198 protein-coding genes, 3 tRNA genes, 1 pseudogene and 1 other annotated feature (2 of these 203 only partly in view) are annotated in these 225,373 nt (G+C 70.4%); of the genes and pseudogenes, 104 read left to right on the forward strand and 98 right to left on the reverse strand.

Annotated elements, in window-relative coordinates; genetic code table 11:
• The 3 genes in view from IAI59_RS15380 to IAI59_RS15390 are tightly spaced (each overlapping or abutting the next) and all read right to left on the reverse strand, a layout consistent with a single transcriptional unit that may run on beyond the window.
• Positions 1–553 carry the 5' portion of a 50S ribosomal protein L11 methyltransferase gene (locus tag IAI59_RS15380; protein WP_207418970.1) on the reverse strand. Its footprint begins 335 nt before the window's first position, so the window shows 553 of its 888 coding nt (coding positions 1–553); it begins with the start codon at positions 551–553; its stop codon lies off the left edge, out of view.
• Positions 553–2,757 (reverse strand): ATP-dependent helicase, encoded by a 2,205-nt coding sequence (locus IAI59_RS15385; RefSeq protein ID WP_207418969.1) that lies wholly within the window; start codon positions 2,755–2,757, stop codon positions 553–555. The genes IAI59_RS15380 and IAI59_RS15385 overlap by 1 nt, the downstream gene beginning before the upstream one ends.
• A complete protein-coding gene (locus tag IAI59_RS15390; protein WP_237181141.1) occupies positions 2,757–3,263 on the reverse strand; it encodes a pentapeptide repeat-containing protein in 507 nt (168 codons plus the stop codon). Before IAI59_RS15390 ends, IAI59_RS15385 begins: the two co-directional genes overlap by 1 nt.
• 163 nt (positions 3,264–3,426) lie before the next feature.
• Between IAI59_RS15390 and IAI59_RS15395 the strand changes: the two genes are divergently transcribed.
• Positions 3,427–3,726 carry a hypothetical protein gene (locus IAI59_RS15395; RefSeq protein ID WP_207418968.1) on the forward strand — a complete coding sequence of 100 codons (300 nt, stop codon included), beginning with the start codon at positions 3,427–3,429 and terminating at the stop codon, positions 3,724–3,726.
• Positions 3,727–3,756: 30 nt separating this feature from the next.
• Here the strand turns inward: IAI59_RS15395 and metF are convergent, their stop codons facing one another.
• A complete protein-coding gene (metF, locus tag IAI59_RS15400; RefSeq protein ID WP_419556474.1) occupies positions 3,757–4,755 on the reverse strand; it encodes a methylenetetrahydrofolate reductase in 999 nt (332 codons plus the stop codon).
• A 205-nt stretch (positions 4,756–4,960) separates the two neighbouring features.
• On the opposite strand from metF, the gene IAI59_RS15405 reads away from it, so the two are divergent.
• Together IAI59_RS15405 and IAI59_RS15410 are read left to right on the forward strand one after the other, a co-directional pair.
• Positions 4,961–5,791, forward strand: coding sequence for an MlaA family lipoprotein (locus tag IAI59_RS15405; protein WP_207418967.1), 831 nt, complete (start codon positions 4,961–4,963; stop codon positions 5,789–5,791).
• A gap of 43 nt (positions 5,792–5,834) precedes the next feature.
• On the forward strand, positions 5,835–6,461 hold the full coding sequence (locus IAI59_RS15410) for an MlaC/ttg2D family ABC transporter substrate-binding protein (protein WP_207418966.1): 627 nt from the start codon (positions 5,835–5,837) through the stop codon (positions 6,459–6,461).
• A gap of 24 nt (positions 6,462–6,485) precedes the next feature.
• On the opposite strand, the gene IAI59_RS15415 is transcribed toward IAI59_RS15410, so the two are convergent.
• A complete protein-coding gene (locus IAI59_RS15415) occupies positions 6,486–7,436 on the reverse strand; it encodes a class I SAM-dependent methyltransferase (RefSeq protein ID WP_207418965.1) in 951 nt (316 codons plus the stop codon).
• Positions 7,437–7,729: 293 nt separating this feature from the next.
• Here IAI59_RS15415 and IAI59_RS15420 point away from each other — a divergent pair, with 293 nt between their 5' ends.
• Positions 7,730–9,418 (forward strand): putative bifunctional diguanylate cyclase/phosphodiesterase, encoded by a 1,689-nt coding sequence (locus tag IAI59_RS15420; RefSeq protein WP_207418964.1) that lies wholly within the window; start codon positions 7,730–7,732, stop codon positions 9,416–9,418.
• 18 nt (positions 9,419–9,436) lie between these two features.
• On the opposite strand, the gene IAI59_RS15425 is transcribed toward IAI59_RS15420, so the two are convergent.
• The 5 genes from IAI59_RS15425 to IAI59_RS15445 all read right to left on the reverse strand — a co-directional run bounded on the left by IAI59_RS15425 (position 9,437) and on the right by IAI59_RS15445 (position 14,793).
• On the reverse strand, positions 9,437–9,961 hold the full coding sequence (locus IAI59_RS15425) for a GNAT family N-acetyltransferase (protein ID WP_237181142.1): 525 nt from the start codon (positions 9,959–9,961) through the stop codon (positions 9,437–9,439).
• Between the two features lie 4 nt (positions 9,962–9,965).
• The gene (ettA, locus tag IAI59_RS15430) at positions 9,966–11,642 is read right to left on the reverse strand and encodes an energy-dependent translational throttle protein EttA (protein WP_207418962.1); all 1,677 of its coding nucleotides are present in this window, start codon (positions 11,640–11,642) and stop codon (positions 9,966–9,968) included.
• Positions 11,643–11,717: 75 nt separating this feature from the next.
• Positions 11,718–13,331: a GGDEF domain-containing protein gene (locus IAI59_RS15435; protein ID WP_207418961.1), complete on the reverse strand. Its 1,614-nt coding sequence runs from the start codon at positions 13,329–13,331 to the stop codon at positions 11,718–11,720.
• Between the two features lie 123 nt (positions 13,332–13,454).
• Positions 13,455–13,528: transfer RNA gene (locus tag IAI59_RS15440), tRNA-Ile, on the reverse strand.
• A 65-nt stretch (positions 13,529–13,593) separates the two neighbouring features.
• Positions 13,594–14,793: an E22 family MetX-like putative esterase gene (locus IAI59_RS15445; RefSeq protein ID WP_207418960.1), complete on the reverse strand. Its 1,200-nt coding sequence runs from the start codon at positions 14,791–14,793 to the stop codon at positions 13,594–13,596.
• Between the two features lie 196 nt (positions 14,794–14,989).
• Here IAI59_RS15445 and ppa point away from each other — a divergent pair, with 196 nt between their 5' ends.
• The 4 genes from ppa (at position 14,990) to IAI59_RS15465 (ending at position 19,070) form a co-directional block, all read left to right on the forward strand.
• On the forward strand, positions 14,990–15,511 hold the full coding sequence (gene ppa / locus IAI59_RS15450; RefSeq protein WP_207418959.1) for an inorganic diphosphatase: 522 nt from the start codon (positions 14,990–14,992) through the stop codon (positions 15,509–15,511).
• Positions 15,512–15,666: 155 nt separating this feature from the next.
• A complete protein-coding gene (locus tag IAI59_RS15455; RefSeq protein WP_207418958.1) occupies positions 15,667–16,998 on the forward strand; it encodes a glycosyltransferase family 4 protein in 1,332 nt (443 codons plus the stop codon).
• Positions 16,991–18,157, forward strand: coding sequence for an acyltransferase family protein (locus tag IAI59_RS15460; protein ID WP_207418957.1), 1,167 nt, complete (start codon positions 16,991–16,993; stop codon positions 18,155–18,157). Before IAI59_RS15455 ends, IAI59_RS15460 begins: the two co-directional genes overlap by 8 nt.
• Before the next feature lie 28 nt (positions 18,158–18,185).
• Entirely contained in the window at positions 18,186–19,070 is an 885-nt protein-coding gene (locus IAI59_RS15465; protein ID WP_207418956.1) for a hypothetical protein, read from the forward strand.
• Here the strand turns inward: IAI59_RS15465 and IAI59_RS15470 are convergent.
• The 4 genes from IAI59_RS15470 to IAI59_RS15485 all read right to left on the reverse strand — a co-directional run bounded on the left by IAI59_RS15470 (position 19,039) and on the right by IAI59_RS15485 (position 24,229).
• On the reverse strand, positions 19,039–19,554 hold the full coding sequence (locus IAI59_RS15470; RefSeq protein ID WP_207419053.1) for a GNAT family N-acetyltransferase: 516 nt from the start codon (positions 19,552–19,554) through the stop codon (positions 19,039–19,041). The two genes, IAI59_RS15465 and IAI59_RS15470, sit on opposite strands and share 32 nt — an antisense overlap.
• Positions 19,555–19,615: 61 nt before the next feature.
• Positions 19,616–21,544 (reverse strand): RNA polymerase sigma factor RpoD, encoded by a 1,929-nt coding sequence (rpoD, locus tag IAI59_RS15475; RefSeq protein ID WP_207418955.1) that lies wholly within the window; start codon positions 21,542–21,544, stop codon positions 19,616–19,618.
• 200 nt (positions 21,545–21,744) lie between these two features.
• The gene (gene dnaG / locus IAI59_RS15480; protein ID WP_207418954.1) at positions 21,745–23,604 is read right to left on the reverse strand and encodes a DNA primase; all 1,860 of its coding nucleotides are present in this window, start codon (positions 23,602–23,604) and stop codon (positions 21,745–21,747) included.
• A 166-nt stretch (positions 23,605–23,770) separates the two neighbouring features.
• Positions 23,771–24,229 (reverse strand): GatB/YqeY domain-containing protein, encoded by a 459-nt coding sequence (locus IAI59_RS15485; RefSeq protein WP_207418953.1) that lies wholly within the window; start codon positions 24,227–24,229, stop codon positions 23,771–23,773.
• A 119-nt stretch (positions 24,230–24,348) separates the two neighbouring features.
• Here IAI59_RS15485 and carA point away from each other — a divergent pair, with 119 nt between their 5' ends.
• From carA to IAI59_RS15510, 5 genes are all read left to right on the forward strand, one after another.
• Positions 24,349–25,731 (forward strand): glutamine-hydrolyzing carbamoyl-phosphate synthase small subunit, encoded by a 1,383-nt coding sequence (gene carA / locus IAI59_RS15490; protein ID WP_207418952.1) that lies wholly within the window; start codon positions 24,349–24,351, stop codon positions 25,729–25,731.
• A complete protein-coding gene (locus tag IAI59_RS15495) occupies positions 25,728–26,501 on the forward strand; it encodes an SDR family NAD(P)-dependent oxidoreductase (RefSeq protein ID WP_237180901.1) in 774 nt (257 codons plus the stop codon). Before carA ends, IAI59_RS15495 begins: the two co-directional genes overlap by 4 nt.
• Before the next feature lie 31 nt (positions 26,502–26,532).
• A complete protein-coding gene (carB, locus tag IAI59_RS15500) occupies positions 26,533–29,778 on the forward strand; it encodes a carbamoyl-phosphate synthase large subunit (protein ID WP_207418951.1) in 3,246 nt (1,081 codons plus the stop codon).
• Positions 29,779–29,909: 131 nt separating this feature from the next.
• Complete coding sequence (greA, locus tag IAI59_RS15505) at positions 29,910–30,383, forward strand: transcription elongation factor GreA (RefSeq protein WP_207418950.1); 474 nt, start codon at positions 29,910–29,912, stop codon at positions 30,381–30,383.
• Positions 30,383–31,612, forward strand: a complete 1,230-nt coding sequence (locus IAI59_RS15510; RefSeq protein ID WP_237180899.1) for a threonine ammonia-lyase — start codon at positions 30,383–30,385, stop codon at positions 31,610–31,612. Before greA ends, IAI59_RS15510 begins: the two co-directional genes overlap by 1 nt.
• A gap of 19 nt (positions 31,613–31,631) precedes the next feature.
• Here the strand turns inward: IAI59_RS15510 and IAI59_RS15515 are convergent, their stop codons facing one another.
• The gene (locus IAI59_RS15515) at positions 31,632–32,102 is read right to left on the reverse strand and encodes an Lrp/AsnC family transcriptional regulator (RefSeq protein WP_207418949.1); all 471 of its coding nucleotides are present in this window, start codon (positions 32,100–32,102) and stop codon (positions 31,632–31,634) included.
• A 140-nt stretch (positions 32,103–32,242) separates the two neighbouring features.
• Here IAI59_RS15515 and trxB point away from each other — a divergent pair, with 140 nt between their 5' ends.
• The 3 genes from trxB (at position 32,243) to IAI59_RS15530 (ending at position 34,431) form a co-directional block, all read left to right on the forward strand.
• Positions 32,243–33,232 carry a thioredoxin-disulfide reductase gene (gene trxB / locus IAI59_RS15520; RefSeq protein ID WP_207418948.1) on the forward strand — a complete coding sequence of 330 codons (990 nt, stop codon included), beginning with the start codon at positions 32,243–32,245 and terminating at the stop codon, positions 33,230–33,232.
• A gap of 6 nt (positions 33,233–33,238) precedes the next feature.
• The gene (locus tag IAI59_RS15525; protein WP_207418947.1) at positions 33,239–34,135 is read left to right on the forward strand and encodes a LysR family transcriptional regulator; all 897 of its coding nucleotides are present in this window, start codon (positions 33,239–33,241) and stop codon (positions 34,133–34,135) included.
• 146 nt (positions 34,136–34,281) lie between these two features.
• A complete protein-coding gene (locus tag IAI59_RS15530) occupies positions 34,282–34,431 on the forward strand; it encodes a NepR family anti-sigma factor (RefSeq protein ID WP_207418946.1) in 150 nt (49 codons plus the stop codon).
• 107 nt (positions 34,432–34,538) lie between these two features.
• Here IAI59_RS15530 and IAI59_RS15535 read toward each other — a convergent pair whose 3' ends face one another.
• On the reverse strand, positions 34,539–34,778 hold the full coding sequence (locus IAI59_RS15535; RefSeq protein ID WP_207418945.1) for a DUF2188 domain-containing protein: 240 nt from the start codon (positions 34,776–34,778) through the stop codon (positions 34,539–34,541).
• A gap of 100 nt (positions 34,779–34,878) precedes the next feature.
• On the opposite strand from IAI59_RS15535, the gene IAI59_RS15540 reads away from it, so the two are divergent.
• Both IAI59_RS15540 and IAI59_RS15545 read left to right on the forward strand, forming a co-directional pair.
• Positions 34,879–35,205 (forward strand): multidrug DMT transporter permease, encoded by a 327-nt coding sequence (locus tag IAI59_RS15540; RefSeq protein WP_207418944.1) that lies wholly within the window; start codon positions 34,879–34,881, stop codon positions 35,203–35,205.
• Positions 35,206–35,214: 9 nt separating this feature from the next.
• Positions 35,215–36,099, forward strand: coding sequence for an alpha/beta fold hydrolase (locus IAI59_RS15545; protein WP_207418943.1), 885 nt, complete (start codon positions 35,215–35,217; stop codon positions 36,097–36,099).
• A 5-nt stretch (positions 36,100–36,104) separates the two neighbouring features.
• Here the strand turns inward: IAI59_RS15545 and IAI59_RS15550 are convergent, their stop codons facing one another.
• From IAI59_RS15550 to IAI59_RS15570, 6 genes and pseudogenes are all read right to left on the reverse strand, one after another.
• Positions 36,105–36,692 carry a type 1 glutamine amidotransferase domain-containing protein gene (locus IAI59_RS15550; protein ID WP_207418942.1) on the reverse strand — a complete coding sequence of 196 codons (588 nt, stop codon included), beginning with the start codon at positions 36,690–36,692 and terminating at the stop codon, positions 36,105–36,107.
• Positions 36,693–36,787: 95 nt separating this feature from the next.
• Complete coding sequence (locus IAI59_RS15555; RefSeq protein ID WP_207418941.1) at positions 36,788–37,783, reverse strand: GNAT family N-acetyltransferase; 996 nt, start codon at positions 37,781–37,783, stop codon at positions 36,788–36,790.
• Positions 37,780–38,982: a pyridoxal phosphate-dependent aminotransferase gene (locus tag IAI59_RS15560; protein ID WP_237180912.1), complete on the reverse strand. Its 1,203-nt coding sequence runs from the start codon at positions 38,980–38,982 to the stop codon at positions 37,780–37,782. Before IAI59_RS15560 ends, IAI59_RS15555 begins: the two co-directional genes overlap by 4 nt.
• A 66-nt stretch (positions 38,983–39,048) precedes the next feature.
• Positions 39,049–39,435, reverse strand: a pseudogene (locus IAI59_RS23070) (GNAT family N-acetyltransferase); the annotation flags it as partial.
• Position 39,436: 1 nt separating this feature from the next.
• On the reverse strand, positions 39,437–40,639 hold the full coding sequence (locus IAI59_RS15565) for a pyridoxal phosphate-dependent aminotransferase (protein WP_207418939.1): 1,203 nt from the start codon (positions 40,637–40,639) through the stop codon (positions 39,437–39,439).
• 87 nt (positions 40,640–40,726) lie between these two features.
• Positions 40,727–41,536 (reverse strand): DUF2189 domain-containing protein, encoded by an 810-nt coding sequence (locus tag IAI59_RS15570; protein WP_207418938.1) that lies wholly within the window; start codon positions 41,534–41,536, stop codon positions 40,727–40,729.
• Between the two features lie 306 nt (positions 41,537–41,842).
• Between IAI59_RS15570 and IAI59_RS15575 the strand changes: the two genes are divergently transcribed.
• Genes IAI59_RS15575 through IAI59_RS15600 form a run of 6 tightly spaced genes read left to right on the forward strand, consistent with a single transcriptional unit; the run spans position 41,843 to position 51,688 of the window.
• Positions 41,843–42,610 (forward strand): IclR family transcriptional regulator, encoded by a 768-nt coding sequence (locus IAI59_RS15575; protein ID WP_207418937.1) that lies wholly within the window; start codon positions 41,843–41,845, stop codon positions 42,608–42,610.
• Positions 42,611–42,624: 14 nt separating this feature from the next.
• Positions 42,625–46,446, forward strand: coding sequence for a hydantoinase B/oxoprolinase family protein (locus tag IAI59_RS15580; protein ID WP_207418936.1), 3,822 nt, complete (start codon positions 42,625–42,627; stop codon positions 46,444–46,446).
• Between the two features lie 27 nt (positions 46,447–46,473).
• Positions 46,474–48,033 (forward strand): ABC transporter substrate-binding protein, encoded by a 1,560-nt coding sequence (locus IAI59_RS15585; protein ID WP_207418935.1) that lies wholly within the window; start codon positions 46,474–46,476, stop codon positions 48,031–48,033.
• Between the two features lie 18 nt (positions 48,034–48,051).
• Entirely contained in the window at positions 48,052–49,059 is a 1,008-nt protein-coding gene (locus IAI59_RS15590) for an ABC transporter permease (protein ID WP_207418934.1), read from the forward strand.
• Entirely contained in the window at positions 49,056–49,928 is an 873-nt protein-coding gene (locus IAI59_RS15595) for an ABC transporter permease (RefSeq protein ID WP_207418933.1), read from the forward strand. The genes IAI59_RS15590 and IAI59_RS15595 overlap by 4 nt, the downstream gene beginning before the upstream one ends.
• Positions 49,928–51,688 (forward strand): ABC transporter ATP-binding protein, encoded by a 1,761-nt coding sequence (locus IAI59_RS15600; RefSeq protein WP_207418932.1) that lies wholly within the window; start codon positions 49,928–49,930, stop codon positions 51,686–51,688. Before IAI59_RS15595 ends, IAI59_RS15600 begins: the two co-directional genes overlap by 1 nt.
• Here IAI59_RS15600 and IAI59_RS15605 read toward each other — a convergent pair.
• The 6 genes from IAI59_RS15605 to IAI59_RS15630 are packed head-to-tail and all read right to left on the reverse strand — an operon-like array spanning position 51,677 to position 56,500.
• Positions 51,677–52,165 carry a hypothetical protein gene (locus tag IAI59_RS15605; protein WP_207418931.1) on the reverse strand — a complete coding sequence of 163 codons (489 nt, stop codon included), beginning with the start codon at positions 52,163–52,165 and terminating at the stop codon, positions 51,677–51,679. The genes IAI59_RS15600 and IAI59_RS15605 overlap by 12 nt on opposite strands.
• Entirely contained in the window at positions 52,162–52,668 is a 507-nt protein-coding gene (locus IAI59_RS15610) for a hypothetical protein (RefSeq protein ID WP_207418930.1), read from the reverse strand. The genes IAI59_RS15605 and IAI59_RS15610 overlap by 4 nt, the downstream gene beginning before the upstream one ends.
• 48 nt (positions 52,669–52,716) lie before the next feature.
• On the reverse strand, positions 52,717–53,511 hold the full coding sequence (locus IAI59_RS15615; protein ID WP_207418929.1) for an ABC transporter permease: 795 nt from the start codon (positions 53,509–53,511) through the stop codon (positions 52,717–52,719).
• On the reverse strand, positions 53,508–54,362 hold the full coding sequence (locus IAI59_RS15620) for an ABC transporter permease (RefSeq protein WP_237180898.1): 855 nt from the start codon (positions 54,360–54,362) through the stop codon (positions 53,508–53,510). The genes IAI59_RS15615 and IAI59_RS15620 overlap by 4 nt, the downstream gene beginning before the upstream one ends.
• The gene (locus IAI59_RS15625) at positions 54,359–55,396 is read right to left on the reverse strand and encodes an ABC transporter ATP-binding protein (protein WP_207418928.1); all 1,038 of its coding nucleotides are present in this window, start codon (positions 55,394–55,396) and stop codon (positions 54,359–54,361) included. Before IAI59_RS15625 ends, IAI59_RS15620 begins: the two co-directional genes overlap by 4 nt.
• 3 nt (positions 55,397–55,399) lie before the next feature.
• A complete protein-coding gene (locus IAI59_RS15630; protein WP_207418927.1) occupies positions 55,400–56,500 on the reverse strand; it encodes a polyamine ABC transporter substrate-binding protein in 1,101 nt (366 codons plus the stop codon).
• A 250-nt stretch (positions 56,501–56,750) separates the two neighbouring features.
• Between IAI59_RS15630 and IAI59_RS15635 the strand changes: the two genes are divergently transcribed.
• The 6 genes from IAI59_RS15635 (at position 56,751) to IAI59_RS15660 (ending at position 62,041) form a co-directional block, all read left to right on the forward strand.
• Positions 56,751–57,404, forward strand: a complete 654-nt coding sequence (locus IAI59_RS15635; RefSeq protein WP_207418926.1) for a hypothetical protein — start codon at positions 56,751–56,753, stop codon at positions 57,402–57,404.
• A gap of 63 nt (positions 57,405–57,467) precedes the next feature.
• Positions 57,468–59,711: a glycosyl hydrolase family 28-related protein gene (locus IAI59_RS15640; RefSeq protein ID WP_207418925.1), complete on the forward strand. Its 2,244-nt coding sequence runs from the start codon at positions 57,468–57,470 to the stop codon at positions 59,709–59,711.
• A gap of 1 nt (position 59,712) precedes the next feature.
• Positions 59,713–60,963 carry a phage head spike fiber domain-containing protein gene (locus tag IAI59_RS15645; RefSeq protein ID WP_207418924.1) on the forward strand — a complete coding sequence of 417 codons (1,251 nt, stop codon included), beginning with the start codon at positions 59,713–59,715 and terminating at the stop codon, positions 60,961–60,963.
• Between the two features lie 24 nt (positions 60,964–60,987).
• A complete protein-coding gene (locus tag IAI59_RS15650) occupies positions 60,988–61,362 on the forward strand; it encodes a phage tail fiber protein (RefSeq protein ID WP_207418923.1) in 375 nt (124 codons plus the stop codon).
• Between the two features lie 65 nt (positions 61,363–61,427).
• A complete protein-coding gene (locus tag IAI59_RS15655) occupies positions 61,428–61,607 on the forward strand; it encodes a hypothetical protein (protein ID WP_207418922.1) in 180 nt (59 codons plus the stop codon).
• On the forward strand, positions 61,604–62,041 hold the full coding sequence (locus tag IAI59_RS15660) for a glycoside hydrolase family protein (protein ID WP_207418921.1): 438 nt from the start codon (positions 61,604–61,606) through the stop codon (positions 62,039–62,041). Before IAI59_RS15655 ends, IAI59_RS15660 begins: the two co-directional genes overlap by 4 nt.
• A gap of 4 nt (positions 62,042–62,045) precedes the next feature.
• On the opposite strand, the gene IAI59_RS15665 is transcribed toward IAI59_RS15660, so the two are convergent.
• Positions 62,046–62,240, reverse strand: a complete 195-nt coding sequence (locus tag IAI59_RS15665; RefSeq protein ID WP_207418920.1) for a hypothetical protein — start codon at positions 62,238–62,240, stop codon at positions 62,046–62,048.
• A 118-nt stretch (positions 62,241–62,358) separates the two neighbouring features.
• Between IAI59_RS15665 and IAI59_RS15670 the strand changes: the two genes are divergently transcribed.
• Positions 62,359–62,430 (forward strand) — tRNA-Thr (locus IAI59_RS15670).
• Positions 62,431–62,953: 523 nt separating this feature from the next.
• Here IAI59_RS15670 and IAI59_RS15675 read toward each other — a convergent pair.
• Positions 62,954–63,490, reverse strand: coding sequence for a TetR/AcrR family transcriptional regulator (locus tag IAI59_RS15675; protein WP_207418919.1), 537 nt, complete (start codon positions 63,488–63,490; stop codon positions 62,954–62,956).
• Positions 63,491–63,630: 140 nt separating this feature from the next.
• On the opposite strand from IAI59_RS15675, the gene IAI59_RS15680 reads away from it, so the two are divergent.
• Positions 63,631–64,542, forward strand: coding sequence for an SDR family oxidoreductase (locus tag IAI59_RS15680; RefSeq protein WP_207418918.1), 912 nt, complete (start codon positions 63,631–63,633; stop codon positions 64,540–64,542).
• A gap of 72 nt (positions 64,543–64,614) precedes the next feature.
• On the opposite strand, the gene IAI59_RS15685 is transcribed toward IAI59_RS15680, so the two are convergent.
• On the reverse strand, positions 64,615–65,103 hold the full coding sequence (locus tag IAI59_RS15685) for a MarR family winged helix-turn-helix transcriptional regulator (RefSeq protein WP_237180896.1): 489 nt from the start codon (positions 65,101–65,103) through the stop codon (positions 64,615–64,617).
• A gap of 85 nt (positions 65,104–65,188) precedes the next feature.
• Between IAI59_RS15685 and hmgA the strand changes: the two genes are divergently transcribed.
• The 5 genes from hmgA to IAI59_RS15710 all read left to right on the forward strand — a co-directional run bounded on the left by hmgA (position 65,189) and on the right by IAI59_RS15710 (position 70,899).
• Positions 65,189–66,544 (forward strand): homogentisate 1,2-dioxygenase, encoded by a 1,356-nt coding sequence (hmgA, locus tag IAI59_RS15690; protein WP_207418916.1) that lies wholly within the window; start codon positions 65,189–65,191, stop codon positions 66,542–66,544.
• Positions 66,545–66,558: 14 nt separating this feature from the next.
• Positions 66,559–67,887, forward strand: coding sequence for a fumarylacetoacetase (gene fahA / locus IAI59_RS15695; RefSeq protein ID WP_237180895.1), 1,329 nt, complete (start codon positions 66,559–66,561; stop codon positions 67,885–67,887).
• A gap of 36 nt (positions 67,888–67,923) precedes the next feature.
• Positions 67,924–68,910, forward strand: a complete 987-nt coding sequence (locus IAI59_RS15700) for a Bug family tripartite tricarboxylate transporter substrate binding protein (RefSeq protein ID WP_207418914.1) — start codon at positions 67,924–67,926, stop codon at positions 68,908–68,910.
• Positions 68,911–68,916: 6 nt separating this feature from the next.
• Positions 68,917–69,549: a maleylacetoacetate isomerase gene (gene maiA, locus IAI59_RS15705; protein WP_207418913.1), complete on the forward strand. Its 633-nt coding sequence runs from the start codon at positions 68,917–68,919 to the stop codon at positions 69,547–69,549.
• A 204-nt stretch (positions 69,550–69,753) separates the two neighbouring features.
• On the forward strand, positions 69,754–70,899 hold the full coding sequence (locus IAI59_RS15710) for an FAD-binding domain-containing protein (RefSeq protein ID WP_207418912.1): 1,146 nt from the start codon (positions 69,754–69,756) through the stop codon (positions 70,897–70,899).
• A gap of 657 nt (positions 70,900–71,556) precedes the next feature.
• Here the strand turns inward: IAI59_RS15710 and IAI59_RS15715 are convergent.
• From IAI59_RS15715 to IAI59_RS15745, 7 genes are all read right to left on the reverse strand, one after another.
• Positions 71,557–72,465 carry a DUF6282 family protein gene (locus IAI59_RS15715; RefSeq protein WP_207418911.1) on the reverse strand — a complete coding sequence of 303 codons (909 nt, stop codon included), beginning with the start codon at positions 72,463–72,465 and terminating at the stop codon, positions 71,557–71,559.
• A 13-nt stretch (positions 72,466–72,478) separates the two neighbouring features.
• On the reverse strand, positions 72,479–73,264 hold the full coding sequence (locus IAI59_RS15720) for an HpcH/HpaI aldolase family protein (RefSeq protein WP_207418910.1): 786 nt from the start codon (positions 73,262–73,264) through the stop codon (positions 72,479–72,481).
• Between the two features lie 41 nt (positions 73,265–73,305).
• Positions 73,306–74,256 (reverse strand): tripartite tricarboxylate transporter substrate binding protein, encoded by a 951-nt coding sequence (locus IAI59_RS15725; RefSeq protein WP_207418909.1) that lies wholly within the window; start codon positions 74,254–74,256, stop codon positions 73,306–73,308.
• A gap of 8 nt (positions 74,257–74,264) precedes the next feature.
• Positions 74,265–75,086 (reverse strand): amidohydrolase family protein, encoded by an 822-nt coding sequence (locus tag IAI59_RS15730; protein ID WP_207418908.1) that lies wholly within the window; start codon positions 75,084–75,086, stop codon positions 74,265–74,267.
• A 5-nt stretch (positions 75,087–75,091) separates the two neighbouring features.
• Positions 75,092–75,949, reverse strand: a complete 858-nt coding sequence (locus tag IAI59_RS15735) for an amidohydrolase family protein (RefSeq protein WP_237180894.1) — start codon at positions 75,947–75,949, stop codon at positions 75,092–75,094.
• A 96-nt stretch (positions 75,950–76,045) separates the two neighbouring features.
• Positions 76,046–76,810 carry a helix-turn-helix domain-containing protein gene (locus IAI59_RS15740; protein WP_207418907.1) on the reverse strand — a complete coding sequence of 255 codons (765 nt, stop codon included), beginning with the start codon at positions 76,808–76,810 and terminating at the stop codon, positions 76,046–76,048.
• A gap of 20 nt (positions 76,811–76,830) precedes the next feature.
• The gene (locus IAI59_RS15745) at positions 76,831–77,853 is read right to left on the reverse strand and encodes an NAD(P)H-quinone oxidoreductase (RefSeq protein ID WP_207418906.1); all 1,023 of its coding nucleotides are present in this window, start codon (positions 77,851–77,853) and stop codon (positions 76,831–76,833) included.
• Between the two features lie 194 nt (positions 77,854–78,047).
• Here IAI59_RS15745 and IAI59_RS15750 point away from each other — a divergent pair, with 194 nt between their 5' ends.
• The 6 genes from IAI59_RS15750 to IAI59_RS15775 all read left to right on the forward strand — a co-directional run bounded on the left by IAI59_RS15750 (position 78,048) and on the right by IAI59_RS15775 (position 83,339).
• The gene (locus tag IAI59_RS15750; protein ID WP_207418905.1) at positions 78,048–78,959 is read left to right on the forward strand and encodes a cupin domain-containing protein; all 912 of its coding nucleotides are present in this window, start codon (positions 78,048–78,050) and stop codon (positions 78,957–78,959) included.
• A 114-nt stretch (positions 78,960–79,073) separates the two neighbouring features.
• On the forward strand, positions 79,074–80,078 hold the full coding sequence (locus tag IAI59_RS15755) for a Bug family tripartite tricarboxylate transporter substrate binding protein (RefSeq protein WP_207418904.1): 1,005 nt from the start codon (positions 79,074–79,076) through the stop codon (positions 80,076–80,078).
• Positions 80,075–80,896 carry an amidohydrolase family protein gene (locus IAI59_RS15760; protein ID WP_207418903.1) on the forward strand — a complete coding sequence of 274 codons (822 nt, stop codon included), beginning with the start codon at positions 80,075–80,077 and terminating at the stop codon, positions 80,894–80,896. The genes IAI59_RS15755 and IAI59_RS15760 overlap by 4 nt, the downstream gene beginning before the upstream one ends.
• Positions 80,897–80,922: 26 nt before the next feature.
• Positions 80,923–81,906, forward strand: coding sequence for a Bug family tripartite tricarboxylate transporter substrate binding protein (locus IAI59_RS15765; RefSeq protein WP_207418902.1), 984 nt, complete (start codon positions 80,923–80,925; stop codon positions 81,904–81,906).
• Positions 81,907–81,910: 4 nt separating this feature from the next.
• Complete coding sequence (locus tag IAI59_RS15770) at positions 81,911–82,888, forward strand: NAD(P)-dependent oxidoreductase (RefSeq protein ID WP_207418901.1); 978 nt, start codon at positions 81,911–81,913, stop codon at positions 82,886–82,888.
• Between the two features lie 13 nt (positions 82,889–82,901).
• The gene (locus IAI59_RS15775) at positions 82,902–83,339 is read left to right on the forward strand and encodes a nuclear transport factor 2 family protein (protein WP_207418900.1); all 438 of its coding nucleotides are present in this window, start codon (positions 82,902–82,904) and stop codon (positions 83,337–83,339) included.
• A gap of 26 nt (positions 83,340–83,365) precedes the next feature.
• Here IAI59_RS15775 and IAI59_RS15780 read toward each other — a convergent pair whose 3' ends face one another.
• Positions 83,366–84,139 carry an SDR family NAD(P)-dependent oxidoreductase gene (locus IAI59_RS15780; RefSeq protein ID WP_207418899.1) on the reverse strand — a complete coding sequence of 258 codons (774 nt, stop codon included), beginning with the start codon at positions 84,137–84,139 and terminating at the stop codon, positions 83,366–83,368.
• 86 nt (positions 84,140–84,225) lie between these two features.
• Between IAI59_RS15780 and IAI59_RS15785 the strand changes: the two genes are divergently transcribed.
• Positions 84,226–85,095 (forward strand): beta-keto acid cleavage family enzyme, encoded by an 870-nt coding sequence (locus tag IAI59_RS15785; protein WP_207418898.1) that lies wholly within the window; start codon positions 84,226–84,228, stop codon positions 85,093–85,095.
• 759 nt (positions 85,096–85,854) lie between these two features.
• Here the strand turns inward: IAI59_RS15785 and IAI59_RS15790 are convergent.
• The 3 genes from IAI59_RS15790 to IAI59_RS15800 form a co-directional block, all read right to left on the reverse strand.
• Entirely contained in the window at positions 85,855–87,135 is a 1,281-nt protein-coding gene (locus IAI59_RS15790) for a GGDEF domain-containing protein (RefSeq protein ID WP_207418897.1), read from the reverse strand.
• Positions 87,128–90,007 (reverse strand): bifunctional diguanylate cyclase/phosphodiesterase, encoded by a 2,880-nt coding sequence (locus IAI59_RS15795; protein WP_207418896.1) that lies wholly within the window; start codon positions 90,005–90,007, stop codon positions 87,128–87,130. The genes IAI59_RS15790 and IAI59_RS15795 overlap by 8 nt, the downstream gene beginning before the upstream one ends.
• 334 nt (positions 90,008–90,341) lie before the next feature.
• Positions 90,342–91,454, reverse strand: a complete 1,113-nt coding sequence (locus tag IAI59_RS15800; RefSeq protein ID WP_207418895.1) for an aldo/keto reductase — start codon at positions 91,452–91,454, stop codon at positions 90,342–90,344.
• Between the two features lie 78 nt (positions 91,455–91,532).
• On the opposite strand from IAI59_RS15800, the gene IAI59_RS15805 reads away from it, so the two are divergent.
• Positions 91,533–92,165, forward strand: coding sequence for a TetR/AcrR family transcriptional regulator (locus tag IAI59_RS15805; protein ID WP_207418894.1), 633 nt, complete (start codon positions 91,533–91,535; stop codon positions 92,163–92,165).
• 511 nt (positions 92,166–92,676) lie between these two features.
• Here IAI59_RS15805 and IAI59_RS15810 read toward each other — a convergent pair.
• Positions 92,677–93,867, reverse strand: a complete 1,191-nt coding sequence (locus IAI59_RS15810; protein ID WP_207418893.1) for an FAD-dependent monooxygenase — start codon at positions 93,865–93,867, stop codon at positions 92,677–92,679.
• A gap of 167 nt (positions 93,868–94,034) precedes the next feature.
• Between IAI59_RS15810 and IAI59_RS15815 the strand changes: the two genes are divergently transcribed.
• Genes IAI59_RS15815 through IAI59_RS15825 form a run of 3 tightly spaced genes read left to right on the forward strand, consistent with a single transcriptional unit; the run spans position 94,035 to position 97,453 of the window.
• Positions 94,035–94,838 (forward strand): alpha/beta fold hydrolase, encoded by an 804-nt coding sequence (locus IAI59_RS15815; RefSeq protein ID WP_207418892.1) that lies wholly within the window; start codon positions 94,035–94,037, stop codon positions 94,836–94,838.
• Positions 94,822–96,507 carry an alpha/beta fold hydrolase gene (locus IAI59_RS15820; protein WP_207418891.1) on the forward strand — a complete coding sequence of 562 codons (1,686 nt, stop codon included), beginning with the start codon at positions 94,822–94,824 and terminating at the stop codon, positions 96,505–96,507. Before IAI59_RS15815 ends, IAI59_RS15820 begins: the two co-directional genes overlap by 17 nt.
• A 58-nt stretch (positions 96,508–96,565) precedes the next feature.
• Entirely contained in the window at positions 96,566–97,453 is an 888-nt protein-coding gene (locus tag IAI59_RS15825) for an IclR family transcriptional regulator (protein WP_207418890.1), read from the forward strand.
• A gap of 103 nt (positions 97,454–97,556) precedes the next feature.
• Here the strand turns inward: IAI59_RS15825 and IAI59_RS15830 are convergent, their stop codons facing one another.
• The 6 genes from IAI59_RS15830 to IAI59_RS15855 form a co-directional block, all read right to left on the reverse strand.
• Entirely contained in the window at positions 97,557–99,107 is a 1,551-nt protein-coding gene (locus IAI59_RS15830) for a class I adenylate-forming enzyme family protein (RefSeq protein WP_207418889.1), read from the reverse strand.
• A gap of 32 nt (positions 99,108–99,139) precedes the next feature.
• Positions 99,140–99,931, reverse strand: coding sequence for an alpha/beta fold hydrolase (locus tag IAI59_RS15835; protein ID WP_207418888.1), 792 nt, complete (start codon positions 99,929–99,931; stop codon positions 99,140–99,142).
• Between the two features lie 198 nt (positions 99,932–100,129).
• Positions 100,130–102,172 carry a dipeptide ABC transporter ATP-binding protein gene (locus tag IAI59_RS15840; protein WP_207418887.1) on the reverse strand — a complete coding sequence of 681 codons (2,043 nt, stop codon included), beginning with the start codon at positions 102,170–102,172 and terminating at the stop codon, positions 100,130–100,132.
• Positions 102,169–103,017: an ABC transporter permease gene (locus IAI59_RS15845; protein ID WP_207418886.1), complete on the reverse strand. Its 849-nt coding sequence runs from the start codon at positions 103,015–103,017 to the stop codon at positions 102,169–102,171. The genes IAI59_RS15840 and IAI59_RS15845 overlap by 4 nt, the downstream gene beginning before the upstream one ends.
• The gene (locus IAI59_RS15850) at positions 103,014–103,931 is read right to left on the reverse strand and encodes an ABC transporter permease (RefSeq protein WP_207418885.1); all 918 of its coding nucleotides are present in this window, start codon (positions 103,929–103,931) and stop codon (positions 103,014–103,016) included. Before IAI59_RS15850 ends, IAI59_RS15845 begins: the two co-directional genes overlap by 4 nt.
• 26 nt (positions 103,932–103,957) lie before the next feature.
• Positions 103,958–105,460, reverse strand: a complete 1,503-nt coding sequence (locus IAI59_RS15855) for an ABC transporter substrate-binding protein (protein ID WP_207418884.1) — start codon at positions 105,458–105,460, stop codon at positions 103,958–103,960.
• A gap of 480 nt (positions 105,461–105,940) precedes the next feature.
• Here IAI59_RS15855 and IAI59_RS15860 point away from each other — a divergent pair, with 480 nt between their 5' ends.
• Positions 105,941–106,831 carry an amidohydrolase family protein gene (locus IAI59_RS15860; RefSeq protein WP_207418883.1) on the forward strand — a complete coding sequence of 297 codons (891 nt, stop codon included), beginning with the start codon at positions 105,941–105,943 and terminating at the stop codon, positions 106,829–106,831.
• Positions 106,832–106,840: 9 nt separating this feature from the next.
• A complete protein-coding gene (locus IAI59_RS15865; protein ID WP_207418882.1) occupies positions 106,841–108,379 on the forward strand; it encodes an FAD-binding oxidoreductase in 1,539 nt (512 codons plus the stop codon).
• Positions 108,380–108,386: 7 nt separating this feature from the next.
• On the opposite strand, the gene rutA is transcribed toward IAI59_RS15865, so the two are convergent.
• The 4 genes from rutA to IAI59_RS15885 are packed head-to-tail and all read right to left on the reverse strand — an operon-like array spanning position 108,387 to position 112,094.
• Complete coding sequence (rutA, locus tag IAI59_RS15870) at positions 108,387–109,463, reverse strand: pyrimidine utilization protein A (RefSeq protein WP_207443811.1); 1,077 nt, start codon at positions 109,461–109,463, stop codon at positions 108,387–108,389.
• Between the two features lie 30 nt (positions 109,464–109,493).
• Positions 109,494–109,820 carry a Zn-ribbon domain-containing OB-fold protein gene (locus IAI59_RS15875; protein WP_207415119.1) on the reverse strand — a complete coding sequence of 109 codons (327 nt, stop codon included), beginning with the start codon at positions 109,818–109,820 and terminating at the stop codon, positions 109,494–109,496.
• Positions 109,813–110,976, reverse strand: a complete 1,164-nt coding sequence (locus tag IAI59_RS15880) for a thiolase family protein (protein WP_207415118.1) — start codon at positions 110,974–110,976, stop codon at positions 109,813–109,815. The genes IAI59_RS15875 and IAI59_RS15880 overlap by 8 nt, the downstream gene beginning before the upstream one ends.
• Positions 110,973–112,094 carry a CaiB/BaiF CoA transferase family protein gene (locus tag IAI59_RS15885; RefSeq protein WP_207415117.1) on the reverse strand — a complete coding sequence of 374 codons (1,122 nt, stop codon included), beginning with the start codon at positions 112,092–112,094 and terminating at the stop codon, positions 110,973–110,975. The genes IAI59_RS15880 and IAI59_RS15885 overlap by 4 nt, the downstream gene beginning before the upstream one ends.
• 686 nt (positions 112,095–112,780) lie before the next feature.
• Between IAI59_RS15885 and IAI59_RS15890 the strand changes: the two genes are divergently transcribed.
• The 4 genes from IAI59_RS15890 to IAI59_RS15905 all read left to right on the forward strand — a co-directional run bounded on the left by IAI59_RS15890 (position 112,781) and on the right by IAI59_RS15905 (position 117,624).
• A complete protein-coding gene (locus IAI59_RS15890) occupies positions 112,781–113,506 on the forward strand; it encodes a TetR/AcrR family transcriptional regulator (protein WP_207415116.1) in 726 nt (241 codons plus the stop codon).
• 54 nt (positions 113,507–113,560) lie between these two features.
• Entirely contained in the window at positions 113,561–114,868 is a 1,308-nt protein-coding gene (locus IAI59_RS15895; protein WP_207415115.1) for an aspartate aminotransferase family protein, read from the forward strand.
• A gap of 4 nt (positions 114,869–114,872) precedes the next feature.
• Positions 114,873–115,928 (forward strand): phosphotriesterase family protein, encoded by a 1,056-nt coding sequence (locus IAI59_RS15900; protein WP_207415114.1) that lies wholly within the window; start codon positions 114,873–114,875, stop codon positions 115,926–115,928.
• A 115-nt stretch (positions 115,929–116,043) separates the two neighbouring features.
• Positions 116,044–117,624 (forward strand): ABC transporter substrate-binding protein, encoded by a 1,581-nt coding sequence (locus IAI59_RS15905; RefSeq protein ID WP_207415113.1) that lies wholly within the window; start codon positions 116,044–116,046, stop codon positions 117,622–117,624.
• A gap of 138 nt (positions 117,625–117,762) precedes the next feature.
• Here the strand turns inward: IAI59_RS15905 and IAI59_RS15910 are convergent, their stop codons facing one another.
• Positions 117,763–118,710, reverse strand: coding sequence for a LysR family transcriptional regulator (locus tag IAI59_RS15910; RefSeq protein WP_207415112.1), 948 nt, complete (start codon positions 118,708–118,710; stop codon positions 117,763–117,765).
• 141 nt (positions 118,711–118,851) lie between these two features.
• Here IAI59_RS15910 and IAI59_RS15915 point away from each other — a divergent pair, with 141 nt between their 5' ends.
• The 18 genes from IAI59_RS15915 to lhpI all read left to right on the forward strand — a co-directional run bounded on the left by IAI59_RS15915 (position 118,852) and on the right by lhpI (position 135,324).
• Positions 118,852–120,189: an NtaA/DmoA family FMN-dependent monooxygenase gene (locus IAI59_RS15915; protein WP_207415111.1), complete on the forward strand. Its 1,338-nt coding sequence runs from the start codon at positions 118,852–118,854 to the stop codon at positions 120,187–120,189.
• A gap of 40 nt (positions 120,190–120,229) precedes the next feature.
• On the forward strand, positions 120,230–121,750 hold the full coding sequence (locus tag IAI59_RS15920; protein ID WP_207415110.1) for an ABC transporter substrate-binding protein: 1,521 nt from the start codon (positions 120,230–120,232) through the stop codon (positions 121,748–121,750).
• Positions 121,751–122,743, forward strand: coding sequence for an ABC transporter permease (locus tag IAI59_RS15925; protein ID WP_207415109.1), 993 nt, complete (start codon positions 121,751–121,753; stop codon positions 122,741–122,743).
• The gene (locus IAI59_RS15930; protein ID WP_207415108.1) at positions 122,740–123,600 is read left to right on the forward strand and encodes an ABC transporter permease; all 861 of its coding nucleotides are present in this window, start codon (positions 122,740–122,742) and stop codon (positions 123,598–123,600) included. Before IAI59_RS15925 ends, IAI59_RS15930 begins: the two co-directional genes overlap by 4 nt.
• The gene (locus IAI59_RS15935; protein ID WP_207415107.1) at positions 123,600–125,249 is read left to right on the forward strand and encodes a dipeptide ABC transporter ATP-binding protein; all 1,650 of its coding nucleotides are present in this window, start codon (positions 123,600–123,602) and stop codon (positions 125,247–125,249) included. The genes IAI59_RS15930 and IAI59_RS15935 overlap by 1 nt, the downstream gene beginning before the upstream one ends.
• A 953-nt stretch (positions 125,250–126,202) precedes the next feature.
• Positions 126,203–126,349: a hypothetical protein gene (locus IAI59_RS15940; RefSeq protein ID WP_207415106.1), complete on the forward strand. Its 147-nt coding sequence runs from the start codon at positions 126,203–126,205 to the stop codon at positions 126,347–126,349.
• Positions 126,350–126,421: 72 nt separating this feature from the next.
• Positions 126,422–126,976: a dCTP deaminase gene (dcd, locus tag IAI59_RS15945; protein WP_207415105.1), complete on the forward strand. Its 555-nt coding sequence runs from the start codon at positions 126,422–126,424 to the stop codon at positions 126,974–126,976.
• A 20-nt stretch (positions 126,977–126,996) separates the two neighbouring features.
• Entirely contained in the window at positions 126,997–128,256 is a 1,260-nt protein-coding gene (murA, locus tag IAI59_RS15950) for a UDP-N-acetylglucosamine 1-carboxyvinyltransferase (RefSeq protein ID WP_207415104.1), read from the forward strand.
• A 36-nt stretch (positions 128,257–128,292) separates the two neighbouring features.
• The gene (gene hisG, locus IAI59_RS15955) at positions 128,293–128,988 is read left to right on the forward strand and encodes an ATP phosphoribosyltransferase (RefSeq protein ID WP_207415103.1); all 696 of its coding nucleotides are present in this window, start codon (positions 128,293–128,295) and stop codon (positions 128,986–128,988) included.
• Complete coding sequence (gene hisD / locus IAI59_RS15960; protein ID WP_207415102.1) at positions 128,985–130,277, forward strand: histidinol dehydrogenase; 1,293 nt, start codon at positions 128,985–128,987, stop codon at positions 130,275–130,277. The genes hisG and hisD overlap by 4 nt, the downstream gene beginning before the upstream one ends.
• Positions 130,274–130,438 (forward strand): hypothetical protein, encoded by a 165-nt coding sequence (locus IAI59_RS15965; RefSeq protein WP_207415101.1) that lies wholly within the window; start codon positions 130,274–130,276, stop codon positions 130,436–130,438. Before hisD ends, IAI59_RS15965 begins: the two co-directional genes overlap by 4 nt.
• A gap of 168 nt (positions 130,439–130,606) precedes the next feature.
• On the forward strand, positions 130,607–130,825 hold the full coding sequence (infA, locus tag IAI59_RS15970; RefSeq protein WP_007003972.1) for a translation initiation factor IF-1: 219 nt from the start codon (positions 130,607–130,609) through the stop codon (positions 130,823–130,825).
• A complete protein-coding gene (locus IAI59_RS15975; protein WP_207415100.1) occupies positions 130,822–131,415 on the forward strand; it encodes a Maf family nucleotide pyrophosphatase in 594 nt (197 codons plus the stop codon). Before infA ends, IAI59_RS15975 begins: the two co-directional genes overlap by 4 nt.
• Before the next feature lie 5 nt (positions 131,416–131,420).
• Complete coding sequence (locus tag IAI59_RS15980; RefSeq protein WP_237181144.1) at positions 131,421–132,503, forward strand: ribonuclease E/G; 1,083 nt, start codon at positions 131,421–131,423, stop codon at positions 132,501–132,503.
• Positions 132,493–132,663, forward strand: coding sequence for a DNA gyrase inhibitor YacG (gene yacG / locus IAI59_RS15985; protein WP_207415099.1), 171 nt, complete (start codon positions 132,493–132,495; stop codon positions 132,661–132,663). The genes IAI59_RS15980 and yacG overlap by 11 nt, the downstream gene beginning before the upstream one ends.
• 112 nt (positions 132,664–132,775) lie before the next feature.
• A tRNA-Phe gene (locus IAI59_RS15990) sits at positions 132,776–132,851 on the forward strand.
• Between the two features lie 93 nt (positions 132,852–132,944).
• Positions 132,945–134,288, forward strand: a complete 1,344-nt coding sequence (locus IAI59_RS15995; protein WP_207415098.1) for a carbohydrate porin — start codon at positions 132,945–132,947, stop codon at positions 134,286–134,288.
• A gap of 82 nt (positions 134,289–134,370) precedes the next feature.
• A complete protein-coding gene (gene lhpI / locus IAI59_RS16000) occupies positions 134,371–135,324 on the forward strand; it encodes a bifunctional Delta(1)-pyrroline-2-carboxylate/Delta(1)-piperideine-2-carboxylate reductase (RefSeq protein ID WP_207415097.1) in 954 nt (317 codons plus the stop codon).
• Positions 135,325–135,363: 39 nt separating this feature from the next.
• Here the strand turns inward: lhpI and IAI59_RS23360 are convergent, their stop codons facing one another.
• A complete protein-coding gene (locus tag IAI59_RS23360; protein ID WP_207415096.1) occupies positions 135,364–137,520 on the reverse strand; it encodes a DUF4214 domain-containing protein in 2,157 nt (718 codons plus the stop codon).
• A 209-nt stretch (positions 137,521–137,729) separates the two neighbouring features.
• On the opposite strand from IAI59_RS23360, the gene IAI59_RS23365 reads away from it, so the two are divergent.
• From IAI59_RS23365 to IAI59_RS16020, 3 genes are all read left to right on the forward strand, one after another.
• Positions 137,730–139,583, forward strand: a complete 1,854-nt coding sequence (locus IAI59_RS23365; protein ID WP_207415095.1) for a tetratricopeptide repeat protein — start codon at positions 137,730–137,732, stop codon at positions 139,581–139,583.
• A 207-nt stretch (positions 139,584–139,790) separates the two neighbouring features.
• Complete coding sequence (locus IAI59_RS16015; RefSeq protein ID WP_207415094.1) at positions 139,791–141,146, forward strand: SEL1-like repeat protein; 1,356 nt, start codon at positions 139,791–139,793, stop codon at positions 141,144–141,146.
• Positions 141,143–142,123 carry a TAXI family TRAP transporter solute-binding subunit gene (locus IAI59_RS16020; RefSeq protein WP_237181145.1) on the forward strand — a complete coding sequence of 327 codons (981 nt, stop codon included), beginning with the start codon at positions 141,143–141,145 and terminating at the stop codon, positions 142,121–142,123. The genes IAI59_RS16015 and IAI59_RS16020 overlap by 4 nt, the downstream gene beginning before the upstream one ends.
• Positions 142,124–142,294: 171 nt before the next feature.
• On the opposite strand, the gene IAI59_RS16025 is transcribed toward IAI59_RS16020, so the two are convergent.
• Genes IAI59_RS16025 through IAI59_RS16050 form a run of 6 tightly spaced genes read right to left on the reverse strand, consistent with a single transcriptional unit; the run spans position 142,295 to position 149,294 of the window.
• On the reverse strand, positions 142,295–144,076 hold the full coding sequence (locus IAI59_RS16025) for a S9 family peptidase (protein ID WP_207415093.1): 1,782 nt from the start codon (positions 144,074–144,076) through the stop codon (positions 142,295–142,297).
• A gap of 31 nt (positions 144,077–144,107) precedes the next feature.
• On the reverse strand, positions 144,108–144,866 hold the full coding sequence (locus tag IAI59_RS16030; protein ID WP_207415092.1) for an ABC transporter ATP-binding protein: 759 nt from the start codon (positions 144,864–144,866) through the stop codon (positions 144,108–144,110).
• Positions 144,863–145,729: an ABC transporter ATP-binding protein gene (locus tag IAI59_RS16035; protein WP_207415091.1), complete on the reverse strand. Its 867-nt coding sequence runs from the start codon at positions 145,727–145,729 to the stop codon at positions 144,863–144,865. Before IAI59_RS16035 ends, IAI59_RS16030 begins: the two co-directional genes overlap by 4 nt.
• Positions 145,722–146,621 (reverse strand): nickel transporter permease, encoded by a 900-nt coding sequence (gene nikC, locus IAI59_RS16040; RefSeq protein WP_207415090.1) that lies wholly within the window; start codon positions 146,619–146,621, stop codon positions 145,722–145,724. Before nikC ends, IAI59_RS16035 begins: the two co-directional genes overlap by 8 nt.
• A gap of 2 nt (positions 146,622–146,623) precedes the next feature.
• The gene (locus IAI59_RS16045) at positions 146,624–147,676 is read right to left on the reverse strand and encodes an ABC transporter permease (protein WP_207415089.1); all 1,053 of its coding nucleotides are present in this window, start codon (positions 147,674–147,676) and stop codon (positions 146,624–146,626) included.
• 7 nt (positions 147,677–147,683) lie between these two features.
• A complete protein-coding gene (locus IAI59_RS16050; RefSeq protein ID WP_207415088.1) occupies positions 147,684–149,294 on the reverse strand; it encodes an ABC transporter substrate-binding protein in 1,611 nt (536 codons plus the stop codon).
• A 104-nt stretch (positions 149,295–149,398) separates the two neighbouring features.
• Between IAI59_RS16050 and IAI59_RS16055 the strand changes: the two genes are divergently transcribed.
• The 4 genes from IAI59_RS16055 (at position 149,399) to IAI59_RS16070 (ending at position 154,919) form a co-directional block, all read left to right on the forward strand.
• Complete coding sequence (locus tag IAI59_RS16055) at positions 149,399–150,394, forward strand: serine hydrolase domain-containing protein (protein WP_237180363.1); 996 nt, start codon at positions 149,399–149,401, stop codon at positions 150,392–150,394.
• 19 nt (positions 150,395–150,413) lie between these two features.
• Positions 150,414–151,910: a M81 family metallopeptidase gene (locus IAI59_RS16060; RefSeq protein ID WP_237180362.1), complete on the forward strand. Its 1,497-nt coding sequence runs from the start codon at positions 150,414–150,416 to the stop codon at positions 151,908–151,910.
• A 142-nt stretch (positions 151,911–152,052) separates the two neighbouring features.
• Positions 152,053–153,408: an alpha/beta hydrolase gene (locus IAI59_RS16065; protein ID WP_207415086.1), complete on the forward strand. Its 1,356-nt coding sequence runs from the start codon at positions 152,053–152,055 to the stop codon at positions 153,406–153,408.
• Positions 153,405–154,919, forward strand: coding sequence for a GMC family oxidoreductase (locus tag IAI59_RS16070; protein ID WP_237181146.1), 1,515 nt, complete (start codon positions 153,405–153,407; stop codon positions 154,917–154,919). Before IAI59_RS16065 ends, IAI59_RS16070 begins: the two co-directional genes overlap by 4 nt.
• Positions 154,920–155,066: 147 nt before the next feature.
• Here the strand turns inward: IAI59_RS16070 and IAI59_RS16075 are convergent, their stop codons facing one another.
• The 13 genes from IAI59_RS16075 to IAI59_RS16135 form a co-directional block, all read right to left on the reverse strand.
• The gene (locus tag IAI59_RS16075; RefSeq protein WP_237181147.1) at positions 155,067–155,612 is read right to left on the reverse strand and encodes a DNA-3-methyladenine glycosylase I; all 546 of its coding nucleotides are present in this window, start codon (positions 155,610–155,612) and stop codon (positions 155,067–155,069) included.
• Entirely contained in the window at positions 155,609–156,547 is a 939-nt protein-coding gene (locus IAI59_RS16080; protein WP_207415085.1) for a nucleoside hydrolase, read from the reverse strand. The genes IAI59_RS16075 and IAI59_RS16080 overlap by 4 nt, the downstream gene beginning before the upstream one ends.
• Positions 156,547–157,098 (reverse strand): nucleoside 2-deoxyribosyltransferase, encoded by a 552-nt coding sequence (locus IAI59_RS16085; protein WP_207415084.1) that lies wholly within the window; start codon positions 157,096–157,098, stop codon positions 156,547–156,549. The genes IAI59_RS16080 and IAI59_RS16085 overlap by 1 nt, the downstream gene beginning before the upstream one ends.
• Positions 157,095–157,499: a cytidine deaminase gene (locus IAI59_RS16090; RefSeq protein WP_207415083.1), complete on the reverse strand. Its 405-nt coding sequence runs from the start codon at positions 157,497–157,499 to the stop codon at positions 157,095–157,097. The genes IAI59_RS16085 and IAI59_RS16090 overlap by 4 nt, the downstream gene beginning before the upstream one ends.
• A complete protein-coding gene (locus IAI59_RS16095) occupies positions 157,499–158,449 on the reverse strand; it encodes an ABC transporter permease (RefSeq protein WP_207415082.1) in 951 nt (316 codons plus the stop codon). The genes IAI59_RS16090 and IAI59_RS16095 overlap by 1 nt, the downstream gene beginning before the upstream one ends.
• Complete coding sequence (locus tag IAI59_RS16100; protein ID WP_207415081.1) at positions 158,449–159,522, reverse strand: ABC transporter permease; 1,074 nt, start codon at positions 159,520–159,522, stop codon at positions 158,449–158,451. Before IAI59_RS16100 ends, IAI59_RS16095 begins: the two co-directional genes overlap by 1 nt.
• Positions 159,519–161,051, reverse strand: a complete 1,533-nt coding sequence (locus IAI59_RS16105; RefSeq protein ID WP_207415080.1) for an ABC transporter ATP-binding protein — start codon at positions 161,049–161,051, stop codon at positions 159,519–159,521. The genes IAI59_RS16100 and IAI59_RS16105 overlap by 4 nt, the downstream gene beginning before the upstream one ends.
• Complete coding sequence (locus IAI59_RS16110) at positions 161,051–162,049, reverse strand: BMP family lipoprotein (RefSeq protein ID WP_207415079.1); 999 nt, start codon at positions 162,047–162,049, stop codon at positions 161,051–161,053. Before IAI59_RS16110 ends, IAI59_RS16105 begins: the two co-directional genes overlap by 1 nt.
• Before the next feature lie 19 nt (positions 162,050–162,068).
• Complete coding sequence (locus tag IAI59_RS16115) at positions 162,069–164,015, reverse strand: bifunctional 2',3'-cyclic-nucleotide 2'-phosphodiesterase/3'-nucleotidase (RefSeq protein ID WP_237180361.1); 1,947 nt, start codon at positions 164,013–164,015, stop codon at positions 162,069–162,071.
• A gap of 68 nt (positions 164,016–164,083) precedes the next feature.
• On the reverse strand, positions 164,084–165,388 hold the full coding sequence (locus IAI59_RS16120) for an MFS transporter (protein ID WP_207415078.1): 1,305 nt from the start codon (positions 165,386–165,388) through the stop codon (positions 164,084–164,086).
• 91 nt (positions 165,389–165,479) lie between these two features.
• Positions 165,480–167,855 (reverse strand): bifunctional diguanylate cyclase/phosphodiesterase, encoded by a 2,376-nt coding sequence (locus IAI59_RS16125; RefSeq protein ID WP_207415077.1) that lies wholly within the window; start codon positions 167,853–167,855, stop codon positions 165,480–165,482.
• Positions 167,856–168,006: 151 nt separating this feature from the next.
• Positions 168,007–169,119 (reverse strand): ribonucleotide-diphosphate reductase subunit beta, encoded by a 1,113-nt coding sequence (locus IAI59_RS16130; protein WP_207415076.1) that lies wholly within the window; start codon positions 169,117–169,119, stop codon positions 168,007–168,009.
• 12 nt (positions 169,120–169,131) lie between these two features.
• Complete coding sequence (locus IAI59_RS16135; RefSeq protein ID WP_207415075.1) at positions 169,132–171,969, reverse strand: ribonucleoside-diphosphate reductase subunit alpha; 2,838 nt, start codon at positions 171,967–171,969, stop codon at positions 169,132–169,134.
• A gap of 351 nt (positions 171,970–172,320) precedes the next feature.
• Between IAI59_RS16135 and IAI59_RS16140 the strand changes: the two genes are divergently transcribed.
• A complete protein-coding gene (locus IAI59_RS16140) occupies positions 172,321–173,511 on the forward strand; it encodes a BaiN/RdsA family NAD(P)/FAD-dependent oxidoreductase (RefSeq protein ID WP_207415074.1) in 1,191 nt (396 codons plus the stop codon).
• A 194-nt stretch (positions 173,512–173,705) separates the two neighbouring features.
• Positions 173,706–174,992, forward strand: coding sequence for a polyhydroxyalkanoate depolymerase (locus IAI59_RS16145; RefSeq protein WP_207415073.1), 1,287 nt, complete (start codon positions 173,706–173,708; stop codon positions 174,990–174,992).
• 9 nt (positions 174,993–175,001) lie between these two features.
• Here IAI59_RS16145 and IAI59_RS16150 read toward each other — a convergent pair whose 3' ends face one another.
• Entirely contained in the window at positions 175,002–175,499 is a 498-nt protein-coding gene (locus tag IAI59_RS16150) for a flavin reductase (protein WP_207415072.1), read from the reverse strand.
• A gap of 113 nt (positions 175,500–175,612) precedes the next feature.
• Between IAI59_RS16150 and IAI59_RS16155 the strand changes: the two genes are divergently transcribed.
• Positions 175,613–176,311, forward strand: a complete 699-nt coding sequence (locus IAI59_RS16155) for a dienelactone hydrolase family protein (protein WP_207415071.1) — start codon at positions 175,613–175,615, stop codon at positions 176,309–176,311.
• Between the two features lie 27 nt (positions 176,312–176,338).
• Here IAI59_RS16155 and IAI59_RS16160 read toward each other — a convergent pair whose 3' ends face one another.
• Positions 176,339–176,941: a GNAT family N-acetyltransferase gene (locus tag IAI59_RS16160; protein ID WP_237181148.1), complete on the reverse strand. Its 603-nt coding sequence runs from the start codon at positions 176,939–176,941 to the stop codon at positions 176,339–176,341.
• A 96-nt stretch (positions 176,942–177,037) separates the two neighbouring features.
• On the opposite strand from IAI59_RS16160, the gene IAI59_RS16165 reads away from it, so the two are divergent.
• The gene (locus IAI59_RS16165; RefSeq protein WP_207415503.1) at positions 177,038–178,183 is read left to right on the forward strand and encodes an alkene reductase; all 1,146 of its coding nucleotides are present in this window, start codon (positions 177,038–177,040) and stop codon (positions 178,181–178,183) included.
• Positions 178,184–178,244: 61 nt separating this feature from the next.
• On the forward strand, positions 178,245–179,519 hold the full coding sequence (locus IAI59_RS16170; protein WP_207415070.1) for a CaiB/BaiF CoA transferase family protein: 1,275 nt from the start codon (positions 178,245–178,247) through the stop codon (positions 179,517–179,519).
• Here IAI59_RS16170 and IAI59_RS16175 read toward each other — a convergent pair.
• The 4 genes from IAI59_RS16175 to IAI59_RS16190 form a co-directional block, all read right to left on the reverse strand.
• Positions 179,516–181,042, reverse strand: coding sequence for a methyl-accepting chemotaxis protein (locus tag IAI59_RS16175; protein WP_207415069.1), 1,527 nt, complete (start codon positions 181,040–181,042; stop codon positions 179,516–179,518). The genes IAI59_RS16170 and IAI59_RS16175 overlap by 4 nt on opposite strands.
• A gap of 106 nt (positions 181,043–181,148) precedes the next feature.
• Positions 181,149–181,394 (reverse strand): hypothetical protein, encoded by a 246-nt coding sequence (locus IAI59_RS16180; RefSeq protein ID WP_207415068.1) that lies wholly within the window; start codon positions 181,392–181,394, stop codon positions 181,149–181,151.
• A gap of 246 nt (positions 181,395–181,640) precedes the next feature.
• Positions 181,641–181,799 carry a hypothetical protein gene (locus tag IAI59_RS16185; protein ID WP_207415067.1) on the reverse strand — a complete coding sequence of 53 codons (159 nt, stop codon included), beginning with the start codon at positions 181,797–181,799 and terminating at the stop codon, positions 181,641–181,643.
• A gap of 8 nt (positions 181,800–181,807) precedes the next feature.
• Positions 181,808–182,695: a hypothetical protein gene (locus tag IAI59_RS16190; protein WP_207443813.1), complete on the reverse strand. Its 888-nt coding sequence runs from the start codon at positions 182,693–182,695 to the stop codon at positions 181,808–181,810.
• 8 nt (positions 182,696–182,703) lie between these two features.
• Here IAI59_RS16190 and IAI59_RS16195 point away from each other — a divergent pair, with 8 nt between their 5' ends.
• Together IAI59_RS16195 and IAI59_RS16200 are read left to right on the forward strand one after the other, a co-directional pair.
• Entirely contained in the window at positions 182,704–183,639 is a 936-nt protein-coding gene (locus IAI59_RS16195; protein ID WP_207415065.1) for a DUF4214 domain-containing protein, read from the forward strand.
• Positions 183,640–183,719: 80 nt separating this feature from the next.
• Positions 183,720–184,163: a hypothetical protein gene (locus IAI59_RS16200; protein WP_207415064.1), complete on the forward strand. Its 444-nt coding sequence runs from the start codon at positions 183,720–183,722 to the stop codon at positions 184,161–184,163.
• Positions 184,164–184,216: 53 nt separating this feature from the next.
• Here the strand turns inward: IAI59_RS16200 and IAI59_RS16205 are convergent, their stop codons facing one another.
• The 4 genes from IAI59_RS16205 to hemC are packed head-to-tail and all read right to left on the reverse strand — an operon-like array spanning position 184,217 to position 188,719.
• Positions 184,217–185,488, reverse strand: a complete 1,272-nt coding sequence (locus IAI59_RS16205; RefSeq protein ID WP_207415063.1) for a heme biosynthesis HemY N-terminal domain-containing protein — start codon at positions 185,486–185,488, stop codon at positions 184,217–184,219.
• A complete protein-coding gene (locus IAI59_RS16210; protein ID WP_207415062.1) occupies positions 185,488–186,882 on the reverse strand; it encodes a hypothetical protein in 1,395 nt (464 codons plus the stop codon). Before IAI59_RS16210 ends, IAI59_RS16205 begins: the two co-directional genes overlap by 1 nt.
• Before the next feature lie 2 nt (positions 186,883–186,884).
• Positions 186,885–187,637 carry a uroporphyrinogen-III synthase gene (locus IAI59_RS16215; protein WP_207415061.1) on the reverse strand — a complete coding sequence of 251 codons (753 nt, stop codon included), beginning with the start codon at positions 187,635–187,637 and terminating at the stop codon, positions 186,885–186,887.
• 5 nt (positions 187,638–187,642) lie between these two features.
• Complete coding sequence (gene hemC, locus IAI59_RS16220; RefSeq protein ID WP_207415060.1) at positions 187,643–188,719, reverse strand: hydroxymethylbilane synthase; 1,077 nt, start codon at positions 188,717–188,719, stop codon at positions 187,643–187,645.
• Between the two features lie 57 nt (positions 188,720–188,776).
• Between hemC and tsaD the strand changes: the two genes are divergently transcribed.
• The 4 genes from tsaD to IAI59_RS16240 all read left to right on the forward strand — a co-directional run bounded on the left by tsaD (position 188,777) and on the right by IAI59_RS16240 (position 192,927).
• Positions 188,777–189,841: a tRNA (adenosine(37)-N6)-threonylcarbamoyltransferase complex transferase subunit TsaD gene (gene tsaD, locus IAI59_RS16225; RefSeq protein WP_237181149.1), complete on the forward strand. Its 1,065-nt coding sequence runs from the start codon at positions 188,777–188,779 to the stop codon at positions 189,839–189,841.
• Positions 189,838–190,665, forward strand: coding sequence for a 23S rRNA (adenine(2030)-N(6))-methyltransferase RlmJ (locus IAI59_RS16230; protein ID WP_207415058.1), 828 nt, complete (start codon positions 189,838–189,840; stop codon positions 190,663–190,665). Before tsaD ends, IAI59_RS16230 begins: the two co-directional genes overlap by 4 nt.
• Positions 190,662–191,645 carry an NAD(P)H-dependent glycerol-3-phosphate dehydrogenase gene (locus IAI59_RS16235; protein ID WP_207415057.1) on the forward strand — a complete coding sequence of 328 codons (984 nt, stop codon included), beginning with the start codon at positions 190,662–190,664 and terminating at the stop codon, positions 191,643–191,645. The genes IAI59_RS16230 and IAI59_RS16235 overlap by 4 nt, the downstream gene beginning before the upstream one ends.
• 172 nt (positions 191,646–191,817) lie before the next feature.
• The gene (locus IAI59_RS16240) at positions 191,818–192,927 is read left to right on the forward strand and encodes a THUMP domain-containing class I SAM-dependent RNA methyltransferase (protein ID WP_207415056.1); all 1,110 of its coding nucleotides are present in this window, start codon (positions 191,818–191,820) and stop codon (positions 192,925–192,927) included.
• A gap of 376 nt (positions 192,928–193,303) precedes the next feature.
• Here the strand turns inward: IAI59_RS16240 and ccmB are convergent, their stop codons facing one another.
• Together ccmB and ccmA are read right to left on the reverse strand one after the other, a co-directional pair.
• Positions 193,304–193,954: a heme exporter protein CcmB gene (ccmB, locus tag IAI59_RS16245; RefSeq protein ID WP_207415055.1), complete on the reverse strand. Its 651-nt coding sequence runs from the start codon at positions 193,952–193,954 to the stop codon at positions 193,304–193,306.
• Complete coding sequence (ccmA, locus tag IAI59_RS16250; RefSeq protein WP_207415054.1) at positions 193,951–194,568, reverse strand: heme ABC exporter ATP-binding protein CcmA; 618 nt, start codon at positions 194,566–194,568, stop codon at positions 193,951–193,953. Before ccmA ends, ccmB begins: the two co-directional genes overlap by 4 nt.
• Before the next feature lie 92 nt (positions 194,569–194,660).
• On the opposite strand from ccmA, the gene acnA reads away from it, so the two are divergent.
• From acnA to IAI59_RS16270, 4 genes are all read left to right on the forward strand, one after another.
• The gene (gene acnA / locus IAI59_RS16255; protein WP_207415053.1) at positions 194,661–197,366 is read left to right on the forward strand and encodes an aconitate hydratase AcnA; all 2,706 of its coding nucleotides are present in this window, start codon (positions 194,661–194,663) and stop codon (positions 197,364–197,366) included.
• A 348-nt stretch (positions 197,367–197,714) separates the two neighbouring features.
• Complete coding sequence (locus tag IAI59_RS16260; protein WP_207415052.1) at positions 197,715–198,656, forward strand: diacylglycerol/lipid kinase family protein; 942 nt, start codon at positions 197,715–197,717, stop codon at positions 198,654–198,656.
• Positions 198,653–199,504: a metallophosphoesterase family protein gene (locus IAI59_RS16265; RefSeq protein ID WP_207415051.1), complete on the forward strand. Its 852-nt coding sequence runs from the start codon at positions 198,653–198,655 to the stop codon at positions 199,502–199,504. Before IAI59_RS16260 ends, IAI59_RS16265 begins: the two co-directional genes overlap by 4 nt.
• Positions 199,505–199,564: 60 nt before the next feature.
• Positions 199,565–201,679 carry a hybrid sensor histidine kinase/response regulator gene (locus IAI59_RS16270; RefSeq protein ID WP_237180360.1) on the forward strand — a complete coding sequence of 705 codons (2,115 nt, stop codon included), beginning with the start codon at positions 199,565–199,567 and terminating at the stop codon, positions 201,677–201,679.
• Here the strand turns inward: IAI59_RS16270 and IAI59_RS16275 are convergent.
• Complete coding sequence (locus IAI59_RS16275) at positions 201,676–203,301, reverse strand: Na+/H+ antiporter (RefSeq protein WP_207415050.1); 1,626 nt, start codon at positions 203,299–203,301, stop codon at positions 201,676–201,678. The two genes, IAI59_RS16270 and IAI59_RS16275, sit on opposite strands and share 4 nt — an antisense overlap.
• A 143-nt stretch (positions 203,302–203,444) precedes the next feature.
• Here IAI59_RS16275 and IAI59_RS16280 point away from each other — a divergent pair, with 143 nt between their 5' ends.
• Entirely contained in the window at positions 203,445–204,344 is a 900-nt protein-coding gene (locus tag IAI59_RS16280) for a DMT family transporter (protein ID WP_237180359.1), read from the forward strand.
• Positions 204,345–204,388: 44 nt separating this feature from the next.
• Positions 204,389–204,444: a sequence feature (sul1 is cis-regulatory element that is thought to sense ions involved in sulfur or methionine metabolism; They are found in Alphaproteobacteria), on the forward strand.
• A 68-nt stretch (positions 204,445–204,512) separates the two neighbouring features.
• Positions 204,513–205,985, forward strand: coding sequence for a SulP family inorganic anion transporter (locus IAI59_RS16285; protein ID WP_207415049.1), 1,473 nt, complete (start codon positions 204,513–204,515; stop codon positions 205,983–205,985).
• Positions 205,986–206,134: 149 nt separating this feature from the next.
• On the opposite strand, the gene IAI59_RS16290 is transcribed toward IAI59_RS16285, so the two are convergent.
• Together IAI59_RS16290 and IAI59_RS16295 are read right to left on the reverse strand one after the other, a co-directional pair.
• Positions 206,135–207,769, reverse strand: coding sequence for a peptide chain release factor 3 (locus tag IAI59_RS16290; RefSeq protein ID WP_419556600.1), 1,635 nt, complete (start codon positions 207,767–207,769; stop codon positions 206,135–206,137).
• A gap of 89 nt (positions 207,770–207,858) precedes the next feature.
• Positions 207,859–208,434, reverse strand: coding sequence for a deoxycytidylate deaminase (locus tag IAI59_RS16295; RefSeq protein ID WP_207415047.1), 576 nt, complete (start codon positions 208,432–208,434; stop codon positions 207,859–207,861).
• Positions 208,435–208,603: 169 nt separating this feature from the next.
• Between IAI59_RS16295 and IAI59_RS16300 the strand changes: the two genes are divergently transcribed.
• Positions 208,604–210,202 carry an ABC transporter substrate-binding protein gene (locus IAI59_RS16300; protein WP_237180358.1) on the forward strand — a complete coding sequence of 533 codons (1,599 nt, stop codon included), beginning with the start codon at positions 208,604–208,606 and terminating at the stop codon, positions 210,200–210,202.
• A gap of 34 nt (positions 210,203–210,236) precedes the next feature.
• Here the strand turns inward: IAI59_RS16300 and IAI59_RS16305 are convergent, their stop codons facing one another.
• The 6 genes from IAI59_RS16305 to IAI59_RS16330 form a co-directional block, all read right to left on the reverse strand.
• Positions 210,237–211,136 carry an MBL fold metallo-hydrolase gene (locus IAI59_RS16305; RefSeq protein ID WP_207415045.1) on the reverse strand — a complete coding sequence of 300 codons (900 nt, stop codon included), beginning with the start codon at positions 211,134–211,136 and terminating at the stop codon, positions 210,237–210,239.
• 69 nt (positions 211,137–211,205) lie between these two features.
• A complete protein-coding gene (locus IAI59_RS16310; RefSeq protein ID WP_207415044.1) occupies positions 211,206–211,997 on the reverse strand; it encodes an amino acid ABC transporter ATP-binding protein in 792 nt (263 codons plus the stop codon).
• An 11-nt stretch (positions 211,998–212,008) separates the two neighbouring features.
• Entirely contained in the window at positions 212,009–212,683 is a 675-nt protein-coding gene (locus IAI59_RS16315; protein ID WP_207415043.1) for an amino acid ABC transporter permease, read from the reverse strand.
• Positions 212,684–212,695: 12 nt separating this feature from the next.
• A complete protein-coding gene (locus tag IAI59_RS16320; RefSeq protein ID WP_237180357.1) occupies positions 212,696–213,364 on the reverse strand; it encodes an amino acid ABC transporter permease in 669 nt (222 codons plus the stop codon).
• Between the two features lie 52 nt (positions 213,365–213,416).
• Positions 213,417–214,304, reverse strand: a complete 888-nt coding sequence (locus IAI59_RS16325; RefSeq protein ID WP_207415042.1) for a transporter substrate-binding domain-containing protein — start codon at positions 214,302–214,304, stop codon at positions 213,417–213,419.
• Positions 214,305–214,380: 76 nt separating this feature from the next.
• On the reverse strand, positions 214,381–215,613 hold the full coding sequence (locus IAI59_RS16330) for a D-amino acid dehydrogenase (protein ID WP_207415041.1): 1,233 nt from the start codon (positions 215,611–215,613) through the stop codon (positions 214,381–214,383).
• Between the two features lie 95 nt (positions 215,614–215,708).
• On the opposite strand from IAI59_RS16330, the gene IAI59_RS16335 reads away from it, so the two are divergent.
• From IAI59_RS16335 to IAI59_RS16355, 5 genes are all read left to right on the forward strand, one after another.
• The gene (locus IAI59_RS16335) at positions 215,709–216,851 is read left to right on the forward strand and encodes an NAD(P)/FAD-dependent oxidoreductase (protein WP_237180356.1); all 1,143 of its coding nucleotides are present in this window, start codon (positions 215,709–215,711) and stop codon (positions 216,849–216,851) included.
• A complete protein-coding gene (locus IAI59_RS16340; RefSeq protein WP_207415040.1) occupies positions 216,832–217,125 on the forward strand; it encodes a 2Fe-2S iron-sulfur cluster-binding protein in 294 nt (97 codons plus the stop codon). Before IAI59_RS16335 ends, IAI59_RS16340 begins: the two co-directional genes overlap by 20 nt.
• Before the next feature lie 184 nt (positions 217,126–217,309).
• Positions 217,310–218,662: an FAD/NAD(P)-dependent oxidoreductase gene (locus tag IAI59_RS23370; protein WP_207415039.1), complete on the forward strand. Its 1,353-nt coding sequence runs from the start codon at positions 217,310–217,312 to the stop codon at positions 218,660–218,662.
• A 60-nt stretch (positions 218,663–218,722) separates the two neighbouring features.
• A complete protein-coding gene (gene fdxA / locus IAI59_RS16350; protein WP_207415038.1) occupies positions 218,723–219,055 on the forward strand; it encodes a ferredoxin FdxA in 333 nt (110 codons plus the stop codon).
• Positions 219,056–219,217: 162 nt separating this feature from the next.
• Positions 219,218–219,898: a CarD family transcriptional regulator gene (locus IAI59_RS16355; protein ID WP_237180355.1), complete on the forward strand. Its 681-nt coding sequence runs from the start codon at positions 219,218–219,220 to the stop codon at positions 219,896–219,898.
• A gap of 118 nt (positions 219,899–220,016) precedes the next feature.
• Here IAI59_RS16355 and IAI59_RS16360 read toward each other — a convergent pair whose 3' ends face one another.
• The 3 genes from IAI59_RS16360 to IAI59_RS16370 all read right to left on the reverse strand — a co-directional run bounded on the left by IAI59_RS16360 (position 220,017) and on the right by IAI59_RS16370 (position 224,197).
• On the reverse strand, positions 220,017–220,799 hold the full coding sequence (locus IAI59_RS16360; protein WP_207415037.1) for a Bax inhibitor-1/YccA family protein: 783 nt from the start codon (positions 220,797–220,799) through the stop codon (positions 220,017–220,019).
• 135 nt (positions 220,800–220,934) lie between these two features.
• Complete coding sequence (locus tag IAI59_RS16365) at positions 220,935–223,454, reverse strand: ABC transporter permease (protein WP_207415036.1); 2,520 nt, start codon at positions 223,452–223,454, stop codon at positions 220,935–220,937.
• Positions 223,451–224,197 carry an ABC transporter ATP-binding protein gene (locus IAI59_RS16370; protein WP_207415035.1) on the reverse strand — a complete coding sequence of 249 codons (747 nt, stop codon included), beginning with the start codon at positions 224,195–224,197 and terminating at the stop codon, positions 223,451–223,453. Before IAI59_RS16370 ends, IAI59_RS16365 begins: the two co-directional genes overlap by 4 nt.
• 112 nt (positions 224,198–224,309) lie before the next feature.
• Between IAI59_RS16370 and IAI59_RS16375 the strand changes: the two genes are divergently transcribed.
• Together IAI59_RS16375 and thpR are read left to right on the forward strand one after the other, a co-directional pair.
• Entirely contained in the window at positions 224,310–224,867 is a 558-nt protein-coding gene (locus tag IAI59_RS16375; protein ID WP_237180354.1) for an arylesterase, read from the forward strand.
• A 4-nt stretch (positions 224,868–224,871) separates the two neighbouring features.
• A protein-coding gene (thpR, locus tag IAI59_RS16380) for an RNA 2',3'-cyclic phosphodiesterase (RefSeq protein ID WP_207415033.1) crosses the window boundary here: on the forward strand, positions 224,872–225,373 show its 5' portion. It continues 65 nt past the right edge of the window; the window shows 502 of its 567 coding nt (coding positions 1–502); the start codon lies at positions 224,872–224,874; its stop codon lies beyond the right edge, outside the window.

The following is a 225,373-nucleotide window of genomic DNA, read 5'->3' on the forward strand; positions in this document are numbered from 1 at the left end:
CGGTCGCCAGCACCCGGCGCTTCAACTGCTTGGCCGCCGCCATGGCCAGAATGCCGGAGCCGGTGCCGATATCCAGGATGCGACGCGGCCGGCGATGCGCCATGCCCTCGAAGCCGATCAGGCACCCGCGCGTCGAGCCGTGCTCGCCGGAGCCGAAGGCAAGGCCGGCATCCAACTTCAGCACGATCTTGCCGCGCGTCACCGGGTTCTCGACATGGGTGGGGCGGATCACGAAGCGGCCGCCGATCTCCTGCTCGGGGAAGGCCTCCACCGTGCGGGCCAGCCAGCCATCGGCCTCGACGGGCGCGCGCAGTAGCTCCGGCTGCTCGATGCCGGACATGGCGCCGGCCAGGAACAGCGCGGGCAGCAGTTCCTCGTCGCCCACCCCCGTTTCGCGCACCGCTTCCAGCCGCCAGGTGTCGGTGGGGTCGTCCTTGAAGTAGGCGACGGTGAGGCAGACGGTCTGCAACGCCTGCTCGAAGGCCGGCACCGCGTGCTCGGGCAGGCCATCGAGGGTGAGCGTCTCAAGGATATGCGGGTGGCGACGGTTCATCAGGCCTTTTCCACGAAGGTATCGATCACGCGCTTGCGCCCGGCATGCTCGAACTCAACGTCCAGCCTGTTGTCATCCGCGGCGATGACGGTGCCATAGCCGAATTTCTGGTGGAACACCCGCTGCCCCACGGGAATGCCGGCGCTGCGCGCCGGGCGCTCCGCCACCTCCCAGGCGCCCGCCTCGATCACGCGCGGCTTGCGGGCCACCAGGGGGAACTGCCCGGCAAAGGCGGACGGCGCCGCCGCCATCTTGTTGCGGTGGTTGCCGGCGCCGCCATCGCGGGTGACATGCGCTTCCGGCAGCTCGTCCAGAAAGCGGCTGGGCACCTGGCTGGTCCAGTTGGCGTAGATGCGGCGGTTGGCGGCGTTGCTGATGATGCAGTGCTTGCGGGCGCGGGTGATGCCCACGTAGGCGAGCCGCCGCTCCTCCTCCAGCCCCTTGTCGCCACTCTCGTCCAGCGCGCGCTGGTGCGGGAACAGCCCCTCCTCCCAGCCCGGCAGGAAGACGGTGTCGAATTCCAGGCCCTTGGCGGCGTGCAGCGTCATCAGGCTGACGCGGTCGGCATCCGCCTTCTCGTCCGTTTCCATCACCAGGGCGACGTGTTCCAGGAAGCCAGCCAGCGTTTCGAACTCGCCCAACGCACGCAGCAGTTCCTTGAGGTTGTCCAGCCGCCCGGCGGCCTCGGGCGACTTGTCCTGCTTCCACATCTCCGTGTAGCCGGATTCATCCAGCAGCGTGGCGGCCACCACCACGTGGCCCTCATGCGGCAGGGCGGCGCGCCACCTCGCGAAACCTTCCAGCAGCTCGTGCAGCGCCTGCTTGGGCTTGGCGCGTACGGCACCGGTCTCGATCATCCGCCAGGCGGCCACCACCAGCGGCTTGTTCTCGGCGCGGGCGAGCGCATGCATGGAGCGGATCGAGGTATCGCCCAGCCCGCGCTTGGGGGTGTTGACGATGCGCTCGAAGGCCAGGTCGTCGGCGGGCTGGTTCAGCACGCGCAGATAGGCCATGGCGTCGCGGATCTCGGCGCGCTCGTAGAACTTCTGGCCACCGACCACGCGGTAGGGCACGCCCAGCGTGATCAGCCGCTCCTCGAAGGCACGGGTCTGGAAGCCGGCGCGCACCAAGATGGCCATCTCGGACAGGCGGTGGCCCTTACGCTGCCCCTGCTCGATGCGATCGCCCACCATCCGCGCCTCCTCCTCGGAGTCCCAAAGGGAGACGACCTGCACCTGCTCGCCATCGGCGTCGTTGCGCCCGGCGCGCAGCGTCTTGCCCATGCGCCCGGCGTTGTTGGCGATCAGGTGGGAGGCGGCGCCGAGGATGGGGCGGGTGGAGCGGTAGTTGGATTCCAGGCGCACGATGGTGGCGCCGGGGAAATCCTTCTCGAAGCGCAGGATGTTCTCGATCTCGGCGCCGCGCCAGGAATAGATCGACTGGTCGTCGTCGCCGACGCAGCAGATGTTCTGGTCCTGCCCCTGCGGCCGCTGCGCCAGCAGCCGCAGCCAGAGATACTGGACGGTGTTGGTGTCCTGATACTCGTCCACCAGAATGTAGCGGAAGCGGCGGTGGTAGTCGGCCAGCACGTCGGCGTGGTGCTGCAGGATCTGCGTGACGTGCAGCAGGAGGTCGCCGAAGTCGACCGCGTTCACCTGCCGCAGCCGCTCCTGGTACTCGGCATACAGCTCGCGCGCGCGGCCATTGGCAAAGTCCACGTCCTCGGCGGCGGTGATGCCGGAGGGCACCAGGCCACGGTCCTTCCAACGCTGGATGGTGGCCATCAGCACCTGCGGCGTCCAGCGCTTGGCATCGATATTGGCGGCCGACATGATCTGCTTGAGCAGCCGCATCTGGTCATCGGTGTCGAGGATGGTGAAGTTGCTTTGCAACCCCACCAGCTCGGCATGCCGGCGCAGCATGCGGGCGCAGAGCGCGTGGAAGGTGCCGAGCCACAGCCCCTCGGCCGGCTCGCCCAGGATGGCGGCGACGCGCTCGCGCATCTCCTTGGCCGCCTTGTTGGTGAAGGTGACGGCCAGCACCTGGCTGGGGAAGGCCCGCCGCGTCATCAGGATATGCGCGAAGCGGGTGGTCAGCACCCGGGTCTTGCCGGTGCCGGCGCCGGCCAGCACCAGCAGCGGACCGTCGACGGTCTCGACCGCCGCGCGCTGCTCGGGGTTCAGGCGCGAAAGATATTCGCTCATTACTGGCAGGTTCCTACGGATTCGGCGGCGCAGCGCTTCTGGCCGTCCACCCACAGCGCGCCCCCCAGCAACGCGCCGGACAGGTCCGTGCCGGACAGCTCGGCGCCCGTCAGCGTGGCGCCGCGCAGATCGGCCCGGAAAAAGCGGGCCTGCCGCAGGTCGGCGCGCAGGAAGTTGGCGTCGCCCAGCATGGCCCGGGTGAAGTCGGCGCCGCGCAGCACGGCGCCCGACAGATCGGCGCCAGTCAGGTCGGCGGAGGTGAAACGCGCGTCCGGCCCCTCGACACCCGCCAGCTTGGCACCGGCCAGCTTGGCACGGCTGAAGGAGGCATCGCGCAGCACGGCGCCGGTCAGGTCGGCGTTAGGGAAATCGCGCCCGTCCAGCAGGCAGCGGCGCCAGTCGACGCCCGGCGCCGACACGTCGGAGCAGCCGGCCGTGGCCGGCACGGCAGCCGCCATCAGCAGAAAGGACAGGGCCAGCGCGCCGGGAGCCAGAATACGAGACACCGCCAGGATATAGAACGGGAAGCGAACGCGGCCAACCGGCGCGCGCCGCGACCTTGCCGAAAGTTCAGGCAGCGATCACGCAGCCAACGGCACAGCTTCCGCATTATTGCGAAGGCGGACGCAATCGACACCGCTGATGCTTCGCATGCAGGAGGATATTCCGATGGGTTTTCGTGCTGCCACCACCTTCGCCCTGCTGGGCGCCCTGGCCGTCGCCGGCGCCAGCAACGCCGCGCTGGCCGCGAATGGCCCCCGCACCACGCATCACCGCGCCCCCATGGCGCAGTCCTCGGACAACAGCGTGACCGAGCAGCTAAACGCCCAGAGCCTGGCGCGCGCGCAGGGCGGCGAGAACTCGCCCGCCCCGGGCCCCGATACCACCTCCAACCTCAACCGCATGAGCGACCATCGTGCCATGGAAGGCCGCAACACCGGCTCGCGGCCGATGATGCCGTTCCGCTGACACGCCTGGCCGGGCGGGCTGGTGGCCCGCTCAGGCCTTTTTCGGCCGCGCCCCCAGGATATGCGCGATGGCGTAGCTGAGGTCGGCGCGGTTCAGCGTGTAGAAGTGGAACTCGTCCACGCCGTTGGCCTGCAGCAGGCGCACCTGCTCGGCCGCCATGGCGGCGGCGACCATGTGGCGGGTGTCCGGGTCGTCGTCCAGCCCCTCGAACAGCTTGCCCATCCAGTCCGGCACGGCGGTGCCGCACATGGCCGAGAACTTGGCCACCTGCTTGAAGTTGGACACCGGCAGGATGCCGGGGACGATCGGCACCGTGATGCCGGCGGCCAGCGCCGCGTCCAGAAAGCGCAGGTAGGTGTCGGTGTCGAAGAAGTACTGGGTGATGGCCCGCGTGGCGCCGGCGTCGATCTTGCGCTTCAGGTTTTCCAGGTCGTGCTGGGCGTTGAACGCGGTGGGATGGGTTTCCGGATAGGCCGCCACCGAGATCTCGAAGTCGCCCACCCGCTTCAGCCCGGCCACCAGGTCGGCGGCATAGGCGTAGCCCTCGGGGTGCGGGGTGTAGCCGGCCTCGCCGGCCGGGGCGTCGCCGCGCAGGGCGACGATGTGGCGCACGCCGGCATCCCAGTAGCGGCGCGCGACGTCATCCACCTCGCCCCGGCTGGCGCCGACGCAGGTCAGGTGGGCGGCCGGGGTCAGCGAGGTTTCGCGCACCAGGCGGGCCACGGTGGTGTGGGTGCGCTCCTGCGTGGAGCCACCGGCGCCGTAGGTGACAGACACGAAGCGCGGGGCCAGCGGCTCCAGCCGCCGGATGCAGTTCCATAGCTGCTGCTCCAGCGCCTCGGTCTTGGGCGGAAAGAATTCGAACGACAGCGCCGGCACGGCGGCCACCGCGCTTTGCGGCAGGCTGGCCACGCGGGGGCCGGTCAGCCAGCGTTGCAGGGTGCCGCCGGCCGAGTGGCCGTGCCCCTCATCGGGGCCGGGCATGGAGCGGGGGTCCGGCACAGCGGCCGCGTCGGCGAAATGGTTCATCTTGGGAACACTCTAGACCAGGGAGCGGCGGAGTTGAACTGCCGTTGCCGATGCCGCATTGATGACAAGCGGCAACTAGGCCTTGCATCGATTGCCGCTTATACATACGTCCGCGTCCGTATATAAATGCGGCGTCGCGACAACTTTGCCGTGCCGGCCTTGTTATGCACCCGCCACCGTTGCCCCCGCAGGACCACCGCCCCCCATGTCCACGTTCCGCCGTTCGTCCCTAATGCTTCTCGGCCTGCTCGCCGTTTCGGCCTGTGCCACCCGGCCGCCGGCCAGCGAGCCTGAGGCGCTGTCGGAGTACCAGGCGAACAACGACCCGATCGAGCCGTTCAACCGCGCCATGTATGCGGTCAACGACGGGCTGGACACGGTGCTGCTGCGCCCGGCCGCCAAGGCCTACCAGTTCGTGGTGCCGCAGCCGGTCCGCACCGGCGTGCGCAACGTGCTCGCCAACCTGCGCACCCCGGTGATCGCCGCCAACGACATCCTGCAGGGCGAGCCCGACCGCCTGCTGGTCACCGTGGGCCGCTTCATGATCAACACCACCTTCGGCCTGGGCGGCATCTTCGACGTCGCCGGCGCCGCCGGCATGCCCGGCCACACGGAGGATTTCGGCCAGACCTTCGCCCGCTGGGGCGTGGGCGAAGGCCCCTACCTGTTCGTGCCGCTGATCGGCCCGAGCAACCCGCGCGACCTGGTGGGCTACGGTGCCGGCGTCGCCGCCGACCCGCTGACCTGGATCCTGGCCGACAGCGGCAACACCGCCGAGAACATCGGCTGGGCCCGGCTGGGCCTGACCGTGCTGGACACCCGCGAAGGGCTGCTGGACACGCTGGACAGCGTCAAGGCCACCAGCCTCGACCCCTATGCCACCCTGCGCAGCGCCTACCGGCAAAGCCGCAACCAGCAGATCCGCAATTCGGGCGAGCTGCCGTCGCGCGCCGGTCCGCTGCGGGGCACCGGCGAAGGCGGCTCGGCCCCCGTGGTCGATGTCGGCACCGGTGCCAGCACCCTGCAACCGCGTTGATTCGCCGGCCCCACCGGCTGCCACAGAACGAGACATTCGCACGATGAACCGCCGCACCCTGCTGGCCACGACTTTGGCCGCCCCCTTCGCCCTGAGCGTCGCTCGTCCCGCCTTTGCCGAGATGGACATCAACCGCGCCGTTCAGTTCATCCAGGCCGCCGGCCAGGAGCTGGTAGCCGCGATCGACAGCCCCCAGCCCGCGGCGGCCCGCCGCCAGCAGGTGGCCAACATCCTGCGCCGTGCGGTGGACGTGCCGGGCGTTGGCCGCTTTATCCTGGGCCGCTGGTGGCGCGTGGCCACGCCGGCCGAGCAGCAGCAATACATGTCGCTGTTCGAGGAAACGCTGATCCGCAACCTGTCGGCCCGTTTCGGTGAATACCAGGGCGTGCGCTTCAACCTCGGCCGCAGCCAGCAGCGCACCGAGGACGACGCCCTGGTGAACACCATCATCGAGCGCCCCAACTCCCCCGCCTTCTCGCTGGACTGGCGCGTGGGCGAGGTGAACGGGCAGCCGCGCGTGGTGGACGTGATCGCCGAGGGCACCTCGCTGCGCCTGACTCAGCGCAGTGAATATTCTGCGGTGATCAGCCGCAATGGCGGTCAGGTGTCCTCGCTGCTGGCCGCGATGCGCCAACAGATCGCCGCCTTGGCGGCGCGCGAAGGCCGCTGACCAACCGGCCTGCGGCGCCGGGGCTCAGCCCCGGCGCCGCAGGATGGCGTGCAGCTGGTGGCCATCCAGGCTGGGAAACACGCTGCGGCTGGCGCAATCCGCCGCCGGGATGACCGACAGCAGCGCTTCCAGCTCGCGTCGGCCCATCCAGCGGATGCGCGCATCCAGAAACGTCTCGATCCAGGCATCTTCCGGCACCGGCCGGCCGGACGTGCAGATCAGCAGCCGTCCGCCGGGCTTCAACACGCTGAACGCCGCGTCCAGCAATTCCTGTTGCTCGGCCAGCGGGCAATCCGGCATGCGCGGCAGGCACACCAGGTCGAAGCAGCCGCGGCGGAACGGCCGGCGGCCGAAGCCGCGCAGCGAGCCGCGCATGGTTTGCACCGAAAGCCCGGCAGGCAGCCCCCGGTACAGAACCGCCCGCGTGGCGTTGTCCGGCTCCAGCACCATCCAGCGCCCGACATGCCGCAGCTTGGTGACGCCGGCGGCTTCCCGCAGGTGGCCGGCACGCAGCGTCAGCACCTCCGCGCCCGGCTGCATCTCCGCCAGCGCGTCCACCATGCTGGCCAGATAGGCGGTGCGGTTGCGCAGCGTGTTGAACAGTGGCAGCGCCCGGTTGATGCCGGACAGCTCCCGCCCCGCGCGGGACGCGCCCTGGCTCAGCGACGCGGCATCCGGATGGCCAAGCACGAGGTCGAGGTAGCGGGGGCGCGACACGCCGGGCGCGGTGGCATGGAGGACCAGCGGGTCCTCGCACATCAGCCGGTGGATCGGGTGCGCCCGCATCAGGGCACGGGCCACGGGCCACAATTCCGTCTGCTGGCGCAGGATGGCGCACAGCGCGATCAGCTGGCGCATCGCCTGCGGGGCCCAGCCGGGCTCCCAGGCCAGCTGGACCAGTCGGTCCAGCTCGGCGTTGACCAGCGCCGGCTCGGCGGCGGTCAGGCCGGAAACCGGCGTCGTGACGTCATGCATGGCGCGGCTCCCTGACTGATTAAAAACTGAATAACGCGGAAACACCGCGCGGCATCCTCAAATTTGATGGATGTCTCACCAAAAGGTCATGTGTGTCCTGGCGGCCACCGCCCCGGCGCGGCGGCGGGCGGCCCGGGCGTGCCGGCCGTCTCGCGACACGCAAACGCGTTGCCGGCACTGCAACTCTGCGCTGTCACAACTCCCGGGATAGGATATCATGCCGTCCTCTTGCCCCAGGCGATGGGACGAGACGTCGAACCGGAGGCAACCCGCATGCCAGGCCAAGGCCAGCAATGATCCGTGCCCGGCCCCCGGCAGAAACCGCGCCCCTGTTCCAACTGCTGGCCGAGAATGCCACGGACATGCTGGTGCGCCTCGACCTGGACGGCACGCGCACCTACGTGTCCCCCGCCTGCCGGGCCATCTTCGGCTATGAGCCGGAGCAACTGACCGGCCGCTCCACCTTCGCCTTCGTGCATCCCGACGATGTCGAGATGGTGCGCGACCGCATGCGCGCCGTGATCGCCGGCGAGGGCGACCGCCGTGGCCTCAACCGGGTGCTGCGCGCCGATGGCCGGGTCGCCTGGGTGGAAGCCAGCCTCCGCCTGGTTCGCGACCCGCAGACCGGCGCCGCGCGCGAGCTGGTGTCCGTGGTGCGCGACGTCACGGACCAGAAGCTGAACGAGGCGCGGATCGAGCAGCTGGCGGCCACCGACTACCTGACCGGCCTGCCCAACCGCCGCGCCTTTCTGGCAGGGGTCGAGACGCTGCTGTCGCGCAGCGGGCGCTGTGCGCTGCTGTTCATCGACCTGGACCACTTCAAGCCGGTCAACGACCTGCATGGTCATGGCGTGGGCGATGCCGTGCTGATCGAGGTCGCGCTCCGGCTGCAGCAGGAGGTGCCGGGCGGCGCCATGGTGTCGCGCCTGGGGGGCGACGAGTTCGCCGTGCTGCTGCCGGACGGGCTGGCGGCCGAGGCGGTGGCGCAGCAGATCCTGGACGCCCTGGCCGCGCCGGTGATGGCCGGGGACGTGGTGGCGGAGATCGGCGCCAGCATCGGCATTTCCCGCAGCCCCGACCAGGGGCGCGACGTCGGCAGCCTGCTGCGCACCGCCGACATCGCCATGTACCACGCCAAGCGCGCCGGTGCCGGGCGCTTCCTGTTCTTCGCCGAGGAGATGGAAGACGAGCTGCGCGAGAAGGCCGTCTTCAAGGTGCGGCTGCGCAGCGCGATCGAGAGCGGCGAGATCGTGCCCTTCTACCAGCCGCTGGTGGACCTGCGGTCCCGCCGCCTAGTGGGGATGGAGGTACTGGCGCGCTGGCGGCACCCGGAGCGTGGCATCCTGCCGCCATCGGACTTCATCGCCCATGCCGAGCATGGCGGGCTGATCGGGCCGCTGTTCCAGGGCCTGTTGCGGCAGGCCTGCCGCGATGCCATGCGCTGGCCGGACGGGCTGAAGATCGCGGTCAACCTGGCGCCGCGCCAGCTTCAGGACGCGTCCATCGCCGGCTGCGTGCTGGACGTGCTGTCGGAAACCGGCTTCAGCCCGCTGCGGCTGGAGCTGGAGGTGACGGAAACGGGCATCGTGCGCGACCTCGGCACCGCCAAGAAGGTGCTGGCGATGCTGCGCGCCGCCGGCATCCGCATCGCGCTGGACGACTTCGGCACCGGCTACGCCAGCCTGCGCATGGTCAAGGAACTGGCGGTGGACCGGCTGAAGATCGACCGCAGCTTCGTGGTCGCCCTCGCCTCCGCGCCGGAAAGCGGGCGCTACGTGTCGGCCATCATCGGGCTGGCCCGCGCCCTCGGCCTCGCCACCACGGCTGAGGGGATCGAGGACACGGCATCGGCCAAGCGCATCGGCGCCATGGGCTGCGACCTGGGCCAGGGCTACTACTTCGGCCGCCCCAGCCCCGCCGCGGCGCTAACCGAGTGGATGGAACAGGCCGAGCGCGGCGAGCCGATGCTGCCGGAAGGCTGAGCGCGGGGGGGGCGCCCCCTACCCCCTCAGGCTTTCGAACATCAGCATGGCGTGGCCCTGGTGGTCGTAACGCTCGGCCAGCGTCATCCCCAGGTCGCCCAGCACGCCGCGCGACGCGACGTTGGTTTCCCGCGCGATGGCGACGATGCGGGGCAGCCCGGCGGCGTGGCCGAACTCCAGCGCCGCCCGCGCCGCTTCCCGCGCGTAGCCGCGGCCACGCACCTGCGGCCACAGCGCGAAGCGCAGGGCGATGCCGCGCCCGTCCGGGCGTTCCATCAGCCCGACAATGCCGATAAAGGCGTCCTCCACGCCCTCATGCACCGCCCAGGTGCCGAAGCCGCGCGCCTGCCAGAAGGCGATGTCCGCGCGCAGCTCCGCATCGGTCTGCTCCGGCGTGCGAATGCCGCCCAGCATCAGCCCGAAGGCGGCCTCGTCGGCCTTCAGGGCGACGAGGTCGTCCAGGTGCTCGGGCCCCACGGGGCGCAGCAGCAGGCGCTGCGTGCGCACCGTGTGCGGGGATTCCACCCGCGCCGGGAAGTCCACCGGGTTACCGGGTGAGAGGGCGGTATTTGATCCGGTGCGGCTGGTCGGCCGCAGCGCCAAGACGACGACGTCGGTCCGCCTCATACGCCTGGTAGTTGCCCTCGAACCACTCCACGTGGCTGTCGCCCTCGAAGGACATGATGTGCGTGGCCAGCCGGTCCAGGAACCAGCGGTCGTGGCTGATGATCACGGCGCAGCCGGCGAAGTCCTCCAGCGCTTCTTCCAGGGCGCGCAGGGTGTCCACGTCCAGGTCGTTGGTCGGCTCGTCGAGCAGGATGACGTTGTGCGGGTTGCGCAGCATCTTGGCCAGGTGCAGCCGGTTGCGCTCACCGCCCGACAGCACGCCCACCGGCTTCTGCTGGTCGCCGCCCTTGAAGTTGAAGGCGGCGGCATAGGCACGGCTCGGCACCGCGCGCTTGCCCATCATGATCATGTCCTGGCCGTCGGAAATCTCCTGCCAGACAGTACGCTTGTCATCCAGCGTGTCGCGCGACTGGTCCACGTAGCCGAGGCTGACGGTCTCGCCGATCTTCAGCTTGCCGCCATCCGGCGTTTCCTTGCCGGTGATCATCTTGAACAGCGTGGACTTGCCGGCGCCGTTGGGTCCGATGATGCCGACGATGCCGCCGGGCGGCAGCTTGAAGGACAGGCCGTCGATCAAGAGGTTGTTGCCGAAGCCCTTGCGCAGATCCTCGGCCTCGATGACCGTGTTGCCCAGGCGCGGCGCGGGCGGGATCTGGATCTCGGTGGGGTCCGGCGCGCGGTCCTGCGACTTGGCCAGCAACTCCTCATAGGCCTGGATGCGGGCCTTGCTCTTGCTCTGGCGGGCGGCGGGGGAACGGCCGATCCATTCCTGCTCCTCGGCCAGCTGCCGCTGGCGGGAGCTTTCCTCCTTCTCCTCCTGCTGCAGGCGCTTGCGCTTCTTGTCCAGGTAGGCGGAGTAGTTGCCCTCGTAGGGGATGCCCCGGCCGCGGTCGACTTCCAGGATCCAGTTGGTGACGTTGTCCAGGAAGTAGCGGTCGTGGGTCACGACCAGCACGGCGCCCTCGTATTCGCGCAGGGTCTTTTCCAGCCAGGACACGCTTTCGGCGTCCAGGTGGTTGGTCGGCTCGTCCAGCAGCAGCAGGTCGGGCTTTTCCAGCAAGAGCTTGACCAGCGCCACGCGGCGCCGCTCGCCGCCCGACAGCGTGGTCACGGGGCTGTCGGCCAGCGGCGCGCGCAGCGCGTCCAGCGCGATGTCGATGGTGCGGTCGAGGTCCCAGCCGTCGGCGGCGTCGATGCGCTCCTGCAGCTCGGCCTGCTCGGCCAGCAGGGTGTTCATCTCGTCCTCGGACATCTCCTCGGCGAACTTCATGGAGATCTCGTTGAAGCGGTCGAGATCGGCCTTCAGCGTGCCGAAGGCCTCCATGACGTTCTCGCCCACCGTCTTGTCGGGGTCGAGATGCGGCTCCTGGCTCAGGTAGCCGACGCGCACGCCCTCGGCGGCCCAGGCCTCGCCGCCGAACTCCTTGTCCTGCCCCGCCATGATGCGCATCAGCGTCGACTTGCCGGCGCCGTTGGGACCGAGCACGCCGATCTTGGCGGTGTTGAGGAAGGACAGGGTGATTCCCTTGAAGACCTCGCGCCCGCCCGGATAGGACTTGGTGAGGTCTTTCATCACATAGACGTACTGAGGGGCCATGGCGCGACAATTCCGGCGGGATGTTCGGCCCCGGTTCTAGCCACCAGGGCGCCCCGCGCCAAGGCGCAAGCGGCGTCAGCCCGCCGCGGCGCGGCCCGGCAGGGGCGACAGGGCGGCCAGCCGCACCTGGTCGCGCCCCTGATGCTTGGCCTCGTACAGCGCGCCGTCGGCGCGCAACAGCAGCTGGCTCAACCCCTCGCCCGGCTGGCGGACCGCGATGCCGAAGGAGGCGGCGAGGTGGCCGCCCGGCAGCGCGAAGCCGGGGCGCACCTCGCGCAGCGCGTGGCGCAGCCGCTCGGCCACCACCGTGGCGGCGGCGCAGTCCTGCCCGGGCAGGGCGATGGCGAATTCCTCGCCACCCATGCGGCCGAACAGGTCGTCGCCGCGCAACTGCGCCTGGCAGCGGCTGGCAACCAGCCGCAGCACGGCGTCGCCCCCCGCATGGCCGTGGGCATCGTTGATCGCCTTGAAGTGGTCGATGTCGAAGGTGATCAGCCCGAACGGCACTGCGAAGCCGCGCGCCGCCGCCAGCGAGCGTTCCGCGCGCTCAACAAAGCCACGCCGGTTGGCGATGCCGGTCAGCGCGTCGGTTTCCGCCTGGTGCCGCAGCTGCGCGGTGCGCTCGGCCACCCGCACCTCCAGGGTGCGGTTGGCCAGCGCCAGCGCCCATTCCGCTTCCCGCCGCTCGCTCACCAGGGCCAGCAGCGTCAGGATGTTGGTGGCGCAAAGCACCACCAGCATGGACGCGGATTGCATGGGATTGGCCACGCCCGCCCCCTGGAACGGCCCCAGCCCCGCCACCGTGCCGGCCGAGGCGATCACGCAGATCAGCGTCAGCAGGGTGTAGGCGGCGCGCAGCGAAATGCGCAGTGCGATCCAGGACAACGGCACGGCCAGCAGGAACACCAGCTGCGCGGACGGCAGCCGCCCCGGCAGCTCCACCGAGAAGACCAGCACGGCGAGGCCGGCGGTGGCCAGCCACACGGCGCCGTCCAGCATCAGGCGGTGGCGCGCCGGGGTCGCGCCCGGCACGGCGGGCGTGCGCTCGATGCCGAGCCACAAGGCCAGCGACGGCGCGAAGTAGAAGGTGCCGCCGGCGTCGCACAGCAGCCAGCTGGCCCAGGTGGCGCCCGCCGCCGTCCAGGGCAGTCCGCCCAGCCACAACAGCGACAGGGTGCCGACCGTGGCCGTCACCAGCGCGTGCAGCAGCACGATGCCGACCACAAAGGCGATGACCCCCTGAAACCGCGTGAACAGCCCGGTCGCCGGGCGCAGGCGGCGGCTGAGGAGGGCGCCGGCCAGCGGCCCCAGCGCATTGCCGGCCGAGATGGCCGCCGCTTCCGGCAGCGCGGCGCCGAACACCAGCCCGTTGACCAGCAGCGAGCCCAGGAAAACGCCGGCGCACAGCCGCATACCGCCGAGCATCGCCGCCGTGGCGGCGAGCCCCGCGGGCAGCCAGATTGGTGCCGGAAACAGCCCGAAGCGGGCGAAGAAATGCCCGACGGCCCAGCCCAGCCCGGCATAGGCGAAGGTCACGGCCAGATTGGCGGCCACCCAGAAAAACAACCCCCTGCCCTGGCACCAGCGCGGCAGCCAGGCGGCTTCCGCCAGCATGGCCCGGCCGAACCAGCGCGCGGACAGCCCAGCCCGCCCGCCGTTGATGATGCTGCCCCGCATGACTGACGACATCGCGCTTCCCGACCTGCCGCCCCCGTGGCAGCCGGATTTATTTCGGGCAGTCCGCAACTATTTTGCAAGTGGTGATCACAAGTTGCGGATGATGTAAATTTGCATGCCTCGCAGGGCTGCCCCTGCGCCCGGCAGGACTTGAACCCGCAACCAAGCCGTTATGAGCGGCCCGCTCTAACCAGTTGAGCTACAGGCGCATGGGCAGCGAAGGGTGACTAACCTAGCAGGACGCGCCGCACCAGGGGCGCCGTGCGGCGGCCGCTCAGCCGGCCAGCAGCGCGCGGATCGCCTCGCCCGCCTGCGCCACGTCGGCCACGCCTTCCAGGTGGCCGAGGTCGCCCTTCAGCTCCTGCATTGCCACCGGCTGCCCCAGTTCGCGCAGCGCCGCCGCCAGCTCGTGCCCGTATTCCACCGGAAACACCCGGTCGCCGGCGGATGGCAGCACCAGCCAGCGGGCGCGGGCCTGCTTCAGCGCGGCATCGCGGCTGTCATACTCGTTGAGGAACAGCTGGTTGGCACGGGTCAGGAACAAAAAGGAATTGGCGTCCGACACGCGCGCCCGGGCACTGGCCGCGTCTTCCAGCCATTGCTCCACGGCGAAGCGGTCGCCGATGCGGCGGGCGGGGTCCTGGCCCTCGGCCGGGCGGCGGCCGAACTCCCGTGCCCAGCCACGGTCACGCGAATGCAGGGTGACGATGCGCAGCGCCTCGGACAGCCCCGCCATCGGCGGCTGGCGGCCCTGGGCGTAGTAGTCGCCGTTGCGCCAGTTGGGATCCATTCGAATCGGCGCCTCCCACACGTCCAGCCAGCCCAGGAGCCAGGCATCCACCTCGCCGGTGCCGATCACCGGCATGGCGCGCGCCACCCAGTCCGGATAGGCGCAGGCCCATTCGATGGCCTGCAGCGCCCCCATGCTCGGCCCGGCCACAAGCGCCAGCTTCTTCACGCCGAGGCTTTCCAGCAGCAGCTTCTGCACCTCCACGAAGTCACGGATGGACACCACGGGAAAGTCCATCGCGTAGGGCCGCCCGGTGGCCGGGTTGACGGAAGCCGGGCCCGTGGTGGTGGTGCGCGCGTCGCGCGCGTTCAGGTTGGCCAGCGTGTCGGACGACACGACGAAAAAGCGATCGGTGTCGATCGGCTTGCCGGGGCCGATGATGCTGTCCCAGTAGCCCGGCGCCTCGCCGGCGGCATAGCGGCCGAAGGCATGGCTGTTGCCGGTGAAGAAATGGGTGATCAGCACGGCGTTGTCGCCCGCCGCGTTCAGCGTGCCGGCGGTCTGGTAGCCGACCCGGCCATTGGCCAACGCGGCGCCGCCGCGGGTGCGGTAGTCGCGGAACTCGAAGACCTTTTTCTCGACGATCAGCTCGGCGAGGGGCGAAGGCGTTTGCGCGCGCGCTGCGAGCGGCAGCAGGGTGGCGAGGGCCGTGGCGGCGAGCAGGCTGCGGCGCGGGGTCGTCATGGACAGGCTTTCTCCGGGGGCGCGGTGCCGGTGGCCCGCGCTTCAGGGCGGCATGGTGGCGCGGCGGGGCCGCCCCCGGCAAGGGCGCGGGGCGGCCGCAACATGGACGGTGGCCCTGGCCCCTGCTAGAGCCGCGCCAGGCCGCAACCCGCCCGCCCGCTTTCCGCAGGCGGCGACGACACACGGGATTCCCCAGATGGACGTGACCAAGCTTTCCACCGGCAAGAACCCGCCGCATGACATCAACGTCGTGATCGAGATCCCGGCCGGCAGCCAGGTGAAGTATGAGCTGGACAAGGAAAGCGGCGCCATCATGGTGGACCGCTTCCTGTTCACCCCGATGGCCTACCCGGCCGCCTATGGCTTCGTGCCCGGCACCCTGGCCGATGACGGCGACCCGTCCGACGCGCTGGTGCTGGCCCCCGCCCCCATCGTGCCCGGCGCCGTGATCCGCTGCCGCCCCATCGGCGTGCTGTTCATGGAGGACGAGAGCGGCCAGGACGAGAAGCTCGTCTGCGTGCCCCACGACAAGATGCACACCGCCTACAGCGAGGTGAAGGACGTGGCGGACCTGCCCAAGATCACGCGCGATGCCATCGAGCACTTCTTCACCCGCTACAAGGACCTGGAGCCGGGCAAGTGGGTGAAGGTGCGCAACTGGGGCGGCGCGGCCGAGGCCGCGACGATCCTGGAACGGCAGATCGCGGCGGCCAAGTAGCCTTGGAATGGCGGTGGCGGGGCTGCGGCCCCGCCACCGTAAGCGCGCTTAACGCTTGCCGCTAAGTACCCGTAAAGGCTAGATTATGCTGCATCGCACGCGGTGCAAATCGATCCTGCTCAGGACGTAAACACCTTTCGCGGGAGTTTAGATAGGTGCCGAACAACCGGGTCTTGCTGATTGCCAGCAACTTTCCCCCCGTCCTGGGCGGGTCGGCGTCCGTCTACATGAACTTGGCGAGCTGCGCCCCGGACGACATTCTGATCCTGGCGCCCAGCCACAATTACCTGGACGACACGCCGATCGATGGCTGGCGGGAGCATGACCGCCAGGCCCCCTACCACGTCAGCCGCCTGCCCCTGCTGCGCACGCTGATGACGCCGCGCCCGCCCGGCGCCGCCGCGCGCATCGGCTTTCTGCTGGCCGACCTTGCACTGCGCGCCCGCGTGCTGGCGCGGGTGCTGGGCCTGGTGGCCTTTCGCGGCGTGCGCACCGTCTGCATCGGCGAACTGCTGGCGATGGGCTGGCTGGCCCGCCTGCTGCAGTTCGTGCCCGGCGTGTCCACCGCCGTCTATGTGCATGGCGAGGAGATCACCACCGCCGATTCCTACGACCCGCGGCACCTGCGGGCGCGGCAGGCCATGCAGCACAGCGACGTCACCATCGTCGTCAGCTCCTTTACCCTGGAAGCGGTCAGGGCGTTGCTGGGCCCGGAGCACCGCAAGCCCGTCGTCATGATCCAGAACGGCGTGAACACCCACGTCTTCCGAGCTGCCGGCAAGCCGGAACGGCTGGTGGCCCGGCACGGGCTGGAAGGCCGCTTCACCTTTCTGTCCGTGTGCCGGCTTGTGGAGAAAAAAGGCATCGACAACGCCATCCGCGCTTTTCGCGGCGTGGCGGCGGTGCATCCCGAGGCACGCTTTGTGGTGGTCGGCTGGGGTGAGTTCGAGGCCCGCCTGCGTGAGATCGCGGCTGAGGAGGGCCTGGACGAGCGGGTTATCTTCGCCGGGCGCGTGGCGGACGAGGACCTGGCTGATTACTACCGCCTGGGCGATGTCTTCGTGATGCCCAACCGCCGCATGCCGGACGGCGACACCGAGGGTTTCGGGCTGGTGTTCCTGGAAGCCAACCGCTGCGGCCTGCCGGTGGTGGCGGGCCGCGACGGCGGCAGCACGGATGCGGTACAGGACGGGTTGAACGGGCTGGTGGTGGACGGCCATTCCGTGCCCGCCATCGCCACCGCCATGCGCGCCCTGGCCGAGGACCCCGCCTTGTATGACCGGCTGCGCGACGGCGGGCTAAAGCGCTCGGCCGAGGCTGGCTGGGAAGGCAAGGCCCGTGCCTTTCTGGAAGCGCTGCGCCCCGCCGGCCGGACGCCGCGCTTCAACATGACGGCACTGGCGCTGAGCCTGCCCTTGCTGGTGCTGGCGCTGCCCTACTTGCTGCTGCTGCGGTTGAACGGCGCGGCGCACCCCCCCGATGCCTGATCTGACGCCATCGTCCAAACCGCACTTCGCTTATATCGACTGCCTGCGCGGCTATGCCGTGCTGCTGGTGATTGGCTGTCACCTTGTGTACAGCTTCCCGGAGTTGCCCAACCCGGTGCGGCGCCTGATGGTCACCGGCTGGTTCGGTGTGCAGTTGTTCTTCCTGGCCAGCAGCCTGACGCTGCTGATGTCCTGGCACAGCGAATTGCGGCGCAACGGCCGCGTCAGCCTCCGGGCATTTGCCCTGCGGCGGTTCTGGCGCATCGCGCCCGCCTATTATGCGGCAGGCCTGCTGTATTATCTGGTCCAGCCACCGGCGCTCGGCTTCGACGGCTTGCAGGTGTTGCGCACGGCGATCTTCGTCAATGCCTGGCACCCGGCCTGGCTTACCGTGCCCGAGGCCTGGTACGTGGTACCGGGCGGCTGGAGCATCAGCGTCGAATTCGCCTTTTACGCCGTGTTTCCGCTGTTCGCGGCACTGGTCACCAGCCTGGGCCGGGCCTGGCTGGCGTTGCTCGCTTGCCTCGGCATCGGCGTCGTCGCCAATCTGATGGCAGAGCAGGCCTTTGCCGGAAGCTACGCGCCGGCTGCCATCGAAAACTTCCTGTTCTTCTGGTTTCCCAATCAGCTCAGCATCTTCGCCCTCGGCGGCGTGCTGTTCTTCACCTTACGCAATCAACCACGGCTGATGGGTTGGGTGGAGCGGCACAGCACGGCGCTGGCGCTGGGTGCCATCGTCGCGTTTTGCCTGATCGCCTACCTGCCATGGCTGGGCAAGTACCTCGGCGCCATGCCGTGGCTGCCGGCGGGCCATGTGGCCAGCCTGCCCCTGGCCGTGTTCGCTTTGGCCCTGTCCCGCCATCGCGGCCTACTGGTCAACCGCGCCGCTGCGGCCATGGGTGCGGTGAGCTTCAGCGCCTACCTGCTGCATTTCGCGGTGCTGCACGTTGTTGGACTGCTGCCGGGGCTGTTCATGACGCGCTCCGCCGGCGTCGCCGCCATTGCCGCCTACGGCCTCAGCTTCGTCGCCTGCGTGGCGCTGACCTTCCTGCTGTCCAAGCTGTCCTACCACTTGATCGAGCAGCCGGGGGTGGCGCTGGGCAAGCGGCTGATCGCCCGCCTGCGCCCTAGCCGCGTGGTTGCCACACCGGTAGGCTGATCGGCAGCCAAGCAAAGGGCGAATGCGGATGAGGTTGCTGAAACCCGAGCGGAACATCGTGCTCGCCCAGTCGGCCGATTCCGAGAACTATTTCGCGATGCTGCGCAGCACGGCGCGTATCAACCAGATGTTCTGCCAGCGGCAGGACATCGAATACATCTGCCACCACGGCATCATCCGTGGCTTCCACCCCTGGCAGGCCTGCTACAACCGTATCTTTCTCTTGAGCAATCTGATCGATCTGGGCTTCACCGGTTGGTACATCCACCTGGACGCCGACGCCTGGGTTCACAATATCGGCTTCGACATCCGGAGCTACGTGGCGGCGCAGTCCGGCCATTCCATGATCTTCGCCGACAGCTGGAACCGCGCGCCGTGGGACGTCAACGACGGCATCTTCCTGGCGCATTGCGGGCACCCGGATACCCAGGAGATCGTCCGCCGCTGGCGGGCCGGCGCCGAGGCGATGGATGAAGCCACCCTGCGCGCCGCCCGCCACTGGTATGACAACGACACTCCCGGCGACCAGGAGCTGCTGCACCGCGTGCTGCGCGCCGACGATGCCCGGCTGATGGCACACGTGCGGCATGAGCCGATCCAGTTCATGAACACGCCGAGCTCGGATGTCTTCCGCCAGTTGCTGCGCGTGCAGCAGACCGACCCGGTGAAGCGGCTGGAGCATATCCAGCACCGCGTCGCCATCGCGATGGTCCGCCAGGACCTGCCGAACGAGGACCCGGTGGCGCATTACTGCAACTTGGCGCGCACCCTTGGCCTTCCGCTGCCGCGCGAGGCCGATGGGCTGGCGGAGATCGTGGCCGACCGCAGCTCGCTGGTGAACCACCTGCTGAGCGTGCTGCGGGAACTGCGGCCTGCGCCGCCTAGCCCGCCCGCAGGCGCTCCGGCACGCTGAGGCCGAGCCGCACCGGCACTGGCCAGATCTCGCGCACGCGCCGCGTTTCGGTGAAGCCGGCGGCGCGGTAGTTGGGCAACGCGCGGGGGTGGTCGGCGGTGCAGGTGTTGACCGTCAGCTGACGGGTACCGCGGGTCCAGCCCTCGTCGACCGCGTGGCGCAGAAAGGCGGTGCCCATGCCCTGCCCCACCGCATGCGGCAGCAGCCCGAAATAGGCGATGTTGGTGTGGCCGCCGCCTCGCCTCTCCAGCTCGTAGAAACCGGCCGGCGCGCCGCCACGGTACAGCACGTGGATGGATACGGCCGGGTCGGCCAGCACGGCGGCGATCTCGGCATCGCTGGCGGTGCGGCGCAGCCACCACACGTAGTCCTGCCCCACCGTGTTGTAGAGGTAGCGGTAGAACGCCACCGTGGGCGCCGCGACCACGGAAACCCGCGCATCCTCGAGCAGCAGTGCCGGCGGCGTGGCGGGCGGCAGGTCCATGCGCAGAAAGGTGACGTCCACCGCCACGCGCACCGCCGGCTCCACCAGGGACAGCTTCACCTCAGTTGTCCAGGAACGACCGCAGCTTGCGCGAGCGGCTGGGGTGCTTGAGCTTGCGCAAGGCCTTGGCCTCGATCTGCCGGATACGCTCGCGCGTCACGTTGAACTGCTGGCCGACCTCTTCCAGCGTATGGTCGGTGTTCATGCCGATGCCGAAGCGCATGCGCAGCACCCGCTCCTCGCGCGGCGTCAGGGAGGACAGAACGCGGGTCGTCGCCTCGCGCAGGTTGGTCTGGATCGCCGCATCCAGCGGGATGATCGCGGCCTTGTCCTCGATGAAGTCGCCGAGGTGGCTGTCCTCCTCGTCGCCGATCGGCGTTTCGAGGGAGATCGGCTCCTTGGCGATCTTCAGGACCTTGCGGACCTTTTCCAGCGGCATGCCGAGCTTCTCGGCCAGTTCCTCCGGCTGCGGCTCGCGGCCGATCTCGTGCAGCATCTGGCGCGAGGTGCGGACCAGCTTGTTGATCGTCTCGATCATGTGGACCGGGATGCGGATGGTCCGCGCCTGGTCCGCGATAGAGCGGGTGATGGCCTGGCGGATCCACCACGTGGCGTAGGTCGAGAACTTGTAGCCGCGGCGGTACTCGAACTTATCGACCGCCTTCATCAGGCCGATATTGCCTTCCTGGATCAGGTCCAGGAACTGCAGGCCGCGGTTGGTGTATTTCTTGGCGATGGAGATCACGAGGCGCAGGTTCGCCTCGATCATCTCCTTCTTGGCCTGGGTCATGTCGCGCTCGCCGCGCGACACGGCGGCGTAGACCCGCTTGAACTCGCCCACCGGCAGGCCGGTCAGGGCGGCGGTCGCGCCGATCTGCGCGCGCACCGCCTCCGCCTCGTCGCGCGAGCGTTCCACGAAGCTCTTCCAGGCCTTGCCCGGCAGCGTGGCGATGCGGTCCATCCAGCCGGGGTCCACCTCGGCGCCGCGCCAATGGCTCAGGAAGTCGTCGCGCTTGACCTTGCTGGCCTCGGCCATGCGCAGCACCTGGCCCTCGAAGCCGGTGATGCGGCGGTTGAGGCCCTTGAGCTGGTCCACCAGCTCCTCGATGCGGTTGTTGTGGAGGTGCACCTTCTCCACCAGCAGCACCAGCTCCTGGCGCTGCTTCTCGTAGGACTGCTCGCTCTTGTCGGCTAGCCCGCCGCCGGCGGCATAGGCCTCCATGCGCTTGGCCTGCACCTTCTGCAGCTTGCCGTAGAGGCCCTCGATCTCCTCGAAGTTCGCCAGCGCCTCAGGCTTCAGCTTTTCTTCCAGGGCGGACAGGGACAGGCCCATGCCCTCGCCCTCCTCGCCGTCCTCGAACTCCTCCGCCTCGGCGGAAGGCGGCGGCACGTCGGGGCCATCGGCGGCGGCGGTCGCCTCCAGGTCGATCACGTCGCGCAGCAGCATGCGGCCATCCTTGATGGCCTCGTGCCAGGTCAGGATGGCCTTGAGCGTCAGCGGGCTTTCGCACAGCCCGCCGATCATGGCGTCGCGCCCGGCCTCGATCCGCTTGGCGATGGCGATCTCGCCCTCGCGCGACAGCAGCTCCACGCTGCCCATCTCGCGCAGGTACATGCGCACCGGGTCGTCGGTGCGGCCGAGGTTCTCCTCGTTGACGTTGCCGCCCTCGGATTCCTCTTCCTCGTCCTCCTCGGCGCCCTCGGCCTTGGCGGCGGGCTTGGCCGCCGCGCCCTCGCCGTCCTCGGACTCCTCGGATTCCACGAGGTTGATGCCCATGTCGCTGAGCATCGCCATGGTGTCCTCGATCAGCTCGGAGGACACCTGCTCGGTGGGCAGCGAGGCGTTGAACTCGTCATAGGTGACGTAGCCGCGTTCCTTGCCGCGGGCGACCAGCTTCTTGACGGCGGCCGACAGGGTATCGAGCAGGGCGCCTTCCACCGCTTCATCGCGGGTCTCGACCGTCTCGGTGCCGCCTGCCGCCTTTGCCATGCCGTCGCTCCGTCAGATGCCGCCGCGCCTGCCACCCGAGGCCACCGCCGCCGAAAATTGCGGTGGGTGGCGCATCGTCCTGGTCCCGGACCAGCCGGGCATCGCACACCACTGCTTGGCGCATAACCGCCCGCCCCCCCGCAGCACAAGAGCCGGCAGGGCGTAAAGCGGGCGCTGTCACGGCCGGGTCACAGCCGCCGCTACAGGGCGCCGGCGGGCTCCGCGTCGTCGTCGTCCATGTCGCCGCGGCGCTGCGCCATCAGCGCCTCCATCAACCGCAGCATGCGGTTCTGCGACGGGGCGTCGTTGGCCGCGATCCAGTCCCGCTGCGCCGCCTCGAAGTCCTCGCGCAAGGCGTCCTCGCCCCGCAGAAAGCCGAAGAAGTGCCACCACGCGCGCGACACCTCGGCCGGCTGCGCGTCCGGCGCGCCCAGCCGCGTGCCGGCGCCGCCCGGCGCCAGCGCCCAGCCCAGCGGGCCCGGCGCCGTGTCGGCGAGGTAGGCCTGCAAGGCGGCGGCTTCCAGCGTTTCGGACTGCGAGAACCAGCCGAGGATGCCGGCGCACAGCGCTGCCTCCTCGCTGTCCGGCGGCAGCTCCAGCTGGTGCAGCGCTTCCTCTACCTCCGGCAGCAGCCAGGGGTGGCCCAGCGTGATGGCCAGCAGGCAGCGCGCCCGCTCCCGCGCCGCCTGGGTGTTGTCGATGCCGGGCGCCGGCAGGTTCAGTGCCGGTGGGCCGGCGCGGCCACCCTTCTTCCAGGCACCGCCCTGGTTGGGCACGAAGGCCCGCTGTTCGCGTGGCCGGCGGCCGGATTCATAAAAGCGGTCGATCAGCAGGCGGCGGTATTCGGCGCCCAGCGCCTTGTCGGCGATCTGCGCGGACGCGTCTTCCAGGGCATGCTTCAGGGCCGCGCGGGCCTCGGGCGTGGCGCCGGGGTGGCGGGCGGCCAGCATGTCGAACAGCACGCCGGACAACGGCTTGGCACTGTCCAGCAGGGCCTGGAACGCCCCCGGCCCGCCTTTCTTGACCAGCGAATCGGGGTCCTCCCCCGCCGGCAGCGCCACGAAGGCCAGCATCCGCTCGGTGGAGATCAGCGGCAGCGCCAGCTCGGCGGAACGCGCGGCGGCGCGGGTCCCGGCGCCGTCGCCGTCGAAGCACAGCACCGGCTCGGGCACCATGCGCCACAGCTCGGTCAGCTGCTCCTCGGTCAGCGCCGTGCCGAGCGGGGCGACGGCGCCACCGAACCCCGCCTGGTGCAGGGCGATGACGTCCATGTAGCCCTCGGCCACCACCACACGCGCCTTCTGCTTGAAGGCGGCATCGCGGGCCAGGTCGATGCCGTAGAGGTTGCGCCGCTTGGAAAACAGCGGCGTTTCCGGCCCATTGACGTATTTCGGCTGCCCGTCGCCCAGCACCCGCCCGCCAAAGGACACCAGCCGCCCGCGCCGGTCGCGGATCGGGAACATCACGCGGTTGAAGAACAGGTCGGCCGGCGGGGAGTCGCCCTCCCCTTCCCGCATCAGCCCGGCTTCCACCAGCTGCCGCGTTTCGATGCCCAGCGGCTTCAGGTCGGCCGCCAGGGCGCCGCGGCCGCCGCCCGACCAGCCCAGGCCGAAGCGGCGGATGGTGTCCTCGCTCAGCCCACGCTTCAGCAGGTAATCCAGCCCGGCCCGCCCTTCCGGCAGGCGCAGCCGGCGCTGGAAAGCTTCCGCGGCGGCTTCCAGGACGGCATGCAGGTCGCGCTGCTCGGCCTCGCGCTTGGCCTGCTGCGGCGTGGCCTTGGGGACATCGAGCCCCGCCTCGTTGGCCAGACGTTCCACGGCCTCGGGAAAGGAGGCGCCCTCGGCCTGCATGACAAAGGCGATGGCATCGCCATGCGCGCCGCAGCCGAAGCAGTGGAAGTGGTCGTCATAGATATAGAAGGAGGGCGTCTTTTCCCCATGGAAGGGGCAGCAGGCCTTCCACTGGCGGCCAGAGCGCGTGACCTTGGTCTTGCGGCCGATCAGCGCCGGCAAGGGGGTGCGGGCGCGCAGCTCGTCGAGGAAATTGGGGGGGAGCGCCATGAGATGCTCTTAAAGGAAAGGCCGGGGGGAATGAATTCCCCCCGGACCCCCCATCTTTTTCTCTGGGTCGGGCAGGAGGCGCCACCGGCGCCGTCACGCCGCACCGACAATGAATCAAGAAGAAGATGGGGTCCGGGGGTTCTTTCCCCGGCCTTGCTTGCCGCCTTCAGGCGCCCAGCTTCGCCTTCACCAGCGGGCCGGCCTTGGCCATGTCCATGGTGGCCGCGTGCTTGGCGCGGAGTTCCGCCATCACCTTGCCCATGTCCTTGATGCTGGCGGCGCCTGTGGTGGCCACGGCCTCGTCCACCGCCGCCTGCAATGCGGCGTCGTCCATCTGCTGCGGCAGGAAGCCCTCGATCACCGCGATCTCGGCCTCCTCCTTCTCCGCCAGCTCGGGGCGGTTGCCCTTCTGGTACATCTCGACGCTTTCGCGGCGCGACTTGACCATGCCGCGCAGCATGGAGACGATCTGCTCCTCCGGCACCTGCTCCACGCCGGTCGGGCGGGCTGCGATGTCGGTGTCCTTCAGCTTGGCCATGACCATGCGGATAGTGGAGGTGCGTGCGGCGGTGCCGGCCTTCATTGAGGCCTTCATCTCGTCCATGAAGCGGGTGCGCAGGGTCATGAGGGGCTCTCCTTGATCGGTGCGCTGCATATAGGTGGCGCGGGCGCCGGGAACAAACTTCCCAGGCGTCGCGTGATCCCGGCGTTGCACTGGGAACGGAATTCCCACATAACGGGTCTATGCGGTCCGTCGAAGACATCCTGAGCCTGATCGGTGGCGCCGACGCCGCCGCGCAGAAGTGCGGCATCGGCACCGAGGCCGTGCGCAAATGGCGCCAGTCCCGCGCCATCCCGCCCAAGCACTGGCCGGCCATCATCGCCGCCACCGGCCTGACCCTGGCGGATATGCCGATCGGCACCACTGCCCCTACCCTGACCGAAGCGGAGAGCCCCATGCAGGCCGATACCCAAGAGCAGCCCCCCGCCGGCGCCACCGCCGCCCTGGTGCTGGGCGACGGCAGCGTGTTCTGGGGCATCGGCTTCGGCGCGCGCACCAGCAGTGTCGGCGAGATCTGCTTCAACACCGGCATGACGGGGTATCAGGAAACGCTGACCGACCCGTCCTATGCCGGGCAGATCATCACCTTCACCTTTCCGCATATCGGCAACGTCGGCGCCAACCCCGAGGACAGCGAGAGCATCACCCCCGCCGCGCGCGGGCTGGTGGTGAAGCTGGATATCACCGAACCCGCCAATTACCGCGCCACGCGCCACCTGGACGACTGGTTGAAGAGCTACGGCATCCCGGGCATCGCCGGCATCGACACCCGCGCGCTGACGCTGCGCATCCGCGACGGCGGCGCGCCCAACGGCGTGCTGGCCTTTCCGGCGGACGGGAAGTTCGACCTCGCCGCCCTGCGCGCCCAGGCCGCCGGCTGGCCGGGGCTGGAAGGCATGGACCTGGCCAAGGACGTGTCCTGCCGCCAGTCCTATAACTGGACCGAGGGGCTGTGGTCCTGGGGCACGGGCCACGACAAGGCACCGGCCAGGAAGCACAAGGTCGTGGCCGTCGATTACGGCGCCAAGCAGAACATCCTGCGCTGCCTGGCGGACGCCGGCTGCGACGTGACCGTGGTGCCCGCCACCGCGACGGCCGAGGACATCCTGTCGCACAACCCGGATGGCGTGTTCCTGTCCAACGGCCCCGGCGACCCGGCGGCGACCGGCACCTACGCCGTGCCCGCCATCCAGGGCGTGCTGGCGGCCGAGAAGCCGGTCTTCGGCATCTGCCTGGGCCACCAGCTGCTGGCGCTGGCGCTGGGCGCCAAGACCTACAAGCTCGAGCGCGGCCACCGCGGCGCCAACCAGCCGGTGCAGGACATGGCGACCGGCAAGGTGGAGATCACCTCGCAGAACCACGGCTTCGCGGTGGACGACGCCAGCCTGCCGGAGGGCGTGACCGTGACCCACCGCTCGCTGTTCGACGGTTCCAACGAGGGCATCGCCGCCGTGAACAAGCGGGCGTTCTCCGTGCAGTACCACCCCGAGGCCAGCCCGGGGCCGAGCGACAGCCACTACCTGTTCCACCGTTTCGTCGAGATGATCGAGAAGCAGAAGGCATGACCAGCATGGTTCCCTCGGGCATGTTCGACCTCAGCGGGCGCGTGGCGGTGGTGACCGGCGGCAATGGCGGCATCGGGCTCGGCATGGCGCGCGGGCTGGCGGCGGCCGGCGCCTGGGTCGCCGTGGTCGGCCGCAATGCCGAGAAGAACAAGGCCGCCGTGGCGGAGCTGGGCGAGGACAGCTTCGCCATCCAGGCCGACCTGACCGAGAAGGACGCCGCCGACCGCGTGATCGCGCAGGTGGTGGAACAGGCCGGCGGCATCGACATCCTGGTCAACAATGCCGGCACCAATATCCGCCGCCTGCCGCAGGACGTGACGGACGAGGATTGGCACGCCGTGATGGATGCCAACCTCACCAGCGCCATGCGGATGAGCCGCGCGGCCTATCCGCACCTCAAGGCGAACGGGCGCGGGCGCGTCATCTCCATCGGCTCGATGATGTCGATCTTCGGCCTGCCGCTCTCGCCCGCCTACGGCGCCAGCAAGGGCGGCATCGTGCAGTACACGCGCTCCCTTGCGGTCGCCTGGGGTCCGGACGGCATCACCGCCAACGCCATCCTGCCCGGCTGGATCGAGACGGAACTGACCGCCGGCGCCAAGCGCGACATCCCCGACCTGAACGACCGCGTGCTCGCCCGCACGCCGCAGAAGCGCTGGGGCAACCCCGGCGACTTCGCCGGCATCGCGGCCTTCCTGGCCAGCGACGCCGCCGCCTTTGTCACCGGCACCGCCATCCCCGTGGATGGCGGCCTGTCGGTGCACGGCTGAACTTCCTCTCCAGACCTGAGGCCCCTCCCCGATGCCGAAGCGTACAGACATCAAGTCCATCCTGATCATCGGGGCCGGCCCCATCGTCATCGGCCAGGCCTGCGAGTTCGACTATTCCGGCGCGCAGGCCTGCAAGGCGCTGCGGGCGGAGGGCTACCGGGTGATCCTGGTGAACTCCAACCCCGCCACCATCATGACCGACCCCGGCCTGGCCGACGCCACCTACATCGAGCCGATCACGGTGGAGATGGTCGAGAAGATCATCGCCAAGGAACGCCCCGACGCACTGCTGCCGACCATGGGCGGCCAGACCGCGCTGAACACGTCTCTTAAATTGGCCGAGGCGGGTGTTCTCGCGAAGTACGGCTGCGAGCTGATCGGCGCCAAGGCCGAGGTGATCGACAAGGCCGAGGACCGGCTGAAGTTCCGCGATGCCATGACCAAGATCGGCATCGAGAGCCCGCGTTCCCACATCGCCCACACGATGGAGGAAGCGCGCGCGGGCCTGGAGCAGGTGAAGCTGCCCTGCGTCATCCGCCCGAGCTTCACGCTGGGCGGCACGGGCGGCGGCATCGCCTACAACAAGCAGGAATTCGAGGAGATCGTGGCCGCCGGCCTCTCGGCCTCGATGACCAGCGAGGTGCTGATCGAGGAATCCGTGCTGGGCTGGAAGGAGTTCGAGATGGAGGTGGTCCGCGACAGCGCGGACAACTGCATCATCGTCTGCTCCATCGAGAACCTCGACCCGATGGGCGTGCACACGGGTGACTCCGTGACGGTGGCGCCCGCGCTGACGCTGACCGACAAGGAATACCAGCGCATGCGCGATGCCTCCATCGCGTGCCTGCGCGAGATCGGCGTCGATACCGGCGGCTCCAACGTCCAGTTCGGCATCAACCCCGCCGATGGCCGCATGGTGGTCATCGAGATGAACCCGCGCGTGTCGCGCTCCTCGGCGCTGGCGTCCAAGGCCACCGGCTTCCCGATCGCCAAGATCGCCGCCAAGCTGGCCGTCGGCTACACGCTGGACGAGCTGAAGAACGACATCACCATGGTGACGCCGGCCGCCTTTGAGCCGACCATCGACTATGTTGTCGTCAAGATTCCCCGCTTCACCTTCGAGAAGTTCCCCGGCACGCCGGCGACGCTGACCACCTCGATGAAGTCGGTGGGCGAGGCGATGGCCATCGGCCGCTCCTTCAACGAGGCGCTGCAGAAGGGCCTGCGCTCGCTGGAAACCGGGCTCTCGGGCCTGGACGACATCGCGCAGCCGGGCGACGGCTCCAAGGAAGCGCATATCGCGTCCCTCGCGACGCCCAAGCCCGACCGCGTGCTGGACGTGGCCCAGGCCTTCCGCGCCGGCCTCTCGGTCGAGGAGATCCACGGCGCCTGCAAGTTCGAGCCCTGGTTCCTGCGCGAGATCGAGAAGATCGTGCTGGCCGAGAATGCCGTGCGCGCGCAGGGCCTGCCGGCGGATGCCACCGGCTTCCGCCGCCTGAAGGCGATGGGCTTCGCCGACAAGCGCCTGGCCGCCCTGGTCGGCAAGACGGAAGCCGAGGTGGCGGCGCTGCGCCAGAAGCTGGCGGTGCTGCCGGTCTACAAGCGCATCGACACCTGTGCCGGCGAGTTCGCGTCCGACACGCCCTACATGTACTCGACCTACGAGGGCGGCTTCGGCACGCCGGAGTGCGAAAGCCGGCCGACGGACAAGAAGAAGGTCATCATCCTCGGCGGCGGCCCCAACCGCATCGGCCAGGGCATCGAGTTCGACTATTGCTGCGTCCATGCCTGCTACGCGCTGCGCGACGCGGGCTTCGAGACCATCATGGTCAACTGCAATCCCGAAACGGTGTCCACCGACTACGACACCTCCGACCGCCTGTATTTCGAGCCGCTGACGGCCGAGGACGTGATCGCGCTGATCCGCAAGGAGCAGCAGAGCGGCGAGGTGCTGGGCTGCATCGTGCAGTATGGCGGCCAGACCCCGCTGAAGCTGAGCCAGGCGCTGCACAAGGCGGGCATCCCCATCCTGGGCACCTCGGCCGAGGCCATCGACATCGCCGAGGACCGCGAGCGCTTCCAGCAGCTGCTGAAGGGCCTCGGCCTGAAGCAGCCGCAGAACGGCATCGTCCGCACCCTGGAGGAAGCCACCGTCGAGGCCGAGCGCATCGGCTACCCCGTGGTGGTGCGCCCCTCCTACGTGCTGGGCGGCCGCGCCATGGAGATCGCCTACAACAAGGAGCAGCTGCTGCGCTTCGGCAAGGAGGCCGTGAAGGTCTCGGGCGAGAACCCGATCCTGATCGACCAGTACCTGCAGGACGCCATCGAGGTGGACGTGGACTGCATCGCCGACGAGGCGGGCAACGTCTATGTCGCGGGCGTGATGGAGCACATCGAGGAAGCCGGCATCCATTCCGGCGACAGCGCCTGCTCCCTGCCGCCCTACTCGCTCTCGCCCGCCATCATCACCGAGCTGAAGGCCGAGACGGAGGCGATGGCCAAGGCCCTGAAGGTCAAGGGCCTGATGAACGTGCAGTACGCGGTCAAGGACGGCGAGATCTTCGTGCTGGAGGTCAACCCGCGTGCCTCCCGCACCGTGCCCTTCGTCGCCAAGGCGACCGGCGTGGCGGTAGCCAAGATCGGCGCCCGCGTGATGGCCGGCGCCAAGCTGTCCGAGTTCAAGCTGGATGACGAGGCGATCAGCCGCCACGTGGCGGTCAAGGAAGCGGTCTTCCCCTTCAACCGCTTCCCGAATGTCGACGTCATCCTTGGTCCCGAGATGAAGTCCACCGGCGAGGTGATGGGCCTCGACGCGTCTTTCGAGCGGGCCTTCGCCAAGGCGCAGCTCGGCGCCGGCGTGAAGCTGCCGGAAGCGGGTGGCGCCTTTATCTCGGTCAAGGACAGCGACAAGAACGCCGTCGTCCAGCTCGGCCGCCGGCTGACCGAGATGGGCTTCAGCCTGCTCGCCACCCGCGGCACCGCCACCCGCCTGCGCGAGGCGGGGCTGGAGGTCGGCGTGGTCAACAAGGTGATGGAAGGCCGGCCGCATTGCGTGGACGCCATCCGCAATGGCGAAATCCAGCTGGTGATCAACACCACCGGCTCCGGCCGCGCCGTGACGGACAGCTTCGACATCCGGCGCGGCGCGCTGACCACGGGGGTGCCGCACTACACCACCATGGCCGGCGCCCGGGCCGCGGTGCACGCCATCGCGGCCCTGAAGGCCGGCACCCTTGATGTGGCGCCCGTGCAGGCTTACTTTCCCCCTTCGTTCTGAACGGGTGGGGCCGCTTTCCCGGCAGGGGAAGCGGCCCTCGCCTCCTTGATGATCCACCCTCCCCCACCGGAGGCGCCGGCCGTGGCCGGTGCCGCTTGTGGGGAATCGCGTATGTGCAGGAAGGGTTAGCCGTGCAGAAGTTCCCGATGACCGCCGAAGGTCACGCCCGGCTCGAAGAGGAGCTGCGCCAGCTGAAGGCGGAAGAGCGCCCCGCCGTGATCCGGGCGATCGCCGAGGCCCGCGCGCATGGCGACCTCTCCGAGAACGCCGAGTACCACGCGGCGCGCGAGCGGCAGTCCTTTATCGAGGGCCGCATCGCGGAGCTCGAAACCATCGTGCCCGCCAGCGAGATCATCGACGTCTCGAAGTTCTCCGGCGATCAGGTGAAGTTCGGCGCCTATGTCACGATTATCGACGACGAGACGGAGGAGGAGAAGTCCTACCGCATCGTCGGTGCCTATGAGGCGGACATGAAGAACGGCTCCGTTTCCATGTCCTCGCCGCTGGCGCGCGCGCTGATCGGCAAGTCGGTGGGCGACACGGTGGAGGTGCCGGCGCCCGGCGGGGCGCGGGCCTACGAGATCGCCAAGGTACGCTTCCGCTGATGCCGGTCGCCGCCCCGTTCGACCTGCCCGTGATCGGGCTGGCCGAAGTCCGGGCGGCCGCCGCCCGCATTCAGGGCGCCGTGCTGCGGACGCCGACCATCCCCTGCCACGCCGTGGGGCGGGCGGTCGGCGCCGAGGTCTGGCTGAAGCTGGACAATCTGCAGGCCACCGGCGCCTTCAAGGAACGCGGCGCCGCCAACCGCCTGGCGCTGCTTTCGGCGCGGGAAAAGGCGGCCGGCGTGGTGGCCATGTCCGCCGGCAACCATGCCCAGGCCGTGGCCCGGCATGCCAGCCTGCTGGGCATCCTGGCCACCATCGTCATGCCGCGCTTCACGCCGTCGACCAAGGTGGTGCGCACGGAAAGCTGGGGCGCCCGCGTGGTGCTGCATGGCGAAACGCTGGCCGAAGCCGCGGCGCATGCCCATGAGCTGGCGCTGCGCGAGGGCTTGACCTTTATCCACCCCTATGACGACCCCGGCGTCATCGCCGGCCAGGGCACCATGGCGCTGGAGATGGTCGAGGATGTGCCGGAACTGCAGGCGCTGGTCTTTCCGGTCGGCGGCGGCGGCCTGCTGGCCGGCTGCGCCGTGGCGCTGGCGGAGCTGAGCCCCGCTACCAAGGTCTATGGCGTCGAGGTCGAGGGCTATCCCGCCATGGCGCAGCGCCTGGCCGGGCAGCCGGTGTCCGTCGGCGGCCCCACCATCGCCGAGGGCATCGCGGTGCGCGACGTGGGGGAAACGCCGCATGCCCTGCTGAAGCGCCTGGGGATCGAGGTGCTGGTGGTGCCGGAGCGCGCGGTGGAACAGGGCATCGCCCTGTTGGCCGAGGGCGCCAAGGTGGTGGCCGAGGGCGCGGGCGCCGCCGGCGTCGCCGCGCTGCTGGCGCATCCGCAGCGCTTCGCGGGCCGGCGGGTGGCGACCCCCGTCTGCGGCGGCAACATCGACGCCCGCGCGCTGTCCAATGTGTTGCTGCGCCAGTTGCTGCGGGATGGCCGCATCATGCGGCTGCATTTCGACATCCCGGACCGGCCCGGCGTGCTGTCCGACATCTCCCGGCGCATCGCCGATGCCGGCGGCAACGTCATCGAGGTCAAGCACCAGCAGCTGTTCGGCGCGCCCACGGTGCAGTCCACCGAGCTGGAGCTGATGGTGGAGGTGCGCGACGCCGCCCAGGGCAATGCCATAATCGCCGCCATGGAAGCGGCGCAGTACCGGGTGCGGCGGGGCTAGGAACCCCGCCCCGCCGCCCTCAGAGTGGCACCCCCGGCACCTGCTTGGCCGTGTGGATCGTCTGCAGGGTCTGCACGCGGGACACGCTGGCATGCGAGGTCAGGCGCTGCGTCAACTGGTTCTCATGTGCCGTGTCGCGCGCCACCAGCCGCACCAGGAAGTCGCCGCCGCCGCGGATCATGTGGCATTCGCGGACCTCGGCCCAGGTCTTCACCTCGTCCTGGAAGGCTTCCAGCACCGCCTGCTTCTGGCTGTCCAGCCCGACCAGGGCGAAGAAGGTGATCTCCCAGCCCAGCGCCACCGGGTCCACCTCGGCATGGTAGCCCTTGATGATGCCGGCCTCCTCCAGCCGCCGCACCCGCCGCAGGCAGGGCGGCGCCGAGAGTTCCACGCGTCGCGCCAGTTCCACATTGGTCATGCGGCCGTCGGACTGCAGCTCCGCCAGAATCTGGCGGTCGACGGCATCAAGGTTGTCGATAGAGTCGGGCATTCATTGAACCGTTCGTTGCTCGCGCCGCTTGTGGGACGCAATATCCTTGCATAGGCCCGCCTATTCAAGGCATCCGGGTTGCGGTGCACGCCGAACTTGCCGATATCTTGTGCTTCGCGAGCCTTTCCAGGACCCAGACCTTGCCCGAACTGCACCGTACCCGCCTGCTGATCCTCGGCGCCGGCCCCGCCGGTTACACGGCCGCGATCTATGCCGCGCGCGCCGGGCTGGAGCCCCTGGTCGTCGCCGGCATGCAGCCCGGCGGACAGCTGACCATCACCACCGAGGTGGAAAACTTCCCCGGCTTTGCCGCCCCCATCCAGGGCCCGTGGCTGATGGAGCAGATGCGCGAGCAGGCCGAGCATGTCGGCGCCCGCATCCAGTACGACTTGATCACCTCCGTCGATTTCTCGCAGCGGCCGTTCCGCGCCACCGCCGACTCGGGCGATACCTTTGAAGCCGAGACGGTGGTGATCGCCACCGGCGCGCAGGCCCGCTGGCTCGGCATCCCGGGCGAGAAGGAGCTGTCCGGCTTCGGCGTGTCCGCCTGCGCCACCTGCGACGGCTTTTTCTACCGCGGCAAGGACGTGGCGGTGATCGGCGGCGGCAACTCGGCGGTGGAGGAAGCCCTCTACCTGTCCAACCTCGCCAAGTCGGTGACGCTGATCCACCGCCGCGACACGCTGCGGGCCGAGCGCATCCTGCAGCAGCGCCTGCTGGCCAAGTCCAACGTGTCGGTGCGCTGGAACAGCATTCCCGAGGAGGTACTGGCCGAGACCGGCGGCCGCACCCCCGTGGCACGCGGCCTGCGCCTGCGCGATGCCAAGACCGGCGAGGTGAGCGAGCTGGCGGTGGAGGGCGTGTTCGTCGCCATCGGGCATTCGCCCGCCACCGGCCTGTTCGCGGGGCAACTGGCGATGGATGCGGAGGGCTACCTGGTGACCGACCCTGATTCGACGCGCACGAGCGTGGAAGGCGTCTATGCCGCCGGCGATGTGCAGGACCGGGTGTTCCGGCAGGCGATCACCGCGGCCGGCACCGGCTGCATGGCGGCGCTGGAAGCCGAGAAGTTCCTGACCCTGCACGAGGCGGACCAGTCGCAAGCCGCCTCCCAAGCGCACGCGGCCTGACCGGCCATGCCGCTGGATTGGGACAAGCTCCGCGTTTTCCATGCCGTCGCCGAGGCCGGCTCCTTTACCCATGCGGGTGAGTCGCTGAACCTCAGCCAGTCCGCCGTGTCCCGCCAGATTCAGGCGCTGGAAGAGGCGTTGCAGGTGCCGTTGTTTCACCGGCACGCGCGCGGCCTGATCCTGACAGAGCAGGGCGAAAGCCTGAACCGGACGGTGCGGGAGGTCTTCGCCAAGCTGGCGATGACCGAGGCGCTGCTGACCGAAAGCCGCGAGCGCGCGGCGGGCCGCCTGAAGGTGACCACCACCACGGGCTTCGGCGCGACTTGGCTGGCGCCGCGGCTGCGCAAGTTCATGACGCTGAACCCGGACGTGACGGTCACGCTGCTGCTGGACGATTCCGACCTGGACCTCGCGATGCGCGAGGCGGATGTCGCCATCCGCATGCATCCGCCCAAGCAGCCGGACCTGATCCAGCGGCATATCGCGACCTTCGGCTACAAGATCGTCGGCTCCCCGGATTACCTGAAGGGTGCCGGCATGCCGCAGCGACCGGAGGATCTCGATACCCACCGGTTGATCGTCTACGGCGATTACCGGCCGCCGGTGGAAAGCATCAACTGGCTGGTGGAGGCCGGGCGCCGCGCCGGCAGCCCGCGCCGCGCGGCGGTGGAGGTCAACAGCCTGCCCGCCATCCTGTATGCCGTGCGCGCCGGGCTGGGGCTGGCCGCCATGCCGGATTACATGAACCAGGAGTTGGGCGACCTGACGGCGGTGCTGACCGACCTGAAGTCACCCCGCATCGATGCCTATTTTGTGTACCCGGAGGAAATGCGTCATTCCAAGCGCGTCGGCGTGTTCCGCGACTTCCTGGTGAGCGAGCTGGCGGCGTTGAACGCCGGCTGAACTGTGCTTCGCGCGACACAGCGCAAAAGGCTGCGCTGCGTTGCGGAACTCCTGGCGCCTTGCTGTGTTGATGGAATGCAACATTCCAAGGGGCGTCACGGCGCTGTGACCCGATGCAGGCTCCAGGCAGGAAAGACGGTGAAGCTATGAAGCGTTATTCGAGGACGGCACCGGTCGAACAACGCGCCCTTGAGCAGTGGACCCAGCGCAATCTGAAGGACCGCTACGACGAGGCCCTGAAGGAGCCGGTGCCCGACGAGCTGCTGGCCTTGCTGCGGCAGTTTCCCAGCCACTGAACCATGGCGGGCCGCGTACTGGTCCCGCCACGTGACAACGGCCCGGCTTGCCATCGGCAAGCCGGGCCGTTGTCGTTTGTGCCCCCGGCACCGGGCCGGGGTGGCGCTTATTCCTCGACAGCGGTTTCCGGGCGGTCGTCGCCGCGCGCCGTTTCCGTATGCCAGGCACCCTTGCGGTCCTGGTATTCAATCACTTCGGTTTCGCTGCCCTGCTGCTGCTTGGCGGCGGCGCTGCGGGCCGCCGCGGCGGCGGCGTCGTGGCTGGGAAAGGATTCGGAGAACACGTCCCCCACCCTGTAGGCCCAGCCGCCGTCGTGCTCGACGACATGGTAGACAACTTTGGTCATGGATCTTCCCTTCGCGTGATGCGGATGGAACGGAAGGCGACCCGCGGGGGTTTCCGCCGCAGGCTTGGCAAGTCCCGCGGCAAAGGCTACCGCAAGCGGCATGGATCCCTTTCTGCCCGCCCTGATCCTGCTGTCCGGGGCCGCCTTCATCCATTCCCGCTCCAACGTGCCGGAGCTGCGCCCGGAGTCCGAGGCGGCCGATACCGTCTGGAAATATCTGGCGCTGCTGGCGCTGTGGCTGTGGATGGGGTTGCTGGTGTGGGGTCTGGTGATGCGGCCCTGGACCCAGGTGGCGATCGGCTTCGTGCTGTCGCTGGCCTTCAACCTGCTGCTGGCGCTGCGTGGCCCTCGCCCGGCTTGGCCGGGACTGTCCATGGTCAGCGCGGTGCTGGGCATCGGTGCCGGCCTGTACACCCTCTTGCTGTAGGAGGCGCGCGTGTTCTTCCCAAGCTTCACGCTGGACCATCGCGAGGTTTCCGGCCAGGCGCTGCGCCTGCGCCGGGGTGGCGAAGGCCCTCCCCTGCTGCTGCTGCACGGCAACCCGCAGACCCATGCGATGTGGCACAAGGTGGCGCCGCAGCTGGCGCGGCACCACACCGTCATCTGCCCTGACCTGCGCGGCTACGGCCTGTCCGGCAAGCCGCCGGCGAGCGCCAGCCACCTCGCCTACAGCAAGCGCGCCATGGCGGCCGACATGCTGGAACTGATGCGGCAGCTCGGCTTTCCCCGGTTCGGCGTGGTCAGCCACGACCGGGGGGCGCGCGTGGCGCACCGGCTGGCGCTGGATGCGCCGGACGCGGTGGAACGGCTGGCGGTGATGGACATCGTGCCCACGCTGGAACACTTCGAGCGCACCGACATGGCCTTCGCCATGGGCTACTACCACTGGTTCTTTCTGGCCCAGCCGCATGACCGGCCGGAGCGGATGATCCTGCGCGACATCGAGGACTGGTTCGACCTGCACACCGGGCGCGAGCCCAAGGATGCGACCTTCTTCCACCCCGAGGCACGCGCAGACTACCTGGCCGCCTTGCGTGCACCCGGCACCGTGACGGCGATCTGCGAGGACTACCGCGCCGCCGCCACGATTGACCTGGAACACGACCGTGCCAGCCGCGCGGCCAGGCAACGCGTGCAGTGCCCGCTGCTGGTGCTGTGGGGCGGCAAGGGCCGCATCGGCGAATGGTACGACCCGCTGGCGCTGTGGGGCCAGTACGCGGCAGGCCCGGTGTCTGGCCAGCCGGTGCCGAGCGGCCATTACCTGGCCGAGGAAGCCCCAGACGCCGTTCTGGCGGCGCTGGAACCCTTCCTCGGCCAGTGAGGCGGTCAGGCCGCGCGGCGGTCGCCGTGGTTGCCCTCGGCGATTTCCTCGACGATCTTCGCCACAAAGGCATCGAGGTCGGCGGGGGAGCGGCTGGTGACGATGCCCTTGTCCGTCGCCACTTCCTGGTCCACCCAGTTGGCGCCGGCGTTCTTCATGTCCGTCTTGATGGAGCTGAAGGAGGTCAGGGTGCGGCCCTTGGCCAGCCCGGCCTCGGCCAGCAGCCAGGGGCCGTGGCAGATGGCGGCGACCACCTTGCCCTGCGCCGCGAAGTCCTGCACCAGCTTCACGGCCTGCGGCTCGGTGCGCAGCTTGTCCGGGTTGATCTGGCCGCCGGGCAGCACGATGGCGTCGTAGCCCTCGGCCTTGGCCTCGGCCAGCTTGCGGTCCACCTTCACCAGCTTGCCCCAGCCGGGCTTCTCGGCCTCGCCATCCCAGGCGGTGATCTGGCCAGGCTCCATGGTCTTCTCGGGGGACACCACCTCGACCGTGGCGCCCTTGGCGCGCAGCTGCTCCACCGGCACCAGCAACTCGGACTGCTCGAAGCCGTCGGTCGCCAGCACCAGGATACGGGCCTGTCGGATGTCGGTCATGTTGCTGTCCTCAAACATGTTGATGGGATCAGCGACAAAACGACGGGCGTGCTGCGCGGTTGCTTCGGGTCAGGGCAGCGCGCCGCGCAGGCCGGCTACAGCGGCTTGAAGAACAGCACCGTGTCGTGCAGCGCGCCGGTGCCATCCGTCGCGAAGCCGGGGATGCGCCCGGCTTCGCGCCAGCCCAGCTCGCGGTACAGCGCCTCGCCGGCATGTCCGGCGCGGGTGTCGAGCGTCAGCAGCGTGCGGCCGATGCCACGTGCCGCCTGTTCCGCCCGCTGCATCAGGGCGCGGCCGGTGCCGGCGCGGCGGAACTCGGGGTGCACCAGAAGCTTGGCCAGCTCCGCGCGGTGGCGTTGGTTGGGTGGCGTGTCCAGGTCCAGCTGCACCGTGCCGGCCATGCGGCCATCCACCCAGGCCACCAGCAGCAGCCGCTTGCCCATCGCCACGTCGCCCGACACGCGGCGCCAGAAGGCGCGCGCGGTTTCCACCGGCAAGGGCGGCAGAAAGGACACGGCGGCGCCATCATCCACGCAGGCCACCAGGATCTCCGCCAGCCGCCGCTCGGCGGAAGCGGCGGCGGCGGCGTCCAGCGCTTCCACCACCACGCCATGCGCCGGCTTGGCGTAGCGGAACTCCAGCGACTTGGAGATGTCGTCCAGGATGCGGATGGAGCCGGCGCGCACGTAGCCGCGCTTCTCGTAGAAGCGGTGCGCGGCGTCGAAGCGCGTGTCGGTCCACAGCACCAGCCGCTCGGCGCCCTCGGCCATGGCATGTGCCTCGGCGCCGCCCAGCAGCCGGTGCGCGAGGCCCGTGCCACGCTGCGACTTTTCCACGTACATCTTGCAGATTTCCCAGGCGTGGTCGGAGCCCAGCGGCCGCGTCGCCACCATGCCGACGATGCGCCCGCCCTCCTCCGCCACCCAGACCCTGCCGCCCGCCTTGCCGAAGTAGCTGTGCAGGGCACGCAGTTCCGGCACCTCGCCATCCACGTCGAGAATGCAGTTGGGGTACTCGGCCCAGGCGTCGCCGATCAGGCGGATGTAGCCGGCCTCGTCCTCGTCCCGCCCGTCGCGGATGATGGCGGTCACGACAGGCTGCCGCAGAAGTCCCGGATGCGCGCGCAGGCCTCGCGCAGGCTTGCCGTGTCGGTCGCGTAGGAGATGCGCAGGTAAGGGCTCATGCCATAGGCGGCACCATGCACGGTGGCGACCAGCTTCTCCTCCAGCAGGGCGAGCGCGAAGTCGGCATCCGTCTCGATACGCCGCCCGCCGGCGGTGGTCTTGCCCAGGCAGCCGGCGACGTTGGGATACACGTAGAAGGCGCCTTCCGGCTTGGCGCAGGTCAGGCCGGGCGCCTGGTTCAGCAGCTCCACCACCAGGTCGCGGCGGGCGCGGTACACCTCGGCGCGCTCGCGCACCAGCTCCTGCGGGCCGGTCAGCGCCGCCACCGCCGCGGCCTGGCTGATGGTGCTGACGCCGCTGGTCACCTGCCCCTGCATGTTGACCATGGCCTTGATCAACGCCTTGGGGCCGCCGGCATAGCCCAGCCGCCAGCCGGTCATCGCATAGGTCTTGGACACGCCGTTGACGGTGATGACGCGGTCCTTCAGGCGCGGCTCCACCTCGGCGATGGTGCAAAAGCCGAAGCCGTCGAACACCAAGTGCTCGTACATGTCGTCGGTCAGCACCCAGACGTCGGGGTGGCGCAGCATGACGTCGGCGATGGCCTGCATCTCCTCGCGCGAACAGGCGGCCCCGGTGGGGTTGTTCGGGAAGTTCAGCATCAGCATCTTGGTGCGCGGCGTGATGGCCGCTTCCAGGTCCTCGGGCCGCAGCTTGAAGCCGTTGTTCTGCGGGCAGTTCACGAAGGTCGGCGTGCCGCCGGCCAGCTTCACCATCTCGCCGTAGCTGGCCCAGTAGGGCACCGGGATCAGCACCTCGTCACCGGGGCTGACGGTCGCCAGCAGGGCGTTCATCAGCACCTGCTTGCCGCCGTTGCAGACGCAGATCTCGTCCAGCGCGTAGTCCAGGTTGTTTTCGCGCTTGAACTTGGCCTGGATCGCCTTCTTGAGGGGCACGCCGCCATCCTGGGCGGGGTACTTGGTGTCGCCCGCCAGCGCCGCCTGGTGCGCCGCCTCCACCGCGTGCGGCGGGGTGGGGAAGTCCGGCTCGCCCACGGCCAGGCTAATGACATCCTTGCCTTCCGCCTTCAGCACGCGGGCGCGCGAGCTCATCGCGACGATGGGCGAGACGGTGACATCCTTGAGGCGTTCGGCGAGGGCGGGCATCGGTCGGGTGGTCTCCGGAAGGGCGGGCAGGACGTAGAGCCAGTCATAGTCCTGCTCGGCGGCGCGGACAAAGCCGACGCGCTCGTAGAGCCGCGCGGCGGGGCTCTGCTTCAGGACTTCGAGATGCACCGGCAGACCGCTAGCCTCGGCCACCAGCGCGCGCAGGATGGCGCTGCCGAGGCCCTGACCCTGGGCGTGCGGCTCCAGGAAGAAGCCGTTGATCTCGACATGGCGGTCATGACGGCGGAAGCCGACGCAGCCCAGCATGGCGCCATCACGTTCGATCACGCGCATCCCGCCGGCCTCGAAGGCGCGGCGCGCGTTGCGCCGCCGCCGCTCCGGATCCCAGCGCCCAATCCGCTCAAGATGCGGCCGCAGGGTGCGGGCGGAGAGGTCGTGCAGCGCCTCGAAATCCGCTTCCGCCGCAGGGCGGAAGCGAACCCCGGTCAGCATGTCACTTCAGGCCGGCGCAGAAGCGCTGGATGCGCGTGCAGGCCTCGATCAGCGAGGCGTCGTCGGTCGCGTAGCTGATGCGGAAGTGGCCGGGGAACATGAAGGCCGAGCCGTGCACGGCGGCCACGCCCTCATCTTCCAGCAGCGCAGTGACGAACTGCTCGTCCGTGTCGATCTTCTTGCCCGAGGCGGCGGTCTTGCCCAGGCAGGCATGCACGGAGGGGAACACGTAGAAGGCGCCTTCCGGCACCAGGCAATGGATGCCCGCGGCCTTGTTCAGCAGGCCGACCACCAGGTCGCGCCGCTTCTCGTAGACCTGCCGCATCTGCTCCAGCTCCTCCTGCGGGCCGTTCAGCGCCTCGACGGCGGCGGCCTGGGAGATGGAGGAGGTGTTGGAGGTGGACTGGCCCTGCAGCTTGTCCATCGCCTTGATCAGCGCCACCGGCGCGCCGGCGAAGCCGATGCGCCAGCCGGTCATGGCCCAGGCTTTGGAGCAGCCGTTCATGGTGATGGTGCGCTCGCGCAGCCGCGGCTCCACCTCCACGATGGTCTTGGACTGGAAGCCGCCATAGACCAGCTTCTCGTAGATGTCGTCCGTGAAGACCCAGACATCCGGGTGGCGCAAGAGGACCTCGGCCAGCGCCTTCAGCTCGCTCTCGCTGTAGGCGGCGCCCGTGGGGTTGGACGGGTTGTTCAGGATGAACCACTTGGTCTTGGGCGTGATCGCGGCCTCGAGCTGCTCGGGCGTGATCTTGAAGCCCTGGTTCTGCCCGGCCGGCACGATCACCGACTTGCCTTCGGCCAGCGCCACGATATCCGGGTAGGACACCCAGCAGGGGGCGGGGATGATGGCCTCGTCGCCCGGGCCCATGGTGGCCAGCATGGCGTTGAAGATCACCTGCTTGCCACCGGTGGAAACCACGATCTCCTCCGGCTTGTAGTCGATGCCGTGCTCGCGCTTGAAGTAGCCCGCCGCCGCCTCGCGCAGCGCCTTGGTGCCGGCCACGTCGGTGTACTTGGTGTCACCCGCCTGGATGGCGCGGATCGCGGCGTCCTTGACGTTCTGCGGCGTGTCGAAGTCCGGCTCGCCGGCCGACAGGCTGATGATGTTCTTGCCCGCCGCCTTCAGCGCGCGAGCCTTCGCCGTGATGGCGATGGTCTGGGAAGGGGCGATGCGGTCGAGCCGCTCGGCGGTCAGGTTCATGGTGCGCGACAATCCGGAACGAAGGGCGCGCGGACCCTACCCCCCTGCCCGGCGCGCGACAACCCGCCGCGCGCCGGGCAGGCCCGCTCAGCGCGGGACCACCGCCCGGTACAGGTGCCACGTGGCGTGGCCCAGCACCGGCACCGCCACCGCCAGCCCGACGAACAGCGGGATGCTGCTCACCGCCAGGATGGCCGCCACCAGCGCGCCCCACAGCAGCATCGGCCCCGGGTTCAGCACCACCGCCCGCAACGAGGTACGGACCGCCGCCGCCATGCCCACCGGGCGGTCCAGCAGCAGGGGAAAGGACACCACCGTCAGCGCCAGCACCGTGGCGGCGAACAGCAGCCCGATGCCGTTGCCCAGCAGCATCAGCCGCCAGCCTTCCGGCGTGCGCAGCACCTGCCGCAGGAACTCGCCCGGCCCCGCCGCCACCGGCATGGCCACGAAGGTGCCGTCGAAGATGGCGCGGGCGGTGAACAGCCAGGCGACGAACACCGCCAGCAGCACCACGCCGAGTGCCAGGATGGAGGGCAGCGAGGGCGAATGCCGCACGTCAAAGGCATTCACCCAGGACGCCTGCTCCCCCCGCTCCCGCCGCCGGCTGATCTCGTAGACGCCCAGCGCCGCCACCGGCCCGACCAGCGCGAAGCCGGACAGCAGCGGCCAGACAATGGGCATCATGTCGCGCCCCGAGGCATAGCCCGCGGCCAGCAGGCCGATCACCGGGTAGATCACCGCCAGGAACACCAGCTGTGTGGGGTTTTCCCGGAAATCCCGCCAGCCGAGCGACAAGGCGCGCCACACGGCGGCGGTGTCGATCCGCCGCACGGCGGGCTCGCCGGTGGTGCCGAGCGGCACGGGCAGGCCACCATAGGAAGGGTTGTATCGGCTCATGTCGTTCCTCCTGCGCCCGCCCTGGGGGGCGCGATGCGATGGCGGAGGCCCGGAACCATGCTGTGCCGGAAGACAATCAGGCCAAGCAGCATCAGCCGGGTCGACCACGGGCGCAGTCTGCGCCTGCCGCGCCGTCCCATGCCACTGCAATCGCCTGTTGCCTGTCAAAGCGGCGCCGACTGCACGGCTTGCAGGCACCACAGCGCAGGCGATGCAGATTGGCGCCATAAAACCGCTTGAAGCCGGGCAGCAAATTCTGCACCGTTGCTGGAAACCGGAACCATGGTTCCATTTTTCGGAACTGGCATGACCACCCTCGCCAATGCCGCCGACGTCCTGCGCTGCTTCACGCCGCAGCGCCTGGAACTGACGCTGACCGAGATCGTCGCGCTCCTCGGCCTGCCGAAGAGCAGCACCTCCCGCCTGCTGCGGGCGATGCGCGATGCCGGCTTCCTGGAGCTGGCCCCCGCGTCCCGCCGCTACCGCCCGGGCATCATGGTGTTCGAGCTGGGGCAGACCTACCGCCGCGCCTCCTCCCTGCTGACGCGGGCGGACGAGGCTGTGGGGCGGCTGTCGCGCCGCTTCGGCCACACCGGCTATGTGTCCGTGCTGGATGGCGCGGATGTGGTGGGCGTGGCGCACCATGAGGGCAGCAGCACGCTGCGCGTCGGCACGCCGATCGGCCGCCGGCTGGCCGCCTTCGCCTCCTCCACCGGCCGTTCCCTGCTGGCGCGGCGCGGCGATGCCCAGGTGCGTGCCCTGCACCCCGAACCGCTGCGCCCCGCCAGCCCGCATTCGCCGCAGGACATGAGCGCCCTGCTCGCCCTGCTGGCCGAGGTGCGGCGCCAGGGCTTCGCCACCTCGCTGGAGGAAGCCAACCCCGGCGTCGGCGGCCTTGCCGTCGCGGTGGGGGATCGCGCCACCGGCGAGGAATTCAGCCTCAACCTCGTCTATCCCATTGCCACCGTCTCCGCCTCGGAACGGCAGGCCATGCTGCAGGCCCTGCAGGCGGAAGCGCAGGAGATCGCCACCCTGGTGGACGACCCCTGGCATGCCGCCCGCCGGGCCGCCTGAAGGAACGCTTTCGCATGACCCAGACCTCTTCCCGCTGGCGGATCGGCTTCGACATCGGTGGCACCTTCACCGACTTCATTCTGTATGACGGCGCGCGCGGCAGCGTGCGGCTGCACAAGCGCCTGACCACGCCGCACGACCCGTCGGCCGCCGCCCTGCAGGGGCTGGAGGAGCTGGTGGCGATGGAGGGCATCGGGCTGGCTGAGGTGGGCGACATCGTCCACGGCACCACGCTGGTCACCAACGCCGTCATCGAGCGCAAGGGCGCCAAGGTGGGGCTGATCACCACCCAGGGCTTCCGCGACATCCTGGAGATGGGCACGGAGCAGCGCTACGACATCTATGACCTGTTCCTCGGCTTCCCCGCGCCGCTGGTGTCGCGCGACCTGCGGCTGGAAGTGGCCGAGCGGATGGACCGCGACGGCAACGTCATCGAGGCGCTGGACGAGGACGGCGTGCGCGCCGCGCTCCGCACCCTGCTGGATGCAGGCTGCGAGGCGGTCTCGGTCTGCCTGATCAACGCCTACCGCAACGCGGCGCATGAGCAGGCCATCGGCCGCATCGCGCGGGCCGAGTTCCCGGAGCTGGCGGTCTCGCTCTCCGCCGAGGTCGTGGCGGAGCTGTGGGAATACCAGCGCGCGGTGACCACCTGCGCCAACGCCTATGTCCAACCGCTGATGGACCGCTACCTGAAACGGCTGGAGCGCGAGCTGGCCTCGCGCGGCTTCACCGGCGCGCTGCGGCTGATGCATTCGGCGGGCGGGCTGGTCTCGCCCGAGACAGCGCGCGCCTTCCCCATCCGCCTCTTGGAATCCGGCCCGGCCGGCGGCGGCCTCGCCACCGCCCTGTTCGGCGAGTTGGCGGGCAAGAAGGACGTCATCTCCTTCGATATGGGCGGCACCACTGCCAAGGCCTGCATGGTCGAGGACGGGCGCGTCGAGATCGCGCCCATGCTGGAAGCCGGGCGCGTGCACCGCTTCAGCAAGGGTTCCGGCCTGCCGATCAAGGCCCCCGTGATCGACATGATCGAGATCGGCGCCGGCGGCGGCTCTATCGCCGCGATCGACGAGGTGGGGCTGCTGAAGGTCGGCCCGCATTCCGCCGGCTCCGACCCCGGCCCCGCCTGCTACGGCATGGGCGGCAGCAAGCCGACGGTGACGGACGCCAACCTGATCCTCGGCTACTACGACCCCGCCTTCTTCCTCGGCGGCCGCATGAAGCTGGACATGGCGGCCTGCGAGGCGGCCATGCAGACCGTCGCCGGGCCGCTGAACCTGTCCGTGCCGGAAGCCGCCTGGGGCATCCACAAGGTGGTGACCGAGAGCATGGCCGCCGCCGCCCGCGTGCACCTGGTGGAAAAGGGCAAGGACCCGCGCCGCTACGCCATGGTCGGCTTCGGCGGCGCCGGCCCCGCCCATGCCGCCGACGTGGCGCGCGTGCTGGGCGTGCGGGAGGTGATCATCCCGCCGGCCTCCGGTGCCGCCTCGGCGCTCGGCTTCCTAGCTGCGCCGCTGTCCTTCGAGAGCGTGCAGTCACTGCCGGTGGAGTTCTCGCCGGGCTTCGACGCCGCCCGCGTCAACGCCGTGCTGGACGCGCTGGAGGCCGAGGGCCGCAAGCACCTGCTGGCGGCCGGCGTTTCCGCCGCCGACATCACGGTGGAGCGCAGCGCCGACATGCGGCTGGTGGGCCAGATGCACGACATCGCCGTGGCGCTGCCCGGCGGCACGATCGGCCAGGACAGCCTGGAGGCGATCCGCGCGGCCTTCACCGCCGCCTATGCCGCCCGCTTCACCTCGGTCTATGACGGCGCGCGGATGGAGGCGATCAACTTCCGCCTGCGCGTGGTCGGCCCCGTGCCGCAGCTCTCGCTGAGCGGGGCGACCGGCGGCGCCGATGCCTCCCAGGCCGTCAAGGGTAGCCGCCGCGCCTGGTTCGAGGGCGGCTGGCACGACACGACCGTTTATGACCGCTACGCGCTGGCCGCCGGCTTCACGCTGCAGGGCCCCGCGATCATTGAGGAGCGGGAATCCACCACCATCGTCGCGCCCGGCGACAGCGTGGAGGTGGATGCCAGCCTGAACCTGCGGATCAGCATCGCCGCCACCGCCCAGGCCGACGAGAGCATCACCGCCGACATGCCGCTGGCCCAGGCCGTGGCCCGCATCGAGGCCGACCCGATCGCGCTGGAGATCATGTGGTCGCGGCTGATCACGGTGGTGGAGGAGATGTGGCTGACGGTGTGCCGCACCGCCTTCTCGCTGGTCATCTCGGAAAGCCAGGACTTCGCGACCGAGCTGCTCGACCCGGAAGGCGAGACGCTGGCGCATTCGCCGCGTGCCATGCCGGTGTTCAACCTGACCCTGCCGCTGGCGGTCAAGGCGCTGCTGGAACGCTACCCGGCCGAGACGCTCTCGCCCGGCGACGTGCTGATCACCAACGACCCCTGGCTCTGCGCCGGCCACCTGTTCGACATCGCCATCGTCACCCCCGTCTTCCTGGACGGCAAGGTGGTGGGGCTGATGGGCACGGTGGGCCATGTCTCCGACATCGGCGGCACCAAGGATTCGCTGCGGGCGCGAGAAATCTTCGAGGAAGGCTTCCAGATCCCGCCGATGAAGCTGGTGGAGGCCGGCAAGCCCAACGAAAGCCTGACCCGCCTGCTGGCCGAGAACGTCCGCAACCCCGAGCAGGTGCTGGGCGACATCCATTCCTTTGTCGCCGCCAACGCCCTGGGCGCCGAGCGGCTGCTGGCCTTCATGCGCGACTATGGCATGAGCGACCTGCGGGCACTCGCCGCCGTGGTGCAGGGCCGCTCCGAAAAGGCGATGCGCGACGCCATCCGCGCGCTGCCGGACGGTGAATACAACAGCACCATCTGGAACAACCCGCTGGGCCAGCGGCTGGACTATCCGCTGAAGCTGACCGTGCGCGGCGACGAGATCGAACTGGACTTCGAGGGCGCGCCGCCGCAGCTGCCGCAGGGCGGGCTGAACAGCACGATGAACTACACCCGCGCCCACGCCACCTACCCACTGAAGTGCATGCTGACGCCGGCTGTGCGCGGCAATGCCGGCTGCTACCGCCCCTTCAGCGTCAAGGCGCCGGAAGGATCGATCCTGAACCCGAAGCGGCCGGCGGCGGTGAACATCCGTACCCGCACCGGCTGGTACCTGGCGCCCAACATCTTTCGCGCGCTGGCCGATGCGGCGCCGCGCCAGGTGCAGGCCAATACCGGCCTGCCGATGGCCGCCAACATCTATGGCCAGGACGAGACGGGCCGCACCTATTCCGACCTGCTCTTCGTCGGCGGCGGCCAGGGCGCCTCGGCCCAGGGCGATGGCAAGAGCGGGCTGCTGTGGCCGACCTCGGCGGCGAACACCTCCATCGAGCTGTTCGAGGCCCGCGTGCCGGTGGTGGTGCTGGAAAAGGCTTTCATCTGTGACTCCGGCGGCGCCGGCAGGCATCGCGGCGGCCTCGGCCAGCGCGTGCGGGTGCGCAAGCTGAAGGCGGACGGGCTGCCCACCCTGGTCTCGGTCTATCCCGAGGGCGTCGGCAATCCCATCGCGGGCCTCTTCGGCGGCAAGGCGGGTGGCGAAGCGCGCGGGCGCGTGCTGGACGCCGCCGGCCAGGAGGTGATGGATTGCGGCACCGGCACGCTGGTGCAGATCGACACGCCCGAGCAGATCGTCGAGATCATCCTGGCCGGCGGCTCCGGCTTCGGCGAACCCGCGGAGCGGGACCGCGATGCTCTGGCACGGGACGTGCAAAACGGCCTCGTCTCGGCCGAGAGTGCCGCGCGCGACTATGCCCTTCCCGAACCGGCCGCCACGGCCTGATCCCCCACCAGACGGAAAGTGAGTGACATGCTGAGCACGACACGACGCGGCGCCATCGCCGGCGGCGCCGCCCTGGTGGCGGGGATGGCCTTCGGGCCGCGCGCCGAGGCGCAGTCCCGCCGCATCCTGGTGATCACCTCCAACCAGGACATCCCGAACTTCGACCCGCATCTGGCCAGCGGCTATTCCACCGCCATGGCGATGCGCAACGTCTACGACTCTCTGGTACGCGTGGAAGGCAACCCGCCGAAGCCCGTGCCGCATCTGGCGCAGTCCTGGACCATGGCCGAGGACGGCCGCTCCTACACCTTCAAGCTCGACCCCGCCGCCAAGTTCCATGACGGCAGCCCGGTCGACGCGGCGGCGGTGAAGTATTCCTTCGAGCGTTTGCTGCGGCTGAACCGCGGCAATGCCTGGATGGTGGCCGGCATCGTCGACCCCGCCGGCATCGAGGCGGTGGATGCTACGACGGTGCGCATCAAGCTGCTGCAGCCCTTCGTGCCCTTCCTGTCCGTGCTACCCTGGGTCTGGGTGGTGAACCCCAAGCTGGTGGAAGCCAACAAGGGCACAGATGACGGGCAGAATTGGCTGCGCACCAATATCGCGGGCTCCGGCGCCTTCAACATCAGCCGCGCCGAGGCCGGCAACCTGTACCAGTTCGAGCGCGTGGCGGATGGCTGGAAGAAGGGCGGCGGCAACCTGACCGGCGCCATCTGGAAGATCACGCGGGAAACGGCGACGCAGCGGCTGATGGTGCAGCGCGGCGAGTCCCAGATCGCGGTGGACCTGACCAGCGAGGACATGGACGCGCTGAAGGGCCGCCCCGGCGTGGAGCTGGTGATCGAGCCCGAGTACCGCACCTTCCAGATCAAGATGAACACCCGCCACGGCCCGCTGGCGGACGCCAACCTGCGCCGCGCCATCGCCTGCGCCTTCAACTACCAGGGCATGCTGGACGTGGCGGGCTATGCCGACCTGATGACCGGCCCCCTGCCCGCCAGCATCGAGGGCTTCGACAAGGACTTGCCGGTCTACCGCACCGACCTGGCGCGGGCCAAGGAGTTCCTGGCCAAGTCCAGCACCCCCAACGGCGGCATCAAGCTGACCATGGTGCATGTCTCGGGTCTGGAGCAGCAGCGGCGCTGGGCGCTGGTGATGCTGGACAGCCTGCGCGCGCTGAACATCGAGCTGGACATCAAGCCGATGATCTGGCCGGACATGGTCGCCGCCTGCCGCTCGCCCGAGACTTTCCCGGACTTCTTCCCGGTCTACCAGACCGCCAACTACGGCGACCCGGACAACCTGGCCTATGCGGGCTACCATTCCTCGCGCAACGGCAACTGGCAGAACCCGGTCTATTCCAACCCCGAGGTGGACGCGGTGCTGACCGCGGCACGGGGCGAGACCGACCGCGCCAAGCGCGACGAACTCTACGTCAAGTTCCAGCGTCTGGTGGTCGAGGACTGCTGCGACATCTTCGGTGTGCTGGAGAAGCGCAAGCTGGCGATGCGCAGCACTGTGAAGGGCTTCAGCTTCACCCCGGTGGCGTCCAACGCCATCGAGCTGTTCCCCCTGTCGCTCGGTTGAAGAAGGGGGGCTGATCGGGTGTTCGGCTACATCCTCCGCCGGGTGCTGTTGCTGGTTCCCGTGCTGCTGGGCCTATCCATGCTGGTCTTCGCCATTGCCCGGCTGCTGCCGGGCGACCCGGTGACGCTGGCGGCGGGGCCCAACGCGACGGCGGCGGATGTGGCCTCGGTGGCGCGCGAGTTCGGGCTCGACCAGCCGCTGCCCGTGCAATACTGGCGCTACCTGACGGGCATCCTGCAGGGCGACTGGGGCGTGTCCATCTTCACCCGCCGCCCGGTGCTGGAAGACCTCGGCGCCTATCTCCCCGCGACGCTGGAGCTGGTGCTGGCGGCCATGGTGCTGGCCATCGGCCTCGGCATCCCGCTAGGGCTGATGGCGGCGGTGTTCCGCAACCGTTGGCCGGATTTCCTGTCCCGCACCGTGTCGCTCGGCGCCATCTCCATGCCGCGCTTCTTTCTGGGACTGGTGTTTCAGCTGGTCTTCGCCATGTGGCTGGGCTGGCTGCCGCTGTCCGGTCGCTTTCCGCTGATCGAGGATCCGCCGCCCTTTCTGACCGGGCTGCTGACGGTCGATGCGCTGGCGGCCGGGCAGTTCCATGCCCTGGGCGTCGCGCTGTCGCACCTCGCGCTGCCGGCCATCGCCATGGCGCTGTCGCCGCTGGCGACCATCATGCGGATGATGCGGGCATCCACCATCGAGGTCTTGCAGCAGGACTACGTGCTGACGGAGCGCGCGCTGGGCCTCGGCCAGCGGCTGATCCTGTTCAAATACGTGCTGAAGAACGCCGTCTCCGCCACGCTCACCGTCATCGGCCTGTATTTCGGCTGGCTCCTGGGCGGCACCGTGCTGGTGGAAACGGTGTTCGACTGGCCGGGCATCGGCCTTTACGCCACCCAGGCGGTGCTGACGCAGGACTTCATGCCGATCATCGGCGTCACGCTGTGCATCGGCGCCATCTTTATCACCGTCAACCTGATCGTGGACCTGCTCTACGGCCTGCTGAACCCGAAGGTCCGCTTTCAGTGAGCGCCACCCTGCATCCCCGCGTCGAGGCCTGGCAGCGCGCCTTCTACCGCTTCCGGCAAAGCTGGGTCTCGGTGCTCGGCCTGCTGATCGTGCTGGCGCTGCTGGTTCTGGCGATCGGCGGCGAGCACCTCGCCCCCTATCCGCAGCATATCCGCGGCATGGTCGATACCGGAGCGCGCTTGCTGCCGCCCTCCGCCCGCTTCTGGTTCGGCACCAACGAGCTGGGGCAGGACGTATTTTCCCTGGTGATCGCCGGCGCGCGCATCTCGCTGCTGGCCGGCATGGCGGTGGTGGCGGTGGGTGCGGCCTTTGGCGTGCTGGTGGGCGCGCTGGCCGGCTTCTTCGGCGGCTGGGTGGACGAGGTGCTGATGCGCATCGCCGACCTGAAGTTGACCATCCCCGGGCTGATCCTGGCCATGGCGGTGGCGGCGGCACTCGGCCCCGGCATCGGCAACATGATCTTCGCGATCGCCCTGTCCTGGTGGCCCGGCTACGCGCGGCTGGTGCGGGGCGAGGTGATGGCCAAGCGGGAGGAGACGTTTGTCCTGGCCTCCCGCGCCATGGGGGCGGGCACCGGGCGGCTGCTGTGGCGGCATATTTTGCCCAACATCGTCTCGCCCATCATCGTGAAGATGTCTCTGGATGCTGGCTTCGCCATCCTCACCGTCGCCTCGCTCGGCTTCATCGGCATCGGCGTCAAGCCGCCGACGCCGGAATGGGGCTCGTTGCTTTCGGTCGCGCGGGTGAACATGCCGGACTACTGGTGGACCGCCATCTTCCCCGGCCTCGCCATCTTCCTCGCCGTGTTCGGCTTCAATCTGCTGGGCGACGGGCTGCGCGACCTGCTGGACCCGAAGGCCCGCCGCTGATGACCGACGACACCCTGCTGCGGGTCGACGACCTGCACCTCGCCATGCGTTCCTTCGAGGGCGAGGTGGAGGTGCTGAAAGGCGTCTCCTTCGCCGTCAAGCGCGGCGAGATCTGGGGCATCGTGGGCGAGACGGGCTCGGGCAAGTCGCTCACCGGCCTCAGTGTGTCGCGCCTCGTGCCCACGCCGCCGGGGCGCTATGGCAAGGGGAGCATCCGCTTCGGCGGGCAGGACATGCTGCAGCAGTCGGAAGAGGCGATGCGCCGCCTGCGCGGCCGCCGCATCGGCATGATCTTCCAGGACCCCACCACCAACCTGAACCCGGTGTTCCGCATCGGCACGCAGCTCGTCGACGTGGCGATGCATGCGTCCCGCCAGGACCCCGCGCTGCTGGGCCTGCCGCCCGGCGCGTCGCGGCGCGAGCGCCGGGCTGCTGCGGAGAAGCACGCGGTCACGATGCTGGAAAAGGTCGGCATCGCCAATGCCGCCGAGCGGGTGAACGACTACCCGCACCAGTTCTCCGGCGGCATGAAGCAGCGCGTGCTGATCGCCATGGCGCTGATCGGCCGGCCGGAGCTGCTGATTGCCGACGAGCCGACCACGGCGCTGGACGTCTCGGTACAGGCGCAGATCCTGCGGCTGATCCACGGGCTGGTCGAGGAGCACGACCTCGGCGTCGTCTTCATCACGCATAACCTCGGCGTCGTGGCGCAGCTTTGCACGCATGTGGCGGTGATGTATGCCGGCGCCATCGTGGAATCCGGCCCGGTGCGGGACGTGCTGAAGCACCCCCGGCACGACTACACGCGCGGCCTGCTCGCCTCGGTGCCCAAGCCCAGCATGAAGCGCGGCGAGCTGCGCGGGCTGGCCGGCGGCGCCCTGGCGGCCGAGGCGCTGGCGCCGCCGCCACCGCGCGCCGCCCCCGGCGGCACGGTGCTGGCCATCGAGCATGTCGTAAAGGAATTCCCCGGCGCGCGGCGCGGGCTGTTCGACCGCGCGGCCCCGGTGCAGGCGCTGCGCGACGTCAGTCTGGAAATCCGCCGCGGCGAAAGCTTCGGGCTGGTGGGCGAAAGCGGCTCCGGCAAGACCACCCTCACCCGCTGCATCCTGCAGTTGGAGAAGGTGACGTCGGGGCGCATCGTCTATGACGGCGTGGACCTGACTAGCCATTCGGCGCGCGAGATGCAGGCGATGCGCGCGCGCATCCAGATCGTCTTCCAGGACCCCTATGCCTCGCTGAACCCGCGCATGACGGTGCGCGACATCATCGCGGAACCCCTGGAGATCCACCACGCCAAGCTGGGGCTCTCGCCCCGCCAGCGCACCGACCGCGCGGCGGAGCTGCTCGCCCAGGTCGGGCTGACCACGGCGCATCTGAACCGCTATCCGCACGAGTTCTCCGGCGGCCAGCGGCAGCGCATCGGCATCGCCCGCGCGCTGGCGCCGAAGCCGGACTTCCTGATCCTCGACGAGCCGACCAGCGCGCTGGATGTCTCCGTGCAGGCGCAGGTGCTGAACCTCTTGCACGACCTGCAGTCACGCCTGGGGCTGACCTATTTCTTCATCAGCCACGACCTCGGCGTCATCCGCTACATCTGCGACCGCGTGGCGCTGATCCACCACGGCCGGCTGGTGGAGCAGGGCGAGACCGAGGCGGTCTTCACCGCCCCGCAAAGCGACTATGCGAAGATGCTGCTGGCGGCGATGCCGGACCCGGACCCCGACCTGTCGCCGCTGCGGCGCCCGGTGCTAGCGTTGTAGCGCGCCCCAGCGGTCCACCGAGGGCTCCGCCCCCGCCCAGCCCCACCGCCCGTCGGGCTGGCGGCAGGCGGTGGTGATCAGCAGCACGATGTCCTTGCCGTCCACCACCGTCACCGCCACCTCGCGGCAGTTCGTCAGCGCGTTGTCGATGACGCGCGTCACCTGCACCTGGCCCTCGGCATCGCCGATGCCGAAGGGCAGCGCGTGCTCCACCTTCCAGTCCGCCACGGTGCCGACCGGAATGGCGCCGGCGGTGGCGGCGATGCTGTCCTGCTCGCTGCGCGCCATGTTGCGCTGAACATACTTCACGGTGCTGTCTACCACGGCGCGGATGCCGACGCCCACCGCATAGCCCACCGCCGCGTTGCCGGTGGCGATGCCCGTGGTGGTGCCCGACACGCCGCCGACGATGCCGCCCAGCGACCCGCAGCCCGACAGCAGCAATCCCGCCGCCAGCAGCGGCGCGGCACGCCTCACTGCAAGGCTCCCCAGCGCTCCGTCGCCGGCTCCGCGCTGGCCCACTTCCAGGTGCTGCCGTTGCGGCACACGGCAGCGGTGTAATAGGCGCGATCCGGCTCCTCCTTGACGTCGGAGGACACGGAAAAGACGATTTCCCGGCAGGCATGGCCCAGCGCGTCGATCTCGCGCACCACCGTCACCCGCCCGGCGCGGGAGGGCTGGATCGGCAGGTTCTGCCGGATGCCCCAGTCGGCCACCCCGCCGACCTCGATCTGGCCGGCCGCCTTGGCGATGATGTCCTGTTCCGCGCGCTGCGCCCGGCGCTCGGCATAGCCCAGCCCCGCCGCGGCGAGCGAGCGCACGCCAAGGCCGATGCCGGCCGTGACGGCGCCGTTATCCGTCACCGCGTCCGACAGCGCGGCGCCGGCGATACCGGCGACGTCGGCCGAGCCTTCCCGCAGCAACGACTGGCAGCCGCCGAGCAACACCGCGCAGCATGCCAGGATCGGAATCGCTCTCATGGTCCGTCCCCCCGTTCAGCCCGCATCATGCACATCGCGGCGCCCCCGTCACACCCCCGGGGGCCCGGGCGGCCTGCGGCGCAGCGCCAGCAGAGCGCTGCCCGCCGCGACCCCGGCCGCCAGCAGGATCACCACCGCCAGCGCGTTGATCTCCGGCGTCAAGCCCAGCCGCAGCCTGGACAACACCAGCATCGGCAGCGTGGTGCCGGCGGGGCCGGACACAAAGGACGCCACCACCACGTCGTCCAGCGACAACGTAAAGGCCAGCAGCCAGCCAGCCAGGAGGCTCGGCAGCATCAGCGGCAGGGTGATGGTGCGGAAGGCGACCGCGGGCGTGGCACCCAAGTCGCGCGCCGCGTCCTCCAGCCGCCCGTCCATGCCCGCCAGCCGCGCCTGGATCACCACGGCGGCATAGGCGGCGCCGGTGGTGGCATGGGCCAGCAGCACCGTCAGGGCGCCGCGCTCGGCCGGCCAGCCGGTCCAGTTCTGCAGCAGGACGAAGCTCAGCAGCAGCGACAGGCCGGTCACCACCTCCGGTAGCACCAGCGGCGCGCCGGCGAGCCCCCCCAGCAGCGGCCGCCCCGCGAAGGGTCCGTGCCGCGCCAGCACCCAGCCGATGGCACCGCCCAGCCCCACCGCCAGCGTGGCGGCGCCGGCGGCGATGCGCAGCGACAGCCAGGCGGCCTCGCGCAGCCGCGCATCCTCCGCCAGGGCGTAGAACCAGCGCAGCGAGAAACCGCCCCACTGAAAGGGGATGCGGCTGTCGCTGAAGGCGTAGCCGGCCAGCAGCAACACCGGCAGCCACAGAAAGGCGAGGCCGAGCCACAGGCCCAGGCGCCTCATCGCCGCGCTTCCAGCTTCTGGAACCAGCGGATCGGCCCCAGCAGCACCAGCAGCAAAGCCACGGCCAGCGCGGCGGCGGTGGGCCAATCGCGGTTCTGGAAGAATTCCTGCCACAACGCGCGGCCGACCAGCAGCGCCTCCGGCGGGCCCAGCAGCTCGGGGATGACGTATTCGCCGGCGGCGGGGATGAACACCAGCAGAAAGGCCGCCAGCGCGCCGGGCCAGGCCAGCGGCAGGGTGACGGTGCGGAACACCGTGAAGGGCGCGGCGCCGAGGTCGGCCGCCGCCTGCTCCAGCACCGGGTCCAGCCGCGCCAGGCTGGCGTAGAGCGGCAGCACGGCAAAGGGCAGGTAGGCGTGCACCATGCCGAGAAACAGCGCCAGGTCGGAATACAGCAGCGGCAGCGGCGCATCGATCCAGCCCAGCGCGCGCAGCGTGCCGTTCACCCAGCCCTCGTCCCGCAGCAGCCCGGTCCAGGCGCCGATGCGTGGCAGAAAGCCGGTCCAGAACGGCAGCAGCACCGCCAGCAGCAGCGGCCCCCGCCAGCGCGGCGCGGCGCGCGCGATGCCCAGCGCCATCGGGAACCCCAGCAGCAGGCACACCGCCGCCGTGATGCCGGCCACCCGCAGCGATTGCCCCAAAGCGCCCAGGTAGTAGCCATCGGCCACCAGCAGCGCGAAAGGCTCCCAGTTCGGCTGCCAGCCGCCGGCGCGGGTATAGGGCAGCACGAAGGGGGGCACGCCCGTGCCGGGCTGCGACACGGCCAGCACCGCCACCACCGCCAGCGGCACGGCCACAAAGGCGGCCAGCCACAGGGCGGGCAGCAGGCGCAGCAGCCGGTGGCGCATCATTCCCGCAGCGGCACCAGGGCCGCCGCCTCCCAACGCAGTTGCACCGCGGCACCCGGCTGCGGCGGCGCGCCGGGGTGGCTGACACGCAGCAGCGCGCCGCCGGGCGCGCGCACCAGCAGCAGGCTGCCTTCCCCGCGAAACGCCAGTTCCTCCACCACGCCGGGGCTGGTGTTGGGGCCGGCGGCGGCGGGGTCCAGCAGGATGCGCTCGGCGCGCAGGGCGCAGGCGGTGGTGCCGCGCGGCATCTCCTCCGGCACCACCACGGCGCGCAGGCCGGGGCAGAACAGACCGCCGCCGCCATCCGGCACGCCTTCCAGCACGTTGGCGGCGCCCAGGAACTGCGCCACGAAGCGCGTGGCCGGCCGGTCATACACCGCGCGCGGTGGACCAAGCTGGACCAGCCGCCCGGCTTCCAGCACCGCCACACGGTCGGCCAGCGCCAGGGCCTCCTGCTGGTCATGCGTCACCATTACGAAGCTGGCGCCGGTGCGGCGCTGCAGGGCGCGCAGCTCCAGCCCCGTGCGTTCGCGCAGCCCGGCGTCCAGCGCCGCCAGCGGCTCGTCCAGCAACAGCAGGCGCGGGCGGCGCACCAGGGCGCGGGCCAGCGCCACACGCTGCTGCTGGCCGCCGGACAAGCGGTGCGGCAGGCGCCCGCCGAGCACTTCCAGCCCCACCATCGCCAGCGCCTCGGCCACCCGGGCGTTGCGCGCCGCGCGGGGCACGCCGTCGCGCTTCAGGCCATAGGCGACGTTGGCTGCGGCATCCATGTGAGGAAACAGCGCGTAGGACTGGAACATCATGTTCAGCGGCCGCGCATGCGGCGGCAGCGGTACCAGGTCGCGGCCGTCCAGCAGGATGGTGCCGTCATCCGGCCGCTCGAACCCCGCCACCAGCCGCAGCAGCGTGGACTTGCCGGAGCCGGAGCCGCCGAGCAGCGTCAGGAACTCGCCTTCCGCCACCTCGAGGTCCAGCCCCTGCAGGGCGGCCGTGTTGCCGAAGCGCTTGCACAGCCCGGCGATGCGCAGAAGGGTCAAATGTCAGCGCCCGGCCTTGACGCGGTTCCAGCTGCGGGAGCGCGCGCGCTCGGCGGCCGGGGCCAGCGCGCCGACCGCGAAGGTGCGCGCCAGCATCTCCGGCGTCGGGTACACGTTGGGGTCGTTGCGCACGGATTCCCGCACCATCGGCGTCGCCGCCGGCACGGCATTGGGGTAGCGCACCTGGTTGGTGATGCCGGCCATGACCTCCGGCCGCAGCAGGAAGTTGATGAAGGCGTGGGCCGCGTCCGGGTTGGGCGCATCGGCCGGGATGGCCAGCATGTCGAACCACAGCTGCGCGCCCTGCCGGGGCTGGATGAAGCCGATGTCCACGCCGCGCCCGGCCTCGCGCGCGCGGGCCTGCGCCTGGATGGCGTCGCCCGAATAGGTCAGCGCCACGCAGTATTCGCCGCTGGCCAGCGCGTCCATGATGTTGCCGCTGGCGACAATGGCACGCAGGTGGGGGCGGATCGCCATCAGCGATTCCTCGGCCGCGCGCAGGTCGGCCGGGTCGGTGCTGTTGGGGTCGCGGCCGCGCCAGCGCAGCACGCTGGGCAGCACGTCGATGGCGCTGTCCATGATGGCGATGCCGCAGCGCGACAGCCGCCTGGCGTTGTCCGGCTGCATCAGCAGGTCCAGGCTGTCCAGCGGCGCATCGGGCGCCAGCGCGCGCACCCGGTCGGGCCGGATGGCCAGCCCGATGGTGCCGTACAGGTAGATGGCGCCGAAGCGGTTGCCGCTGTCGCTGCTTTCCACGCGCCGCAGCAAGGCCGGGTCCTGGTTGTTCCAGTTCGGGATCTTGCCGCGGTCCAGCGGCAGCAGCGCGCCGGCGCGCGCGAGCCGCGCGAAGGTGGGCTCGCTGGTCGGCACGATGATGTCATAGCCCGAGCGGCCGGCGGACAGCTTGCCTTCCAGCGTTTCCAGGCTGTCGAACACGTCGTAGCGGACGCGGATGCCGGTTTCCTGCTGGAAGCGCGCCACGGCATAGGGGTCGATGTAGTCCGACCAGTTGTACACGTTGAGCACCGTCTGCGCCCGGGCGGGCTGCGCCAGCAACAACAGCGCGGCGGCGCAAAGACAGCGGGCAAGCAGGCGAGGCAACATGGGCGGCATTCCTCGGGCGGCGGGCCATGCAGCCTAGCGGCGGAAGGCGTCCAGCGTAAATCGCCGGCCGGACTGACACCGTGATAGGATTTTCTTCTTGACTTGAGACGGATATTCCTGTGTAAACCGTCCCGTCACCGGGCGAACTGCGTCCGGCGCCTCCCCCACATTTCGCCCGATCCGCCCGCGCCCGGCCCGCCTGCCCGCCCGGCGGGCGGCGCATGCCGCGCGCCCGTCCGAGGAACCGCGCATGCCCTTCGACGCCCGCAACCTGACGCCGCTGGAAGCATCCGCCGCCGGCTTCACGATGTGGCTCTACACCACCACCGACACCCGCGCCGCGGTGCTGGCCCCCGGCTACTTCGCGTCCGTGGCCGAGCGGCTGCTGCCCGGCCACCTGATCCTGCTGCAATCGGCCGACTCGCTCAGCCTCATCCCGGTGCGCTCCAACGGCGCGGTGGGCAACGGGCTGGTGCTGGATGCCTCGGCCCCGCCGCTGCGCCTGTCGGCCGCGGCGGCGCTGCGGCTGCTGTTCCGCTTCGAGGCCACGGTGCAAACCCGCACCGTGGCGCTCGATCCGGTGCCGGCCGGCCTCTACATCGGCCGGTCGTTCACGGTGTCGGCGCGCGTCACCGGGCCGGTCACGACGCTGCTGTTCAGCATCCTGGACGCGGCGGGCGGCATTGTCGCGGGGCCGGTGTCGGCCAGCGCGCTGTCGGGCTCGGCCTCGGTCAGCTTCGCGGCGCCCGATGCCGGCTCCGGCTACCGCGTGCGCGTGCAGGACGCGGACGAGCCGCTGGTGTCGCAGCTGTCCTCCTCCTTCGTGGTGACGGAGCCCTTCGTGCTGCTGACGGAAACCGGCACCACCCTGCTGCTGCAAAGCGGCGGCGAGCTGCTGCTCTGAACGGCGCGGCGCCCCGCATTTTCCCGGCCTCCCCGACCGCCTTTTCCAAGGATCTTCGTTCCGATGCCTAATGCCAAGATCAGCGAACTTCCGCTCGCCTCCATGCTGGCCGAAACCGACATCCACCCGCTGGTGCAGGGCAGCGGCGCCCTGGCCGAAACGCGTCACGTGACGCTGGCCGGCATGCGCGGGGCGCTGCTGGCCGACCGCCCGGTGCATGTGCGCGACTTCGGTGCCGTCGGCAACGGCACCACCGACGACACCGCCGCCATCCAGGCGGCGATCGACGCCGTGGCGGCGCAGGGCGGCGGCGTGGTGCTGCTGGGCCCGCGCCGCTACCTGGTGGCGGCGGCGGATCTCGTGGTCAAGAACGGCGTATTCCTGCGCGGCCGCACCGCCAGTGGCGGCTGGCGCGTGAATGGCGACTTCACCACGGTCAACCACGCGTTGCTGCTCGATGCCGCGCGCACCATCCGCGTGCATCGCAACGGCGGCCTGGAAGGGCTGGCGGTGCTGCGCCGCGGCATGACGGTGCCCGGCAACCTGCGCCAGGGGCTGGATGCCGCCGCCGCCATGGCCGGCACCGCCATCACGGTGGGCGATGGTTCCGGCGGCAGCGGCGCGGCCAATGGCGCGGATGCCACGCTGGCCTGTCTGCTGGTGCTGGGCTTCGACTGGGGCATCTACAGCGACGGCAACGCCCGCCTGCGCGTGCGCGACGTGCTGGGCGACTGCCGCAACGGCCTGTATCTCGGCCGCGCGTTTGACGTGTCGCGCATCAGCGAGGTGAACTGGCACCCGCTGGTCACCACCGGCCGGTCCTGGTCCAACAGCCGCATCGCCATCAGCAGCGTGGCGGACAACGGCAGCGGTCAGGTGCGCGTCACGCTCGCCTCCGCGCACAGCCTGCAGACGGGCGAGCTGGTCAACATCGCGGAGGTGCGCAACAGCGGCGCCTCGGCGCTGCACGGCCGCTGGACCGTGACGGTGATCGACGCCACGCGGATCGACCTGCAGAATTCGCTCTACGCGCCGGGCTGGACCTCGGGCGGCGCCTGCTACATCCAGCCCAACCGCCGGCTGGGCACCGCCTTCGCGGTGGCCGCCGCCGACATGTCGTCCTTCCAGAACTGCTTCGAATACGGGCACGACATCGGCTGGGACATCCAGAACGACGTGCACGCCTGCAACTTCGCCAACATCGGCACCGACGCCTGGGTGGACGCGGCGGACCCCACCACCATCGGCATCCGCATCGGCGGCACCGCGCGGCGCAACAAGGTGATCGGCGGGTTCCTGTCCTCCAAGGGCGTGTCGGTGCAATGCACCACCACGGGCGCCGAGCAGAACGAGCTGATCGGCGTGGATGTCACCGGCGGCGCGCGGCGCATCGCGGAGGTGCTGAGCGGCGCGCTATCCTTTGTCGGCTGCGACTTCACGGGCGGGCCCGGCACCGGCAACCAGGTCCTCGCTTCCATCCACCTGGGCGATGCCGCGGGCAACCTGATCGTCACGGGCTGCGACACCAGCCCCGTCACCTTCACCGCCGACAGCCCGGCCGCCATGCAGCGGCTGCTGCTGGCAGCCAACCGCAGCGGCACCGGCTCCACCAACCGGCTGGCCGCCGGGCGTGTGGAGATCGCCTCGGTCGGTGCCGATGCCGCGATCGCCACGCGGCTGTCGGCCGACACCGATGGCGGCGTCAACATCCACCGCCGCGCCAGCGGCAGCGGCGCGCTCCTGCGGCTGAACAACGGCGGCGATGCCATGGCGGCCAGCCTGTCGCTGGCCGGCAGCGACCTGACGCTGAGCAGCGAGGCGGGCGCCATGGTGTTTGAAAGCCGCGCCGGTGGCACGGCGGTGGAGCGCTTCCGCATCAGCGCCAGCGGCACTGCCACGCTGGCGGGGCCCCTGCTGCTGCCGGGCAGCCCCACCGCCAGCCTGCAGGCCGCCACCAAGCAATACGTGGACGGCCAGTTCACCGAGCGGCGCTTGGCGACCCTGCTGCTGGCAGCCGCCACCACCGTGACCTACGCCGCGCACAATGCGCGCATGCTGATCGCCAATGCCGGCGCCAGCCTGTCGCTGAGCTGGGCCAACACGGGGGATGGCTTTTCCTGCGTGGTGGTCAACCGCAGCGGCACCGACCTGGCGCTGTCGCTCACCGGCTTCACGAGCAACACGGCGCCCACCAACGTGGATGGCTTCACGCGCATCCGCGCCGGCGGCATCGCCTCCCTGATGATCTATTCGCCGGATGGCGGCACCACGAAGATCTGCCACCTCAGCGGCGCCGGAGCCCCCTGACATGAACCATGCCTTCAGCCTCACCCAGGCGGCGGGCAACGGCGGCGGCGCGGCGCTGCGCGTCCTGGGCGCCGCCTATCCCGGGCGGCTGGCCACCACGCGCGGCGGCAGCGCGCTGGTGCAGGATGCCGACGGCAGCTTCCAGCCCGCCGCCGCCGACACGCCGCGCTTCAGCGGCGCCGCCCGCCGCCTGCTGGTGGAGGGCACGCGCAGCAACGCCATCCGCAACCCGCGCGCCGAGGGGGCCACTTCCGGCACCCCCGGCACCATGCCGGCCAACTGGTCCATGGCGACGCTGGGCGGCGTATCGGCCTCCGTGGCCGGCGTCGGCACGGAGCTGGGGCTTCCTTATGTCGACCTGCGCTACACCGGCACCCCCAGCGCCAGCGGCTACCTGGTGATCCTGCCGGAGCCGATCACCACCATCGCCGCCGCCGCCGGGCAGGTCTGGACCGCCTCGGTGTTTCTGCGGCTTGTGGCGGGCAGCCTGGCCGGCATCGACACCTTCCGCTGCCGGGTGCAGGAGCGGCTGCCCGCCGCGGGCCCGGCGACGGACAGCTTCGTTTCGCCCGGCGCGATGCCGCAGCGCGTTTCCATCACCCGCACGCTGACGGAATCCTCCGTCGCCACCATCGGCTTTTCCATTCTGCCGGCGGTGGTGGCGGGCGCGGCGGTGGATTTCACGCTTCGCGTCTCGGCCCCCCAGGTGGAGCTGGCGGCCTTCGCCTCCTCGCCGGTGCTGCCGCCGCCGGGCACGCCGGCGGCCAGCACCCGCGCGGCGGACCTGCCGCTTTGGGCGCCGCCCGGCGGGTTCGGCACCCAGGGCACGCTGGTGGTGCGCGCGGTGCTGCCGCAGATCGCGCCCTTCGGCGCGTCTCAGGGCCTGTGGCAGCTGGACGACGGCACGGACCAGAACCGGCTGCAGTTGCGCAACACATCCGCCGGCTCGGCCATCACCGGGGTGGTCGATGTTGGCGGCAGCACCGTGGCCACGCTGAGCGGCGGCAACATGGCCGTGGGCCAGCCGTTCCGCGCCGCCTTCGCCTGGGCGCCCGGCGACCAGGCGCTGTGCCTGTCCGGTGGCACGCTGCAATCGGCCGCCGCCGCGCTGCCGCCCGGTCTGGCCCGCCTGCTGGTGGGCCACGCCTCTGGCCAGCTCAACCGCGCCGCGCATGGCGAGGTGGAACTGGTCGAGTACCGCCCCAGCCGGGTGCCCAACGCCCTGCTGCAGGCGCTGGCCAACGCTGCCTGAGCTTTCCCTTCAAGGAATCCTTCCATGCCTGTTCTGACCGACTACGCGCGCAACCTGATGGTGCGCGCGCTGTGCGCCCGCGCGCCTTCGCTCCCCACGGCCGTGTATGCCGCGCTGGGGACCGGTGGCACCACCTCCGCGGGCCTCGCCGGCGAGCCGGCGGGCAATGGCTATGCCCGCCAGCGCGTGGTGTTCACCGGCACCGGCCTGCAGCGCAACGTCGAGGCCCTGCGCTTCGTGTTCACCGGCGCCGCCGGGACGCTGACCCATGTGGGGCTGTTCGACGCGGCCGCCGGTGGCAACGCGCTGGCCTTCGGGCCGCTGGTGCAGACCGCGCCGGTGTCGGGCGCCGGCACCGTGACCATCGCCGCCGAGGCGCTGACGATCGACGCCGAGTGAGCGCGCCGCGCCGGCCGCGCCCCGCCGCGGCCGGCGCCCCTTTCCCAAACCGAAGGACGCCTTCCATGCGCTATCTGCTGGACCGCCTGGCCGAGCCGGGCACGCTGCGCTCGCTCGCCGTCATGGCCTTCGCCCTCAAGGGCATCGTGCCGGACGAGGCCGCCATCGCGGGCTTCGTCGATATCTCCATCCTGCTGCTCGGCGTCGCCTCCGCGATGATGCCCGACCGGGCCGCCAAGCCTTGAGCGCGTTGGCCACGTTGCTGGCACGTGAGGAAGGGCTGCGCCTGACGGTGTATGACGACGCCACCGGCCGCCCGCTGCTGCCGGGCATGACCGTGGTGGGCCACCCCACCATCGGCATCGGCCGCTGCCTGGACCGGCGTGGCATCTCGGAGGCCGAGGCCTTCGCGCTGCTGGACAACGACCTGTCCGCCGTGCGCCGCGAGGTCGCCGCCGCCCTGCCCTGGAGCACCGGGCTGAGCGAGGCCCGGCAGGTGGTGCTGCAGGCCATGGCCTTTCAGATGGGGCTGGCCGGGCTGCTGAAGTTCCGCGACACCCTGGCGGCGGTGCGGCGCGCCGACTACACGGCGGCGGCGGCGGGCATGCTGGCCTCTGCCTGGGCGCGGCAGACCCCGGCCCGCGCCGCCCGCATGGCTGCGATGATGCGGCAGGGCTGAGCCGCTACATCCGGCCTATGGCGGGCCGGTTGACTGGCGGGTTCAGCCGCCAGTCCGCCGGCCAGAAGCCCAGCTTGTCCACCGCCACAACCCCCAGCGCCGCCGCCAGCGCCCCCAGCATGACCAGCACCGTGCGGCGCGGCGGCGGGTTGCGCCACAACCGCGACAGAAAAATCGACAGGCGGATCATTGGGTCCATGCCCGCCATATTGGCCGCATCGAGGCCGATTGCAGCCCGCGCGCTGGCAGGGGCACAGAATAGGGCTTGCGCCCGGCGCCGCCGCACCCTAGACAGCGCCTCGCTTTCGGGCTCATGCGCTGCTGTAGCTCAGCGGTAGAGCACTCCCTTGGTAAGGGAGAGGTCCAGGGTTCGATTCCCTGCAGCAGCATAGTGATTTCAACGGGTTGGACCGTTGGATGCCCGAAGCGAAGCGAACAGAAGTGGTTCAGGCAGCGCCAGAATGACCTCTGTTTGGCACAATTCCGACACAGCCAGTGAGCCGCCGTTTGCCATCCCTTCCCTACGTGGAAGACGGGCGCGGATTGGCTGCGAAACACCCCCGGAGCTACCTCGATCTGTGAATGTGATGGCCTGATACGGTCACATGAATAGCACCTGAGCGGCATGCATGTGCCGTTGATACCGGCGTACGCGCGTCGCCTGGACACCGCAGCATCCAGGCGACGCTGGCCCCCCATGGCCTGCGGACAGGTGATGCCAGGAACCGCGTAGGCCGTAAAATTCGTTGCAGGCGCGCGCTCAGCGTGAGGCGCTGAGTTGCAAGGCGTGGGATGGATCGCTCGGTCACGCCTGCGTTCACAAGGACACAGTCACCCCCCTGCCCCGATCGCAGTAGGTCGAATGTTCCATCGATCCGCTCTGGAATACTCTTTGTTTGACAGGCCCCTTGCTCAAAATTTGTGGTCGATGGCATCAAACGTGGCGTTCAGCACTTCGATGAACGTCCGTTGTTCGCCTTCTCGACCGAGCGCATCGATTGCCAGCCGGATCGCGCCGATTGCCAGCAGTGCGACAAGGCGCAGCGCCATCTCGTGCCTAGGGTCAGGCCATCGCTCACTCAAGGCTGCGAGGAGCGTCCGCTCATGCTCCACATAGCTCGCCTGCTTACGAGCCTGTACCGCCTGGCTGGATCGCATCAGTCGGTCAATCGCGATCATGTCGTCTGCTGGTATTTCGGAACAGACCGCGATCACCGCGTCACGGATCGCGGCAAGAGGCGAGATGGCCTCAGCCGCGTGACGCACCCGGTCCGCGATCATCGCCCCCATGCCGCTTTGCAGGGATAGAAGGATATCGTCCTTCGACTTGAAGTGGTTGAAGAATGCGCGGCGCGAGATGCCCGCCTTGGCGGCAATCTCGTCGAGTGTCGTGGCGTCGATGCCCTTCTCGACAAACAGGCAGATGCCGGCGTCGGTGATCCGCCGCACCACGTCCTGTCGCCTTTGTTCTCGCAATCCTGGCATCGCACTGGCCCCTTCTCCGCCAAGACATCCACACTTCGCTCTTGAACTCTGCACTGAGTGCATATTAATTATTGCACTCAGTGCAGATAGCAGGATCGGTAACTATGCGGAAGTGGACGATCGATAACATGCCTTCGCAGGACGGGCGGGCCGCAGTGGTCACAGGCACGGGTGGGCTTGGCCTGGAGGTCGCACAAGCCCTCGCCCGGGCGGGTGCCGAGGTCGTGCTGGCCGGGCGCAATGTGCAGAAAGGCACTGAAGCGGTCGCTCGCATCAGATCAAACCTTCCGATGGCGGCGATACGCTATGAAGTCCTCGACCTGGCTTCCCTTGCCTCAATAGCTCGGTTCGCCGACCGCCTGCGTGGGGCTGGGCAGCGGGTTGATGTGCTCGTCAACAACGCGGGTGTCATGGTGCCCCCGAAACGCGAGGAGACGGCAGATGGGTTTGAACTGCAGTTCGGCACCAACCACCTCGGACACTTTGCGCTAACCGGGCATTTGCTGCCGCTGCTGCGCGCCTCGGGCAGCGCCAGGGTCATCTCTGTATCAAGCGTCGCGGCCCGGTCGGGATCGACCGATTGGACTGACTGGAACGCAAGTGTCAGCTACAAGCCGATGTCGGCCTATGCCCGCTCGAAGATGGCGTGCCTCATGTTCGCGCTTGAACTGGAGCGACGCAGTATCGCAGGCGGGTGGGGCGTGAGGAGTATCGCGGCGCACCCCGGCGTCGCCCGCACCGAACTGCTGCATAATGGACCCGGTCTTGGCAGCGCCCATAGCCGTGTCAGGTCCCTCCTACCCTTCCTGTTCCAGCCAGCCGCGCAAGGTGCACTGCCGATCCTCTTTGCGGCTGCGTCCCCCGATGCGCAGGCGGGTGGCTATTACGGCCCCGACCGGCTGGGCGAAACGCGTGGCCATCCGACCGATGCGAAGATACCGCCGCAAGCCTTGGACCACGCAGCAGCAGAAAGGCTATGGACGGTATCGGAAAACGTGACAGGGATACGATTCTAGAAGGCAGCATTGAGAACCGCTCAGTGCGCCGCGGCATTATCGGCGCCAGGCAGCCTGCTACGGACTGATCCGTCACTTTGGTGCAGCGTCAGCCACCCGACCAGACAATTCCCGCGTGCGGCGGCCAATCTTTTCCAGGATGACGCCGAGCTGCCGTTGCTCCGATTCTGTCAATGCGGCGGCGAGCGCAGCCTGCATGTCCCGCGCCAGCGGGACGATCTCGTTGTACACGGCACGGCCCTGGCGGCTGAGCGTCAGCACCTGCGCCCGCTGGTCATGCGGGTGGGACTGCCGATTCAGCAACGCCTTATCAGCCAGGCGAATCACGGCCCGGCTGACCTGCACCCGGTCCATGCCGGTATGCTCGATCACCTGTTGGGTTGACAGGGTACCATGCTGCCCCACGACGGCCACCACGCGCCATTCGGGGATGCTCAGCCCGAAGCGCTGCTGGTAGCGCGCGGCAAACAGGCTGCTGACCGCCTCCGTCACCACGGACAAGCGGTAGGGCAGGAACTCCTGCAGGATCAGAGGCTCGGCATCGGGATTGCTCTTGGCCATGCATTCCGCTTTTAATCTCATATGAGACGATATAGAATAGGCGATGGCGCGTGAGCCTGTCCGCCGCGCCTGGGGGAGAACACAGATGAACCTATCCGTAAGGCCCGACCCCGCCGCGATGCAAGCCGGCGGGCCAGGCAGCCCCGGCTACCTGTCCGGTTTCGGCAACGGCTTCGAAACGGAGGCGCTACCCGGCGCGCTGCCGGTCGGCCGCAACTCGCCGCAGAAATGCCCCTACGGCCTGTATGCCGAGCAGCTCAGCGGTTCTCCCTTCACTGCACCACGCGCCACCAACGAGCGTTCCTGGCTGTACCGCATCCGTCCCACCGTCGCGCATTGGGGCGCCTTTCAGCCGGTCGATGCCGGGCTGTGGCGCACCGCCCCCTGCGCCGAGCTGGACCTGCCGCTGGCGCCGCTCCGCTGGGACCCGCTGCCGCTGCCAGAAGAAGCACTCTCATTTCTGGAGGGCATCCGAACCATCACCACGGCGGGCGATGCCGGCGCGCAGTCCGGCATGGGCGCACACGTCTACCTCATCACCCGTTCCATGCGGGACGAGTATTTCTACAACGCCGATGCCGAGATGCTGTTCCTGCCGCAACAGGGTGGCCTGCGCTTGTGGACCGAGTTCGGCATCATCGACATCGCGCCGGGCGAGATCGCCGTCATCCCCCGTGGCGTCAAGCTGCGGGTGGAACTGCAAGGGGAGCACCCCGCGCGCGGCTACCTCTGCGAAAACTATGGCGGCGCCTTCACCCTGCCCGAACGGGGCCCGATCGGTGCCAACTGCCTGGCCAATCCGCGTGATTTCCTGACCCCCGTGGCGGCCTACGAGGACCGCGACGCACCGTCCAGCATGACCGTGAAATGGGGTGGCCGGCTGTGGCGTACGCACATCGCGCATTCGCCGCTGGATGTGGTGGCGTGGCATGGCAACTACGCGCCCTACAAATACGACCTCCGGCGCTACTCGCCGGTTGGGCCCGTGCTGTTCGACCACGCGGACCCTTCGATCTTCACGGTGCTGACCTCGCCTTCCGAAACGCCGGGCACGGCGAACATCGATTTCGTCATCTTCCCCGACCGCTGGCTGGTGGCCGAGGATACCTTCCGCCCGCCCTGGTACCACATGAACATCATGAGCGAATTCATGGGGCTGATCGAGGGCGTCTACGACGCCAAGACCGGTGGTGGCTTCGTGCCGGGGGGCTTCTCGCTGCACAATTGCATGCTGCCGCACGGGCCGGACATGAACGCCTTTGAGGCTGCCAGCCACGTGGAACTGGCGCCGCACAAGCTGCAAGGCACGCTGGCCTTCATGCTGGAAACCCGCTTCCCCCAGCGCGTCACCCGCTTCGCTACCGAGGCGCCGCAGTTCCAGAAAGACTATGCGAGCTATGGCCAGGGCCTGCAGAAGCATTTTGACCCGGCGCGGCCGTGAGCAGGATGCCAGCCTTGAACGAAACGACTGCGCCCGGCGGCGTGGACGCCACGCATGATGCGGCGCTGCGGTGCTGGGTGGCTAGGGCGGACGGCCATGCCGATTTTCCCATCCAGAACCTGCCTTTCGGCGTCTTCTCGCCGGGAGCACAGGCACCGCTGCGTGGTGGCGTCGCCATCGGTGACAGCATCCTCGAGCTTGGCGCGGCGCTGCGGGCCGGGCTGTTCACCGGGGAGGCCGAACGGGCGGCCAGCGCCGCCGCTGGCGAGAACCTGAACGCCTTCCTGGCCATGGGCGCCGCGCCCCGGCAGGCGTTGCGGGCGCGGCTTTCCGCCATGCTGTCCGCGGGCAGTCCGGATCAACGGATGGCCGAGGGCTGCCTGCACCGCGCGGCGGACTGCACCCTGCACTTGCCGGCACGCGTCGGCGACTACACCGACTTCTACGTTGGCATCCACCACGCAACCAACGTCGGCCGCGTCTTCCGACCGGACAACCCTTTGCTCCCGAACTACAAATATGTCCCCATCGGTTATCACGGCCGCGCTTCCTCGCTGCGCGTCAGCGGCACGGATGTCCGCCGCCCCAAAGGACAGCTCAAGGCCGCCGATGCCGATGCGCCCCGCTTCGCGCCCTGTGAGAAGTTGGATTACGAACTGGAGCTCGGCATCTGGATCGGTCCGGGCAATCCGCTCGGCCAACCTGTCCCGGTGGCCGAGGCCGCACAACAGGTCGCCGGCTATTGCCTGCTGAACGACTGGTCGGCACGCGACATCCAGGCCTGGGAGTACCAGCCACTCGGCCCCTTCCTGGCCAAGAATTTCGGCTCCACCATCTCCGCCTGGGTTGTCACGCCGGAAGCCCTGGCGCCATTCCGGATCGCGCAGCCCGCGCGGCCAGACGGTGATCCCGCCCCCCTGCCCCACCTGTTGGACGAGGCCGACCAGCGCCAGGGCGCCTTCGACATACAGTTGGAAGTGCTGATCTCCACTCCATTGATGCGTGAGAAGGGTTTGCCGCCTCACCGCCTCTCGAGGTCCAATACCCGTCACATGTACTGGACCGTGGCACAGATGGTGGCGCACCACACCAGCGGTGGCTGCAACCTCAATCCCGGTGATCTGCTTGGCTCCGGCACCATCTCGGCGCCGGATGCAGCCGGCTTCGGCAGCCTGCTGGAAACCACGCGCGCCGGCAAGGAGCCGGTCACCTTGTCCTCTGGCGAAACGCGCAGCTTCCTGAAGGACGGCGACGAGATTGTCCTGCGTGCCCGCGCGGTGCGCGATGGCGCCGTGTCCATTGGCTTCGGGGAATGTCGCGCCCGCATCCTGCCAGCCGTCTGAACAACTCTGTCCGACTTAAACAAGAAAGAAACGTCCATGCAGACCCGTATGATTCTGTCCCGCCGCATGCTGGCCTTGGCCGGGCTTTCCGCCACGTTGCTGCCGACCGCAGCCCGTGCTGCCTGGCCGGAGGCACCGGTGAAATGGATCGTTGCCTATGCGGCCGGTGGCGGCACCGACACGCTGGCGCGACTGGTGGCCGCGCGGATGGCGCAAGGGCTCGGCAAGCCCGTGGTGATCGATAATCGCCCGGGTGCCGCCACGAATATCGGCGCGGAAGCTGCGGCGCGCTCTGCCCCTGACGGCTACACCGTGCTGACGGCGGACAATGGTACGCTGGTGTTCAATCCCGCACTGTTCCGCCGCCTGCCCTATGACCCTGACAAGGATTTCCGCCCGATCGGCGGCATTGCCCGCTTCCACCTGGTGCTGGCGGTCAAGAAGGACTCAACCCTGCGTGACCTTCGCGGCTTTCTCACGCAGGGCAAGGAAAAGTCGGGCAGCATCGACTATGCCTCGCCGGGTATCGGCTCCCCGCACCACTTGGCGCTGGAGCGGCTGGGCCGCAGCATCGGCGCGGGCTTCAACCACGTGCCTTATCGCGGCGCCGCGCCGGCGCTGAACGACCTGCTGGCCGGCGTGGTCGAGGCGGCGGTCACCGATACCGTGGCGGGTGGTGAGGCGTTGCGCAGCGGCTTGGTGCGCCCCCTGGCCGTCTTTTCCGCCAGCCGCCAGCCCGGCTTTCCGGACCTGCCCACCGTGGCCGAGGTGGCCGGACTGGAGCGGTTCGAGGCTTACGCTTGGCAGAGCCTGATGGTGCCCCGCGCCACGCCGGATACCGTTGCCGCGCGCCTGGGTGCCGAGCTGAGTGCCGCCTTGGCCGACCCGGCCGTCCAGGCCCGATTCCGCGAAATCGGCGTGGAGCCGCTGCCGGCGTCGCCGGAGCAGGTGCAGGCCATGCTGGTGGCGGACCGGGCGGTCTGGGTTCCGCTGATCCGTGACCTTGGGATCACGCTGGACTGACAGGCCATGCGGTTGCACGGCTATTTTCGGTCCTCCGCCGCGTGGCGGGTGCGCATCGCGCTCAATCTGAAAGGGCTGCCGGCGGAACAGGTCTTTCATCACCTGCGTCACGGCGGTCAACAGGCACCGGAATACCTGGCGCTCAATCCCCAAGGTCTGGTGCCAGCCTTGGAAAGCGGCTCGGGCGCCGTGCTGACCCAGTCGCTCGCGATCTGCGAGTGGCTTGAAGAAGGCTGGCCCGAGCCACCGCTGCTGCCGCGTGAGCATGACGCTCGCGCGGCGGTGCGGGCCTTTGCCATGGTGGTCGCTTGCGACATCCATCCTGTGCAGAACCTGAAGGTGCTGCAGCGATTGCGGCAGGCGGGCCTGCCGGAGGCGGAGGTCAGGAACTGGGCGCGCTGGACGGTCCGGGAGGGACTGGAAGCCTGCGAGACGCTGCTGGCCCGCCATTCCAGCCCGTTCTGCTTCGGCAATGCCCCCGGGCTTGCGGATCTTTGCCTGGTGCCGCAACTCGGCAATGCCCGGCGCTTCGGTTGTGACCTGTCCGCCCTGCCGCGGCTGATCGCGGCGGAAGCCGCCTGTGCTGCCTTGCCAGCCTTTGCGGCTGCGGCGCCGGACCGGCAACCGGATGCGGAATAGCGCTTGTTGCTCTGATCAGAATGAAAGTTTGGCTCTGACTGAGTCCTCGGACAATCGGTGCGTCTGCTGCAGGGCGCCACGCCGACTTGATGGCTGCTAAGCATGACTCTCTTCTTGGCTGGTCGTGCCGATCAGGATGCAGCATGCGGGGCAATGATGAGATCCAGCCCTGGTCGGCGGACCAGATGCCCCCAAATGCCTTACATGCAACACAGCTTCGTTCTGACCCGCGCCTTTGCGCTTCAACGTCTGACACACGTCCTCCCGCGGACAGGGCGTGCCTATGCCGATGGGCGTGACATCGACCGTGGTGCTGAGGCTGAGCCCTCCACCACAGCCCTGTCGCCTTGGCTTCGCCGGCGTCTGCTGCTGGAGGAAGAGGTGATCGACGCGGCACTCGCCATGCATGGCCCTGCCGCCGCCGGCAAGTTCGTCGAGGAGGTGTTCTGGCGCAGCTACTTCAAAGGACATCTGGAAACCCATCCATCGATCTGGACGGACTACCTGGCGTTGACAGCACAGGGCCAGGCCCGGCTAGCAACGCAGTCGGGCCTGCGGCGGGTCTACGAGGATGCCATCGCGGGACGCACCGGCATCGATGGCTTCGACCATTGGGCGAGGCAGCTCGTGGAAACCGGCTGGCTTCACAACCATGCCCGGATGTGGTTTGCCTCCATCTGGATCTTCACACTCCGTCTGCCCTGGGCACTTGGTGCCGCGTTCTTTCTGCGCCATCTGCTTGACGGCGATCCGGCGAGCAACACCCTGTCCTGGCGCTGGGCGGGCGGACTGCACACACGCGGCAAGCCCTACGTTGCCCGTGTCGAGAACATCCATCGCTATACAGAGGGTCGATTCTCGCCGCAGCATCTTGATGAGAACCCAGTTCCGCTCGAAGAAGAGGCCCTACACCCCGCACTGCCACTCCAGCCCGCCGACCAAGCGCCACGTGGCGAGGTAGCCCTGTTGCTGCATCTGGATGATCTGCATCCTGAAAGCCTGATGCTCGGCGATGCACGCGTGGTGCGCGTGGGTGGACTTCTGGTGCATGCGCCGCAGGCCGCAGAAGCCGTTCGGCGCGCAGACGAAGTCGCCATGACCGATGCCCTGGCGCGGGCAGCGGCCTGGTTTGGCTGCCCCGCCGGCTTAGCGACACCAGGCTGGGAAGCCGGCTTGCCGATCATCACCGCCTGGGCGCCGGTTGGGCCATCGGCTGCGGTGCTGCCGGCGGGCTGCACGCGCATTCGGCGTGAGTGGGACAGCCAGGTATGGCCGTATGCCACACGGGGATACTTCCAGGTTCGCAAGATGATCCCTGCCTGCATGAAGGTCCCTCGTCATCAGAGTTAGGGCGAGGTGAGCATTTTACGTATAACAGCATGTCGGCTAGCGATTGTTCTGGTCGTGCATTCGCCCGCTCATCGATGCATGTGAACTGCTCAGGAGCCTGTCCACCTGCTGCACCAGCACGAACCAAAGCAGCGCGTCGTCCCAGGCGGGGCCGGCGATGACATGCCACAGCAGGTCTTGGCCACTCCAAACCTAGCCAAAACGCCATCGGATGTAGGTTCTTGCGCTCGCCAGCCCCGCAGGACAGTGGCACCCAGCTGTGGCAAGTTTCACAGCCAATACTTCCAGGAACGACGTTAGTCAGCGATCCCGGTCCGGTCCACCACAAGAGACGCTCGTCATCAACGTCGCCCCCCTGCCCGGCAGCGGCGCAACCACCCCATCGCTTTCAATCGAAATGGCCAAGTAGTGTTTGGAGCAAGACACCGCCCCCCCTGCCTCTCCACCACCTCGCCGCTGGCGCGGAGGCCCAGCGCCTCCGCCACCAGCCCTCAGACCAAATGACCTGTGCCGTCTGATGGATCGGCGACACCATCCGGACCGGCGGCGCGGTCAGGACTGGCGAGGCCCAATAGCACCACGCCGGCGGCCAGCAGCCACGACCTGAGCCCCAGTGTGGCGACATGCTCATAGCGCTGTGTCCCAGCGGCCTTCAGGTCAGCCCTGGTTGGCGCCGATTCCGGCAAGCTGCGCAGCGTTGGTGTTGACCATCTTGCGGACGTCGTCATCGCCGTAGCCTAGCGACAGCAGGAGACCGATGATCTGTCGGAAGCCCTCCACCGGCAGCGGCGCATTGGTTTGGCCGAGGTCGGAACCGAAGAAGGTACGCTCCACCCCTGCCGCTTCGATCAGCGCCTTCAGGAAGGCATCGTCATACACCTTCATTCGGTTCGGAATGAACATGCAGATCGAATGCTCGATCCAGGCGCCCATGCTCACCAGTTCCTTCACGTCGGACAGCGTGGCACCGACGGTGTAGCTGGGGTGGTTGACCAGCAGCCGGGTGACGCCGCGCTTCTTGGCCTCGTCAAACAGTGGCCAGACCTCGCTGATATGCAGGTGGCCGCAGGACAGCACGGCGTCGTGCTCGGCGATGATGTCGAGAACGTGCTTGACGTTGTCCAGCAACTCGCCGCGCGCATCGACGGCCGAGAGCGCCACCTGCTTCAGCATCTTGCCCTTGGTGGGCAGCAGCGACTTGCGGTGCCCCTCGCGGATGTGGTTGGCGGCGGAGACGGTGGGCATCCACACCACCTTGGCGCCGCATTTCAGCGCCGGCTCCACCGCGAAGGGGTTGATGCCGCCCACCGCGTTGTTCAGCACGATGCTGCCGACCGGCTCGGCGCGCGTGGCCTTGCCCGCCTCCTTCAGCACATCGACGAAGGGGCCGGTGGGATAATAGTGGTCCTTGAACAGCACGGCGCGCATGCCGGCATCCGCCGCCTGCTCCAGCGCCTGCTCGTGGTTCAGCGCGCGCGCCATGACGGAAGGGCCGCTGTGGCAATGCAGGTCGATGGCGCCCTGCATCAGCGATTGCACACGGGCGGTGTCGGTCGCGTCGGTCATGCGCTTGGTCCTTTCAAGCTTGCGGAGAGAGGCCGCGCAGATCCGCCAGCGCCTTGGCGGCGGCCTGCTTCATCAGCCCCTGGTCGGAGGAATAGACAAAGGCGCTGGCACCGATGCCGTGCAGCCAGTTGGCTTCCGTCATGCCGCCGACGAAGACCATGACCGGCTTGCCGGCGCGCCGCGCGGCGGCACTGATCCGGTCCACCGCGTCGCGGATCGGCGGCGCGTCGTTGGTTGCCGCACCCATCGCGGCGGTGAGGTCGCCACGGCCGATGAACAGCGCGTCGATGCCGTCGGTGGCCGCGATGGCGTCGATCTCGTCCAGCGCCTCGGGGTCCTCGATCTGCGCCACCACCGTGGTCGCGGCATCGGCGCGGTCGACGTAGTCCCACATCTTGCCGCCGCCATAGCCGGCGGCACGGACCGAGCCGGAATAGCCACGCCGGCCGCCGCGATAGCGGCAGGCGGCGGCCACCTGGGCCGCCAGCGCGGCGCTGGCGACATGCGGCACCAGCACCCCCGTGGCGCCGCAGTCCAGCACGCTCAGCAGATGGTGCGGCGCCGGGCTCGGCACGCGCACCAGCCCGGCGGCGCCGGTGGCCCGCGCGGCGAACAACGCCGCATCCGTCGCCTGGCGGTCGAAGGGCGAATGCTCCTCGTCGATCACCACGAAGTCGAAGCCCAGGGCGCCGAGGATCTCGGTGCCGTGCAATGTCGGCGTCTTGATGAAGGTGCCGGCCAGGATGTCACGGCGGGAAAGGCGGGCGCGGAAGCTGCCGTCGGGCGGCGGAGGGGGCATCGTGTCGATCCTTGAAAGGGGGCGGCCTGCGCCGGAATGTGTCAGCCGAGGTCGAGGTCCCGCAGCCACTGCGCGGTCGCCCGGTCCTCGGCCTCCAGGAAGGCCTGGAAGGCCGCGCGGTCGAGCGGCTCGACCTCGTTGAAGCTGTGGTGCATGGCCTCGGCATAGGCGGGGTCGGCCGCCGCGCCGAGCACCAGCTCCGAAACGCGGTCGAGCACCGCGCCATCGGTGCCGCGCGGTGCCAGGAAGCCGAAGCGGGTGACGAGATCGACCGGCAGCCCGGCCTCGCGCAGCGTCGGCAGTTCCGGCAGCGGTGCGATGCGCCGGGCACCGGTCTGCGCCAGCGGTCGGATGCCGCGCTCCACCAGCGGCATGATGTTGCCGGGCGCGCCCATCACCAGGTCGATCTCCCCCGCCAGCAGCGCGACGGCGGCGGTGGAAATGCCGGAATAGGGCACGTGCAGCAGGCGGATACCGGCGGCCTTCGCCATCGCCTCGGCGATCAGGTGCGGCGTGCTGCCGGCGCCGGGCGTGCCGTAGGTCAGCCCCTCCGGCTTGCCGCGCGCCGCTGCCAGGAAGCCCGGCATATCCGCGAAGGCGGCATACCGCCGCGCGGCAAGCATGTAGGGAATGGCGATGACATTGGCGATCGGGGCGAAGTCGGCGATGGCGTAGCCGAGCTTCTGCAGCCGCGGCACCGAGGTCAGCGCGCCGGTGCCGGCGAACAGCAGGGTATAGCCGTCGGCCGGTGCGGCACGCACCCGGGCGGCGCCCAGCGCCCCGCCGCCGCCGGGCGCGGATTCGATCACCAGCGGCTGCCCCAGCTCCCGCGTCAGCCGTTCCTGAAGCGGGCGGATGAACTGGTCCGCGCCACCGGCGGCATAGGGCACCACCACGCGGATCGGCCGCGCGGGCCAGGACCGCGCCCGCGCCGTGCCGGCCGCCAGCGCCAGGCCGCCCGCCAGCATCGCGCCGCGCCGCGAGATGAGCATGGGCCGCATCATGCCTTGAACCCGAAGAGCCGTGCCGGATTGGCCCAAAGCACCTTCTCCCGCGCCGCCGCGTCGGGCAGCACGCGGTGCAGCGCGGCCAGCAGCGGGCCATAGTCGGTCCGTTCCCTGGCGCGCAGGAAGGGCCAGTCGGAACCCCAGATGCAGCGGTCGGGCGTGAAGGCCTCGACCAGCGCGGCGACATAGGGGTCGGCATCCCGGTAGGGTGCGTGGCGGCTGAGGCGGAACGCGCCGGACAGCTTGATCACGGCATCGCTGTCGCGGCCGTAGTCCAGCAGCGCGCGAAAGCCGGGCTGGTCCAGGCCAGCCTCCAGCTCCGGCCGGCCGCAATGGTCGATCACCACCGGCAGCCCGGCGGCGCGCAGCAGCGGCAGGGCGGCGACGATAGACTCGCCGTGGTGGTAGTGCACCTGCGCGATCCAGCCGGCCTCGCGCGCCCGCGCCAGGGACCGCGCGCCGGCCGGGCCGTGCAACGGCGGGCTGGTCGGAAAGTCCAGGTTGAAGCGGATGCCGACGATGCCGCCGTCCTTCATGCGGCGGACTTCCGCCTCCGGCGTGCCGTCGGGCAGCAGTGCCACGCCCTTCAGCCGGCCAGCGGAAGCGGCGATGGCTTCCAGCATGTATGTGTTGTCGGCGCCATAGCCGCCCAGAGGGTTGATCAGCACGCCATGGGTGAAGCCGTGGCAGGACAGCAGGTCCAGGAACTGCGGCGCGGTGCCCAGCTCGTTGGGCTGGATGTCGAAGCCGCGATCGCCGCCCCAACCCTGGCGCGTCAGATCAAAGGCATGGGCGTGGCAGTCGACGGCCGGCATGGCGGTCAGTCTCCGAAACCGTAGAGCGTCGCGGGGTTGCCGACCAGCAGCCGGTGCCGGTCGCCCGGGTCCGGGGCGATCAGTGGCACGAGATCGAGCAGCGCCGCCTCCTCCACCGCCACGGCCAGGTTCGGGTGCGGGAAGTCGGTGCCCCAAAGCACGCGGCGCGGTGCCGCGCGCAGCAGCGCCTGCGCGAAGGGCAGCGCCGCATGGAAGGGCGCCGGCACCATGCGCTCCGCCCCGCTCAGCTTCACCCAGATGTCCTCGCTTTCCTGCAACAAGCCCAGCAGCGCGTGGAAGGCGGCGCCGGCCGTGCCCTGCGCCGGGTCGACGCGGCCCATGTGGTCGATCACCACCGGCATCCGCAGTGCGCGGATGGTGTCCCGCATCTCGCGCACGCCCTCGCCCTGCACGTGCAGCACCATGTGCCAGCCCAGGCCACGCACCCGATCCGCCGCGCGCCGCACCGTGGCAAGGTCCGGCTCGCCGCCGAGCGCGGCGATGAAGTTGAAGCGGATGCCGCGCACGCCCGCCGCGTGCATCGCCGCGAGCTCGGCCTCCGGCGTGCTGTCGTCGATCATAGCGACGCCGCGGTAGCGTTCGGGCGCACCGCGCAGCGCATCGAGCATCGCCCGGTTGTCGGTGCCGTGGCAGCTCGCCTGCACCAGCACCGCGCGGTCCAGCCCGAGACGGGCGTGCAGCGCGGCCAGCACCTCCTTCGGCCGGTCCTCCGGCGTGTAGCGGCGGCTTTCGGCATAGGGGAAGCGCGCGCCGGGGCCGAAGACGTGGCAATGCGCGTCGCAGGCGCCCGCCGGCGGCTGGAAGCCCGCCAGGTGCGGCGCGGGCTGGTGCTGGTCCGGCATCGCGTCCTCCTTCTGCTACGGAAGAGCGTAGGAGAAGGCGCCGCGGCACCGGAGGGCTATTCACGCGCATTCCGCATGGCGGAATGCGGGCGTGGTTCAGTTGCCCGCGCGGGCCCGCTGCAACCGTTCCATGGAGACGGTGATCTCCTGGCTCGCCTTGTGCAGCGCCGGCACCAATTCCTCCACCAGAACAGCGTGGCTGACGACGGAACGGAAATAGCTGAGGCCGATGGTCCCGGCGACCGTATCGCCCAGGCGGATCGGCACCGCGACGGTGTTGGAGGACCGCGGCTCCACCGCCGGGTCGCGTTCGGCATAGCCCTGGCGGCGCACCATGGTGATCATGGCCTGCACCACGCGCGTCAGGTTGGGCGGATTGTCCTCGGGGTCGGTGGAGCCCGCCAGCATGCGCATCAGGATGCGCCGCTCGGCATCCGGGCAAAAGGCCAGGTAGGCGCGGCCCGCCGCGCGCGTGACCATGCTGAGGCTGTTGCCCACGGTGCCATGGAAGGGGGAAACCGCGCTGTCCGCCACGGTGCTGACGGCGACCGTCACGCGCTCATGCAAGGGCACTGCGATGACCGCCGGCCAGCGCAGCCGCCGCGTCAGATCCACCGCCCAGGGGCGCCCGGCCTCCGCCACCAGCGGCCCGCCATGAAAGCCGGCACTCAGCGACAGCACGTCCGAGGTGACGCGGTAGCCCAGGCCGCGCTCGGCCTTGGTCGCCATGCCGGCGGCGACCAGCGTGGCCAGCAGCCGCACCAGGGTGGGCTTGGGCAGGCCGGTGCAGCGGTGCAGCTGGTCGACGGTCGTGGTCTGCTGCCTGTTCAGTTCCCGCAGGATCGACAGCGCGCGCAGCACGGACTGGACAGGCGGGTCGCTCAGGCGGGCGGCTCCGGCAGGGTGTCGGCCAGGGCCGAGACGGTCAGCAGGAGTTTGCCGACCTGCTGGTTGGCGTCAAGCACGGCATGCGCCGCCGCCGCCCCGGCCAGCGGGTACGCGCCGCAGATATGCGTGCGGATGCGCCCGGCCGCCAGCAGCGGCCAGACCTGCTCCACCAGCTCCCGCGCGATGCGCGCCTTGTAGGCCACGGGGCGGGCGCGCAGCGTCGATCCGGTCAGCGTCAGGCGGCGCAGGTAGATCTCGCGCGTGCTGATCTCGGCCTTCGGCGCGCGATGGCTGGCGATCAGCACCAGCCGCCCGTCCGGCGCCAGCAGCCCAAGCTCCAGCGGCGTGTAGTCGCCGCCCTGGCCGTCCAGGATCACGTCCACGCCGCGCCCCCCGGTCAGCGCGCGCAATTGCTCCGGCCAGTCCGCCTCGCGGTAGTCGACCACGGCGTCCGCGCCCATTTCCAGGCAGACGGCGCGCTTGGCGGCCGAGGAACTGGTGGCCAGCACGGTCGCGCCGCGCAACTGCTTGCCGATCTGCATGGCGGCGAGGCCGACACCGCTGGTGCCCCCTTGCACGAGCAGCGTCTCGCCCTCCGCCAGCCGCCCCAGCCAGATCACGTTGTTCCAGGCGGTGAAGAACACCTCCGGCAAGGTCGCCGCCTGGGCGAAGGTGAAGCCGCGCGGCAAGGGCATGCACTGCGCCGCCGGCGCCACGCAGTATTCCGCGTAGCCGCCACCCGCGACCAGCGCGCAAACCGCGTCCCCCGGGCGCGGCCAGGCGACATCCGGCCCCACCGCCGCCACGACCCCCGCGATGTCCAGCCCGGGGATGTCCGTGACGCCGGCGGGTGGCGGGTAGAGGCCCTTGCGCTGTTGCACGTCTGGCCGGTTGACGCCGGCGGCGGCCACCTGCACCAGCACCTCCCCGGCGCCGCAGGCGGGCACCGGGCGCTGCGCCAGTTGCAGCACCTCGGGCCCGCCCGGCTCGCGGATCTCCATCACCGTCATCAGCATCGTCGATCGCGCTCCCTTTCCGCCCCTCGCCCGGTCTAGCACCGGCCGGCAGGTGGGTCGCCGCACCCGCGGCGCCGTTCCGCATGCCGGAATGGGGGCAGATTGGCCGCGCCCATCACGAGGCCATCGCTACCATCGGTGTCCTGCGCAGCGGCCCCCGCCGGGGCCCGATGCCACCAAGGAGACCGCCGCCCATGTACGACACGTCGGACCCCCGCGCGACGCTGGCGCCGCCCCGCGCCGCGCAGCCCGTGCCAGCCGGCGGCTACGCGCCGCCCAGCTACGTCCGCTTCTACGAGACGCCGCCGCAGGACGACGGGCCGGAAGGCCAGACCTGGTACGCGCGTGGCCAGACCTTCGTCATCGCCTACACCACCGCCGCCGACGGCCTGCGCCTGCCGCGCCAGGGGCAGCCCGATGAATACGTGCTGCTGTTGCCGGATGCCGCGACCGCGGCCACCGTCACGGCGGGTGGCGTGAGCGAGCGATGCGCGGGCAACGCGGTGATCTTCGTGCCGCCCGGCGACAGCGAGATCGTGATCCACGGCGGCGGCCGGGCGGTGCGGCTGTTCACCACGGCGGCGGCGGACCTGGTGGCGCGCTGCCCGAACAACGCGGCCTACGAGCCCGCCAATCCGCTGATCCCGCCGCTGGCCGCCTGGCCGGCGCCGAAGGACGGCTTCCGCATCCGCCGCTACGGGCTCGACGTGGCGGTGGAGCCGGGGCGGTTCGGCCGCATCTTCCGCGGTTCCACCTTCATGGTGAACTACCTCGACCCCCGGCACGGCCCACGCGACATCACCAAGCTTTCCCCGCATCACCATGACGACTTCGAGCAGTGCTCGCTGGCGCTGGATGGCGAGTTCATTCACGACCTGCGCTGGCCCTGGACGCCGAACATGCACCACTGGCGGGAAGACGAGCACGCCTTCTGCGGCTCGCCCTCCGTCGCCGTGATCCCGCCACCCGCGATCCATACCACGCGCGCGCAGGCGGCGGGGCTGAACCAGCTGGTCGATATCTTCTGCCCGCCACGCATGGATTTCTCCAGCAAGCCTGGCTGGGTGCTGAACGCCGACGACTACCCGATGCCCGGCGGGGCCTGAGCGCCCGCGCCGCGTTCCGCACAGCGGAATGCGGCGCGATGCCGCTGGAAGGCGGCGACGCCCCCGCTAGGGTGACCCGCAACGGCCCGGAACAGGCGCCGCGGAGGAAATGTCATGTCGATGGGCTGCCCGCCTGCCGCGCCACGCCGCGGCACCCGGCTGGCGCGCCGTGCGCTGCTGGCGGCCGGGTTCGGCGGTCTCGCCGCGCCGGCACTGGCACAGGGCGCCTGGCCGTCGCAGGCCGTGCGCATCGTCGTGCCCTTCGCGCCCGGCGGCACCGCCGACATTCCCGCACGCCTCATCGCCGACCATCTGTCGCGCCGGCTCGGCCGCTCCTTCGTGGTGGAGAACCGCTCGGGCGCCGGCGGGGCGGTGGGGATCCGCGCCGTGGCGCAGGCCAGGGACGGGCACACCTTCCTGCACAGCACCTCCGCCGTGGCGGTGCTGCCGGCGCTGCAGCGCGACCCCGGCTATGACCCGCTGGCCGACCTGCTGCCGGTGACCATGACCGCCGCCGCGCCGATCCTGCTGCTGGTGCGTGGCGACAGCCCCCATGCCGCGCTGAGCGGCTTCCTGCAACATGCCCGCTCCGCGCCGGGCAAGGTCAGCTTCGCTTCATCGGGTGTCGGCAGCACGGTCCATCTGGCCGGGGAACTGCTGAAGGCGCGCGCGGGGCTGGACCTGCTGCATGTGCCGTATCGCGGCTCCGCCCCCGCCGCGACGGCGCTGCTGGCCGGCGAAACGGACTGCGCCTTTCTCAGCCCCATCGAGGCCATCCCGCACCTCCAGGCCGGCCGCCTGCGCGTGCTGGCGACGGCCGCCCGGCAGCGCGGCGCGCCCGCGCCCGAGGCCCCCGCATTGGCGGAGCAGGTGCCGGGCTACGGCGGCGTGCAGCTCTGGTTCGGCCTGTTCGGCCCGCACGACCTGCCGCCGGAAACCGGGGCCCTGCTGATGCGGGAGCTGGCGCCGCTACGCGGTCATTCGCCGCTGGCGCAGCGGATGGACGAGCTGGGCGCGGAAACGCTGCTGGACGGCCCGGAGATGCTGGCACGGCGCATGCGGGACGAGGTGCCGCTGTGGAAGACCATCGTCGAACAAGCAGGGATCCCCCGCGAATGAGCAGCACGCAGCAAGGGGCCGACACGCCGCTGGTGGACACGCATTTCCATCTCTACACGCGCGACATGCCGCTGACCTCCTGGGCCTGGCATCACCCGCCGGCGGATGCCACGGCCGAGGACTTCATCGCGCTGATGGACCGGCACGGCGTCGGCTTCGGCGTGGTCGCCGCCGCCAGCCTGCACGGCCAGTACAACGACTACGTGATCCGCGCGCTGCGGCGCCATTCGCGACTGCGCGGCACCGCCTTTCTGCGGCCGGATACCGACATGTACACGATGGAGCGCATGAAGGCGGACGGCATCGTCGGCATCCGCCTGTTCTTCCGCCGCGTGCCCGACCCGCCCGACCTGCGCTCCCCGGAATACCGCTTGCTGCTGCGCCGCGTGCGGGACCTGGACTGGCATGTCCACACGCTGGTCGCCAGCCCGATGCTGCCGGAGGTGATCGCCGCCGTGGAGGATGCCGGCGTGAAGCTGGTGATCGACCACTTCGGCAAGCCGGACGAACGGCTCGGCATCGACTGCCCGGGTTTCAGGGCGCTGCTGGCGGCGGTGGAACGCGGCCGCACCTGGGTGAAGCTGTCCGGCGGCTTTCGCATGCCCTCGCCCGGGGCGGCGCGCGGCTACGCGCAGGCGTTGCTGCGCGTGTCGGGCGGCGAACGGCTGCTGTGGGGCAGCGACTGGCCCTTCGCCGCCTTCGAGGACAGCACGACCTACGGTCAAACCATCGCCGACCTGCACCACTGGGTGCCGGACGCGGCAACGCGCCGCCTGATCGCCGGCGACACGCCGATGCGCCTGTACTTCGGCACCTGACACACAAGATCGGAAGGAAACACACCATGTCCGGCTTCACGCGGCGTGCATTCGGCAGCCTGGCGCTCGGCGGCGGGCTGGCGGCGATGGCGCGTCCGGCGGCAGCGGAAACCTGGCCGTCGCACCCCATCACCGTCGTCGTGCCCTGGCCGGCCGGTGGCTCCACCGACGTGCTGGCGCGCTCCTTCTCGCGCACCATCGGCGACCGCCTGGGCCAGACGATGGTGGTGGACAACCGCTCCGGCGCCAACGGCAACATCGGCGCCTCGGCGGTCGCCCGCTCGGCGCCGGATGGCTACACGCTGATGGTCACCACCAACGCGCCCATCACCAACAACACGCTGCTTTACCGGTCGATGCCGTTCGATCCCTTCAAGGATCTGACACCCATCGCGCTGCTGGCCGAATTGCCCATCGTGATCGCGGCGCGCACGCAGAAACCCTACCGCACGGTGCCCGAGCTGCTGGCCTACGCCAAGGCCAACCCGGACATGGTGAGCTGCGGCACGCCGCCGCCGGGATCGGCCGCGCACCTCGCGGTGGAACTGCTGATGTACCGCACCGGCATCCGCTTCAACGTCGTGCCGTATCGCGGCTCGGCGCCGCTGACCAACGACCTGCTGGCGGGGTCGATCGACATCGCGCTCGACCTCGTCACCACCTACCTGCCTCATATCCAGGCGGGCGCGGTGCGGGCGCTCGGCGTCACCACCGCCGAGCCGATCCCGCAGCTGCCGGACACACCGACCGTGCAGGCCCAGGGCGTGCCCGACTTCCGCGCGACCGGCTGGATCTCGTTGCTCGGCCCCGCCCGGATGCCGGGAGAGATGGTCGGGCGCCTGAACACGCTGACCAATGCCTATCTGCAGCTGGAGGATACCAGGGCATTGCTGCCGCAGCTTGGCCTGACGCCGATGGGCGGCACGCCCACCGAACTGACGCAGCGCATGACGGCGGAGGTGGCGCTGTGGAAGCCCGTCATCGAATCCGCCAAGATCACGGTGGACTGAGGAGATGGCGGGACAGCGCGGCACGATCCGCCGGCCCGGCGTCACCAATGGCGCAATCGGCAGCGTGCCCTATCTGCGCGAGCGCATCCTGGCCGCCTACCCGCGGGCGAAGTTCAACGAGGACATCCGGCACCGCCTGACCGAGGACGAGATCATCGCCTTCCTGGCTGATTGCGACGCCGCCATCATGGGCGGCGACGTGGTCAGCGATCGCGTGCTGGCGGCACTGCCGGGCATCCGCGACATCGGCATCTTCGGCGTCGGGCTGAACACGGTGGATCTGGAGGCCTGCCGGCGCCACGGGGTGCGGCTGGGCTTCACGCCGGGCGTCAATCGCCTGGCGGTGGCGGAGCTGGCGCTGTGCTTCATGATCGCCGGCCTGCGCTGGGTGCCGGCGCTGAACCTGGCCATGCGCGCGGGCGATCGGCCGCGCACCCGCGTCGGCCGCAGCCTGAGCGGGCGGGTGGTCGGGCTGCATGGCTGCGGGCATATCGGCCAGGAGGTGGTGCGGCTGCTGAAGCCCTTCGGCTGCACCATCCTGGTCCATGACATCCGCGACTATGCCGAATTCTATGCAGAGCACGGCGTCACGCCCGTTTCCCTGGATACGCTGCTGCAACGCTCCGAGGTGCTGTCGCTGCACATCCCGCGCTCCCGCCTGACAGAGAACCTTTACGACGACGCCCTGCTGGCGCGGCTGCGGCCCGGCTGCGTGCTCGTCAACACCTGCCGGGGCGGCATCGTCGACGAGGTTGCGCTGCTGCGGCGGCTGGAAAGCGGCGCGCTGGCGGCCGCCTGCTTCGATGTCTTCGCGCAGGAGCCGCCGGAGGACGACCGGCTGCTGCGCCACCCCAACCTGCTCGCCACCCCGCATGCCGGCGCCAGCACGATGGAGGCGCGCATCGCCATGGTGGACGCGGCCCTGCGCGGCCTGACCCAGGGCGAGCCAGTCGATCCGGCCGCCTTCACCGATTATCTTTGAGGAGACGTGCACGATGCACACCGACACGCTGCGCATCCGGCAGGAACTGGAAGCGCTGAACATCGCCTTCTGGCACGACGTCGACACCGACTGGGGCCGCCGGGCGCATGAGTTCTTCACCGAGGACGGCGTGTATACCACCAGCCACAAGTCGCGGCGGGGGCATGACGAGATCCGCGGCTTCTATGCCGGGCGGGAAGCCAAGGGTCCGCGCGTGGCGCGCCACCTGATCCACAACTTCCATGTCATCGCGAAAGACAACGACCACGCGACGGCGGAGTGGACCATGTGCCTTTATGCCGATGACGGCGAGGCGCCGCTGCCCTCGGAACCGCCCATCCTGATCGGCGCCGTGCGGGACGAATGCGTGCGCGGCGCCGACGGCCAGTGGCGCTACGCATCCCGCACCACCACGCCGCTGTTCAAGGGCGCGAAGCCGACCTCGGGCTGAGGCCGGTGCGGCCCCGCCCCGCCCCGTCACAGGTGCCGGCCGCCATCCACCAGCAGCGTGGTGCCGGTCGAGAGCCGCAGATGCGTCACCGCCGCGAGAACCGCGAGCGCCACGTCATCCGGCTGGCAGACGACGCGCAGCGGCGTCTGCGCCGCCTGCCGCAGCATGGCGTCGCGGTCGCGGCCGGGGACGAACTGCGTGTCCACCGCGGCGGGCGAGATGCCCAGCACGCGGATCTCCGGCCCCAGCGCGCGTGCCAGCGACATCGCCATGGTATCGAGCGCCGCCTTGGAGGCGCAGTAGGCGACGCTGCTGCCAAGGCCGTTGACGGCGGCGAGCGAGGAGATGTTGACCACCACGGCATCCCCGCCGCGCCGCAGCAAGGGCGCGAAGGCGCGGATGGTGGCGAAGGGACCGCGCACATTGGTGACGAGGATGCGGTCGAAGGTCTCGTCGTCCAGCCCATCGAGATCGGCGTGCGGCACGGCGCGCGTGGTGCCGGCGGAATTCACCAGCACGTCCAGCCGGCCGAACCGCGCCTCCACCTCCGTCGCCGCGGCCAGGATGGCGGCGCTGTCGGTCATCGGCAGGAACAGGGAGGCATGGCCGCCGCCCGGCAACTCGGCGGCCAGCGCCTCCGCCCGGTCCCGTCCGGTGTGGTAGCCGATGGCTACCATGGCGCCTTGTTCCGCGAGGCGCCGCGCGCAGGCGGCGCCGACGCCGCTGCTGCCGCCACTGACAACCGCGACGCGCCCGGCCAGCGCATAAGGCCCGAGGTTTCCCTGCCGCAACCCATTCATCCCGCCTCTCCCTGTCTGCGGGCCGACGATGCGCGGATTCCCTGTTGCTGCCAACAGCATCTTTTTCACTGACGGAAGGATCGCACATGCCGACGATCATCTCATGCGCCGTGACCGGCAACATCACGACGCGCGCTCACCACCCGGAGCTGCCTTGCACGCCGCAGGAGATCGCGAAGGCCTGCATCGACGCCGCCAGGGCGGGTGCCGCGATCGTGCATATCCACGTGCGCTATCCGGATGGCCGCCCCTCCATGGAGCTGCAGCATTACCGCGAAACGGTGGAGCGGGTGCGCGATGCCGACAGCGAGGTGATCATCAACCTGACCACCGGCCCGGGGCAGCGCTTCGTGCCCAGCCTGGACGACCCCAAGGTCGCCGCACCCGGCACCACGCTGATGCCGCCGGAGCAGCGGGTGGAGCATGTCGTGGCGCTGCGCCCGGACATGTGCAGCCTGGACTTCAACACCATGTATTCCGGCAGTTCCGTCGTCATCAATACGCCGCACAACCTGCGCATCATGGCGAAGCTGATCCGCGAAGCCGGCACGCTGCCGGAGCTGGAATGCTTCGACAGTGGCGACATCCATCTGGCCCGCGATCTGCTGGCGGATGGCACGCTGGGACCCAACCCCTTCTTCCAGCTCGTGCTCGGCGTGAAGTACGGCGCCGCCGCCACCCCGGCCACGATGTCCTACCTCGCCTCTCTGCTGCCCGCCGGCGCGGGGTGGAGCGGCTTCGGCGTCGGGCGCTGGGAATTTCCCATGCTGGCGCAGGCCTGGCTGCTGGGTGGCCATGTCCGGGTCGGGCTGGAGGACAATGTCTATCTCAGCAAAGGCGTGCTGGCACCGGACAACGCGGCGCTCGTCTCGAAGGCCGGCAGCATTGTCGAGGCGCTGGGCGGTACTGTCGCCACGGCCGCGCAGGCGCGGCACATTTTGGGATTGACGCGGTAGGCGCGGCCCCGCGCCGGCCAGCAGCGGACGTCGGGAAACAACGCGATGAACACCTCACTTCGGTGCTGAACCGCAGCGGGGGTGGAGGGGTTGCTCGACCTGCAAGCGGAACGTATTCACCGCAACAGCCAATCGCCGGTGGGAGCGATGCCATCGCCATTGTCTCACGCAAGCGCTTGGCCAACTTGGCGAAGGTGCCGACAGGGGCCGAAACGCTAAAGGGCTTCGAGGCCTTGCTGTGGATGGCCCTGTTTGAACCCCCCGGGCCCGCCGGAGCCGGTGGTTGGCAAGCTGGACCCGCGCCTCGCCATGGTGACCGGGGACAGGGGGACTATCGGGCCCGCATGGAGCATATCGGGCTGACGGCGCGAACCGACACCGCCGTCAAGATTCGTGCGTTGCCGGCAGCCGATACGGCGCGCTGGTGCGGGGCGATTCGGGAAGCGGGCATCTTGGCCGACTGGATGGAATGGCGGTACCGGGCAAGGTGCGATGGCAGCGCCAGCATGACACCCATGATGAAGCGGATCATGCCGATCCCATTGACCAGCTGGCGCCGGATGCCGGCCGATGTGGCTGCTGGGACGTTTGTCACAATCCTCGCGCGCTACGTATCTTCCGGCGACATGCACAAGGGGATCGCGAAGAACCTGGAGGGCGGCATGACATCTCCAATGGCGCGGCTGGACGAGCTACGTCCGCCGCTGGCGGCAAGCTGCGGCGACCTGCTGCCTGCCAGCGAGCAGGCACCCGAAGGACCTAGTCACCAAAGCGTGCCGCCTTGTGTCCATCGCATGTCCTGCTTTCCCGCTGCCGATCTGGCCTCCCGCCGTCACGGTGCTGAAAGCGGGCAAGGGGGTGCTCAGGTCTTGCAAGGTCCACCAGTCGCACCGGCGGGGCACGGCCAGTTTCGTGCTGACCAGGACCAGGCATCGTGATGTGCGCATCCGCAAGGCTGATACGATCGCGTCCCGCGGCCTTTGCCTGGTAGAGAGCGGCATCGGCGCGCTTGATCACCCGGTCGAGGTCCTCGCCCGTGTGACGCATGGCGACCCCGATGCTGACCGTGAACGGGATGGATACGCCGTCGATCCCGGCAGGCTGGTGTCGTGCTGCCATGCATGCGCGCTCAGCGAGGATGCCAGCGTCCATGGCTGACGGGTTGTCGGTCGCGATCAGAAATTCCTCTCCGCCCAGACGCACCAGGAGATCGGTGGACCGGATGACGCCGCGCGCCCGCCGAGCAAACTCCCGCAGCACAAGATCGCCGCCTTCGTGACCGAAGCGGTCATTGACGGCCTTGAAATGGTCGAGGTCGATCAGGAGCAATGCAGACAGGCGGGCGCCCTGGCTGATGGCGTCTGCCAGGCCTGACCGATTCAAGGCTCCTGTCAGATGGTCCCGATGCGCGCTTTGCAGAATGGTGCGGTAGTCGCGCTCGCCCACCATGGCGATCACGGCCAGGGTAAATACAATCGTGACGATGTGGTCGGACAGGAGGAACAGCGCTTCACCTCCATCGCCCGCCAGCCACGGGTTACCCGGGAAGGTTGAAAGGAGAAGGGTCACGATGTTCATCAGGATGATAAGGCCCGAGATCAAACGGGGGCCGAAGAGGCTGGTACGCCCCCTCACGACATACACGATCTGGAGAACGCCAAGGGCGCAGTAGCTGACCAGGGCGGCATTCGCTCCGGCAATCCAGTTGCCGGTGAGGAGGCCGGCCAGGATACAGACCGCCAAGGGAATCGGCACCAAGACAAGCTGAGTGGGCGGAAACGCGCGCTTGCCATCGAAGATCCGGTAACCGCCCCAGATGCTGATGTTCGCCAAGTTCAGAATAGTGAATCCGAAGCTGTTCCAGACGGGCGTGTTGGGTGCGAACGGGAACAGGAAGTTCAGCGTCCCATAGATCAATAGCCCGCAGGCCCAGAAGGCAAGACAGGTGTCCCGACGCTGGTTCAGCCAGAGTGACAAACAGGTCAGACCGCAGACGACGTTGACCAGGGCATCGGTGTAATGCAGCGTGGCGTTATCCACGGAACGGAGCCACCGTGCCATTGTTGCTCATGCCGGTTTTGGCCAGTCCGGCAAGATCGGGTGCCATCAGGGATGCGTGCAGAGCCGCCCGGGGCGCCTCGGCGCGAATCTGCTCGATGGCGCAGGGACGGCCGAACAGATAGCCCTGCAGCTCATGGCAGCCCACGTCGTTCAAAAAATGCACCTGCGAAGGAAGCTCTATACCTTCCGCAACCACCGTCATGGCCAGGCTATTGGCCAGGCTCATGATAGCGTGGACGAAGGCCTGGGCCTGTGGATCGTCGTCGAGCCCCCGTGTGAAGGAGCGATCCAGCTTCAGGCGGTCGAAGGGGAAGGCGCGCAGCGTTTCCAGCGACGAGTAGCCGGTGCCAAAGTCATCCATCGCGATGGTGATGCCGATCGCCTTGATCCGGCGCAGGATATCGAGCGCCCGTGAACGATCGTCGATGACAGCCGACTCGGTGACCTCAAGTTCCAAACGCGAGGGTGGCAGGCCGGTCCTTGTCAGAATGGCCTGGACCCGCTCGGGCAGCGCGGGGTCGTTGAGCTGGAATGGAGATAGATTGACCGCCACGCGCGGGAGAGTGAAAGCAACTGCGTCCCGGCAGGCCTGCTCCATGATCTGTTCGCCAAGCTTCACAATGGCCCCGCAATTCTCGGCCAGCGGAATGAAGACGGCCGGTGGAATTGCGCCACGTTCGGGATGCCGCCAGCGCAGCAATGCCTCATAGCCCGACACCGCGCCTGATTGCGTGCAATGCTGCGACTGGTAGTGAACGTGGAACTGGTCGCCAGCTTCGATCGCGGTCCAGATATCGGCCGTCAACATGCGCCGCTCACGCGCCGCCTCGTCCATCTTCGGCTCGAAAAAGCAGACCGAAGTCTCAAGCGAGGCCTTCGCCCGGTGCATGGCCAGATCGGCTCTGGCAATCAGTGCGTCGCTCGTTCGGGCATCCATTGGATAGCATGCCACGCCAAGGCTGGTACCCGGGTTCAACCGGCGCTCCATTAGCTGGACCGGTTGATTCACCGCTTGCGACAGCCGGGCCACGAAGGCATCGAGTTCGCCGCGCTCGCGGTAGCGCTTGAAGGCCATGAACTCATCGCTGCCGAAGCGTGCCACGAGCTCACCCCCCTGCAGGCAACCCGACATCCGGCAGGCCAAAGCCTGCAGCAGCGTATCACCGATCGCGTGGCCATATGTATCGTTGATGGCCTTGAACCCGTTGACATCGATGCTCACCGCCGCGACCAGCGGATCGCTTCCCGACCCCTGCTGGGTTTCGAGCGCTTCGAGCGCTTCGAGCGCTTCGAGCGCGGCACGGAGCCGTTCCAGAAAATGCGCCCGGTTGGGCAGGCCTGTCAGCGCGTCGTGCCGCGTCACATGGGCGAGGTGCTGGGTGCTTTGCAGGTATTCCGTGCGGTCGCGTATGATCTTGCCGAAGCCGAGCAGTGAGCCATCTTCGCGGTAGATGGGATCAATGACGACATGGGCGAGGAAGGTGCTGCCGTCCTTGCGGTAACGCAGCCCCTCTTTCTCAAAGCGACCCTCGCGCAGCGCCGTGGCAAGGTTACGGTCCGGCATGCCGGCCTCTCGCTCAGCTTCGCTGTAGAAGCGCGAGAAGTGCGTACCGACGATCTCCTCGGCGCTGTAGCCTTTCAGACGCTCGGCGCCGGCGTTCCAGTTCGCTACGGTTCCGTCAGGGTTCAGCATGTAGATGGCGTAGTCGGTGATGCCCCGAACCATAAGCTTGAAGGTGCGCTCGGACGCCTCGGCCTTGGCAGCCTGATCGAGCAACTCGGTCACGTCGTTCAGGATCACGACGAAGCCGCCGTCGGGGAGAGGTTCTGATCCGACGCTGATCGTTCGCCCCTTGCCGATCTGCATCGTGAGCTGCGTCCTGGTGCGCTTGACAGACCAGTCCTCGTGGAGTGCCAGCAGCGCGGCCGTGCGTGGTTCGTCCCAACCCATGAGGCGGCAGTTGCCACGGATGAAGGACCGCCACGCCATGCCTCGACGGACGGGGGTCGGCGGCAATCCGATGATGTGGAAAAACTGTTCGTTGGCGATGTCGACCGTGCCATCTGCCGCGATGGCCAGCAGTCCGTTCGACATATGCGCGAGCGCCGTCGTCAGGCGCGCACTGTGACGCCGCTCCTCGCCGATCCGGATGGCCCAGAAGCAGACCACGGCACTCAGGACCAGCAGAGCCAGCACAGCAAGCGCAATGACGTTGCTGAAGACATCGCCGTAGATGCCCAATGCCAGGGTTTCGGGCGCGGGTGCAATCTGCATGGCCGTCATGGCCAGGAAGTGCACGAGAAGGACGCATGCGACGGCAAGGCCGCAGGCGAGCCAGCGAAACCGCCGGCGGCGTTGAGGAAGCGCGAGCGCGGTTCCCAGCACGACGGCGCCGAGCGCACCCAGGGCAAGCTGCGTGCCGACCGGATGCACCACGATGCAGCCACGCAAGGCCGCCATACCGACAAAGTGCATGACCGCAACGCCCGCTCCGGCACCCGCGCCCAAGGTAAAGCGCCCGATGGCTCCAGATGCTCTTGCCGATAGAGCGAGTGGCGTCCCGATCAGCAGAAGAGCCAGGAGGGCTGACACCGCGGTGGTCTGAGGTTCGTAGCTCAGCGGATAATCAGGCCGGTAGCTGAGCATGGCCAGAAAGTGGACGGCCCAGACGCCGAGGCCGCCGATGACGACAATCGCCGCGCTGCGCCAAGCACGCCCGCTTTCACCGCCCTCACGGATCTGGCCGACCAGGGTAATAACGATCCAGGCGATCGTAACGCAAAGCGCGGCCACGAAGGCAGTGTAGGCGAAGGTGGAAGCCTCGAGGATGAACTGCGCCAAGGTGTTCATGCAGCAATGTTTGCATGGAGAGATATAAGAAAACATAAAAAAGAGGTTAGTTAACTAAATGTGTAAGAGTTCGATCCCTGGCCTCTGAGCCAGTCTTGCCGCGAGGATCAGGGCGGCGGCGCCGAGAGCGCAGGGCGCCAGCGGGACTGACCGCCGTTTCGTTGTTTCGAGCGAGGCGGGGGCGACGGGATGGAGACCGGCAGGAGCGGTGGCGTAGCGTTCAACGTTTGGTTGAAAAATGATCGTCGGCTTGGCCGGATGGGAGTCCTCGTCCCGCCCGGCGGGAACCATCAGCAAGCGACACAAGGACGCTTCGCTCGCCGCGCAAAGGCGGTCACTCCGCGGCTGTCCGGACCGTGCTGCCTCCGAACACGACCTGCCGCCGCATCGAAGGCCGGGATAGCCCGTAGATCAGGCGCGGCTCGGCCGGCGCGCTTGCCGCATTCAGAGCAGCAACGTGTTCGGGCGCGAGCGTCAGGCCGAGGGCCGCCACGTTGTCGGCCACCTGCGCGACCCGGCTCACGCCCATCAAGGCCGAGGCCACGCCAGGGCGGCCCATCACCCAGGACAGTGCCACGCGGGCCGGCGTCTGGCCGATCATGTCGGCCACCCGGCGTACCGCCTCCACGATGCTCCAGTTGCGCGGAGTGAAGAGGCTATCGCCAAGCGGATTGGCCCCGTCCAGCCGCTTGTCGCCGGCTGGCCGCCGCTCTCCGGTCGCCGCATCTTTTGGCAGGCCGGCGCCGCGGGCCGGCGCGGCCTCGACCTTGGCGCGGTCGTACTTGCCGGTCAGCAGGCCGTAGGCCAGGGGCGACCACGGTACCATGCCCATGCCGAACTCGGCGGCGAGCGGAATGTGCTCGTCCTCCACCTCCCGGTTCACGAGGGAATAAAAGAACTGCAGCGCGACGGGTCCGGGCAGGCCACGCACCGCGGCGATCGTGGCGATCTTGGCGATGTACCAGGCCGGGGTATTTGACAGGCCCCAGTAGCGGATCCTCCCGGCCCGGACGAGGCCGGCCATCGTTTCCAGCAGTTCCTCGGCCGGCGTGACCCCATCCCACACGTGGACCCAGTACAGATCGACATGGTCCGTTCGCAGGCGGCGCAGCGAGGCGTCGAGCGATGCATGGACGTGCTTGGCGCCGTTGCCGCCGGCATGGGGCCCCTGCCCTGTCGCGAAGCCTGTCTTGGTGGCGAGGACCAGGCGGCCACGCAAGCCGCGATCCGCGACAAAGCGCCCGATCATCGCCTCGCCCTCACCACCGGCATACACATCCGCGGTGTCGATGAAGTTGCCGCCCGCTTCGACGTAAGCGTCGAACACGGTCCGGCTTTCCCCTTCGTCCAGGCCCCAGCGCGCGGTGCCAAAGGTCATCGTGCCGAGCGCGAACGGGCTGACGGCCAGGCCTGAACGGCCAAGGGTGCGGTAGTCTGTCAGGGACACGGCCACTTCTTTCATATCGTTCGCTATGAAAGCGTGTTCCGGTTGCTCCCGCCTGTCAAGTGTTTCATATTGAACGCTATGAAAAAGGCCACACCCCCGCCGCGCCGCAAGACTGGCCGCCCGCTCTCCTTCGACCGCAACGCGGCATTGGAAAAGGCCATGCACCTGTTCTGGCGGCACGGTTACGAGGCAACCTCGCTCACGGAACTGACCCGGGCGATGGGCGTGACGCCGCCGAGCATCTACGCGGCCTACGGCGACAAGAAGGGCCTGTTCCGCGAGGCGGTCGCCCTCTACCTCGCTCGGCCCCTGCCTCCTGCCGAGATGGTCGCGCACGCCGAAAGCGCGACGGCGGCAGCGCGCTTCTTGCTGGAAGGCGCGGCCATGGCCTTCACCGGCGAGACAACCCCGCCCGGTTGCCTGCTGGCCAGCTCGGCGATCGCCGTATCGGCAGAGGCCGACGACGTGCGCCGTGAGCTGGCTGAGATCCGCCAGGGTGTGGAAGCGGCGCTGAGGGACAAGATCATCGCGGACGTCGCAGGCGGCCTGCTACCCGCGGACACCGACGCCACCACTCTCGCGGCCTACACCACCTCCGTGATCCAGGGACTTTCGACGCTGGCCCGGGATGGCGCCACGCGCGACAAACTGGTGGCCATTGCCCGTCTCGCCTTGAGCACCTGGCCCCTATCTCCCGCCGGGACTTCGTGAAGTCAGGCGACTGCTCCATGAAGTCGAGTGATCGAACCAGGATCAGGACAATGTCCGCGTTGGCTAAAGCTCGAAGCAAAGCGGAGATGAAGTCCTGTGTCATTTCCAGAGCGCTTGGCCAGGGCAGCAAGCCAATCGTCGCGCAGGACCCGAGCGGAGCGTCCGATGCTTCCAGGCTTAGAAATTGACTTTATGTTTTGGATAGCTGCGGGTCGCTGACTGCCAGCGCGTCGGGCGAGAATGTCATACCCACCTTCCGGCTTGTTGGGCGACCGGATAGCTGCGCATCGACTTTGGCCGAATCAGCACTGTCCTGAGCATCTCAACATGGAAACCGGTCACTACGACCATCACGGGACCCAGCTTGACCCTACACCCAGGCACCCTGCCACGTGCCTCGCGCCCGGCACGATATTTTGGCAGTATGATCGGCTCCAGCCAGGGGCAGTGGCTGACTCCCCGGTTCTGATAGTGGTGGCTTGCGGTGCCGCGCCACGAGGATGGCCGATGCCTACAACGCAGCCGTCGCCGGATTATAGGTGTAGAGTTCCGGGTCGGCATTTGGCCGGGGCCTGGTCGCATAGGCATCGGTGTCACTGTCCTGGTAGACTTCGCCCTGCTCGCGGGAATTGATGAGCACATGGCGGGTGCGAGGCTGGCGCACCCGCTCGTAGTTCAGGAACGCCGCCTCAAGGTCGTCTGGGGAGGCCGCGCAAGCCCTGGCCAGCACCACCGCATCCTCGATCGCCATGGCACCGGCCAGGCCCAGGAAGGGCAGGATGGGGTGCGCGGCATCGCCCAGCAACGTGATCCGCCCGTCGCTCCAACGTGGCAGGGGGTCGCGGTCGTACAGCGCCCACTTGATCAGCTGGTCCCCGGGTGCCTCGGCAATCACACCGGTCAGGCTTTCGTGCCATCCGGCGAACTGCGCCCTGAACTCCTCGTGCGTCGCGGGGGTGGACCAGCCTTCCTCTTGCCAGTCTCCGGTCCGCACGATGCCGACGCAGTTCAGGATGGTGCCGCGACGCACCGGGTACTGATTGAAGATCCGGCCCGGGCCGATATAGGTGCCCGAGGTCCGCCCGCCGAGTGCGTCGCGCACCCGCTCCATCGGTATCAGGCAGCGATAGGCGACCTGCCCACGGAACTGCGGCGTGCCGGTATCGAACAACTGGGCGCGGATCGGCGATCGCGCCCCGTCGGCGCCCACCAATGCGTCGCCTTCCACCCGCGTACCATCCGCCAGGACGGCGACGACGCGGCCGCCCCCCTGCTCCACCCGCGCGACGCGGCAACCGAGGCGCAGCGTATCCGGACTAGCGGCTCGGATCGCGCTTTCCAACATCGCCAGAAAATCGGCGCGATGAACGCGGTGGTACCAGGTGACGCCATCCGCATCGGCGGCGTGGCCGGCGCTCATCAGCTCCGCGATGGCCTCACCGGTCCGGTGGTGGAAGACCCAGGAGCTGGGCGAAGGATCGGCGAACCGCCGGAATGCCGCGCCCAGGCCAAGGTAGTCGATGGCGCGCGTTGCGCTGGGCTGCACCGTCAGGCCAGCGCCGACATCGCCCAGCACCGGCGCCTGCTCCAACAGGGTGACGGAAAAGCCGGCGCGGATCAGGGCCAGGGCCGCCGTCATGCCGCCGATGCCGCCACCCGCGACCATGATCCGGGCGGGGCGGTCCGAGTTCGTGGATGCCATTGTGACCTGCGGGCTTTCGTGTTTGCGCGGGACAGGACCTGGAAGACCGCTCGCCGCGATGCTGTGCGGCGGCTGCACAGGAATGGTAACCAAGGGCTTTCGGATTGCAAGACGGCGTGCCGCTTCGTATCGTTTATTGAAATGACGCGGTGCCGACCAGGAGGCCCATGCCCGTCCGCCGATCCTATGTCGACCTCCCCTTCGGGCAGATGCACCTGCGCCACGCGGGAAAGGGCGCAGCCGCCGGCAGGCCGCCGCTGCTTTGCCTGCACATGAGCCCAGCCTCCGGCCTCGTCTACGAACGTTTCCTCGACGCGATGGGCCATGACCGCGTGGCCATCGCGCCAGATACGCCGGGCTTCGGACAGTCCGACCCGCTGCCGGAATTTCCTGAGATCGCCGACTACGCCCGCACGATGTGGAGCTTGGTGGACGCGCTGGCCTTGCCGGGCCCGGTGGACCTGATGGGCTACCACACCGGTTCCCTGACCATCGCCGAGATGGCGCGCCAGGCGCCGGACCGGGCGCGCCGGCTGATCCTGGTATCCGCCCCGATCTATACGGAGGAGGAGCGCGCCGCCTTGCGCGCCCTGTACCGCCCCGGCCCGATCTTCACCGCGGATGGCGCGCAGCTCCTGGAACTCTGGCGCTGGTTCCTGGTGTTTTTTCGCGTCGGCCAGGACAACACGCTGGAAGACGCCGCCCGCATCTTCTACGAGCGCCTGTCCGGCCGGGAGCGGCACTGGTGGGGCCACCGCGCGGCCTTCAACTACGACCTCGCGCCCGTGCTGTCAGCGCTGCCACATCGGGTAACGGTGCTGAACCCGGACGACGACTTGGCGGCCAACACGCCGCGCGCCGCGCCGCTGCTGCGCGATGGGCGCGTGCTGGACCTGCCCGCCTTCACCCACGGCTTCCTGGATACGCATACGGCGGAGGCGGCGCGGCTAGTCCGTGAACTGCTTGACTGACGCGGTGATCGCCCACGCCTTCGCGCAGGTCGGCAACCGCCGGGTGCACTACGCGCGCGGCGGCGAAGGCCCGCCATTGATCATGCTGCACGCCGCACCCTGCTCGGCCAAGGTGATGCGGCCGATCCAGAAGGTCTTCGCCACCCGCTTCACCACCTTCGCCTTCGACCTGCCGGGCTGCGGGCTGTCCGACCCGCTGCCGGCCGGACCGCTGGCCACCGAGGATCTGGCCGACGCCATCCTCGCCACCCTGGACGCGCTCGGGCTGGGCCGCGTGCTGGCCTATGGCCGGCATACCGGGGCGGGCGTCGCGGTGGAGCTGGCGCACCGGCACCCGGAGCGCGTGGCCATGGTGCTGACGGACGGCTTTCCCGTCTTCGCCGCGCCGATGTCCGAGCAACGCATCCACGAGAACCTGCCGCCGATCGTACCGCGCTGGGACGGCACGCATCTGCTCTGGTGCTGGTACCGCTACCGCGAGCAGCACATCTTCGCGCCCTGGGACCGGCCGCTGGCGGAATGCCGCGCCGATACCGACGTGCCGGACCCGGACTTCCTGCACCGCGGCACCGTGGAACTGCTGGAAGCGGGCGACGAGTACCGCCGCATCTTCGCCTCCGCCTTCCGCCATGCCGGGCTGGGCATGATCGGCGCGCTGCAGGTGCCCGTCTGCTTCGGCACGCGCCCCGGGGACAGCCTGCACAGCAGCCGGACGCTGTACCCGCCGGAGGCCTGGACCGAGGTGCTGCCGCGCGAGCAGATTGCCGCCGCGATGCGGGAGCGCGAGATCCTGTCCCGCCACGCGCAGGGCCTGCCCGCCGCCCCGCCCCATGCCGGCCGGCTGGCGCCTGGCCCAGGCGGCATCGACTATCTGCAAACGCCCGCGGGAGAAACGCTGGTCCGTGCCTATGGGCTGGAGCGCGAGCGGATGCCCGTGGTCGTGCTGCACGACATTCCCGGCGCTTCCGCGCTGGACGACGCACTGCTGCGTGAGCTAGGGACCCTGCGCCCGTCCATCGGCTTCGACCTGTCGGGCCTGGGTGAGTCCGCGCCGCCGCCGGGGCAGGCCATCTCAGTCGGCCTTTGGGTGGAGCAGCTCCGCGCCGTCTGCCGCAGCCTGGGCCTGGAGCGGGTGCACCTGCTGGCGCAGGGCGCCGCCGCCGCCGTGGCGGCCGAGGCCGCCCTGGCCGCGCCGGGCCTCGTCGCCGGGCTGACGCTGCGCTCCCCGCCCATCCTGACCCCGGCGCTGCGCCGGGACTTCCTGGACCACCCCATCCCCGCCGCCGATCCGGTGGAGGACGGGTCGCACCTGCTGCGGCTGTGGCACCAGCTACGGGACCAGGAGCTGTTCTTTCCCTGGTTCCGGCGCACGCGGGACCATGCGCGCGGCAACGCCCCACGCTTGCAACCGGAGGCCCTGCAGGCCCGCGCGCGGGCTTGCCTCAAGCAGCCGCACAGCCTCGCCCCCGCCTGGGCCACCGCCATGGCCTATCCGCTGGAACAGCGGCTGGCCCAGCTGCGGGCGGCGGTCGCCCTTGCCTCCCACCCCGCCGACATATTCGCGCCCCGCGCCGCCGCCGCTGCTTCCTTCCTGGGCCGAGAGGCATTACCCATGCCGGAAGATGCCGGACTGGCGGCGTCCACCCTGGATCAGAGTATCGGCCCGTGACCACGGCATCAGCCCGCTCCCTCCGCGCCCCCGCCCACCGGGCAAGTTTCCCCGCACCATGACGCGACCGGCGCCGAAGGATTCCAAGACCAAGCCGGATGACAGCGAGCCCCGCTCCCCCGGTGGCTCGCAGACCGTCGACCGGGCGCTGGCGCTGGTGCAGCTGGTGGCGGCCCAGGCCGGCCAGGGGCTGCGCCTGTCGGAACTGGCGGCGGCCAGTGGGCTGGACCGGGCGACCACCTATCGCCTGCTGGTCAGCCTGACCAACCGGGGCTTCCTGGACCAGGATTCGGTCTCCAAGCGATATCGCCTGGGATTGGAGTTTTTCGCGCTCGCCGCCACGGCCTCCAATCAGATCGACCTCGGCGCCGTCGCGCGGGACGTGCTGCAGCTACTGGCGGAACAGAGCGGCGACACCGCGATGTTCTGCGTTCGCTCCGGCCAGAGCCTGTTCTGCGTGGATGTGGAGTTCGGCGACTTTCCGGTCAAGGCGGTGCCGATGGACATCGGCTCCCACCGCCCGCTGGGCGCCGGTAGCGCCAGCCTCGCCATCCTGTCCGCCATGCAGGACTACGAGGTGGAGGCGGTGCTGAAGCGTAGCGCCGCCCGGCTGGCCGAGTTCCCCAACCAGGACCCGGACACCATCCGCCGCGCGGTGGCCGAATGCCGCGCGCGCGGCCACGCCCTGGCGCCGGAGGACCCGGCGGGCCGCATCATGGGCCTGTCGGTCGCCATCACCAGCAGGACCGGCCGGCCGCTGGGCGCGCTGACGCTGGCCGGCATCCCGGAACGGCTGGCGCCCGAGCGCATCGTGGAGCTGAGCGGCATCCTGTCCGGCGGCGAGGCGACGCTGACCGACACGATGCTGCGCATGCCCTCCGGCGAGCGCCACAGCGCGCGGTGGATGAACGGCACGGCGGGTGGGCGCAAGGCCAAGGCGGGATGAAGGCAAGCGGTTCTTTTTTGGAAAAAAGAACCAAAAAACTTCGTCAGTTTGGCGCGGCACGTGAACTGCAGGCGCCGCGCCACTTTCAGACAAAGTCTTTTTGCTACCCCCGAGCCCGCAGCTCCGTCTTGAGCACCTTGCCGGCTGGATTGCGCGGCAGCGCCTCGATAAAGGCGACATGGCGCGGCACCTTGTAGCCGGCCAGCTTCTCCTTGCAGACCTCGATCACCGCCTCGGCGGACAGGGCCGCGCCGGGTTCCAGCACCAGGAAGGCCTTGCCGACCTCGCCCCAGTAGTCATCCGCCGTGCCGATCACCGCCGCTTCCCGCACCCCGGGCAGGCGGAACAGCAGTTCCTCGATCTCGCGCGGGTACACGTTGACACCGCCGGAGATGTACATGTCCTTCTTGCGGTCCACGATGTAGTAGCAGCCGTCCGCGTCCTGCCACGCCAAGTCGCCGGCGGAGAACCAGCCATCGCGCATCGCCGCCGCCGTGGCCTCCGGCTTGTTCCAGTAGCCGAGGAACAGGTTGGGGCCGGTGCTGAACAGCTCCCCCACCTCCCCCTGCTTCACCGGCTGGCCGGCATCGTCCAGCAGCTTCACCTGATTCATCATGCAGGCATGGCCGACGCACTGCTTCTTGATTAGCTGGTCGCGCGGGCGGAGGCTGCACACCGTGCCGGCCTCGGTGGAGCCGTACATCTCATGCAGCAGCCCTTCCCCGAAGTAGTCCACGATCACTTCCTTGGTCTTCTGCGGCAGCGGCGCGGCATTCGACATCAGGGCGCGCAGGCTGTGCGAGCGGTAGCGGTCGAGCACCGGCTTCTCCAGCCCGAAGATGGCGTGGAAGATGGTGGGCACCACGAAGGTGCCGGTGGCACCGCCCTCGCTGAGGCGGCGCAGGCAAAGCTCGGGTTCGAATCTTTCCAGGATCTCGCAGGTGCCGCCGAAGAAAACGGACGTGTGGACATTGGCGTAGCCGGCGCCGTGGAACATCGGCGTCACCGCCAGGAAGCGGTCGTCCGGACCGTAGCAGCCGAATTCCGACGCCATGGAGAAGCCCAGCATGACACGGGAGCGATGCGGCAGCACCACGCCGCGCGGCTTGCCCGTGGTGCCGGAGGTATAGGGGATGGCGAAGGCCGACCATTCGGCGACCTCCGGCAGCGAACAGGGGCGCGCGTCCTGCAGCAGCGCCTCGTACTCCGCGCCGATGACGATGATGCGCTCGACGGCGGACGCGTCCGCCGCGCGTACCAGAGCCTCCGATTCCACACCAACGAAGATCACGCGCGCGCCGCAGTCCTGCAGGATGAAGCCCAGCTCCTCCGGTGTTTGCCGCGGATTAGGCGTGGCGACGGCGATGCCGGCATCGGCCAGTCCGTCCACGATCTCCAGATATTCCAGGCAGTTTCCTGCGACGATCGCCGCGCGGTCGCCCGCCCGCAGCCCCAGGCCGAGGCCGAGCGCGGAAACCCGCTCTATCCGGTCCACCAGCTGCCCGAAGGTCAGGCTGCGGCCGCCGCAGATCAGCGCCACCCGGTCCTGGCCCCGCGCTGCGTTGCAACGGATGCCAGAGGCCATGGTCATCGGGCGGAAGGTCGCCGGCAGCATCGAAGGGCGTTCGGTCAGCGGCATCAGAGCAGACATCATCTCAATCCTGCGCTTGCCCCCGGCGGGGGTTATCAAAGACGGTCAAGGAAGCCGAGGACCAATTCGGCGTAGCGGGCCGGCTGCCGCAGATGTGGCTGGCCCGGCAGCCCCGGCAGCACGGCGGTCCGCGCATCGCGCGCGAGCCGCATCGCCAGCGGGTCCTTCTCGGCGAGCGAATCGAACTCGGCGTTCAGCAGCAGCACCGGGCCATCGAACGCCTGCAACTGCGGCGCCGGGTCGTAGCGGAAGGCGGCGTTGTAGCCCCAGTCGTAGCGGGTGCCGGCCCGCATCAGCTCCGTCACCGCCACATGCAGCAGCTCGGCCGGCAGATCCGGCCCCCAGATGCGGCGGTAGCGCGCGATCGCCCAGGCGAACTGCGCGCCTTCCCCGTCCGTCACCAGCGGCGGCGCGTAGCCAGCCAGGAAGCGAGGGCGCTCCTCCGGCGTGTAAAGCGGGATGCCGGTCGGGATCAGCCCGGCGGCCGGAATGAAGGCGGAGGCCGCGATGGCGATGGAGGCACCGGTATGCACGCCCCCCAGCACCGGCCGCTCCATGCCCAGCGCAGCGGCGGCGCCGGCCAGCACGCGGGCGTAATCCGGAATCTCCTGCCCCGGGCCCTGGGGCGGGCTGCTGGCGCCGTAGCCCGGCGTGTCGAAGGCCACGGCCCGGGCGTGTTGGCCGAGCAGCGGCAGCACATGCTGATAGACCGCCGAACTCAGCGGCGATTCATGGAACAGCGCGACCCACGGCCCGGCATCGCCGCTGCGCCGGTAATGCACCTGGCCCCATTCGCCATCCACATAGCCGCAGCGGATCTCCGCCATCGTCGTCTCCTCCCTCGCTCGGGCCGCGTCCGCCGCCGGCGCGTCGGGCCGGCGCAGGCAAGGCGTCACGCCCTGCCGGACGCTGCATCTGGAATGGACGCCCCGCTCCCGCCGGGCGATCGGCGACAGGCCGCCGGGGCGGGCGCCGTCCGGACCGATGCCTGCATCGGTCCCGGCCATCCGCCGCCTGCGCCGGCGTCACGCTGGCACGGCATCGGCGCTGGCCGGCACGGCGAAGTGGCAGGCGCTCTGGTGGCCGGGTTCCGTGCGCTCCCGCAGTTCAGGATCCAACGTCGCGCAGATGTCGGCCGCCTTGAAGCAGCGCGTGCGGAAGCGGCAGCCGGAGGGCGGGGACAGCGGGTTCGGCAGCTCGCCCTTTAGCACGATCCGGCCGCTGGCCCGGCGCGCCTCCGCGCCCGTGCGCGGAATGGCCGAGAGCAGCGCCTGGGTATAGGGATGTGCCGGGCGCGAGAAGATCTGCTCGCGCGATCCGATCTCGATCAGCCGGCCCAGATACATCACCGCCACGTCGTCCGACATGTGGCGCACCACGGACAGGTCGTGCGAGATGAACAGGTAGGTGAGGTGGAACTCGTCCTGCAGCGTCTTCAACAGGTTGATCACCTGCGCCTGGATGGAAACATCCAGCGCCGACACCGCCTCGTCCAGGATCAGCACGTCCGGCTGCAGCGCCAGCGCCCGCGCGATGGCGATGCGCTGCCGCTGCCCGCCGGAGAAGTCACCGGGCCTGCGCGCCTCTGCCTCCGGCCCCAGGCCGACATGCCGCAGAAGCTCGGTCACGCGCCCTGGGTCGTAGCGCCCGTGGATGCGCAGCGGCTCGGCGATGATGTCGTGGATGGTGAAGCGCGGGTCCAGCGACGAGTAAGGGTCCTGGAACACCACCTGCAGGTGCTCCCGCTGCTCCCGCAGCCGGCTGCCGGACATGCCGATCAGATTGTTGCTCCGCAGCCGCACCGCGCCGGCGCTGGGCTGCTCCAGCTGCAGGATCACCTTGCTCAGCGTGGATTTGCCACAGCCGGACTCACCCACCAGCCCCAGGGTGCGGCCGCGGCGGATCTCGAAGGAGATGTCGGTCAGCGCCTGCAGCCGGTCGCGCCCCCAACCGGAGCGCCGGGAAACATGGAAGACCTTGGACACCTGCTCGATGCTGACGACAACCTCCTGCTCGCGCCGCTCGCCGGCCGTGAAAGCGGCGCTGGCGGTGTGCCGCTCCCGCTCCTGCGCCGCCGCCCAGGCAGGCGTCTCCTCGGCGAAGTGGCAGGCGGAAAGGTGGCCGGGCGCCATGGGCCGCAGCAACGGCCGCGCGGCGCTGCAGGGTTCCCGCCCGGCGGACAGCCCACAGCGCGGGTGGAAGGCGCAGCCGGACGGGCGGCGGGCGACCTCCGGTACGAAGCCGGGGATGGAGTAGAGCTTCGCCAGATCCTCATCCATGCGCGGCAGACTGGCGATCAGCCCGGCGGTGTAGGGATGGCAGGTCTCGCCGAAGATGGTGCTGGTGGCACCGGTATCCACCACGCGGCCGGAATACAGCACGGCGATGCGGTCGGCGGTCTCGGCCACCAGGCCCAGGTCGTGGGTGATCAGCACCATGGCGGCGCGCGTGCGCTCTCGCATCTCGGCCAGCACGCGGAGCACCTGCGCCTGGATGGTGACGTCGAGCGCGGTGGTGGGCTCGTCGGCGATCAGCAGGTCCGGCTCGTTGGCCATGGCGATGGCGATGACGGCGCGCTGCCGCATGCCGCCGGAGAATTCGTTGGGGTACTGGCCGTAGCGGCGCTCCGGATCGGGAATGCCGACCAACTCCAGCAGCTCCACCACGCGCTTGCGCACCTGGGCGGCGGACAGCTGCCGGTTGTGCAGGCGCACGGCCTCCGCGATCTGCGGGCCGACGCGCAACACGGGGTTCAGCGCTGTCATCGGGTCCTGGAAGATCAGCGAGATCTCCTTGCCCCGGATGCGGCGCATGTCGCGAAACGGAAGGTGGCCGATCTCGCGCCCGTTCAGCCAGATCTCGCCTGTGGAAACGCGGAGTGCCGGCGGCAGCAGGCCCAGCACGGCGAGCATGGTGATGCTCTTGCCCGAACCGGACTCGCCGACCACGCCCAGCACCTCGTTGCGCCCAACCTCGAAGCTGACATCGTCCACCAGCCGATGCCGGGTGCCGGCGATGTCGATAGACAGGTTGCGGACGCGCAGGATCGGCTCGGCGGCAAGGCTCACGGCTTCGCCCTCGACATGTCGCCCACCACGTCGCTTTCGGACGTGAAGGCCTGGGACAGGAACTGCGTGCCAGCGACCAGGCAGAACAGCGCGATGCTGGGCAGCACCGACAGCATCGGCGCCAGGGCCAGATAGCTCTGCCCTTCCGCCACCATCATGCCCCAGCTCGGCAGCGGGGGCTGCACGCCGAGGCCGAGATAGCTGAGCGACGCCTCCAGCACGATCACCTGCCCGAACTCGTGGGACGCGACCACCAGCAGCTGTGGCAGCACGTTGGGCAAGAGGTGCTTGCGCATGTTCCACCCCGCGCCCGCGCCTTGTGTGGTAGCGGACAGCACGAACTCCCGCCGCTTCAGGCTCAGCACCATGGCGCGGGCGACGCGGCCGTAGGACACCCAGCTCGTCAGCCCCAGCATGACCGCCAGCAGAACGACGCTGGGCCCCACCACGGCGGAAACGGCGATCAGCAGCAGGATGCGCGGGATGGACAGCTGCAGGTCCGCGATGCCCATGATCACGCTTTCCGTCCAGCCACCGAAGAAGCCCCCGACCAGCCCCAGCACGGCGCCGATGACGAGGCTCATGGCCACGGCGACGATGGCGATCATGAAGGAAACCTGCCCCGCCAGCGCCAGCCGGCTCAGCAGGTCCCGCCCCAGCGTGTCTGTGCCGAGCAGGTAGAGTTGTTCGTCGAAGGAGCGGCCGCCGGCCGGCAACAGCCCGTCCCCGAGGTTCTGGGTATAGGCATCGGAGGAAGGCAGCAGCGGCACGATGGCGATCAGCACAAAGGTGATGCCGAGCAGGATCAGGGCGGTGAGGCCCGCCCCTTTGCGAAACCGCTTCATCCGAGCTTCACCCTTGGATCGAGCACGCCGTAGAGGATGTCCACGGCCAGGTTGATCACCACGAAGATCAGCGACACCGCGAAGACGCCGGCGATCACCACGGGAAAGTCGCGCTGGCTGACGGAATCGACGATCAGGCGGCCGACACCGGGCCAGCTGAAGACCGTCTCCGTCACCACCGCGCCGCCCAGCATCAGGCCCAGATTGATGCCGGCGACCGTCACCAGCGGCAGCAGCGCGTTGGGCAGCATGTGGCGCAGGATCACGGCGGCGCGGCCCTGCCCCTTGGCATAGGCCGTGCGGACGTAGTCCTGCCGCTGCTCCGCCGCGAGGGAGATGTTGAACAGCCGGAGGTAGAGCGCGAGCTCGTAGGTGCCGAGCGTGAAGGCCGGCAGCACCAAGTGCCAGATCGTGCCGCGGCCCAGCGACGGCAGCCATTGCAGCCAGACCGAGAAGATCAAGATGGACAGGATGCCGAAGGAGAAGACCGGCATGGCCTGCCGCATCAGTGCCAGCCACATGATGACGGTGCGCAGCAGGTCGCTCCCCACCAGCCGGATGAGCAGGCCGCACAGGAAGGCCAGGGTGATGCCGATCAAGAAGGCGGAGATCGCCAGTTCCAGCGTGGCCGGGATGCGTTCCAGCACCAGTTGCAGGGCGGGCGCGTTCTGGCGGATGGAATTGCCGAAATCGCCGACCAGACCGTTCTGCAGAAAGGTCAGGTATTGGATATACAGCGGCCGGTCCAGGCCCAGCGCCGCGCGCAGCCGGGCCGCGTCATCCGCCGTGGCCTCGACCGGCAGCAGCAGCGCGGCGGGGTCGCCCGCCAGCCGCATCAGGAAGAAAGTGACGGTCACCACGCCGAGGATGGTCAGGACGGAGAAGAGGCTCCGCTTCAGGATGAACAGCAGCATCGTCCCGTCTCAGACCCTGCCCGTCCTCACTTGAATTCGTAGAGGCGCACGACGCCGTCGGGGAACGGCGTGAACTCGATGCCGTTCTTCACGCCGTAGACCTGCTGCAGGTTGTACAGCGGCAAGTAGGTCCGCAGCTCGTTGCTGCGGCGGAAGGCCTGGTGGATCAGCTGGATCTGCCGCGCCGGATCCTTCTCGCCGCGCTGTTCCCGGGTGATGCGGTCGATTTCCGGATCCGCCTGATAGGTCTGGCCACCCTGCGCGTAGATGATGCCGAGCACGCCCTCGGCATGGTACTGCGAGGAGCCGTAGGCGAAGAAGAACATGTTATCCAGCTTGGACTGCAGCCAGAGCGGGAAGAACGCTGTGAATTCCATGGAATTCAGCGATACCTTCAGCCCCACCGCGGTCATGTAGCCGGCGACGGCCTGCACGGCCTCGTTGGCCATAGCGAAGTTGTTGTTGGGGTAGTTGATGCGGATCGGCTCCCCGGCATAGCCGGCCTGCCGGATCAGCGCCCGCGCCTTTTCTAGGTCGTAGGGCGTGGGCTGCAGGGAGGAATCGTAGCCCACCGCGCTGGGCGGCAGCATGGAGCCGCTGGGCACGCCGACGCCGCGCAGCAGCCGCTCAGAAATGGCCTTGCGGTCGATGGCGTAGTCCACCGCCTCACGGATCAGCGGGTTGTTGAAGGGCGGCTTGGTCGGGTCCATGGAAACGTGCACCACGCGGATGCCGGGCGCGATGCCGACCTTGACGGTGGACGAAGACCGCAGCTGCGCCATGAGCGAGGGCGAGAGCTCCGGCACCACATCTACCTCGCCCGACAACAGAGCGTTGGCGCGGCTGGCCTCCGCCGGCACCGGGCGGAAGGTGGCCCGCCGGATGGCCGGCGCGCCGCCCCAGTAATTCGGGTTGGCCTCCACCACCATGCGGTCCGCCTTGACCCATTCCGTCATGCGGTAAGGGCCGGTGCCGACCGGCCTGGTGGCATAGCCCTGGTCGCCCGCCTTATCGAAATAGGTCTTGGACATGATGTAGACGAAGGTCGCCTGCCGCTCGAAGATCGCGTAAGGCTGCGACAAGGTGAATTTCACCGTGTGGTCGTCCACCACCTCGATCGACTGTGCGATGCGGGCGAAGGTGCGCACGGGCGAGGTCGCATCCGCGAGGATGCGGTCCCAGGTGAACTTCACATCGGCGGCCGTGAAGTCGCTGCCGTCATGGAACTTCACGCCCTGCCGCAGCTTGAACGTCCATTGCGTCAAGTCGTCGGATCGCGTCCAGCTTTCCGCCAGGCGGGGCGAGATGGAGCCGTCTCGCTCCACCGCCGTAAGGGCATTGAAGACGTTCAGCCGGTAGTTGGAACCCAGCGGCGACGAATCCTTGCTGGGGTCCAGCGAGGGAAAATCTCCCGTCAGCGCGACGGTGAGCGTCTCGGGCGCCGCGAAGGCCGCCGGCGCGGTGGCCAGGATGCCCAAGGACAAGGAGGCGATGCAGACCGGCTTCCAGAGAAGTCGCGCGAGGATCATCCTGTTCTTCCCAATGCTGCGCCCGGCAAGACCTGCCATAGCGGCAGGTGCGGGCAACACGGCGCGGCAGCCCGGCTCCGCGACGACATTCCGCCAACAGGCCGGTGGCACCGCCCGGCCGAACCCTGAGCACCACCCAAAAATTTCGTATGTCGAAATGCGGAACATTCCGGCGAACGATAGGTGATCTGAATTTTTCCAGCCCGTCAACGCCTTTCGAAATGCCGCAGCGAAGTTGGAAGCGGCCCCGGCAAACGATTGCACGAAAAGTCGCCATTTCTGCCGTTTCAGCAGATTTCCGCTCAGCTTTTCGGCATTCCCCGATTTGGCACAGACCTATCGTCAACCAAGACCACAACACCAAGCTTCATTCATTATATGAACTAACCCCTGTCATGCGCTTCGCATATCAAATTGGCTTTGACAGGCCCGCAGTCGGCTCCGTAGGTTGGCGGCAAAGAAGTTCGAGAATCTGATAGCATGTCCGGCGCCATCGACATCGTTTGCAACCTCTACACCCCGCTGGAAATCCAAAACAACCAAACGGGCGTGGACGACCAATTCAAGACTCAGGTCCGCATGACGGATGCCATGCGCAACGGCGTCGAGGTTGAGGATTATCTTCGCAAGATGGACCGGGCGGGGATCGAGCGCTCCCTGCTGATCGCTGTGCGCGCCGGGGACCTGCGCATACGTGGTTCCTTTGAGATTCCCTACGAGCGGGTGGCGGAGGTCTGTGCCCGCTACCCCGATCGCTTTTCCGGCCTCGCGGGGGTGGATCCCACGCGCGGGATCCAGGGGCTCAAGGACCTCGACCGCGCGGCAAGGGAATTCGGCTTCGTCGGCGCGCATCTCTACCCGCACTGGTTCGGGATGGAGCCGGGGCACGCGCTTTACTACCCCTACTACGCCCGCTGCTGCGAGCTCGACATCCCCATCATGATGCAGGTGGGCCACAACCTGATCTATTCGCGGGAGCGCCGCCTGCCTTCCGTGGCCAAGCCTATCACGCTGGATCAGGTGGCCATCGACTTTCCCGAGCTGAAGCTGCTCGGCATCCACATCGGCGTGCCCTGGACCGACGAGATGATCTCGATGGCCTGGAAGCACGAGAACGTCTTCATCGGCGTGGACGCCTATGGGCCGAAGCACTGGCCGCCGTCTCTGGTGCACTACATGAACACCTATGGCCGCGGAAAGGTGCTGTTCGGCACGGACTGGCCGGTGGTGGATCCTGAGCGCGCGGTGCGCGAGATCAACGAGCTGGGCCTGCGTCCGGAAAGCCTCAGCACCCTGATGCGCGACGCGGCGCTGAAGGTGTTCCGCCTGCCGCCCGGCCGGTCCGGCGCCGCGCAGGCCGCCGCCGAGTAGGGAGGCGCGATGAACCCCGTCGCCCGCGCCTTCCGGGACGCCGTGCCCGGACTGGCGGTGCAGGACGACGCCGCACTGGCCGAAGCGCTGTCCGCCGACCTCGCGACCCCCGCCCCCATGCCGGCCGGCGCCGTGCTGCAGCCAGGGGATGTGGGGCAGGTCCAGGCCCTGGTCCGGGTGGCACGGGCGGAAGGCATTGCCCTGGTGCCACGCGGCGGCGGCTGGTCTTATACGGGTGGCACGGTGGCGCCGCGCGCACCGGCAGCGGTGGTGGACATGACCGGCCTCACCGGCATCACGATCCGGCGGGACGCCGCGGAGGTGGAGGTCGGCGCCGGCACCACCTGGGCCGCCCTGCACGCGGCGCTGGAGGCCGAGGGGCTGCGGGCCTGCGCCTTCGGCCCGTTGTCCGGCACCGGGGCCACGGTGGGCGGCGGTGCCGCCCAGAACGGCGGCTTCTTCGGCGCCTCCGGCCATGGCGCATGGGGCGACGGGCCGGTGCATGCCACCCGCATGGTGGATGGTACCGCCGCCCTCGTCGATTTCACCCTGGCCGACCGCGTGCGGGGGCTGGAAGCCCCGCAGCCGCTGGTGGGGGATTGCGGCGCCTTTGGGCTGCGCACGCGCGTGACCCTGGCCACGATGCCTTTGCCGGCAGCAACGGGCTTCGTTTCGTTTGAATTCGCCGAGGGTGCCGCGGCGCTGGCCGCGCTGGTCGCACTGCGCGACCTGCCGGGCCTGGGCGAGTTGTTCCTGTTCGATCCCGCCAACCACCGCAACCTGGCACGCGCCGGGTTTTCCGTGATGGAAAGCGCGGGGATCGCGGGAGACCTGTTGCGCGCGCGCGGCAGTTGGTGGGAACGGCTGTCCGGTCTGCTGCACACGGCGCGCGCCGGCAAGACCTTCGTGGCGGACCTGCGCTGGTCCGTGCACCTGTCGCTGGACGGCAGCGATGCCGCAGTGGCAGAAGCGCAGCGCGAGGCACGGCGCCGCGCGCGTGCCCTGGGTGGGCATGTCATTCCGGACATCATCCCGCGCGTCACGCGTTCCCGCCCCTTTCGCCGGATCAAGGCATTGCTGGGCCCATCCGGGAAGTTGTGGCTGCCGATGCACGGTGTCTTCTCGGCCGAAGCCGCGCCGGCCGGTCTTGCAGCCACAGAGCGCGTCCTGGCGGAGCATGCGGAGCCGATGCGTCGCCATGGCATCCACACGGTGCTGCTCTGCTCCACCATGGGTGCGCGCGTGATCGTCGAACCGCAGATCTTCTGGCCGGATGCGATGGGGCCGCTGCACCGCCGCCTGGTGCCGCCCGAACAGTGGCAGGCGCATGGCGCCCGCCCGGCCAACCCAGAGGCCCGCGCCGCCGCCATGGCGTTGCGGCACGCGCTGATCGAGGCCTTCGACGCTGCAGGCGCCAGCCACTTCCAGATCGGCCGTTCCTATGCCGCGCATCCCGGCGTGCCGGCTGGCACGCGGGAAGCCTGGGCAGTGCTGAAGCGACGGCATGACCCGGACGGAATCATGAACCCCGGCGCGCTGGGCCTTTAGCGGCCGCTCAGCCCGCCATGACGTGCCGGCGGCTGTGCATGAGCGGCTGGACGCGTGTGCCGAAGGCGTCGATCCCTTCCACGAAGTCGTCGAAGGTGAGCATCACGCCCTTCAGGCCGGGAATGCCCTCCATCTCGTCCATCATCCGCGCCACGGATTGATAGGAACCCACCAGCGTCCCCATGTTGAAGTTCACCATCGACACCGGGTTGGTCATCGCCCTGGCCGTCGAGCTGGCATCGGCCGCGGCGTCGTTGTTCGCCTGCTGGTCCAGCCAGCCCAGCGCCTTGCTGTCCTTGCCCGCCTTGTAGTGCTCCCACTTCGCCATCGCCGCCGCGTCCGTCTCGTCGGCGATCACCATGAACAGCACATAGGAGCCGACGTCGCGCCCGGTCCTGGCCGACTCCTCCACCAGCCGCGCGATGGATGGCGCGAAGGCCGTCGGCGTGTTGACGCCCGAGCCGAGGCAGAAGTTGTAGTCGGCGTGCCGCGCGGCGAAGGCCACGCCCGCGCCGGACTGGCCGGCCGCCACGATCGGCACCGGCTGCTCCGGCCGCGGGCTCAGCACGCAGTCGGTCATCCGGAAGTAGTCGCCCTGCAGGTCCGACCGCCCGGTTTCCCACAGGTCCTTCATCACCTGCACGTATTCCGAGCAATACTGGTAGCGCCGCGCGTAATGCTCCTGCCCCGGCCACAGGCCCATCTGGCTGTATTCGGCTTCCTGCCAGCCCGAGACGATGTTCACGCCGATCCGCCCGGGCGCCACGCTGTCGATGGTCGAGACCATGCGCGCCGCCAGCGCCGGCGGCAGGGTCAGCACGGCGGTGGAAGCGTAGAGGCGGATCTTCTCGGTCACCGCCGCCAGCGCCGACATCAGGGTGAAGCTTTCCAGCGCGTGGTCCCAGAACTCGCTTTCGCCGCCGAAGCCGCGCAGCTTGATCATGGAAAGCGCGAACTCGAAGCCATATTTCTCCGCCCGCTGCACCACCTCGCGGTTCAGCGCGAAGCTCGGCTTGTAGCGCGGCGAGGTCGTCGAGATCAGCCAGCCGTTGCTGCCGATGGGAATGAAAACGCCCAGATCCATGGTTTCTGCTCCTGGTTCGGGAAGTTCGCGTCAGGCGGCAGGCGCCGGGACGGCGGTCAGCAGCTCGCCCTTTGCCTGGATGAGGATGCGGTCGCCGATGGCGGGCGGGCGGCCCGCCGTGTCCTGCAGGCTCAGCAGCAGCAACCCGCCGGCAGCCGGCTGAACCAGCGCCAGCGTGTAGGGCACGCGCGCCGCGAAGGCAGCGGAGGGCGCCCGGTGCACGGTGGTGAGGCTGAAGACCTCTGCCGGCAGCGGCAGGGCCGCGGCGGCGATCCGGCGGCCGCCGCAGGCATGGCAGGCCGGGCGCGGATAGCCCTGCGCCGTGCCGCAATCCTGGCAGACACGCAGCTCAGCCATCAAGCGCCCCCAGCACCAGCGAGCAGTGCATGCCGACAATCCCGCCATTGCCATGCGCCATGGCGAGGTCGGCACGTGGCAACTGCCGCGCGCCGGCCTCGCCCATGATCTGCCGCGCGGCCTCCACCACCGGCATCATGCCGGCGGGCAGGCCCGGATGCCCGCCGGACAGCAGCCCGCCCCCCGGGTTCACCGGCAGGCGCCCGGCGCGGTCGATATGCCCGTCCGCGACAAAGGCGCCGCCGGCCCCGGGCGCGCAGAAGCCGAGATCCTCCAGCTCCATCAACAGGGTGATGGTGAAGCAGTCGTAGAGGCAGGCGAAGTGCATCTCCGCCGGGCGCCGCCCCGCCCGCGCGAAGGCCGTGGCGCCGGAGCGCAGCGCGCCGGTCCGCATCGGGTCCGCCGCGTCGCCCAGATAGGCGTGCGACAGGCCGTAGCCGGAGCCGAGCAGATGCGCCGCGCGCCGCTTCATGCTTCGCGCGCGGTCGGCCGAGACCATCACGAAGGCCGCGCCGCCATCCGACACAGGCGCGCAGTCCAGCAGCGTGAAGGGCGTGGCGATGGGCTTGGCGTCGCGCACGGCATCCGCCGTGATAGGCTGCCGGAAATGCGCGCCGGGATTGTCCGCCGCATGGTGGCGCATCTGCACCGCGACGGCGGAGAGCTGCTCCCGCGTCGTGCCGTGCAGGTGCATGTGCCGCGCGGCCAGCAGCGCATAGAGCGCGGGCACGGGCGGGCCGTGCGGCGCCTCCGTCTCGGCATGGGCGGCGCTGCCGGCCATCAGCGCCACCGCGCGGTCACGCGACAGGCCCGTCAGCAGCGGGTCCCCGGCCACGCAGAGCACGGCCTCGCACGCCCCGGTGGCAATGGCGCGCGCCGCCTGGTCCGCCATGGCGGCGCCGCTGGCGCCCGCCAGATCGATCGTGGTCAGAAAGGCCGGGTCCAGCCCCAGCCCGCGCGCCACCACGGCGGCCGGCATCATCCAGCGCTGCGTCAGGCTGGGCATGCTGATCAAGCCGTCGATCTCGCGCATCTCCAGGCCGGCGCTGGCCAGCGCGGCATCGGCGGCCTCCGCCATCAGGTCCATGGCGGTGCGGCCGGGGTGGCGGCCCATGGCGGTCTCGCCCACGCCGATGATGGCGGCCCCGAGGCTCATGCGCCGAACTCGGCCAGCAGGGCGGCACGGTGCTGGTCCAGCGTCGGCGCGCTGGCGGCGTCCGGCGCAGCGAGGCCGGAAAGCTTCATGGGATTGCCGGCCACCCGGAAGCCGGCCATGGGCAGCAGCATCTCCCGCGCCGTCAGTTGCGGGTCGGCCAGCAGGTCCGCCATGTTCCGCACCGGGCCGCAGGGCACCCCGGCGGCGGCGAAGGCGGCGTCCCAATGCGCGGTCGTGCGCTCTCGCATCACCGCCTCGATCGCCGCCTTCAGCGCGGCCTGGTTCGCGAGGCGCGCGGCATTGTCGACGAAGCGCGGGTCGTCCACCCATTCCGGATGGCCCAGCACCGCCGCGGCGGCCGCGAAGTGGCGCGGCATGGGGCAGGCCAGCACAAGCGCGCCATCGGCCGTGCGATAGGCATCCACCGGGCTGGCGGTGGGGAAACGTGCGCCCAGCCGCTGCGGCGGATCGCCGGCCTGGGCGCGCATCATCGCATGTTCGAGCATGGCCACCTGGCTGTCCAGCATCGCCACCTCCACCCGCCGCGCGGGGGCGCCGCCACGCCGCTCAACCAGGGCGGCCAGGATGCCGGGCCAAAGAAACATGCCGCTGCCGATATCCACCAGCGAGGTACCGACCCGGGCCGGCCCGCCACCTTCCTCGCCGGTCAGCGACATGACGCCACCCATGGCCTGGATCAGCAGGTCATAGGCCATGCGGCCACGGTCCGGCCCGGTCTGCCCGAAGCCTGAAAGGCTGGCGAGAATCAGGGTGGGCCAGCGTTCCGCCAGCACGGCCGGGCCGTAGCCGAGCTTGTCCAGCACGCCTGGACGGAAGTTCTCCACCATCACATCGGCGGTGGTCAGCAGGCGCTCGAAGATTGCCCGGTCGGCGGGTGCGGTGAGGTCGAGCGCGATGCTCTCCTTGCCGCGGTTGAAAGCCATGAAATACGCTGAGTCGCCGCCGGTCCGAGGGGGGAAGTGGCGGCTGTCGTCACCGCCCGGCGGCTCGACCTTAATGACGCGCGCACCAAGATCGGCCAGCATCATGGTGCAGTAAGGACCGGACAGCACCCGCGTCAGGTCGAGAACCATGACGCCGGCGAGCGGACCGCTCATAGCGCGGTTCCGTCCGCGCCCGAGGTCGGCCTCGGGCATGTCGCCGTCCGGCCCGGCATAGACTGGCGATGCCGTACCCGCCGCGCCCTGGCCCCCACCGCGCCCCGCACGGTTGCGGTTTCATTTATCGAAATCATCCCTGACCTTTGGTCATTGAATGAAATGACTGTGGACAATCACGCTGCCTTTCGCAACCAACATTCGCGACCGTCACGCAGTGCCACCAAGTTTGGCGAAGTCGGGGCTCCGCACCGGATCGGAGAGGGTGGGCGGACAGGCCGACAGCGCATGTCGGGCCGCGCATGAACGCACCGGGGTGGATCAGCTTCGCGCTGCCAGGGTTCGATCGGGAGTTGCGGTCTGGCCAGGCCGCGTCTGCCACTTTGCAGCGAAGGTCAGGAGACGGGTCCAGGCTCTGCCATGTTTGGCATCGACTCATGGGGACTGCCCGGCCTCTCCCTCCGACGGGGATTGCCGCTAGCGGCTCGCGCGTTGATCGACCGTCCTGTTCGGGATGCTCCGCCGGCGGCCGCCAACAGGGTCTTTGGGACCGCAAAGCCGCCAGCCTGTCCGGAAGCAGATCAGAACTCCACGTCCTTCCTCCAGCGATCCTTGACCCCGTTCTTCAAGAGAACCTGCCAGCCCAGATTTGGCAGCGTGGGAGCCATCTCGCATACTTCACGCCAATGATGGACCAAGCTGACCGCCCCCGCCGTGGCCGCCGTGCCGCCGGTGCCACGAATGCCCTGAACAGGGACAAAATCGTCCTGGCGGCCCTGGCCCTGCTGGACGAGCGTGGCTTAGCTGCCTTCTCCGTGCGTGACCTGGCCAAGGCCATGGGCGTGTTCCCCGCCGCCATCTATTGGCACGTTCCAAGCCGCAACCAGCTTCTGGCGGCTATCGTGGCGCATGTGCTGCGCGACTTGGCGCCGCCGCCGATGAAGGACTGGCGCGACTGGCTGCGGGCGTTGTTCCGCCGGTACCGTGCCGCCGTCCGCGCGCATCCCACCATCGCGCCGCTGATCGGCGCGCAGCTCGTCTCCAATACCGGCCTCGACTTCGCGATGATCGAGGCGGTGCTCCGCGTCCTTTCCGGGGCCGGGTTCGAGGGGCAGCGGCTGGTGGACGCCTTCAACGTGGTCACCGCCGCGCAGGTGGGCTTCGTGACGCTGGAATTCGCGCCGCCCCCACCGGAAGGGGCCGACGAATGGGTGGACGGCATGCGGGCGCTGGTCGGTTCGGTGCCGGCAGGGGACTACCCGATGCTGGCCGCCCACATGCCCCGCATGCACAACCGCAGCTTCACCCTGCGCTGGCAGAACGGCACCGTCGTGCCGCTGGACAGCAGCTTCGAGGCTTATGTGGAGACCGTGGTGGCGGGGCTGGAACGCTTGGCGCAACGCGGCGCTTGACCCCTCCTCCGGCGGGTTATTATTGTTCGCCGGACAATTCAAGGAGTGGCGCAGATGGATATGGTCGAGGCCCCAATGCTGGATGCGGCCCTGGCTCGCGCCCGCGCCGCCTATGTCGCCCGCAACCCCCGCAGCGCCGAGATCCATGCCGAGGCCGCCGCCGTGATGCCCGGCGGCAACACGCGCTCCGTGCTGTTCTATGACCCCTTCCCGCTGGCCATTGCGCGCGGCGAGGGTGCCTTCATCTGGGATGCGGACGGGCACCGCTACCTGGACCTGCTGGGCGAATTCACCGCCGGCCTTTACGGCCATTCCAACCCGGCGGTGCGCGCCGCCATCGACAGCGCGTTGGACGGCGGCATCAACCTTGGCGGCCACAACCTGCTGGAGCCGAAGCTGGCGCGGCTTGTCTGCGACCGCTTCCCGGCCATGGACTCCGTCCGCTTCACCAATTCGGGCACCGAAGCCAACCTGATGGCCATCGCGCTCGCCAAGGCCGCCACGGGGCGCGGCACCATCCTGGTGTTCCACGGCGCCTACCACGGCGGCGTGCTGAGCTTCGGCGGCGGCGGGTCCCCGGTCAACGTGCCGCACCACTTCATCGTGGCACCCTACAACGACACGGAGGGAACCCTCGCGCTGATCGCCCGGCACGGCCCCGACCTCGCCGCCGTGGTGGTGGAGCCGATGCTTGGCGCGGGCGGCTGCATCCCGGCCCGGCCCGACTTCCTGCACGCGCTGCGCGACGCCACGGCGGACGCCGGTGCGCTGCTGATCTTCGACGAGGTGATGACCTCCCGGACCTCCGCCGGCGGACGGCAGGCGCTGCTGGGCCTGACGCCCGACCTGACCACGCTGGGCAAGTATATCGGCGGCGGCATGAGCTTCGGCGCCTTCGGCGGCCGGGCGGCACTGATGGCGATGTTCGACCCGCGCCGGCCGGATGCGCTGCCGCATGCCGGCACCTTCAACAACAACGTCCTGACCATGGCCGCCGGCATCGCCGGATTGACCGAGGTGTTCACGCCCGAGATCGCCGAGCGGCACCGCGAGCGTGGCGAGGCAGTGCGCGGGCAGCTCAACGCACTCTGCCGGCAACAGGGCGTCGCCATGCAGTTCACCGGCCTCGGCTCGCTGATGAACGCGCATTTCACCGCCGCGCCGATCGAGGACCCGGCCGGCGCCGCCTGCGACAACCGGCTGCGCGACCTGTTCTTCTTCGACATGGCGGAAGCCGGCTTCTACCTCGCCCGGCGTGGCTTGGCGGCGCTGATGTTGCCGCTCACGGACGCGGAGCTGGACGGCTTCCGCAATGCCGTGGCCCGGTTCATCGAGGCCCGCCGGCCCTTTCTGGCGAGCTGAGCAGGTGGCCCGGATCGACCGCGCCACGCTGCGCGGCCGGGTGCAGACCGTATCCGGCCTGATCGCGCCGGACCAGGTTGGCCCGGCGCTGATGCACGAGCACCTGCTCATCGACCTCAACCCGCCCCGCCTGCGGGCGGAGGCGGTGGGCGGTGCGGCCGGGGATATCACCCTGTGCAACTGCTTCGACATCCGCTGGGGGCGCACCGCCTCGCCCTTCAACATGCGGCTGGACAGCAGGGAACTCGCGATCGCCGAACTCAGGCGGATGTACGCCGCCGGCGGCCGGACGCTGGTGGACCTGACCGTGGGCGGGCTGCAGCCGGACCCGCAGGGGCTTGCCGCCATCGCCGCCGCCACCGGCGTGCAGGTGGTGATGGGCAGCGGCCACTATGTGCAGGAATACCAGGACCCCGCGCTGGCCGGATACCGCGTGGAGGACTTCGCCATGGAGATCATCGGCCAAGTGCTGGAAGGCGCCTGGGGTACGGAGATCCGCGCCGGCATCATCGGCGAGATCGGCTGCCAGGCACCCTGGACGGAGCAGGAGAAACGCGTCATGCGCGGTGCGATCCTCGCGCAGGCCGAGACCGGCGCGGCGCTGAACGTGCACCCGGGCCGCGACGCCGACCAGCCGCAGGAGGTGGCCACCTTTGTCCGCGCCCATGGCGGGCCGATGGAGCGGCTGATCATCAGCCATATCGACCGCACCATCTTCGACGACACGCGGCTGCTGCGCCTGGCCGACACCGGCTGCGTGGTGGAGTTCGACCTGTTCGGCTGGGAGGATTCCTACTACCTGCCCAGCGACGCGGTGGACATGCCCAACGACGCCGCCCGCCTGCGTATGTTGCGCACCCTGCTGGACCACGGGCATGGCGAGCGCATCCTGATCAGCCAGGACATCTGCACCCGCACCCGGCTGAACCGCTACGGCGGACACGGCTACGACCACATCTTCTCCAACATCGTGCCGTTGATGCGACGCCGCGGCTTTGACGAGCGCGAGATCGACACCATCCTGGTGCGCAACCCACGGCGGCTGCTGACCTTCGTCTGACAGCGGATTGTTTCTTGTCCGCCGGACAATAAACCCGCTAGGTTGCCAAAGCCATCGCGGCCCGGGCCGCGCAACAACGCCAGCCGACAGCTTCCCTTCGCTCGAGGAACCGACCTTGAAGAGACGCTCGCTCCTGGCCGCTGGCACCGCGACCGCCGCCCTGGCCACCCTGCCCCGCTTCGCCGTCGCGCAGGGCGCCGGCAGCCGCGTGCTGCGGTACGTCCCCTCCGCCAACCTGACGCAGCTCGACCCGATCTGGTCCACGGCCTATGTCACGCTGTGCCACGGCTACGCGGTGTTCGACACGCTGTACGGCACCGATGCGCAGGGGCAGGTGCTGCCGCAGATGGCCGCGGGTCACACGGTGTCCGACGACGGCCGCCGCTGGACCATCCGGCTGCGGGAAGGATTGCGCTTCCATGACGGCGCGCCCGTGCTGGCACGCGACTGCGTCGCCAGCCTGCAGCGCTGGTGCCTCCGCCAGGGCGCGGGGCAGATCATCGCCGGCTTCCTGGACCGTTGGGAAGCACCGGACGACCGCACCATCGTGGCGCATCTGAAGGAGCCGATGCCGACCCTGGCCACGCTGATGGCCATGTCCGTCTTCCCGCCCTTCATCATGCCGGAGCGGCTGGCGCGGACGGACCCGGGGCAGCAGGTGGCGGAGATGGTCGGCTCCGGTCCGTTCCGCTTCAAGGCGGATGAGTATGTCAGCGGCGCACTCTCGGTCTACGAGAAGTTTGCCGGCTACGTGCCACGGCAGGAGGCGCCGGACTGGACCTCCGGCGGCAAGGTGGCGAGGCTGGACCGGATCGAATGGCGGGTGATCCCGGATTCCGCCACGGCTGTCGCCGCCTTGCAGCAGGGCGAGGTGGACTGGGTCGAGAAGCCGCTGGCGGACCTCGTGCCCATGCTGAAGCGGCGCAACGACATCGTGCTGGATGTGATCGACACCACCGGTTGGGCCGGCGCGCTGCGCTTCAACGTCCTGCACCCGCCTTTCGACAACGAGGCCATCCGCCGCGCGGTGCTGCAGGCGGTGGACCAGCACCCCTTCCTGCAGGTGGCGACGGCGGGTGACGAATCCTCCTTCACCATCTGCCACTCCGCCTTTCCCTGCGGCACGCCGGCGGGGCGGCCGATCCCCGGCACCATGCCAGGCGATGCCCAGGCGGCGAGGATCGCCATCGCCGCCGCCGGCTACAAGGGCGAGCCGGTGGTTCTGCTGGCACCCAGCGACAACCCGCCGCTGGGCGACTTCGCCGAGCTGGCGGCGGATGTGATGCGGCGGATCGGGCTGAAGGTGGACGTGGTCAGCACGGACTGGGGCACCGTCGTGCAGCGGCGGGGCAAGAAGGAGCCTGTCGCCCAGGGCGGCTGGTCCGCCTTCGTCACCGTCGTCAACGGCCCGGCGATCATGAGCCCGCCGGTTAACTTCATGATCCGCGGCCAGGGCGCCCGGGGCTATTTCGGCTGGTACGAGAACGCGGAGGTCGAGGCATTGGTGCAGCAATGGCTGCGCGCCGCCTCGGATGCGGAGCGCGTGGCGATCAGCGATCGCATCCAGGCGGTCGTCATGCGCACGGCCCCCCTCGTGCCCTTGGGCCAGTACGTGCAGCGCACCGCGTACCGGAACACCATCCAGGGCGTGCTGAAGGGACCGGCGACCTTGCCGTGGAACGTCAGGAAGGCCTGAGCAGCGGCCCGCACGCGGAAAGGCCGGCGCGTTAGCAGCCGCCATGACGACGTGAGGCCGCTGTGTGTTCGTGGCAATCAGGGGCCTGGGGAGGCCGATACCAGGCGGGATCGATGGACCGGATGGCCCAAGGTTGCGTCAGACCTGTTGCGCGCTGCCTTCGACCATCATGAAGGACGCGGCGCCGGTCTGCCCATCCAGCATGTCCTTCGCAACCTTGCGTACCTCACTGACGAAGTTGGCGACCAGCGGCGAGGTCGGGCGGTTGCGCGGGAGGGCCGTCATCACTCTCAGCGTGATGGTCGGGCAGAAGCGGCGCAGCACCACCCCTGCCGCTCCCAGGGGCAGGCCGAAGGGGTGCAGCAATCCGATCCCGATGCCCCGCGCGACCAGATCGACGGCGACCGCGGACTGGTTGATCTCCAGCCGGTCCACCTGTCGCCGATGCTCGGTGGGAAACGCCCCGCGGATCGCGGCACCGACGGCGGTGTCGACGCTGGGCGCGATCAGCCGCTCCCCGATCAGGTCGGCGACTTCGATCTGCGCGCGCAGGCACAGGGGATGGCCCGGCGGCAGGACGCAGACGATCTCCGCCCTCAGCAAAGGCTCCAGCCGCACGCCCGTGTCGTCCCCGCCGACGATCGTGAAGCCGACATCCGCGATCTCGCCGCGCACCTGTTCCAGGATCTCGCCTGCCGCCGTGTTGCGGAGGCTGAAACGCAGCTTCGGCCGCGCTTCCAGAAAACGCGCGGCAGCACTGTTGATGAGCCACGTGCCGATCGGCGGCATGGAAGCCACCGTCAGATGCCCGGCGTCCAGGCTCCGCATGGCTTCCGACTGCGTTTCCAACTGCGAGAGCTGCGCGAAGACCCGGTCCATGACCGGGAGGATCGCCAGCCCCTCCCGCGTCAGACGCACCCTGTTGCCGGCGCGGAAGAACAGCTTGATGCCCAGCGTTTGTTCCAGGCCATGCAGCGCATGGCTGACCGCGGACTGCGACACATGGGTCAGCCGGGCGGTCTCGGTGACGCTGAGATTGCTGGAAAACAGGCGGAACGCTTCCAGTTGCCGGAACGAGATGCGCATGAGGAATCTCTCATGTGTGGTGCCATTCTTTGTATTGGGAATCACCTCGCAGGTGCAGCAATAATTTCGTCGGTCACGGCCTGGACCTTCCTTCGGAAGGCACCCGCCGTGCCCGCGCGGTGTTTGCACGAGGGGGCCTGCATGTCGCATTCCAACAAAATGATCCTCGCCCTGCTGGTGAACGGTGTGGGGCAGCACCAGTCAGCTTGGCGCATCCGCGACAGCCGGGCCGAGGATTCCTATTCGCTCAGCCTCTACGCCGATGCCGCGCGGATGGCGGAAGCGGCCAAGATGCACATGGTCTTCCTGGCCGACAGCGCCGACCACGACCAGGCGACGCTGCGCACGCGCCCCAAGCGATTTCTGGAAGCCCTGTCCATCGCCGCCGCCCTGGTGCCGCTGACCGAGCGGATCGGGCTGCTGGCGACCTTCTCCACCACCTTCACCGAGCCCTACAACGTCGCGCGGCAGATGTGCTCGCTGGATCACCTGTCGGGCGGGCGGGCGGGCTGGAACATGGTCACCTCCTATGGCGGCGCCGAGCATTATTCGGGCGGCGGGATGATGGAGCACGGGCAGCGGCACAAGCGCGCCTCGGAATACGCTCAGGTCATCCGCATGCTGTTCGACAGCTGGGATGCCGACGCGCTGGTGATCGACCGCGAAACCGGCATCTATGCTGAACCCGACAAGGTGCGCTGCGAACGCTTCGACGGCGAGGTCTTCCAGGTCGCCGGCCCGCTGAACATGCCGCGCCCGCCGCAGGGGCGGCCGGTGATCGCGCAGGCCGGCCAGTCCTCGGCCGGCAAGGACCTCTCGGCCCAGCATGCCGACATGGTCTATGCCCAGGGCACCTCGCTGGAGGAAAGCCAGGCACACTACGCCGATCTGAAGGGACGCATGGCGAAGTTCGGCCGGCACGCCGATGAGCTGAAGGTGTTGCCGGGCTGCGTGCCGGTGATCGGCCGCACGGAGGCCGAGGCACGGTCGATGCAGGAGCAGCTCAACGACCTGCTGGACATGACGGCCGCCAAATACGAGTTGCAGGTCCGCCTGCCCGGCGTGCCACTGGACGACTACGACCTGGACGAGGTGCTGCCGGCCGCAGCCTTCCCGCCGGTCGAGACGGTGCAGAGCATGCAGACGCGCTACGAGATCTATCGCCATTGGGCGGTCGACAAGAACTATACCATCCGCAACATCATCGAGAAGATGACGACCGGCGGCGGCCATTGGTCGCCCTGCGGTTCGGCCGAGCGCATCGCGGAGGAAATGCAGGAGCGCTTCCTGCTCAAGGGCTGCGACGGCTTCAACCTGTCCGCAACCTACCAGCTCGGCGGCAGCGAGCGGATCACCGGGTTGCTGGTGCCGGCATTGCAGGCCGCCGGCTTCTACCGCACCGAATACGAGGGCGTGACGCTGCGCGAGAACATGGGCCTGCCCGAGCCCGCCGCGCGGAAGCTGGCCCATGCGGGCTGATGCGGCGGCCCTTCCGTTGAACGACCGGAAACCATTGCCCATGACCGCCTCCGCCATCTCCCGGCGTTCCGCCCTGACCATGGCCGCAGCCCTCGCCGCCGCCACCGCCCCGCGATCCGCCCGCGCGGCAGAGGCCCGCGGGCCCGCCGTGCTGGCGATCGACACCGTGGCCACCCTGGACCCCGCCCATGCGCGGGCGACCGGCGGCAACCTGTCCGTGCTGTCGCAGGTGCTGTCGTCGCTGACCACGCTGGACGCCTCCGGCCGGCTGGTGGGCGACCTCGCGACCGGCTGGGAGGTCGATGCGGCCACGCGCTTCACCTTCCACCTGAACCCCGCCGCGCGGTTCCAGAACGGCAAGCCGCTGGACGCCTCCGTCGTCGCCTGGAACTTCCAGCGCATGATGGACCCGGCGATCCGCGCGACCGCCAACACCGACCTCGGCCTGATCGACCGGGTCGAGGCGGCCGGCCCGCACACGGTGGTGTTCCACACCAAGCGCCCCTGGCTGGAGCTGCCACGCCGCCTGAGCTGGATGTTCATGCTGGAGCCGGAGTGGACCGGGACCCACAACCCCAAGGTCGAGGTCAATGCCTCCGGCGCCTATCGCATGGTCAGCTTCGACCCCGGCGGCGACATCGTGCTGGAGCGCAATCCGGACTTCCACGGGCCGGCGCCGGCGATCGAGAAGGTCTTGTATCGCGGCATCGACAGCCCGGCCGCCCGCATCTCCGGCATCCGCGGCGGTGAGATCGACGCCACGCTGCGCATCGACCCGATTGACATGGCCCAGCTGCTGACCCTGCCGGACTACACCGTCGGCGCGCGGGAAGGGCAGCGCTTCCACGTGCTGAAGTTCCATTTTGGCAACCGGGCGCTGGCCGATATCCGCGTGCGGCAGGCGATCAACTACGCCATCAACAAGGACGCCATCACCAAGGCCATCTTCCGCGGCTATGTGGGCGCCGGCACCACCCAGGTGCTGAACCCGCAGACGCCCGGCTTCAACGACAGCTACAAGCCCTGGCCCTATGATCCCGCCCGGGCGAAGGCGCTCCTGGCCGAGGCGGGATATGCCGGCGGGCTGTCGCTGACGCTGAAGACCTCGGTGGAGGGATCGTCGCTGGCGGTGTCGCCGATCTGTCAGATCATCGCGGCACAGCTCGGGCAGGTTGGCATCCGGCTGCAGGTGGCGCTGCTGCCCTACTCGGCGTTTCTCGCGCTGCGCACGCAGCCCGAGCTGGCGCCGGATTTCACCTATGCCGGCTATGTTTCTCAATCCAACTCGGCGACCGAGCTGTTCGGACAATACAGCAGCAAGGGACCCTACGCCTTCGGCCCGATGCCGATGACCTTCGACCGCGCGGTGGAGGTGCAGCGGGAGGCGCTGGAGGCCGACCAGCAGATCCGTGACATCAAGGCGGCGTCGCAGGCGATGCTGGACGACGTGCTGGAGGTGTTCCTGTTCATCCAGCCGCAGACCTTCGCGGTTAGCAAACGGCTGCGCTGGCAGGCGCGCAGCGACGACTGGATCAAGGCCAGCGACATGAGCTGGGCCTAGATGCCGGGCGTCACAAAGAGTGGCAGCACCGGCTGGCTCGCGGCGCGCCTCGCGACCCTGCGGGTCCCGGTCACCCCGGACTTCCTGGCGCGGCGGCTGCTGGGCGCGGTGGTGGCGGTCTGGGGCGCGGCCACCGTGGTCTTCGCCATGATCTTCGCGACCGGCAACCCGGCGGTCTATCTCGCGGCCGAAAGCGCCAGCGCCGCCGATGTGGCGGCACTGGCCCGCGCCTATGGCTTCGACCGGCCGGTGCCGGTGCAGTACTGGGACTTCCTGGTGAATCTGGCCACCGGCAGCTTCCCGCCCTCCCTCTTCACCGGCCGCCCCGCCTTCACCGAGGTGCTGCTGCGCGTGCCGCGGACGCTGCAGGTCAGCCTCAGCGCCGTGGTGCTGGGCTCGGTGGTGGGGCTCGCCGCCGGCTATCTCGCCGCGACCGGGCGGGTGCCGCTCTTGCGCAGCCTGCCGCTGCGGCTGCTGATGGTGCTGCAGTCCACGCCCAGCTTCTTTCTGGCGCTGGTGCTGATCCTGCTGTTCAGCCTGACCCTGCGCTGGCTGCCGACCGGCGGCACCGGCAGTTGGCTGCATCCGGTGCTGCCGATGGTGACGCTGGCCTGCTACGTCGCCCCCGGCGTCGCGCGGCTCTTCGCCGCCTCGATCCGCGAGGTGCAGTTCGAGGAGCATGTGCTCACCGCCCGCGCCATGGGCCTGTCGGAACGGCGCATCCGCATCCGCCACGTGGCAGTCAATGCGCTCGGCGCGGTGATCTCGCTGATCGGCCTGCAGGTCGGCGGCATCCTCAGCGGCGCGGTGATCGTGGAAAGCGTCTTCTCATGGCCGGGCGTGGGAGAACTCCTGGTGCGCTCGGTCAACAACCACGACTATCCCGTGGTGGTGGCGGCGGTGATGCTGATCTGCCTCGGCTACGTCGGGGCCAGCCTGGTGGTCGATATCCTGGTGGCCCTGGTCGACCCCCGCGCGCAGGAACGTCGATGAGCGAGATATCCGTCACCCTGCCCGCCCAGGCGCAGCCCCGCCCCTCGCGCTGGCTGCGCGCCCTGGCCGGCGCGGCGGCCCCCGCGATGCTGGCGGTGGTGGTGGTGCTCGTCTGCGCCGCGCCGCTGGTCTCGCCCTACGATCCCAACGAGCAGGACCTGCTGAACCTCCTGGAAGGCCCCTCCGCAGCGCACTGGTTCGGCACTGACATGCTGGGCCGCGACGTGTTGAGCCGCGTGCTGTGGGGCGGCTGGCCGCCGCTGCTGGTCGGCCTCTGCTCGGTCGCCATCGCCCTGGCCGTGGGCACGGCGGCGGGGATCGCCGCCGGCTTCCGCCAGGGGCGGGTGGACAGCGTCATCGGCCGCGTGGCCGATATCCAGATGTCGATCCCCGGCCTGGTGCTGGCCCTGCTCGTGCTGGCGCTGTTCGGCTCGGCGGTGACGAACCTCATCTTCGTCATCGCGATCGAGAGCTGGCCGCTGCACTTTCGTGTCGTGCGCGCGCATGTCCGCGCCGTGCGCGGCCACGCCTATGTCGAGGCCGCGCAACTGGCCGGGCACGGCGTGGCACGCATTCTCTGGCGGCATATCCTGCCCTCCACCCTGCCGTTGCTGGCGATCACCGCCACGGTGAACTTCTCCCACGCCGTGCTGGCCGAGGCGGGGCTCAGCTTCCTCGGCATCGGCATCCAGCCTCCGGCGGCGGACTGGGGAATGATGGTGTCCGAGGGCAAGACGCAGCTCTCGGCGGCCTGGTGGATCTCGGTCTTTCCCGGGGTGGCGCTGCTGGTCGTCCTGCTTTGCGCGCAGTTGATCGGCGATGGGTTGTCGCGGCGCATGGCAGTGGGGGCGGAGTGATGGCCGAACCGGAGTCGGATGTCCTCGACCTGCGGGACCTGCGGGTGGAGATCGGGGCGGTGCGCGCGGTGCGCGGCGTGTCGCTCCGCATCGCGCGGGGCGAGGTGCTGGGGCTGGTGGGCGAAAGCGGCTCCGGCAAGTCCATGACGGCGCTTTCCATCGCCGGCCTGACCCCCGCCGCGGCACGGATCAGCGTCGGGCATCTGTCCGTGGCGGGGCAGGTGCTGGCGCGCACCACGCCCGCCGAATGGCGGCGACTGCGCCGGGACGTGGTGGGCTTCGTCTTCCAGAATGCGATGCGCGCGCTGAACCCGCGCCTGACGGTGGGCGCGCTGATCCGCGAGGCGCTGCCGGCGGGCGAACAGGACGCCGTCACCGCCCATCGTCGCGCCCTGGCGCTGATGGAGGATGTCGGCATCGACCGCGCGCGGGACCGCCTGTCGCAATACCCGCACGAACTGTCGGGCGGGCTGGCGCAGCGCGTGGTCATCGCCCTGGCGCTGGCACGGCGGCCGAAGCTGTTGATCGCCGACGAGCCGACCACGGCGCTCGACGTGTCCGTGCAGGCGCAGATCCTCGACCTGATCGACCGGCTGCGGCGGGAACACGGCCTGGGCGTGCTGCTGGTCTCGCATGACCTGGAGGTGATCGGCGACCGCGCCGACCGCGTCGCGGTGATGTATGCGGGCGAGATCGTCGAAGCCGGCCCATGCCGCGACGTCATCGGCCGGCCGTCGCACGACTATACCCGAAGCCTGCTCGCCGCGACGCCGGGCCGGCTGATCGCGGACAGGGCGGAACAGGTGGCGCCTGCCCCCAGGCCACGCTCGCGCCCGTTGGCCGAGGCGGTGGGCGTGTCGCGCAGCTTCGCGGCCGGTGGCCTGCGGTTGCCCTGGCGCCCGGCGCGGCGCCGCGATGCGGTGCGGGACGTCACCGTCACCGTGCGGCCCGGTGAGTCGCTGGGCATCGTCGGCGAAAGCGGGTCGGGCAAGACGACGCTGGCACGTATGCTGGTCGGGCTCGAGACGCCCGATACGGGCGACATCCGTTTCGACGGGCGGGAGGTCCGTGGCCTCGACGCCGCGGAGAAGGCGGGCTGGCGTCGGGACGTGCAGTTCATCTTCCAGGACAATGCCGCTGCCCTGGACCCGCGGCACACGATCGGCCACAGCATCCTGGAGCCGCTCAGCCTGCGCAGCCTATCCCGGGCGGAACAGGACGCGCGGCTCCGGAAGGTGCTGGAGGAGGTCAGCCTGCCGGCGGGCTTCGCCACGCGGCGGCCCCATCAGCTTTCGGGCGGGCAGCGCCAGCGGGTCGGCATCGCTCGGGCCTTGATCTCCGATCCCCGCCTGATCATCGCGGATGAGCCGGTGTCGGCGCTGGATGTCTCGGTCCAGGCGGTGATCATGAAGCTGCTGAACCGTCTGCGGGCCCAGCGGGGGATCAGCTATGTTGTCATCTCCCACGATATCGGCGTCATCCGCTACCTGTGCGACAGGATCGCGGTGATGCGTCACGGGCAGGTCGTCGAGGCAGGCGACACGCTGCAGGTGCTCGATGATCCGCAGCATGCCTATACGCGCAACCTCCTCGACGCCGTGCCCGGCACCATGCTCAGACGGCATCTCGATAGGATGCCGACAGCCTGATGCACCCGATCCCCCTGAATGAAGGGATGGGCGGGCCCGGTATCAGGTCTCAAGTCAGGATGTCCCCGCACGATCGGCCTCTCGATGATCGTACGCCGTGAACTGGACGCTCGCCTCTTGCCAGAGGGGGCGCTGGGTCTGGTGCCTCTCAATCAAGGCCAGAGAAAGCTGCAGGAACGGAGTATCCCTCCAGCCAGGGGGGGAGACGGGGCTCAAGCCCTGCTGGTCTTTTTGGTTTGCATGGGACCCGCTCGCCCGGGCTGGAGTTTGAGGGATCCGACGTCGGCCTGCGGGCAAGCAGGACCCAGGGTACCGACGCAGGGGGACGCGCGCTGGTATCGCCGGCCGTCGAGGTCCCGACAGCAGGGCCAAGTCGAGACGGCCGGCATTCCCACATGTCCATGGCGCCCCCCTACAAACACTGGATGAGTGGCAGAAAGACTGCCTTAAACCCCACGTGCCGCCGGGCCGAGCCGGGGTGAAGCCCAGCCCCCAGACCCTCCGTCATACCTGGGCGCCCCAGCTTCGTGCCGGTCTCCGTAAGCCATGGCGTCGCACAATGAGGGTTAGGCGACGAACAATCGCACAGGTTGAATGTTACGCTCGGATAATACACACTTTGATGTTACCGATCATCCGGGCTGTACGGGGCTGTCCCGCGCAAGGCATGGCTTGCGCCGGAAGACGAGCGGTGGCACATAGCTGCCACACCAATCCTTACCGGTTCGGCTAAGGCATTGGTTGTGTTTCGGAATATACTGTTGTGCGTTTCCCTTGGTAAGGGAAAGGTCCAGGGTTCGATTCCCTGCAGCAGCATGTCCGGAAGAACTCCAGCCGTGCCGAGCCGACCCTGCCGCGCAGGTGCCCCCGCGCCTTTCCGGCATCCGGACCTGTCCCGCATGACCAAGCCGCCACCCGACCATCCCTCCCCCCCGTGCCCACCCGCGTCTGGCTTGTCTCCTGCGGGACAGCGTCGTGCCGCCGAGGCCGCCAAGCGCCAGGCCGCCGCGCTGCGCGAGAACCTGCGCCGCCGCAAGGCGCAAAGCCGCGCCCGCGATGCCGCCGCGCCCCCGCCGGCCGACGACGACACCCCCGCCTGATCCGCTCGGTTGCGGCGCCACGGCGCCTGCGGTAGACCCCGGCGCCATTCTGCGCGCACGGAACCCCGCCCCATGTCCATCATGCCCGACCACTGGATTCGCCGCATGGCGACCGAGCAGGGCATGATCGAGCCCTTCGTGGAGAACCAGCGGCGCGAGGGCGTGATCTCCTTCGGCCTGTCCTCCTTCGGCTACGACGCCCGGGTGGCCGACGAATTCAAGATCTTCACCAACGTGGACAACGCGCTGGTCGATCCCAAGCAGTTCGACGACGGCTCCTTCGTGTCGCGCCAGGGCCCGACCTGCATCATCCCGCCCAATTCCTTTGTGCTGGCCCACACCGTGGAATACTTCCGCGTGCCGCGCGACGTGCTGGTGATCTGCCTGGGCAAGTCCACCTACGCCCGCTGCGGGCTGATCGTGAACGTCACGCCGCTGGAGCCCGAATGGGAAGGCCAGGTGACGATCGAGATCAGCAACACCACGCCGCTGCCCGCCCGCATCTATGCCAACGAGGGCATCTGCCAGTTCCTGTTCCTGCAGGGCTCGGCGCCGCCGGACGTGTCCTACGCGGACCGCCGCGGCAAATACATGGGCCAGCGCGGCGTCGCGCTGCCCCGCCTGTAAGATGGTAAGGAAGTAAGGCGATGGACCGCATCCGCATCCGTGGCGGCCGCCGGCTGCAGGGCACCATCGCCGTCGGCGGCGCCAAGAATGCCGCGCTGCCGCTCTTGGCCACCGCGCTGCTGACCGGCGACGGCGTGACGCTGACCAACACCCCCGCCCTGTCCGACGTGGTGACCATGGCGGCGCTGCTGGAGCAGCACGGGCTGCGGGTGGAGCACGACCGCGCCAGCCAAAGCATCCGCCTGGAAGGCGAGGCCACGAACTTCGAGGCGCCCTACGACCTGGTGCGCAAGATGCGCGCCTCCATCCTGGTGCTGGGGCCGCTGCTGGCGCGCTACCGCCAGGCGCGCGTGTCGCTGCCCGGCGGCTGCGCCATCGGCACCCGCCCCGTCGACCTGCACCTCAAGGGGCTGGAGGCGATGGGCGCGAAGATCGACCTGGAAGCCGGCTACATCGACGCCAGCGCGCCCGAGGGCCTGCACGGCGCCAAGATCCTGTTCCCCCAGGTCTCGGTCGGCGCCACCGAGAACCTCCTGATGGCGGCGACCCTGGCGCGCGGCACCACCACCCTGGTCAACGCGGCGCGCGAGCCGGAGATCGGCGACCTCGCCGCCTGCCTGGTGTCCATGGGTGCGAAGATCGACGGCATCGGCACCGACCGGCTGGTGATCGAGGGCGTGGACAGCCTGCACGGCACCACCCACCCCATCCTGCCTGACCGCATCGAGGCTGGCACCTTCGCCTGCGCCGCCGGCATCACGGGCGGCGAGGTGCTGCTCGCCGGCGTGCGGGTGGAGATCTTCGGCTCCGTCGCGGCCAACCTGCGCGAAGCCGGCATCGAGCTGACGCAGGAACAGGCTGGCCTGCGCGTGGCGCGCGTGGATGGCCTGCGCGGCGTGGATGCCGTGACCGAGCCCTTCCCCGGCTTCGCCACCGACATGCAGGCGCAGTTCATGGCCACCATGGCGGTGGCCGAGGGCGCTTCCATGATCACCGAGACGATCTTCGAGAACCGCTTCATGCACGTGCCGGAGTTGTCCCGCATGGGCGCGCGCATCAATGCCCACGGCTCGTCGGCCATTGTGCGCGGCGTGTCGCGGCTGACCGGGGCGCCGGTCATGGCCACCGACCTGCGCGCTTCCGTGTCGCTGATCATCGCCGGGCTGGCCGCGCAGGGGGATACGGTGGTCAACCGCGTGTACCACCTGGACCGCGGCTACGAGCGGGTGGAGCAGAAGCTGGCTGGCGTCGGCGCGGACATCGAACGTCTGCGCGACTGACATGACTCCGCCACGGACACGGTGCTAAACTCCGTCATGGACCAGCCTTTCAACGAAGCCGGCCTGGAGCCGGACGCCGCCACCCCTCTCGTGCTCGCATTGCCGAAGGGGCGCATCCTGAAGGAGCTGGGGCCGATGCTGGCCCGGACCGGCATCGTCCCCGCCGCCGATTTTCACGACGAGAACAGCCGCCGCCTGCGGTTCGAAACCAGCAACCCGTCGCTCGACGTGGTGCGGGTCCGCTCCTTCGACGTCGCGACCTTCGTGGCCTTCGGGGCCGCCCAGATCGGCATCTGCGGCGCCGACGTGCTGATGGAGCACGACTACCCCGAGATCTACGCGCCGCTCGACCTCGGCATCGGCCGCTGCCGCGTCAGCGTGGCGGAGCCGGTGGAAGTGGCCGGGCGGGCCGACCGCAAGCGGTTGTCGCGCGTGGCGGTCGCCACAAAGTACCCCAACATCGCGCGGCAGCACTTCGCCCGCCAGGGCATCCAGGCCGAGGTGGTGCACCTGAACGGCGCCATGGAGCTGGCCCCCGCGCTGGGCCTGTCCAACCTGATCGTCGACCTGGTGCAGACCGGCTCCACCCTGAAGGCCAACGGGCTGGTGGAAACCGAGGTCATCGCCCCCGTCACCTCCCGCCTGATCGTCAACCGCACGGCGCTGAAGACACGCCCGGAGGCGATCGGCGCCTGGCTGGCCCGCTTCCGCGCGGCGCTGGAGGCCGCATGATCCGCCTGGATACTAGCGAGGACGGCTTCGAGGCCGGCTTCGCCAGCCTGCTCGACATGGCGCGCGATACCACCGCGCGGGTGGACGGCGCAGTGGCGGAGATCATCGCCCAGGTGCGGCGGAGCGGCGACTCCGCGCTGCTGGAGCTGACCGCCCGCTTCGACCGCTGGCAGCCGGCCTCCGCCGAGGCCCTGCGCGTCACGCCGGCCGAGATCGATGCCGCGCTGGCGGAATGCGACCCCGCGCTGATCGCGGCGCTGGACCATGCCGCGACGCGCATCGAGCGCTTTCACCGCGCCCAGATGCCGGCGGACGTGCTGCTGGACGACCCGGCGGGCCTGTCGCTCGGCATGCGCTGGGGGGCGATCGACGCGGTGGGCATCTACGTGCCCGGCGGCAAGGCGGCCTATCCCTCCTCCGTGCTGATGAACGCCATTCCCGCCCGCGTCGCCGGCGTATCCCGCGTGGCCATGTGCGTGCCCACCCCCGGCGGCGTGCTGAACCCGCTGGTGCTGGCCGCCGCCCGCCGCGCCGGCGTGTCCGAGGTCTGGCGCATCGGCGGCGCGCAGGCCATCGCGGCGCTGGCCTGGGGCACCGCGTCCATCCCGCCCGTGGACCGCGTGGCCGGCCCCGGCAACGCCTATGTGGCGGAAGCCAAGCGGCAGGTGTTCGGCCGCGTCGGCATCGATTCCATCGCCGGCCCATCCGAGGTGGTGGTGATCGCCGACCGCTGGCAGGACCCCGCCCGCGTGGCCATGGACCTGCTGGCCCAGGCCGAGCACGACGAAAGCGCCCAGTCCATCCTGATCACCGACAGCGCGACCCTGGCCGGCGCCGTGGAGCGCGCGGTGCAGGACGCGCTGCAGACCCTGCCCCGCGCCGCCATCGCCGGCGAAAGCTGGGCGCGCAACGGCGCCGTCATCGTCGCCCGCAGCCTGGAAGAGGCCGCGGCCCTGTCCGACCGCCTGGCGCCCGAGCACCTGGAGCTGCTGGTGGAGGAGCCGCGCGCCCTGTTCGCCCGCATCCGCCACGCCGGCGCCGCGTTCCTCGGCGGCTTCTGCCCCGAAGCGCTGGGCGACTACATCGCCGGTCCCAACCACGTGCTGCCCACCGGCCGCACCGCGCGCTTCGCGTCCGGCCTGTCGGTGTTCGACTTCCTGAAGCGCACCACCTGGGTGGACGCGACCCAGGAAGGGCTGGCCGCCATCGGGCCCGACGCCGTGCTGCTGGCCGAGGCCGAGGGGCTGGGCGCGCATGCGCAAAGCATCGCCATGCGGCTTGGCCGGTGAACCTCCGGCTGCTGGCGCTGGGGCTGGCGGGCGCCACCGTGGGTGCGGCGCTGGCCGGCGACTGGGCGCTGGTGGCGCCGCTCGGCCTCGGCATGCTGCTGGCCTGCGTGGTGTCTTCCCGCCCGCCGCGCGGTGGCGCCGGGCCGGGCGCGCGGGGCTGACCCCGCCAGCCTGTCCTTGACCCGGAGCGGTGCCGCCATCATGTTCTGCCCGCGAATTTTCCGGCGCATCCCTCGCGGCGGTCCCTCCGGCATGGCCGGTCGCAACCCCCGCGGACGGCACCGCCGCCCCGTTCTGATGAATGCCCATCCCGGCAACGAAGAGGTCTGATGTCTAAAGAAGATATGATCGAGTTCAGCGGCCAGGTCGTCGAACTGCTGCCCAACGCGATGTTTCGCGTCAAGCTCGACAACGAGCACATGGTCCTGGCCCACACCAGCGGGAAGATGCGCAAGAACCGCATCCGCGTGCTGGCCGGCGACCGCGTCAACGTCGAGATGACGCCCTACGACCTCACCAAGGGCCGCATCACCTTCCGCTTCAAGTGAGCGCTCTGGCTGCCCGACCGCCGCTGGTATTGGCCAGCGGCAGCCCGCGCCGGGTGGATCTGCTGGCGCGGATCGGCGTCACGCCCGACCGCATCCTGCCCGCCGACATCGACGAGACGCCCGCGCGCGACGAGTTGCCGCGCCTGCTGGCCGCCCGCCTATCCCGCGCCAAGGCCGCCGCCGTGGCGCCGCTGGCGCCCGATGCGGTGGTGCTGGCCGCCGACACGGTGGTGGGCGTTGGCCGCCGCATCCTGCCCAAGGCGGAGACGGAGGCCGAGGCGCGGCAATGCCTGGACCTCCTGTCCGGCCGCCGCCACCGCGTGCATACCGGCGTGGCCCTGGCGCTGCCCGATGGCCGCGTGCTGACGCGGCTGGTGGAAAGCGTCGTCACCTTTCAGCGCCTGACGGCGCAGCAGGTGGACGCCTACATCGCCGGCGGCGAATGGCGCGGCAAAGCGGGCGGCTACACCATCCAGGAATCGGCCGAGGCCTTCGTGCGCTTTCTGTCCGGCAGCCATTCCAACGTGGTCGGCCTGCCGCTTTACGAGACGGCGCAGCTTCTGCGGGGCATCGGCTGGCTGCGCCCCTGATCCTGGTGTCCGCCTCGCCGGGCGAGCAGCGCACGGCGCTGTGGCGGGACGGCCGGCTGGACGCGGCCTTCGTGGAGCGTCCGTCCCGGCCCGAGGGCCTGGGCGACCTGCATGTTGGCCGCCTCAACGCCCGCGCGCCCGCCATGGCCGGCGCCTTTGTGGCCCTGGTGGGCGACGACACCGGCTTTCTGCCGGATTCCGAGGGCGCCAAGGGCCGCACGGAAGGCGAATGGCTGCGCGTCGCCGTCACCCGCGCCGCCCAGGGCGGCAAGGGCCCCCGCCTGTCCCTGCGGCCGCCGCCGGAGCCGGTGTCCGGCCCGCCCCGGCTGCTGTCGCGTGGCCCGGACGCCCCCCTGCGGCTGGCCGCGCAGCACCCCGATGCCCCCCTGCTCACCGACAGCGCCGCCACCGCCGCCCGGCTGCGCGCCGCGGTGGGCGTGGAGCGCGTGCGGCTGTCCGCCGCGCCGGCCTTCGACGACGCGGTGGAAGCCGCCTTCGAGGAGCTGTCCGGCCCCGAGGTGGCGCTACCCGGTGGTGGCCGCCTGTCCATCCACCCCACCCCCGCGCTGGTGGCCATCGACGTCGATGCCGGCGGGCTGGCCGGCGGGCGCGATGCCGCCGCGCACATGGCGTTGAACCGCGCGGCGTTGTTCGAGGCAGCGCGGCAGATCCGCCTGCGCCACCTGGCGGGCGCCATCCTGCTGGACATGGCGGGCCTGCCCGTGGCCCGCCGCAAGGCGCTGCTGCCGGCCATGCAGGAAGCCGCCGCCGCCGACCCCGACCTGCGGGTGCTGGGGCTGACCGGCCTTGGCCTGATCGAGATGCAGCGCCGCCGCGTGCGCGCCCCGCTGCACGAGGTGCTGGGCCAGCCGCTGTCGGCGCTGTCGCGCGGGCTGGCGGCGCTGCGGGCCGGGCTGCGGCAGGCCCGCCCCGGGGCACGGCTGGCGCTTACCGCCTCCCCCGCCGTGTGCGCCGCGCTGCGGGGCTGCCCCGGCGCGCTGGATGCCTTCGCCGAGGCCGCCGGCCCGCTGGCGCTGCGCCCCGACCCCCTTTGTCCCCCAGGCCAGGAGCATGTGCATGGCGACTAAGACCGGCCCGAAATGCCCGATCTGCGGCAAGCCCGCGGTGCCCGAGCACCGCCCCTTCTGCTCCGCCCGCTGCCGGCAGGTGGATCTTGGCCGCTGGCTGAGCGGCGATTACGTGATCCCCGGCGCGCCGGTGCCGGAGGAAGACGACAAGGAAAACTGAAAAGCCCGCGTCGGGCGAAACAATCGGCGAAACCGGCTGGACAGACGGCCCGGCCTCGTTTATCTCGCGCCTCCTCTACCGGCGGCACCGGCAACGGCGCTTCCGCTCATGGGCCCAGATAGCTCAGTTGGTAGAGCATACGACTGAAAATCGTAGTGTCGCTGGTTCGATTCCAGCTCTGGGCACCATCCTCTCCCTTCCAAGACCGACACACGCTGCGGCTTGCTTTCGCGCCAGGACGCGCGAGGATGCGCTTTCCATCCCGCATGCCGAGAGCCGCCATGATGCCTCGCCGGATCGCGCCGCCGCTGCGCCTCGCCGCCGCCCTGCTGCTGGCCGCCCCCGCCGCCGCGCGGGCGCAGACCGCCGACAGCGTGCCCGCCGCCACCGCCTGCGAGGAAGGGCGCGACCTCGGCAGCGGCGTGTGCGTCAATGCCGGGTTGCTGGTGGACGGCTTCGCCAACCTGCGCGGCGGCGTGCGGCGCGGCGCCGTGGCCCTGGGGCAGCTCACCGCCGCCACCACGGTGGACCTGGGCGAGGCGCTGTCGCCCGCCCTAGACGGCTGGCGCTTCGGCGCGAGCGTGGTGGGCATCTACGGGCGCCAGCCGACGGCCAACTTGGTCGGCAGCCTGGCCGCTGTCAGCAATGCCGAGGCGCTGTCCGCCCCCCGCCTCAGCGCGCTGTGGCTGGAACGCAGTTGGGAGGACGTGCTGTCGCTGCGCGCGGGCCAGCTCGCGGTGGACACCGAGTTCACCGTGGCCGAGGCGGCGGAGAACCTGGTCAACGGCACTTTCGGCTGGCCGGTGGGGCTGGCGACCAGCCTGCCATCGGGCGGCGTTGCCTACCCCTTCGCGGCGCCCGGCGCGCGGCTGGCGCTGGGCGCGCCGGACAAGGGCACCGGGCTGCGCATTGGCGTGTTTTCCGGCGACCCGGCGGGGCGGCCGGGCGAAGGCACGGACCCGCAGCGCCACAACCGCTTTGGCACCACCTTCAGCTTCAGCGGCGGCACTTTTCTGATCGTGGAAGCCGTGACCGGCGGCACGGCGGAGGACGGCCCCCGCCCCTGGACCGCCAAGCTCGGCGCCTGGACGCTGCGGCGCGGCGGCTTCGACTCGCAGCGCCTGGACAGCGCCGGGCTGTCGCTGGCCGACCCGGATGCCGGACCGCCCCGCCGCTTCGCGAACAACCAGGGCGTCTACGGTGTCGGCGAGGCGACGCTGTGGCGCGAGGGCCCGCGCAACCTCGCCCTCTTTGCCCGCGCCTTCGCGCAGCCGGGGGACCGCAACCTTGTGTCGCTGCAAACCGATGCGGGGCTGGCCTGGCGTGGTGCCTTCGGGCGGGACGACGAGACGTTGTCGCTCGGTGCCTCGCTGGCGCGCATCGGGCGCGACGCGCGGCGGCTGGACCAGGACGCCGCCGCCTTCGGCGACGCCCGGCCGGAGCGCGACCACGAGCTGGTGCTGGAAGCCAATTACGACGTGGCGCTGGCCGGCGGCGGGCTGCACCTGCGCCCCGGGCTGCAATGGCTGCTGCACCCGGCCGCACGGGCGATCGACGACCGCGAGCCCGGCCGCCCGCTGAAGAACGCGGTGGTGGCCGGGCTGCGCCTGCAAGCCGGCTTCTGACGGCGGCCGGGCACCGGCTCGACACGGTTTGGCCGATGCGACACCCTGGCCGCCGCCAGAGTGCCCACAGCCAGGACCACCGATGACCCAGCCCCTGCAAGCCGACGCCAGCCAACTCGCCCGGGTGCTGGATGCCCCTGCCCTGCGCGCCGCCCTGGCCGCGATGTTCCGCGACGGCTGCGAGGTGCCGGTGCGCCACCACCACACCGTGGCCGCCGGCACGGGGCCGGATGCCACGCTGCTGCTGATGCCGGCCTGGCAGCCGGGGCGTTTCCTGGGCGTCAAGGTGGTCAACGTCTTTCCCGGCAACGGCGCGCTGGGCCTGCCGGCGGTGCAGGGCACCTACCTGCTGTTCGATGGCCGCACCGGCGTGCTGCTGGCCACGCTGGACGGCAACGAGCTGACGGCGCGGCGCACCGCCGCCGCCTCCGCCCTGGCCGCGTCGTATCTGGCGGCGCCGGAGGCCGACAGCCTCCTGGTGGCGGGTACCGGCCGGCTGGCGCCGCATCTGGCGCGCGCCCACGCAGCGGTGCGGCCGCTGAAGCGCATCGCCATCTGGGGCCGCGACGGCGGCAAGGCGGCCCAGGTCGCCGCCACGCTGCGGGCGGAAGGGCTGCCGGCCCAGGCGGCGCCCGACCTGCGGGCCGCGGTGGGCGAGGCGCGCATGGTGAGCTGCGCCACGCTGAGCCGCGCACCGCTGGTGCAGGGCGCATGGCTGCGGCCCGGCACGCATCTGGACCTGGTGGGCGGCTTCACGCCCGAGATGCGCGAAGCGGACGACGAGGCGGTGCGCCGCGCCAGCGTCTTCGTGGACGCGCCGGGTGCCTTGTCGGAAGCCGGCGACATCGTGCTGCCGATGCGAAGCGGCGCGCTGCGCACCGGGGGCGTGCTCGCCAACCTCGCGGCCCTGGTGCGGGGCGAGCATCCCGGCCGCCGGACGGCCGACGAGATCACGTTGTTCAAGTCGGTCGGCACCGCCGAGGAAGACCTCGCCGCCGCCGTGCTGGCCTTCGGCCGGCTGCGCGCGCCGGAATGACGGCCCGGCCCCGGAGCGGGGGCCGGGCCGCCGGCCGCCTCACACGAAGACGTCGTCCGGCTGCAGGCTGATGCCGGATGCCGCGAGCTGGAACAGCGCCGTCTGGGCCTCGCCGGCATCCAGGAAGCTTTGCACCACCGCGGCGCGCGTGCCGCCCGAGCCCAGCACGCCCGTCCAGAAGGCCAGCCCATCCGCATCCGCTTCGCGCCCGAAGGCATTGCCGTACAGGCTGGACACGAAGTCGGCGTCGGTGGCGGTGCCGTAGCGGTCGGTGAACTCGGCCGTGTTGACGAAGGCCGAAGCAAGCTGCTGCTCCGTCAGCACGCCGCTCGTCAGGCTGTCGGCCTGGAACTGCAGCCCGGCGACGTCGCCCGAGCGGCCCAGCGCCGTCAGGTAGCCGCGCTGCGCCAGCAGCACGTTGTAGTCCGCCACGACCAGCCCGCCCGTGGCGCCGCCGGTATCGGCCGAGATGGCCTCGGCCGATGTCGCGATCTCCGCCAGCATCTCGGCGCGGGACACGCCGCCGCCGAGCGCCTGCACGCGCGCGGCGGTTTCATCCGCCCCCGCCCCGCGGCCCAGGGCGGTGGCATAGGCGGTCTGCACGAAGCTCGCGTCGTCCAGCCCGCCCAGCCGGGCGGCCCCTTCCGCCGAGCCCAGAAAGCCGTTGGCCAGCGCCGTGCCGGACATCCCCTGCTCCAGCATCGCCGTCCAGCGCGCCAGGCCCAGCGCGTCGCTTTCGCGGCCCAGCACGGCGTTGTACAGGCGGTCCACCAGCGCGGCGTCGGTGTCGGCGGTGTATTCCACCCGCGCGTCCACCAGTTCCGCCCGCTCGATGCCGACAAAGGTGGTGACGTCGGCCGTGCTCATGGCGATGCTGGAAGCACCGCCCGGCAGGCCCAGCGCGATGGAAACGTCGCCGCGGCCGGTGGCCGCGAAGATCAGGCGGTCGAAGCCCTCGCCGCCATCCACCGTGTCGAGGCCGGCGGTGGCGGTGATCGCGTCGTCGCCCCCACGGCCCAGGATGACGTTGTCGGCCGCGTTGCCGCGCAGCGTGTCGTTGCCGTTGCCGCCGGTGGCGTTCTCGATCACCACGCCGTTGGCGATGGTGAAGCCGCCACCGATTCCGGCCGCGTAGCTGAGCACGCCGGCGCTGGTTTCGCTGAGGTCCAGCGTCGCGGCGGTGAGGTCGATGATGACATTGCGGCTGCCGGCCACGGCATTGCCGTTCGCGTCCATCACGTCGTAGCGGATCTCGTCGATGCCGCCGGCATCCCAGATCGATTCCCAGTAGGCCCGGTCAGGCTGGTAGATGATCGACTCCGGCACGCCGGCCTCGTTGGGCTCGCCGCGCACGAAGGGATGGGGGTCGTTGGAATCGGGCAGGATGTAGACGTTGTCGCCCGTGCGGAACGCGGTGTTGGCGCCGTACAGGTACTGGATGGCGGCGATGTCGTAGGCCATGGGCGTGGCCGCGAAGCCGTGGTCCAGAAAGAAATCGTCCGCCACCGGGCGCTGGCGGGTGGGCACCAGCTGGATGATGCCGTTGTCGTCGAACTCGTAGCCATGGATGTAGGACATGACCGAGCCGAACATGTGGTTCAGCTCCAGCACGCCCAGGCTGCGCTGCCGCTCGGCCGAGCTTTCCTCCGCGCTGATGCCGGGAAAGTAGTTGCCCGCGAAATCGCCGCTGCCGCCGTCATGCGGGTGCTTGAGGCCTAGCCCGTGGCCGACCTCATGGATGAAGGTGCGGTAGAAGTTGCCGCCCGGCTCCAACTGGTCCGGCGACCACTGCCGCACGTTCACCGCCTCGAAGTTGTAGGTGCCGCGCGACTGAGCGGTGGTGCTGGCGCTCGGCAGGCTGTGCGAGGCGGAAACAGTGCCGCCGGCCGTGGCCTGGTCTTCCAGCCGCTCCAGGAACAGGGCCTCGGCGGCGGTGTTCACCCGGTTGAACGACACGTTGGCGACGTTGCTCCAGCCCTGCACCGCCTTTTCCCAAGCGGCGGTTTCGAAGGGCCGCCAGGTATAGGCGGTGTTGCGGCCGCTGGCGTCGGTGCCGGGCAGCACGTCGAAGTAGTAGTTGACGACAAAGGGCGTGCCCCCGGGTGTTCCCGGATCGTTGACGTAGTGCCGCCCGTTGTTGATGAACGCATCGACGAACTGATTGCCACTTTCAGGAGAGAGCTCGGTCTGCGCCATGCCGGATTCACCTTTTCCCCTGGGCGGATCATGAAGGCATCGTGGGATGCGCCGCCCAATGATTACAATCTGACTACCGGAAATTCATGTGGTCCAGAGGCGCGGGACCGGTCACAGCGTGTGATCACAAATTATCGAGGCGATGTGAACATTGTCTGCCATTGTAATGTCCCCGCAATGATCGCCGGGCGGCGGGGCGCGGTGCCGGCATGACCGGCCTTGACGGGCCCGCCATGCGGCTGTTGCAGCAGGGCGTCGCGCTGCTGCAGCAGGGGCGGCTCGCACAGGCCGAGCCGTTGCTCCGGGCCGTGCTGGCGCGTTGCCCCGCCTCGCCGGACGCTCATCAGCTCCTGGGCACCGTTCTTGCCGCGCTGGGCCGGCCGGGAGAGGCCGAGCCCCTGCTCCGGCAGGCCGTGCAGGCGCGGCCGGAGTCCGCCGATGCGCATGGCAACCTCGGCAATCTTCTGCGCGACCTGGGCCGCCCGGGGGACGCCGTCGCGTGCCTGCGGCGCGCCATCCAGCTGCGCCCGCACTACCCGGAAGCACACAACAACCTGGGCGCCGCGCTGCGCGACCTGGGCCACCACGCGGCCGCCGGGGCCAGCTTTCGCGAGGCCCTGCGCCAGCGCCCAGGTTTCGCGCTGTGCCACGCCAATCTCGGCGGGTTGCTGCGGCACCAGGGCGACATGCCGGCGGCCGAGGCACAGTTCCGCGCCGCGCTCGGCGCCGGCGACGCGACGGCCGAGGTGCTGGCGGGGCTTGGCGCCAGCCTGCGCGGGCAGGGCCGCGACCGGGACGCGGAAGCCCCGCTGCGCCAGGCCCTGCGGCATGAGCCGGAACGCACGGAGTGCTGGGTGGAGCTGGGCCTTGCGCTGATCGGCTGCCACCGCGCCGCCGAGGCGGTGCCTTGCTTCGAGGCCGCGCTGCGGCTGGCGCCCGGGCTGGCGGAAGCCCGCCTGGGCCTGGGTGTCGCCATGGCGGCGCAGGGCGAATACGACCGGGCGGAGCGGCAGGTGCGCGAGGCCGTGGCGCTGGCACCCTCGCTCGCCGCCGCGCACAACGCGCTGGGCGACATCCTGCGCAACCGCGCAGAATTCGCGGCATCGGAAGCCAGCCTGCGCCATGCCCTGGCGCTGGCACCGGATCTGGCGGAAGCCCAGGTCAACCTGGCCTTCACCCTGCTGCAAACCGGACGCATGGCGGAGGGCTGGGCCGCCTACGAGCACCGCTGGCGGGCGGCACCCTGGGTGCACCGGCCCCGCGCGCTGCCCGGCCGCCCCTGGCGGGGCGAGCCGCTGGCTGGGCAAAGCATCCTGCTGCATGGCGAGCAGGGGCTGGGCGACAGCCTGCAGTTCCTGCGCTTCGTCACCCTGTTCGCGCCGGATACGCGGGTGGTGCTGCAGGTGCAGCAACCATTGGTCGGACTGCTGCGATGCCTTCCAGGCCACGTCACGGTGCTGGGGCCTGAGGATGCCCCGCCGCCGGTGGACTGGCACTGCGCCTTGCTCAGCCTGCCGCACCGGTTTGGCGGCCGTCCGGTGCCGGCGCCACCCTACCTGTCCGCCGACCCAGCCGCCGTGGCGGAATGGCGGCGGCGGCTCGCCGCCGCGCCGGGGCTGCGGGTGGGCCTGGCCTGGGCCGGCAGCCCGGGCCTCGTCGCCAATGCGCGGCGGTCCCTGCCGCTGCGGGATTTGGACGCCCTGGCCGGGCTCGCCGGGGTCAGCTTCGTGTCGCTGCAACGCGGCCCGGCGGCGGCGGAACCTTCCGCCCTCCCGCTGTGGCGACCACAAATGCGGGGCGACGGCTTCGACGACACAGCCGCGCTGGTTGCCGCACTGGACCTGGTGATCTCGGTGGACAGCAGCGTGCTGCATCTCGCGGGGGCACTGGGCGGTCCGGTGTGGCTGCTCAACCGCCACGACCCGTGCTGGCGCTGGCAGCATGGCGAGGCGGGCAGCGCCTGGTATCCATCGCTGCGCCAGTTCCGGCAAACGGTGCCGGGCCATTGGGGCAACGTGGTCCAACAGGTCCGGCAGGCCTTGCAGGAACGATGCCCTCAATGACGCCCCGCAGGGCCAGGGACAGCAGTGCGGCGGGCGGGCAATGACTTGCCGCGCTGCAACTAATCCGCCCCGGGGGCGAAGTTGTGCGATGTAATCATTAATTGCACCCGGCGCAATTTTGAAAACAGATCGTAACATGTGGCGCCGGCAATGCAGTCACGCTAGGATCACTTGAAACGCTGACAAGAGGCCTCACGGAGGCAAATAGTGCAGGACCACAGCCAGGATCTCTTGTGGCGGGACAGCGCGCCGGTGGCTGGGCCCGCCCTGCAGGCGTCGATCGCGCTTCTGCAAGGTGGCTGGGTGCTGATGGCCCACGGGACCGACGGCCTGGTGCCGGGACCCATCATCCTGGCGCGCAGCCAGACGGGCGTCGCGCTGTTCGAGCTGGAACCCAGCTGGACGCCCGACCTGGTCAGCCGGTTCCGGCGGCAGCTGGATGTGGCGGGCTTCACCACCGCGTTTCCCGGCTACCTGCCGGTGATCCACCGCCGCCTCCGCGTGGACGACCTCCCCTACCTCGCCGTGATCCTGGACGAGGGCTTCACCTTTCAGGACCCGATCCGGCTGCCGCCGGACGACCGCTGGCGCCACGCGCTGCAGGTGGTGCTGGCGCAGCCCCCGGCGAACCCGCCCCCCCCGCCCCCACCCGCCGCACCGGCCCGGCGGCGTGGACGCGCGGCGTGGCCGATCATCGTGCCGGCCATGCTGGGCCTGACGCTGGCGGGCGTCGCCACGGTGGCCTTGGTGCCGCGGCCATGGACCGGCGGCCCCGCTCCGGCGCCACCGCCGATCGTCGTGGCACTGACCGAGGAGGCCCCGCCGGCAACGCGGCCCGAGGCCACCGGGGCGCCCGCCCCCGGCTTGCCCGATGCCGTGGATGCCGCCATGGCCAGCGCGCCGGAGCCGTCGCCCGAGGCCGTGCCGGATGCCGCGCCGTTGCCGCCCGCGCAGGCCATCGACCCCACCCCGCCGCCCGAGGATGTGGTGGCCGAGCAAGGCATGCCGCCGCTGGCCGCCACGTTGCCCGTGCCGGCAGAAGATACCGCCCTGGCGCCAACGCCCCTGGCACCCGAGCGATCCGCCGACATGGAACCCCTATCGCCGCCGGACGGCACCTGGGCCACCGGTCCCGGTTCTGCGGAACCGGTATCCGCCGAACCGGTGCCACCCCCCCTGGTGGTGGCCATGCCGACAGACACGCCGCCCGTGGTGCAGGCGGTGTCCGCGGAACCGCTGCCGGCCCCTGCGGCCATCCCGTCCGTGGTCGCCGCCACGCCGCCGGACCCGCGCGCGACCGCCACGCTGCTGCGGCGCGGCACGGCGCTGCTGGCGCTGGGTGACATTTCCGGTGCCCGCCGTTTTCTGGAACGCGCCAGCGAAAGCGGCAATGCCGACGCCGCCCGCCTGCTGGCCGAAACGCTGGACCCCAACACCTTGCCGCAGTTCCGCACCCGCGGCCTGCAGCCCGACCCCGCCGCCGCCCTGCGCTGGTACCACCGCGCGGCGGCGCTGGGCGCTGCGGTCGAACGGCCCATCGCCACCCTGGAGGCCGCCCCGTGACCAATGCCCCCGCCGCCGCCCTGGGGCGCCGCCTGCTGCTGGCCGGCGCGGCGGCCACCGCCGCCATGCCCGCCGCCCTGGCGCAGCCGGCACCCGGCGGCCAGGCCAGCATCACCGCCCTGACGCAACGTGCCAATGCCGGCACGGTGGGCGTGATCGCCGGCGGCGTGGACGGCACCTACATCCGCATCGCGTCCGACCTCGCTTCCGTACTGGATGACGGCGACGGGCTGCGCGTGCTGCCGATCCTGGGCAAGGGCTCGCTGCAGAACATTGCCGACATCGTGCTCCTGCGCGGCGTGGACATCGGCATCGTGCAATCGGACTCGCTGGCCTACGCGCGCTCGCGCCGGCTGGTGCCGGGGCTGGACCAGCTGATCCAGTACATCGCCAAGCTGTACGACGAGGAGGTACATGTCCTGGCGCGCGGCGACATCGGCTCGGTCGCGGATCTTGCAGGCAAGACCGTCAACATCGACGTCGCCGGCAGCGGCACCGCCATGACGGCGTCGCTGCTGTTCGAGCTGCTGGGCATCCGCGTGCAGCCGGCACAGGACACGCAGGACGTGGCCCTGACGCGGCTGCGCGCCGGCGAGATCGCCGCCATGGTCTTCGTGGCGGGCAAGCCGGCGCGCCTGTTCGCCGGCATCCCGCCCGGCAGCGGCCTGCGCTTCCTGCCCGTGCCCGCGACGGACGCGCTGATCGAGACCTACCTGCCGTCCAGCCTCGCCGCCGCCGACTACCCGTCCTTGATCGCCGAGGGGCAAGGCATCGAAACCATCGCGGTGGGCGCGGTGATGGCGGTCTATGCCTGGCAGCCGGGCACGGAGCGGCACCGCAAGGTGGCCCGCTTCGTGGAGGCCTTCCAGGCGAAGTTCCCCGCCTTTCTGCGCCCGCCGCGCCACCCCAAGTGGCGCGACGTCAACCTGGAAGCGCAGGTGCCGGGGTGGACGCGCTTCAACGCGGCGTTGCGTTAGCGCTGCGGGAAAAGGTCGGGGGAAGGAATTCCCCCGAACCCCCATCTTTTTTCTGTCGGGGTTTGAAGTCCGCTGTGGCGGAGTTGCGCTTTCGGCAACGGCATCGGCGTTCCGCCACGCGGCGGGAAATCCAAGAAGAGGCGGTCCGGGGGGAGTCGCTCCCCCGGCCCTTTATCCCATCAGGTGCTGCCGCAGGAAGCCGGCGACCGCCAGCATCACCGTGCGGCGGTTGTCGCGCTTCAGGAATCCGTGGCCTTCATCGGGGAAGATGACGGATTCCACGGGAACGTTGCGATTCTTTAGGGCCTGCACGATCTGCGCGCTTTCGTGCGGCGGCACACGCGGGTCGGTCAGGCCCTGGGCCACCAGCATGGGGCAGCGGATGTCGCCCGCCTTGTGCAGCGGCGACAGGCGTTCCAGCAGCTCCGCATCCGCGACGGGGTCGCCGTATTCGGCTGCGCGGTGGCCGACGCGCCAGGGGCCGGTCCGCTCGAAGAAGGTTTTCCACCGCGCGATGCCGTAGTAGTCCACGCCCGCGGCCCAGAGCTCCGGCTGTTCCGTCACGGCCGCCAGCACCATCCAGCCGCCGTAGCTCTGCCCCATGATGCCGATGCGCTGCTTGTCGAAGCGCGGCTGCGCGCCCAGCCAGGCATGCGCGGCGGCGAGGTCGCGCACGCTGTCCATCCGTTTCTCGCGGTCGTCCAGCGCCGCGTAGTCGCGGCCATAGCCGGTGGAACCGCGCACATTGGGCACCAGCACGGCGATGCCGAGCGACAGCATAAGCTGCAGGTCCGGCCGCCAGTTGGGCAGGGCCTGCATGGCCGGGCCGCCATGCACCCAGACCAGCACCGGCCAGCCCCGCGCCGGCGCCTCACCCGCCGGCAGCGCCAGGAAGCCCGGCAGGTCGCGGCTGTCAAAGGTGGGGAAGCTGACGGTCTGCCAGTCCACCACCGCTTCCGGCGCGGCGCTGGCGGCGAACAGCAGCTCCGCCGCGGCCTCGCCCCGGCGGTGGCGCCACAGGGTGGCGGGGCGGGTCGGGCACACGAGGTCGAAGGCCAGGCTGCCCCCATCCGGGTGCCAGGACAGCTTGGTGATGACCCCGGGCGGGTGCTCCGGGCTTTCCAGCACCGCGCCGGTCGCGGCATCCAGAATATGCAGGCGCGACCAGGCGGCCTCGTTGACCACCACCGCGAGGCGCGACTGGTCGGGCGAGACCTCCAGCTTTTCCACGTCGGCATCCGGCGCGAACAGCCGGCGTGGCGTGCCACCCGGCAACATGAAGGCGACGCACAGAAACTCGCCGCCCCGGTCGGTCAGCAGCCAGAAGCCCTCGCCATCCTTGCGCCAGCGCGGGTTCATGTGGCGCCAGTCGCCCTGGTGCGGCGTCAGCGGCGTGGCCGCGCCATCCGGCGCCACCGCGATCAGCTCGCTTTCAAAGGTGCGCGGCGCGGTGGACAGCACCACGGAACGCCCGTCCGGCATCCAGCCCGGCAGCTCGTGCGGGCCCTGCACCTCGCGAAGCCGGGTGGCGGCGCCGGTGGCGATGTCGATCACCACCGGGTCGGCATGCGCCGGGTCGCGGCTGTTGGCGGCGCAGGCCACGCGCCGGCCGTCCGGCGAGAAGGCGCCCCAGGCATGGATGGTGCGCGGGTCGGCGGTCAGCGGGCGTGGCTCGCCTTCCGGCTCCAGGCGGTACAGCTGCACGCGCTCGTCGCCGGCGCTGTCGCGGCCGAACACGGCGCCGCCGTCGGCGGGGCTGCCGGCCACGAAGCTGACCGCATCCCGGTGCGCGCTGCGTGGGCGGGGGGCGCCGCCCCCGGCCGGCAACTCCCACACCTGGGCGGAGCCGCCGGCATCGCACAGGAAATACAGCCGGCCGTCGGCAGCGAAGGAGGGCAGGCTGGCGGCGGGCGCGGCCAGCAGGGCGTCGAGGCGGGCTTCGATCTCGGTCATGCCGCCATAGCAGACCCTGCGGGCCGCCAGATCAAGCCGCCCCGCGGCTCGCCGCCAGCAATTCCCGGCTGTAGGGGTGCGAAGCCCGTCCGGCGCGCAGATCCGCGACCGGAATCTGCTCGACGATCTCGCCCCCGTTCATGATCGCGACGCGGGAACAGAGATGCGCCACCACCGCCAGGTCGTGGCTGACCATGATGTAGGTCAGCCCCCGCTCCTGCCGCAGCCGGGCCAGCAGGTTGAGGATCTCCGCCTGCACGGACACGTCCAGCGCGCTGGTCGGCTCGTCCAGCAGCAGGATCTCCGGCTCCAGCACTAGGCAGCGCGCGATGGCGACGCGCTGCCGCTGCCCGCCCGAGAGCTGGTGCGGGTAGCGGTAGCGGAAAGCGGTGCCGAGGCCGACCGCCTCCAGCACCGCATCCACCCGCTCCTGCGGCCGGTCGAGGCCATGGATCGCCAGCGGCTCCAGCAGCACCTTGTTGACCATCTTGCGCGGGTGCAGCGAGCCGTAGGGGTCCTGGAACACCATCTGCGCCCGGCGGAAGAAGGCCTTGTCGCGGTGGTGCGGCAGCTCCTGCCCGTGCAGCAGGAGCGCGCCATCATACTGCTCGTTAAGGCCCGAGAAGGCGCGCAGCACGGTGGACTTGCCGGAACCGCTCTCGCCGATCAGCCCGAAGGCCTCGCCCTTGCCGACCTTGAAGGAAACGTCCTTCACCGCGTGGTTGGCGCGCGCGCCATGACCGAAATGGATGTCGAGGCCGACCGCCTCCAGCGCGGGCGGCGGGGTCATGCGGGCACTCCGAAGCGCCAGGCGGGGCCGTCGCGCCAAGCCGGGTCGCGGGTGGGGACGGCCAGCACCTCCACCGGCTCCTCCAGCCGCGGCAGGCTGCGCAGCAGCGCCTGGGTGTAGGGGTGGCGGGCGGCGTGCAGCTCGGCGGCGTGCAGCTCCTCCACCACGCGGCCGGCATACATCACCAGCACGCGGTCGCAGAACTCGGCGACGAGATTGAGGTCGTGGCTGATGAACACCAGCCCGGCGCCGCGCCGCGTCACCAGCTCATCCAGGATCGCCAGCACCTGCCGGCGCACCGTGACGTCCAGCGCGCTGGTCGGCTCGTCCGCCACGATCAGGTCGGGTTCCGTCACCAGCATCATCGCGATCATAATGCGCTGGCCCATGCCGCCCGAGACCTCATGCGGATACAGGTCGTACACCCGGGCGGGGTCGCGGATCTGCACCGCCTCCAGCATGGCCATCGACTTCTCGCGCGCCACGGCCTTGGAGACGCGCTGGTGCAGGCGGCAGGATTCGGCGATCTGCGCGCCGACGCGGATCAGCGGGTTCAGCGAGTACTTCGGGTCCTGCAGGATCATCGAGATGCGGGCGCCGCGGATGGTGCGCAGCTTGCGCTCGCTGGCGGCCATCAGGTCGATGCCGTCGAAGCGCATCTCGGCCGCCGTCACCGTCGCCGCGCGGGGCGACAGGCGCAAGAGCGCGCGGCCGGTCATCGACTTGCCGGAGCCGCTTTCGCCGACGATGCCCACCTTCTCGCGGCCGATGTCGAAGGAGACACCCCGCACGGCTTCGATCGGTCCGTTGGCGGAGGGGAAGGACACGCGCAGGTCGCGCAGGCGCAGGAGCGGCTCAGCCATGACGCGGGTCCAGAATGTCGCGCAGCCCGTCACCGAACAGGTTGAAGGCCAGGCTGGTGAGCAGGATGGCGCAGCCGGGAATGGCGGCGATCCACCAGGCATTCATCACGAACTGCCGGCCGGTGGAGAGCATCGCCCCCCATTCCGGGCTCGGCGGCTGCGCACCGAGGCCGAGAAAGCCCAGCCCCGCCGCCGTCAGGATGATGGCCGCCATGTTCAGCGTGATGCGGACCACGACGGAAGGGATGCACATCGGCATCACGTGGTGGAAGATGATCCGCATCCGCGACGCGCCTTGCAGCCGCACGGCGGCGATGTAGTCGGATTTCCGCACCGTCAGCGTCTCCGCCCGCGCCAGCCGCGCGATGGGTGGCCAGGCGGCGAGCGAGATGGCGATGATGGCGTTCTCGATGCCCGGGCCGAGCGCGGCGACGAAGGCCAGCGCCAGGATCAGGCTGGGAAAGGACAGAAAGATATCCACCAGCCGCATCAGCACCGTGTCCGTCCAGCCGCCGATATAGCCGGCGGTGGTGCCGATGATCAGCCCCAGCGGGGCCGCGATCAGCGCCGCCAGAAAGGCGATGTAGAGCGTGATGCGCGAGCCGTAGACGACGCGCGAGAAGATATCCCGCCCCAGGTCGTCCGTGCCCAGCCAATGCGCGGCGGAGGGCTTCTGCAACCGCGCGCCCAGGTCCTGCGCCAGGATGTCATGCGTGGCGATCAGCGGCGCGAAAAGCGCGATGCCGATCAGGACGACCAGCAGCACGAAGCCCGCCATGGCCGGCGGGTTGCTCCGCAGCCGCCGCCAGGCGGACCAGCCGGCCTGGGCGCGGGCCTGCCAGGGCGTGGCGGGCACCGGCTGCCGCAGCCATTCTCCCAGTGTCATGCTCATGGTCAGTGCGTCCGCGGGTCAAACAGGCGATACAGCAGGTCGGTCAGCAGGTTCAGGCCCACGAAGATGATGCCGATCAGCAGCGTGCAGCCGACCACCGCGTTCATGTCCCCCGCCAGCAGCGCGTTGGTGAGATAACGGCCGAAGCCGGGCCAGGCGAAGACCGTCTCGGTCAGCACCGCGCCCTCCAGCAGAAAGGCATAAGCCAGCGCCACCACGGTCACCACCTGCACGGCGACGTTGCGGAAGGCGTGCAGCCAGACCGTGCGCATCCAGGACAGGCCCTTCACCCGCGCGGCGACGACGTATTCCTGCGCCAGCTGTTCCAGCATGAAGCTGCGCGTCATGCGGCTGATATAGGCCAGCGCGCCGAAGCCGAGGATCGAGGCCGGCAGGATGATGTGGCCGAGGACATCCCGGAAGATCTCCCACTGCCCGGCCATGGCGGTGTCCACCAGCAGCAGGTCGGTCACCGGCTCGATGTCCCACTGAAAGGCGGTGTCGATCCGCCCCGGGCCGCCGACCCAGCCGAGCGTGGCATAGAACAGCACCAGCCCCATCAGCCCGAGCCAGAAGTTCGGCGTGGAATAGCCCAGCAGCCCGAACACCCGCACGAAATAATCCACCGGCGTGTCGCGATACGCCGCCGCCATGACGCCGAGCGGGATGCCGAGCCCGGTGCCGATGATGATGCCCACCGTCGCCAGCTCGATGGTCGCGGGAAAGACGCGGGCGATGTCTGAGAGCACCGGCTTGCCGGTGGTCAGCGCCGTGCCGAGGTCGAGCCGGAGGATGTCGCCCACGTAGCGGAAGAACTGCACCCAGATCGGTTGGTCGAGGCCGAGTTGCGCGCGCATCGCCTCATAGGCTTCCTGCGTGGCGTTGTCGCCCAGGATGGCGGCCACGGGGTCGAGCGGCAGCATGCGGCCGATAAAGAAGGTCAGCGCCATCAGCCCGAACAGCGTGACGGCGATGGACACCACGACGCGCAGCGCCGTGGCCCCCCGCCCCGGCAGCACCGGCCGCCGGGAGGGGGTGGTGGCCGCACCCGACATGCGGCCCTCAGTCCTTGGACGCGAGCGCGTAGTAGGTGGAGAAGCCGTGCCACAGCCAGTTGCGCACATTGCTGCGGATGCCGGCGACCTGGATGGTCTGGAACATGATCGCCGTCGGGCCGCTTTGCATCATGTCGCGCTGCAGCTGGTAATACATCTCGGCCCGCTTGGCCTCGTCGCGCTCCAGCAGGGCGGCGGCGACGGTGGCGTTGGCGGCCTCGGACTGGAAGGCATGGCGCCAGGCGGGGTACTGCGTCAGCTTGGCCTCGGCGCGGTTGTCCGGGTTGGCGATCAGGCGCGACGCATTGCCCTGCGCATCCGGCACGCTGGTCTGCCACGCCAGCATGGCGGTCTGGAACTCGCGGCCGCGATGGCGGGCGAAGAGCTGCGCGTTGGCCATCTGCTCCAGCCGGATGCGCACGCCCACCTTGGCGGCATTCGCCTGGATGTGCTGCGCGATCGGCCCGGAATAGGGCAGCGTGCCGAAGATCAGCGTGGTCTCGAAGCCGTCCGGGTAGCCGGCCTCGGTCAGCAGCTGCTTGGCGCGGGCGAGGTCGAGCGAGAAAGGCTGGCCCTGCTTCTCGTCCAGCGCGCCGAAGGCACCGAGCTGCACGAAGGAGGCACGCGGCACGCCGTCATAGGCCATGATCGTCTTGGCCAGCGCGTCGTAGTCGATCAGGTAGCGCATCGCCAGGCGCACCTTCTCGTTGGCGAAGATCGGATTGCTGTTGTTGAAGCCCCAGTACACCAGCTGCGGCATGCGGGCGCGCGACAGCGTGATGCCTGGCACCTTTTCCAGCGCCTGCATGTCTTCCGGCGTCAGGTTGCGGGCGATGTCGATGTCGCCCTTTTCCAGCAGCAGGCGCTGCGTGCCGGCTTCCGCCACGTGGCGGATGATGATGCGGCGCAGCTTGGGCGCGGTGTCCCAGTAATTCGGGTTGGCTTCCAGCACCACCGTCTCGCCCGCGTTCCATTGCCGCAGGTTGTAGGGGCCGACGCAGGCGGTGCGGGTGGCCAGGAACTTGTTGCCGAGGTCGCCGTTCACCTCGCCCGCCATGATGGTCTTGCGGTCCAGGAGCGCGCCCACGCGGTTGGCGGCGATGGCCTGCAGGATCAGCGTGGTGGGGTAAGGCTTGTCCAGCTTCATCACCAGCGTGCGGTCATCCGCCGCCGTGATCATCTGCTCCACATTCGCCTTGGTGAAGCCGTACTCCGTGAGCGTCGCGGCATTGCCGAAGCCGAGCTTGACCACGCGCTGCATGGACCACGCCAGGTCCTGCGCCGTGGCCTTCTCGCCGCTCGGGAAGCGCAGGTTGTCGCGCAGGTGAAAGGTGATCTGCTGCCCGTCGGGCGAGACGTCCCACCGCTCGGCCAGCCCCGGCACCACCTTCTTCTCGTCCCGCGGGTCGAAGGCCGCGATGTAGTCGCAGGTGTTGTTGAACAGCTCGCTGGTCACAACCTCGCCGATCTGCGCGGGGTCGAAGGTGCTGATGGCGTCGATGTTCCAGGCCATCACCAGGGCATTGCCGGGCGTCGCCGCCTGGGTCACGCTTGGCGCGGCCAGCGCGGCGGCGACCGCCGCTGCGGCCAGGAAACGGCGGGGTCGGAACATGGCCATCGGCTTTATCCTCGTCGGGTCAGTTGACGCTTGCAGCGTGGTCATGCTGAAGCAAACCATATGCCATGGCCTGCGCCAAGGCGCAGCGCGTGAGGATGACCGGCTTGCCTGTCCCGCCCCATGAAACCGCCGATTGCGGCGACTGGCCCTGGTGGCAAGGGCCGGAGGAAGCCGGCTGGCACCCTGGCCCGCTCGCCGAACTGCGGCGGGAGGCCGCCGCGGGCGATACCGCCGCGCTCATGGTGGTGGCGGATGGCCGCGTGCTGCACGCGCAGGGTGCGGTGGACCGCCGCTTCAACGTGCATTCCATCCGCAAGAGCCTGCTTTCCGCGCTGGTCGGCATCCATGTGGCGGCAGGCCGCATCGAGCTGGAAGCCACGCTGGCGCAGCTCGGCATCGACGACGCGCTGGGCCTGACGGAGCGCGAAAAGCTGGCCACCGTGCTGGACCTGTTGTGCGCGCGGTCCGGCGTGTTCCACCCCAGCGGCTATGAATCGCCATGGATGCTGTCCATCAAGCCGGCGCGGCACAGCGCCGGCCCGGGCACCACCTGGTGCTACAACAACTGGGACTTCAACGCGCTGGGAAGCGTGTTCCGCCATTGCACCGGCGCCGACATCTTTGAGGATTTCGCCGCGCGCATTGGCGCCCCCTGCGGCCTTTCGGATTTCAGCCCGGCGCGGGACGGCACGCTGGTATCGCTGCCGGACTCCCGCCACCCCGCCTACCCCTTTCGCATGACGGCGCGCGACCTGGCGCGGGTGGGGCAGATGATGCTGGATGGCGGCCGCGCCGCCGGCCGCCAGGTGGTGCCGGCGGACTGGGTGGCGGCCAGCGTGGCCCCCGTGTCGGAAGCCGGCTATCGCGGCGCTTATGGTTACATGTGGTGGGTGGAACGGGCGGGGCTGCTGTTTCCCGGCCTGCTGGTGCCACCGGGCAGCTTTGCCGCCATCGGCGTGCGCGGCCATGTGCTGCTGGTGATGCCCGCGCTGCGCGCCGTGGTGGTGCACCGCGTGGACAGCGACCGCGAAGGTCCCTCCGTGTCCCTCGGCCGCTTCGGCCGGCTGCTGTCCCTCCTGCTCGCGGCCGCGCCGCGCTGACCATCTGGAAGATCCGCCCATGAAGTCCACGCCCATCCGCATCGCCGTGCTGAAGTTCTCGCACGAGACGGTGACCTTCCTGCCCTCCGACACCACGGTGGCGGACTTCACCTACCAGGGCTCGCCCGCGCGCGGCGAGCAGCTGCTGGCGCATGAGCCGCGCTCCTATGTCGGCGGCTTCGTGAAGGTGGCGCGGGAGTTCGAGAACGTGGAGCTGGTGGGCATCGAATCCCCGCTCGATTCCAAGCGCGGCTCCGGCTCCGGCTGGATCACCGAGGACACCTTCGAGACCTTTGTCGGCCGCATGGAGGAGGAGCTGCGCGCGCAGGGGCCCTTCGATGGCGTCTATCTTTCTCTGCACGGCGCCATGGGCGTGCGCGGGGTGCCCCGCCCGGAAGCCGAGATCGCCCGGCGCGTGCGCGCCATCGTCGGGCCCACCGCCCGCATCGCCGCCACCTTCGACCCGCATGGCAACGAGGACGCCGAATTCCTGCGTCACGCGGACATGGCCTTCACGGTGAAGTTCTATCCGCATTACGACAGCTACCTGCAGGGCGAGCGCGCGGCCCGCACCCTGGTGCGCGCCATCCGCGGCGACTACGCGCCCGCGCATCACACCGTGAAGGTGCCGGTGATCTCGCCCACCGTGCTGCAATGGACCGGCGCCTCCCCCTGGATGGACCTGATCCAGCGCGCCATGGTCTGGGAAGCACGCGAGCCCGATACCTACGTCAACGTCTTCTTCGGTTTTCCCTGGTCGGACGTGCCGGATGTCGGGCTGTGCTTCCAGGTGCTGACCAACGGCGACGCGGCGCTGGCCCGGCGCATCGCCGACGACATGGCACAGTTCGCCTGGCGCTCGCGCGAGGCCTTGCTCAAGGCCGCCACCATCCACCGCATCGGCGCCGGCGTGGCCCTGGCCAGGCAGGCGGTGGCCGAGGGCCGCACCCCCGTGGTGCTGTGCGACCACAGCGACCGCTCCGGCGCCGCCACCTGGCTGCTGCGGGAGATCGTGGCGCAGGATTGCGCCAACACCCTGGTCGCGGCGGTGATGGACCCGGAAGCGATCGACGCCCTGCTGGCCGCCGGCATCAAACCGGGCGACGCCTTTGACCGCGCGATCGGCGGGCGCGTGGACGATTCCGCCGGCGAGCCGCTGCGCATCCAGGGCACGGTGGAGGCGGTGAGCGAGGGCCTGCGGCGCGGCGCCGGCTCCACCTGGGTCACGGTGCGCTTCGGCCAGGGCAACCTCCTGGTGATCAGCCCCAACCTGGTGCAGATCATCGAGCTGTCCGAGCTGCGCGAGCGCGGCATCGAGCCGGCGGACTACGCCATCATCGCCATCAAGTCCCGCGTGCATTTCCGCCGCGGCTTCCACGACAGCGGCTTCGCGCCCACCATCCTGCTGGTGGAGCCGGAGCAGCCCTTTCTCGGCACCGTGCGGCTGGAAGCGCTGCCCTACCGGCACGTGACGCTGGGCGACTACTACCCCTACGGCGCGCCGCAGTTCGGCTGAAGCGCCCAGGGCAAGCATCATTGACGCATGGCGCGGCGGGGCGTTGCACCCCGCCGGCGAAGTTCTGCCCTGCACTGCGCGCGGCGTGAACGCGGCGGATTTCCATCTTGCCGGATGTCGTTCCGCGCCCAGATGCGCCTCCATGACCCCCCTGCCGGCTTCCCCCGCCACCTTGTTCTGCCTGCCCTTCCTGGGCGGCAGCGCCCGCGAATGGGGGGCGGTCGCAGCCGCCCTCCCCGCCCACATCCACTGCCATCCGCTGGACCTGCCCGGCTTCGGCGACGCCGCCGGCCAGACCGGCTACGGCGTGGCCGAGATGGCCGACCACGTGGCCGCCCGCATCCGCGACGCCGCCCCCGCCGGCCGCTGGCTGCTGGCCGGCCACAGCATGGGCGCCAAGGTGGCCGCCGTGCTGGCCCGCCGCGCCGTGGACGGCGACCCCGCCCTGCGGGAACTGGCCGGCGTGGTGACGCTGGCGGGCTCCCCGCCCTCGCCCGAGCCGATGGCGGAGGAGCGCCGGCAGGAGATGCTCGGCTGGTTCAATGGCAGCGCCGAGCAAAGCGCCACCCAGGCCGCCCGCTTCGTCGACGCCAATGCCGCGCGGCTTTCCCCCGAGGCACGCACCCTGGCGGAGCGGGACGTGTTGCGCGCCAACCCCGCCGCGTGGCGCGCGTGGCTGGCCGCCGGCAGCCGCGAGGACTGGTCCGGCCGCATCGGCACCCTGCCCCTGCCCGCGCTGATCCTGGCAGGCGCGGAGGATGCCGACCTCGGCCCCGACGCGCAGCAGCGTCTGATGGTGCCGCACTACGCCAAGCCGACGCTGCGCGCCCTGCCCGGCGTCCAGCACCTGTTGCCGCTGGAAGCGCCGGAAGCGGTGGCCGAGGCCATCGCCGGCTTCGCCGCCGCCATCGCCTCCCCCGCCGTGCCTGTGCCGCCCGATTATCTCGCGCTGCTGCGTTCCCCCCGCACCGCCGGCGCGCTGCGCGATGGGCTGCTGGCGCGGACGCTGCCGGACGACCCGGCGCCGCAGGCGCTTTCGCCGGAAGCCATGGACGTGCTGCGCGCCGTGCTGGACCGCGTGGTGCCGCAGCCCGGCCCCGCGCGCATCGACCTCGCGGCGCGGATCGACGCCGTGCTGGCCGCGCAGGGCGGCGACGGCTGGCGCTTCGCCGCCCTGCCGCCGGATGCCGAGGCCGCCGCCCTGGCGCTGCGGCACCTCGGCGCGCTGGGCTTCACGGCCATGGACGCGGTGGCGCAGGACGCGCTGCTGCGCCGCTGCGCCGATGGCGAGCTGCCGCCCGGCCCGCTGGACGGCGCGCAGATGGCGTTGTGGTTCGGCGACCTGCGCGCCATGGCGGTGAAGCAGTATATCGGCCACCCCGCGACGCTGGCCCGCATGGGCTACAGCGGCGTCGCATCGGGTGGCGACGGGCCACGCAAAAGCGGGTTCCGTGAATTCGGCATGGATGTGCGCGAAGCCTGGGAGCCGCGGTCGTGAACGAGATCGTCGATGCCGTGGTGATCGGCACGGGTGCCGGCGGCGCGCCGCTGCTGGCGCGGCTGGCCCAGGCGGGCCTGCGCGTGGTGGCGCTGGAAGCCGGCCGCCACCGCGACCCGGAAGGCTATGTCAACGACGAGACGCTGTCGGCCGACCTGTACTGGCAGGGCGAGCGGCTGGCCGGCGGTGCGATGCCGCAGGCCTTCGGCGCCAACAACAGCGGCATCGGCGTCGGCGGTTCCACGCTGCACTGGGGCGCCTTCACGCCGCGCGTCGATGCGCGCGACCTGGCCCTGCGCAGCGAAACCGGCCAGGGCCGCGACTGGCCCGTGACGCTGCAGGAGCTGACGCCGCTGTACGAGGAGCTGGAAGGCTATCTCGGCATTTCCGGCCCCGCGCACTACCCCTGGGACCCGGCGCGGCGCTACCCGCTGCCGCCGGTGGCCCGCAACGCGCCGGCCGATGCCATGGCGCTGGGCTGCGGGCGCCTGGGCATCACCACCTGCGACGCGCCGGCCGCCGTGGTGTCGCAGGACTACCAGCAGCCCGGCGGGCCGCTGCGCCAGGCCTGCGTCAGCTGCGGCTACTGCCACCAGGGCTGCCGCAACCGCGCCAAGGTCAGCATGGACGTGACCTTCCTGCCGCTGGCCGTCAGCCACGGCGCCGAGATCCGCGCCAACTGCTTTGCCAATGGCTTTGAGCGCGACAGCCAGGGCCGCGTCACCGCCGTGCTCTACGTGGAAGCCGGCGAGCAGAAGCGCCAGCTCTGCCGCGCCGTGTTCCTGTGCGCGGGCGCGGTGGAAACGCCGCGCCTGCTGCTGCACACGGGGCTGGCGAATTCCTCCGGGCAGGTCGGGCGCAACTACATGGCGCACGTGGCCACCCAGGTCTGGGGCACCTTCCCGGCGGAGATGCGCGGCAACAAGGGCTGGCCGTCGTCCCTGATGACGGAAGCGATGGTGCGCCCGGTGGATGCCGACTTCGCCGGCGGCTACCTGATCCAGAGCCTCGGCGTCGTGCCGCAGACCTGGGCGGACCAGGTGGCGCGCGGGCGCGGGCTGTGGGGCCAGGCGCTGGTGGACTACATCGACCGCTACAACTTCACGGCCGGGCTCGGCATCAACGGCGAATGCCTGCCTTCCGGGGACAACCGGCTGACGCTGTCCGACGAGGTAGACGACACCGGCCTGCCCAAGCCGCGCATCGACTTCGGCTACGGCGACAACGAGCAGCGGCTGCACCGCCACGCCGAGCGGGTGATGACCGAGATCTGGCAGGCGGCCGGCGCCACGGACATCTGGACCCTGCACCGCGCCGCCCACACCATCGGCACCTGCCGCATGGGCACGGACAAGGACGACGCGGTGGTCAATCCCTTTGGCCAGAGCTTCGACATCGGCAACCTGTGGATCTGCGACAATTCGGTGTTCCCGAGCTCGCTGGCCGCCAACCCGGCGCTGACCATCATGGCGCTGAGCCTGCGGACGGCGCGCGCCTTTCTGGCGCAGTAGAAGGCCGGGGAAAGAATTCCCCGGGCCCCTTCCTTTCCTTCTGACTGTTCGGTGCCTGTGAAACGGAACCGCCCAGCAGGCTCGCGTGGGTGAACAGATAAAAAGAAGATGGGGGCCTGGGGGAATTCCTTCCCCCAGCCTTGCCTGCTACCGCCGATGCCGGAAGCACTCCGGCGCGTGGTCGTCCACCATCCCCACCGCCTGCATCCAGGCATGCACGATCACCGGCCCGACGAACTTGAAGCCACGCTGCTTCAGGGCCTTGGACATCGCCAGCGACAGCGGCGTGCTGGCCTGCACATGGCCATTCCCCAGGATCGGCGCGCCGCCCACCATGCTCCAGGCAAAGTCGGAGAAATCCTCGCCGGCGTCCCGCATGCTGAGGAAGGCACGGGCATTGCCGATGGTGGCGACGATCTTGGCGCGGGCGCGGATGATGCCGGGGTCAGCCATCAGCCGGTCGATATCCGCGTCGCCGAAGCGCGCCACCACCTCGGGGTCGAAATCCCGGAAGGCGCGGCGAAAGCCGTCACGGCGCCGCAGCACCACCAGCCAGGAAAGGCCGGCCTGGAAGCCCTCCAGCATCAGGGTTTCCCACAGCTCCCGGCTGTCGCGCACCGGCACGCCCCATTCGGCGTCGTGGTAGGCGGCCAGCAGCGGGTCGCCGTTCGCCCAGGCGCAGCGCGCGGTCACGGCAGGCGTGACAGGCGCTCGCGCAGCAGCGCGAAAAAGCGGTCGGCATCCGCCTCGTTCAGCCAGGTGGCGTTGGGGGCGCGGTCCGTGGCGCCGAACCAGTCGGCCACGGTCATGCCGGCCGTCAGCGGGCTGGCCGTTTCCACCGCCACGTTGATCAGGCGGCCACGGAACAGCACCGGGTCCATCAGGTGCGCGATGACGCAGGGGTCGTGCAGCGGAATGCCATCCCGCTCGCGCTCGCGCTGCGGGTTGCCGTCGGCGTCGCCGAACATGGTGCAGACGGCGCGGGCGGCGGCGGTGTCCACCGCGCGCAGCTCCAGCAGCCGGTCGCGCGTCATCAGCACCTGATGCGTCAGGTCCAGCGGCAGCAGCGTCAACGGCACGCCGCTGGCCAGCAGCACGGCGGCGGCCTCGGGGTCCGCATAAACATTGTATTCGGCGGCGGGGGAAACGTTGCCGCCCTCGCTGCGCGCACCGGCCATCCAGACGATTTCGGCGATGCGCGGCGCGATCTCCGGCGCCTTGACCAGCGCCATGGCCAGGTTGGTGGCGGGGCCGAGCAGGCAGAGGGTGATGCTGCCCGCAGGCTCGCGCAGCAGCAGCTCGACCAGATGGTCCACCGCATGCCGGGACTGCGGGGCGGCGACGGCGGCAGGCAGCACAAGGCCCTGCAGCCCCGTTTCGCCATGCACGTGCTCGGCGGTGACGGCGGGTCGCACCATCGGCCGGGTGCAGCCAGGAAACACCGGCACGTCCGTGCGGCCGCCGAGCTCCAGCAGCGCCAGGGCGTTCTCGGTGGTGCGCGCCAGCGGCACGTTGCCGGCGACGGAGGTGATGGAAACGATCTCCAGTTCCTCCGGCGCCGCAAGCGCCAGCAGGATGGCGACGGCGTCGTCCTTTCCAGGGTCGGTGTCGATGACGATGCGGCGCATCAGCGAAGCCTTTCCGAAACCAGCGCAGCGCAGCGCTCGAACATCTCCAGGCTGTCCATCGGCAGTTCGCGCCCGTCCTCCGGCACCACCATCGGGAAGCCGCCGCCACCATGCAGCACGGCGCCCGCGATCATCAGGTTGTCCGGCAGCCCGAAGCCCTCGACGCTGACGCCCGGAATGGGGTCCGGCAGCACGGCGTTGTGCGCGGCGCAGCGGCGGGCAAAGGGAATGCCGTTGTTGCTGTAGGCGAAGACCGGCTTGCCGCGGCCAAGGAACCAGCCGACCTCGATCAGCGTGCCACTGTCGGCCGAGACGCCGCGGAAGGGCGTGAGGTTGGCCAGGATGACGTCGCATTCCTCCATCATGCCCACGTCCTTGCGGAAGATGGTTTCCCACGCCTGCTCCTCCGGCATGGCGGCCAGCGACGCCACGTCCTCGTTCAGCGGCGGGCGGCCGGTGAAGCCGAGGCGGGCACAGATCGCCACCTTGCGGCGGGCGTGCTCGGTGGCATTGGGCAGGAAGACATCGGGGCCGGCGAGATAGGCTTTCATGCGGCGGGTTCTGCCAGATTGTCGGGGCCGAAGGAATGCGGCAGCAGCTCCGCCAGGGTGGCGCGCAGCAGCAGCCGCCCTTCCCCGTCCACCATGCGGATGGCGGTATCGGCGCCGCCGAATTCGCGGATCTTCTGGCGGCAGCCGCCGCAGGGCGTGCAGGGCATGGCGCCGCCACCGGCCACCACCACCTCCAGGATTCGCCGGCCGCCGGCCATGGCCATGGCGGCGATGGCGCCGGCTTCCGCGCAGGTGCCCTCGGGGTAGGCGGCGTTCTCCACGTTGCAGCCGGCGAAGACGGCGCCCGTCTCGGTGCGGATGGCAGCGCCGACGGGGAAGTTGGAATAAGGCGCGTAGGCCTTGGCGCGGGCGTCCAGCGCCGCCTGGGTCAGCGGATCCATCAGCGTTCCTTCACGTAAGGGGTGCCACTGGCCTTGGGCGGGATGGCGCGGCCGACGAAGCCGGCCAGCAGCACCACCGTCAGCACATAGGGCAGCGCCTGGATGGCCTGCACGGGAAAGGCGCCGATGCCCGGCAGCACGACACCCTGCAGCCGGATGGCCACGGCATCCAGCAGCCCGAAGCCCAGGCAGGCCAGCAGGATCGGCCAGGGCCGCCAGCCGCCGAGGATCATCGCCGCCAGCGCGATGTAGCCGCGGCCCGCGATCATATCCCGCTGGAAGCCGGCGCCCTGGGCGGTGGCGATATAGGCCCCCGCCACGCCGCACAGCACGGAGGCGATCAGCACGCCAGAATAGCGCAGCCGGGCGACGGAGATGCCGGCCGTATCCACCGCAGCCGGATGCTCGCCACTGGCGCGCAGCCGCAGCCCGAAGCGGGAGCGGTACAGCACCCAGGCGGAAACCGGCACCAGCAGCAGCGCCACATAGACCAGCAGCGTCTGCCCGCCGATCAGCGACGACCAGACGCGGCCGAGCTCCGGAATCTCGGGCAGTCGCAGCGGCAGGAAGCGCCCGCCCGCCGGCAGCGGTGGCGTTTGCCCGCCCATGGAGAACCAGGCCAATGCCAGCGTCGCCGTCAGGCCGGACGCGACGATGTTGATGGCCATGCCGGACACCACCTGGGAACCGCGCAGCGTGACGCAGGCATAGGCATGCACCAGCCCCAGCACGCAGGCGGCGGCGATGCCCGCGCCCAGCCCGGCGAAGACGCTGCCCGTCACGGCGGCGGTGGCCGCCGCCGCGAAGGCGGCCACCAGCATCTTGCCTTCCAGCCCGACGTCGATGACGCCCGCGCGTTCCGAGAACAACCCGGCCAGCGCCGCCAGCAGCAAGGGCGTGGCCGTGCGCAGCGTGGCGGCGAGGATGGAGACGAGGTCGAAGCCCTCCATCACGCGGGCTTCCGCGCCAGCAGGCGGGACAGGCCCGGCCGCAGCATGTTGCCCAGCGCGCCGGCGAAGAGGATCACCAGCCCCTGGATCAGCACGACGATCTCGGAGGGTACGTCCGGCACCTCGAAGGCCATCTCGGCACCGCCCTGGGTCAGCGCGCCGAACAGCAGCGCCGCCAGCAGCACGCCGCCCGGGTGGTTGCGCCCCATCAGCGCCACCGCGATGCCGGTGAAGCCATAGCCGCCGGTGAAGCCCAGCAGCAGCTTGTGCTGCGCGCCCAGCAACTCGTTGACCGCCACGCCGCCCGCCAGCGCGCCGGACAGCGCCATGACCAGCACCGTCATCCGTCCCTGGTCGATGCCGGCGTAGCGCGCGACCTCGGCGCTTTCGCCCATCACCCGCAGCGCGTAACCCCAGGGGGTGCGCCAGATCAGCAGCCACACCGCCCCCGCCGCCAGCAGCGCCAGCGGCAGCGCCAGGTTGACCGGCGCCGAGCTGGGGAAGCCGAAGCCCGCCAGCCCGGGCAGCGTCGCGGCCTGCGCGAAGCGCCGCGTCTCCGGCGCTGGCGAGCCGGGGGCGATCAGCACGTTGACGATCAGGTAGACCATCAAGGAGGCGGCGATGAAGTTGAACATGATGGTGGTGATGACGATGTGGCTGCCGCGCTTCGCCTGCAGCCAGCCCGGCACCGCACCCCAGGCGGCGCCGAAGGCGGCCCCGCCCAGGATGGCCAGCGGCACCAGCAACGGCCCCGGCAGGGCATCGAGATACAGCGCCACCAGCGCGACGCCGAGCCCGGCCAGGTAGGCCTGCCCCTCGGCGCCGATGTTGAACAGCCCGCCCTGGAAGGCGACGGCGACCGCGAGGCCCGTGAAGGCCATGTTGGTGGCGTAGTACAGCGTGTAGCCGATGGCATCCGCCGACCCCAGGCTGCCCACCGCCAGCGCCCACAACGCGGCACGCGGGTCGGAGCCGGTGGCCAGCACGATCAGCGCCGTCAGGCCCAGCGCCAGCAGCAGGTTGACCAGCGGCAGCAGGATCAGGTCGGCCCAGCGGGGCAAGGCGGCGTTCACGCCGCGACGCCCGCCATCAGCAGGCCGAGGCGCTGCTCGTTCGCCTCGGCGGCGGTCAGCTCGCCCATGATCCGTCCATCGAACATCACCAGAATGCGGTCGGCCAAGGCCAGGATTTCCTCCAGTTCCACCGACACCACCAGCACCGCCTTGCCCGCCGCGCGGCAGGCCAGCAACCGCTGGTGGATGGCGTCGATGCCGCCGATATCCACGCCGCGCGTCGGCTGCCCCACCAGCAGCACGGCGGGGTCGCGCTCGATCTCGCGCGCCATGATCAGCTTTTGCTGATTGCCGCCGGAAAACAGCGCGGAGCGCAGCGCGGGGTCGCCCGGCCGCACATCGTGCTCGCGCATCAGCCGAGCGCCATGCGCCATGATCCTGTCGCGCGACAACAGGCCCAGCCCGTCGCGATAGGCCGGGTCGTCCTGGTAGCCAAGGATCGCGGTGTCCGCCGCGCGGGCGGCGCGCAGCAGGCCGGAGCGCAGCCGGTCCTCCGGCACATGGCCCAGCTTCTGGCGGCGCAGGGCCGCCGCGTTGAAGTCCCGCCCGGGGAAGACCGTGCGGCCGTTCAGCCGGATCTCGCCCCCCGCGGGGGTGCGCATGCCGGCCAGCGCCTCCAGCAGCTCACCTTGCCCGTTGCCCGCGACGCCGGCGATGCCCAGCACCTCGCCGCCGCGCAGCGCCAGATCCACGTCCTTGACCCGCTCCACCCCCTGCGCGTCGCGCACGGAAAGGCCGCGCGCTTCCAGCAGCGTCTCACCGAGATGCGACGCCGGGCGGGCGGCGGGGGCGGCCAGCCGGCGGCCGATCATCAGCTCGCCCAGCTCGGCGGCGGTGGTCGCGGCGGTGTCCCGGTGCGCCACCATCTGGCCCGCGCGCATCACCGAGACGCGGTCGGTGATGGCCATGATCTCGCGCAGCTTGTGGGTGATCAGCAGCACGGTGCGGCCCTGGTCGCGCAGCGCCCGCAGCACGCGGAACAGGTCGTCCGCTTCCTGCGGCGTCAGCACGCCGGTCGGCTCGTCCAGGATCAGCACCTCGGCGCCGCGATACAGCGCCTTCAGGATTTCCACGCGCTGCTGCGCGCCGACCGGCAGGTCCTCGATGCGTGCGTCAGGGTCGACGCTGAGCCCGTAGGTCTCGCCCAGGCGCTTGAGTTCGGCCCGTGCCCTGGCGGCACCCGGCGCCAGCCGCGCGCCGCCCTCGGCGCCCAGCATGACATTTTCCAGCACGGAAAACCGCTCCACCAGCATGAAGTGCTGGTGCACCATCTCGATGCCGTGGCGGATGGCGTCGCGGCTGTCGCGGATGCTGGCGACCTGCCCGTTCACCCGGATGGTCCCCGCATCGGCCGTGTAGAAGCCGTGCAGGATGGCCATCAGCGTGGACTTGCCGGCGCCGTTCTCGCCGATGATGCCGTGGATGTGGCCGCGGCGGACCACGAGGTCCACCGCGCGGTTGGCATGGACGGCGCCGAAGCGCTTGTCGATGCCTTCCAGCTCGATCGCCGGCGGCGCCGGGTCGCTCATCAGTTGGGGCAGGAATTGTTGCTCATGTAGTCGTGCACCGAAACGCGGCCGGCGACGATCTCGGCCTTGGCGGCATCGATCCGCGCGCGCATCTCCGGCGTCACCAGCCCCGCGTTGTTGCTGTCGAAGGCCAGGCCCACGCCGTCCTCTGCAAGCCCCAGCACCTGCGTGCCCGGCTTCCAGCTGCCGTCGCGCGCCGCCGCGAGCGTGGTGCGGGTCGCGACGTCGAGCTGCTTGACCATGCTGGTCAACACATGGCCCGGGTGCAGCATGTTCTGGTTGCTGTCCACGCCGATGCCGAACTTGCCGGCATCCGACGCCGCCTGCAGCACGCCGTTGCCGGTGGCGCCCGCCGCGTGGAACACCACGTCCGCCCCGCGCTCGATCTGCGATCGGGTCAGCTCCGCGCCGCGCACCGGGTCGTTCCAGGCGCTGGGGGTGGAGCCTGTCATGTTCTGCAGCACCTCGATGCGCGGGTTCGCCGCGCGGGCACCCTGCACGTAGCCGCAGGCGAACTTGCGGATCAGCGGCACGTCCATGCCGCCCACGAAGCCGATCTTGCCGGTCGCGCTCTTCAACGCCGCCAGCATGCCGGCGAGGTAGCTGCCCTGCTCCTCGCGGAACACGATGGACTGCACGTTGGGCGCATCCACCACGGAATCGATGATCACGAAGCGGACCTGCGGGAACTCGGCCGCCACCGCCTTCACGGCGCTGACTTGGTTGAAGCCCACCGCGATGATGGGCGACTGGCCGCGGCGGGCGAAGTTGCGCAGCGCCTGCTCGCGCTGCGTGTCGTTCTGCGGCTCGAACTCGCGCACCGCCACGCCGGTCTCGCGCGTGAAGGCCTCGCCGCCGTTGTGCACGCCCTCGTTGAAGGACTTGTCGAACTTGCCGCCCATGTCGAAGACGATGGCGGGGTTGATCTCGGCGGCCTGCGCCGTGCCGATGGCCAGCAGCGCGCAGGCGGCGGTGGCCAGAACTCGTCTCTTGATCATGGGGGCGCGTCCTCTGCTGTCAGCCGGCATGGCCGAGCCGGTATTTGGTGAAGCCCTCGGGCGTGTGGCCCATCTCGGTGGCCGCCAGCCCGGCGGGGCGGAAGGCGCCGGCGCCCGGGCCGGTGACGTAGCTGACCACGGCGCCGGCCGGCCAGGGGGCCAGCGACCAGTTGCCGTCGGCGGCGGGGTCGATCACCTTCTGCTCGACGATGTAGCGCACAACCACGTCGCGGTTCAGGTCCGGCGCCTCGATGACGATGGTCTTGCCGTCGGCACCGGGGAAGTTGCCGCCGCCGCCGGCGCGGTAGTTGTTGGTGGCGACCAGGAATTCCTGCGCCTCCCCCACCGGCTGGCCCTTGTAGGACAGGCCGACGATGCGGTGCGCGTCCGGCGCCACCACCTTGCCGTCGTTGTCGTAGCGCTGCGCCTGGGTGACGTCGATGCGGTAGGTCACGCCGTCGATCACGTCGAAATTGTAGGAGGGAAAGCGCGTGTCGATCAGCGGCTGTTCGGCGGTGCTGGCCGGGTCGATGCGGTTGAATAGCCCGGCCGAGCGTTCCAGCCATTCGCGCAGCTGCGCGCCCGTCACCTTCACCACCCGCAGCGTGTTGGGGTACAGGTAGATGTCCGCCACGTCCTTGATGGCGATGGGCCCGGGCTTGACGTCCGTGAAATAGTCCGGCCCGCCGCGCCCGCCGGCCTTGAAGGGCGCGGCCGCCGACAGCAGCGGCAGGTCGCCGAGGCCCGCGGTCTTCGCCAGTTGCGCCACGTACCAGGTCTGCGCGTTGGAGACGATCTGCACCGAGGGATCGTCCGCCACCAGCGCCCAGTAGCTGTTGATCGAGCCACGCGTCTCGCCCACCGGCTGGCGCACATAGGCCAGCGTCGCCTCGTGCTCCGTGCGGGCCGCGGCCAGCACGCCGGCGGCGGCCTCCACCTTCGGCACGATCTTGCGGTCGGCGGTGCGCTCGTAGATCGGCCGCGCCTCGACGGCGAAGTTGGCCACCTTCCAGCCCTCGGCATGCTTTTCCAGCGACAGGTCGATGACGCCGAGGTGGCTGCCCCAGAAGCCCGCCATCACCGCCGGCACGCCGTGCAGCGTGCCGCGCTTGGCATCGACCCCGGCGATGTTGGCGAAGTCGCTCCCGGGGAACACCAGGTGCTGGTGGCCGGTCAGGATGGCGTCGATGCCCGGCACCTCTGCCAGAAAGAGCGCGGCGTTCTCCACCCCCGCCTTGGCGTCGCCGCCGGCGATGCCGGAATGGCACAGCGCCACCACCACGTCGGACTGCGCGCGCAGCTCCGGCAGGTACTTCCGTGCCGCCTCGACGATGTCGGTGGTGGTCAGCTTGCCGGACAGGTTCGCCTGGTCCCATTGCACGATCTGCGGCGGCACGAAGCCGATGACGCCGATCCGCAGGCTGTGCTTCGCCCCGGCCTCATCCACCATCTCGCGGGTGAAGACGCGGGTGGGTGCTACCAGCGGCGTGCCGTCGGCCTTCACCGCATTGGCGCAGACGCTCGGAAAATTCTGCCCGGCGAGCGACACGCCGAGGTAATCCAGCCCATAGTTGAATTCGTGGTTGCCCAGCGTGCCGCACAGGTAGTCCAGCCCGTTCATGGCGGCGACGATGGGATGCATCTGCCCCGGCTTCAGCCCGTGCGAATAGGCCATGTAGTCGCCCAGCGGGCTGCCCTGGATGACGTCGCCATTGTCGAACAGCAGGGTGTTGGGCGCCTCGGCCCGGGCGGCGGCGATCAGCGACGCGGTCTTGGCCAGCCCCACCGTGTCGTCCGTGCGGTCGCGGTAGTAGTCGTAAGGGTAGACGTTGACGTGCAGGTCGGTGGTCTCAAGCAGCCGCAGGCGCAGCCGGGGCGCGGCCGGCTGCGCCCGGAGGGCGGCGGGCGCGGCCAGCGGCAGGGCGGCACCCGCCATCAGCAGGGCGCGGCGGGAAAGAAACGTCATGGCGATGCGGCCCGGGGCAGTGACGGCATATTGTCCGCGCCACGGGCGTATCGATCAACCGCGAAGAATCACTCCGCCGGCACCGCCGCCGGGCCGGCCGGGGCGGCGCGGCTGTCCAGGGTTTCCGGCATGGCCAGCAGGTACACCACGAAGCCCGCCGCCGCGATGCTGCCCAGAACCAGGAAGGCCAGGCTGTAGCCGCCCGAGACGATGATCACGCCGGCCAGCGTGGTGCTGACCGCCGCCCCCACCCCCTGCATGGTGGCGATGGCGCCCTGCGACACGTTGAACCGCCCGGTGCCGCGCGTCAGGTCCGCCACCACCACCGGGAACAGCGCGCCGAAGATGCCGGCGCCGACGCCGTCGAGGCATTGCACCGCCACCAGCGCGTAGGGGTTGTCCGTCAGGCTGAACAGCAGCCCGCGCAGCGCCAGCACGCCGAAAGCCGCCAGGAAGATCGGCTTGCGCCCCCACTGGTCCGCCTTGCGGCCGACCACGATGGCCACCGGCACCATCACCAGCTGCGCCGCCACGATGCAGATGGCGATCAGCGAGGTGGCGTAGTCCTTGCCCACCACCCGCGTCAGCAACTGCCCGACGGTGGGCAGCATCGCGGCATTGGACAGGTGAAAGGCCGCCATCAGCCCCGCGAAGATCATCAGCGGTCGCGACCTCAGCAGCGCGCCGAGGCCCGATGGCTGTTCGTCGTCCGCCTTGTTCTCGGGCGTCTTGTCGGCGGCCAGGCCGCGCGCCACGTCGTCGTCGATCGCCTTGGCCGGCACGGCCAGCATGGCGCCGATGCTGAGCACCGCCAGCACCGCCATGATCCAGAACACGACGATCGGCCCGAACAGCGTGGCGGTGCCGGCGGCGATGGCGGCCGAGGTGGCGTTGCCCGCGTGGTTGAAGGCCTCGTTGCGGCCGATGCGGCGGGAAAACGCCTTGGGCCCCACCACGCCCAGCGTGATGGCCGCCAGCGCCGGCGGAAAGATGGCGCCGGCGATGCCCGCCAGCGACTGCGTTGCCGCCACGGCATAGAAGTTCTCGATGAAGGGCAGCATCAGGCAGGTCAGCGTGACCGCCAGGGCCCCGGCGATGACGATGGCCCGCTTGTGGCGCGACCGGTCGATCAGCGCGCCGGCCGGCGTCTGCGCCAGCAGCCCGGCGATGCCGGCGATGGTCATCACCAGCCCGGTGGTGGCCTCGTTCCAGCCATGCTCCGGGCCCCGCACCGCGATCAGGTAGATGGCCAGGTAAGGCCCCAGCCCGTCGCGCACGTCGGCGAGAAAGAAGTTCAGCCCGTCCAGGCCAAGCAAGGCACGACGCGAAGGGGTGCGCGCGGCGGCGGCATCCCCGGGTTGGCTGGCGGCCATGTGGGCGGTTCCAGATGAGGGCACCGCTCCGAACGGGGCTGCCCTGCGCCGGTTGCAGCCTTGGGCAGCGGGAATGCAAGCTGTCCGGGGTTTAATCCGCGGCGGGCAACAAAGCCTCGTCGCACAGCATCAGCCGGGCGGTCGCGGCCGGCAGCGGCGCGCCGCACAGGCCGCCCTGGTATTCATGGCAGCCGCTGGCCCACAGCAGGCGGCGCTGCTCCGGCTTTTCCACGCCGTCGGCCGCCACCGGCACCGCCATGCCATCCCCCAGCGCCACCACGGCGCGCATCACCGCCTGGGTGGCGGCGTCCTGCGGCAGGTCGCGCACCACGCTGGGGTCCACCCGGACACGGTCAAAGCGAAAGGCCCGCAGCGAGGCGAGCGAGCCATAGCCGGCGCCGAACCCCTCCATCGCCAGGCGCACGCCCAGCGCCCGCAGCGCGCGCAGCACCGCCTGCGCCGCGTGGTCCTGATGCAGCAGCAGGCTCTCATGCACCGCGAGCTCCAGCCGGGCCGGCTCCAGTCCGCTGTCCGCCAGAACCGCCGCCACCAGCGCCACGAAGCCGGGCTGCCGCACCTGCCGGGCGGTGATGCCCAGGCCGACGCGCAGCGGCCGCGGCCAGCCGGCGGCCTCCGCGCAGGCCGCGCGCAACGCCCATTCCCCGGCCGCCAGCATGGCACCGCCGCTGTCCTCGGCCCCGGCGACCTCGCGCAGCGGCAGCTCGCCATGGCCGGGCCGGTGCCAATGCGGCAGCGCCTCGAAGCCCACCAGCGCGTCGTCCGCCACGCGGCGCCGCGGCTGCCAGCGCAGCGCCAGCTCCCCGCGCGCCGCCGCCCCGGCCAGCTGGTGCTCCAGCGTTTGCCGGTCGCGGATGCCGTCCTCCATGGCGGGCTCGAACCGCGCCACACCGTTCCGCCCCGCCTGCTTGACGCTGTACAGCGCCACGTCCGCGCGGCGCAGCAGCGCCTCGCCATCCAGGCCATCCTGCGGGCAGCGCACCAGCCCGATGGAAGCCGACAGGTCGCCCACCTGCCCGTCGCCCAGGTCGTAGGGCTCGGACAACAGGCCGGCCAGCCGCTCGCCCAGCGCCATCGCCCCGCCGGCACCGCCCGACTGCAGCACCACGAACTCGTCGCCGCCCAGCCGGGCCACCATGTCCTGCTGCCGCGTGCCGGCGCGCAGCCGGCGCGCAGCCTCGCGCAGCACGCAGTCGCCGGCGGCATGGCCGTGCGTGTCGTTCACCGCCTTGAAGCGATCCAGGTCCAGGCACATCAGCGCGAAGCCGGCGCCGCCGCGGCGCGCCGCCTCCAGCTCCGCCGCCAGCCGCTGCTGCAGCAGCGCGCGGTCCGGCAGGCCGGTCAGCGGGTCGTGCCGCGCGTTCAGCAGCATGGCATCCTCGGCCGCCCGCCGCTGCCGCAGGTCACGCATCACGATGCTGCTGCCGCCCGCCCCGTGGCGACGGATCAGCACCTCCACGGGCACGCCGCTGGCCAGCGTCGCCACCGCCTGGGCGCCGGCCGCCATGCCCGGCAGCCAGTCGCCAAAGGCCCGGTCCTGGAACAGCGTGCCCAGCGGCAGCCCGCGCAGCGCGGCGCGGGGCCGGCCCAGCAGCGTGCCCAGCACGGCGTTGGCATCGGTCAGCCGGCCCTGGGCGTCGCACAGCGCGATGGCCTCGAACGCCGCCCCCGCGAAGCGGCGCAGCGCGGTGTTCCGCACCATCAGGCGGGCCCGGATGCGCAGAGCGGCATACAGCACCGCCAGCACGCCGCCGAGCAACGCCACGGACACGCCGGCCACCAGCGCCGCCAGCCACAGGCGCGACTGCTGCGCATCCGGCAGGGTCGCCGCCCAGTCGGGCAACAGCGTCGCGGAGGCCATGCCGGTCAGGTGCAGCGTGCCGATCGCCACGGCCAGCAGCAGCGACGCCAGGGTCACCGCCGGGGTCCGCCGCCGCCCGGCCCTGCCGCGCGCCCCGCCCAGCACCACGAAGGACAGCGCCGTCAGCCCGATGGCGGACAGGCAGGCGGCCAGCACCAGCGCGGGCTGGTAGATGAGCTGCCCGGGCAGCTGCAGCGCCGCCATGCCCAGGTAATGCATGGCGGCGAAGCCCGCGCCCACCACCGCGCCGCCCAGCGCCCGCCGCGCCGCCGAGCGGGCCGCCACCTGCAGCCGCAGCCCCGCCGCCGCCGTGCCGCAGGACACCACGGCGCAGCCCAGCGTCACCCCCGGGGCGAAGCCGACGGGCACGGAGGTCTCATAAGCCAGCATGGCCAGGAAATGCGCGGACCAGACCCCGAGGCCGAGCGACGCCACGGCCAGCCAGAAGCAAGCGCGGCGCAGCCCGAGCATCCGCGCCGGGCCGGCCAGAATGGCGCTGGCGAAGCCCGACAGCAGGCACACCAGAATGGCGGCGGCCGCCACGCGAAGGTCAAGCTGTCCCTGCAGGCATCCGGTCACCAGGCTCATGCGGAATCCTTCGCGCCGGCGCCTATCACAGGCGCCACGCCGCCAGAGATTTGGCGACGCAGCATGAAGTGCAAGAAAAACTAGTGTGATGCAAACTTCAAGAGATTTGCCCTGCTATCACCACAAAGGCGGTCGCGGCGCAGGCTGCGGCTTAGTCCCAGCTCAGCGCGCCACCATTCTGGTACTCGATCACCCGCGTCTCGAAGAAGTTCTTTTCCTTCTTCAGGTCCATCACCTCGGACATCCAGGGGAACGGGTTCTCCGTTTCCGGGAACAGCGGCGCGAGGCCGAGCTGGGCGCAGCGGCGGTTGGTGATCACGTGCATGTACTGCTCGCACAGCACGGCATTGAGGCCGAGGAAGCCCTTGGGCATGGTGTCCTTTCCATAGGCCACCTCCAGCGCGCAGGCCTCGCTCAGCATGCCCCGCACCTCCTCGGCGAACTCGGCGGTCCACAGGCCCGGGTTCTCGGCGCGGATCTGGTTGATCACGTCGATGCCGAAGTTCAGGTGGATGCTCTCGTCGCGCAGGATGTACTGGTATTGCTCGGCGATGCCGACCATGCGGCCGCGCCGGCCGAGCGACAGGATCTGCGCGAAGCCGGTGTAGAACCACATCCCCTCGAACACGACGTAGAAGGCGATCAGGTCGCGCAGAAAGGCGCGGTCGGCCTCCGGCGTGCCGGTCTTGAAGTCGGGGTCGGACAGGTTCTGCGTGTACTTCAGCGCCCAGGCCGCCTTGGCGGTGATGGAAGGCACCTCGCGGTACATGTTGAACAGCTCGCCCTCATCCAGGCCGAGGCTTTCCACGATGTACTGGAAGGTGTGGGTGTGCACCGCCTCCTCGAAGGCCTGGCGCAGCAGGTACTGGCGGCATTCCGGGTTGGTCAGGTGGCGGTAGACGGCCAGCACGATGTTGTTGGCGACCAGGCTCTCGCTGGTCGCGAAGAAGCCGAGGTTGCGCTTGACCGAGCGGCGCTCCTCCTCCGTCAGACCGTCGCGCGACTTCCACAGCGCGATGTCGGCCTGCATGGAGACCTCGGTCGGCATCCAGTGGTTGTTGCAGCCGGCGAGGTACTTCTCCCACGCCCAGGTGTACTTCATGGGCAGGAGCTGGTTGACGTCGGCGCGGCAGTTGATCATCGCCTTGTCGTCGACCGAGACGCGCGCCGCGCCCTGGGTGATCTCGCCCAGGCCGGTGGCATCCGCCACCGGCTTGTCCCCTGCCGCCTCGTCCCCGCCCCAGCTCAGAATGTTCGTGTCCATGGTCTCAGTTCCTTACTGGCAGGCTTCGCAGGTCGGGTCGTCGAGCAGGCAGACATTGGCGCTGGCGCTGGGCGCCGACATCACGGGGGCGGCGGGCACGGGCGCCGGCGCCGCTTCCAGCTTCACGGCGTTCAGCTTGCCGTCGCTGCGCGTCATGGTGGACTTCTCCACATGCGTCGCCGCCTGGGTGCGCAGGTAGTAGGTGGTCTTCAGCCCGCGCTTCCAGGCCAGGCGGTAGAGCTGGTCCAGCTTCTTGCCGTTGGGATTGGCCAGATACAGGTTCAGCGACTGCGCCTGGTCGATCCACTTCTGCCGGCGGGCGGCCGCCTCGATCAGCCAGGAAGGGTCCACCTCGAAGGCCGTGGCGTAGAGCGCCTTCAGCTCGTCCGGGATGCGGTCGATCGGGCCCAGGCTGCCGTCGTAGTACTTCAGGTCGCTGACCATCACCGCGTCCCACAGCCCGCGCGCCTTCAGGTCGCGCACCAGGGCCGGGTTCACCACCGTGAAGTCGCCGGACATGTTGGCCTTGACGTAGAGGTTGCGGAAGGTCGGCTCGATGGACTGCGTGGCGCCGACGATGTTGGAGATCGTCGCGGTCGGCGCGATGGCCATGGTGTTGCTGTTGCGCATGCCGGTGGTCTTCACCCGCTCGCGCAGCCCTTCCCAGTCCAGCGTGGCGGACTGGTCCAGCGCCTCGCCGCGCGCCTCGGACACGTACTTGATGCTGTCCACCGGCAAGACGCCCTGGCTCCACAGCGAGCCGGGGAAGGAGGCATAGGCGCCGCGCTCGGCAGCGAGTTCCACCGAGGCCTCGATGGCATGGTAGCTGACCAGCTCCATGCTCTCGTCGGCGAAGCGCACGGCTTCCTCGGAAGCCAGCGGCAGGCGCAGCGCGTGCAGCGCGTCCTGGAAGCCCATCAGCCCCATGCCGATCGGCCGGTGCCGCAGGTTGGAGCGGCGGGCCTGCGGGATGGTGTAGAAGTTCACGTCGATGACATTGTCCAGCATCCGCATCGCGGTGCGGATGGTGCGCTGGAGCCGCGCCCGGTCCAGCGCGCCGTCGACGATGTGCTGGCCCATGTTGATGGAGCCGAGGTTGCAGACCGCGACCTCGGTGTCCGAGGTGTTCAGCGTGATCTCGGTGCAAAGGTTGGACGAATGCACCACGCCGGCATGCCGCTGCGGCGAGCGCAGGTTGCACGGGTCCTTGAAGGTCATCCAGGGATGCCCGGTCTCGAACAGCATGGTCAGCATGCGGCGCCACAGGTCCACCGCGCGGATGGTCTTGTGCACGTTCATCTCGCCGCGCTTGGCCTTCGCCTCGTAGCGCTCATAGGCCTCGCGGAACGGGATGCCGTAAAGGTCGTGCAGGTCCGGCGTCTCGTCCGGGGAGAACAGCGTCCACTCGCCGTCCTGCTCGACGCGCTGCATGAACAGGTCCGGCACCCAGTTGGCCGTGTTCATGTCGTGCGTGCGGCGGCGGTCGTCGCCGGTGTTCTTGCGCAGGTCGAGGAACTCCTCGACGTCGATGTGCCAGCTTTCCAGATAGGCGCAGACCGCGCCCTTGCGCTTGCCGCCCTGGTTCACCGCGATGGCGGTGTCGTTGGTCACCTTCAGAAAGGGCACCACGCCCTGCGACGCGCCGTTGGTGCCGCGGATATGCGCGCCGAGGCCGCGCACCCGCGTCCAGCTGTTGCCGATGCCGCCGGAATACTTGGCGAGCAGCGCGTTGTCCTTGATGGAGCCGAAGATGCCATCGAGGTCATCCGGCACGCTGGTCAGGAAGCAGGAGGAGAGCTGCGAATGCCGCGTGCCGCTGTTGAACAGCGTCGGCGTCGAGCACATGAAGTCGAAAGAGGAGATCAGGTCGTAGAACTCGATCGCCCGCGCCTCGCGGTCGATCTCGTTGAGCGCCAGCCCCATGGCGACGCGCATGAAGAAGGCCTGCGGCATCTCGAACCGCACGCCCTTGGTCTGCAGGAGGTAGCGGTCGTACAGCGTTTGGAAGCCGAGGTACTGGAACTGCAGGTCGCGTTCCGGCTTCAGGCTGGCGCCCAGGCGCCCCAGGTCGAACTGCGCCAGCACCGGGTTCAGCAGCCCGACCTCGATGCCGCGCGCCACGTATTGCGTGAAGTAGTCCGGGTAGGCCTCGGCCATCTCGGCCTGCGAGCGCACCGGCAGGCCGGTGACGAAGCCGGTCGCCTCGCGCCGCGCCACGGCCAGCAACAGGCGGGCGCTGACGGTGGAATAGTTCGGCTCCTGCTCGATCAGCGTGCGGGCGGCCAGGATCGGCGCCTGCGCCAGCTCGTCCTCGCTGATGCCGTCGTAGATGTTGCGGCGCGTTTCGGCCAGCACCGGCTCGGGCGAGACATCGGGCAGGCCGGCGCAGCTTTCGGCCACCAGGGCGGCCAGCGCCGCCTCGTCCAGCGGGCGCAGCGTGCCGTCGGCGCCCTTCACCTGCCAGCGCGGCGCGGCGGCGGCGGGGGCGGCGACCACGGCGGCGGCGGCGCGCTCCTGCGCCCGCTGCTCGCGGTAAAGCACATAGGCGCGGGCCACCTTGTGGTGGCCGCCGCGCATCAGCGCCAGCTCCACTTGGTCCTGGATGTCCTCGATGTGCAGCGTCTGGGTGCCGTGGCGGGTCAGCGCCGCCACCACCTGCTCCGTCAGCTCCGCCGTCACCTCGTGGATGCGGTGCGACACGGCGGCCGAGGCGCCCTCCACGGCCAGGAAGGCCTTGCTCAACGCGCGGTTGATCTTGCCGGGATCGAATGCAGCCGGGCGGCCATCGCGGCGCAGGATCAGCAGGGCATCGGCGGCGACCGGCCGGGCGGCGTGGTGGGTGTCTGGCATGAGGCCCCTCGGAAATGAGTTTCGGTGCTGAGGCGCACCGAAGTTGCGAATCGATCCAGGTGATTCGCAATGCGTTGGCCCCGTCATAGGCCCAACATCTAGTCGGCGCGACCGGTTTCCTGACTATATGTATGATTAAAGCTGGGGATAACGAGGAGTTCGCGGTTGACGCGAGTCGACCTTGCGGCGCACTCGCGTGGCCGCTAGACCCCCTGGCTTGAGGTGGTTTCGCGGCATCGGACCGCAGGCCGTTGATCCGCCCGAAAACTTCACCGCAGCCTTTTCCGCGCAGCCTGGCCTCGGCGTTTTGGCCGGCGCCGGGACCACGCCGCCCGGAGCGCCCGCAGCATCATGGAACACGTTGACGCGATCATCCTGGGTGCCGGTGCGGCCGGGCTGATGGCCGCCATCGCGGCCGGCCGGCGCGGCCGCCGGGTAGTGGTGGTAGACCACGCGCCGCAGGTCGGCTCCAAGATCCTGATCTCGGGCGGCGGGCGGTGCAACTTCACCAACACCGGCACGGCGGCGGACCGCTTTCTGTCCGCCAACCCGCGCTTCGCCCGCGCCGCGCTCCACCGCTACAAGCCCAGCGACTTTCTGGCGCTGGTCGAGAAGCACCGCATTCCCTGGCACGAAAAGACGCTGGGGCAGCTGTTCTGCGACAATTCGGCGCGCGACATCGTCGCCATGCTGCTGGCGGAATGCCAGGCGGCAGGCGTCACCATCCGCACCGGCGTGCGCGTGACGGAGGTCAGCAAGCCCGGCCGCTTCCGCGTGGTGGCCAATGGCCGCGAAACCGAGGCGCCGGCGCTGGTGCTGGCCACCGGCGGGCTGTCCATCCCCAAGATGGGCGCCACCGGCTTTTCGCTGGACCTTGCCCGCCGCTTCGGGCTGCCGGTGGTGGAGCCGCGCCCCGGGCTGGTGCCCCTGACCTTTGAAGGCGAGATGCTGGAGCTGATGCGCCCCCTGTCCGGGCTGTCGCTGCCGGCGGTGGCCCGCTTCGGCAAAACGCCGCGGTTCCCGGAAGCGGTGCTGTTCACCCACCGCGGCCTGTCCGGCCCGGCCATCCTGCAGGTGTCTTCCTACTGGCAGCCGGGGCAGGCCTTTTCGCTGGACCTGCTGCCGGGGCAGGACCCGGTGGCGCTGCTGCTGGCGCGCAAGCAGTCCCGCCCCCGGGCCGAGCCGCGCACCGTGCTGGGCGAATTCCTGCCGCAGCGCCTGGCCCAGGCGCTGGGCGGCGCATGGTTCACCGGCACGGAAATGGCCAACCAGCCCGACCGTGCCCTGCGCGCCGCGGGCGAGAAGCTGCGCGCCCTGCCCCTCGCCCCATCCGGCACGGAAGGCTACGCCAAGGCCGAGGTCATGCTGGGCGGCGTCGATACGGCCGTATTGCACCCCGATACGCTGCAGGCCCGATCGGTGCTTGGCCTTTTTGTGGTGGGGGAGGCGGTGGACGTCACCGGCTGGCTCGGTGGCTACAATTTCCAATGGGCCTGGGCCAGCGGTTGGTGCGCGGGCGAAGCAATCCTGCCCGCCGCCTGACACGCGGCAACCGGGACACGGTCGCAACCATTTACACCTCGGTCACGTGTTGCAGCGCAGGATTAGCTCGCGGGAAGGTTAGCTGTCCGATACCTTCCCGGCCGGGCGGCAGGAAGCGGCCAAAACGAGGATGCCCGCCGGGCGTCCCCGGATACCACAGGCGGCACGCACCGTTCAGGAAGGCTCCGGCACCGATGTACTACCAGCTCTACCAGAACCAGGCCGACTTCATGGCGCCGATCCGTGCCGCAGCCCAGGGCATGGGCGGCGTGCTGCGGCAGTTCGACAACGGCGGCCCGGAAAGCTTCGGGGTGCGGCAGTGGCGCGCCTCGCTGGAGTTGCTGGCCAGCACCGGCCTGACCCACAAGCGCCCGCCCTTCGGCTTCACCACCGTGCAGGTCGGCAACGCCGAGGTCGCGGTGGAAGAGGAGGTCGTCGCCTCCACCCCCTTCGGCAACCTGCTGCACTTCAAGAAGGACGTGGCGGTCGCCCAGCCCAAGCTGCTGGTGGTCGCCCCGATGTCCGGCCACTTCGCCACCCTGCTGCGCGGCACGGTGCAGGTGCTGCTGCCGGAAAACGACGTCTACATCACCGACTGGGCCAATGCGCGCGACATCGCCCCCGCCGCCGGCCGCTTCGGCATGGACGAGTTCATCGACCACGTCATCCAGTTCCAGCATGTGCTCGGCCCGGACAGCCACGTGTTGGCGGTGTGCCAGCCCGCCATTCCCGTGCTGGCCGCCGTGGCCGTGATGGCCGAGGACCGCGACCCGGCCACGCCGGCCAGCATGACCCTGATGGCCGGCCCGATCGACACCCGCATCAATCCGACCGAGGTGAACCGGCTGGCGATGGAGCATGAGATCGACTGGTTCGAGCGGAACCTGGTGGACGCCGTGCCCTGGCGCTTCGCGGGCGCGGGCCGCAAGGTCTACCCCGGCATCGCCCAGCTCAGCGCCTTTATCTCCATGAACGTGGAGCGGCACAGCCGCGCCTTCGGCGACTATTACCGCAACATCGTCGGCGGCGATTCCGTGCGGGCCGAGGCGCACCGCAAGTTCTACGACGAATACCTGGCGGTGATGGACCTGCCGGCCGAATTCTACCTGGAAACGGTGCAGCAGGTGTTCCAGGACCACGATCTGGCGCTGGGCCGGATGACCTATCGCGGCCGCCCCGTGCGCCCCGAGGCCATCACCGGCACGCGGCTGCTGACGGTGGAAGCCGGGCGCGACGACATCTGCTCGGTCGGCCAGACGGAAGCGGCGGCGACGCTGTGCAGCAACCTGCCGGCGGCGATGAAGCACCACCACCTGCAGGCCGATGTCGGGCATTACGGCGTGTTCAACGGCCGCCGCTGGGCCAGCGAGATCTATCCGCTGGTGCGCCAGGTGATCGTGCCGGGCTGCGAGCCGGCGACGCCCCCGGCCGAGAAGCAGCTGGCCGTGCCCAAGCCGGTGGACGGCGTCGCCCCCGCCTGAGCCGGCGGTTCAGGCCGCGGTTTCGCCCAACGGGTGGTAGCCGCGGCCCCAGTACATCAGCGCCGAGCTGGGGCCGGTCAGCCGCAGGGCCGCGACCTGCGCGAAGAACACGCTGTGGGTGCCCTTTTCCAGCACCTCGTCCACCCGGCAATCCATCACCACGGCGGCGCCCTGCAGCGTCGGGCAGCCGGTTTCCATGGTGTCCCAGGTGCCGGTTTCGAACCGCTCGGCCACCGAACACTTGGTGGCGCCGGCGAAAACGTTGGACACGTCCTGCTGCCCCGCCGCCAGCACGTTGATGCACACCACGCCGTTGGCCTTGATGATGGCGTTGTTGTCGCTGGTGCGGTTGATGCAGACCAGGATGGTGGCCGGGTCGTCCGTCACGCTGCACACGGCGCTGGCCGTCAGCCCGGCCAGACCGCCGGGGCCCCGGCTGGTGATGACGTTCACGGCGGCACCCAGGCGGGCCATGGCATCGCGGAATTCGGGACGGGTCACGGGCATCGGTCGGCCTCCTGAGGGTCGCTTCCGACATAGACCGGCATGCCGCGGTTGCAAACTTCTGGCGGCCGCGCCGCTTTCGCCTATCCTGCCCCACCACCGCAGGACCATGCCGCATGCCCGAGATCACCATTCCCGCCACCGACGGCAGCGGCAGCTTCAGCGCCTATGTCGCCATGCCGCGCCAAGCCATGGTGGGCGCCGTGGTGCTCATCCAGGAGATCTTCGGCGTCAACCACGCCATGCGCGCCTTGTCCGACTGGGTGGCGGACATGGGCTTCGTCGCCATCTGCCCCGACCTGTTCTGGCGCATCGAGCCCGGCATCCAGCTCACGGACGCCACGCAGGGGGAGATGCAGCAGGCCTTCGCGCTGATGCAACGCTTCGACCAGGACAAGGGGATCGAGGACCTCAAGGCCACGCTGGACACCGCCCGCACCCTGCCCGGCGGCAATGGCCGCGCCGGCACCATGGGCTTCTGCCTGGGCGGGCGGCTGTCCTTTCTGATGGCCACGCGCTCGGATTCCGATGTCAACGTGTCCTATTACGGCGTCGGGCTGGACGGCCTGCTGGACGAGGCCGGCGGCATCCGCGCGCCGCTGCTGCTGCACATCGCCGAGCGCGACCAGTTCGTGTCCGCCACGGCGCGCGAAGCCATCCTGGCCGGCCTGGACGGCAGGCCCGGCGTTGCCGCGCATGTCTACCCGGGCGTGGACCATGCCTTTGCGCGCATGGGCGGCCATTCCTGGGACGGCCGCGCCGCGACCATCGCCAACGGGCGGACGGCGGAGCTGCTGGCCGGCGTGCTGGGCTGACGCGCCCAGGCGGGCCCGCGGCCGGGGCTAGCCGAACCGCGCGGCGATCCAATCCCGCCGCGTCAGCCGGTACAGCACCTGCTGTTGCATGGGGTGCCCGTCCGGCAGGCGGGGATGCGCGAACGACCCGTCCTCCGCCATGCCCAGCTTCCGCATCAGTCCCCAGGAACGGGTGTTCGCGGCCAGGGTGAAGGCCACGATCTCCGGCAGGTCCAGCGGCCCGAAGCCATGCGCCAGCGCGATGCGCGCGGCTTCCTCGGCATAGCCCTGGCCCTGGTGGGCGGTGGCGAAGCGCCAGCCGATCTCCACCGCCGGTGTGAAGCGCGCCTGCCACGGAATCCGCGCCAAGCCACACAGCCCGATGAGGCCCGGCGCCGCGTGCCGCTCCACGGCCCAGAAGCCGAAGCCATGCGCGGCGAAATGCGCCTCCATCCGCGCCAGGAAGCCGTCCGACTCCGCGCGGTCCAGCGGCTGCGGGAAATGCCGCATCACCGCCGGGTCGGCGTTCAGCGCGGCCAGGGGGGCGGCATCCCCCGGCTGCCAGGGGCGCAGGCGCAGGCGGGGTCCCTGCAGGATCGGCGGCTCGTGCTTCATGCCGCCGGCATAGGCCAGCCGGGCACCGACGGCCACTCCGCCCGCATGGCCGCCATCCCGCCAGCAACCCTGGTGCGGCGCAGCACGGCGCCCCACATCACCGCCAACCGAATTTTCCTGGACCCTTCCACCATGCCCGATACCGATCTCCTGTTCACGCCCGTGGCACTGGGCGCCCTGGCCCTCAAGCACCGCGTGGTGATGGCGCCGCTGACCCGCCTGCGCGCCACCCGCCCCGGCGACGTGCCGCAGGCGCTGAACGCCGAGTATTATGGCCAGCGCGCCAGCGACGGCGGCCTGATCGTCACGGAAGCCACCGACATTTCCGAACAGGCCCGCGCCTATCCCGGCGCCCCCGGCATCTATTCCGCCGCGCAGATCGCCGGCTGGCGCCGCATCACGGACGCCGTGCACGCCAAGGGCGGGGTAATCGTGGTGCAGCTGTGGCATGGCGGGCGCGTCTCGCATTCCTCCATGCAGCCGGGCGGCGCGCTGCCCGTGGCACCCTCCGCCGTGCCGGTGTCCGGCATGCGGCACGTGGACACCAACGGCCAGGCGGTCGATTTCGAAACGCCGCGCGCGCTGGAGCTGGAGGAGATCCCGGGCATCGTCGCCAGCTTCGCCCAGGCCGCGCGCAACGCCCGCGAGGCGGGCTTCGACGGCGTGGAGATCCATGGCGCCAACGGCTACCTGCTGGACCAGTTCCTGCAGGACGGCGTGAACCACCGCAGCGATGCCTATGGCGGTGCCATCCCCAACCGCGCCCGACTGCTGGTGGAGGTGGTCGACGCCGTGGCGGGTGCCTGGAGCGCCGACCGCGTGGGCGTGCGCCTGTCCCCCTGGGGCCACTTCAACGGCATGTCGGACAGCGACCCGGGCGCCTTGTTCGACCATGTGGGGCAGGTGCTGGGCCAGCGGGGCCTGGCCTACCTGCACGTGGTGGAGCCGCGCGCCGACCAGACCAGCGACACCAACGCCATCGACGGCTCCGCGCCGGACGCGGCGCTGCGCGTGCGCGCGGCCTTCGGCGGCAAGGTGATCTCGGCCGGCGGCTACGTGCGCGACACGGCGGCGGCGGCGATCGCGGAACACCGCGCCGACGCCATCGCCTTTGGCCGGCTGTTCATCGCCAACCCCGACCTGCCGGAGCGGCTGCGGCGCAACGCGGCGATGAACCGCTACGACCGCGCCAGCTTCTACGGCGGCGCGGCCACCGGCTACACCGACTACCCGGCGCTGGGCGACGCGCCGGCGCAGGACGCCGCGGCGGCCGACTGAGCGCCCCCACCTGTCCCCTGCCCGCCGGATCGCTCTATGCTGGCGGGCAGGAGGACCCAAGATGCCCGATACACCGTTGCCGCCCGCCGCCCCCACCGGACAGGGCCCCGCCGGGCAGGGCCTGGCCCGCTCGCCCGGGGCGCTGGCCGGCCTGAAGGTGGTGGACCTGACCCGCGTGCTGGGCGGCCCCTATGGCACCATGATCCTGGCCGACCACGGCGCCGAGGTCATCAAGATCGAGCCGCCGCAGGGCGACGAGGTGCGCGAATGGGGCCCGCCCTTCCAGCCCGGCCCGGAGGGCGAGCGCGGCGACGCCAGCTACTTCATCGGCGTCAACCGCAACAAGCAGTCGCTGGCGCTGGACCTCGGCCAGCAGGCCGGGCGCGACGTGCTGTTGCGCCTGCTGGAAGACGCCGACGTCCTGATCGAGAACTACAAGCCCGGCGCCATGGAGAAGTGGGGCCTGGGCTACGAGGCCGTGCTGCGCCACCGCTTTCCCGGGCTGGTGCATTGCCGGGTGTCGGGCTTCGGCGCCGACGGGCCACGCGGCGGGCTGCCGGGCTATGACGCCATCATCCAGGCCATGGTCGGGCTGATGTCGATCAACGGCACGCCGGACAGCGGCCCGACCCGCATGGCGACGCCGATCGTCGACCTCGCCACCGGCCTGTATTCCGTGATCGGCATCCTGATGGCGTTGCAGGAGCGGGCGCGCTCCGGCCAGGGGCAGTTCCTGGACATGACGCTGCACGACTGCGGCATGGCGCTGCTGCACCCGCATGCCGCCAACTTCCTGCTCAACGGCAAGCGGCCGCAGCCCACGGGCAACCCGCACCCCAACATCTCGCCCTATTCGGCCTTCCGCACCGCGACGGGGCAGATCTTCGTGGCCTGCGGCAACGACCCGGCCTTTCGCAAGCTCTGCGCCTTTCTGGAACTGCCGGAGCTGCCGGACGACCCGCGCTTTCGCAGCAACGGCGACCGCGTGACCAACCGCGCGGCGCTGACCGCCATCATCGAGGACAAGCTGGCGGCGGTGGACGGCCACGCCTTCTGCGACCGGCTGCTGGCCATCGGCCTGCCCGCCGGCCCGGTGCTGGCGGTGGACGAGGCCCTGGCCGAGCCGCACACCGCGCACCGCGAGATGGTGACGGAGCTGGATGGCTTCCGCGCGCTGGGCACGCCCATCAAGCTGTCCCGCACCCCGGGCGGCACCCGCGCACCGCCGCCGCGCTTCAACCAGCACGGCGCCGAGGTCCTGGCCCGCCACGGCTTCACGCCCGAGCAGATCGCGGCGCTGGAACGCGACGGCGTGGTGGTCGCCCAGCGCCGCTAGACGGCGCGCGCCAGCCCCAGAAAGCGGTCCACGCCCGCGCGCAGCCCGTTGGCCTGGTCCCTGACCAGCAGGGCGGCGTCGGACGCGGATTGCGCGGCCTCGCCGCTGCCGGCGGCCGCGTCCCGCACCGCCGCCGTTTCGCGCGACACGGCGGCGGCGGCCTCGGCAGCGCCGGCGATGTTGCGAGCGATCTCCTGCGTGGCGCTGCCCTGCTGGTCCACCGCCGCGGCGATGGCGGCGGCGGCCTGGTCGATCTCGGCCACCACCATGCCGATGGAGCGGATGGCTTCCACCGCCAGCCCGGTGGCGCCCTGGATGGCGCCCACCTGCTGGCCGATCTCCTCGGTCGCCCGTGCGGTCTGGCTGGCCAGCGACTTCACCTCGCTGGCGACCACGGCGAAGCCCTTGCCGGCCTCGCCGGCGCGGGCCGCCTCGATCGTCGCGTTCAGGGCCAGCAGGTTGGTTTGCCCGGCGATGTCGGCGATCAGCCGCACCACCTCGCCGATCTTGCCGGCGGTCTCGGCCAAGTCGCGCACCGTGCGGTCGGTGCGCTCGGTTTCCGCCACGGCGCGGCGCGACACCTCGGTGGCGCGGCCCACCTGCCGGGTGATCTCGTTGATGGAAGCGCCGAGCTGCTCGGTCGCCACGGCCGCCGCCTGGGCGTTGCCGGCCGCGCCCTCGGACGCCGCGGCCAGCGTGCCGCTCAGCCGCCGCCCGTCCTCGGCCGCGCCGCGCATCTGGCCGGCGGTGCCGCCCAGCCGGTCCGCCGCATGGCGCAGCCCGTCCAGCAACACGGCCGCGTCGTCGCCGAAGCCGGACACCAGCGCGTCCAGCCGCTGCGCCCGGGCCGGGTCGGCCGGTTGTTCGGCCGGGGCCGGCGGGCGGGCCTCCATGCGGGTCTGGTAGCTGTCCATCGCCCGCGCCAGGGCGCCGATCTCGTCGGGCCGCTGCCGCGCCGGCAGGGCCACCCCGGCTTCGCCGCCGGCCATGCGCTGCAACGCGGCTGTCAGCTGCACCACCGGCCGGCGCAGCTGCGCCGCCAGGGCCAGCCCGGCGCCCAGCAGCAGGGCGGCGAGCACCAGCGCGCCCCCCAGCAGAACCAGGGGCGTGGCTTGGGCGGCGGCGATGCCGGGAGCGGCGGCGGCCAGGACCGCATCCCGCATGCGCGCCTGCGCCCCGAGCAGTTCCGCCAGCGCCTCGGCCGGCTGCCGGGGCGCGGCGGCGAGGTAGGCGGCCCAGGCCTGCTGCCAGGGGGCGGGTGCCTGTTCCAGCAGGGCGGTGCCGGCGGCGGCGAGGCGCGCCGCGTCCTCCGGGCGGGGCGGCACGGCCGCCAGGGCCGCGTGGTGCCGCGCCGCGGTGTCCGCCAGGGTGGCGAGCCGGGCCATGGCCGGCAGGCTTTCGCCCCCCAGCCGCGACACCGCCTGCCGCGCGGCGCCAAGCCGCTGCTCCGCCATGCCCGCCAGCCCGGCGAGCCCCAGCAGCAGAAGAACCAGGGCGGCGGTGATGCGCAGGCGCAACGACATGGGCGGGCGGCTCCGGTGATGAAGCGGCATCATGGCGGGGAAACCGTGAAGATTCGGTTGACCCCGCCGCAGGGCGCCCGCTGAGGCACAGACTTCCAGGCTTTGTTCACCATTCCGGCCCCACCTCCCCCGCCAGCGCAAAGGGAAGGGGCGCGGCGATGGCCAACCCGCTGGCGACCGGCACGGTGCCCGACAGCATCCTGGAGAATGGCCGGCCGGGGGACTGGCAGGCCGAGCTGCTGCTGTCCGATGCCGCCGGCGCGCTGGACGTGGCGCTGACCGGCGATGCCGCCAGCCGCTTCGCCGCGCGGCTCGACACGGCACGCGGCGTGGTGGTGATCACGCCGGCCATGGCGCTGGACCGGGAAGCCTTCGCCGCCGGCGCCGACCCGCTGCTGCAATTCGGGCTGGCGGTGCGCTTCGCCGACGGCTGGCTCGACACCGGCCAAAGCTGGTCCGTAAGGCTACAGGGGGTGGACGATACGCCGCCCCAGAAGCTGGTGTTCAGCAGCGGCGGCACGGTGCTGGAAACCGATGCCGGCGCCGAGATCGGTGCCTTGCAGGCCAGCGACCCGGACAGCGCCGCCAGCGCGCTGACCTACAGCGTGGTGTGGCCGGATTCGGCGTGGTTCGAGATCGTGGGCCGCACGCTGAAGCTGCGCGACGGCGTGGATCTGCTGCGCGAAGGCGGCACCACGCGCGCCGTGCTGGTGGAGGTCAGCGACGGGCGGCAAAGCGCAGCGTTCAGCGTCAACATCAAGATCCTCAATGTGACGACGGAGGACGACACACCCGCGCCCCCGCCCGTGGCACCGCCGCCAGCACCCCCGCCGCCGCCGCCGCCGCCGCCGGAACTTCCGCCGCCTGCGCCACCGCCACCCGCGCCACCGCCGCCGCCTGCGCCACCACCACCCGTGCCGCCACCACCCGTGCCACCGCCGCCGGTACCCCCGCCGCCTGCGCCACCGCCGCCGGCACCCCCGCCGCCGGTACCGCCGCCGCCTGCGCCACCACCACCCGTGCCACCGCCGCCGGCACCCCCGCCGCCTGCGCCGCCACCACCCGTGTCACCGCCACCACCCGTGTCACCGCCACCCGCGCCACCGCCGCCGGCACCCCCGCCGCCTGCGCCGCCACTACCCGTGCCACCGCCGCCTGCACCGCCACCACCCGTGCCACCGCCGCCGGTACCCCCGCCGCCGGCACCCCCGCCGCCTGCGCCGCCACTACCCGTGCCACCGCCGCCTGCACCGCCACCACCCGTGCCACCGCCGCCGGTACCCCCGCCGCCCGCGCCACCGCCACCCGCGCCGCCATCACCCGTGCCACCACCACCCGCGCCACCGCCACCCGCGCCGCCATCACCCATGCCACCGCCACCCGCGCCACCGCCGCCGGTACCCCCGCCGCCCGCGCCACCGCCACCCGCGCCGCCATCACCCGTGCCACCACCACCCGCGCCACCGCCACCCGCGCCACCGCCGCCGGTACCCCCGCCGCCCGCGCCACCGCCACCCGCGCCGCCATCACCCGTGCCACCACCACCCGCGCCACCGCCACCCGCGCCGCCATCACCCGTGCCACCGCCGCCGGCACCCCCGCCACCTGCGCCGCCACCACCCGTGCCACCGCCGCCGCCTGCGCCAACGCCACCGGTTCCTTTGCACGTCGGCGAGTCGCATCTCGGCTTCACGCAGGAGTCAGCAGCCATTGCCAGCACCCTCCGCTTTGTGTGGGAAGCCGAGCGCATCAGTACGAATGACAACCATGCCACGCAGATCGTCATGCCTGGGGGCGACAGCGTTTGGATCGGTCCCGTGGCGCGCATCGCCTTCGCCAACGGCGCCATCGAGTTCGCCGGACAGTCGCACGCGGCCGAGATCGTCCGCCTTTACGCCACGGTGCTGGGGCGCGAGCCGGACAGCGAGGGGCTGGTGTTCTGGCACGAGCACACGCAGCACGGGCTCAGCCTGACCCAGATGGCACAGGGCTTCCTCAACAGCCCGGAATTCACCAGCCGCTTCGGCGGGCTGAGCAACGAGGCGCTGGTGCTGAACCTGTACCGCGAGGCGCTCGGTCGCGCGCCCGACGCGCAGGGCATGGCCTTTCAGCTGGATGCGCTGCAGCACGGGCTCAGCCGTGCGCAGTTGTTCGCCAATTTCGTGGCCAGCCCCGAGGCCGCCCAGCGCTTCGAGGTCCTGCATCCACATGGCGTCTGGGTGCGGGACGCCGAGGCGACCCAGGTGGCCATGGCCTATGACGCGGTGTTCGATCGCGCCCCGGACCCCACCGGGATGGCGTTCTGGACAGCAAAGCTCGCCAGCGGCGAACTGGACATGCGGGGCATGGTGGAGGGCATCGCCAACAGCGCGGAATTCCAGGCCCGCCATGCCGGGGAAACCGATGCCGAATACGTCGCCTCCATCTACCGCAGCGCGCTGGAACGCGAGCCGGAGGCGGGCGGCCTGAAGTTCTGGGTGGACCTGCTGGCGCAGCACACGCTGGACCGCATCGACGTGGTGATGCTGATCGGCGTGTCGGAAGAGCAAAAGGCGCAGTTCCTGCAACACCCGCATGGCGACGCCTTTCTGGGATGACCCGGCGCGAGGATTGACTTGCGAGCCATTCGCAGAAGCGTCAGCCTGGACCTGCCCGCCATCCCGGGGAGAATGCTGCCATGGCGACTCACGGCCTGCCCACCTGGCCCTGGACCGATGCCGAAACCGAGGAGCTGCCCGCCGCCGAGGCGTTGCTGCTGGATGCCATGCGCCGCTGGGAGCAGGCGGCGGACCGGGGCGAGCCACCCCGGCCGGCTGCCCGCTGGCCGCTGGTCACCGCCGACGCGGCGGGCGCCGCGGCACCGCTGGATGCCATGCTGCGGGCGGCCGGCGCGCGGCGCTTCGTGATCAGCGGTCCCGCCGCGCCGCGCCTGGCGGGGCAGGAGCCGGCGCTGCTGCTGGCCTGCGCGCTGGCGCAGCGCGGCCCGCGGCGCGAAGCATTGGCCGCGTTTCTGCGCCTGCTGCCGGCCGCCGATGCGCAGGCGGCGCTGGCCCGCGCCGTGCTGCTGGGGGCGGAACTGCGCCGCGCCGGACTGCTGCTGGCGCATCCGCTGCGCGGCTGACACAAAAAAGGGGGCCCGAAGGCCCCCCGTTTCCGCCGCGCAACCGGTGCCGCTCAGGCGGTGGTCAGGATGCGGCCCGGGCCGCGCTGCCAAGTCACCGTGCCGGCGGTGCCGCAGCCGTCGCACACCGGCACCCAGCGCGCATGCACCTTGCCGCAATGGCCACAGCGCCAGCGCGGCTCGGACGGGGCCGCCGTCGCGGCACGCAGCCAGCGGGCCTCGGCCGTGCGGGCCACGGGGCTGTCGCCGTGCTCCACCTGCTCCAGCTCCACCAGCAGCAGATAGGCGCGGGCGTCGGCGGTGCCGTCGTTGACCAGCGACTCCAGCTCCGCCCGCGCCCGGCCGGTCAGCGAGCCGGCCAGGGCGGTGCGCGCCAGCAGCAGCCGGCTTTCCGGATCAGCGCGGTTGCCCTGCACCAGCGTCTCGGCCAGCTTGACGCGCTCCAGCGGCTCGGCCTCGCGCGCCAGGTAGGCGTCGGCCAGGTCGGGGTTGGGGGCCGCCGCCCAGGCCTGCTCCAGCACCGCGCGCGCCTTGCGGTCGGCACCGGCCGCCTGCAGCCGGGCGGCATGCGCCAGGGCGGCGGGGGCGAAGCCGTGGTCGGCCGCGAAGGCTTGCTTTTCCAGCTCGGCGGCCTGGGCCGCGTCCGGCTCCTGCTCCGCGGCGGCCAGCGCCAGCTGCGCCCGGCTGGCGCCGGGGGCGGCCAGCGACAGCGCCTCGCGCCAGTCCTGGGTGCGCAGCGCCAGCGCGGCACGCTCCTCGCGCAGCCAGGCGGCGCCGGGCTGGGCGGCCTCGGCCTCGCGCGCCAGTCGCTGCGCCTCGGGCCAGTCCTGCTTCTGGATGGCCTGCCGCAGCAGCCCGCGCAGGCCCAGGAACCGGGCATCGTCGCGCGCGGCCAGGGCGCGGAAGGCTTCCGCCGCGCCTTCCTCGCTGCCCGCGATGCGCTCGGCCTCGGCGGCCAGCAGCAGCACCTGCGGGCGGTCGCCCAGCAGCTTGCGGGCGTTGCGCACTTCCAGCCGCGCCGTGTCGGCGGTGCCGGCGGCCAGCGCCACCAGGGCGCGGGTCAGCGCGGCCTCGCCCTTGTCGCGGTCCTTCGCCTCGCGCTTGGCGCGCAGGCGGGCGGGCAGCCGGCGCAGGGCGCGCCAGGCGGTCAGCAACCCGTGCAGCACCACGAACAGCACCAGCAGCGTCAGCAGCATCACCGGCAAATCCAGGCCGATGAAGGTGTCGCCGAAGCGCACCTCCACCGTGCCGCCCAGGCGCATCAGCGCCCAGGCGATGCCGACAACGACAACGCAAAGAAGAAGAAGCTTGAGCGCGCGCAGCATCAGCCCTGCCCTCGCGGCGCGATCAGCTCGGCCAGCGCGGCGCGGGCGGCAACCAGCCCGCGCGCCTGCTTCAGCCACTCCTCCATCGGCCCGCGCGCGCTGGGCGGCAGGGCCTCGACCTTCTGCACGGCGCCGGCCAGGTCGCCGGCGTCCAGCGCCTGTCGGGCGCCTTCCAACGCGCCGCTGGCACTGTCGCCCCACACGGTCTGGTCGCCCCGGCGCACGGTGACGAGGTTGGACAGCCGCGTGGCGGCGGCTTCCAGCACGCCCTGCCCGCCGGTCTGCGGCTCGGACGCCGCGCGGGCGGCACGGGCCGCCTCGTCAAAGGACAGGCGGAGCTGCGCGGCGGTCGGCGGTGCCGCCGTGGCATAGGCGGCCAGGGCCGGCGGCACCGTGCCCGGCAGCCCGGCCAGCGAGGCGCCCAGCGGCCGGCCGGCTTCCAGCGCGGTGGTCACAGCGGTGGAGGCCACCAGCCGGTTCAGCCGCTGCTCGGCGGCGTTGAGCCGCTGCTCGCGGCTTTCCAGCGCGGCCAGCCGCGCGTCGTCCTTGCTTTGCTGCTGGGCGGCGGCGTCCTGCATGGCCTTGATGGCGGCATCCGCGCGGTCGCGCTGCGCCTGCACGGCGGCATCCATGCGCTGCTGCAGGCTGTCGCGCAGCCCGTCCAGCCGCTGCTGCTGCGCGGAGTCGATGGCCGCCAGCTTGGGGGCCAGCGCCGCCTCGGACGCCGCGACGCGCTGGGCCAGCTGCGCCTCGGCGCCGGTGATGCGCTGGGACAGGGCCTGCTCGGCCTCGCCGATGCGGGCCTCGACGCGCTGCTGCACGCCGGCCTGGGCGGCCTGCTGCTTGCTCAGCTCCTGCTGCAGGGCCTGCACGGCGTCGGGCTTCACGGCGTTGTTCTGCGCCGCCTCGACCCCGCCCAGCCGCTGGTCCAGCCGCTGCAACTGCGGCGGCAGGGCGCCGCCGGCCTGTTCCAGCCGCTCCAGGCGGGTGTTCAGCGCGGCGACCTGTGCGGCATCCACCGGCGGGCCGGACGGGCGGCCGGCGTACACCAGCCCGGCGGCGACCAGCACCACGACGGCGGCGCCGGCCACCACGGGCACGCCGATCCGCAGCCGGCGGTCATGCGCTGAGTCTGTGCTGGCGGCGGGCGCCGCTTGGCTGCGGGGGGGCGTGGGTCCGGCCGGGATCTCGCGGCTGGGCATCGCCTCGGCCTTGGGCGCCGCGGCGGGCGTGGCCGGGATGTGCTCGGCCGTCACGTCCTCGGCCGGCGGCACCTCGGGCCTCGGCGTGGCGGCGGGTGCCGCGTCGGCCGGCTGCGCGGCGCGAAAGCGCCCGCCGCCATTGCCGCCCTTGCCGGCGTTGCGCCCGGGGCCGTCCTTCGGCGTGTCGCTCATCTCTAATCTGCCCCTCGTCGTCTGGCCCTCGCGGCCGGTGGGGGCGCCGGGCCCAGCAGGGCCAGCAGCGCCGTCGGTTCGGGCGTGGGGGTAGCACGGATCTCCTGCCAGGACAGTCCCGACAGTGCCGCTGCAATCCGCGCCGAAAGCGCCAACGCGGCCACGCGACCGGCGGTTTCCGCCAGCCCCTCGCGCCGCAGCAATCCCGTGGTGACGCCGGCCGAGCGCGGCGAGAAAAACAGTGCGGCGCGCACCTCGCCCACGCGCCAGGCGGCCACCACCCCGGCGGGCAGGGCTTCGGCCGGGCAGGCGGCGTAGACCACGCGGCGCCGCACCCGGAAGCCCCGTTCACGCAACGCCAGCGCCAGGGCCGCGCCATAGCCCTGCCCCACCGCCAGCAGCAGCGGCAAGCCGCGCGGGTCCAGCGTGGCGGCGGCCCGGGCGGCCAGCGCGGCGGCATCGCCCGCCGCCGCCTCGACCCGCGTGAAGCCGGCGGCGCGGGCTTCCTCAGCCGTGCCGGGGCCCACCGCCAGCACGGGCGTGTGGCGCGCCACCGGCGCCACGGCGCGGGCGGCGGCGCGGCTGGCCAGCAGCAGCGCCTGGGCGGGCCGCTCCAGCCCGCCCGGCGGCGGCAGGGGGCGCAGCACCAGGGCGGGCGCCAGCAGCGGCCGCCAGCCCAGCGCCCGCACGGCGCGCGCCGTTTCGGTGCCGCCGGGCTCCGGCCGCGTGATCAGCACGGCGTCCGCCGCCGCCATGGCGGTCAGGCGATGAAGATGTCGGCGGGGCTGTCGGCGCGCAGGCTGTCGCCCAGCTCCAGCCCGATGCGCTCGGCATCCGCCACCGCGCCGTGCAGCGAGCGCTTCAGGAGAAAGGAGCCGTCCGGGCGCGCCACCAGCCCGGTCAGGATCAGCTGGCCGTCCGGCAGCAGCCGGGCGTGGCCGCCGATCGGCGTGCGGCAGGAGCCGTCCAGCGCCGCCAGCAGCGCCCGCTCGGCGCGCGACACGGCACGGGCTTCCTGGTCCTCGATGCCGGCCAGCAGCTCGTGCAGCTCCAGGTCGGATTCGCGCACCGTGACGCCGACGATGCCCTGGCCGGCGGCCGGCACCATGGCTTCCGGGCTGATCACCACGGAGGCACGCTCGGCCATGCCCAGGCGCTTCAGCCCGGCCAGGGCCAGCAGGGTGGCATCCGCCTCCCCCGCCGCCAGCTTGGCGAGGCGCGAGCCGACATTGCCGCGGATCATGCCGACCCGCAGGTCCGGCCGCGCATGCAGCAGCTGCGCCTGGCGCCTGAGGCTGGCGGTGCCGATCAGCGCGCCCACCGGCAGGGCGCCGAAGGGGTCCGCCGCGTCCGGCACGCCGCATTGCGGGCCGAGGATCAGCGCGTCCCGCGCGTCTTCCCGCCGCAGGGTGCAGGCCAGCACGATGCCGGGTGGCATCTCGGTTTCCAGGTCCTTCAGGCTGTGCACGGCGAAGTCGATCCGCCGGTCCAACAGGGCCTCGTGGATTTCCTTGGCGAACAGGCCCTTGCCGCCGATATCCGCCAGCCGCTGGTCCTGGATGCGGTCGCCGGAGGTGGCGATCACATGTTCCTCGAAGGCGTTGACGTTGCGCAGCACGGGGCAGAACCGCGTCACGAGGTCCAGAAAGGTGCGGGTCTGCCACAGGGCGAGCGGCGAGCCCCGCGTGCCCACGCGCAACGGCAGCGAGCGCCGCGCATGCGGGGCCATGGCGGTGGCTTCGGTGCCGGTTCGCAGGTCGGCGGGGGCGGCGCAGACCTGCGGATAAGCGAAGTCGCCCGCCGCGGCAGACGGCGATGCGGGGTGGGCAAGGGACATGGCGCGCGTCATAGAACCGCCACACCCGATGGGGAAGGCAGAATAAGGATGCGTGGCGTGGGGTTGGACAATTGGTCCAGGGCGGGGTGGTCCCATGGGGGCGGGCCGGTGCTGGGGCTGGAGGCGAGCTGCGACGAGACGGCGGCCGCCGTGCTGGCGCCCGACGGCACCATCCTGGCCGAGGCCGTGCGCTCCCAGCTGGCCGAGCACACCCCCTTCGGCGGCGTGGTGCCGGAGATCGCCGCCCGCGCCCACCTGGCCCACCTGCCGGCGCTGACCGCCAAGGTGCTGGCGGAGGCGGGCATCGCGGCCGCCGACCTGGGCGGCATCGCCGCCACCTCCGGCCCCGGGCTGATCGGCGGGCTGATCGTCGGCGCCACCTTCGGCAAGGGCATGGCCATCGCGCTGGACAAGCCCTTCGTGGCGGTGAATCACCTGGAAGGGCACGCGCTGACGGCGCGCATCCCCGGCATGGTGCCGGGCGGCGTGGAATTCCCCTTTCTCCTGCTGCTGCTGTCCGGCGGCCACTGCCAGTGCGTGGCGGTGGAGGGGCTCGGCCGCTACCGCCGCCTCGGCTCCACGCTGGACGACGCGGTGGGCGAGGCCTTCGACAAATCCGCCAAGCTGCTCGGCCTGCCCTGGCCCGGCGGCCCGGCGCTGGAAGCCCTGGCCCGGACCGGCGACCCGAAGCGCTTTCCCCTGCCCCGGCCGATGCTGCGCCGCCCGGGCTGCGACTTCTCCTTCAGCGGCCTCAAGACCGCCGTGGCCCAGACGGTGCCCAAGCTGGCCAGTGACCAGGACCGCGCCGACCTCGCCGCCGCCTTTCAATACGTGGTCGCCGCCGTGCTGGCGGACCGCGCCTCCAACGCGCTGGGCATGATGCCGGGCGCCACCGCCATGGTGGTGGCCGGCGGCGTCGCCGCCAACCAGGGCGTGCGCGCCGCGCTGCACGGCGTGGCGGAAGCGCACGGGCTGCCGCTGGTGGCGCCCCCCATCCGGCTGTGCACGGACAATGCCGTGATGATCGCCTGGGCGGGGATCGAGCGCCTGCGCGCCGGCCTGTCCGACCCCCTCGACCACGCGCCCCGGCCCCGCTGGCCGCTGGCGGAGCTATCTGCATGAACTACCGCCACGCCTTTCACGCCGGCAACTTCGCCGACTGCATGAAGCACGCGCTGCTGCTGCGGCTGCTGACGCGGCTCGCCGCCAAGGACAAGCCGTTCCGGGTTCTGGACACCCATGCCGGCATCGGCCTCTACGACGTCTCGGCCAGCGAGGCCGAGCGCACCGGCGAATGGCAGCGCGGCGTCGGCCGGCTGCTGGAGATCGAGACGGGCCCGCTGGCGGAATGGCTGGCCCTGCTGAAGCGCGCCGGCTTTCCGCCCCGCTACCCCGGCAGCCCCAGCCTGACCCGCATGGTGCTGCGCCCCGAGGACCGGCTGGTCTTGTGCGAGCTGCACGAGCAGGACTTCACGACGCTGCGCGCGCTGTTCCGCGGCGACCCGCAGGTGGCCGTGCACCGGCGCGACGGCTGGGAAGCGCTGACCGCGCTCACGCCCTTTCCCGAAAAGCGCGGGCTGGTGCTGGTGGACCCGCCCTTCGAGAAGGAAGGCGAGTTCGAGCGCATGGCCGCCGGCATCGCCGCCTGCGCCCACCGCTTCCGCGCCGGCGTGCAGGCCGCCTGGTACCCGATCAAGCACCGCACCCCCGTGCGCGCCTTCCACACCGCGCTGGCCGAAAGCGGCGTGCGCGACATCATCGCCTGCGAGTTCTGGCTGCGCGAGCCGACCGACCCGCAGCGGTTGAACGGCTGCGGGCTGATCGTCGTCAACCCGCCCTGGAAGTTCGAGGAGGAAGCGCGCGAGATCCTCGCCGCCCTGGTGCAGAACCTGGGCGACGACGAGCGTGGCCAGGGCATCGCCGTCACGCGGATCGCCGCCGAATGAGCCGGGTCGCCGTGATCGGCGCCGGGGCCTGGGGCACCGCGCTGGCGATCCAGGCGGTGCGCGCCGGCGCGGGGGCCACGCTTTGGGCACGCGACCACGGCCGCGCCGGCGCCATGCAAGCGACGCGCGACAATGCCGCCCACCTGCCCGGCGTGGCCTTGCCGGACGGGCTGCGCGTCACCGCCGATGCGGCCGAGGCGCTGGATGGCGCGACGCTGGCGCTGCTGGTGGTGCCGGCGCAGCATCTCGGCACCGTGCTCAGCACGCTGCCCGCGCTGCCGCCCGTGCTGATCGCCGCCAAGGGCGTGGAGCTCGGCACCCTGCGCCTGCCGCTGGAGGTGTTGCTGGACGCCCGCCCGGGCCTCGCCGCCGGCGTGCTGTCCGGCCCCAACTTCGCGCGCGAGGTGGCGATGGGCCTGCCCGCCGCCGCCGTGGTCGCCAGCACCGACGCGGCGCTGCGCGACGACGCGGCGCACCGCCTGTCCAACGCCTCCTTCCGCCTTTATGGCCAGGACGACCCGGTGGGTGCCGAGGTCGGGGGCGCGGCCAAGAACGTCATCGCCATCGCCGCCGGCGCGGTGATCGGCGCCGGGCTGGGCGAGAACGCCCGCGCCGCGCTGGTGACGCGCGGCCTGGCCGAGATCGGGCGCCTTGCCGTGGCGCTGGGCGGCAAGGCGGAAACGGTGGCGGGCCTGTCCGGCCTGGGCGACCTGCTGCTGACCTGCACGGGTGGCAGCAGCCGCAACTTCTCGCTCGGCGTGGCGCTGGGCCAGGGCCGCGCGCTGGCCGACATCCTGGCCGAGCGCAACAGCGTGACCGAAGGCGTGGCCACCGCCCCCGCCCTGCTGGCCCGCGCGGCCCGGGCGGGGGTGGCCATGCCCATCACCGCCGCCGTCGCCGCCGTGCTGGCGGGAAAGGCCGACGTGGCAGGAGCCGTGCGCCAACTGATGGCGCGGCCGTTGCGGCAGGAGGGCGCGTGATGGCCGGCGTGGCAGGAAGGTCGCGGAAAGAATTTCCCGAGCCCCTTCTTTTTCCTGTTCTATTTTCGGCCGTGCCCGCTGGCCGCTTCTGCGCTGAAGACAAACAGAAAAAAGATGGGGTTTCAGGGGAATTCCTTCCCCTGACCTTTTCCCCCGCCCCGGACATACGCCCATGACCCCCGGCTTCGAGATCTTCCTGGCCGGCGTTCCCGGCTTGGAATCCGCTTTGTTCGAGGAGGTGCGCGGCAAGGGCTTCAAGCAGCCGAAGCTGGTGCCCGGCGGCGTGACCATCCGTGGCGGCTGGCCGGAGGTGTGGCGCGCCAATCTGTGGATCCGGGGCGGCAGCCGGGTGCTGGCGCGCGTCGCCAGCTTCCGCGCCGTGCATTTCGCGCAGTTGGACGAGCGCGCCCGCGCCGTGCCCTGGGCCACGCTGCTGCGGCCGGACGTGCCATTCCGCGTCGAGGCGACCTGCGCCGGCTCCCGCCTGTATCATTCCGACGCCGTGGCCCAGCGGGTCGAGACGGCGATCCGCGACACGCTGGGCGCGCAGCCGGCGCCGGATGCCGGGGTGGTGGTGCGGGTCAGGCTGGAAAACGACCTTTGCACCCTCAGCCTGGATACCTCGGGCGAACTGCTGCACAAGCGCGGCTACAAGGAGGCCGTGGCCCGCGCGCCGATGCGCGAAACGCTGGCGGCGCTGTTCCTGCGGGAATGCGGCTTTGAGGGCAACGAGCCGGTGCTGGACCCCATGTGCGGCTCCGGCACCTTCGTGATCGAGGCCGCCGAGATCGCCGCCCGGTTGAATCCCGGCCGCCACCGCCACTTCGCCTTTGAGCAGCTGGCGGGCTTCGACGATGCCGCCTGGCAGGCGATGCGCGCCGTGCGCAGCGCGCGCGAGCCCGCCGCCCGGTGCTACGGCAGCGACCGAGACGCCGGCGCCATCGCCATGGCGCGGGCCAATGCCGAGCGCGCGGGCGTCGGCGGCCAGACCGAGTTCCATCACCGTGCCATCAGCGATGTCACGCCGCCCGAGGGGCCGCCCGGGCTGGTCATCGTGAACCCACCCTACGGCACCCGCATCGGCGACAAGGCGCAGCTGGCCAACCTGTACCGCGCCCTGGGGCGGGTGCTGCTGGAACGCTTCGCCGGCTGGCGCGCCGGCATCGTCACCAGCGACCCGGCGCTGGCCTATGCGACCACCCTGCCCTTTCTGCCCAAGGGGCCGCCGGTGCCGCATGGCGGGCTGCGGATCTCGCTGTACCGGACGGGGGTGCTGGGCTGACCGCCAGGCGAAAGCAGGGTTCTTTTTTGGAAAAAAGAACCAAAAAACTTTTGCCAATCTGGCGTGGTGTCAGGAGTTCCGCGCTGCGCCGCTGACAAACAAAGTCTTTTTGCTTCTTTTTCTTCAGAAAAAGAAGACGCTCCGCTTGCAATGCTTCTCCACCCGGCCCCGGTAATGGAACCCGCTACCGCAGCAGCAGCGCCACCGCAGCCACTAGCAGCGGGGCCAGCAGGGCGTGCATCAGCCCCGTGCCGGCACCGCGGACTTCGACAGGGCGCCGAGGATCAGGGCGAGGAGCCCGGCGTAGAAGGCGGTCCGGGCGGGGCAGGTCATGCGGCCCATGCCTGCAAAGGCCGGGCGGCCTGCCCAGCGTGCTTCAATCCGCTCGCAGCGCGGCGCCAGCCGCCAGCGGCGCCAGCGGCAGCGCCGCCGCCACCAGGGCGCCCAGCAGCAGCACAAAGGGCCGGGCCGCCACGCCGCTGGCCGCCGCCTCGATCGCGGCGGCGCCGAAGATCATGGCTGGAATGGCCAGCGGCAGCACCAGCAGCGGCAGCAGCACGCCGCCCCGCCGGGCGCCCAGCGTCAGCGCCGCGCCGGCGGTGCCGAGCAGGGACAGGAACAGCGTGGCCAGCCCCAGCACCAGCGTGGCGGCGCCCCAGGCGGGGGTGGGCAGGTTCAGCATGGCGCAGGCCACGGGGCTGGCCAGCAGCAGCGGCCCGCCGGTGGTGAGCCAGTGCGCCAGGGCCTTGACCAGGGCGATCTGCGGGCCGGACAGGCCGGACAAGAGCAACTGGTCCAGCGATCCGTCCTCGGCCTCGGCGGCGAACAGGCGGTCCAGCGGCAGCAGGGCGGCCAGCAGGGCGCTGGCCAGCAGGGCGCCGGGGGCGAGCCGCGCCAGCGTGTCCGGCGCCGGGCCGACGCCAAAGGGAAACAGGGCGCAGACCAGCAGAAAAAATAGCATGGCCGCCAGGGTGTCCCCCGGGTGCCGCGCCGCGAGCCGCCATTCGCGGGCCAGCAGGGCGATCACGCGCCGACACCCGGCGAAGCGGCGTCCAGCCGCAGCTCGCGCGCCCCGGGCAGCGGCAGGTCGACGTGGGTGGCGGCCAGCACCATGCCGCCGCGGGCGCGGTGGGCGGCGAGCAAGGCGCCGAAGCGCCCGATGCTGGCGGCGTCCAGCCCGACGCTCGGCTCATCCAGCAGCCACAGCGGCACGGGGGCCAGCGCCAGGCGGGCCAGGGCGGCGCGGCGCTTCTGGCCGGCGGACAGCATGCGCGCGGGCAGCGGCGCCAGTTCCTCCAGCCCCACGGCGGCCAGCGCCTCCGCCACCGATCCGCCCCACAGCGCGGCCCAGAAGCCCAGGTTCTCAGCCAGCGTCAGGCCGGGCTTCAGGGCGTCGGCATGCGCGAGGTAGCGCAGGCGGGCGGCATGGGCCGGGCGGTCGGCCAGGGCATCGGCGCCATCCCACAGCAGCCGGCCCTCGGCGGGGGGCACCAGCCCGGCCAACAGGCGCAGCAGGGTGGACTTGCCGGCGCCGTTGGGGCCGGTCAGCAGCAAGGCCTCGCCCGGCGCACAGCCGAAGCCCAGCCCCGCGAAGACCACCCGTTCCCCGCGCACCGCCGCCAGTTCCACCGCCTGCAACATGCCACCCCCGCCCCGGGTCCTCATAGACCGGTAAAGGCTGGCGTGTAATAAGCGGGCCGGTTCGCAGCAATATGACGTGGGATACCCCAACCATGCGCTTGATCGGGCAGGACAGCCTCAACACCCGCCGCTCCCTGTCGGTGGACGGCAAGACCTATCATTATTTCAGCCTGCCCGAAGCCGCCAAAACCGTTGGCGACCTTTCCCGCCTGCCCTTCTCGCTGAAGGTGCTGCTGGAGAACGTGCTGCGCTTCGAGGACGGCCGCTCCTACTTCGTCAAGGACGCGCAGGCCATCGCCGACTGGACCAAGCAGGGCCACAGCGAGAGCGAGGTGCCCTTCCGCCCCGCCCGCATCCTGATGCAGGACTTCACGGGCGTGCCCGCCGTGGTCGATCTGGCCGCGATGCGCGACGGCATCCTGAAGCTGGGCGGCGACCCGCGCCGGGTGAACCCGCTGGTGCCCGTGGATCTGGTCATCGACCACTCCGTGATGGTGGACGTCTCCGGCAGCGCCTCCTCGCTGCAGAAGAACGTGGACATCGAGTTCCAGCGCAACGGCGAGCGCTACGAGTTCCTCCGCTGGGGCCAGGAAGCCTTCAACAACTTCCGCGTCGTGCCCCCCGGCACGGGCATCTGCCACCAGGTGAACCTGGAATACCTGGCGCAGGGCGTCTGGACCGCGACCGACGCGGGCGACACCTTCGCCTACCCGGACAGCTGCTACGGCACCGACAGCCACACCACCATGGTCAATGGCCTGGGCGTGCTGGGCTGGGGCGTCGGCGGCATCGAGGCCGAGGCCGCGATGCTCGGCCAGCCGATCGCCATGCTGATCCCCGACGTGATCGGCTTCAAGATCACCGGCAAGCTGCGCGAGGGCGTGACGGCCACCGACATGGTGCTGACCGTGACGCAGATGCTGCGCAAGAAGGGCGTGGTCGGCAAGTTCGTCGAGTTCTACGGCGCCGGCCTGGCCGAGATGCCGCTGGCCGACCGCGCGACCATCGGCAACATGGCGCCGGAATACGGCGCGACCTGCGGCATCTTCCCGGTCGACGAGATCACGCTGGACTACCTGCGCCTGTCGGGCCGCGAGGAGCACCGCATCAACCTGGTGCGCGAGTACTACAAGGCACAGGGCATGTTCCGCGACGAGAACACCCCGGACCCGGTCTTCACCGACCTGCTGGAGCTGGACCTCTCGACCGTCGTGCCGTCCATGGCCGGCCCGAAGCGCCCGCAGGACCGCGTGGCGCTGGACAATGCCGGCCCCGCCTTCGCCAAGGAGCTGGCGTCCGGCAACCTCGGCGTGCCGGGCGACAAGGCCGACCTGCGCGTGCCGGTGGCCGGCGCCAACTACGACCTCGGCCACGGGGACGTGGTGATCGCCGCCATCACCTCCTGCACCAACACGTCCAACCCCTACGTGATGGTCGCCGCCGGCCTGGTGGCCAGGAAGGCCAATGAGCTGGGCCTGACCGCCAAGCCCTGGGTCAAGACCTCGCTGGCCCCCGGCTCGCAGGTGGTGACCGAGTACCTGGACAAGGCCGGCCTGACGCCGCACCTGGACGCGCTGGGCTTCCAGACCGTCGGCTATGGCTGCACCACCTGCATCGGCAACTCCGGCCCGCTGGCCGAGCCGATCGTGGATGCGATCGAGGACAACAAGCTGGTCGCCGTTTCGGTGCTGTCGGGCAACCGCAACTTCGAGGGCCGCGTGCACCAGAACGTGCGCGCCAACTACCTGGCCTCCCCGCCGCTGGTGGTGCTCTACGCCCTGGCCGGCTCCATCAGCCTGGACGTGACCAAGGAGCCGATCGGCACCGGCAAGAACGGCCAGCCGGTGTTCCTGAAGGACATCTGGCCCACCACCCAGGAGGTGGCCGACACCGTCCACGCCGTGGTGACGCGCGAGATGTTCCAGGAGCGCTACGGCGACGTGTTCAAGGGCCCGACCCAGTGGCAGGCCATCCGCGTCGATGCGGGCTCGGACACCTACAAGTGGAACTCCGGCTCCACCTACGTGCAGAACCCGCCCTACTTCGAGGACATCGCGCCGGAGCCCAAGCCCGTGGCCGCCGTCACCGGCGCGCGCGTGCTGGCGGTGCTGGGTGACAGCATCACCACCGACCACATCTCGCCCGCCGGCAACATCAAGAAGGTCTCGCCCGCCGGCGAGTACCTGGTGGAGCACCAGGTGCGGCAGGACGACTTCAACAGCTACGGCGCGCGCCGCGGCAACCATGAAGTCATGATGCGCGGCACCTTCGCCAACATCCGCATCAAGAACCAGATGGTGCCGGGCATCGAGGGCGGCATCACCAAGCACCAGCCCTCGGGCGAGGTGATGCCGATCTACGACGCGGCGATGAAGTACAAGGCCGAGGGCCGGCCGCTGGTGATCTTCGGCGGCAAGGAATACGGCACCGGCTCGTCGCGCGACTGGGCGGCCAAGGGCACCTTCCTCTTGGGCGTCAAGGCCGTGATCGTGGAAAGCTTCGAGCGCATCCACCGCTCCAACCTGGTGGGCATGGGCGTGCTGCCGCTGGTGTTCAAGCCGGGCGAAAGCCGCGAAAGCCTCGGCATCACCGGCGAGGAGACCATCGACATCGAGGGCCTGGACGACCTGAAGGCCCGGATGATCCTGACCCTGGTCATCCACCGCCCCGACGGCACCACCCACCGCACCGAGGTGCAGTGCCGCGTCGATACGGCCGACGAGGTCGAGTACTACAAGAACGGCGGCATCCTGCACTACGTGCTGCGCAACATGGCGTCGACCCAGGCCGCCGCCTGACGGCGCGCCCCGCGCGGGGCGGATGAAAGGGGGCGCGGTCCGGCAACGGGCCGCGCCCTTTTTCGTGCCTCAGCGGCGCGGCGGCGGGGCGGCGCCGAACAGGGGCGCGGCCCAGGGCAGCTGGCACAGGCTGCGCAGCAGGCTGGCGGTGGTGATCTTGTGCATCGGGGTTGCTCCAGGTTTCGGGTCCGTGGCGCGACTATCCGCGACAAGCGTGAAGACTTCCTGAACCGGTGCCGCGATGCTGCGACCGCGGCGGCGGGCGGGGCCGAGGTTCCGGCTGTTTGCCGCCCCACCCCGCGGCACCCCGCGCCGCAACCGCGAAGCCCAGCCCGCGTTGCCCGCCCGATGACCCCGCCCTCCCCCCCGGCAGCCCGCCGCGCCGCCCTGTTGTTGAACCCGCGCGCCGGCACCGTGCTGGCGCGGCCGGAGTTGCTGCGGCTGATCCCCGAGGCGCTGCGGGCGGCGGGGCTGGATCTGCTGGAGCCGGACGTCGCCGCCGATGCCAGCATGGACGACAAGCTCGACGCCGCGCTGGCCCTACGGCCCGAGGTGCTGGTGGTGGGCGGCGGCGACGGCAGCATCCGCGCCGCCGCCGCCCGGCTGGCGGGTGGCGCGGTGGCGCTGGCGGTGGTGCCGCTCGGCACGCTGAACCTCCTGGCACGCGACCTCGGCCTGCCGATGGAGCCGGAGGAGGCCGCCGCCGCGCTGCGCGGCGCGGTGTTCCGCGCCATCGACATCGGCGAGGTGAACGGCGAGGTGTTCCTGTGCCAGTCCGTGATCGGCCTGCCCAACCGCATGGGCCTGCACCGCGAGCGGGTGCGCGGCAAGGGGGGCCTCGCGGCGCGCTGGCGCGTCGTGGTGGGCTTCGCGCGCGCGTGGTGGCGCTATCCGCCGCAGCGGCTCGGCCTGCGGCTGGGCGACGCGGCGATCCGCCGGGTGTGGACCCGCGCCGTGTCCGTGGTGAACAACGAGTATTCCGAGGCGCCCGGCCGCATCTTCCACCGCGACCGGCTGGATGGCGGCGTGCTCAGCCTGCACGCGGCGCGTGACTTCGGGCTGTGGTGGGCCGTGCGGCTGCTGGCCGCCATGGCCATGGGCAAGTGGCGGCGCGGCGGCACCCTGATCTCGGGCAGCGCGCCGCAGCTCGCCATCCACAGCCGGCGCGGCCACCTCAGGGTGATGAACGACGGGGAAGCCATGCTGCTCAGGACGCCTTTGCGCTACGTCATCCGCCCGCGCGTGCTGCGCGTGCTGGCGCCCGCCCCCGCCGCGGAGCCGGCGGCATGAGGGTGCTGGACCACATCTCCGACCTGCATTTCAACCGCATCGACCCGATCGCGGCGGACGCCCTGCTGATGCGGCTGAACGACGACCCGGCGCATCTGGTGGTGGTCAGCGGCGACCTGACCATGCGCGCCCGCAACCGCGAATACCGCGCCGCCGCCGCCTTTCTGGCCAAGCTCAAGGCCCCCGTCATCTGCGTGCCGGGCAACCACGACATCACCGCCTTCTATCCGTGGGAGCGGTTCCTGCACCCCTTCGGCCGCTGGCACCACCACATCTCCCGCGAAACCGAGCCGCTGTGGCGGGACGAGGAGCTGGCGGTGATCGGCCTCAACACCGTGATCCGCGGCGGCCTGCACTTCGCCTGGGAAGGCGGCCGGGTCGGCCGGCAGGGGCTGGAGCACCTGCTGGAACGGCTGGACGCCCTGCCCAACAACCTGTTCCGCATCGTGGTCGCCCACCACCCCTTTCTGGCGCCGGAGGAACGGCCGGACACGCCGCTGGCCAAGCACGCCGCGCCGGCGCTGGAGCGGCTGTCCAAGGCGGGCGTGCGGCTGATCCTGTCCGGTCACTTGCACCGCGACTACGTGCGGCTGCACCGCGGTGCCGCGGGCGAGCGCGCGGGCCTGCTGCGCCGGCCGCGGCAGGACCTGCTGGTGGTGCAGGCGGGCTCGGCCATCTCCACCCGGCTGCGCGGCGACCCCAACGCCTACAACCGCATCGTCATCGACAAGAACGTCGCGCATATCGAGCCGCGGCGCTGGAACGGCGCCACCTGGGTGGCCGCCCCGGCGCCCGCCTGGCCGCAGCAGCGGGTGGGCGAGCCGGCGCCGGACAGCCCGGAAGGCTGACCGCCGCCGGGGGCCTTTGACAAGCTGCAACGATGCATGGCATCGCAGCGGCATGGGATCATGCCCCCACCGCCGCGCCGGACGATGACCCGGGCCGACCATCCGCCGGCGCCGGGGGCCGCCGGGCTTGGCCCGCCCGGCAGCGCGATGGCCACCCGCATCCGCGCGCATGACTGGGCCGGCAGCACGCTGGGCCCGATGGAGCACTGGCCCGCCACGCTGCGCACCGCGCTCGACATCATGCTGCGGTCGCATTTCCCCAAGTGCCTGTTCTGGGGCCCCGAACTGGTCGCGCTGTACAACGACGCCTTTGTGCCGCTGCTGGGCGACAAGCCGGACGCGCTGGGCCGGCCGCTGCGCGAAACCTGGGCCGAGGTCTGGGACGAGCTGTCGCCGATCGTCGCCCGCGCGATGGCGGGCGAGGCCACCTTCGTGGAGGATCTTCCGCTCACGGTGGACCGCTACGGCCGCCCCGAGGAAGCGTGGTTCACCTTCTGCTACAGCCCCGTGCCGGACGAGCATGGCCAGGTCGTCGGCATGCTGGACACAGTGATGGAAACCACCGGCAAGGTGCTGGCCGAGCGGGAACTGCGGCATGAGCGGGCACGGCTGGACGCGCTGACCGCCTCGCTGGAAGCCGAGGTCGCGAGCCGCACCGCCGACCGCAACCGCATGTGGCAGCTGTCGGCCGAGATCATGCTGGTGGCGCGCCTCGACGGCACCATCCTGGCCGTCAACCCTGCCTGGACCGTGGTGCTGGGGCTGGACGAGCGGGCGCTGCTCGGCACTTCCGTGTTCTCGCTGGTCCACCCCGACGACCTGGACGGCGCGCGCGGCGCGGCCGCGCAGCTGCAGGCGGGGGAAAGCGTGTCGCGCTTTGTCACGCGCTACCGGCACCGCGACGGCAGCTGGCGCTGGATCAGCTGGACCGCCGTGCCGGGCGACGGGCTGATCAACGCCGTGGGCCGCGACATCACGGCCCTGCGCGAGCAGCAGGACGCCTTGCAGCGCGCCGAGGATTCGCTGCGGCAGGCGCAGAAGATGGAAGCCGTGGGGCAGCTCACGGGCGGCATCGCGCACGACTTCAACAACCTGCTGACCGGCATCATCGGCGGGCTGGAACTGCTGGAACAGCGCCTGGCGGCCGGGCGCGGCGCCGAGGCGGCAGCCTTTCTGGACGTGGCGCGAAACGCGGCGGACCGCGCGGCGGCCCTGACGCACCGGCTGCTGGCCTTTTCCCGCCGCCAGGCGCTGGAGCCTCGGCCGACCGACGCCAACGGGCTGGTGGACGGCATGGCGGAGCTGGTGCGCCGCACGGTGGGGCCCGCCATCCGGCTGGACATCCGCCTGCAGCCCGCGCTGTGGCCGACGCTGTGCGACCCGCACCAGCTGGAAAACGCCATCCTCAACCTGTGCATCAACGCGCGCGACGCCATGCCCGGCGGCGGCCGGCTGTGGATCGAGACCAGCAACACCCAGCTCGGCGCGGCGGCCGCGCGGGAGCGCGACATGCGGCCGGGGGACTATGTTTCCGTCGCTGTCACGGACGAGGGCAGCGGCATGCCGCCCGAGGTGGTGGCCCGCGCCTTCGATCCCTTTTTCACCACCAAGCCGATCGGCCAGGGCACCGGGCTGGGGCTGAGCATGATCTACGGCTTCGCGCGGCAGTCGGGCGGGCAGGCGCGCATCCATTCGGCGCCGGGCCAGGGCACCACGGTGCGCCTGCACCTGCCGCGCCACCACGGCGCCCCCGTGCCGCCGCCCGCGCCGGTGCCGGCCCCCACCCCCGCGCCGCCGGCGGCGCCCGGCCAGGCGGTACTGCTGGTGGACGACGAGCCGGCGGTGCGCGCGCTGGCCACCGCCGCGCTGTCCGAGGCGGGCTATGCCGTCCACACCGCGGCCGAGGCCGGCGCGGCACTGGCCATCCTGCGCTCGGCCGAGCGCATCGACCTGCTGGTCACCGACATCGGCCTGCCCGGCGGCATGAGCGGGCTGGCGCTGGCCGATGCCGCGCGGGCGCTGCGCCCGGCGCTGCCCGTGCTGTTCGTCACCGGCTATGCCGGCCACAACAAGGATGGCGCGCCGCTGCTGCCGGCGGGGCAGCCGGTGCTGCCCAAGCCCTTCACCATGCGGGCGGCGCTGGCCCGCATCCAGGCCCTGCTGCCGCCCGGCTAGGCGGCGTGCCGCGCCTCGGCCAGGTCGATCTCGCGCACCAGCCGGGCAAAGGTCGCATCCTCCAGCCGGCGGGCGCGGCGCAGGCGGTACAGGGCGTCGCGCTCCGCCTTCAGCCCCGCCAGGCGCAGGTCGCGCTCGATGGCGGCGATGCGGCGAAACCGCTCCGCCTCCGCTTCCGTGAGCTGCGCGCCGTCGGCCTGGCGGTGATAGGGCTCCATGCTCAGCGTCGCGGCCTCGGCATACAGGTCGGCGTCGGGCTGGCCCTCCGCCATGGCGTGCTGCGCCTGCTCGATGGCGCGCACGGCGGCCTCGGCGGCGGCGCGGCGGGCGGCGTCCTCTTCCCGCGCGTGCTCGTCCTCGGGCGGCAGCTCCAGGCCGCGCAGCACCGGCGGCAGCAGGAGCGTGGCGCCGGCGAGCGACACCAGGATCACGCCCATCGCCAGGAAGATGGCGAGGTCGCGTGCCGGAAAGGGCGAGCCGTCCTCCATCACCAGCGGCAGGGTCAGCACGCCGGCCAGGGTGATGGCGCCGCGCACGCCGGCCAGCGAGGCCGCCACCAGCACGCGCCAATGCACCGCCGGCCGCGGCTGGCCGGTGACGCGCGCCTTGTACAGCGTGAATTGCAGCGAGGCCCAGACCCAGCCCAGCCGCAGCACCCCGAGCGCCACGGCGATGCTGAGCACGTAGACCGCCAGCAGCCAGTCGTCGCCCGATTCCGGCCCGGCGACGTTGCCCAGGATGGCGGGCAGCTGCTCGCCCAGCAGCACGAAGATGATGCCGTTGGCGGCGAACTGCACCGTGTCCCACACCGCGTTGCGCCGCATGCGGGTGGCGGCCAGCGCCTGGCCGAAGATCTCGGCGTAGTTCATGGTCACGCCGGCGGCGACGGCGGCCAGGATGCCTGAAACGTGCACGTGCTCCGCCAGCAGGTAGGCGCCAAAGGGGATCAGCAGGCTGACCAGGGTTTGCAGCCCCGGGTCCTCGCCGATGCGCCGCACCAGCCGGCCCAGCACCCACATCACCGCCCAGGTGAGCGCGACGCCGATCGCAATGCCCCCGAGCGCCAGTTGCAGAAAGGTCAGCGCCGCCGTGCCCAGCGAGAAGCTGCCCGTCAGCGCCGCCGCCACCGCGAAGCGCAGGCACACCAGGCCGGACGCGTCGTTCAGCAGGCTTTCGCCTTCCAGGATGTGCATCAGCCGGTGCGGGATGGGCACCCGCGCCGCCACGGCGGACACGGCGATGGGGTCGGTGGGCGACAGCACGGCCGCCAGCGCGAAGGCGACGGCCAGCGGCATCTCCGGGATCAGCCAGTGGATGAACAGCCCGATGCCCAGCACGGTGAACAGCACGAGCCCCAGCGCCAGCTCCACGATGGTCCAGCCGTCGCGGAACAGGCCGCGCTTGGGAATGCGCCAGCCGTCCAGGAACAACAGCGGCGGCAGGAACACCAAGAAGAACAACTCCGGCTGCAGCACCACCTCGAAGCCGGTGGCGGCCGCCAGCAGCGCGCCGAAGCCGATCTGCAGGATGGGCAGCGGCAGCGGCACGGGGGACAGGCGCGTCAAGAAGCCGCTGGCCACCACCGCCAGCAGCAGGGTCAGCACCGTGGTCACCGTGTCCATCGCGATCGCTCCTTTCCCCAACCCGGTCCTGGCCTAGCCCGGCGTGGCGGCGGCGCGCAACGCGGCGCGGGCTTGCCCCGCCCGGCGCGCGGCGCCAACGTGGCCGCCGCCGCCGCCCCTGCCCGCCGGAGTTGTTGTCCGCCATGCCCAGCGCCCTTTCCGCCCCCCAGGCGCGCGGCAACCTGCGCGGCGCCGCGCTGATGGCGGTCGCGGCCGTGTTGTTCTCGACCGAGGCGCTGTTCGTGCGCTGGATGAGCGCGCGCGGCGTGCCGGTGACCACGCAGCTGTTGTTCCGCGCCGGCGGCCAGTTGGCCTGGACGCTGCCGCTGCTGCTGGCCGCCGGCCCGGCGCTGTTCGGCAGCCGGCACAAGAAGCTGCACCTTCTGCGCGGTAGCTGCTCGCTGGCCACCTGGGCGCTGTACTACCTGTCCGTGGTGTGGCTGGACCTCGCCACCGCCACGGTGCTGTCCTTCACCTCCATCCTGATCACCACCATGGCGGCGGGCCCCGTGCTGGGGGAGAAGGTGGGGGCCGCGCGCTGGGGCGGCGTGCTGGCGGGCTTCACCGGGGTGTGCCTGATGCTGCGGCCGTGGGAGGGCTCTGGGCTGCTGGCGGCCTCGCCCTGGGGCGTGGCGGTGGGGCTGGCGGCCAGCATCACCTGGTGCGGGCTGACGCTGACCACGCGCATGCTGACGCGCACGGAGGCCACCGGCACCATCCTGGCCTGGGTGGGGCTGGTCACCTTTCTGGGCGTGCTGCCGGCGGCGGTGTGGGGCTGGCAGCCGCTGGGCTGGGCGGAGCTGGGGCTGCTGGCGGTCTTCGCCACCTTCACCCCCGCCATCATCCTGCTGGTGACGGAAGCCTTCCGGCATGGCGAGGCCTCGGCCGTCGGGCCGTTCCAGTACCTGCGGCTGCCGGTGGCGGCGCTGTTCGGCTGGCTGGTCTATGCCGAGGCGCCGGATGGCTGGGGCTGGGCGGGGGCGGCGGTGATCCTGGCCGGTGCCCTGCTGGTGTCCACCGCCGAGGCCCGCACCCGCCGTTGATGTTGCATCGCAGCAGGCGGCGGGCTAGCCTGCCGCCATTCGCCCTGGAGCCCGGTGAAACCCCGGGTGGCTCTTCCGGCCGCCAATCCGCCGGATAACGCATCAGACACGAGACTGCCGCCGCGACGCTGTCGCGCGCCCTCGTGCGCCTCTTGCGGACCCCAATTCATGCAGCAACATGCCCTCACCCGCTACCGGACCGAATGGTTCAGCGGGTTTTCCGACCTGCGGCGGGACATCCTGGCCGGCATGGTCGGCACCTTCGCGCTGATCCCCGAGGTCATCGCCTTTTCCTTCGTGGCCGGCGTCGACCCCGAGGTCGGGCTCTTCGCCTCCTTCGTGATCAGCATCGTGCTGGCCTTCTTCGGCGGCCGGCCGGCCATGATCTCCGGCGCCGCCGGCTCCGTGGCGCTGGTCGCCGCCGCGCTGGTGGCCAGCCACGGGCTGCAATACCTGCTGCTGGCCACGCTGCTGTGCGGCGTCATCCAGGTGGTGTTCGGCCTGCTGCGGCTCGATGTGCTGATGCGCTTCGTGTCGAAGTCCGTTCGCACCGGCTTCGTCAACGCGCTGGCCATCCTGATCTTCGCGGCGCAACTGCCGCAGATGATGGACGTGACCTGGCACACCTATGCGCTGATCGGCGCGGGGCTGGCCATCATCTACCTGCTGCCGCGGTTGACCACCGCCATCCCTTCCCCGCTGATCTGCATCGTGCTGCTCACCGCCTTCTGCGCCGTGGTGCCCATGCCGGTGCGCGTGGTGTCCGACCTCGGCCGCCTGCCGGAAGCGCTGCCCGCCCTGTTGTGGCCTGACGTGGCGCTCAGCTGGCAGACCCTGGCGGTCGTGGCGCCCTATGCGCTGGCCATGGCCATGGTGGGCCTGCTGGAGTCCATGATGACCGCCAGCGTGGTGGACGAGCTGACCGAGACCACCTCCTCCAAGAGCATGGAATGCACCGGGCTTGGGCTGGCCAATGTCGCGGCCGGGCTGTTCGGCGGCATCGCCGGCTGCGGCATGATCGGCCAGACGGTGGGCAACGTGCGCTTCGGCGGGCGCGGCCGCGTCTCGACGCTGACGGCCGGCGTGTTCCTGCTGGTGCTGATGGTGCTGCTGCGGCCCTGGGTGGCGGCGGTACCGGTCGCGGCGCTGGTGGCGATCATGATCATGGTCTCGGCCGAGACCTTTTCCTGGTCCTCGCTGCGCGACGTGGCGCGGCACCCCAAGGTGTCTTCCGCCGTCATGCTGGCGACGGTCGCGGTGACGGTGGCCACCCACAACCTGGCCGCCGGCGTGGCGGTGGGCGTGCTGCTCAGCGGCGTGTTCTTCGCCTTCAAGGTCATGCGGCTGATGAGCGTCGCCGAGCACTACGATGAAAGCAGCGACACCCGCACCTACACCATCACCGGCCAGGTGTTCTTCGCCAGCGCCGATGCCATGGCCGACCGCTTCGACCTGCGCGACACGGCGCGCCGCGTGCGCATCGACCTGACGGCGGCGCATCTGTGGGACGTCACGGCGGTGGCGGCGCTGGACGGCGTGGTGGGCAAGCTGCGCCGCCACGGCATCGCGGTCGAGGTGGTGGGGCTGAACCAGGCGAGCGCGGTGCTGGTGGACCGCAGCGCGCCGCTGTTGCAGGGGTAGGAGAAGCAAGGCCGGGGAAGGATTTCCCCGGGCTTCTACTTTTTTTCTTCGAAAAAGCAGGCGGGTGGGCGCATCGCCGCCAGCGGCCACCACGGGAAACAGAACAAAAAGAAGATGGGGTCCGGGGAATTCCTTCCCCCGGCCTTATCCTATTTCTCGATCCCGTGCTGTTCCCGCAGGCTCAGGAACCGCAGCATCGGCCATTCGTCTTCCGACCGCTTGCGGCCCCAGTCGGAGGAGAAAAAGGCCACCGGCTCGTTGTCGTGGTCCTCGGCCATCTGGCTGGGGGCGGTGCGCAGGAAGCGGTCCAGCGCGGCGCGGTCGGTCGGCCCCTCCTCCTTGGGCGCCACCCAGCGCATGGTGGACCAGGAGGTCGGCTCGAAGGTGATGTTCACGCCGTATTCGGCCACCATGCGGCTGCTCAGCACGTCGAGCTGAAGCTGCCCCACCACGCCGACCACGGGCTGGCTGCCGTCCAGCGGGCGGAACACCTGCACCACGCCCTCGTCGGCCAGCTGGTCCAGCGCCTTGCGCAGCTTCTTGGCCAGCATCGGGTCGTCCAGCCGCACGCGGCGCAGGATTTCCGGGGCGAAGCTGGGGACGCCGCGGAAGTTCAGCTCCTCGCCATCGGTCAGCGTATCGCCGATGCGCAAAACGCCGTGGTTGGCGATGCCCACCACGTCGCCGGGCCAGGCCTCCTCGGCCACCTGGCGCTCCTTGGCGAAGAAGAACAGCGGCGCGTTGACCGGGATGCTCTTGCCCGTCCGCACCTGCTTCAGCCGGGCGCCCTTGCGCAGCTTGCCGGAGCAGATGCGCAGAAAGGCCACGCGGTCGCGGTGCTGCAGGTCGGTGTTGGCCTGGATCTTGAAGACGAAGCCAGACAGCTTCTCCTCTTCCGGCTCCACCACGCGGGCATCGGCGCGGCGGGCGGAAGGCGGCGGGGCGAAGCGCGCCAGCCCGTCCAGCAGGTGCTTCACGCCGAAGCCGCGCAGCGCGGAGCCGAAATAGATCGGCGTCAGGTGGCCCTCGCGAAAGGATGCCATCTCGAACTCGGGGTAGACGGACGCGATCTCGGCGCTTTCGCGCAGCGTTTCGGCGGGCTCGGCCCCCAGCAGCGTGTCGATGCGCGGGTCGTCCAGCCCGCTCACCGGCTCGTCCCGCTCGCCGCCCTCGCCCAGCAGGCGCAGGGTGGAATGAGCCATGTCATAGACGCCGCCGAACTGGCGGCCGGAGCCGATCGGCCAGGTGGCGGGCGTCACGTCCAGCGCCAGGGTCTTCTCGATCTCGTCCAGAAGCTCCAGTGGCTCCCGCGCCTCGCGGTCCATCTTGTTGATGAAGGTGACGATGGGGATGTCGCGCAGGCGGCAGACCTCGAACAGCTTGCGGGTCTGCGCCTCGATGCCCTTGGCGGCGTCGATCACCATCACCGCCGCGTCCACGGCGGAGAGGGTCCGGTAGGTGTCCTCCGAGAAGTCCTCGTGGCCCGGGGTGTCGAGCAGGTTGAACACTTGGCCCGCGTATTCGAAGGTCATCACCGAGGTCGCGACAGAGATGCCACGGTCCTGCTCGATCTTCATCCAGTCCGAACGGGTGCGGCGGCGCTCGCCCTTGGCGCGCACGGCGCCGGCGATCTGGATGGCGCCGCCCAGCAGCAGCAGCTGCTCTGTCAGCGTCGTCTTGCCGGCATCGGGGTGGGCGATGATCGCGAAGGTGCGGCGGCGGCGGGATTCGGTCGCGGTTTCGCTCAGCGGCGGGCTGTTGTGGCCGAGGGCCGGCGTCTCGATGTCCTGCAAGGCTGGTGCTCCGCGCGCGTCGTTCTGTCTGGGCTGTGGCGGCATATAGCGCGGCGGGGGCGGCAAACCCAGGGGCGGGACTAGAAGGGGAATTCCTGCTGGTGCTCGCGGTATGGGTCCATCGGGTCCTCCGCCCGGCGGGCCTCGTCGCGGTTCAGGCCCAGGGCGTCCAGCTGCTCGCCGGTCACGGCGGTGAACTCCACCCCCGCTTCCCGCAGCATGTCGATCGCCAGCAGCCCCACCCGGTCCCAGTAGGAGCCGGTGCTGAGCCGGGGCGCCGCCGCCACCACGCGCTTGACGCCCGACTGGATCAGCAGCGTGGCGCAGACGTTGCACACCGGCTTGCCCACCACGTAGGCGTCGCAGCCCCGCGCGCCGTGGCCGGCGTTCAGCAGCGCGTTCTGCTCGGCATGCAGGATCATCTGCAGCTTGTTGGCCTTGTTTTCCAGCCGCTCCACGCTGTCCTCGACATTGGCGGGAAAGCCGTTGAAGCCGGTGGACACGATGCGGGCATAGCCCTGGTTCACCAGCACCGCGCCCACCTTGGCGCGCGGGTCCTTGGACCATTGCGCGATGTGGTGGGCGAGCCCGATGTAGCGCGCATCCCACCGCGCCCGCTTGGCCGGCTGGTGATCAAAGCTGTTGGGGTTGTCCATCCGCTGTTCCGCACCCGCATCCGTTGCAATCAACCTGTGGATGGCATGGCGCCAAAGCAAGGCGTTGACCGGCGCCCGCGCCCGTGTCGCAATCCGCCCCAGACGCAGGACGCCGGGAACAGGCGCCGCGGAGGACGCTGCTCATCTCATGACCGCCGGAGAAACGACCTTGGCCGATCATCTGAACCTGCGACGCCGCGCCTTTTTCGCCCTGCCGGCCGCCGCCCTGCTGGCCGGCACCGGGCGGGCCGCCCTGGCCCAGGCACCCAGCCAGAACCTGACCCTGGCGGTGGCCGCGCCGCCGACCTCGCTGGACCCGCACTACCACACGCTGTCGCCCAACAACGCCGTGGCGGCCCACTTCTTCGACAAGCTGGTGGAGCGCGACGCGGCGGCCAAGCTGCAGCCGGGCCTGGCGGAATCCTGGAAGCTGATCGACGACACCACCTGGGAGTTCAAGCTCCGCCAGGGTGTCAAGTTCTCCAACGGCCAGGACTTCACGGCCGACGACGTGGTGTTCACGCTGAAGCGCGTGCCTAACGTGGTGAACAGCCCCGGCTCCTTCAGCATGTATTCCCGCGCGGTGGTGGCGACCGAGATCCTGGACCCCCACACCATCCGCCTGAAGACGGCGGAACTCTACCCGCTGCTGCCCTACGACCTGAACAACATCTACATCATCTGCAAGTCGGTGGGCGACAACGTGTCCACGGGCGACTTCAACAACGGCAAGGCGATGATCGGCACCGGGCCGTTCCGCCTGCAGTCCTACACGCCCGACGACCGCATCGTCATGACGCGCAACGACAGCTACTGGGGCGACAAGCCGGACTGGGCGCAGGTCACCTACCGCTTCATCACCAACAACGGCGTGCGGGTCGCGGCGCTGCTGTCGGGCGACGTGCAGATGATCGACGTGGTGCCGCCGTCCGACACGCCGCGGCTGCGCACCACCCAGGGCATCTCCTTTTCCGAGATCCCGAGCCTGCGCTGCATCTACCTGAAGGTGGACGTAGAGCACGATGTCTCCCCCTACATCGCGGACAACGACGGCAAGCCGATGACCAAGAACCCGCTGCGCGACCTGCGGGTGCGGCAGGCGCTGAGCATCGGCATCAACCGCCAGGGCATCGTGGACCGGGTGATGCAGGGCGTCGGCACGCCGGCCGGGCAGATGATGCCGCCGGGGGCGCTGGGCTATAACCCCAACATCGCCGTGCCGAAATACGACCCGGACGCCGCCAAGAAGCTGCTGGCGGACGCCGGCTACCCCAACGGCTTCCGCATCACGCTGATCGGGCCCAACAACCGCTACGTCAACGACGCGCAGATCATCCAGGCGATCGGCCAGATGTGGCAGCGCATCGGTGTGCAGACCACGGTGGACGCCATGCCCTTCGCGGTGCTGGCGCAGCGGCAGGCGCAGAACAACATGTCCGCCATGCTGATCGGCTGGGCGACCAGCGGCGAGCCCTCCACGGCGCTGAAGGGCGTGCTGACCACGCGCATTCCCGACAAGGGCTTCGGCACCACCAACTTCAGCGGCTTTTCCAACGCCAAGGTGGACGAGCTGACCATGGAAGGGCTGCGCACCGCCGACGACGAAAAGCGCGACCAGTTGTTCCAGGATGCCATGAAGGCGGCGATGGAAGACCTGGGCCTGGTGCCGCTGCACATGCAGAAGAACATCTGGGCGCTGCGCGGCGCGCTGAAATACGAGGCGCGGGCGGACGAGCTGACGCTGGCGCACAGCGTCAAGCGCGCCTGACCGGCGGCGGGGCGGCAACGCCCCGCCCTTGCCGTCACGGCGACGGGTAGGCGCTGCGATCCCCGGCCCGGGCCGGGTGGTCCAGGTAGCGGCTCTTTTCCGGCACCGCCACGCGGTCGAATTCCTCGGCCAGGCGGTGCAGGGCCTGGCGCATCTCGGCGCCGCGCATCGCCTCGCCATGGCCGGACACCACCACCTCCGGCTCCAGTGCCGCCAGGGCCTGGACCGAGGCGCGGGCGGCGGCCCAGTCCACCGTGAAATAGGCCGGCGGCCCGTGCATCTCGGCACGCTGCACCGCCACGGCATAGGCGGATTCCTGGCCGGTGGTGACAAAGGCATCGCCCGCGATCAGGCTGCGATCGGCGTCCCGCCAGAAGGACACGTGGCCGACGCTGTGGCCGGGCGTGTGGATCCAGCGCCAGCCGGGCATGCCGGGGATGCCGCCATCCTCCGGCAACAGGCGCAGCCGGGCGCCGAGGTCGATGGGGCTGCGCGGGTAGAGCGGCGCCATCAGCGCCATCAGCCCGCCGCCGACCGAAGGCTCGCCGGGCGGATAGGCGGCGGTGCCGTTCAGGTAGGGTGCCTCCAGGGCATGCGCGTAGACGGGCACGTCCCATTCCTCCGCCAGGTCCAGCAGGACGCCGACATGGTCGAAATGGCCATGGGTCATGACAATGGCGCTGGGGCGGGCGCCCTCGCCGAAGCGGGCCTCGGCGGCGCGGCGGATGAAGCCCTTGCTGCCGGGGATGCCGGCATCCACCAGCACCCAGCCGCGGTCGCCGCCACCGGGTTCGCCCACGAAGGCGACATTGACCAGGGCGAGGCGGCGATACGCCAGCCCGGGCGCGATTTCATGCGTCAGGTCGTCGCGGTAGTCGTCCAGGGCTTCCGAGATGGCGCTGGCTTCGGGGGAAAGCGGGATCTGTTCGGCCATGGCGTGGTCCTCCGGTGGATTGAGCCTGCCGGAGAAAAGCGCATGGCGCGCGGCGGGGTTGCCGCCGCCTCAGGCCATCTGGCCGAACACCCCGTGCATGCGGCCCAGGAACCCCTTCAGCCGCTCGCCTTCCGGCCGGCCGAAGACATCTTCCGGTGGCCCCGCCTGCGCCACCCGCCCCGCATCCATGAACACCACGTGGTCGGACACGTCGCGCACGAACATCATCTCGTGGCTGACCACCAGCATGGTCATCCCCTCACCCGCCAGCGTCTTCATCACCTGCAGCACTTCTGCCACCAGCTCAGGATCGAGGGCCGACGTCACCTCATCGAACAGCAGCAGCCGCGGCTGCATGGCCACCGCGCGGGCGATGGCCACGCGCTGCTGCTGGCCGCCCGAAAGCTGGTAGGGGTAGTGCCCGCGCCGTTCCGCCAGCCCGACGCGCCCCAGCCAGTGCCCGGCGATCTCGCGTGCCTCGGCCGCGTTCTTGCCCAGCACCTTGGTCAGGCCGAGCATCACGTTGCCTTCCGCCGTCAGGTGCGGAAACAGGTTGAAGCTCTGGAACACCATGCCGATGCGCGCGCGCTGGGCGGAGATGCGCGTTTCGCTCAGCCGCTTCCGGCGGCCAGCCTCCACGCGGTAGCCCACCGGGTCGCCGTCCAGCAGGATGTCGCCGGCGTCGTGCTCCTCCAGCAGGTTGACGCAGCGCAGAAAGGTGGTCTTGCCGGAGCCGGAGGCGCCGATCAGCGACACCACCTGCCCCTGGCGCACATCCAGGTCGATGCCCTTCAGCACCTCCACGCTGCCGAAGCTCTTGCGCACGCCGCGCGCCCGCAGCAGCACCTGTTCGTCGCTCATGGGCCGGGTCCTCAGGAACGGATGTAGGAAAAGCGGCGTTCCAGCGCCGCGCCGAGCTGCGCGATGCTGAAGTTGACCACCAGGTAGATGGCGCAGGCCAGCAGGTAGAAATCGATCACCATGTAGTTGCGGGCGATCACCTGCTGGCTGGCGAGCAGTAGCTCCACCACGCCGATGACGGACAGCAGGGTGGTGCCCTTGACGATCTCCAGGCAGGTGTTGACCCAGGGCGGCAGCATGCGGCGGATGGCCTGCGGCAGGATCACGTAGCGCAGGCGCTTCGGAAAGGTCAGGCCGATCGCCTTGGCGGCTTCCATCTGCCCGGCGGGCACGGATTGCACGGCGCCGCGCAGGTTCTCCGCCACATGCGCCGTGGCGAAGCCGGCCAGCGCGAAGATGCCCGCCCAATAGGGCGTGACGTCGATCTTGAACAATGCCAGCCCGTAGTAGGTGAACAGGATCAGCACCAGCACCGGCATGCCGCGCATGAAATCCACGTACAAACGAACCAGCAGTCGCAGCGGCCACCAGCCATAGGTCAGCGCCACGCCGAATAGCACGCCCGCCACGGTGGCCAGCAGGATGCTGAGCGAGGAGGCGCTGAGCGTGGCGGACAGCCCGCGCCACAATGCGAAGCGGGCGGTCCAGGCCTCAAAGGCGAAGGAGCCGGGGGCGAGGTCGAACATGCGCGTGCTCCCTCAGCGGATGGTGCTGTAGCGCCGTTCCAGCAGGCGCAGGAGACTGGCGATGATGTAGCAGGTGACAAGGTAGAGCGCGCTGGCGGTGAGCCAGGATTCCATGACGCGAAAGGTATTGGCGTTGATCTGCCGCGCCACGAAGGTCAGTTCCGGAATGGCGATGGCCGCCGCCAGCGAGGTGTCCTTGAACAGCGAGATCAGGTTGTTGCCGAAAGCCGGCAGCACGATGCGCGTCATCACCGGCAGCACCACGTAGCGCTGCCGCTGCCAGGGGCGCATGCCGATGGCCTTGGCGGCCTCCATGTATTGCCGCGGCACGGAGGACAGCCCGGCGCGGAACACCTCCGTCATGTAGGCGCCGGCATAGAGCGTCAGCGTCAGGATGAACGACTGGGTCTTGTCCAGCCAGGTGATGTCCAGCTCCGGCAGGCCGAAGTAGACAAAGAACACCAGCAGCAGGAGTGGCGTGTTGCGGATGAACTCCACGTAGAGCCACACCGGCCAGGACAGCCAGCGCGGCCCGTAGACCCGCGCCATGGCGCAGGCGAGGCCCAGGATGCTGCCCGCCAGCAGCGACACCAGCGCCAGCGACAGGCCGAGCCCGAGCGCGGAGGCGAACCTGTCCCAGTTCCGCCAGATCACGGACCAGTCGAAATAATATTGGATCATCAAGGCCGCCTGTCGGAAAGGCCGGCGCCCCGGGCACGGGGCGCCGGGGGCATCAGGCGAATTCGGACGGGAAGCCCACCTTGGGCGTCGGCAGCTCGATGCCGAACCACTTCTTGTAGGAGGCGGCGAAGTAGTCGAAGTCGACGCCCATCATCGCTTCCTTGTAGACGGTGTTGACCCAGTTCAGCCAGATCGGGTCGCCCGGCTTGACGGCGGAGGCGTAGGAGTTGGGCATCCAGCCATAGCCGGAATCCACGAAGCGGCCGGGCGTCTGCTGCATCAGCCAACGGGCGGCGGACTGGTCGGCCAGGTAGGCATCGACGCGCCGGGCGTTCAGCGCCTGGAGCGAGGCGTCGGGGCTCTCGAAGGCGTCCACCTTGGCCTGGGGCAGCGCCTTGCCCACCCATTCGTTGAGAAAGACGTTCTGCATGCCGCCCACCGTCACGCTGGCGCCGGCGGCCTTCATCTCCTCGAAGTTCTTGTACTTGCCGCCGCGCGACAGCAGCAGCAGCGACACGCCCTCGCGGTAATAGGGAATGGTGAACTCCACCTGCTGGGCGCGGCCGGCCGTCACCGTCATCCACTGCACGACGATGTCCACCTTGTCCGTCACCAGGCTCGGCACGCGGGCGTCCGAGCCCTGCAACACGAACTCCACCTTGGTGGGGTCGTCGAACAGGTTCTTGGCCAGCAGGCGCGCGAGATCGATGTCCATGCCCTGCAGCTGGCCGTTGGCATCCTCGAAATGCCAGGGCGGGTTGGTGGAGCCGGTGCCGACGATCAGCCGTCCGCGCTCCTTGATCATCTGCAGGCGGCTCTTGCCCACCGCCTGCGCCACGGCGGCCGGCGTGGTCAGGCCCAGCCCGGCGCCCACCGCCGCCCCCACGGCGCCCAGCCCGAACAAGCCGCGCCGCACCAGTCCAGCCTTGCTTTCGTCCATCACAGATCCCCCTGTTCCACTGGTCGCAACCCGGAGCAGAGCAAGAATCCGGCCACTCGTCACGCCCGAATGCGGCTCAGGCGGCTTCGGCGTTGCGGCCGGTCATCAGCGCCGCCAGCCGCTGGCCGGAGCCCGCCGCCATGGTCCAGCCGGTGTGGCCGTGGCCGGTGTTGGTCCACAGCCCCGGCACCCTGGTCGCGCCGATGCGCGGCTGCGCGTCCGGCACCATGGGGCGCAGCCCGGCCCAGGTGATGGCGCCCGGCATCGCCTCGCAATTGGCCAGTTGCGGGAACAGCTCTGCCACTTTGCGCGTCAGCGCGGCGACGCGGCGGGGCGAGGGCGTGGTGCTTTCGTCCCCCACCTCGGCCGAGCCGACGATGCGGTAGCGGTCGCCCAGCGGGGTCAGCGCGAACTTGCGGCTGTCTTCCAGGATGGCGTTGCGCGGCCCGTCCGGCCACACCGCGCGCGGCAGGGTGACGGAGATGCCCTTGACCGGCTGGATAGGCATGCTGATGCCAAGCCGCCGCAGCAGCGCCACGCTGGGGCTGGCCATGGCCACCACCACCGCGTCCGCGCCGATCTCGCCGCCGCTGGTCTTCACGCCGGACACGCGGCCGCCGGCCATCAGCACGTCCTCCACCGTGGTGTTCCAATGGAAGCGCACCCCCTGCCCTTCCAGCCACGCCGCCAGCCCCTGGCTGAACTTGTTGCAGTCGCCCACCTCGTCCTGCGGAAAGCCCAGGCCGCCGGCGATCTTCTCCTGCACCGGGCCCAGCGCCGGCTCGCGCGCCACGCAGTCGGCGCGGCTCAGCACCTCTGTCTGCAAGCCGTGCGGGGCGAGCGCCAGATGCTCGGCCGCCGCCACGTCCAGCGAGGCCTGGTCCGAGAAGGTCTTGATCACGCAGTTGGCGGCGTAGTCGTACTGCACGCCCGTCTCGGCCCGGATGCCCGCCATGGCGGCGGCGCTTTCCATGGCTAGCTTCAGGTTGGCCAAGCTGCCGGCCTGATATTGCGCGGGCCGGGCGGCGCGCAGGAAGCCCAGCCCCCAGCGCCACACGCGCGGCACGGCGGAAGGGCGCAGCAGCATCGGCGCGTCCTCCTGCCCCAGCCACTTCAGCACCTTCAGCGGCACGCCCGGCGCCGCCCAGGGCTGCACGGAGCTGACATGGATGATGGCGCCGTTGCCCCAGCTGGTTTCCAGCCCGGCATTCGGCTGGCGCTCCACCACCTGCACCTGGTGCCCGGCCTTGTGCAGCCAATAGGCGGACGCGACGCCGATGACGCCGGCGCCGAGGATGGTGATGCGCATGTGCCGCTGCTTCCTGGTCTGTCCGGCATATCGCACCGCGATGGCGCACGGATTGCAAGCCCCGCACGGGTGATCTATCGAATCAGGACCATGCAATGCCCGCCCCCCGCCCCATGACCCGCACCGCCTTTGATGCCATCGTCATCGGCGGCGGGCTGGTGGGCGCGGCCATCGGCTACGGCCTGCAGCGCGGCGGCCTGCACACCCTGCTGCTGGACGAGGGCGACATCGCCCATCGCGCCAGCCGCGGCAATTTCGGGCTGATCTGGGTGCAGTCCAAGGGCCTGGGCGCGCCGCATTACCAGCGCTGGACACGCGGCTCGGCCGAGGAATGGCCGGCGCTGGCGGACGACCTGCTGGCCCGCACCGGCATCGACGCCCGGCGCGAGCAGCCCGGCGGCGTCACCTTCTGCCTGGGCGAGCAGGAGTTCGAGCAGCGCAGCGAAACCATGGCGCGCATGAAGGCCGAGGCCGGCAACTTCGGCTTCGACTACCGCATGATCCGCGCGGCCGAGGCGCGCGACATGCTGCCCGGCATCGGCCCCGAGGTGACCGGCGTGAGCTGGACCCCCTATGACGGCCACGCCAGCCCGCTGCACCTGCTGCGCGCGCTGCATGACGCCTTCACCGGGCTCGGCGGCTGCTACCGCCCCAATGCCGGCGTGACCGAAACCACGGCGGCGCCGAACGACTTTTCCGTCACCGCCGCGGGCATCCGCTACACCGCGCCGCGCGTGGTGCTGGCCGCGGGCCTGGGCAACGCGCCGCTGGCCCCGCGCTTCGGCCTGAACACGCCGGTGGAGCCGCAGCGCGGGCAGATCCTGGTGACCGAGCGCACGCAGTCCCTCTTGCCCATGCCCACCGTCAGCCTGCGGCAAACCGCCGAGGGCAGCATCATGATCGGCGACAGCAAGGAGGACGCGGGCTTCGACACCGTGACCCAGACGCCGGACATCATGCGCACCATGGCGCAGCGCGCCGTCGCCTGCTTTCCCTGGGTGGCGGAGCTCAACATCGTCCGCGCCTGGTCGGCGCTGCGCGTCATGGCGCCCGACGGACTGCCGATCTACGACCAGTCGGACCGCTTCCCCGGCGCCTTCACGGCCAACTGCCATTCGGGCGTGACGCTGGCCGGCACCCACGCCAACCGCCTGGCGCCGATGATCGCCGCCGGCCGGCTGGACCCCGAGCTTTCCCTGTTCAGCGCGAGGCGCTTCGATGTTCCAGCCGCGGCCTGACCCCCGCCCCGCCACGGTGGAAGTCTTCGTGTCCGATGTCGCGCTGCGCGTGCCCGCCGGCGCCTCCGCCGCCGCCGCCGTGATGCTGGCCGGCACCGCCGCCATCCGCGAAACGGCGGTGACCGGCGCGCCCCGCCTGCCTTATTGCATGATGGGCATCTGCTTCGACTGCCTCGCCGAGATCGACGGCGTCGCCAACCGGCAGTCCTGCATGGTGACGGTGGCTTCGGGGATGCGGATCGCGCCGCAGCACGGGGCGCGGAAGGCGCTGTGAGGGTGGCGGAAGGCTGGGGGAATGAATTCCCCCAGACCCCCATCTTTTTTCTGGCTGTTTTTCCAGGGCGGCAGCGGTGCCGTGGCGCGCTGACCGCCCCGGCAGCGCCACCGAAGATGAATCAAAAAGAAGATGGGGGTTCGGGGGAATTCCTTCCCCCGACCTTCCTCCACAGGAGCCACCCATGACCGACCTCGCCATCATCGGCGCCGGCCCCGCCGGCATGGCGGCGGCCATCGAGGCGGCGACGCTCGGCCTGTCCGTCACCGTCATCGACGAGCAGCAGGCCCCCGGCGGGCAGATTTTTCGGAACGTCGAGCTGGCGGCGGACGACCCGGCCCTGGCGGGCGAGTATGGCCAGGACGGCGCCGCGCTGGTGCGGCGCTTTCGCGGCACGCCGGGCATCGACTACCGCCCCGCCACCACGCTGTGGCACCTGGATATCGAGGCCGGGCTGCTGTCGCTGCGCGGGCCGGGCCGCACCGCCACGCTGGAAGCCAGGCGGGTGCTGCTGGCGACGGGGGCGCAGGAGCGGCCGGTGCCAATCCCGGGCTGGACGCTGCCGAACGTGCTGACGGCGGGCGCCGCGCAGATCCTGCTGAAGCAGGCGGGCGCGGTGCCGGGGGGGCGCACGGTGCTGGCGGGCCAGGGGCCGCTGCTGTGGCTGCTGGCGGGGCAGCTGGCGCGGGCCGGCGCGGCGCCGGCGCTGCTGCTGGAAACCACGGCGCCGGGCGCGCTGCGCGGCGCGCTTTCGGCCGGTGGCTTCTGGCGCGGGCGGGCGATGCTGGCCAAGGGCGCGGGGCTGATGCTGGCGGCGCGGCGCGCGGGGATGAAGGTCGTCTCGGGCGTCACCGGGCTGCGGGCCGAAGGCGACGGGCGGGTGCAGCGCGTGTTGTGGGACGGCGGCGGCACGGCGGCGGATACGCTGCTGCTGCATGAGGGGGTGATCCCCTCCACCCACATCTCCCGCGCCATCGGCCTGCCGCACCAGTGGGACGCGCGGCAGCTGTGCTGGTGGCCGGAAACCGACGAATGGGGGGCCACGCCACACCCGTTGGTGGCCATCGCGGGGGATGGCTCGGGCATCGGCGGGTGGCAGGCGGCGGTGGCGGGCGGACAGATCGCGGCGCTGGACGCGGCGCGCCGGCTGGGGCGGCTGCCGGAGCATGCGCGGGACAGCCGCGCCCTGCCCGCCCGCGCCAAGCTGCGCGAGGTGCTGGCGCTGCGGCCGTTCCTGGACCGGCTTTACGCCCCGTCCGAGGCGGTGCTGGCGCCGCCGGACGACCAGACCATCGTCTGCCGCTGCGAGGAGATCACCGCCGGGCAGGTGCGTGCCGCCGCCCGCCTGGGGGCGCAGGGGCCGAACCAGGCCAAGGCCTATCTGCGCACCGGCATGGGGCCTTGCCAGGGGCGGATGTGCGGCACGACAGTGGCGGCCGTGATCGCCCAGGCGCATGGCGTGCCGATCGAGCAGGCGGGCGCCCTGCGGCCCCGCGCGCCCTTCAAGCCCATCACGGTGGGCGAGCTGGCGGGATAGGCGCTTGCGCCCGGCCTCGCGCCGGGCCATGTCTCGCCGCTCGCGAGAGGACCGATTGCCGTGACCTACGTCGTCACTGAGAACTGCATCCGCTGCAAGTACATGGACTGCGTGGAAGTCTGCCCCGTGGACTGCTTCTACGTGGGCGAGAACTTCCTGGTGATCCACCCGGACGAATGCATCGACTGCGGCGTGTGCGAGCCGGAATGCCCGGCCGAGGCCATCCTGCCCGACAGCGACGACCGCGCCACCGAATGGGCCGAGGTCAACCGCACCTATTCCCAGCAATGGCCCAACATCACCCGCAAGGGCGAGGCGCCGGCCGATGCCGAGGAATGGAACGGCAAGCCCGACAAGAAGGCCCTGTTCAGCCCCGCCCCCGGCAAGCCCTGACGGGCGGGCGCAACCCCTGCGGGTGACGCGGGGCGGATTTTATGATAGGATCGCCGTCTTTCAGGGGTATGACGCGCCGGTTCCGGTGGCTCCGTGCCCCTCGTTGCCATGGGGTGACGGTCGTCTGACCGCCCCCTGTGCCCGCAGGAGACAGCAGTTCGGATGAAGCCACCGGCCGGCGCGAAGTCGAATTCCCCGCAACCCCCGTCCGGTGCCCCGCGCCGCGCGCAGGCCGCCGCCGCCCCGGATGCGGCGCCCGGCATGGCGGAGGAACAGGCCCCCGCGCCCTCCGAGCCTTCCGTTCCCGCCGGCCCGTCCCGCCCGCTGCCGCCGCCCAAGCCGCTCGGCAACAAGGGCTCGGACTTCAAGGCGGGCGACCATGTGGTCTACCCCACCCACGGTGTCGGCCAGGTGCAGGGCATCGAGACCATGCAGGCCGCCGGGCTGGAGCTCAAGGTGATCGTCGTCACCTTCGAGGAAAACCGCATGACGCTGCGGGTGCCGCTGGGCAAGGCCGCCACCGCCGGGCTGCGCATGCTGGCCAACAAGGACATGATGGGCGAGGCGCTGGAAACCCTGAAGGGCCGCGCGCGCATCAAGCGCACCATGTGGTCCCGCCGCGCCCAGGAATACGAGCAGAAGATCAACAGCGGCGACCCTGTGCAGATCGCCGAGGTGGTGCGCGACCTGCACCGCAACGCCGGCCAACCGGACCAGTCCTTTTCCGAGCGGCAGATCTACGAGCTGGCCATGGACCGCCTGGCGGCCGAGGTCGCGGCGCTGGACCGCACGGACAAGGCGGCGGCCATGACCAAGCTGCTGGAACACCTGAAGCAGGGCTGAACCCCGCCCGCCCACGAACGGCCCGGCCACCGGACAGGGTGCGCCGGGCTTTTTCATGCGCGAACGAAAAAGGCCCCGGGGATCGCTCCCCGGGGCCCTTCCGCATCCGCGGCCCAGGTTATTCCTGGTTGCGGACGCCCATGAACTGCAGCAGCAGCTGGAACAGGTTGATGAAGTTCAGGTACAGGCCCAGCGCGTCGAACACGCTGCGCTTGGCGGCGAGGTCGGTGCCCTCGGCATAGGCGTACTCGATGTAGTCGGCCTTGATGCGCTGGGTGTCATAGGCGGTAAGGCCGGTGAAGATCACCACGCCCAGCACGCTGATGACGAAGGCCAGCATGCCGCTGCCGACGAACATGTTCACCAGGCCCGCGATGATGATGCCGATCAGGCCCATCATCATGAAGCTGCCCAGCTTCGTGAGGTCACGCTTCGTGGTGTAGCCGTAGAGGCTGATGGCGGCGAACATGCCGGCCGTGGTCACGAAGGTGGACGCCACCGAGGTGCCCACGTAGACGCGGAAGATGTTGGCCATGCTGGCGCCCATCACGGCGCAGAAGGCCCAGAACAGCATCTGCACCGTCGACTTGCTCATCCGGTTGACGCCGAAGGAAAGCACGAGGACGAAGGCGAGCGGCGCGAAGATGGCGATCATGCCCAGCATGGTCGGCTGGGTGGCGATGCCGCGCGGGGTGCGGACGACGTTGTAGAACAGCTCGGCCGCGCCGGTATTGGCGATGGCGAAGGCGACGATCGCCGTTACCAGCAGGCCGGACGCCATCCAGTTGTAGACGCGCAGCATGTAGGCCCGCAGCCCTGCATCCAGGGCGGCGGCATCGGTGGTCGCGGCGCGGCCCCAACCGGGCGCGCCCGTGGTGCGAAAGTCCTGACCAAAGGCCATGGGGGCGAAGACTCCTCAGCTCGCGGGACGATCCCGCGCGTGGTGACATATATGGACTAACGGTAATGTCGTTCAATCGGATTCGGCGGATCGACACGCTTCTTTACCGGCTTGTCACAGGACGCGTCAGACCCCTCACTCGTTGCGCAGCAGCGGCGCGGGGCGCACCCGCAGCGCCAGCGCGGTGCCAAGGTAGCCCAGCAGCAGCGTCAGCACGGTGCAGCCCACCACCGTCACCGCCAGCGTGACCGGCAGAAAGGTCCACTCCGTCTTCATCACGAAGCGGGCCACGCCCCAGCTCGCGGCGGTGCCGATGCCGGCGGCCAGCAGGCCGGCCGTGAGCCCCAGCAGGCCGAACTCCACCATCCAGGCGCCGCGGATCTGCGCCCGCGTGGCGCCGATGACCTTGAGCACCACGGCGTCGCGCACCCGGCGGCGCTGCCCCGCCGCCATGGCGCCGGCCAGCACCAGACCGCCGGCCAGCAGCGTCACCCCCGCCACCGCCGAGATGGCGGTGCCGAGCTGCGACATCAGCGCGCCCACCGCTTCCAGCGCATCCTTGACCCGGATGCCGGACACGTTGGGAAAGGCATCCGTCACGGCGCGCAGCGTGGCGGCGTCGTTGGCGGCGTCGCCCCGCAGCGTCGCGATATGCGTATGCGGCGCCGAAGCCAGCAGCCCGGGCGAGGCGACCAGCACGAAGTTGATGCCCATGCCCTGCCACTCGATCTGCCGCAGGCTGCTGATCTTGAGCGGGATGTCGCGGCCCAGCACGTTGACCACGATCTCGTCGCCGAGCCCCACGCCCCAGCCCTGCGCCAGGTTGGCGTCCAGCGACACCAGCGGCGGCCCCTGGTAGTCCGGCGCCCACCATTGGCCGGCGACGATGCGGGTGCCCTCGGGCGGCGTCGCGGCATAGGTCAGGCCGCGGTCGCCGCGCAGCGCCCAGCGGCTTTCCTCGCTGGCCGGCGCCTGGTCCGCCGGCACGCCCTTCACGGACACGATGCGGGCACGCAGCGAGGGCACGCGCTGCACCTCCTGCACCCCCGGCAGGGCGCGGGTGAGTTGGTCGAACTGCGCGGTCTGGTCGGACTGGATGTCGATAAAGAAGAAGTTGGGCGCCTGGGTGGGGATCTGGCTGTTGATCTGCCGCCGCAGGTTGCCTTCGATCAGCGCCAGGGCCGACAGCGTGGTCAACCCGATGCCCAGCGCCACCAGCAGCAGCGCGGTGGGCGCCCCCGGCCGGTGCAGGTTGGCCAGCCCCAGCCGCACGGAAGGCCGCCCGCTGGAGCGCAGCCGCCTGGCCAGCCCCATCAGCAGGCTGGCGCCAAGGCGGAACACCAGCAGCGTGGCGCCCGCGGCGGCGCAAAAGGACAGCGCGAAGGCCGGCTGCGCCGCCGTGCCCACCACCAGCCCGACCAGCGCCAGCACCGCCGCCGCGTTGACCAGCAGCAACGACCAGCGCGGCCGCGCGGCGCGGGGCGCGATGCTGTCGCGAAACAGCGCGGCACCCGGAATTTCCCGCGCGCGGCCCAGCGGCCACAGGGAAAAGGACAGCGCGGTCAGCAGCCCGTACAGCGCCGCCTGCGCCAGCGGCGCCGGGTAGAAGCCCAGCCGTGGCGGCACCGGCAGCACGGTGGCCAGCAGCTCGCCCGCCAGCAGCGCCAGCCCCTGCCCCACCGCGAGGCCGATCAGGATGCCCAGCACCGACAGCCCCAGCACCTGGATCAGGTAGGTGGCGAAGACCGTGCCGGCCGGGGCGCCCAGGCAACGCAGCGTGGCGATGGTGCGCGCCCGCTGGTCCAGCCAGGAGCGCACGCCGGTGGCGACGCCGATGCCCCCCACCAGCAGCGCCGTCAGCCCCGCCAGGGTGAGAAAGGAGGCGACGCGGTCCAGCACCCGGTTGACGCCGGGCGCGGCCTGGGAGGCATCGCGGATGCGCCAGCCGCCATCGTCATGCGCCGCCTGGAAATCCCGCGCGAAGGCCTGGGGCGAAACGTCCGGGGCCAGCGCGATGCGGTATTCGTACTGCACCAGGCTGCCCGGCTGCACCAGCCGGGTGGCGTCCAGCGCCGCCAGCGGGATCAGCGCGCGTGGCCCGAGCAGCGCGGGCGTGGCCACCTTGTCCGGCTCCGAGCGGATCAGCCCGGCAAGAACGAAACTTTCCTCGCCGATGCGCAGCCGGTCGCCGGGCTTCAGGCCCAGCCGCTCGGCCACCAGCGGCTCCAGCGCCACGCCGAAGGGGGCGCCGGGGGCCTCGGGGGTCAGTGGCGCGGGCGGGTCCAGCACCAGGTCGCCATACAGCGGGTATGCGGTATCGGCCGCCTTCAGCTCCACCAGCGTGCGGTCGCCCCCCGGGGCGATCGCCATGGCGCGCATCTCGACGATCTCGGACAGGCGGCCACCGCGCGAGGTGATCCAGTCGCGCGCCTCCTGCGGCATCGGCCGGTAGGTGACGCGGACGGACAGGTCGCCGCCCAGGATGCGGGCGCCGTCCTCGGCCAGCCCGGCCTCGGTCGCGGTGCGCAGCACGCCCACGGCGGCAATGGCGCCGACACCCAGCGCCAGGCAGGCCAGCACGATGCGCAGGCCTTTCAGCCCGCCGCGGAGTTCCCGCCGCGCGAAGCGCAGCCCCAGGGAAAGGTGTGAGCTCATGCGGCGCTGGCGAGCCGGCTGTCGCCCGTCACCACGCCGTCGCCCATGCTGAGCTGCCGCTCGCAGCGGGCGGCCAGCGTCTTGTCATGGGTGATCAGCAGCAGGGTGGTGCCGAGCTGGGCGCGGATCTCGAACAACAGGTCCATCACCATCAGGCCGGTGGCGCTGTCCAGGTTGCCGGTCGGCTCGTCGGCCAGCAGCAGGGAGGGCTCGGCCACCACGGCGCGGGCCAGCGCCACGCGCTGCTGCTCGCCGCCCGACAGCTGGCCGGGATAATGGTCCAGCCGGTGGCCGAGGCCGACGCGGGCGAGCGCCTTGCCCGCGCGCGCGAAGGCATCGGGCTTGCCGGCGAATTCCAGCGGCACCGCCACGTTTTCCAGCGCCGTCATGGTCGGGATCAGGTGAAAGGCCTGAAACACGATGCCCAGGTTGTCGCGCCGGAAGCGGGCCAGCGCGTCCTCGTCCATGCGGCCCAGTTCGGCGCCGCCCACCGTCAGCGTGCCGCCGCTGGGGCGCTCCAGCCCGGCCAGCAGCATCAGCAGCGAGGTCTTGCCGGAACCGGACGGACCGACGATGCCCACCGCCTCTCCCCGCCCGACATCCAGGTCGATGCCGCGCAGGATGTTGACCTCCCCCCCGGCGGCCACCACCTTGAGCGAAAGGTCGCGGGCCCGAATCAGGGGCGCGGGATCGTTCGGACTGGCTGTGGAGGAGGGTCGGATGGGGTTCGTTGCGATCGGCATGAACCGCAGATTGGGCCGCCGTGCCGCAGTGCGAAGGGCCAGCCTCGGTTTCGGACTGTTTCTTTTCGCGGGACTGGCCCCGGCGCAGGCCCAGCCCGCCCCCCTGAAGCTGATGATCCTGGGCGATTCGATCACCGCCGGCTACGGCCTGCCGGAGGCCGAGGCCTGGCCGGTCAAGCTGCAGCAGGCCTTGCAGGCGGCCGGCAAGCCCGTGCAGGTGATCGGCGCCGGCGTGTCGGGCGACACCACGGCGGGCGGCAAGGCGCGGCTGGACTGGGCGCTGGCCGACAAGCCGGACGCGGTGATCGTGGCGCTGGGCGGCAATGACGGCCTGCGCGGCCTGCCCCCCGCCGCCAGCCAGGCCAACCTGGAGGACATCCTGGCCCGGCTGAAGGCCCGCAACATCCCGGTGCTGCTGGCCGGCATGCTGGCACCGCCCAACCTCGGCGCCGATTACGGCCGGGACTTCGCCGCCATCTTCCAGAACCTGGCCAAGGCCCACCCGGAAGCGGTGTTCTACCCCTTTCTGCTGGATGGCGTGGCGGGCGAGGAAAGGCTGAACCAGGCCGACCGCATCCACCCCGCGCCGGCCGGCGTGGCGGTGATGGTGGAACGGATGATGCCCTCGGTGGACGCGCTGCTGGGCAAGGCCCGCGCGCGGGGAGCGTGAGGCCATGGTGCGGCTGTTCGTTGCCCTGCCGCTGGGCGAGGGCCTGAAGACCGAGCTGGCGGACCTCGCCGGCGGCATCCCGGGCGCCCGCTGGGTGCCGCCGGAAAACTACCACCTGACGCTGCGCTTCATCGGCGAGGTGGAGAACCTCCTGGCCGACGAGCTGGACGAGGCGCTGTCCGCCATCCGCGCCAAGCCCTTTGACCTGCAGCTGCGCGGGCTGGACGTGTTCGAGAAGGCCGGGCGCATCCATTCCCTGTTCGTCGGCGTGGAGCGGTCCGACCGGCTGACGCATCTGCAGAACAAGGTGGAAACCGCGCTGGTCCGCGCCGGGCTCCCGCCGGAACGCAAGCGCTTCACCCCGCACGTCACGCTGGCGCGGGTGGACAAGGTGCCGCCCGAGAAGTCCATCGCCTTTGTGCAGGCGCACAACCTGTTTCGCGCGGCGCCGGAGCGGATGGAACGGTTCTGCCTGTTCTCCTCCGTGCTCGGCAAGGAAGCGGCGC

It is taken from the genome of Roseomonas haemaphysalidis (assembly GCF_017355405.1).
In the GTDB taxonomy this organism is placed as follows: Bacteria; Pseudomonadota; Alphaproteobacteria; order Acetobacterales; family Acetobacteraceae; genus Pseudoroseomonas; species Pseudoroseomonas haemaphysalidis.

Excerpts from the sequence above, each read along its gene's own strand:
- IAI59_RS15385 (WP_207418969.1), bottom strand. The coding sequence starts at position 2,757 with ATGAGCGAATATCTTTCGCGCCTGAACCCCGAGCAGCGCGCGGCGGTC.
- IAI59_RS15395 (WP_207418968.1), top strand. The coding sequence starts at position 3,427 with ATGGGTTTTCGTGCTGCCACCACCTTCGCCCTGCTGGGCGCCCTGGCC.
- metF (WP_419556474.1), bottom strand. The coding sequence starts at position 4,755 with ATGAACCATTTCGCCGACGCGGCCGCTGTGCCGGACCCCCGCTCCATG.
- IAI59_RS15405 (WP_207418967.1), top strand. The coding sequence starts at position 4,961 with ATGTCCACGTTCCGCCGTTCGTCCCTAATGCTTCTCGGCCTGCTCGCC.
- IAI59_RS15410 (WP_207418966.1), top strand. The coding sequence starts at position 5,835 with ATGAACCGCCGCACCCTGCTGGCCACGACTTTGGCCGCCCCCTTCGCC.
- IAI59_RS15415 (WP_207418965.1), bottom strand. The coding sequence starts at position 7,436 with ATGCATGACGTCACGACGCCGGTTTCCGGCCTGACCGCCGCCGAGCCG.
- IAI59_RS15420 (WP_207418964.1), top strand. The coding sequence starts at position 7,730 with ATGATCCGTGCCCGGCCCCCGGCAGAAACCGCGCCCCTGTTCCAACTG.
- ettA (WP_207418962.1), bottom strand. The coding sequence starts at position 11,642 with ATGGCCCCTCAGTACGTCTATGTGATGAAAGACCTCACCAAGTCCTAT.
- IAI59_RS15435 (WP_207418961.1), bottom strand. The coding sequence starts at position 13,331 with ATGTCGTCAGTCATGCGGGGCAGCATCATCAACGGCGGGCGGGCTGGG.
- IAI59_RS15445 (WP_207418960.1), bottom strand. The coding sequence starts at position 14,793 with ATGACGACCCCGCGCCGCAGCCTGCTCGCCGCCACGGCCCTCGCCACC.
- ppa (WP_207418959.1), top strand. The coding sequence starts at position 14,990 with ATGGACGTGACCAAGCTTTCCACCGGCAAGAACCCGCCGCATGACATC.
- IAI59_RS15460 (WP_207418957.1), top strand. The coding sequence starts at position 16,991 with ATGCCTGATCTGACGCCATCGTCCAAACCGCACTTCGCTTATATCGAC.
- IAI59_RS15465 (WP_207418956.1), top strand. The coding sequence starts at position 18,186 with ATGAGGTTGCTGAAACCCGAGCGGAACATCGTGCTCGCCCAGTCGGCC.
- IAI59_RS15470 (WP_207419053.1), bottom strand. The coding sequence starts at position 19,554 with ATGGACCTGCCGCCCGCCACGCCGCCGGCACTGCTGCTCGAGGATGCG.
- rpoD (WP_207418955.1), bottom strand. The coding sequence starts at position 21,544 with ATGGCAAAGGCGGCAGGCGGCACCGAGACGGTCGAGACCCGCGATGAA.
- dnaG (WP_207418954.1), bottom strand. The coding sequence starts at position 23,604 with ATGGCGCTCCCCCCCAATTTCCTCGACGAGCTGCGCGCCCGCACCCCC.
- IAI59_RS15485 (WP_207418953.1), bottom strand. The coding sequence starts at position 24,229 with ATGACCCTGCGCACCCGCTTCATGGACGAGATGAAGGCCTCAATGAAG.
- carA (WP_207418952.1), top strand. The coding sequence starts at position 24,349 with ATGCGGTCCGTCGAAGACATCCTGAGCCTGATCGGTGGCGCCGACGCC.
- IAI59_RS15495 (WP_237180901.1), top strand. The coding sequence starts at position 25,728 with ATGACCAGCATGGTTCCCTCGGGCATGTTCGACCTCAGCGGGCGCGTG.
- carB (WP_207418951.1), top strand. The coding sequence starts at position 26,533 with ATGCCGAAGCGTACAGACATCAAGTCCATCCTGATCATCGGGGCCGGC.
- IAI59_RS15510 (WP_237180899.1), top strand. The coding sequence starts at position 30,383 with ATGCCGGTCGCCGCCCCGTTCGACCTGCCCGTGATCGGGCTGGCCGAA.
- IAI59_RS15515 (WP_207418949.1), bottom strand. The coding sequence starts at position 32,102 with ATGCCCGACTCTATCGACAACCTTGATGCCGTCGACCGCCAGATTCTG.
- IAI59_RS15525 (WP_207418947.1), top strand. The coding sequence starts at position 33,239 with ATGCCGCTGGATTGGGACAAGCTCCGCGTTTTCCATGCCGTCGCCGAG.
- IAI59_RS15530 (WP_207418946.1), top strand. The coding sequence starts at position 34,282 with ATGAAGCGTTATTCGAGGACGGCACCGGTCGAACAACGCGCCCTTGAG.
- IAI59_RS15535 (WP_207418945.1), bottom strand. The coding sequence starts at position 34,778 with ATGACCAAAGTTGTCTACCATGTCGTCGAGCACGACGGCGGCTGGGCC.
- IAI59_RS15540 (WP_207418944.1), top strand. The coding sequence starts at position 34,879 with ATGGATCCCTTTCTGCCCGCCCTGATCCTGCTGTCCGGGGCCGCCTTC.
- IAI59_RS15550 (WP_207418942.1), bottom strand. The coding sequence starts at position 36,692 with ATGACCGACATCCGACAGGCCCGTATCCTGGTGCTGGCGACCGACGGC.
- IAI59_RS15560 (WP_237180912.1), bottom strand. The coding sequence starts at position 38,982 with ATGCCCGCCCTCGCCGAACGCCTCAAGGATGTCACCGTCTCGCCCATC.
- IAI59_RS15565 (WP_207418939.1), bottom strand. The coding sequence starts at position 40,639 with ATGAACCTGACCGCCGAGCGGCTCGACCGCATCGCCCCTTCCCAGACC.
- IAI59_RS15570 (WP_207418938.1), bottom strand. The coding sequence starts at position 41,536 with ATGAGCCGATACAACCCTTCCTATGGTGGCCTGCCCGTGCCGCTCGGC.
- IAI59_RS15575 (WP_207418937.1), top strand. The coding sequence starts at position 41,843 with ATGACCACCCTCGCCAATGCCGCCGACGTCCTGCGCTGCTTCACGCCG.
- IAI59_RS15580 (WP_207418936.1), top strand. The coding sequence starts at position 42,625 with ATGACCCAGACCTCTTCCCGCTGGCGGATCGGCTTCGACATCGGTGGC.
- IAI59_RS15585 (WP_207418935.1), top strand. The coding sequence starts at position 46,474 with ATGCTGAGCACGACACGACGCGGCGCCATCGCCGGCGGCGCCGCCCTG.
- IAI59_RS15600 (WP_207418932.1), top strand. The coding sequence starts at position 49,928 with ATGACCGACGACACCCTGCTGCGGGTCGACGACCTGCACCTCGCCATG.
- IAI59_RS15610 (WP_207418930.1), bottom strand. The coding sequence starts at position 52,668 with ATGAGAGCGATTCCGATCCTGGCATGCTGCGCGGTGTTGCTCGGCGGC.
- IAI59_RS15615 (WP_207418929.1), bottom strand. The coding sequence starts at position 53,511 with ATGAGGCGCCTGGGCCTGTGGCTCGGCCTCGCCTTTCTGTGGCTGCCG.
- IAI59_RS15620 (WP_237180898.1), bottom strand. The coding sequence starts at position 54,362 with ATGATGCGCCACCGGCTGCTGCGCCTGCTGCCCGCCCTGTGGCTGGCC.
- IAI59_RS15630 (WP_207418927.1), bottom strand. The coding sequence starts at position 56,500 with ATGTTGCCTCGCCTGCTTGCCCGCTGTCTTTGCGCCGCCGCGCTGTTG.
- IAI59_RS15635 (WP_207418926.1), top strand. The coding sequence starts at position 56,751 with ATGCCCTTCGACGCCCGCAACCTGACGCCGCTGGAAGCATCCGCCGCC.
- IAI59_RS15640 (WP_207418925.1), top strand. The coding sequence starts at position 57,468 with ATGCCTAATGCCAAGATCAGCGAACTTCCGCTCGCCTCCATGCTGGCC.
- IAI59_RS15645 (WP_207418924.1), top strand. The coding sequence starts at position 59,713 with ATGAACCATGCCTTCAGCCTCACCCAGGCGGCGGGCAACGGCGGCGGC.
- IAI59_RS15650 (WP_207418923.1), top strand. The coding sequence starts at position 60,988 with ATGCCTGTTCTGACCGACTACGCGCGCAACCTGATGGTGCGCGCGCTG.
- IAI59_RS15655 (WP_207418922.1), top strand. The coding sequence starts at position 61,428 with ATGCGCTATCTGCTGGACCGCCTGGCCGAGCCGGGCACGCTGCGCTCG.
- IAI59_RS15665 (WP_207418920.1), bottom strand. The coding sequence starts at position 62,240 with ATGGACCCAATGATCCGCCTGTCGATTTTTCTGTCGCGGTTGTGGCGC.
- IAI59_RS15680 (WP_207418918.1), top strand. The coding sequence starts at position 63,631 with ATGCGGAAGTGGACGATCGATAACATGCCTTCGCAGGACGGGCGGGCC.
- IAI59_RS15685 (WP_237180896.1), bottom strand. The coding sequence starts at position 65,103 with ATGGCCAAGAGCAATCCCGATGCCGAGCCTCTGATCCTGCAGGAGTTC.
- hmgA (WP_207418916.1), top strand. The coding sequence starts at position 65,189 with ATGAACCTATCCGTAAGGCCCGACCCCGCCGCGATGCAAGCCGGCGGG.
- IAI59_RS15700 (WP_207418914.1), top strand. The coding sequence starts at position 67,924 with ATGCAGACCCGTATGATTCTGTCCCGCCGCATGCTGGCCTTGGCCGGG.
- maiA (WP_207418913.1), top strand. The coding sequence starts at position 68,917 with ATGCGGTTGCACGGCTATTTTCGGTCCTCCGCCGCGTGGCGGGTGCGC.
- IAI59_RS15710 (WP_207418912.1), top strand. The coding sequence starts at position 69,754 with ATGCAACACAGCTTCGTTCTGACCCGCGCCTTTGCGCTTCAACGTCTG.
- IAI59_RS15715 (WP_207418911.1), bottom strand. The coding sequence starts at position 72,465 with ATGACCGACGCGACCGACACCGCCCGTGTGCAATCGCTGATGCAGGGC.
- IAI59_RS15720 (WP_207418910.1), bottom strand. The coding sequence starts at position 73,264 with ATGCCCCCTCCGCCGCCCGACGGCAGCTTCCGCGCCCGCCTTTCCCGC.
- IAI59_RS15725 (WP_207418909.1), bottom strand. The coding sequence starts at position 74,256 with ATGCTCATCTCGCGGCGCGGCGCGATGCTGGCGGGCGGCCTGGCGCTG.
- IAI59_RS15730 (WP_207418908.1), bottom strand. The coding sequence starts at position 75,086 with ATGCCGGCCGTCGACTGCCACGCCCATGCCTTTGATCTGACGCGCCAG.
- IAI59_RS15735 (WP_237180894.1), bottom strand. The coding sequence starts at position 75,949 with ATGCCGGACCAGCACCAGCCCGCGCCGCACCTGGCGGGCTTCCAGCCG.
- IAI59_RS15745 (WP_207418906.1), bottom strand. The coding sequence starts at position 77,853 with ATGCTGATGACGGTGATGGAGATCCGCGAGCCGGGCGGGCCCGAGGTG.
- IAI59_RS15750 (WP_207418905.1), top strand. The coding sequence starts at position 78,048 with ATGTACGACACGTCGGACCCCCGCGCGACGCTGGCGCCGCCCCGCGCC.
- IAI59_RS15755 (WP_207418904.1), top strand. The coding sequence starts at position 79,074 with ATGTCGATGGGCTGCCCGCCTGCCGCGCCACGCCGCGGCACCCGGCTG.
- IAI59_RS15760 (WP_207418903.1), top strand. The coding sequence starts at position 80,075 with ATGAGCAGCACGCAGCAAGGGGCCGACACGCCGCTGGTGGACACGCAT.
- IAI59_RS15765 (WP_207418902.1), top strand. The coding sequence starts at position 80,923 with ATGTCCGGCTTCACGCGGCGTGCATTCGGCAGCCTGGCGCTCGGCGGC.
- IAI59_RS15770 (WP_207418901.1), top strand. The coding sequence starts at position 81,911 with ATGGCGGGACAGCGCGGCACGATCCGCCGGCCCGGCGTCACCAATGGC.
- IAI59_RS15775 (WP_207418900.1), top strand. The coding sequence starts at position 82,902 with ATGCACACCGACACGCTGCGCATCCGGCAGGAACTGGAAGCGCTGAAC.
- IAI59_RS15780 (WP_207418899.1), bottom strand. The coding sequence starts at position 84,139 with ATGAATGGGTTGCGGCAGGGAAACCTCGGGCCTTATGCGCTGGCCGGG.
- IAI59_RS15785 (WP_207418898.1), top strand. The coding sequence starts at position 84,226 with ATGCCGACGATCATCTCATGCGCCGTGACCGGCAACATCACGACGCGC.
- IAI59_RS15795 (WP_207418896.1), bottom strand. The coding sequence starts at position 90,007 with ATGAACACCTTGGCGCAGTTCATCCTCGAGGCTTCCACCTTCGCCTAC.
- IAI59_RS15805 (WP_207418894.1), top strand. The coding sequence starts at position 91,533 with ATGAAAAAGGCCACACCCCCGCCGCGCCGCAAGACTGGCCGCCCGCTC.
- IAI59_RS15810 (WP_207418893.1), bottom strand. The coding sequence starts at position 93,867 with ATGGCATCCACGAACTCGGACCGCCCCGCCCGGATCATGGTCGCGGGT.
- IAI59_RS15815 (WP_207418892.1), top strand. The coding sequence starts at position 94,035 with ATGCCCGTCCGCCGATCCTATGTCGACCTCCCCTTCGGGCAGATGCAC.
- IAI59_RS15825 (WP_207418890.1), top strand. The coding sequence starts at position 96,566 with ATGACGCGACCGGCGCCGAAGGATTCCAAGACCAAGCCGGATGACAGC.
- IAI59_RS15830 (WP_207418889.1), bottom strand. The coding sequence starts at position 99,107 with ATGATGTCTGCTCTGATGCCGCTGACCGAACGCCCTTCGATGCTGCCG.
- IAI59_RS15835 (WP_207418888.1), bottom strand. The coding sequence starts at position 99,931 with ATGGCGGAGATCCGCTGCGGCTATGTGGATGGCGAATGGGGCCAGGTG.
- IAI59_RS15845 (WP_207418886.1), bottom strand. The coding sequence starts at position 103,017 with ATGAAGCGGTTTCGCAAAGGGGCGGGCCTCACCGCCCTGATCCTGCTC.
- IAI59_RS15850 (WP_207418885.1), bottom strand. The coding sequence starts at position 103,931 with ATGCTGCTGTTCATCCTGAAGCGGAGCCTCTTCTCCGTCCTGACCATC.
- IAI59_RS15855 (WP_207418884.1), bottom strand. The coding sequence starts at position 105,460 with ATGATCCTCGCGCGACTTCTCTGGAAGCCGGTCTGCATCGCCTCCTTG.
- IAI59_RS15860 (WP_207418883.1), top strand. The coding sequence starts at position 105,941 with ATGTCCGGCGCCATCGACATCGTTTGCAACCTCTACACCCCGCTGGAA.
- IAI59_RS15865 (WP_207418882.1), top strand. The coding sequence starts at position 106,841 with ATGAACCCCGTCGCCCGCGCCTTCCGGGACGCCGTGCCCGGACTGGCG.
- rutA (WP_207443811.1), bottom strand. The coding sequence starts at position 109,463 with ATGGATCTGGGCGTTTTCATTCCCATCGGCAGCAACGGCTGGCTGATC.
- IAI59_RS15875 (WP_207415119.1), bottom strand. The coding sequence starts at position 109,820 with ATGGCTGAGCTGCGTGTCTGCCAGGATTGCGGCACGGCGCAGGGCTAT.
- IAI59_RS15880 (WP_207415118.1), bottom strand. The coding sequence starts at position 110,976 with ATGAGCCTCGGGGCCGCCATCATCGGCGTGGGCGAGACCGCCATGGGC.
- IAI59_RS15885 (WP_207415117.1), bottom strand. The coding sequence starts at position 112,094 with ATGAGCGGTCCGCTCGCCGGCGTCATGGTTCTCGACCTGACGCGGGTG.
- IAI59_RS15890 (WP_207415116.1), top strand. The coding sequence starts at position 112,781 with ATGATGGACCAAGCTGACCGCCCCCGCCGTGGCCGCCGTGCCGCCGGT.
- IAI59_RS15895 (WP_207415115.1), top strand. The coding sequence starts at position 113,561 with ATGGATATGGTCGAGGCCCCAATGCTGGATGCGGCCCTGGCTCGCGCC.
- IAI59_RS15910 (WP_207415112.1), bottom strand. The coding sequence starts at position 118,710 with ATGCGCATCTCGTTCCGGCAACTGGAAGCGTTCCGCCTGTTTTCCAGC.
- IAI59_RS15915 (WP_207415111.1), top strand. The coding sequence starts at position 118,852 with ATGTCGCATTCCAACAAAATGATCCTCGCCCTGCTGGTGAACGGTGTG.
- IAI59_RS15920 (WP_207415110.1), top strand. The coding sequence starts at position 120,230 with ATGACCGCCTCCGCCATCTCCCGGCGTTCCGCCCTGACCATGGCCGCA.
- IAI59_RS15925 (WP_207415109.1), top strand. The coding sequence starts at position 121,751 with ATGCCGGGCGTCACAAAGAGTGGCAGCACCGGCTGGCTCGCGGCGCGC.
- IAI59_RS15930 (WP_207415108.1), top strand. The coding sequence starts at position 122,740 with ATGAGCGAGATATCCGTCACCCTGCCCGCCCAGGCGCAGCCCCGCCCC.
- IAI59_RS15935 (WP_207415107.1), top strand. The coding sequence starts at position 123,600 with ATGGCCGAACCGGAGTCGGATGTCCTCGACCTGCGGGACCTGCGGGTG.
- dcd (WP_207415105.1), top strand. The coding sequence starts at position 126,422 with ATGTCCATCATGCCCGACCACTGGATTCGCCGCATGGCGACCGAGCAG.
- murA (WP_207415104.1), top strand. The coding sequence starts at position 126,997 with ATGGACCGCATCCGCATCCGTGGCGGCCGCCGGCTGCAGGGCACCATC.
- hisG (WP_207415103.1), top strand. The coding sequence starts at position 128,293 with ATGGACCAGCCTTTCAACGAAGCCGGCCTGGAGCCGGACGCCGCCACC.
- hisD (WP_207415102.1), top strand. The coding sequence starts at position 128,985 with ATGATCCGCCTGGATACTAGCGAGGACGGCTTCGAGGCCGGCTTCGCC.
- infA (WP_007003972.1), top strand. The coding sequence starts at position 130,607 with ATGTCTAAAGAAGATATGATCGAGTTCAGCGGCCAGGTCGTCGAACTG.
- yacG (WP_207415099.1), top strand. The coding sequence starts at position 132,493 with ATGGCGACTAAGACCGGCCCGAAATGCCCGATCTGCGGCAAGCCCGCG.
- IAI59_RS15995 (WP_207415098.1), top strand. The coding sequence starts at position 132,945 with ATGATGCCTCGCCGGATCGCGCCGCCGCTGCGCCTCGCCGCCGCCCTG.
- lhpI (WP_207415097.1), top strand. The coding sequence starts at position 134,371 with ATGACCCAGCCCCTGCAAGCCGACGCCAGCCAACTCGCCCGGGTGCTG.
- IAI59_RS23360 (WP_207415096.1), bottom strand. The coding sequence starts at position 137,520 with ATGGCGCAGACCGAGCTCTCTCCTGAAAGTGGCAATCAGTTCGTCGAT.
- IAI59_RS23365 (WP_207415095.1), top strand. The coding sequence starts at position 137,730 with ATGACCGGCCTTGACGGGCCCGCCATGCGGCTGTTGCAGCAGGGCGTC.
- IAI59_RS16025 (WP_207415093.1), bottom strand. The coding sequence starts at position 144,076 with ATGACCGAGATCGAAGCCCGCCTCGACGCCCTGCTGGCCGCGCCCGCC.
- IAI59_RS16030 (WP_207415092.1), bottom strand. The coding sequence starts at position 144,866 with ATGACCCCGCCGCCCGCGCTGGAGGCGGTCGGCCTCGACATCCATTTC.
- IAI59_RS16035 (WP_207415091.1), bottom strand. The coding sequence starts at position 145,729 with ATGGCTGAGCCGCTCCTGCGCCTGCGCGACCTGCGCGTGTCCTTCCCC.
- nikC (WP_207415090.1), bottom strand. The coding sequence starts at position 146,621 with ATGAGCATGACACTGGGAGAATGGCTGCGGCAGCCGGTGCCCGCCACG.
- IAI59_RS16045 (WP_207415089.1), bottom strand. The coding sequence starts at position 147,676 with ATGTCGGGTGCGGCCACCACCCCCTCCCGGCGGCCGGTGCTGCCGGGG.
- IAI59_RS16050 (WP_207415088.1), bottom strand. The coding sequence starts at position 149,294 with ATGGCCATGTTCCGACCCCGCCGTTTCCTGGCCGCAGCGGCGGTCGCC.
- IAI59_RS16060 (WP_237180362.1), top strand. The coding sequence starts at position 150,414 with ATGAAGTCCACGCCCATCCGCATCGCCGTGCTGAAGTTCTCGCACGAG.
- IAI59_RS16065 (WP_207415086.1), top strand. The coding sequence starts at position 152,053 with ATGACCCCCCTGCCGGCTTCCCCCGCCACCTTGTTCTGCCTGCCCTTC.
- IAI59_RS16080 (WP_207415085.1), bottom strand. The coding sequence starts at position 156,547 with ATGCGCCGCATCGTCATCGACACCGACCCTGGAAAGGACGACGCCGTC.
- IAI59_RS16085 (WP_207415084.1), bottom strand. The coding sequence starts at position 157,098 with ATGAAAGCCTATCTCGCCGGCCCCGATGTCTTCCTGCCCAATGCCACC.
- IAI59_RS16090 (WP_207415083.1), bottom strand. The coding sequence starts at position 157,499 with ATGGATCCGCTGACCCAGGCGGCGCTGGACGCCCGCGCCAAGGCCTAC.
- IAI59_RS16095 (WP_207415082.1), bottom strand. The coding sequence starts at position 158,449 with ATGGAGGGCTTCGACCTCGTCTCCATCCTCGCCGCCACGCTGCGCACG.
- IAI59_RS16105 (WP_207415080.1), bottom strand. The coding sequence starts at position 161,051 with ATGAGCGACCCGGCGCCGCCGGCGATCGAGCTGGAAGGCATCGACAAG.
- IAI59_RS16110 (WP_207415079.1), bottom strand. The coding sequence starts at position 162,049 with ATGATCAAGAGACGAGTTCTGGCCACCGCCGCCTGCGCGCTGCTGGCC.
- IAI59_RS16115 (WP_237180361.1), bottom strand. The coding sequence starts at position 164,015 with ATGACGTTTCTTTCCCGCCGCGCCCTGCTGATGGCGGGTGCCGCCCTG.
- IAI59_RS16120 (WP_207415078.1), bottom strand. The coding sequence starts at position 165,388 with ATGGCCGCCAGCCAACCCGGGGATGCCGCCGCCGCGCGCACCCCTTCG.
- IAI59_RS16125 (WP_207415077.1), bottom strand. The coding sequence starts at position 167,855 with ATGAGCCTGGTGACCGGATGCCTGCAGGGACAGCTTGACCTTCGCGTG.
- IAI59_RS16130 (WP_207415076.1), bottom strand. The coding sequence starts at position 169,119 with ATGGACACGAACATTCTGAGCTGGGGCGGGGACGAGGCGGCAGGGGAC.
- IAI59_RS16135 (WP_207415075.1), bottom strand. The coding sequence starts at position 171,969 with ATGCCAGACACCCACCACGCCGCCCGGCCGGTCGCCGCCGATGCCCTG.
- IAI59_RS16140 (WP_207415074.1), top strand. The coding sequence starts at position 172,321 with ATGGAACACGTTGACGCGATCATCCTGGGTGCCGGTGCGGCCGGGCTG.
- IAI59_RS16145 (WP_207415073.1), top strand. The coding sequence starts at position 173,706 with ATGTACTACCAGCTCTACCAGAACCAGGCCGACTTCATGGCGCCGATC.
- IAI59_RS16150 (WP_207415072.1), bottom strand. The coding sequence starts at position 175,499 with ATGCCCGTGACCCGTCCCGAATTCCGCGATGCCATGGCCCGCCTGGGT.
- IAI59_RS16155 (WP_207415071.1), top strand. The coding sequence starts at position 175,613 with ATGCCCGAGATCACCATTCCCGCCACCGACGGCAGCGGCAGCTTCAGC.
- IAI59_RS16165 (WP_207415503.1), top strand. The coding sequence starts at position 177,038 with ATGCCCGATACCGATCTCCTGTTCACGCCCGTGGCACTGGGCGCCCTG.
- IAI59_RS16170 (WP_207415070.1), top strand. The coding sequence starts at position 178,245 with ATGCCCGATACACCGTTGCCGCCCGCCGCCCCCACCGGACAGGGCCCC.
- IAI59_RS16175 (WP_207415069.1), bottom strand. The coding sequence starts at position 181,042 with ATGTCGTTGCGCCTGCGCATCACCGCCGCCCTGGTTCTTCTGCTGCTG.
- IAI59_RS16180 (WP_207415068.1), bottom strand. The coding sequence starts at position 181,394 with ATGGCCGGCGTGATCACCACCACGCCGCGTGCCGTGTCGAGCCGCGCG.
- IAI59_RS16185 (WP_207415067.1), bottom strand. The coding sequence starts at position 181,799 with ATGTTGACGCTGAACGCTGCGCTTTGCCGCCCGTCGCTGACCTCCACC.
- IAI59_RS16200 (WP_207415064.1), top strand. The coding sequence starts at position 183,720 with ATGGCGACTCACGGCCTGCCCACCTGGCCCTGGACCGATGCCGAAACC.
- IAI59_RS16205 (WP_207415063.1), bottom strand. The coding sequence starts at position 185,488 with ATGCTGCGCGCGCTCAAGCTTCTTCTTCTTTGCGTTGTCGTTGTCGGC.
- IAI59_RS16210 (WP_207415062.1), bottom strand. The coding sequence starts at position 186,882 with ATGAGCGACACGCCGAAGGACGGCCCCGGGCGCAACGCCGGCAAGGGC.
- IAI59_RS16215 (WP_207415061.1), bottom strand. The coding sequence starts at position 187,637 with ATGGCGGCGGCGGACGCCGTGCTGATCACGCGGCCGGAGCCCGGCGGC.
- hemC (WP_207415060.1), bottom strand. The coding sequence starts at position 188,719 with ATGTCCCTTGCCCACCCCGCATCGCCGTCTGCCGCGGCGGGCGACTTC.
- IAI59_RS16230 (WP_207415058.1), top strand. The coding sequence starts at position 189,838 with ATGAACTACCGCCACGCCTTTCACGCCGGCAACTTCGCCGACTGCATG.
- IAI59_RS16235 (WP_207415057.1), top strand. The coding sequence starts at position 190,662 with ATGAGCCGGGTCGCCGTGATCGGCGCCGGGGCCTGGGGCACCGCGCTG.
- IAI59_RS16240 (WP_207415056.1), top strand. The coding sequence starts at position 191,818 with ATGACCCCCGGCTTCGAGATCTTCCTGGCCGGCGTTCCCGGCTTGGAA.
- ccmA (WP_207415054.1), bottom strand. The coding sequence starts at position 194,568 with ATGTTGCAGGCGGTGGAACTGGCGGCGGTGCGCGGGGAACGGGTGGTC.
- acnA (WP_207415053.1), top strand. The coding sequence starts at position 194,661 with ATGCGCTTGATCGGGCAGGACAGCCTCAACACCCGCCGCTCCCTGTCG.
- IAI59_RS16260 (WP_207415052.1), top strand. The coding sequence starts at position 197,715 with ATGACCCCGCCCTCCCCCCCGGCAGCCCGCCGCGCCGCCCTGTTGTTG.
- IAI59_RS16265 (WP_207415051.1), top strand. The coding sequence starts at position 198,653 with ATGAGGGTGCTGGACCACATCTCCGACCTGCATTTCAACCGCATCGAC.
- IAI59_RS16270 (WP_237180360.1), top strand. The coding sequence starts at position 199,565 with ATGCCCCCACCGCCGCGCCGGACGATGACCCGGGCCGACCATCCGCCG.
- IAI59_RS16275 (WP_207415050.1), bottom strand. The coding sequence starts at position 203,301 with ATGGACACGGTGACCACGGTGCTGACCCTGCTGCTGGCGGTGGTGGCC.
- IAI59_RS16280 (WP_237180359.1), top strand. The coding sequence starts at position 203,445 with ATGCCCAGCGCCCTTTCCGCCCCCCAGGCGCGCGGCAACCTGCGCGGC.
- IAI59_RS16285 (WP_207415049.1), top strand. The coding sequence starts at position 204,513 with ATGCAGCAACATGCCCTCACCCGCTACCGGACCGAATGGTTCAGCGGG.
- IAI59_RS16295 (WP_207415047.1), bottom strand. The coding sequence starts at position 208,434 with ATGGACAACCCCAACAGCTTTGATCACCAGCCGGCCAAGCGGGCGCGG.
- IAI59_RS16305 (WP_207415045.1), bottom strand. The coding sequence starts at position 211,136 with ATGGCCGAACAGATCCCGCTTTCCCCCGAAGCCAGCGCCATCTCGGAA.
- IAI59_RS16310 (WP_207415044.1), bottom strand. The coding sequence starts at position 211,997 with ATGAGCGACGAACAGGTGCTGCTGCGGGCGCGCGGCGTGCGCAAGAGC.
- IAI59_RS16315 (WP_207415043.1), bottom strand. The coding sequence starts at position 212,683 with ATGTTCGACCTCGCCCCCGGCTCCTTCGCCTTTGAGGCCTGGACCGCC.
- IAI59_RS16320 (WP_237180357.1), bottom strand. The coding sequence starts at position 213,364 with ATGATCCAATATTATTTCGACTGGTCCGTGATCTGGCGGAACTGGGAC.
- IAI59_RS16325 (WP_207415042.1), bottom strand. The coding sequence starts at position 214,304 with ATGGACGAAAGCAAGGCTGGACTGGTGCGGCGCGGCTTGTTCGGGCTG.
- IAI59_RS16330 (WP_207415041.1), bottom strand. The coding sequence starts at position 215,613 with ATGCGCATCACCATCCTCGGCGCCGGCGTCATCGGCGTCGCGTCCGCC.
- IAI59_RS16335 (WP_237180356.1), top strand. The coding sequence starts at position 215,709 with ATGCCCGCCCCCCGCCCCATGACCCGCACCGCCTTTGATGCCATCGTC.
- IAI59_RS16340 (WP_207415040.1), top strand. The coding sequence starts at position 216,832 with ATGTTCCAGCCGCGGCCTGACCCCCGCCCCGCCACGGTGGAAGTCTTC.
- IAI59_RS23370 (WP_207415039.1), top strand. The coding sequence starts at position 217,310 with ATGACCGACCTCGCCATCATCGGCGCCGGCCCCGCCGGCATGGCGGCG.
- IAI59_RS16355 (WP_237180355.1), top strand. The coding sequence starts at position 219,218 with ATGAAGCCACCGGCCGGCGCGAAGTCGAATTCCCCGCAACCCCCGTCC.
- IAI59_RS16360 (WP_207415037.1), bottom strand. The coding sequence starts at position 220,799 with ATGGCCTTTGGTCAGGACTTTCGCACCACGGGCGCGCCCGGTTGGGGC.
- IAI59_RS16365 (WP_207415036.1), bottom strand. The coding sequence starts at position 223,454 with ATGAGCTCACACCTTTCCCTGGGGCTGCGCTTCGCGCGGCGGGAACTC.
- IAI59_RS16370 (WP_207415035.1), bottom strand. The coding sequence starts at position 224,197 with ATGCCGATCGCAACGAACCCCATCCGACCCTCCTCCACAGCCAGTCCG.
- IAI59_RS16375 (WP_237180354.1), top strand. The coding sequence starts at position 224,310 with ATGATCCTGGGCGATTCGATCACCGCCGGCTACGGCCTGCCGGAGGCC.